Annotated in this window: 225 protein-coding genes, 2 tRNA genes, 1 other RNA gene and 4 pseudogenes (2 of these 232 only partly in view); 137 read left to right on the top strand and 95 right to left on the bottom strand. The window is 61.8% G+C overall.

The genetic code is table 11. The annotated features are described in order from the left end of the window. The 3 genes from FHT79_RS16050 to FHT79_RS16040 form a co-directional block, all read left to right on the top strand. Positions 1-607 carry the 3' end of an MFS transporter gene (locus FHT79_RS16050; protein ID WP_047617244.1) on the top strand. Its footprint begins 686 nt before the window's first position, so 607 of the gene's 1,293 nt are visible here — the last part of the coding sequence; its start codon lies beyond the left edge, outside the window; its stop codon occupies positions 605-607. A gap of 124 nt (positions 608-731) precedes the next feature. Beyond that, the gene (locus FHT79_RS16045) at positions 732-2,264 is read left to right on the top strand and encodes a carboxypeptidase (RefSeq protein WP_127431559.1); all 1,533 of its coding nucleotides are present in this window, start codon (positions 732-734) and stop codon (positions 2,262-2,264) included. Between the two features lie 114 nt (positions 2,265-2,378). Further along, positions 2,379-2,780: a GFA family protein gene (locus FHT79_RS16040; RefSeq protein WP_028757635.1), complete on the top strand. Its 402-nt coding sequence runs from the start codon at positions 2,379-2,381 to the stop codon at positions 2,778-2,780. A gap of 38 nt (positions 2,781-2,818) precedes the next feature. On the opposite strand, the gene FHT79_RS16035 is transcribed toward FHT79_RS16040, so the two are convergent. After that, entirely contained in the window at positions 2,819-3,400 is a 582-nt protein-coding gene (locus tag FHT79_RS16035) for an Lrp/AsnC family transcriptional regulator (RefSeq protein WP_183903686.1), read from the bottom strand. Positions 3,401-3,425: 25 nt separating this feature from the next. Here FHT79_RS16035 and FHT79_RS16030 point away from each other — a divergent pair, with 25 nt between their 5' ends. After that, positions 3,426-3,812: a RidA family protein gene (locus tag FHT79_RS16030; RefSeq protein WP_183903685.1), complete on the top strand. Its 387-nt coding sequence runs from the start codon at positions 3,426-3,428 to the stop codon at positions 3,810-3,812. 88 nt (positions 3,813-3,900) lie between these two features. On the opposite strand, the gene FHT79_RS16025 is transcribed toward FHT79_RS16030, so the two are convergent. Then, positions 3,901-5,484 (bottom strand): peptide chain release factor 3, encoded by a 1,584-nt coding sequence (locus FHT79_RS16025; RefSeq protein WP_132573759.1) that lies wholly within the window; start codon positions 5,482-5,484, stop codon positions 3,901-3,903. 91 nt (positions 5,485-5,575) lie between these two features. On the opposite strand from FHT79_RS16025, the gene dut reads away from it, so the two are divergent. Both dut and FHT79_RS16015 read left to right on the top strand, forming a co-directional pair. Next, on the top strand, positions 5,576-6,046 hold the full coding sequence (dut, locus tag FHT79_RS16020) for a dUTP diphosphatase (RefSeq protein ID WP_183903684.1): 471 nt from the start codon (positions 5,576-5,578) through the stop codon (positions 6,044-6,046). Then, positions 6,046-6,945 (top strand): GNAT family N-acetyltransferase, encoded by a 900-nt coding sequence (locus FHT79_RS16015; RefSeq protein ID WP_183903682.1) that lies wholly within the window; start codon positions 6,046-6,048, stop codon positions 6,943-6,945. Before dut ends, FHT79_RS16015 begins: the two co-directional genes overlap by 1 nt. 35 nt (positions 6,946-6,980) lie before the next feature. On the opposite strand, the gene FHT79_RS16010 is transcribed toward FHT79_RS16015, so the two are convergent. Continuing rightward, a complete protein-coding gene (locus FHT79_RS16010; protein ID WP_183903680.1) occupies positions 6,981-7,445 on the bottom strand; it encodes an Lrp/AsnC family transcriptional regulator in 465 nt (154 codons plus the stop codon). A gap of 112 nt (positions 7,446-7,557) precedes the next feature. On the opposite strand from FHT79_RS16010, the gene FHT79_RS16005 reads away from it, so the two are divergent. Next, positions 7,558-8,460: a DMT family transporter gene (locus FHT79_RS16005; RefSeq protein WP_183903678.1), complete on the top strand. Its 903-nt coding sequence runs from the start codon at positions 7,558-7,560 to the stop codon at positions 8,458-8,460. Positions 8,461-8,507: 47 nt separating this feature from the next. On the opposite strand, the gene FHT79_RS16000 is transcribed toward FHT79_RS16005, so the two are convergent. Next, positions 8,508-9,026, bottom strand: a complete 519-nt coding sequence (locus FHT79_RS16000; protein ID WP_183903676.1) for a DNA starvation/stationary phase protection protein — start codon at positions 9,024-9,026, stop codon at positions 8,508-8,510. A gap of 235 nt (positions 9,027-9,261) precedes the next feature. On the opposite strand from FHT79_RS16000, the gene FHT79_RS15995 reads away from it, so the two are divergent. The 7 genes from FHT79_RS15995 (at position 9,262) to FHT79_RS15965 (ending at position 17,509) form a co-directional block, all read left to right on the top strand. After that, the gene (locus FHT79_RS15995; RefSeq protein ID WP_183903674.1) at positions 9,262-9,879 is read left to right on the top strand and encodes a LysE family translocator; all 618 of its coding nucleotides are present in this window, start codon (positions 9,262-9,264) and stop codon (positions 9,877-9,879) included. Between the two features lie 144 nt (positions 9,880-10,023). Beyond that, positions 10,024-10,986, top strand: a complete 963-nt coding sequence (gene cysK, locus FHT79_RS15990) for a cysteine synthase A (RefSeq protein WP_018070011.1) — start codon at positions 10,024-10,026, stop codon at positions 10,984-10,986. Between the two features lie 779 nt (positions 10,987-11,765). Next, positions 11,766-12,341: a hypothetical protein gene (locus tag FHT79_RS15985; protein ID WP_183903672.1), complete on the top strand. Its 576-nt coding sequence runs from the start codon at positions 11,766-11,768 to the stop codon at positions 12,339-12,341. After that, complete coding sequence (locus FHT79_RS15980) at positions 12,325-15,312, top strand: hypothetical protein (RefSeq protein WP_183903670.1); 2,988 nt, start codon at positions 12,325-12,327, stop codon at positions 15,310-15,312. The genes FHT79_RS15985 and FHT79_RS15980 overlap by 17 nt, the downstream gene beginning before the upstream one ends. Positions 15,313-15,322: 10 nt before the next feature. Beyond that, positions 15,323-16,318, top strand: coding sequence for a hypothetical protein (locus FHT79_RS15975; RefSeq protein ID WP_183903668.1), 996 nt, complete (start codon positions 15,323-15,325; stop codon positions 16,316-16,318). Positions 16,319-16,358: 40 nt separating this feature from the next. Continuing rightward, positions 16,359-17,123, top strand: coding sequence for a hypothetical protein (locus FHT79_RS15970; RefSeq protein ID WP_183903666.1), 765 nt, complete (start codon positions 16,359-16,361; stop codon positions 17,121-17,123). Then, on the top strand, positions 17,099-17,509 hold the full coding sequence (locus FHT79_RS15965) for a hypothetical protein (protein ID WP_183903664.1): 411 nt from the start codon (positions 17,099-17,101) through the stop codon (positions 17,507-17,509). The genes FHT79_RS15970 and FHT79_RS15965 overlap by 25 nt, the downstream gene beginning before the upstream one ends. A gap of 33 nt (positions 17,510-17,542) precedes the next feature. Here the strand turns inward: FHT79_RS15965 and FHT79_RS15960 are convergent, their stop codons facing one another. The 6 genes from FHT79_RS15960 to FHT79_RS15935 form a co-directional block, all read right to left on the bottom strand. Beyond that, a complete protein-coding gene (locus FHT79_RS15960; RefSeq protein WP_183903662.1) occupies positions 17,543-17,767 on the bottom strand; it encodes a hypothetical protein in 225 nt (74 codons plus the stop codon). Positions 17,768-17,837: 70 nt separating this feature from the next. Then, positions 17,838-19,370, bottom strand: a complete 1,533-nt coding sequence (locus FHT79_RS15955) for a YifB family Mg chelatase-like AAA ATPase (RefSeq protein WP_183903656.1) — start codon at positions 19,368-19,370, stop codon at positions 17,838-17,840. Positions 19,371-19,542: 172 nt separating this feature from the next. Beyond that, the gene (gene gshB, locus FHT79_RS15950) at positions 19,543-20,490 is read right to left on the bottom strand and encodes a glutathione synthase (RefSeq protein WP_183903654.1); all 948 of its coding nucleotides are present in this window, start codon (positions 20,488-20,490) and stop codon (positions 19,543-19,545) included. 86 nt (positions 20,491-20,576) lie between these two features. Continuing rightward, the gene (locus FHT79_RS15945; protein WP_047617598.1) at positions 20,577-21,611 is read right to left on the bottom strand and encodes an ABC transporter permease; all 1,035 of its coding nucleotides are present in this window, start codon (positions 21,609-21,611) and stop codon (positions 20,577-20,579) included. Further along, positions 21,595-23,130 (bottom strand): sugar ABC transporter ATP-binding protein, encoded by a 1,536-nt coding sequence (locus FHT79_RS15940; RefSeq protein WP_183903652.1) that lies wholly within the window; start codon positions 23,128-23,130, stop codon positions 21,595-21,597. The genes FHT79_RS15945 and FHT79_RS15940 overlap by 17 nt, the downstream gene beginning before the upstream one ends. A gap of 141 nt (positions 23,131-23,271) precedes the next feature. Continuing rightward, positions 23,272-24,258: a sugar ABC transporter substrate-binding protein gene (locus tag FHT79_RS15935; RefSeq protein WP_183903650.1), complete on the bottom strand. Its 987-nt coding sequence runs from the start codon at positions 24,256-24,258 to the stop codon at positions 23,272-23,274. A gap of 333 nt (positions 24,259-24,591) precedes the next feature. Between FHT79_RS15935 and FHT79_RS15930 the strand changes: the two genes are divergently transcribed. Further along, positions 24,592-25,602, top strand: a complete 1,011-nt coding sequence (locus FHT79_RS15930) for a LacI family DNA-binding transcriptional regulator (RefSeq protein ID WP_183903648.1) — start codon at positions 24,592-24,594, stop codon at positions 25,600-25,602. Positions 25,603-25,630: 28 nt separating this feature from the next. Here FHT79_RS15930 and FHT79_RS15925 read toward each other — a convergent pair whose 3' ends face one another. From FHT79_RS15925 to FHT79_RS15910, 4 genes are all read right to left on the bottom strand, one after another. Continuing rightward, positions 25,631-26,134, bottom strand: a complete 504-nt coding sequence (locus FHT79_RS15925) for a cupin domain-containing protein (RefSeq protein WP_028757730.1) — start codon at positions 26,132-26,134, stop codon at positions 25,631-25,633. 117 nt (positions 26,135-26,251) lie between these two features. After that, on the bottom strand, positions 26,252-26,620 hold the full coding sequence (locus FHT79_RS15920; protein ID WP_028758388.1) for a YraN family protein: 369 nt from the start codon (positions 26,618-26,620) through the stop codon (positions 26,252-26,254). After that, positions 26,610-27,527 carry a 16S rRNA (cytidine(1402)-2'-O)-methyltransferase gene (rsmI, locus tag FHT79_RS15915; protein WP_028757666.1) on the bottom strand — a complete coding sequence of 306 codons (918 nt, stop codon included), beginning with the start codon at positions 27,525-27,527 and terminating at the stop codon, positions 26,610-26,612. Before rsmI ends, FHT79_RS15920 begins: the two co-directional genes overlap by 11 nt. After that, positions 27,524-27,682 carry a hypothetical protein gene (locus tag FHT79_RS15910; RefSeq protein WP_176707359.1) on the bottom strand — a complete coding sequence of 53 codons (159 nt, stop codon included), beginning with the start codon at positions 27,680-27,682 and terminating at the stop codon, positions 27,524-27,526. The genes rsmI and FHT79_RS15910 overlap by 4 nt, the downstream gene beginning before the upstream one ends. 93 nt (positions 27,683-27,775) lie before the next feature. Here FHT79_RS15910 and dnaN point away from each other — a divergent pair, with 93 nt between their 5' ends. The 7 genes from dnaN to FHT79_RS15875 all read left to right on the top strand — a co-directional run bounded on the left by dnaN (position 27,776) and on the right by FHT79_RS15875 (position 33,263). Further along, entirely contained in the window at positions 27,776-28,894 is a 1,119-nt protein-coding gene (gene dnaN, locus FHT79_RS15905) for a DNA polymerase III subunit beta (RefSeq protein WP_028757665.1), read from the top strand. A 54-nt stretch (positions 28,895-28,948) separates the two neighbouring features. Next, positions 28,949-29,860, top strand: coding sequence for a DUF72 domain-containing protein (locus FHT79_RS15900; protein WP_028758386.1), 912 nt, complete (start codon positions 28,949-28,951; stop codon positions 29,858-29,860). A gap of 96 nt (positions 29,861-29,956) precedes the next feature. Then, the gene (pmtA, locus tag FHT79_RS15895) at positions 29,957-30,556 is read left to right on the top strand and encodes a phospholipid N-methyltransferase PmtA (RefSeq protein ID WP_028758385.1); all 600 of its coding nucleotides are present in this window, start codon (positions 29,957-29,959) and stop codon (positions 30,554-30,556) included. Position 30,557: 1 nt separating this feature from the next. Beyond that, the gene (locus FHT79_RS15890) at positions 30,558-31,139 is read left to right on the top strand and encodes a histidine phosphatase family protein (protein ID WP_183903646.1); all 582 of its coding nucleotides are present in this window, start codon (positions 30,558-30,560) and stop codon (positions 31,137-31,139) included. A gap of 6 nt (positions 31,140-31,145) precedes the next feature. Then, positions 31,146-31,853, top strand: coding sequence for an orotidine-5'-phosphate decarboxylase (pyrF, locus tag FHT79_RS15885; protein WP_028758383.1), 708 nt, complete (start codon positions 31,146-31,148; stop codon positions 31,851-31,853). 28 nt (positions 31,854-31,881) lie between these two features. After that, positions 31,882-32,169: a DUF1330 domain-containing protein gene (locus tag FHT79_RS15880; RefSeq protein WP_028758382.1), complete on the top strand. Its 288-nt coding sequence runs from the start codon at positions 31,882-31,884 to the stop codon at positions 32,167-32,169. A gap of 113 nt (positions 32,170-32,282) precedes the next feature. Next, complete coding sequence (locus FHT79_RS15875) at positions 32,283-33,263, top strand: complex I NDUFA9 subunit family protein (protein WP_028758381.1); 981 nt, start codon at positions 32,283-32,285, stop codon at positions 33,261-33,263. A gap of 675 nt (positions 33,264-33,938) precedes the next feature. Here the strand turns inward: FHT79_RS15875 and FHT79_RS15870 are convergent. Beyond that, positions 33,939-34,736 (bottom strand): undecaprenyl-diphosphate phosphatase, encoded by a 798-nt coding sequence (locus FHT79_RS15870; RefSeq protein WP_028758379.1) that lies wholly within the window; start codon positions 34,734-34,736, stop codon positions 33,939-33,941. A gap of 230 nt (positions 34,737-34,966) precedes the next feature. Between FHT79_RS15870 and FHT79_RS15865 the strand changes: the two genes are divergently transcribed. The 9 genes from FHT79_RS15865 to FHT79_RS15825 all read left to right on the top strand — a co-directional run bounded on the left by FHT79_RS15865 (position 34,967) and on the right by FHT79_RS15825 (position 45,436). Further along, on the top strand, positions 34,967-35,659 hold the full coding sequence (locus FHT79_RS15865; RefSeq protein WP_028758378.1) for a glutathione S-transferase family protein: 693 nt from the start codon (positions 34,967-34,969) through the stop codon (positions 35,657-35,659). Positions 35,660-35,671: 12 nt separating this feature from the next. Further along, positions 35,672-36,829 (top strand): tRNA epoxyqueuosine(34) reductase QueG, encoded by a 1,158-nt coding sequence (gene queG, locus FHT79_RS15860; RefSeq protein WP_028758377.1) that lies wholly within the window; start codon positions 35,672-35,674, stop codon positions 36,827-36,829. Continuing rightward, positions 36,829-37,698 carry an SDR family oxidoreductase gene (locus FHT79_RS15855; protein WP_028758376.1) on the top strand — a complete coding sequence of 290 codons (870 nt, stop codon included), beginning with the start codon at positions 36,829-36,831 and terminating at the stop codon, positions 37,696-37,698. Before queG ends, FHT79_RS15855 begins: the two co-directional genes overlap by 1 nt. 678 nt (positions 37,699-38,376) lie before the next feature. Further along, positions 38,377-38,739 carry a septal ring lytic transglycosylase RlpA family protein gene (locus FHT79_RS15850; protein WP_028758939.1) on the top strand — a complete coding sequence of 121 codons (363 nt, stop codon included), beginning with the start codon at positions 38,377-38,379 and terminating at the stop codon, positions 38,737-38,739. Between the two features lie 122 nt (positions 38,740-38,861). After that, entirely contained in the window at positions 38,862-40,151 is a 1,290-nt protein-coding gene (locus tag FHT79_RS15845) for an RsmB/NOP family class I SAM-dependent RNA methyltransferase (protein WP_028758938.1), read from the top strand. Between the two features lie 238 nt (positions 40,152-40,389). After that, complete coding sequence (locus tag FHT79_RS15840) at positions 40,390-41,667, top strand: imelysin family protein (protein WP_028758937.1); 1,278 nt, start codon at positions 40,390-40,392, stop codon at positions 41,665-41,667. A 46-nt stretch (positions 41,668-41,713) separates the two neighbouring features. Continuing rightward, positions 41,714-43,252: a di-heme oxidoredictase family protein gene (locus tag FHT79_RS15835; RefSeq protein WP_028758936.1), complete on the top strand. Its 1,539-nt coding sequence runs from the start codon at positions 41,714-41,716 to the stop codon at positions 43,250-43,252. Beyond that, positions 43,252-44,352, top strand: coding sequence for an imelysin family protein (locus FHT79_RS15830; RefSeq protein ID WP_063474817.1), 1,101 nt, complete (start codon positions 43,252-43,254; stop codon positions 44,350-44,352). Before FHT79_RS15835 ends, FHT79_RS15830 begins: the two co-directional genes overlap by 1 nt. Positions 44,353-44,356: 4 nt before the next feature. Next, positions 44,357-45,436 carry a DUF1513 domain-containing protein gene (locus tag FHT79_RS15825; protein ID WP_183903644.1) on the top strand — a complete coding sequence of 360 codons (1,080 nt, stop codon included), beginning with the start codon at positions 44,357-44,359 and terminating at the stop codon, positions 45,434-45,436. 56 nt (positions 45,437-45,492) lie between these two features. Here FHT79_RS15825 and FHT79_RS15820 read toward each other — a convergent pair whose 3' ends face one another. Then, entirely contained in the window at positions 45,493-46,569 is a 1,077-nt protein-coding gene (locus FHT79_RS15820; protein ID WP_183903642.1) for a DUF2252 family protein, read from the bottom strand. A 267-nt stretch (positions 46,570-46,836) separates the two neighbouring features. Between FHT79_RS15820 and FHT79_RS15815 the strand changes: the two genes are divergently transcribed. The 4 genes from FHT79_RS15815 to rpiB all read left to right on the top strand — a co-directional run bounded on the left by FHT79_RS15815 (position 46,837) and on the right by rpiB (position 50,102). Then, on the top strand, positions 46,837-47,286 hold the full coding sequence (locus FHT79_RS15815) for a PaaI family thioesterase (RefSeq protein ID WP_003544704.1): 450 nt from the start codon (positions 46,837-46,839) through the stop codon (positions 47,284-47,286). Then, positions 47,283-47,921, top strand: a complete 639-nt coding sequence (locus tag FHT79_RS15810; protein WP_047617570.1) for a 5'-methylthioadenosine/S-adenosylhomocysteine nucleosidase — start codon at positions 47,283-47,285, stop codon at positions 47,919-47,921. The genes FHT79_RS15815 and FHT79_RS15810 overlap by 4 nt, the downstream gene beginning before the upstream one ends. Before the next feature lie 113 nt (positions 47,922-48,034). Next, positions 48,035-49,597, top strand: coding sequence for a glutamine-hydrolyzing GMP synthase (gene guaA, locus FHT79_RS15805; RefSeq protein WP_047617568.1), 1,563 nt, complete (start codon positions 48,035-48,037; stop codon positions 49,595-49,597). A gap of 55 nt (positions 49,598-49,652) precedes the next feature. After that, positions 49,653-50,102 (top strand): ribose 5-phosphate isomerase B, encoded by a 450-nt coding sequence (rpiB, locus tag FHT79_RS15800; RefSeq protein ID WP_097543178.1) that lies wholly within the window; start codon positions 49,653-49,655, stop codon positions 50,100-50,102. A gap of 53 nt (positions 50,103-50,155) precedes the next feature. Here the strand turns inward: rpiB and FHT79_RS15795 are convergent, their stop codons facing one another. Next, the gene (locus FHT79_RS15795) at positions 50,156-51,037 is read right to left on the bottom strand and encodes an AraC family transcriptional regulator (RefSeq protein ID WP_097543177.1); all 882 of its coding nucleotides are present in this window, start codon (positions 51,035-51,037) and stop codon (positions 50,156-50,158) included. 438 nt (positions 51,038-51,475) lie between these two features. On the opposite strand from FHT79_RS15795, the gene FHT79_RS15790 reads away from it, so the two are divergent. Continuing rightward, on the top strand, positions 51,476-51,967 hold the full coding sequence (locus FHT79_RS15790; RefSeq protein WP_097543176.1) for a GNAT family protein: 492 nt from the start codon (positions 51,476-51,478) through the stop codon (positions 51,965-51,967). 73 nt (positions 51,968-52,040) lie between these two features. Here the strand turns inward: FHT79_RS15790 and FHT79_RS15785 are convergent, their stop codons facing one another. The 3 genes from FHT79_RS15785 to FHT79_RS15775 all read right to left on the bottom strand — a co-directional run bounded on the left by FHT79_RS15785 (position 52,041) and on the right by FHT79_RS15775 (position 54,671). Beyond that, positions 52,041-52,586, bottom strand: coding sequence for a YbhB/YbcL family Raf kinase inhibitor-like protein (locus FHT79_RS15785; protein ID WP_063474823.1), 546 nt, complete (start codon positions 52,584-52,586; stop codon positions 52,041-52,043). A 38-nt stretch (positions 52,587-52,624) separates the two neighbouring features. Next, on the bottom strand, positions 52,625-53,479 hold the full coding sequence (locus FHT79_RS15780; protein WP_183903789.1) for a helix-turn-helix domain-containing protein: 855 nt from the start codon (positions 53,477-53,479) through the stop codon (positions 52,625-52,627). A 220-nt stretch (positions 53,480-53,699) separates the two neighbouring features. After that, the gene (locus FHT79_RS15775) at positions 53,700-54,671 is read right to left on the bottom strand and encodes a LysR family transcriptional regulator (RefSeq protein WP_047617560.1); all 972 of its coding nucleotides are present in this window, start codon (positions 54,669-54,671) and stop codon (positions 53,700-53,702) included. A 78-nt stretch (positions 54,672-54,749) separates the two neighbouring features. Between FHT79_RS15775 and FHT79_RS15770 the strand changes: the two genes are divergently transcribed. After that, positions 54,750-55,256 (top strand): hypothetical protein, encoded by a 507-nt coding sequence (locus FHT79_RS15770; protein WP_183903640.1) that lies wholly within the window; start codon positions 54,750-54,752, stop codon positions 55,254-55,256. 92 nt (positions 55,257-55,348) lie between these two features. Here the strand turns inward: FHT79_RS15770 and FHT79_RS15765 are convergent, their stop codons facing one another. Then, positions 55,349-56,251, bottom strand: a complete 903-nt coding sequence (locus FHT79_RS15765) for a LysR family transcriptional regulator (RefSeq protein WP_183903638.1) — start codon at positions 56,249-56,251, stop codon at positions 55,349-55,351. 106 nt (positions 56,252-56,357) lie between these two features. On the opposite strand from FHT79_RS15765, the gene FHT79_RS15760 reads away from it, so the two are divergent. From FHT79_RS15760 to FHT79_RS15750, 3 genes are read left to right on the top strand one after another with little or no spacing between them, the layout of a single operon-like run. Beyond that, positions 56,358-56,732 (top strand): Atu4866 domain-containing protein, encoded by a 375-nt coding sequence (locus FHT79_RS15760; protein WP_183903636.1) that lies wholly within the window; start codon positions 56,358-56,360, stop codon positions 56,730-56,732. Between the two features lie 58 nt (positions 56,733-56,790). Then, a complete protein-coding gene (locus FHT79_RS15755; RefSeq protein ID WP_183903634.1) occupies positions 56,791-57,642 on the top strand; it encodes an oxidoreductase in 852 nt (283 codons plus the stop codon). A 36-nt stretch (positions 57,643-57,678) separates the two neighbouring features. Beyond that, positions 57,679-58,413: an SDR family oxidoreductase gene (locus FHT79_RS15750; RefSeq protein ID WP_047617653.1), complete on the top strand. Its 735-nt coding sequence runs from the start codon at positions 57,679-57,681 to the stop codon at positions 58,411-58,413. Positions 58,414-58,501: 88 nt separating this feature from the next. On the opposite strand, the gene FHT79_RS15745 is transcribed toward FHT79_RS15750, so the two are convergent. Continuing rightward, positions 58,502-59,065 carry a methylated-DNA--[protein]-cysteine S-methyltransferase gene (locus tag FHT79_RS15745; protein WP_183903632.1) on the bottom strand — a complete coding sequence of 188 codons (564 nt, stop codon included), beginning with the start codon at positions 59,063-59,065 and terminating at the stop codon, positions 58,502-58,504. Between the two features lie 184 nt (positions 59,066-59,249). On the opposite strand from FHT79_RS15745, the pseudogene FHT79_RS15740 reads away from it, so the two are divergent. From FHT79_RS15740 to ybaK, 4 genes and pseudogenes are all read left to right on the top strand, one after another. Next, positions 59,250-59,402 (top strand): annotated as a pseudogene (locus FHT79_RS15740) (2'-5' RNA ligase); the annotation flags it as partial. Positions 59,403-59,504: 102 nt separating this feature from the next. Next, positions 59,505-60,566, top strand: coding sequence for a succinylglutamate desuccinylase/aspartoacylase family protein (locus FHT79_RS15735; RefSeq protein WP_183903631.1), 1,062 nt, complete (start codon positions 59,505-59,507; stop codon positions 60,564-60,566). A gap of 114 nt (positions 60,567-60,680) precedes the next feature. Continuing rightward, positions 60,681-61,031, top strand: a complete 351-nt coding sequence (locus FHT79_RS15730) for an ArsC family reductase (protein WP_028759217.1) — start codon at positions 60,681-60,683, stop codon at positions 61,029-61,031. Positions 61,032-61,060: 29 nt separating this feature from the next. Continuing rightward, a complete protein-coding gene (gene ybaK / locus FHT79_RS15725; protein ID WP_047617552.1) occupies positions 61,061-61,534 on the top strand; it encodes a Cys-tRNA(Pro) deacylase in 474 nt (157 codons plus the stop codon). 34 nt (positions 61,535-61,568) lie between these two features. On the opposite strand, the gene FHT79_RS15720 is transcribed toward ybaK, so the two are convergent. Beyond that, entirely contained in the window at positions 61,569-62,012 is a 444-nt protein-coding gene (locus FHT79_RS15720; RefSeq protein WP_047617550.1) for a helix-turn-helix domain-containing protein, read from the bottom strand. Between the two features lie 82 nt (positions 62,013-62,094). Here FHT79_RS15720 and FHT79_RS15715 point away from each other — a divergent pair, with 82 nt between their 5' ends. Together FHT79_RS15715 and FHT79_RS15710 are read left to right on the top strand one after the other, a co-directional pair. Further along, a complete protein-coding gene (locus tag FHT79_RS15715; protein WP_048338486.1) occupies positions 62,095-62,778 on the top strand; it encodes a glutathione S-transferase family protein in 684 nt (227 codons plus the stop codon). A gap of 126 nt (positions 62,779-62,904) precedes the next feature. Beyond that, positions 62,905-64,158: an aminopeptidase gene (locus tag FHT79_RS15710; protein WP_047617549.1), complete on the top strand. Its 1,254-nt coding sequence runs from the start codon at positions 62,905-62,907 to the stop codon at positions 64,156-64,158. A gap of 114 nt (positions 64,159-64,272) precedes the next feature. On the opposite strand, the gene FHT79_RS15705 is transcribed toward FHT79_RS15710, so the two are convergent. Together FHT79_RS15705 and xseA are read right to left on the bottom strand one after the other, a co-directional pair. Further along, on the bottom strand, positions 64,273-64,866 hold the full coding sequence (locus FHT79_RS15705) for an NAD(P)H-dependent oxidoreductase (protein ID WP_047617547.1): 594 nt from the start codon (positions 64,864-64,866) through the stop codon (positions 64,273-64,275). Positions 64,867-64,868: 2 nt separating this feature from the next. Beyond that, positions 64,869-66,449, bottom strand: coding sequence for an exodeoxyribonuclease VII large subunit (gene xseA / locus FHT79_RS15700; protein WP_047617546.1), 1,581 nt, complete (start codon positions 66,447-66,449; stop codon positions 64,869-64,871). A 306-nt stretch (positions 66,450-66,755) separates the two neighbouring features. Here xseA and FHT79_RS15695 point away from each other — a divergent pair, with 306 nt between their 5' ends. After that, positions 66,756-67,001, top strand: coding sequence for a hypothetical protein (locus FHT79_RS15695; RefSeq protein WP_028757855.1), 246 nt, complete (start codon positions 66,756-66,758; stop codon positions 66,999-67,001). A 28-nt stretch (positions 67,002-67,029) separates the two neighbouring features. Here FHT79_RS15695 and FHT79_RS15690 read toward each other — a convergent pair whose 3' ends face one another. Beyond that, complete coding sequence (locus FHT79_RS15690; protein ID WP_028757856.1) at positions 67,030-68,877, bottom strand: hypothetical protein; 1,848 nt, start codon at positions 68,875-68,877, stop codon at positions 67,030-67,032. A gap of 161 nt (positions 68,878-69,038) precedes the next feature. On the opposite strand from FHT79_RS15690, the gene FHT79_RS15685 reads away from it, so the two are divergent. Further along, the gene (locus tag FHT79_RS15685; RefSeq protein ID WP_028757857.1) at positions 69,039-70,046 is read left to right on the top strand and encodes a glycosyltransferase; all 1,008 of its coding nucleotides are present in this window, start codon (positions 69,039-69,041) and stop codon (positions 70,044-70,046) included. Next, positions 70,043-70,420, top strand: coding sequence for a GtrA family protein (locus tag FHT79_RS15680; RefSeq protein ID WP_028757858.1), 378 nt, complete (start codon positions 70,043-70,045; stop codon positions 70,418-70,420). The genes FHT79_RS15685 and FHT79_RS15680 overlap by 4 nt, the downstream gene beginning before the upstream one ends. 103 nt (positions 70,421-70,523) lie before the next feature. Here FHT79_RS15680 and FHT79_RS15675 read toward each other — a convergent pair whose 3' ends face one another. Continuing rightward, positions 70,524-71,510, bottom strand: a complete 987-nt coding sequence (locus FHT79_RS15675; RefSeq protein WP_028757859.1) for a Gfo/Idh/MocA family oxidoreductase — start codon at positions 71,508-71,510, stop codon at positions 70,524-70,526. Between the two features lie 181 nt (positions 71,511-71,691). Between FHT79_RS15675 and FHT79_RS15670 the strand changes: the two genes are divergently transcribed. Further along, positions 71,692-72,639 carry an aldo/keto reductase gene (locus FHT79_RS15670; RefSeq protein ID WP_028757860.1) on the top strand — a complete coding sequence of 316 codons (948 nt, stop codon included), beginning with the start codon at positions 71,692-71,694 and terminating at the stop codon, positions 72,637-72,639. A gap of 15 nt (positions 72,640-72,654) precedes the next feature. Next, positions 72,655-73,098 (top strand): GNAT family N-acetyltransferase, encoded by a 444-nt coding sequence (locus FHT79_RS15665; RefSeq protein ID WP_028757861.1) that lies wholly within the window; start codon positions 72,655-72,657, stop codon positions 73,096-73,098. Between the two features lie 8 nt (positions 73,099-73,106). Here the strand turns inward: FHT79_RS15665 and FHT79_RS15660 are convergent, their stop codons facing one another. Further along, entirely contained in the window at positions 73,107-73,724 is a 618-nt protein-coding gene (locus FHT79_RS15660; RefSeq protein WP_028757862.1) for a hypothetical protein, read from the bottom strand. A 150-nt stretch (positions 73,725-73,874) separates the two neighbouring features. Between FHT79_RS15660 and FHT79_RS15655 the strand changes: the two genes are divergently transcribed. Beyond that, positions 73,875-74,372, top strand: coding sequence for a ferritin-like domain-containing protein (locus tag FHT79_RS15655; RefSeq protein WP_028757863.1), 498 nt, complete (start codon positions 73,875-73,877; stop codon positions 74,370-74,372). A 33-nt stretch (positions 74,373-74,405) separates the two neighbouring features. On the opposite strand, the gene FHT79_RS15650 is transcribed toward FHT79_RS15655, so the two are convergent. Then, positions 74,406-75,314, bottom strand: a complete 909-nt coding sequence (locus tag FHT79_RS15650; protein WP_028757864.1) for a LysR family transcriptional regulator — start codon at positions 75,312-75,314, stop codon at positions 74,406-74,408. A gap of 124 nt (positions 75,315-75,438) precedes the next feature. Here FHT79_RS15650 and FHT79_RS15645 point away from each other — a divergent pair, with 124 nt between their 5' ends. Both FHT79_RS15645 and FHT79_RS15640 read left to right on the top strand, forming a co-directional pair. Next, a complete protein-coding gene (locus tag FHT79_RS15645) occupies positions 75,439-76,434 on the top strand; it encodes an aldo/keto reductase (RefSeq protein WP_183903629.1) in 996 nt (331 codons plus the stop codon). 90 nt (positions 76,435-76,524) lie between these two features. Further along, positions 76,525-76,884, top strand: a complete 360-nt coding sequence (locus FHT79_RS15640; RefSeq protein ID WP_028757866.1) for a nuclear transport factor 2 family protein — start codon at positions 76,525-76,527, stop codon at positions 76,882-76,884. A 55-nt stretch (positions 76,885-76,939) separates the two neighbouring features. On the opposite strand, the gene pheT is transcribed toward FHT79_RS15640, so the two are convergent. From pheT to infC, 5 genes are all read right to left on the bottom strand, one after another. Continuing rightward, a complete protein-coding gene (gene pheT, locus FHT79_RS15635; RefSeq protein ID WP_028757867.1) occupies positions 76,940-79,375 on the bottom strand; it encodes a phenylalanine--tRNA ligase subunit beta in 2,436 nt (811 codons plus the stop codon). A gap of 16 nt (positions 79,376-79,391) precedes the next feature. Next, positions 79,392-80,474, bottom strand: coding sequence for a phenylalanine--tRNA ligase subunit alpha (gene pheS / locus FHT79_RS15630; protein WP_028757868.1), 1,083 nt, complete (start codon positions 80,472-80,474; stop codon positions 79,392-79,394). Between the two features lie 149 nt (positions 80,475-80,623). Next, positions 80,624-81,028, bottom strand: a complete 405-nt coding sequence (rplT, locus tag FHT79_RS15625; protein WP_027682113.1) for a 50S ribosomal protein L20 — start codon at positions 81,026-81,028, stop codon at positions 80,624-80,626. 38 nt (positions 81,029-81,066) lie between these two features. Continuing rightward, positions 81,067-81,270, bottom strand: a complete 204-nt coding sequence (gene rpmI, locus FHT79_RS15620; protein WP_003570998.1) for a 50S ribosomal protein L35 — start codon at positions 81,268-81,270, stop codon at positions 81,067-81,069. A gap of 327 nt (positions 81,271-81,597) precedes the next feature. Next, positions 81,598-82,134: a translation initiation factor IF-3 gene (infC, locus tag FHT79_RS15615; protein WP_080759946.1), complete on the bottom strand. Its 537-nt coding sequence runs from the start codon at positions 82,132-82,134 to the stop codon at positions 81,598-81,600. 177 nt (positions 82,135-82,311) lie between these two features. On the opposite strand from infC, the gene FHT79_RS15610 reads away from it, so the two are divergent. Both FHT79_RS15610 and FHT79_RS15605 read left to right on the top strand, forming a co-directional pair. Beyond that, the gene (locus tag FHT79_RS15610) at positions 82,312-83,151 is read left to right on the top strand and encodes an alpha/beta hydrolase (RefSeq protein ID WP_028757870.1); all 840 of its coding nucleotides are present in this window, start codon (positions 82,312-82,314) and stop codon (positions 83,149-83,151) included. Between the two features lie 165 nt (positions 83,152-83,316). Continuing rightward, a complete protein-coding gene (locus tag FHT79_RS15605; RefSeq protein ID WP_028757871.1) occupies positions 83,317-83,916 on the top strand; it encodes a transglutaminase-like cysteine peptidase in 600 nt (199 codons plus the stop codon). A 159-nt stretch (positions 83,917-84,075) separates the two neighbouring features. Here the strand turns inward: FHT79_RS15605 and mbfA are convergent, their stop codons facing one another. Further along, entirely contained in the window at positions 84,076-85,059 is a 984-nt protein-coding gene (gene mbfA, locus FHT79_RS15600) for an iron exporter MbfA (protein ID WP_028757872.1), read from the bottom strand. Positions 85,060-85,230: 171 nt separating this feature from the next. Between mbfA and FHT79_RS15595 the strand changes: the two genes are divergently transcribed. Next, positions 85,231-85,698 (top strand): truncated hemoglobin, encoded by a 468-nt coding sequence (locus FHT79_RS15595; RefSeq protein WP_028757873.1) that lies wholly within the window; start codon positions 85,231-85,233, stop codon positions 85,696-85,698. A gap of 291 nt (positions 85,699-85,989) precedes the next feature. Here the strand turns inward: FHT79_RS15595 and FHT79_RS15590 are convergent, their stop codons facing one another. The 3 genes from FHT79_RS15590 to FHT79_RS15580 form a co-directional block, all read right to left on the bottom strand. Further along, on the bottom strand, positions 85,990-86,901 hold the full coding sequence (locus FHT79_RS15590; protein WP_028757874.1) for an EamA family transporter: 912 nt from the start codon (positions 86,899-86,901) through the stop codon (positions 85,990-85,992). Positions 86,902-87,070: 169 nt separating this feature from the next. After that, on the bottom strand, positions 87,071-87,622 hold the full coding sequence (gene recX / locus FHT79_RS15585; RefSeq protein WP_028757875.1) for a recombination regulator RecX: 552 nt from the start codon (positions 87,620-87,622) through the stop codon (positions 87,071-87,073). 9 nt (positions 87,623-87,631) lie between these two features. Continuing rightward, a complete protein-coding gene (locus FHT79_RS15580; RefSeq protein WP_028757876.1) occupies positions 87,632-88,657 on the bottom strand; it encodes a histone deacetylase family protein in 1,026 nt (341 codons plus the stop codon). A gap of 135 nt (positions 88,658-88,792) precedes the next feature. Here FHT79_RS15580 and FHT79_RS15575 point away from each other — a divergent pair, with 135 nt between their 5' ends. Beyond that, on the top strand, positions 88,793-89,404 hold the full coding sequence (locus tag FHT79_RS15575) for an HAD-IA family hydrolase (protein WP_028757877.1): 612 nt from the start codon (positions 88,793-88,795) through the stop codon (positions 89,402-89,404). Between the two features lie 15 nt (positions 89,405-89,419). On the opposite strand, the gene FHT79_RS15570 is transcribed toward FHT79_RS15575, so the two are convergent. Together FHT79_RS15570 and FHT79_RS15565 are read right to left on the bottom strand one after the other, a co-directional pair. Next, entirely contained in the window at positions 89,420-89,938 is a 519-nt protein-coding gene (locus FHT79_RS15570; protein ID WP_028757878.1) for a GNAT family N-acetyltransferase, read from the bottom strand. 23 nt (positions 89,939-89,961) lie between these two features. Beyond that, positions 89,962-90,531 carry an XRE family transcriptional regulator gene (locus FHT79_RS15565; RefSeq protein ID WP_028757879.1) on the bottom strand — a complete coding sequence of 190 codons (570 nt, stop codon included), beginning with the start codon at positions 90,529-90,531 and terminating at the stop codon, positions 89,962-89,964. A gap of 137 nt (positions 90,532-90,668) precedes the next feature. Between FHT79_RS15565 and tenA the strand changes: the two genes are divergently transcribed. Together tenA and lepA are read left to right on the top strand one after the other, a co-directional pair. Beyond that, positions 90,669-91,367 carry a thiaminase II gene (tenA, locus tag FHT79_RS15560; RefSeq protein WP_028757880.1) on the top strand — a complete coding sequence of 233 codons (699 nt, stop codon included), beginning with the start codon at positions 90,669-90,671 and terminating at the stop codon, positions 91,365-91,367. A gap of 76 nt (positions 91,368-91,443) precedes the next feature. Further along, a complete protein-coding gene (gene lepA / locus FHT79_RS15555) occupies positions 91,444-93,276 on the top strand; it encodes a translation elongation factor 4 (RefSeq protein ID WP_028757881.1) in 1,833 nt (610 codons plus the stop codon). A 165-nt stretch (positions 93,277-93,441) separates the two neighbouring features. On the opposite strand, the gene FHT79_RS15550 is transcribed toward lepA, so the two are convergent. The 3 genes from FHT79_RS15550 to FHT79_RS15540 all read right to left on the bottom strand — a co-directional run bounded on the left by FHT79_RS15550 (position 93,442) and on the right by FHT79_RS15540 (position 95,278). Then, a complete protein-coding gene (locus tag FHT79_RS15550; RefSeq protein ID WP_028757882.1) occupies positions 93,442-93,894 on the bottom strand; it encodes a GFA family protein in 453 nt (150 codons plus the stop codon). 86 nt (positions 93,895-93,980) lie between these two features. Beyond that, complete coding sequence (locus tag FHT79_RS15545) at positions 93,981-94,529, bottom strand: sugar O-acetyltransferase (RefSeq protein ID WP_028757883.1); 549 nt, start codon at positions 94,527-94,529, stop codon at positions 93,981-93,983. An 11-nt stretch (positions 94,530-94,540) separates the two neighbouring features. Continuing rightward, positions 94,541-95,278, bottom strand: coding sequence for a type 1 glutamine amidotransferase (locus tag FHT79_RS15540; protein WP_028757884.1), 738 nt, complete (start codon positions 95,276-95,278; stop codon positions 94,541-94,543). A 130-nt stretch (positions 95,279-95,408) separates the two neighbouring features. Here FHT79_RS15540 and FHT79_RS15535 point away from each other — a divergent pair, with 130 nt between their 5' ends. Beyond that, positions 95,409-95,702, top strand: coding sequence for a SelT/SelW/SelH family protein (locus FHT79_RS15535; protein ID WP_028756410.1), 294 nt, complete (start codon positions 95,409-95,411; stop codon positions 95,700-95,702). A gap of 28 nt (positions 95,703-95,730) precedes the next feature. On the opposite strand, the gene FHT79_RS15530 is transcribed toward FHT79_RS15535, so the two are convergent. Next, positions 95,731-96,144, bottom strand: coding sequence for a BA14K family protein (locus FHT79_RS15530; RefSeq protein WP_028757885.1), 414 nt, complete (start codon positions 96,142-96,144; stop codon positions 95,731-95,733). Positions 96,145-96,312: 168 nt separating this feature from the next. Here FHT79_RS15530 and FHT79_RS15525 point away from each other — a divergent pair. After that, a tRNA-Leu gene (locus tag FHT79_RS15525) sits at positions 96,313-96,399 on the top strand. A gap of 240 nt (positions 96,400-96,639) precedes the next feature. Further along, positions 96,640-96,921: a poly(hydroxyalkanoate) granule-associated protein gene (locus tag FHT79_RS32505; RefSeq protein ID WP_097543147.1), complete on the top strand. Its 282-nt coding sequence runs from the start codon at positions 96,640-96,642 to the stop codon at positions 96,919-96,921. Between the two features lie 564 nt (positions 96,922-97,485). On the opposite strand, the gene FHT79_RS15520 is transcribed toward FHT79_RS32505, so the two are convergent. After that, positions 97,486-97,782, bottom strand: a complete 297-nt coding sequence (locus FHT79_RS15520) for a DUF982 domain-containing protein (protein WP_028756405.1) — start codon at positions 97,780-97,782, stop codon at positions 97,486-97,488. 199 nt (positions 97,783-97,981) lie between these two features. On the opposite strand from FHT79_RS15520, the pseudogene FHT79_RS32405 reads away from it, so the two are divergent. After that, positions 97,982-98,107, top strand: a pseudogene (locus tag FHT79_RS32405) (glutamine--scyllo-inositol aminotransferase); the annotation flags it as partial. 36 nt (positions 98,108-98,143) lie between these two features. On the opposite strand, the gene FHT79_RS15510 reads toward FHT79_RS32405, so the two are convergent. Beyond that, entirely contained in the window at positions 98,144-98,473 is a 330-nt protein-coding gene (locus tag FHT79_RS15510) for a hypothetical protein (RefSeq protein ID WP_028757897.1), read from the bottom strand. Between the two features lie 57 nt (positions 98,474-98,530). Next, the gene (locus FHT79_RS15505) at positions 98,531-100,144 is read right to left on the bottom strand and encodes a GumC family protein (protein ID WP_028757898.1); all 1,614 of its coding nucleotides are present in this window, start codon (positions 100,142-100,144) and stop codon (positions 98,531-98,533) included. A 135-nt stretch (positions 100,145-100,279) separates the two neighbouring features. Here FHT79_RS15505 and FHT79_RS15500 point away from each other — a divergent pair, with 135 nt between their 5' ends. The 12 genes from FHT79_RS15500 (at position 100,280) to FHT79_RS15445 (ending at position 116,116) form a co-directional block, all read left to right on the top strand. Beyond that, positions 100,280-101,329 carry a glycoside hydrolase family 5 protein gene (locus FHT79_RS15500; RefSeq protein WP_028756348.1) on the top strand — a complete coding sequence of 350 codons (1,050 nt, stop codon included), beginning with the start codon at positions 100,280-100,282 and terminating at the stop codon, positions 101,327-101,329. A 2-nt stretch (positions 101,330-101,331) separates the two neighbouring features. Next, entirely contained in the window at positions 101,332-102,612 is a 1,281-nt protein-coding gene (locus FHT79_RS15495) for a hypothetical protein (RefSeq protein WP_028757899.1), read from the top strand. A 168-nt stretch (positions 102,613-102,780) separates the two neighbouring features. Beyond that, positions 102,781-103,797 (top strand): acyltransferase, encoded by a 1,017-nt coding sequence (locus FHT79_RS15490; protein ID WP_028757900.1) that lies wholly within the window; start codon positions 102,781-102,783, stop codon positions 103,795-103,797. Positions 103,798-104,059: 262 nt separating this feature from the next. After that, positions 104,060-104,944 carry a formyltetrahydrofolate deformylase gene (gene purU, locus FHT79_RS15485; protein ID WP_028757901.1) on the top strand — a complete coding sequence of 295 codons (885 nt, stop codon included), beginning with the start codon at positions 104,060-104,062 and terminating at the stop codon, positions 104,942-104,944. Between the two features lie 117 nt (positions 104,945-105,061). Then, on the top strand, positions 105,062-107,989 hold the full coding sequence (locus FHT79_RS15480) for an aminotransferase (RefSeq protein ID WP_183903627.1): 2,928 nt from the start codon (positions 105,062-105,064) through the stop codon (positions 107,987-107,989). A 522-nt stretch (positions 107,990-108,511) separates the two neighbouring features. Next, positions 108,512-108,706, top strand: a complete 195-nt coding sequence (locus FHT79_RS15475; RefSeq protein ID WP_028759207.1) for a hypothetical protein — start codon at positions 108,512-108,514, stop codon at positions 108,704-108,706. Positions 108,707-108,835: 129 nt separating this feature from the next. Next, on the top strand, positions 108,836-109,831 hold the full coding sequence (locus FHT79_RS15470) for a P1 family peptidase (RefSeq protein WP_183903625.1): 996 nt from the start codon (positions 108,836-108,838) through the stop codon (positions 109,829-109,831). Between the two features lie 55 nt (positions 109,832-109,886). After that, a complete protein-coding gene (locus FHT79_RS15465; protein WP_047617496.1) occupies positions 109,887-110,807 on the top strand; it encodes a LysR substrate-binding domain-containing protein in 921 nt (306 codons plus the stop codon). Between the two features lie 147 nt (positions 110,808-110,954). Continuing rightward, positions 110,955-112,481 (top strand): ABC transporter substrate-binding protein, encoded by a 1,527-nt coding sequence (locus FHT79_RS15460; RefSeq protein ID WP_183903623.1) that lies wholly within the window; start codon positions 110,955-110,957, stop codon positions 112,479-112,481. Positions 112,482-112,874: 393 nt separating this feature from the next. Next, positions 112,875-113,822, top strand: coding sequence for an ABC transporter permease (locus FHT79_RS15455; protein ID WP_132573851.1), 948 nt, complete (start codon positions 112,875-112,877; stop codon positions 113,820-113,822). 2 nt (positions 113,823-113,824) lie between these two features. After that, positions 113,825-114,688 carry an ABC transporter permease gene (locus FHT79_RS15450; protein ID WP_132573853.1) on the top strand — a complete coding sequence of 288 codons (864 nt, stop codon included), beginning with the start codon at positions 113,825-113,827 and terminating at the stop codon, positions 114,686-114,688. 36 nt (positions 114,689-114,724) lie between these two features. Beyond that, positions 114,725-116,116 (top strand): amidase, encoded by a 1,392-nt coding sequence (locus FHT79_RS15445; RefSeq protein WP_183903621.1) that lies wholly within the window; start codon positions 114,725-114,727, stop codon positions 116,114-116,116. Here FHT79_RS15445 and FHT79_RS15440 read toward each other — a convergent pair whose 3' ends face one another. The 3 genes from FHT79_RS15440 to FHT79_RS15430 form a co-directional block, all read right to left on the bottom strand. Then, on the bottom strand, positions 116,117-116,974 hold the full coding sequence (locus FHT79_RS15440; RefSeq protein WP_183903619.1) for an NlpC/P60 family protein: 858 nt from the start codon (positions 116,972-116,974) through the stop codon (positions 116,117-116,119). A gap of 11 nt (positions 116,975-116,985) precedes the next feature. Then, positions 116,986-117,336: a MarR family winged helix-turn-helix transcriptional regulator gene (locus FHT79_RS15435; protein WP_047617485.1), complete on the bottom strand. Its 351-nt coding sequence runs from the start codon at positions 117,334-117,336 to the stop codon at positions 116,986-116,988. 167 nt (positions 117,337-117,503) lie between these two features. Further along, positions 117,504-118,895: a M17 family metallopeptidase gene (locus FHT79_RS15430; RefSeq protein ID WP_132573859.1), complete on the bottom strand. Its 1,392-nt coding sequence runs from the start codon at positions 118,893-118,895 to the stop codon at positions 117,504-117,506. A 141-nt stretch (positions 118,896-119,036) separates the two neighbouring features. Here FHT79_RS15430 and FHT79_RS15425 point away from each other — a divergent pair, with 141 nt between their 5' ends. Beyond that, positions 119,037-119,873 (top strand): tetratricopeptide repeat protein, encoded by an 837-nt coding sequence (locus FHT79_RS15425; protein WP_183903617.1) that lies wholly within the window; start codon positions 119,037-119,039, stop codon positions 119,871-119,873. Positions 119,874-119,922: 49 nt separating this feature from the next. On the opposite strand, the gene FHT79_RS15420 is transcribed toward FHT79_RS15425, so the two are convergent. The 10 genes from FHT79_RS15420 to FHT79_RS15375 form a co-directional block, all read right to left on the bottom strand. Further along, positions 119,923-120,555: a LysE family translocator gene (locus tag FHT79_RS15420; RefSeq protein ID WP_183903615.1), complete on the bottom strand. Its 633-nt coding sequence runs from the start codon at positions 120,553-120,555 to the stop codon at positions 119,923-119,925. A 192-nt stretch (positions 120,556-120,747) separates the two neighbouring features. Beyond that, a complete protein-coding gene (locus tag FHT79_RS15415) occupies positions 120,748-121,734 on the bottom strand; it encodes a type II secretion system F family protein (protein ID WP_047617477.1) in 987 nt (328 codons plus the stop codon). A gap of 15 nt (positions 121,735-121,749) precedes the next feature. Then, complete coding sequence (locus tag FHT79_RS15410) at positions 121,750-122,757, bottom strand: type II secretion system F family protein (protein ID WP_047617475.1); 1,008 nt, start codon at positions 122,755-122,757, stop codon at positions 121,750-121,752. A 7-nt stretch (positions 122,758-122,764) separates the two neighbouring features. Continuing rightward, positions 122,765-124,240 (bottom strand): CpaF family protein, encoded by a 1,476-nt coding sequence (locus FHT79_RS15405; RefSeq protein WP_028756124.1) that lies wholly within the window; start codon positions 124,238-124,240, stop codon positions 122,765-122,767. An 82-nt stretch (positions 124,241-124,322) separates the two neighbouring features. Next, positions 124,323-125,600 carry a CpaE family protein gene (locus FHT79_RS15400; RefSeq protein ID WP_028756123.1) on the bottom strand — a complete coding sequence of 426 codons (1,278 nt, stop codon included), beginning with the start codon at positions 125,598-125,600 and terminating at the stop codon, positions 124,323-124,325. Positions 125,601-125,614: 14 nt separating this feature from the next. After that, the gene (locus FHT79_RS15395) at positions 125,615-126,373 is read right to left on the bottom strand and encodes a CpaD family pilus assembly protein (protein WP_132573863.1); all 759 of its coding nucleotides are present in this window, start codon (positions 126,371-126,373) and stop codon (positions 125,615-125,617) included. Beyond that, positions 126,370-127,869 (bottom strand): type II and III secretion system protein family protein, encoded by a 1,500-nt coding sequence (locus FHT79_RS15390; protein ID WP_028757051.1) that lies wholly within the window; start codon positions 127,867-127,869, stop codon positions 126,370-126,372. Before FHT79_RS15390 ends, FHT79_RS15395 begins: the two co-directional genes overlap by 4 nt. Before the next feature lie 12 nt (positions 127,870-127,881). Continuing rightward, on the bottom strand, positions 127,882-128,697 hold the full coding sequence (gene cpaB / locus FHT79_RS15385) for a Flp pilus assembly protein CpaB (RefSeq protein WP_047617469.1): 816 nt from the start codon (positions 128,695-128,697) through the stop codon (positions 127,882-127,884). Between the two features lie 110 nt (positions 128,698-128,807). After that, positions 128,808-129,320 carry a prepilin peptidase gene (locus FHT79_RS15380; RefSeq protein ID WP_047617468.1) on the bottom strand — a complete coding sequence of 171 codons (513 nt, stop codon included), beginning with the start codon at positions 129,318-129,320 and terminating at the stop codon, positions 128,808-128,810. A gap of 124 nt (positions 129,321-129,444) precedes the next feature. Further along, on the bottom strand, positions 129,445-129,630 hold the full coding sequence (locus tag FHT79_RS15375) for a Flp family type IVb pilin (RefSeq protein ID WP_047617466.1): 186 nt from the start codon (positions 129,628-129,630) through the stop codon (positions 129,445-129,447). A 379-nt stretch (positions 129,631-130,009) separates the two neighbouring features. Between FHT79_RS15375 and FHT79_RS15370 the strand changes: the two genes are divergently transcribed. From FHT79_RS15370 to FHT79_RS15340, 7 genes are all read left to right on the top strand, one after another. After that, positions 130,010-130,420 carry a pilus assembly protein N-terminal domain-containing protein gene (locus tag FHT79_RS15370; protein ID WP_028756117.1) on the top strand — a complete coding sequence of 137 codons (411 nt, stop codon included), beginning with the start codon at positions 130,010-130,012 and terminating at the stop codon, positions 130,418-130,420. Positions 130,421-130,534: 114 nt separating this feature from the next. Then, the gene (locus FHT79_RS15365) at positions 130,535-131,170 is read left to right on the top strand and encodes a TadE/TadG family type IV pilus assembly protein (RefSeq protein WP_047617464.1); all 636 of its coding nucleotides are present in this window, start codon (positions 130,535-130,537) and stop codon (positions 131,168-131,170) included. Continuing rightward, positions 131,170-131,751, top strand: coding sequence for a TadE/TadG family type IV pilus assembly protein (locus FHT79_RS15360; RefSeq protein ID WP_028756115.1), 582 nt, complete (start codon positions 131,170-131,172; stop codon positions 131,749-131,751). Before FHT79_RS15365 ends, FHT79_RS15360 begins: the two co-directional genes overlap by 1 nt. A 161-nt stretch (positions 131,752-131,912) precedes the next feature. Continuing rightward, positions 131,913-133,133 carry a phosphopentomutase gene (locus tag FHT79_RS15355; RefSeq protein ID WP_047617463.1) on the top strand — a complete coding sequence of 407 codons (1,221 nt, stop codon included), beginning with the start codon at positions 131,913-131,915 and terminating at the stop codon, positions 133,131-133,133. Then, positions 133,130-134,098: an adenosine deaminase gene (locus tag FHT79_RS15350; RefSeq protein WP_028757044.1), complete on the top strand. Its 969-nt coding sequence runs from the start codon at positions 133,130-133,132 to the stop codon at positions 134,096-134,098. Before FHT79_RS15355 ends, FHT79_RS15350 begins: the two co-directional genes overlap by 4 nt. A 93-nt stretch (positions 134,099-134,191) precedes the next feature. Then, complete coding sequence (upp, locus tag FHT79_RS15345) at positions 134,192-134,821, top strand: uracil phosphoribosyltransferase (RefSeq protein WP_012759721.1); 630 nt, start codon at positions 134,192-134,194, stop codon at positions 134,819-134,821. Between the two features lie 127 nt (positions 134,822-134,948). Next, positions 134,949-135,518 carry a TIGR02281 family clan AA aspartic protease gene (locus FHT79_RS15340; RefSeq protein ID WP_028756112.1) on the top strand — a complete coding sequence of 190 codons (570 nt, stop codon included), beginning with the start codon at positions 134,949-134,951 and terminating at the stop codon, positions 135,516-135,518. Positions 135,519-135,524: 6 nt separating this feature from the next. On the opposite strand, the gene deoA is transcribed toward FHT79_RS15340, so the two are convergent. The 9 genes from deoA to FHT79_RS15295 all read right to left on the bottom strand — a co-directional run bounded on the left by deoA (position 135,525) and on the right by FHT79_RS15295 (position 144,233). Next, entirely contained in the window at positions 135,525-136,832 is a 1,308-nt protein-coding gene (deoA, locus tag FHT79_RS15335) for a thymidine phosphorylase (RefSeq protein ID WP_183903613.1), read from the bottom strand. Position 136,833: 1 nt separating this feature from the next. After that, positions 136,834-137,610 (bottom strand): deoxyribose-phosphate aldolase, encoded by a 777-nt coding sequence (deoC, locus tag FHT79_RS15330; RefSeq protein WP_097544460.1) that lies wholly within the window; start codon positions 137,608-137,610, stop codon positions 136,834-136,836. A gap of 114 nt (positions 137,611-137,724) precedes the next feature. Then, on the bottom strand, positions 137,725-138,525 hold the full coding sequence (locus tag FHT79_RS15325; RefSeq protein WP_183903611.1) for a purine-nucleoside phosphorylase: 801 nt from the start codon (positions 138,523-138,525) through the stop codon (positions 137,725-137,727). Further along, positions 138,522-138,911 carry a cytidine deaminase gene (locus FHT79_RS15320; protein ID WP_028757711.1) on the bottom strand — a complete coding sequence of 130 codons (390 nt, stop codon included), beginning with the start codon at positions 138,909-138,911 and terminating at the stop codon, positions 138,522-138,524. The genes FHT79_RS15325 and FHT79_RS15320 overlap by 4 nt, the downstream gene beginning before the upstream one ends. A gap of 1 nt (position 138,912) precedes the next feature. Beyond that, positions 138,913-139,884: an ABC transporter permease gene (locus FHT79_RS15315; protein ID WP_048338271.1), complete on the bottom strand. Its 972-nt coding sequence runs from the start codon at positions 139,882-139,884 to the stop codon at positions 138,913-138,915. Positions 139,885-139,894: 10 nt separating this feature from the next. Then, on the bottom strand, positions 139,895-140,998 hold the full coding sequence (locus tag FHT79_RS15310) for an ABC transporter permease (protein WP_047617449.1): 1,104 nt from the start codon (positions 140,996-140,998) through the stop codon (positions 139,895-139,897). Positions 140,999-141,005: 7 nt separating this feature from the next. After that, on the bottom strand, positions 141,006-142,517 hold the full coding sequence (locus FHT79_RS15305; protein ID WP_048338302.1) for an ABC transporter ATP-binding protein: 1,512 nt from the start codon (positions 142,515-142,517) through the stop codon (positions 141,006-141,008). An 88-nt stretch (positions 142,518-142,605) separates the two neighbouring features. Further along, entirely contained in the window at positions 142,606-143,598 is a 993-nt protein-coding gene (locus FHT79_RS15300) for a BMP family ABC transporter substrate-binding protein (RefSeq protein ID WP_003544460.1), read from the bottom strand. Positions 143,599-143,915: 317 nt separating this feature from the next. After that, positions 143,916-144,233, bottom strand: a complete 318-nt coding sequence (locus tag FHT79_RS15295) for a hypothetical protein (protein WP_028759164.1) — start codon at positions 144,231-144,233, stop codon at positions 143,916-143,918. A 228-nt stretch (positions 144,234-144,461) separates the two neighbouring features. On the opposite strand from FHT79_RS15295, the gene FHT79_RS15290 reads away from it, so the two are divergent. Continuing rightward, positions 144,462-144,551, top strand: a tRNA-Ser gene (locus FHT79_RS15290). A 93-nt stretch (positions 144,552-144,644) separates the two neighbouring features. Here the strand turns inward: FHT79_RS15290 and FHT79_RS15285 are convergent. Then, positions 144,645-145,121: an Lrp/AsnC family transcriptional regulator gene (locus FHT79_RS15285; protein WP_028758183.1), complete on the bottom strand. Its 477-nt coding sequence runs from the start codon at positions 145,119-145,121 to the stop codon at positions 144,645-144,647. Positions 145,122-145,162: 41 nt separating this feature from the next. Between FHT79_RS15285 and FHT79_RS15280 the strand changes: the two genes are divergently transcribed. The 3 genes from FHT79_RS15280 (at position 145,163) to FHT79_RS15270 (ending at position 146,871) form a co-directional block, all read left to right on the top strand. Beyond that, the gene (locus FHT79_RS15280; RefSeq protein ID WP_028758182.1) at positions 145,163-145,783 is read left to right on the top strand and encodes an alpha/beta hydrolase; all 621 of its coding nucleotides are present in this window, start codon (positions 145,163-145,165) and stop codon (positions 145,781-145,783) included. Between the two features lie 245 nt (positions 145,784-146,028). Then, entirely contained in the window at positions 146,029-146,238 is a 210-nt protein-coding gene (locus tag FHT79_RS15275; RefSeq protein ID WP_028758181.1) for a KTSC domain-containing protein, read from the top strand. Between the two features lie 393 nt (positions 146,239-146,631). Beyond that, on the top strand, positions 146,632-146,871 hold the full coding sequence (locus FHT79_RS15270) for a CrpP-related protein (protein WP_028758180.1): 240 nt from the start codon (positions 146,632-146,634) through the stop codon (positions 146,869-146,871). On the opposite strand, the gene pncB is transcribed toward FHT79_RS15270, so the two are convergent. From pncB to FHT79_RS15235, 7 genes are all read right to left on the bottom strand, one after another. Next, a complete protein-coding gene (pncB, locus tag FHT79_RS15265; RefSeq protein WP_028758179.1) occupies positions 146,853-148,157 on the bottom strand; it encodes a nicotinate phosphoribosyltransferase in 1,305 nt (434 codons plus the stop codon). The genes FHT79_RS15270 and pncB overlap by 19 nt on opposite strands. A 186-nt stretch (positions 148,158-148,343) precedes the next feature. Then, positions 148,344-148,706: a hypothetical protein gene (locus tag FHT79_RS15260; RefSeq protein ID WP_049816515.1), complete on the bottom strand. Its 363-nt coding sequence runs from the start codon at positions 148,704-148,706 to the stop codon at positions 148,344-148,346. A 92-nt stretch (positions 148,707-148,798) separates the two neighbouring features. Beyond that, a complete protein-coding gene (locus FHT79_RS15255; protein ID WP_183903610.1) occupies positions 148,799-149,758 on the bottom strand; it encodes a glyoxylate/hydroxypyruvate reductase A in 960 nt (319 codons plus the stop codon). A gap of 8 nt (positions 149,759-149,766) precedes the next feature. Beyond that, positions 149,767-151,404 (bottom strand): ABC transporter ATP-binding protein, encoded by a 1,638-nt coding sequence (locus FHT79_RS15250; protein ID WP_028758176.1) that lies wholly within the window; start codon positions 151,402-151,404, stop codon positions 149,767-149,769. Next, positions 151,401-152,549: an ABC transporter permease gene (locus FHT79_RS15245; protein ID WP_028758175.1), complete on the bottom strand. Its 1,149-nt coding sequence runs from the start codon at positions 152,547-152,549 to the stop codon at positions 151,401-151,403. The genes FHT79_RS15250 and FHT79_RS15245 overlap by 4 nt, the downstream gene beginning before the upstream one ends. Continuing rightward, entirely contained in the window at positions 152,549-153,637 is a 1,089-nt protein-coding gene (locus FHT79_RS15240) for a microcin C ABC transporter permease YejB (RefSeq protein ID WP_028758174.1), read from the bottom strand. The genes FHT79_RS15245 and FHT79_RS15240 overlap by 1 nt, the downstream gene beginning before the upstream one ends. Positions 153,638-153,787: 150 nt before the next feature. Then, a complete protein-coding gene (locus FHT79_RS15235) occupies positions 153,788-155,620 on the bottom strand; it encodes an extracellular solute-binding protein (RefSeq protein WP_028758173.1) in 1,833 nt (610 codons plus the stop codon). A 261-nt stretch (positions 155,621-155,881) separates the two neighbouring features. Here FHT79_RS15235 and mepA point away from each other — a divergent pair, with 261 nt between their 5' ends. The 6 genes from mepA (at position 155,882) to FHT79_RS15205 (ending at position 161,894) form a co-directional block, all read left to right on the top strand. Beyond that, positions 155,882-156,958 (top strand): penicillin-insensitive murein endopeptidase, encoded by a 1,077-nt coding sequence (mepA, locus tag FHT79_RS15230; RefSeq protein WP_028758172.1) that lies wholly within the window; start codon positions 155,882-155,884, stop codon positions 156,956-156,958. 88 nt (positions 156,959-157,046) lie between these two features. Beyond that, a complete protein-coding gene (locus FHT79_RS15225; protein ID WP_028758171.1) occupies positions 157,047-157,427 on the top strand; it encodes a methylglyoxal synthase in 381 nt (126 codons plus the stop codon). 17 nt (positions 157,428-157,444) lie between these two features. Beyond that, a complete protein-coding gene (locus FHT79_RS15220) occupies positions 157,445-158,470 on the top strand; it encodes a glucokinase (RefSeq protein WP_028758170.1) in 1,026 nt (341 codons plus the stop codon). Positions 158,471-158,609: 139 nt separating this feature from the next. Then, on the top strand, positions 158,610-160,397 hold the full coding sequence (locus FHT79_RS15215) for an ABC transporter ATP-binding protein (protein ID WP_028756921.1): 1,788 nt from the start codon (positions 158,610-158,612) through the stop codon (positions 160,395-160,397). Positions 160,398-160,412: 15 nt separating this feature from the next. Further along, complete coding sequence (gene dapB / locus FHT79_RS15210) at positions 160,413-161,237, top strand: 4-hydroxy-tetrahydrodipicolinate reductase (RefSeq protein WP_028758169.1); 825 nt, start codon at positions 160,413-160,415, stop codon at positions 161,235-161,237. A gap of 21 nt (positions 161,238-161,258) precedes the next feature. Then, a complete protein-coding gene (locus FHT79_RS15205) occupies positions 161,259-161,894 on the top strand; it encodes a 2,3-bisphosphoglycerate-dependent phosphoglycerate mutase (RefSeq protein ID WP_063473516.1) in 636 nt (211 codons plus the stop codon). A 56-nt stretch (positions 161,895-161,950) separates the two neighbouring features. Here FHT79_RS15205 and phnF read toward each other — a convergent pair whose 3' ends face one another. After that, positions 161,951-162,688, bottom strand: a complete 738-nt coding sequence (gene phnF / locus FHT79_RS15200) for a phosphonate metabolism transcriptional regulator PhnF (RefSeq protein WP_028756087.1) — start codon at positions 162,686-162,688, stop codon at positions 161,951-161,953. Between the two features lie 112 nt (positions 162,689-162,800). Between phnF and phnG the strand changes: the two genes are divergently transcribed. The 15 genes from phnG (at position 162,801) to FHT79_RS15125 (ending at position 175,416) form a co-directional block, all read left to right on the top strand. Beyond that, the gene (gene phnG / locus FHT79_RS15195; RefSeq protein ID WP_028756088.1) at positions 162,801-163,277 is read left to right on the top strand and encodes a phosphonate C-P lyase system protein PhnG; all 477 of its coding nucleotides are present in this window, start codon (positions 162,801-162,803) and stop codon (positions 163,275-163,277) included. Beyond that, positions 163,277-163,885 carry a phosphonate C-P lyase system protein PhnH gene (gene phnH / locus FHT79_RS15190; RefSeq protein WP_047617419.1) on the top strand — a complete coding sequence of 203 codons (609 nt, stop codon included), beginning with the start codon at positions 163,277-163,279 and terminating at the stop codon, positions 163,883-163,885. Before phnG ends, phnH begins: the two co-directional genes overlap by 1 nt. Positions 163,886-163,889: 4 nt before the next feature. Continuing rightward, a complete protein-coding gene (locus FHT79_RS15185) occupies positions 163,890-164,996 on the top strand; it encodes a carbon-phosphorus lyase complex subunit PhnI (RefSeq protein ID WP_028758165.1) in 1,107 nt (368 codons plus the stop codon). Next, positions 164,993-165,868 (top strand): alpha-D-ribose 1-methylphosphonate 5-phosphate C-P-lyase PhnJ, encoded by an 876-nt coding sequence (locus tag FHT79_RS15180; protein ID WP_028758164.1) that lies wholly within the window; start codon positions 164,993-164,995, stop codon positions 165,866-165,868. Before FHT79_RS15185 ends, FHT79_RS15180 begins: the two co-directional genes overlap by 4 nt. After that, on the top strand, positions 165,865-166,641 hold the full coding sequence (gene phnK / locus FHT79_RS15175; protein WP_028756929.1) for a phosphonate C-P lyase system protein PhnK: 777 nt from the start codon (positions 165,865-165,867) through the stop codon (positions 166,639-166,641). The genes FHT79_RS15180 and phnK overlap by 4 nt, the downstream gene beginning before the upstream one ends. Positions 166,642-166,666: 25 nt before the next feature. After that, on the top strand, positions 166,667-167,374 hold the full coding sequence (gene phnL, locus FHT79_RS15170; RefSeq protein WP_028756930.1) for a phosphonate C-P lyase system protein PhnL: 708 nt from the start codon (positions 166,667-166,669) through the stop codon (positions 167,372-167,374). Next, positions 167,371-167,988, top strand: a complete 618-nt coding sequence (locus FHT79_RS15165; RefSeq protein ID WP_028758163.1) for a DapH/DapD/GlmU-related protein — start codon at positions 167,371-167,373, stop codon at positions 167,986-167,988. The genes phnL and FHT79_RS15165 overlap by 4 nt, the downstream gene beginning before the upstream one ends. 117 nt (positions 167,989-168,105) lie before the next feature. Then, a complete protein-coding gene (gene phnC / locus FHT79_RS15160) occupies positions 168,106-168,951 on the top strand; it encodes a phosphonate ABC transporter ATP-binding protein (protein ID WP_183903608.1) in 846 nt (281 codons plus the stop codon). Positions 168,952-169,038: 87 nt separating this feature from the next. Beyond that, positions 169,039-169,944 carry a phosphonate ABC transporter substrate-binding protein gene (gene phnD / locus FHT79_RS15155; protein WP_028758161.1) on the top strand — a complete coding sequence of 302 codons (906 nt, stop codon included), beginning with the start codon at positions 169,039-169,041 and terminating at the stop codon, positions 169,942-169,944. A gap of 59 nt (positions 169,945-170,003) precedes the next feature. Then, positions 170,004-170,963, top strand: a complete 960-nt coding sequence (phnE, locus tag FHT79_RS15150) for a phosphonate ABC transporter, permease protein PhnE (protein WP_028758160.1) — start codon at positions 170,004-170,006, stop codon at positions 170,961-170,963. A 7-nt stretch (positions 170,964-170,970) separates the two neighbouring features. Continuing rightward, positions 170,971-172,314, top strand: coding sequence for a phosphonate ABC transporter, permease protein PhnE (phnE, locus tag FHT79_RS15145; RefSeq protein ID WP_028758159.1), 1,344 nt, complete (start codon positions 170,971-170,973; stop codon positions 172,312-172,314). A gap of 141 nt (positions 172,315-172,455) precedes the next feature. Further along, on the top strand, positions 172,456-173,151 hold the full coding sequence (locus FHT79_RS15140; protein ID WP_028758158.1) for a DUF1045 domain-containing protein: 696 nt from the start codon (positions 172,456-172,458) through the stop codon (positions 173,149-173,151). Between the two features lie 13 nt (positions 173,152-173,164). Then, entirely contained in the window at positions 173,165-174,304 is a 1,140-nt protein-coding gene (locus FHT79_RS15135; protein ID WP_028758157.1) for an alpha-D-ribose 1-methylphosphonate 5-triphosphate diphosphatase, read from the top strand. Continuing rightward, on the top strand, positions 174,304-174,897 hold the full coding sequence (gene phnN / locus FHT79_RS15130; protein WP_174824512.1) for a phosphonate metabolism protein/1,5-bisphosphokinase (PRPP-forming) PhnN: 594 nt from the start codon (positions 174,304-174,306) through the stop codon (positions 174,895-174,897). The genes FHT79_RS15135 and phnN overlap by 1 nt, the downstream gene beginning before the upstream one ends. 15 nt (positions 174,898-174,912) lie before the next feature. Further along, positions 174,913-175,416: a GrpB family protein gene (locus FHT79_RS15125; protein ID WP_028758155.1), complete on the top strand. Its 504-nt coding sequence runs from the start codon at positions 174,913-174,915 to the stop codon at positions 175,414-175,416. Between the two features lie 172 nt (positions 175,417-175,588). Here FHT79_RS15125 and FHT79_RS15120 read toward each other — a convergent pair whose 3' ends face one another. Together FHT79_RS15120 and FHT79_RS32500 are read right to left on the bottom strand one after the other, a co-directional pair. Beyond that, the gene (locus FHT79_RS15120) at positions 175,589-176,296 is read right to left on the bottom strand and encodes a LysR substrate-binding domain-containing protein (protein WP_348649674.1); all 708 of its coding nucleotides are present in this window, start codon (positions 176,294-176,296) and stop codon (positions 175,589-175,591) included. A 27-nt stretch (positions 176,297-176,323) separates the two neighbouring features. Then, a pseudogene (locus FHT79_RS32500) lies at positions 176,324-176,485 on the bottom strand (LysR family transcriptional regulator); the annotation flags it as partial. A 519-nt stretch (positions 176,486-177,004) separates the two neighbouring features. On the opposite strand from FHT79_RS32500, the pseudogene FHT79_RS15115 reads away from it, so the two are divergent. The 4 genes and pseudogenes from FHT79_RS15115 (at position 177,005) to FHT79_RS15100 (ending at position 181,193) form a co-directional block, all read left to right on the top strand. Next, a pseudogene (locus tag FHT79_RS15115) lies at positions 177,005-178,053 on the top strand (ABC transporter substrate-binding protein). A 110-nt stretch (positions 178,054-178,163) separates the two neighbouring features. Then, entirely contained in the window at positions 178,164-179,237 is a 1,074-nt protein-coding gene (locus FHT79_RS15110) for an ABC transporter ATP-binding protein (protein ID WP_028758152.1), read from the top strand. Beyond that, positions 179,234-180,403: an ABC transporter permease gene (locus FHT79_RS15105; RefSeq protein WP_028758151.1), complete on the top strand. Its 1,170-nt coding sequence runs from the start codon at positions 179,234-179,236 to the stop codon at positions 180,401-180,403. The genes FHT79_RS15110 and FHT79_RS15105 overlap by 4 nt, the downstream gene beginning before the upstream one ends. A gap of 1 nt (position 180,404) precedes the next feature. Further along, on the top strand, positions 180,405-181,193 hold the full coding sequence (locus FHT79_RS15100; RefSeq protein WP_028758150.1) for an ABC transporter permease: 789 nt from the start codon (positions 180,405-180,407) through the stop codon (positions 181,191-181,193). Positions 181,194-181,253: 60 nt separating this feature from the next. On the opposite strand, the gene FHT79_RS15095 is transcribed toward FHT79_RS15100, so the two are convergent. Beyond that, positions 181,254-183,596 carry a DNA translocase FtsK gene (locus tag FHT79_RS15095; RefSeq protein WP_183903606.1) on the bottom strand — a complete coding sequence of 781 codons (2,343 nt, stop codon included), beginning with the start codon at positions 183,594-183,596 and terminating at the stop codon, positions 181,254-181,256. 273 nt (positions 183,597-183,869) lie between these two features. Further along, positions 183,870-186,869, bottom strand: coding sequence for a DNA polymerase I (gene polA / locus FHT79_RS15090; RefSeq protein WP_183903604.1), 3,000 nt, complete (start codon positions 186,867-186,869; stop codon positions 183,870-183,872). Positions 186,870-187,297: 428 nt separating this feature from the next. Between polA and FHT79_RS15085 the strand changes: the two genes are divergently transcribed. Continuing rightward, the gene (locus FHT79_RS15085; RefSeq protein WP_028755688.1) at positions 187,298-187,714 is read left to right on the top strand and encodes a MarR family transcriptional regulator; all 417 of its coding nucleotides are present in this window, start codon (positions 187,298-187,300) and stop codon (positions 187,712-187,714) included. Between the two features lie 6 nt (positions 187,715-187,720). Here FHT79_RS15085 and FHT79_RS15080 read toward each other — a convergent pair whose 3' ends face one another. Next, positions 187,721-190,105 carry an EAL domain-containing protein gene (locus FHT79_RS15080; protein WP_132573915.1) on the bottom strand — a complete coding sequence of 795 codons (2,385 nt, stop codon included), beginning with the start codon at positions 190,103-190,105 and terminating at the stop codon, positions 187,721-187,723. Between the two features lie 213 nt (positions 190,106-190,318). Between FHT79_RS15080 and FHT79_RS15075 the strand changes: the two genes are divergently transcribed. The 7 genes from FHT79_RS15075 (at position 190,319) to FHT79_RS15045 (ending at position 200,250) form a co-directional block, all read left to right on the top strand. Then, positions 190,319-191,707, top strand: coding sequence for a M20/M25/M40 family metallo-hydrolase (locus FHT79_RS15075; RefSeq protein ID WP_132573917.1), 1,389 nt, complete (start codon positions 190,319-190,321; stop codon positions 191,705-191,707). A gap of 390 nt (positions 191,708-192,097) precedes the next feature. After that, positions 192,098-192,808 (top strand): SH3 domain-containing protein, encoded by a 711-nt coding sequence (locus FHT79_RS15070; protein WP_132573919.1) that lies wholly within the window; start codon positions 192,098-192,100, stop codon positions 192,806-192,808. 575 nt (positions 192,809-193,383) lie between these two features. After that, on the top strand, positions 193,384-193,605 hold the full coding sequence (locus FHT79_RS15065; protein WP_028755684.1) for a hypothetical protein: 222 nt from the start codon (positions 193,384-193,386) through the stop codon (positions 193,603-193,605). A 229-nt stretch (positions 193,606-193,834) separates the two neighbouring features. Further along, on the top strand, positions 193,835-196,189 hold the full coding sequence (locus tag FHT79_RS15060; protein WP_132573921.1) for a transglycosylase domain-containing protein: 2,355 nt from the start codon (positions 193,835-193,837) through the stop codon (positions 196,187-196,189). A gap of 282 nt (positions 196,190-196,471) precedes the next feature. Continuing rightward, a complete protein-coding gene (gene dnaK, locus FHT79_RS15055; RefSeq protein WP_028755682.1) occupies positions 196,472-198,388 on the top strand; it encodes a molecular chaperone DnaK in 1,917 nt (638 codons plus the stop codon). An 85-nt stretch (positions 198,389-198,473) separates the two neighbouring features. Beyond that, complete coding sequence (gene dnaJ, locus FHT79_RS15050) at positions 198,474-199,601, top strand: molecular chaperone DnaJ (protein ID WP_028755681.1); 1,128 nt, start codon at positions 198,474-198,476, stop codon at positions 199,599-199,601. A gap of 448 nt (positions 199,602-200,049) precedes the next feature. Continuing rightward, entirely contained in the window at positions 200,050-200,250 is a 201-nt protein-coding gene (locus FHT79_RS15045; RefSeq protein ID WP_003544370.1) for a hypothetical protein, read from the top strand. Positions 200,251-200,396: 146 nt separating this feature from the next. On the opposite strand, the gene FHT79_RS15040 is transcribed toward FHT79_RS15045, so the two are convergent. Further along, positions 200,397-200,762 (bottom strand): helix-turn-helix transcriptional regulator, encoded by a 366-nt coding sequence (locus tag FHT79_RS15040; protein WP_028755680.1) that lies wholly within the window; start codon positions 200,760-200,762, stop codon positions 200,397-200,399. A 472-nt stretch (positions 200,763-201,234) separates the two neighbouring features. Between FHT79_RS15040 and recF the strand changes: the two genes are divergently transcribed. Genes recF through FHT79_RS15025 form a run of 3 tightly spaced genes read left to right on the top strand, consistent with a single transcriptional unit; the run spans position 201,235 to position 203,665 of the window. Beyond that, entirely contained in the window at positions 201,235-202,359 is a 1,125-nt protein-coding gene (gene recF, locus FHT79_RS15035) for a DNA replication/repair protein RecF (RefSeq protein ID WP_028755679.1), read from the top strand. Continuing rightward, positions 202,356-203,180, top strand: coding sequence for a molybdopterin-synthase adenylyltransferase MoeB (locus FHT79_RS15030; RefSeq protein WP_132573923.1), 825 nt, complete (start codon positions 202,356-202,358; stop codon positions 203,178-203,180). Before recF ends, FHT79_RS15030 begins: the two co-directional genes overlap by 4 nt. Continuing rightward, positions 203,177-203,665: a GNAT family N-acetyltransferase gene (locus FHT79_RS15025; RefSeq protein WP_132573925.1), complete on the top strand. Its 489-nt coding sequence runs from the start codon at positions 203,177-203,179 to the stop codon at positions 203,663-203,665. Before FHT79_RS15030 ends, FHT79_RS15025 begins: the two co-directional genes overlap by 4 nt. 15 nt (positions 203,666-203,680) lie before the next feature. Here the strand turns inward: FHT79_RS15025 and FHT79_RS15020 are convergent, their stop codons facing one another. Further along, complete coding sequence (locus FHT79_RS15020) at positions 203,681-204,682, bottom strand: D-glycerate dehydrogenase (protein ID WP_097544477.1); 1,002 nt, start codon at positions 204,680-204,682, stop codon at positions 203,681-203,683. A gap of 185 nt (positions 204,683-204,867) precedes the next feature. On the opposite strand from FHT79_RS15020, the gene FHT79_RS15015 reads away from it, so the two are divergent. Next, positions 204,868-205,407, top strand: a complete 540-nt coding sequence (locus FHT79_RS15015; RefSeq protein ID WP_028755675.1) for an SH3 domain-containing protein — start codon at positions 204,868-204,870, stop codon at positions 205,405-205,407. Here the strand turns inward: FHT79_RS15015 and FHT79_RS15010 are convergent. Further along, the gene (locus FHT79_RS15010; RefSeq protein WP_028755674.1) at positions 205,400-206,392 is read right to left on the bottom strand and encodes an adenosine kinase; all 993 of its coding nucleotides are present in this window, start codon (positions 206,390-206,392) and stop codon (positions 205,400-205,402) included. The two genes, FHT79_RS15015 and FHT79_RS15010, sit on opposite strands and share 8 nt — an antisense overlap. A gap of 515 nt (positions 206,393-206,907) precedes the next feature. Between FHT79_RS15010 and FHT79_RS15005 the strand changes: the two genes are divergently transcribed. Then, positions 206,908-207,855, top strand: a complete 948-nt coding sequence (locus tag FHT79_RS15005) for an AEC family transporter (protein WP_028755673.1) — start codon at positions 206,908-206,910, stop codon at positions 207,853-207,855. Between the two features lie 133 nt (positions 207,856-207,988). Here FHT79_RS15005 and FHT79_RS15000 read toward each other — a convergent pair whose 3' ends face one another. Further along, entirely contained in the window at positions 207,989-208,552 is a 564-nt protein-coding gene (locus FHT79_RS15000; protein ID WP_028755672.1) for a cytochrome c family protein, read from the bottom strand. A gap of 154 nt (positions 208,553-208,706) precedes the next feature. Here FHT79_RS15000 and FHT79_RS14995 point away from each other — a divergent pair, with 154 nt between their 5' ends. Together FHT79_RS14995 and FHT79_RS14990 are read left to right on the top strand one after the other, a co-directional pair. Continuing rightward, positions 208,707-209,462: a 3-deoxy-manno-octulosonate cytidylyltransferase gene (locus FHT79_RS14995; protein WP_183903602.1), complete on the top strand. Its 756-nt coding sequence runs from the start codon at positions 208,707-208,709 to the stop codon at positions 209,460-209,462. Positions 209,463-209,472: 10 nt separating this feature from the next. After that, complete coding sequence (locus FHT79_RS14990) at positions 209,473-210,327, top strand: prephenate dehydratase (RefSeq protein WP_028755670.1); 855 nt, start codon at positions 209,473-209,475, stop codon at positions 210,325-210,327. A 37-nt stretch (positions 210,328-210,364) separates the two neighbouring features. On the opposite strand, the gene FHT79_RS14985 is transcribed toward FHT79_RS14990, so the two are convergent. From FHT79_RS14985 to FHT79_RS14965, 5 genes are all read right to left on the bottom strand, one after another. Beyond that, a complete protein-coding gene (locus FHT79_RS14985; protein ID WP_017962745.1) occupies positions 210,365-210,733 on the bottom strand; it encodes a VOC family protein in 369 nt (122 codons plus the stop codon). Positions 210,734-210,868: 135 nt separating this feature from the next. Then, on the bottom strand, positions 210,869-211,129 hold the full coding sequence (locus tag FHT79_RS14980) for a hypothetical protein (RefSeq protein WP_132573929.1): 261 nt from the start codon (positions 211,127-211,129) through the stop codon (positions 210,869-210,871). 70 nt (positions 211,130-211,199) lie between these two features. Then, entirely contained in the window at positions 211,200-211,895 is a 696-nt protein-coding gene (locus tag FHT79_RS14975) for a YafY family protein (RefSeq protein WP_028755668.1), read from the bottom strand. Between the two features lie 4 nt (positions 211,896-211,899). Further along, complete coding sequence (gene nudC, locus FHT79_RS14970) at positions 211,900-212,859, bottom strand: NAD(+) diphosphatase (protein ID WP_047617375.1); 960 nt, start codon at positions 212,857-212,859, stop codon at positions 211,900-211,902. Continuing rightward, complete coding sequence (locus tag FHT79_RS14965; RefSeq protein ID WP_183903600.1) at positions 212,856-213,266, bottom strand: HIT family protein; 411 nt, start codon at positions 213,264-213,266, stop codon at positions 212,856-212,858. Before FHT79_RS14965 ends, nudC begins: the two co-directional genes overlap by 4 nt. Positions 213,267-213,355: 89 nt before the next feature. Here FHT79_RS14965 and ffs point away from each other — a divergent pair. From ffs to FHT79_RS14950, 3 genes are all read left to right on the top strand, one after another. Continuing rightward, an RNA gene (gene ffs / locus FHT79_RS14960) (signal recognition particle sRNA small type) lies at positions 213,356-213,452 on the top strand. Between the two features lie 45 nt (positions 213,453-213,497). Beyond that, positions 213,498-215,366 (top strand): DNA polymerase III subunit gamma/tau, encoded by a 1,869-nt coding sequence (locus tag FHT79_RS14955; protein ID WP_183903598.1) that lies wholly within the window; start codon positions 213,498-213,500, stop codon positions 215,364-215,366. Between the two features lie 22 nt (positions 215,367-215,388). Then, complete coding sequence (locus tag FHT79_RS14950; protein ID WP_063473528.1) at positions 215,389-215,712, top strand: YbaB/EbfC family nucleoid-associated protein; 324 nt, start codon at positions 215,389-215,391, stop codon at positions 215,710-215,712. Positions 215,713-215,743: 31 nt separating this feature from the next. Here FHT79_RS14950 and FHT79_RS14945 read toward each other — a convergent pair whose 3' ends face one another. Beyond that, positions 215,744-216,373, bottom strand: a complete 630-nt coding sequence (locus FHT79_RS14945) for an MOSC domain-containing protein (RefSeq protein WP_183903596.1) — start codon at positions 216,371-216,373, stop codon at positions 215,744-215,746. A 57-nt stretch (positions 216,374-216,430) separates the two neighbouring features. On the opposite strand from FHT79_RS14945, the gene recR reads away from it, so the two are divergent. Together recR and FHT79_RS14935 are read left to right on the top strand one after the other, a co-directional pair. Further along, positions 216,431-217,036, top strand: coding sequence for a recombination mediator RecR (gene recR / locus FHT79_RS14940; RefSeq protein WP_047617368.1), 606 nt, complete (start codon positions 216,431-216,433; stop codon positions 217,034-217,036). An 11-nt stretch (positions 217,037-217,047) separates the two neighbouring features. After that, positions 217,048-218,301 (top strand): lytic murein transglycosylase, encoded by a 1,254-nt coding sequence (locus FHT79_RS14935; protein WP_132573931.1) that lies wholly within the window; start codon positions 217,048-217,050, stop codon positions 218,299-218,301. Between the two features lie 6 nt (positions 218,302-218,307). Here the strand turns inward: FHT79_RS14935 and FHT79_RS14930 are convergent, their stop codons facing one another. Both FHT79_RS14930 and FHT79_RS14925 read right to left on the bottom strand, forming a co-directional pair. Next, complete coding sequence (locus FHT79_RS14930) at positions 218,308-218,763, bottom strand: GNAT family N-acetyltransferase (RefSeq protein WP_183903594.1); 456 nt, start codon at positions 218,761-218,763, stop codon at positions 218,308-218,310. Continuing rightward, positions 218,760-220,439, bottom strand: a complete 1,680-nt coding sequence (locus FHT79_RS14925; RefSeq protein ID WP_183903593.1) for an MFS transporter — start codon at positions 220,437-220,439, stop codon at positions 218,760-218,762. The genes FHT79_RS14930 and FHT79_RS14925 overlap by 4 nt, the downstream gene beginning before the upstream one ends. Positions 220,440-220,636: 197 nt before the next feature. Here FHT79_RS14925 and rimP point away from each other — a divergent pair, with 197 nt between their 5' ends. The 4 genes from rimP to infB all read left to right on the top strand — a co-directional run. After that, a complete protein-coding gene (gene rimP, locus FHT79_RS14920; RefSeq protein ID WP_183903591.1) occupies positions 220,637-221,242 on the top strand; it encodes a ribosome maturation factor RimP in 606 nt (201 codons plus the stop codon). 59 nt (positions 221,243-221,301) lie between these two features. Next, positions 221,302-222,903, top strand: a complete 1,602-nt coding sequence (gene nusA, locus FHT79_RS14915) for a transcription termination factor NusA (RefSeq protein ID WP_047617359.1) — start codon at positions 221,302-221,304, stop codon at positions 222,901-222,903. Then, positions 222,900-223,595, top strand: a complete 696-nt coding sequence (locus FHT79_RS14910) for an RNA-binding protein (protein ID WP_183903589.1) — start codon at positions 222,900-222,902, stop codon at positions 223,593-223,595. The genes nusA and FHT79_RS14910 overlap by 4 nt, the downstream gene beginning before the upstream one ends. A gap of 101 nt (positions 223,596-223,696) precedes the next feature. Continuing rightward, positions 223,697-224,606 carry the beginning of a translation initiation factor IF-2 gene (gene infB, locus FHT79_RS14905; RefSeq protein ID WP_097544483.1) on the top strand. It continues 1,841 nt past the right edge of the window, so only the first 910 of its 2,751 coding nucleotides appear in the window; the start codon lies at positions 223,697-223,699; its stop codon lies off the right edge, out of view.

The following is a 224,606-nucleotide window of genomic DNA, read 5'->3' as shown; positions in this document are numbered from 1 at the left end:
CTTCCACGTCAAAGGCCTCTGGCGCGACCGGCTCGCCTGGCAGGTCACGCTGTTCATGGGGCTGCAATCGGCACTTGCCTATTGCGTCTTCGGCTGGCTGGTTCCGATCTTGCGCGAACGCGGGCTCGACGGCGTCACCGCCGGGGCGATCGTTTCCCTGTCGGTGATGGTGCAGGCCGCCTCCTGCCTGATCGTGCCGCATATCGCCGTGCGCGGCCGCGATCAGCGGCTGATCAATGCGAGCCTCTGCGGCGTCGCCGTCACCGCCCTGCTCGGCCTGCTCTTTGCGCCGCTGTCGACAGTCTGGCTGTGGGCGGTGCTGCAGGGCATCGGTCAGGGCGGGCTGATCGCCGCGGCCATGACGACGATCGTGCTGCGCTCGCGCGATCCCGATGTCGCCGCCCATCTTTCGGGCATGGCGCAATGCGTCGGTTACCTGCTTGCCGCCATCGGCCCACTCATCGTCGGTCTCATCCGCGGCTGGACCGGAAGCTTTTCCTGGTGCGCCGCCCTCTTTGTCGCGCTTGGGCTCGGCGCGGCGATCAACGGCTGGAAGGCCGGCCGGGCAATCGAAGTGAACGTCCATGCGGTCGAGAAGACAGGCTGAGCCGCACGCTCAGCTCACTCGTTCACTGGTTCATTCACTGGCCCATCACCATCTCTTGATGCCCGTCGCCGGCCGCGGATGTTACGCTATCTCAGCCCCTCATCCCATCGCCGGAGGAGACATCTTGCGCATCCGAACCCTGTTTCTGCTTGCCGCGCTTGCGGCAATGCTGGCCCCTGCCCTTTCTCATGCGCAGGAAAGCGGTCAGCCGAGGGCCAATATCCAGAGCGGCGCGCGCGAGGGCGTGCTGAAGCTGCTGCCGGCCGATTCCGTCACCGAGCACGAGCTGACGATCGGCGGCCGGAAAATCGCCTATACCGCCACCGCCGGCACGCTTGCACTCTTCGGCCAGGACGGCGCGCAGACCGGCGCGATCTTCTACACTGCCTATGTCGCTGGGGATGGCGGGGCGAACCGGCCTCTGACCTTCGCCTTCAATGGTGGGCCGGGTGCGGCTTCCGCCTTCCTGCATCTCGGGCTGGTCGGGCCTGAAGTGCTCGATTTCGGGCCGGATGGACGCGACGGCGCCAATGCGAAACTCGTCGACAACAAGCAGAGCTGGCTCGATTTCACCGATCTCGTGCTGATCGATCCGATCGGCACGGGCTGGAGCCGGACGGTCAAGGCGGACGACGCCTCCAACTATTACAACGTCAATGCCGATGCTGAGAGCATCGCCAAGGCGATCGCGCTCTATGTCACGCACAACAACCGCTCCAACTCGCCGAAATATCTTCTCGGTGAAAGCTATGGCGGCTTCCGCGCCGCCAAGGTCGCCTCGGCGCTGCAGGAAAGCCAAGGCATCATCGTCGCCGGCGCGGTGATGCTTTCTCCCTTGCTCGAAGGCCAGCTGATGTTCAATGCCGACCAGTTCGCGCTCGGCGCAGCCCTCGAACTACCGTCTTTGGCGGCCGCCGAACTCGACCGGCATAAGGCTTTCGACGAAGAGACGCAGAAGCAGGCCGAGACCTTCGCGCTCGGCGACTATCTGACGACGCTGGCCGGACCGCCGCCGACGGGTGCCGAGGCCGCCGCCTTCTATGGCAGGGTCGCCAAGCTGACGGGCATTCCCGAGGATATCGTCGCCCGCAACCGCGGCTTCCTCGGCAATTCCTTCGTCAAACATTCCGACGTGGGCAGCGGCGAGGTGATGAGCGCCTACGACGCCTCCTTTGCAGCCCCCGATCCCTACCCGGAATCGGACTACGATCGCGGCGACGACGCCATCCTCGATGGCTTCACCCGCGCCTATGGCGGCGCCTTTGCCGATTACGCCCGCAACCAACTCGGCTTCAGGACGGAGATGACCTATACGCTGCTCGAAGGCGATATCAGCCGGCGCTGGGAATGGGGCGGAGGACGCGGCGGCGGATCGCGCCTCCAGGCCAGCGCCACCGACGACATCCGGCAGCTGCTCGCCTCGAACCCGGCATTCCATCTGCTGATCGCGCATGGCTACAGCGATCTGGTGACGCCCTATAGCGTCAGCCGCTATGTCGTCGATCATCTGCCGCCGTCGCTCGCCGGCGGGCGCGTCGGGCTGAAACTTTATCGCGGCGGCCATATGTTCTATACCAAAGCCGATCAGCGGGCCGCCTTCACGGCCGATGCCAAGGCCTTCTATGCCACACGGCCAGGCGCGCAGCCGGCGGACTGAGGCGTGGGGCGATCGTTCAGGTTCGCCTGCCACGCTTTGGTTCTTTGTTTATCGCATCTCATGATCGCAAAACCGCAGTACATTTTTGCGCGACATGCTTTGAGGAAGTAACCGATGCATATCACCGGGGGATGCCATTGCGGCGCAATCCGCTATCAGGCGGAAATCGATCCAGAGCGGATTTCGATCTGCCATTGCACCGATTGCCAGCGGCTGACCGGCTCGGCCTATCGCGTCACCGCACCGGCGCGGCCGGACAGTTTGACGCTCCTGTCGGGCGAACCGAGAGGCTACGCAAAATATGGCGACAGCGGCGGTCTCAGCCGGCAATTCTTCTGCCCGAATTGCGGATCGCCGCTTTACCGCACCGACGGCGAAGGCGGCGCGATCGGCATCCGCGTCGGCAGCATCGACCAGCGGCGGGAACTGACGCCCAAGAAACAGATATGGTGCCGCTCGGCCCTGGCAGGGGTGGAGAATATCGAGCACCTGCCGCGCTTCGAGGGCGAGGATTAAAGCGGCAGGACGCTTAGCCGGGAAACCAGAGCGCCTGTCTATTCCGGCCGCGGCATATCAGGCCAGCTGTCGGTGACGCCGGCCTGGACCGGACGCTCCAGATAGGTGGAAAGGGCGATATAGCAGCGGGTGCCGGTGACACCGGGAACGGCATGGATCTGCGCCAGAAAAGCCTCCAAGTCCTGCGGGCTCGCCGTGCGGACCTTGAAGAGAACGCTGGCATCGCCGGCGACCGAATGCATCTCCTCGACCTCGGGAAACCGCAGGACCTGCATCAGCCGCTCGCTCTTGCCCCAGCCGGCCGCCTCCACATGCACGAAAGCAAGCAACGGTTTGCCAAGCGCTGCGCCATCCAGCGCGGCATGCATGCCTTTGATCGCGCCGGATTGCCGGAGACGGCGCACGCGCTCGTGCACGGCCGGCGCCGACAGGCCGACCGCTTCTCCAAGCCTGGCATAACTCTGGCTGCTGTCGGCGGCGAGTGCGGCTAATATTTTTCGGTCGAAGACATCGATGGCCGGCTGCTGCGCACGTCTTTGCCGAAGATCCTCTGTATTTTTCGTCATTCGGTAAAATCCCCTTCTTGCCGAAAAATAATCGCCGATACTGGCATTCTTCAACAGAATATTCGCGGAGGCAAATCGAATGGAGATGATCGAGCGCAATCCGGCAAGCGGGATCTATCCGGCGAACCCCGACTATATCCATGCGCTGGAGGTCAGGCATCCCACGCGGCTGCTCTTCGTCAGCGGCACGATGGGTCTCGATCAAGAGGGAATGGCGGGCGTCGACCTGGACGGGCAATTGGAGCTCATCTGGTCCAATCTGCGCACCATCCTCGCCTCGGCTGATATGACCGTCGAGAATATCGTGCGGCTGACGAGCTATCTGCGCGACGGTGCCTTTGTGGAGGCGAACCAGGATGCCCGCCTTCGGGCACTTGGCGGCCGCGCCGTACCGACCACAGCCATCATCGTCGAAACGCTCAGCGACGATTGGCTGGTCGAAATCGAGATCGTCGCCGCCGGCTGACGGCAAATGGCCATCGCAGCACGGGGGTGCGACAGCCATGTCGTTCAAGCCGCTTTTGCCCAATCGCTTGGCGGACGATTGCCCGGTCTCACGCCGCCTTGGCGGCGTGATATTCCTTGATGGCGACCATCTTGATCGCCGGATAACGCTCGGACTCATAACGCAGCGAGAAACCGTCCTGGGCGAGGAAGACCGGATCGCCGTCGAGATCGCGGGCGATGTCGCCGCGCTTGACGGTGAGGAACTTGTCGAGATCGGCCGGCTGCTCGGCCGAGATCCAGCGGCAGACGGAGAAACGCGACATTTCGAAGGAGACCGGCAGGCCGTATTCGGCCATCAGCCGCTCCTTCAGCACGTCGAGCTGCAGGGCGCCGACGACGCCGACGATCGCCGGCGAGCCGTCTTCCGGCGAAAACAGCTGGACGACGCCTTCCTCGGCCATCTGCTGCAGGGCTTCCTTGAGCTTCTTTGCCTTCATCGCGTCTTCCAGGCGCACGCGGCGCAGAATCTCAGGCGAGAAGTTCGGCACGCCCTGGAAGACCAGGGATTCGCCTTCAGTCAGCGTATCGCCGATCCGGAGCGTGCCGTGGTTGGGAATGCCGACGACGTCGCCGGCATAGGCGGTGTCGGCGAGCTGGCGCTGCGAGGCGAAGAAGAATTGCGGCGCCGTCAGGCCAAGCTGCTTGCCGGTGCGGGCGAGCCTGGCCTTCATGCCGCGCTCGAGCTTGCCGGAGCAGATGCGGGCAAAGGCGATGCGGTCGCGATGGTTGGGGTCCATGTTGGCCTGGATCTTGAAGACGAAGGCCGTCATCTTGTCGTCGGTCGCATGCACCGTCCTGGTATCGGCGACCTGGTCACGCGGCGGCGGCGCGAAATCGCCGAGCGCATTGATGAGGTCGCGAACGCCGTAATTGCGCAACGCCGAACCGAAGAAGACCGGCGTCATATGGCCTTCCAGGAAGGCCTGTCGGTCGAAGGGACGGCAGGCCTCGATCGCGAGCTCCGTCTCCTCGACGAATGCCTGGCGCTCGTTTTCCGGCAACCGGCCGGCCACACTCTGCGGGCCGTTGACCGGCGTTCCCTCGATTTCGGTATCCGACCCGCGCACCGTGTTGGCGGCAATATTGTAGGAACCGCAGAAGGTCTTCGAGCGGCCGACCGGCCAGGTGATCGGCGCCGTATCCAGCGCCAGCTTCTCTTCCACCTCGTCGAGGATCTCGAAGGGATCGCGGCTTTCGCGGTCCATCTTGTTGATGAAGGTGATGATCGGAATATCGCGCATGCGGCAGACTTCGAAGAGCTTCAGCGTGCGCGGCTCGATGCCCTTGGCGGCGTCGATGACCATGACGGCGGCATCCACGGCCGTCAGCGTGCGATAGGTGTCGTCGGCGAAATCCTCGTGACCCGGCGTGTCGAGGATGTTGAAGACATTATCGTTATATTCGAAGGTCATCACCGAGGTGACGACCGAGATGCCGCGTTCGCGCTCGATCTTCATCCAGTCGGAGCGCGTCTGCATGCGATCTTTCTTCGCCTTGACTTCGCCGGCAAGCTGAATGGCGCCGCCGAACAGCAGCAGCTTTTCGGTGAGCGTCGTCTTACCCGCGTCCGGGTGGGCGATAATAGCGAATGTGCGGCGGCGGGAGACCGCCTCGGCGAGACTTTCGGCCATACTTGTGAATCCTGTGGAATTGCCGCTTAACTAGCGACTAAAGCCCCGCTTTGCAATTGACCTTGCCCGCGCAGGCGCAAAGTAATGGGCCATGACCATTCATCACGATGTAAGACCGACGCTGAACCTCATCCGCTTGGCCAACGGCGAAGGCCTCGACCTGCCCGCCTATGAAAGCAAGGGGGCGGCCGGCATGGACCTGCGCGCCGCCATCGACGAGGCGACACCACTGACGCTTCTGCCGGGCAAACGGACGCTGGTGCCGACCGGCTTCATCTTCGAAATCCCCGAGCATTTCGAGGGACAGGTGCGGCCGCGCTCCGGCCTCGCCTTCAAAAACGGCATCACCTGCCTGAATTCGCCTGGTACCGTCGACAGCGATTATCGCGGCGAGGTGAAAGTGCTGCTCGCCAATCTCGGCGAAGAGCCCTTCGTTATCGAGCGCGGCATGCGCATCGCCCAGATGGTGATCGCGCCGGTGACGCAGGCGCGGGTGGCGGAGATCACCGAGGCCAGCGAAACGCTGCGCGGCGCAGGCGGCTTCGGCTCCACGGGCGTCTGATGACCAGGCGCTTCGACAGCGCCGGCCTGACCTTCCGGCAGGATTATTTCGGCGATCCCGCCGGCTGGGCGGCGCTGGTCAACCTGCTTCAGGATATTTTCGGCATCGATATCGGGCCGCTGCAACAGCTCGGCGGACCCGATCCCTCCAGCATGCCTTTCGGCTGGTTTGACGACGAAGGCGAACTTGCGGCGAATATCTCAGCCTTTGCGCTGCCCTTCGTCATCAACGGCAGGATCGTCCATGCCGCCGGGCTGCAATCGGGCGCCGTGCGGCCACCATGGCGTGGCCGCGGGCTCTATCGCGACGTGACGGTAAAGGCGCTCGACTGGTGCGAGCGGCAGGGCTTTGAAGCCGTCATCCTCTATACCGACAAGCCGTCTCTCTACGAACCTTATGGTTTCCGCGCGATACCGCTGCACCGATACGAGGGAGCGGCGCCCGCCCCTTTGGCATCAGCCGCACCCGCCCGGCTGCTTGCACCGACGCATGCGGATGATCTTGCCCTGCTGCAATCGCTGCTGAAAAGACGAAGCCCGGTTTCGACATCGCTTGGTGTCACCGTCAATGCGGCGATGTTTCTGATCAATACCCAGCTCGATCCCGATATCCGCCTCAGCTTCCTGGAAGACCGGCAGGCCGCCATCGCCTGGAAGATCGACGAGACGGGCCGCTTCCGTCTTCTCGACGTGGTGGCGGCGGAGATGCCGTCGCTTGCAGCAATCCTCGGCGGGCTGGAGATCGCGCCTGCCGCCGTCGAGGTGCTGTTCCGTCCCGACAGGCTCGGCTGGGCGGGTGTTGCGCAGCCGTTGGAAAGCGGCACGAGGCTGATGCTGCGCGGGCTTGGCGATGCCATTCCGAATTTTCCGGCGATGCTGTCGCCGATGGCGGATTTTTAGAGCAGTTCCAGCAAAGGGACCGGCTCTGCCGACGTTTACCTTTTCCGGGAAAGCGGCGGCAGGCGGCGTTTGACCGGTGAGGCCTTGATCATCGAGGTGTTGGTTTCTGCCCTTTCGGCAACCCGGTCAAGCAGGCCGTCGAGCTCCGCCATCGAGCGGATGACCAGCCGGGCGATGAAGCAATCCTCACCGGTCACCTTGTCGCATTCGACGATTTCGGGAATGTCCTGGATGATGCGCTCGACGATGTGCAACTGTCCCGGCAGCGGACGCACGCGCACGATCGCCTGCAGGGGATAACCGACGGCGGCGGGATCGAGATCGATGGTGAAAGCCTTGATGACGCCGCGCTCCTCCAGTCGGCGCAGACGCTCGGCGGCACTCGGCGAGGACAGGCCGACCTGCTGCGCCAGCTCCTTCAGCGAGATTCGGGCATTGCCGGCCAGCGCTTCGAGGATGGCCTGATCGACCTCGTCGAGCGATTGCACATCATTAGCCATGGCGATCCACTTTCCTATGATGATTAGGCGATATCGATCATCTTCCTTTTTATCCTTATATAAAATCGCCTCCGGCCGCAATATTATCATGCCATCAAAGGCGGAGGTTATCATGGGTAGCGACATCAGACGGGGCACGATGGAAATGACGGCAGCGATGCTGATCTCGGGGACGATCGGCTGGTTCGTCGTCATGTCGGGACAGCCCGTCAGCGGCGTGGTCTTCTGGCGCTGCCTGTTCGGCGCGCTCACCCTGCTTGTCATCTGCGGCGCTCTCGGGCTGCTGCGGCCCGGCATCATCACGCTGCGCGCCTTCGGCATCGCCATTTTTGGCGGCGTCGCCATCGTCTTGAACTGGCTGTTGCTGTTTGCCTCCTATTCGCATGCGACGATCTCGATTGCGACGACCGTCTATAATACCCAGCCTTTCATGCTGCTGGTACTCGGTGCGCTCTTCCTCGGCGAGAAGATCACCGCCACCAAGCTGTTCTGGCTGACGCTCGCCTTCGCCGGCATGATTGCCATCGTCGAGGCAAAACCGGAGGCGGGCGGAGCGATATCGGAGGGCTACGGCCTCGGCATCCTGATGGCGCTCGGCGCCGCCTTCTTCTACGCACTGGCAGCGCTGGCCGCGAAATGGCTGAAAGGCACGCCGCCGCATCTGATCGCGCTCATCCAGGTCGCCACCGGCATGCTGATGCTGGCGCCGATGACCGATTTTTCAAATCCGCCGCAAGATGTCGGCGGCTGGGCGATCCTCGTCACCGTCGGCGTCGTCCATACCGGGCTGATGTATGTGCTGCTCTATGGCGCGATCCAGAGGCTGCCGACGCATCTCACCGGCGCGCTGTCCTTCATCTATCCGATCGCCGCGATCCTCGTCGACCGGCTGGCTTTCGGCCACGCGCTGCAGCCAATGCAGATTGCCGGTGCGGCGATTATCCTGCTTGCCGCCGCCGGCATGAATCTCGGCTGGACGCCGCGCTGGCTGCGGCCGCGGGCGCTCGAGGGCTGAGAGCCGGGCGCCCCGACGGGGACGGCTGAGACGTCCCGTTGCCGATGTTACCTCTGCGTGCGTGTCGTTTCGAACAGGAACCAGGTGCGGCGCTCGCCCTCGTCGATCCAGTTCTCGATCAGGCTGGCGGTCGCGACGTCATTATGCTCGTCGCAAAGGCCATGCACTTCGCGCAGCAGCGAAACGAGCTGCGCATTGTCCTCACGCAATTCCGACAACATGTCCTCGGGCGTGACGAAATCGGCGTCATTGTCCGAAAGACGCTGCTGACGGGCGATCTGGCCGATGGAGCGCAGCGTCGTACCGCCGATCTTGCGGGCACGTTCGGCAATGTCGTCGGTCATGGCGAAGATCTGCTCGGCCTGTTCGTCGAGCAGCAGATGATAGTCGCGAAAATGCGGGCCGGACATGTGCCAATGGAAATTCTTGGTCTTCAGATAAAGCGTAAAGACATCGGCAAGCAGGGCGGTCAGCGCCGCCGAGATATCGGTAATGGCGTTGGTCGACAGGCTGGACGGCGTCTTGAGCGGCGAAAGCCTGCGGGTTTCGGCTGAGCTGGGGGACATTCATTTTCTCCTTGGTGATGAAAATCTCCGCGGCGTTGCGCTCCCTTTCGGGAGGCGCGGAGGACGCTGATCGCGCATTTGCAGAGGGAGAGATAGCAAGGCGGGGTCGCTTTCCAAGTAGATCATGGTTCAGCAAACCTATTCTTTATGGTTATGGACAGATCAGCGCCAAAGCATTGATGAGGCAGCAAGGCTTGCCTATAGAAGGGCGGCAGAAGCCCAGTGGGTTAAGAAGATGAGCCTCACCGTCCTGATCACCTATGCCGGAGCGCTGTTCATCGCCGCGGCCATTCCCGGACCCGGGATCACCGCGATCGTCGCGCGTGCGCTCGGCTCGAATTTCCGCGAGACCTTCTTCATGGGCCTCGGCCTGGTGCTCGGCGACATGACCTATCTCACCGCGGTCATTCTCGGCCTCGCCTTCGTGGCGCAGACCTTCACCGAGGTGTTCATCGTCATCAAGATCGCCGGCGCCCTCTACCTCGGCTACATCGCCTGGAAACTCTGGACGGCGGGATTGCTGCCGCAGAATATCGCGGCGCGCAAATCCAGCAATATCGGCCTGTCCTTCCTCTCCGGCCTGCTGGTGACGCTCGGCAATCCGAAGACGATGCTGTTCTATGTCGCCCTGGTGCCGACGCTGATCGATATCGGCAATATCGGTTTGCGCGACTATGCGCTGCTGCTTGCCGTTACCTCCGTGGTGCTGATCGCCGTGCTCGTGCCCTATATGCTGCTTGCCTCGCGGGCTCGGACGATGCTGAGAGAGCCGCGGGCCTTGCAGGCGCTGAACCGGGTTGCGGCCGGTATCCTGGCCGGCACGGCGGCCTTCATCGCCACGCGGGCGGCTTGAAATAAACATTCGGCAAGAAGCGGTTTCCAAAGGTTATTTTCTCCGCGGACCGCGCCTCCAGGTGGAACGCGCTCTGGCCTAGACCGGTCTTTGACCCTATTCTCCCCTCGATTCCAGGGGCAGGATTTCAAAGGGAGAGCACCCATGTCGCACAAACCCGGCCGCGGCCGCATCTATTCCTCGATCACCGAAACCATCGGCGATACGCCGCTCGTGCGCTTCGACAAGCTGGCGCGGGAAAAGGGCGTCGTGGCGAACCTGATCGGCAAGCTCGAATTCTTCAACCCGATCGCCTCGGTCAAGGACCGCATCGGCGTCGCGATGATCGAGAGCCTCGAAGCGCAGGGCAAGATTACTCCCGGCAAGACGGTGCTGATCGAGCCGACCTCCGGCAACACAGGCATCGCGCTTGCCTTTGCCGCCGCCGCCAAGGGCTATCGGCTGATCCTCACCATGCCGGAAACGATGTCGGTCGAACGCCGCAAGATGCTGGCGCTGCTCGGCGCCGAACTGGTGCTGACCGAGGGCCCGAAGGGCATGAAGGGCGCCATCGCCAAGGCCGAGGAACTGGCGTCGTCGCTGCCCGACGCCGTCATTCCGCAGCAGTTCGAAAACCCGGCCAATCCCGAGATCCACCGCAAGACGACGGCCGAGGAAATCTGGAACGACACCGACGGCACGGTCGATATCGTCGTCTCCGGCATCGGCACCGGCGGCACGATCACCGGCGTCGGCCAGGTGCTGAAGAGCCGCAAGCCCGAGATCAAGATCATCGCCGTCGAACCCGCCGACTCACCGATCCTGTCCGGCGGCAACCCAGGCCCGCACAAGATCCAGGGCATCGGCGCCGGCTTTGCGCCGAAGATCCTCGACACCGGCATCTATGACGAGGTCGTCACCGTCACCAATGACGAAGCCTTCGAACAGGCGCGCCTCGTCGCCCGGCTCGAAGGCGTACCGGTCGGCATCTCCTCGGGGGCAGCGCTGACCGCCGCCATCAAGGTCGGCATCCGTCCCGAAAACGCCGGCAAGAACATCGTCATCATCATCCCCTCCTTCGCGGAGCGTTATCTCTCGACGGCGCTGTTTGAAGGGCTGGGGAGCTGAGGTAAGGCTTGAGCGCGGGCTTTCCTGGTCACTCATCTTTTTTAGAATCGGGGCGCTTCGGCGCCTCTTTTCTTACTCAGCAGTCATCGGCAGGATGGCTTTCCGGAGCAGTAAGGGGCGGGCTACCAATATGTTGGCAAACGATTACCGACATCCGAATTGCGCGCCAACAATGGCGTGGAAATTCGCGGGTCAGAAGCAAGGTGCGTAAGTTTTATACCACCCGCGCGATGCTCATGGTTAAGGCTTTAGAAGCAATCGAATTATCGGGCCTACAGTTTGTTCCATTGGCGCACGAGCATTACGATGGACTCGCTAAAGCCGTGCGAGACGGGAATCTCTGGCAGCTAGGTCAGCCCACATTGATCACGGTCTAACTAGCTAGGCCTTCAGGCCGCAGGGTATGCTATCCAAGGAGAAGTTTTCCTAAGGTTCGATGGTAGCGGCATGGTAGTGCCGATGTCCGTGCCTGTTTGCTCTTTGCTGAGATACGAGTTCCGACACTGTTCGCTCGCCCGTCACGACTGCCGGCATCAACGAGGCCTGAAGCTCGCACGATGCTCCGGCGATTTCGGATGCTCTGACTTTTCACTGCCGTGATAAAGTAGAGCGAAAATCGCAACCTTTATCACTTCGATTTTTTTGGAGACGTTTGAATATCTGAATCACCGATTCTTTTAGAACAACAGCACTATCGCGCTAGTTGACGTAATTTCGATTGAGGTTTATAAATACAACTTACAACCTAAAATTCCCTAGATTATTGATTGGAGACGTCAATGACTTTTTCAATTAAAATTATATATAATTCGTGGACTTATAAGTATTATACGATACATATTTTAACATTTTTACGCCAAGATGTAGATATGTATGCGGGATCATTTTTTAAATTTCTAATAATATTCTGCATATCTTTACTTTTTTCCCCTTTTCCAAAGCAATCGTTATCGGCGACATTTCCATTATGCGCAGATTTCTCGATATTTCCACCAAATTACTCCCTACCCAACAATCTTGCTTATAGCGGATACACATTCTCCGAGAATGACCCCCAGGGTCTCTGGAGTACATCATCAGCGGGAACCGGCTTGCAGTTTCGCAACTCAGGATTTACCGCGAAACTTCCAACAATAACTCAAAATGTCCACGTGATTATCGGCGCATTCGCAACGCCTGTGCGGTTATCCGCCAAAGATGCGCAGGGTTCGGTTATTTTTAATCAAACGGTCCCGGCCGACAACACGATGCGCGCGGTTGACATCGACGCCAAAGAAATTGTGTCCGTGATTGGAGAGGATGGGAATAACGAAGGTATCCTCCAAGAGATTTGCTTCGATGTCACAACGAATTGACGACCCAAGATCGCGGCAAAACTACCTCGTCTTTGAAGCTGTGGGGGCAGGCCTTCGGAAACTGATCGCTTTATCCATGTTGGCTATTGCTTTAGTTATCCTAAGCTGCGCGCCCAGCCATGCGACTTGCAATATCGGACAGGACGCGAAAGAAATTTCCAGCCTTGAGCTGGGAGCCCTGCGGCTGGACAACATACCGCGCGGAGGATTTCGCCTCCTCTCCCAACAGGCTGGCACGAGCAGCGACGCGTGGCGTTTCGAACTAACCGGACGAAGCAGCAGCCTTTCCGTTACATTTAGAAGCGCGGGCACCATCGTCCGCGCATCACTTCAACTCAGGCGGCCAATTTTTGGAACTGTAAGAGAGACTTTGGCGGCGGGCGCATGCCGAAGAACGTTCTGGATAGATCGCGGCACCCTGACGGGAGCACGATTGAAAGTGCTGAGCGGCCGACTCAGAGCGGATATTGCCGGGGAGTTAGTCGCAGAAGGAGCAACTTTCGCTATAACGAACAATACAATCATAGTTTATCAGAATAACTCTGTATCCGGCAGCATCGAACTGCGAGGACATGGGTTTAGAATGACACGTTCCATCGTCGCAATACCGGGGGTGGGAGACATGCCGGTCGAATTCAGAGCATCTGGAACTGTCTCGGTATCCATCGCTCTCGAATCTCTCGTCGTACACATCGAAAACGGCGCGCTAATCGCAAACCGCGTGGGATCGTCAAACCCAGTCAGACTGGACTCGCGATATACGATCACAGCCTCAAAACTGAACATCGCGTCGTTAATCTTGAGGGTTGGTGGGGCCAGGCCGAACCTGTTTCTTAAAGGTTTAAGGCTTTCCGACGCCACGATCGAATACTCTGAATTTGGTAAAATCGCAGCGCGCAAAATTCCGATACTAACAATCGATGAAATAAGCGGACCAGCAGATATTGTCAAAAAAATACCTGTTCTAGACTTGGCGAATAGCGAAATACATGGACTCAAAGGAGTAGCACTTTCGCTCGATATACTGAACTCTGCGGGAGAAATGATAGCTTCCGGTAGCGGGAATATAACGATAAAACTTCTCAACCAATCGACCATTTCTGCAAGGCTGACATTGGCAAAGCCAATCTCAAGAGAGTTCGAAACGTCCGCTTACTCGGGGCAATTTAAGAACCTTTCCATAGGCTTGGTCGGAAGTAGGCAAGATCCCGCCATAAGGGTTTCAGCAGTATTGTCGTCTCTGCGCCTTGGGGCATTAAGTGTGACGTCTAGCGCAATAAACGTCGAAGGCATTGGTCAGGGAGAGCGTCCGTTAGCCATCAAAGCAGCGATCGGTAAGGGTGAGGCTACGCTAGGTAAGGGAGAGATAGTAGGCTCGCTCTTCGACGTTTTTATAGGTGCGTATTTATCGGGTATAAACGAAACAACAAGAGCCGTCCTGGCAGTGAAACCGGGAAACCTTAGGGCCAAATTTAGAACCTCTGCCACCAGCTTTCCGCTCTTTGGTGGTAAAATATCTTTTCCGCCTAGCAGCTACCAACTCGATAACGATACGGATTTAACTTTCGGGCCCGAGACCGTGGCAAAACTCGCCCTAGGAACTGTTGACGCCAGCATCGACGGGGTCCGGTTGATCCCGAGTGAAGGAGAGTCCGCAGTCACGTTTCAAACCAATGTAGCGCATTCAGCCCCGAATGCATCCCTTGGAATAACCTTAGATCCAGGCGCTAGCCTGCCGATCCTGCTAACTGCACATTTTGAAATTCCGGGATTCGAGCTCAAATTTCCTTCTATCCCCTTTGAGATCGGCAGTTTCGAATTTAGCGTGTCGAGCTTTGGAGTTCGTAGCTTCGCTATAGACATTTGGGGCGCCGCTGCGAGCGTCGCGATGAATACCATCACGGTTGGAATCGATTCATTCAAGCCCCGCAAGCCTAAGGTGGGCGAACCGTCTCCGTCATTGGACGTTTCGGGTAAAAGTCCGGAGCCATTCTCGATTGGGAAGCTTCAAGGGATGTTTGACTTGTCGCCGTGGCCTCCGTCGTTCTCTGATTTAGCAGTGAACGATTTGGTGATGCAAACTACAGACGTAAGTTACAACGGCCCACAAGAACTTCATGTTCATGCGAGCAATGCGGATATCAAGATCCCGCATGCCTGGTTGCCCAGCGAGCATTTGCCGCCACACCATGATCCATACGTCAGCATGTCATTTGTCGCTAAGAAAACAGAGGTATCTTGGCATGGGGCGCCAAACGGGACAGCCAACATTGATAATCTCGCTGTGACGCTACATGGACAACCAGCACATCTAGACGGCAAACTTGATATTTCGAGCGGTGTCATTGCGCTTTCAGGAAAGGCCAATATCCCCCTCGGAACTAAACCGGATGGAAATCATGGATGCACGCTGACGGTTCCCGCCAACGTCGCCTTTAGTATACTAAAGCTAGACGGCACCATAAATGTCATCGGAGGCAAACCGGCGGGCCACATTGCCGTCAACGATTTTAATATTGGGCACATTGACTATTGGGGTCATCAAGACTGCAGATGGGACCAACTCGTCATTATTGACGTAATAATCCCCTATCCATGCGGCTTTTTCAAATGGTGCAATACAGTCGAATTTGATCTTGGCTGGGTATTTGCTGTCAAAGCAGTCAATTTGCACTTCCAGCCAGCGGTGGTGGAGTTTCAAATCGGAAGTGATGGTGGCTTTGAAGCGTGCAAATTCTCTGTGGCTCAAATTCTGCCTATTGTTCCCCCCGTATTCTCGATTGCGCCCCAACTTCCTTCTTGGATCGGTGGAGACGTTGCGCGCTGGATAAATGATCTCGCCTCAGTTGCGACTGGCACTGTCGAGACGCTACTCACCGCCAACGCGCTCGCCTTAGAATCCGTAATTAGCTTGGTTGACTTTAACACGAATGGAAACGGCCTCAATTTTACGAGCAAATGCAATCAGTGAGGATATCGCCATGGCGCTTAGGCTATTCATTGCGGCAATTATAACCCTAACGGCGACTCTCACTGCCGCAGCCGCCGGTCACAACCTTGACGAGAGCATGGATTTCTGGAGAAGTCAGGCGTTTTATTGCGATGACGGAAATGGCCATCGCTTTCCCTCGAAACAGCGCGAGCCTACGGTCGACAATCCGAGTCCGTGTGACGACGGAGACATGACCTTGTTTAACGGCCTCTTGTGTGCCGCCGGCGAGGAAATTGGTTGCCAAGCAGTCGCCCTATCGCAAGGCAAGGACGGCAGATGGTGGAGGTCGCCGAGGAGGATTGGGTTTGAGGCTCCCAAACATGACGTTTCCTTTTCGCCAGATCAAGCGCTCGGTGTAATGCACTATACGGTTCAGAAACACGACGCCACGGCGTTCCACAACTGGTTGACCTGGATCGACACAAATCGACCGTGCATCCTGAAAATCGGCACAAACTGCATAGTACAAGGGTGGCCGAGGTTGTGCCCAGATGATCAAACCGATAAGCGCTGCACCTTTAGACCGGGTACATGCGCAGAATTTGAACTCGTGGGTGGCCTATACAAAGACGAGAGCGCCAAGATTTGCCGAAATGTGTTAAAGGCGTACGGCATGGATGTAGACGACTTTATATATCCGGTTCAACTATTAGCGACAGGCGCCGCTGTCGTGAATGAAGAAAATTTTCCATTGCACTTGGCTGCAGTCGAACTCTTTTTACTCGGGAGGACGGGTTATAATGCGCGCGAAGGGGGAACGATATTGGCAGCGCGTGATTCCGGAAATCCTTTTTTCCTATTTTTAGCGGGAGAAGCACCTGACAAAGTCCGAGATTTGCTCCTGAACGAGTGCCCGACGCCGGAGAAGCCAAGCGAACATAGATTTCAATGGTCATGGGAGCGGCCGAGCGCAGACGAACCTTGGAAGAACAGCATGTATTGGGACTGCATTTTCATGGGCAAACTTCTTGGATCAACCCATTAAAAAACCTTGATCTGAAGCAGATCATGTTGTGAGGGCATCGATGACGGATGATCACAATAAGTGTCGCAGAGAGGGCTGGGCTTGCCTCGCCGATAAGTTGACGTTTAGCAAACGCTTAACTAGGAGACAATTCAGTTTAATTGCATGCGCACTGGCCTTTGAGGCAGGGCAGATCCGAATTCCTGACGCCTTAGCACAAGCCCCAAAGATCCTAAAATTCGCCGGATGGGGCGGCCGCACACAACGAGTAATTGGTGATAATGTCTTTAAAGAGTATACCGCACAAACTGGCGTGAACATCTCGCAGACCGCGTTCGGCGATGAGTATGCGTTTTTCAAAGAGGTATCTTCTTCGCCGGCGGGAACATTTGATCTCGTGCAAACATCAGGCCTCGAATTCTATAGGCGTTACCGAGACAGCGGCCTGCTCGCCATCTTCAATGACGGTGCGGTGCCTACCCTTTCAGACTTTCTGCCAGGGATAATGGCACCTGTGAAGGCACTTACCGGAAAATTATGCGGCGTACCACTTACGTATGGCGTGACAGGTATCGCATTCAATCGAAAAGCCATCACTGAACTTGAAGCTAACTCATTGGGAGCTTCGTTGTTGCTCGATGATAGATTCGCGGGTCGACGAGCTCTGTTCGACGATATGCAGACGAGAATGTGGTTTGCGGCTTTGCAGTCAGGACAAAATCCTAATTCGTTTCAAATATGGGAACCATTTGGCAAGGTATTGAAAAGGTTTGGTCGACGTCGCAGCACTGGCGCTCTACCGTGGAACTCGCCGAGATGTTTTTGAGCGAGAAAGTTATCCTCGCCGACGCTTGGTCGAACGAAGTGGCGCTTCTTCGCGATCAAGGATTGCCTCTGGGATTTCTCATTCCACCGAATTCGTTGGCTTGGATGGAGCTGTTTTGTGTAATCCGAGGCGCCCAATTGCCCGAGGTGGAGGCGCTTTTGCAAGTCCTGACGAAACCAACAGTACTGGAGGTGGTTTCTGTCGCTCAGAAGCTTCCGCCAAGTATGAACCCTAAAAGTCACACGTTCTCGCGTCGCGTGACGGAACTCCCTGGTTTCGACCCCTCCGGAAGCCTTTCAAACTTGGCGTTCGCGGATGCTAATTATTGGTCTGCAGGTAATGATCGTTGGTGGCCAGATTGGGAGAGGATCAGAGGAAGCGGTTAGATCCTCCACTGCCAGTCATCGAACCAGGCAACCTCATGTGCCTAACTTATCGCGCGACGCCATGCTGTCGAGATCGGCGAACGCGACCCTCGGGATGCAGTGACAATCGCAAGCGGAGAATTTGCCTCCCAACGGGTTGCGCAGCTGTAGCTCGAAATTCTCAATCATCGCGGTGGAGCAGCACGTATTGGTGCGGATGTCATCTTCGCATGCGCTTTCGACGGAAGCTTTTACAACGCCATGGATGTCGTAAAGCATTCGGAACACCTCGGCAAAAAACCGCAGTAGACATCTTCATAGAGTAGCGGGTGCTTCGACGCGCTTTCTTCTACGCCGCCGCCGTCAACCTTTCCCCTGCGATACGGTAGGAAATCGCCTCGGCCAAATGAATGCGGCCGACTGTCGACTTGCCGTCGAGATCGGCCAGGGTGCGGGCGACCTTGAGGACGCGGTGGTAGCCGCGGGCGGAGAATTTCATCTTTTCGGCGGCGTCGCGCAGCAGCTGCAGGCCGCTGGCGTCGGGTTCGGCCATTTTCTCGATCATGGCGGTGGAGCAGCGGGCATTGGTGCCGATGCCTTTTGCGCCGGCACTTTCGAAGCGCTCCTGCTGGATCTCGCGGGCGCGGGCGACGCGGCGGGCGACGTCGGCGCTGCTTTCGGCCGCCATCGGCCGGATGAGATCGGCGGCGGAGACGGCCGGCACGTCGATGCGGATATCGATGCGGTCCATCAGCGGCCCGGAGATGCGGGCCTGGTAGTCGCTCATGCAGCGCGGGCCGCGGGCGCAGCTATGACCGGGCTCGCCGGCCATGCCGCAGCGGCAGGGGTTCATTGCCGCGATCAGCTGGAATTTCGCCGGATAGGAAACGCGGTGATTGGCACGCGCGATGACGCACTCGCCGCCTTCGAGCGGCTGGCGCAGCGCATCGAGCGCCTGCGGCGTGAACTCTGGAAATTCGTCGAGAAACAGCACGCCGTGATGGGCAAGCGAGGCTTCGCCCGGACGGGCGCGCAGGCCGCCGCCGACGAGGGCGGCCATGGTGGCGGAATGATGCGGGGTGCGGAAGGGCCGGCGGTCGGAAAGCTTGCCGCCGGAGAGCTGGCCGGCGATCGAGTGGACCATCGACACCTCCAGCAGTTCGGCGGCCGAAAGCGGCGGGAGGATCGACGGCAGCCTGGCCGCCAGCATCGACTTGCCGGAGCCGGGAGGCCCGACCATCAGGAGATTATGGCCGCCGGCGGCTGCGACCTCCAGCGCCCGCTTGGCGCTTTCCTGGCCCTTGATCTCGGCAAGGTCCGGCAGGTTGGCGGCATTGGCGCGGATCGATGCCTCCGGCCTCGATAGGACCTGCGTGCCGCGGAAATGATTGGCAAGAGCGATCAGGCTGCGGGGTGCGAGAATATCGACATCCGCGCCCGCCCAGGCAGCTTCGGCGCCGCTTTCGGCCGGGCAGATCAGCCCCTTGCCGAGCGCATTGGCGCCGATCGCGGCCGGCAGCGCACCTGCGATGGCGGCGATCGTGCCATCGAGGTTGAGCTCGCCGACGACGACAAAATCCGACAGCGCATCGGCGGGAATGGCGCCGAGGGCGGCCATCAGCGCCAAGGCGATCGGCAGATCGAAATGCGAGCCTTCCTTCGGCAGATCGGCGGGCGCCAGATTGACGGTTACCCGTTTGGCCGGCAGCGCCAGGCCGGAGGCATGGAGGGCGGCCTGCACCCGCTCGCGGCTTTCGGCAACCGCCTTGTCGGGCAAGCCGACGATCTGCATGCCGACCTTGCCGGGCGCGACCATGACCTGAACCTCGACCGGCACACCTTCGATGCCCTGGAATGCCACCGTGCTGACACGCGCGACCATAAACCCATCCCCTTGCCGCAAACTCTTATACCGCCCCCGGCCCTTGAGAGCCAGCGGTTGCAATCTGGCATGGAAGCGGGAATAAAACAAGAACAATCAAGGAACGTATCTGGATATCCGCGGCGACCGGGTTGTACCCGGCCGCGGGATCAAAACGGGCATAATTTGCCGGTCAGCCGCGCTTGCGTTCGATCGCATCCCAGAGGAGGCTTGATATATCGGCGCCGCCGAACTTCTTGACCTCGCGGATGCCCGTGGGCGAGGTGACGTTGATCTCGGTCATGTAATCGCCGATCACATCGATGCCGACGAGCAGGAAGCCGCGTTCTCTCAGCGCCGGGCCGATGCGGGCGCAGATTTCCTGCTCGCGCGGCGTCAGTTCGGTCGCCTCGGCGCGGCCGCCGACATGCATGTTGGAGCGGCTGTCGTGTTCGGCCGGGACGCGGTTGATGGCGCCGGCAAATTCACCGTCGACCAGGATGATGCGCTTGTCACCCTTGCGCACATCGGGCAGATATTGCTGGGCGATGAAGGGTTCGCGGAACAGCTGGCCGAACATTTCCAGCAGCGAGGAGAGATTGCGGTCGTCGCGGGTCGAATGGAAGACGCCGGCGCCGCCATTGCCGTAGAGCGGCTTCAGGATGATGTCGCCCATCTCGTCACGGAAACGGCGGATCTCGGTCGGGTCCTTGGTGATCAGCGTCTTCGGCATCAGGTCGGAAAATTCGGTGACGAAGATCTTCTCCGGCGAGTTGCGCACCCAGGCCGGATCGTTGACGACGAGCGTCTTCGGGTGAATGCGCTCGAGCAGATGCGTCGAGGTGATATAGGCCATGTCGAAGGGCGGGTCCTGGCGCAGCAGCACGACATCCATGGTCGCGAGATCGACGCGCTCCGGCGCGCCAAGCTCGAAGTGATCGCCCTTGACGTCGCGCAGCAGCATCGGCTCGACGCTGGCAAAGAGCTTGCCGTCGCGGAAGCTCAGGCGGTCGGGGGTGTAATGGAAGAGCCGGTAGCCGCGCGCCTGGGCTTCCAGGCTCATGGCGAAGGTGGAATCACCTGCGATATTGATGCCGGCGACATGATCCATCTGGACCGCTACATTGGTGATCTTGGCCATTTCCGTCCCTTCCTGACTGCCGGACAGATGTAGGTCGGCCAGATTTCAAACGCAACGGCCAATCAAGGCCTTCCGGCGCTACCTGATCATCGCGTCTCAAGGATGCGCATCAGCCGGCCGCGATAGCTGTCGAGAATAACGGCGAGCACGATGACGGCGCCGATGACGATCGGCTTGATATTGTCGTCGGCGCCGAGCAGCTGCAATCCCGTCGACAGCACCTGCAGAATGCAGGCGCCGACCAGCGTGCCGATGATCGAGCCTTTGCCGCCGGAGAGGCTGGTGCCGCCGATGATGACGGCGGCGATGGCATTCAACTCATAGCCGATGCCGGCAACCGGGCTGCCGACATTGAGGCGGAGCAGATAGACCATGGCGGCAATGCCGGCGGTCAGCCCGGAGATCGTGAAGACCGCGATCTTGTATCTTTTCGGCTGATGCCCCGACAGCCGCACAGCCTCTTCATTGGTGCCGATCGCAAAGACGAAGCGCCCGAAGACGGTGTAGCGCAGCACGAACCAGCCGATCAGGACGACGACGATCGCAATCAGGAAGATCGACGGAAAGATGCCCCAGAAGATCAGGTTGCCGAAATCGACGAAAGGCTGCGGCAGGCCTGTTATCGTGGAGTTGTCGCTGACCACGCGGGCCAGGCCGCTGGCGACGTTCAGCATGCCGAGGGTGACGATGAAGGACGGAAGCTTCCACTTCTCGCAGATCCAGCCATTGACCGCGCCAAGGATGGCGCCGGTGCCCATCGACGCCAGACAGGCGAGAACGATCGCCTGCCATGGCGAAAACGCCGGATTGATCATGATCGTCGCACCGATGACCGTGCAAAGGGCAAGCAGCGAGCCGACGGAGAGATCGATGCCGCCGACGAGGATGACGAAGGTCATGCCCGCGGCCAGCACGGTGTTGATGGCGATCTGCACGAAGATCTTCAGAAAATTCTCCGGCGTCGCGAAATAGGGCGCCGTCGCCGAGAAAAACGCCAGGATCAGGATGAGGGCGATGGCGACGCCCGCTTCCTTCATCGAGATCCGGATCAGCTTGTCCCAGACGCTCGTCTCTTTCGCCCCAGTTTTCGCCTCGGTCTGTTCTTCAATGTTGGCGGACACGGCTGTACTCCTTGTAGGCGAGCGAAAGGATCCTGCTCTCGTCGAATTGGTCCCGGGCTATTTCCCCTGCGATCTTGCCGTCGGAAAAGACGATGATGCGATGGCAGATGCCCATCAGTTCCGGCAGATCGGAAGACACGACCAGGACACCTTTTTGCTCGGCCGCAAACTTCCACAGGAGCTCATAAATCTCGGCCTTGGCACCGACGTCGATCCCGCGGGTCGGCTCATCGAAAATCAGCACCTTGGGACCGCGGAACAGCCATTTGGCAATGACGACCTTTTGCTGATTGCCGCCGGAAAAGGTCCTGACGGCCTGACGGATGGACGGAGTCTTGATCCGCAGCTCACGCACGAGGCGCTGCGCGTGATCCTCCTCGGCCCTTCGCCTGATCAGGCCGTTGCGGGAGATCTTGGCGAGATCGGTGATAGTGGTATTTTCAGCGCAGCTCATATCGAGCATCAGGCCCTGCATCTTGCGGTCTTCGGTCGCCAGGCAGAGCCCCGCCGCAACGGCATCCTGCGGCGAGTGGATCTCGACCGGCTCGCCATTCAGGCGAATTTCGCCGGCCGCCTTGGCGTCGGCGCCGAATATGGCGCGAACCGCCTCCGTCCGGCCGCTGCCGACGAGACCGGCAATACCGACAATCTCGCCCTTTGCCACGGAAAATGACAGTTCCGGGCTATGGCGCGTCACCTTCAGGCCGGAGACGCCGAGCGCCTCGCCTGAGACCACGCTGTCGCCGCGGAAAATGCCGTGATCCGAAAGCTTGCGCCCGACCATGAGCTCGACGATGTCGGGAATAGCCAGCCCTGCCAGTGGACGGGTGATCACGTGCTGGCCGTCGCGCAGCACCGTCACATCGTCACCGACTTCGAAGATCTCCTCCAGCCGGTGCGAGATATAGAGCGTGGTGACGCCTCGCTGCTTCAGGCGTTTCAGAATTTCAAAGAGGCGATCGACCTCCTTGGAGGTCAGGGTTGCCGTCGGTTCATCGAGAACGAGAAGCTTGCTTTCGTAACAAAGCGCCTTGGCGATCTCGACCAGCTGAAGCTGCGCGACGCTGAGGCGGCTCGCCAGCGTCGTCGGGGCCACGTCGAGGCCGACCTCTTCCAGGAGTTCGGCTGCCCTCTTATTCATTTCCTTGTAGTTCACCAGGCCGTAGCGGCGCGGCAGATGCTCGAAGAGCAGGTTTTCGGCAACCGTCAGGTTGGAAAGCGGATGCAGTTCCTGGTGAATGACCCGGATGCCCGCCTTGAACGCCTCCAGGGGCGAGGACGGATGATAAGGCTTGCCGTCAAACAGGATATGGCCATCATCCGGCCTGAAGACGCCGCCGAGCAGATTGATCAGGGTCGACTTTCCGGCGCCATTCTCGCCCAGGAGAACGTGCCCCTTGCCGCGGCCGATCCGCATGGAGACATCCTTGAGCGCCACGACGCCGGGGAAGCGCTTGCCGATCCCCTCCAGCCTCAGGATGTCGTCATCTGGTGCGTCTGACACGTCGACCTCATGCATGGTCTGTTCAAACCTCGGCGCAACGCGCATCGGAGAGGCTCGAAACGAGCCTCACCCGGAGCGATCAACGCGTCAATCGGTTGGTGGAAATGGCGTCGGCCGCAGCCGGCGCCACATTTGCTTTTGGGGCCGGCAATCCGACTATTTCAGATCGGCTGCAGTGACCAGCTTGACGTCGGTCTTGACCCAGCCGGTGAATTTTTCGCCGGCCAGTTCCCGCATGCCATAGTCGATGCCCATGACCGCCATCTGCGCACCATACTGCTCGACGGTGGCAAGCATCTTACCGTCCTTGATCAGCGGCTGAACCGGCGGGATGTTGTCGAAGCCGACAACCTTGATCTTGCCGGCCTGGCCGGCCGCATCGAGCGCCTTGACGACGCCGAGGGCCATGGAGTCGTTGGCGGCCATCACGCCCTGAATATCCTTATATTTCGTCAGGAAATTCGTCATGACGGTATTGGCTTCCTCGGTCTCCCAATGGGCCGCCTTGCTGTCGAGAAGCTCAAGCTTGCCCGACTTGACGGAATCCATGAAGCCTTCCTTGCGCTCCTTGGCATTGTCGGCCTCGGGATTGCCCTCGAGGATGACGACCTTGGCGCCCGGCCCCAGATCCTTGGCCAGTGCATCGCCGGCAAGCTTTGCCCCTTCCTGATTGTCAGGGCCGAAGAAAGCGAGATCGATCCCCGCCTTCTTCTTGGCATCGGCATCGAGCGGCACGTCGATGTTGATGACCTTGACGCCGGCCTTCACAGCCTTTGCCAGCGGAGTCGCCATCGCCTTGGAATCGGCGGGCGCCACGACGATGATATCGTATTTCTGGGTGACGAAGTTTTCGACGGCATCGACCTGCGAGGCGAAATCGCGCTCGTCCTTCATGCCGACGGCCTTGAAGTCGAACTTGTCCTTGTTCTCGGCCGCATATTTGTCGGCGCCGGCCTTCATCTGCTTGAAGAACTCATTGGACAAGGACTTCATGATCAGGCCGACCTTCGGCTTGCCGGCGGCAAAGGCGGGCGACACGCCGCAGGACAGCGCCAGCGCCAGGGCGCCGGCAAGTCCGACCTTCAATGCCGTACGGCGTGGCGCACTGATCAAGACGGATTCACGCTTCATAGAATGGGACATTTTTCTCCTCCCGAACGGTTCTGGGCTCAGCTCCATCTGAGTTGCCCGCGGCAATGAACCGTTTCCAACGCCATCTGGGTAACACGCTCCAAAAAATTGTCAAGCTGCCGAATTCGGGCCGAATGACCTCAAGGATAACCCCGCCGAAAACATCTAAAAGCGTGAACGATGAACCGTTTCCATTGCGCGTGGCGGTGCTCATGCTATGGATGATGGGCCGTCCCAATGAAATTCGGCCCTTTGACGAGAGCCGCAAAGACCATTAGCTGGAAGCCTCGATCAGACGCCCCGGGCGTGTTGTGAAGGCGAAGATGAAGGGCCACTGTTTCCGTTATGTCAAAGGTCGGAATTAGAGACGTTGCCAAGCTTGCGGGCGTTTCCACCGGGACCGTTTCCAGGGTTTTGAACGATCATCCCTCGGTGACGAAGGAATTGCGGGCGCGCGTTACCGGGATCATCAAAGAGCTCGGTTATATGCCGGACCCGTCGGCGCGAAGCATGCGCAGCAAGGTCAGCCGCCTCATCGGCATCATCATTCCGGATCTGACCAATCCGTTCTTCTCGGAACTTGTCCAGTCCGTGGAACAGGCAGCGGCCAATCACGGCTATAATATCATCGTCATGACATCGCTCGATCATGCGGCCAAGGAGGCTGATCGCATCAAGCAGCTGACAAGCCGAAAGGTCGACGGGATCATTCTGGTTCCGAGCATCGATTTCCATACGATCAAGCTGCCGAAGGGATTGCCGATCGTCGTCATCGACCGTCTGATGCCAGGATATTCCGGCATTGCCGCCGATCACCGCAATGGCGTTCGCCTTGGCGTCGAGCACCTTCTGCAGCTCGGCCATCGCCGCATCGGCTTCATTTCCGGGCCCAGCCACTCCGTCCCCGCCAATGATCGCCTCAGAGGCTACCTCGATGCGATCGAGCAGGCGGACGGCCGCTCGGCAATGGCGGGATCACCGCTGATTGCCGAGGCGGCTTTCGACTATGAGAGCGGCCGTTCGGCCGGAAATTATCTTCTGGCGCGGGCGCGCAACGAGCGGCCGACGGCGATCTTTGCAAGTTCGGACCAGCAGGCGATCGGCTGCATGCGGGCAGCACATGATCTGGGGATCCCGATACCGGCAGCCCTTTCCGTCATGGGCTTCGACGGCATCCCGCTCGCCAGCATGACCACGCCGCGCCTGACGACGGTGAAGCAGCCGATTCAGGACATGGCCGCAGCGGCGGTCGCCGTTCTGTTGAACAAGCAGACTGCGCCTGATCTCGACAATCCGATCCTGTTTGCGTGCGAGATTCTCAAGGGGGAAACGACCGCCCCGCCCCAGCCCGATTAGCGCCAACCTCGAAAATCGAAATCGATCTTCAGGCGGCGATGCCCTGGTTGCCGCCATTGCGCAGCATGTTGCGGAGGCGGTAGGCGATCGCCAAGGGCTTTGGGAAAGGCTTGCGCAGGAAGGCGACTTTGCGGACGTAGTTGTCGACCCGCCAGCTCGCCCAGGTTCCACCGGCGAAAAAGGCGACGTCGCCGGTGCTGAGGGTTCGTTCGGTGCCGTCCTCGGCGGTGATATGGACCTCGCCCTCGAGGATCATTACCGTCTCGTCCCAGCCGAAATACCAACGGAATTCGCCCGCCGTGCAATCCCAGATCGCCGTCAGCGACGCCTCGTCATGACCGCGGGAATGTTCGGCGGTGCGGGCCTGCGGGTTGCCGCTGACGATCCAGTCCGGGTTGATCGGCGTGGACTTCAGCGGCAGCAGGCCGCTCGCATGGGCAACGAAGGATTTCCCGGCCGGCTTCGCCACGGCATAAGGCACCGAGCGCGCGGCCATGGCGACCGCACTTGCAAGCATCAGCTTCCAGGCCATGAAACAATCCCCAATTGTTATCCCTACCGAGATTTGGGGTAGCAGAGAGTCGTAAGAAGCTGGTTCACGCGGGAACTAAAAGTTTAACGATCCGGAAATCCGATGGGTCGAAAGAGGTCAGAAGGCGTCAATGAAGTGCCGCGGCAGCCGGCCCGGCATGATCGCCACGATATCGTAGCGCAGGGAAAGGCGGGCCTGATCCGCCTGGCGGGCGAGCCAGAGATCGCTTGCCGCCCTTATCCGCTTCTGCGCGGCGATGGAGACGGCGTCGACCGCCGCAGCTTCGCCCCGCCGGGCCTTGACCTCGACGAAGACGGCGAGATCGCCCTTGCGGGCAATGATGTCGATCTCGCCGAGCCGGGTGCGGTGGCGCAGCGCCAGGATGCGGTAACCCTTCAGCATCAGGAAGACGGCCGCGACATATTCAGACATGCGGCCCCGGCGCAGCGCCTTCCTCCTGATGGCAGTGAGGTCGCTATCGGCCATCGGCGTTCTTGATCTCCAGCAGGCGCTGATAGAGCACCTTGCGCGGCAGGCCGGTGAGGCGGGCCGCCTCGGTCGCGGCGCCTGCCGTCGGCATTGATTTCGACAGGTCGGCGAGCACGGCGTCGACGTCGGCCTCATCCGTCTCGACCGGCTCCGGCGGACCGATGACGAGAACGATCTCGCCCTTGACGTTTTCCACCTGCTGATAATGGGCGGCAAGGTCGGCAAGCGTGCCGCGGCGGAACTCCTCATAGGTCTTGGTCAGTTCGCGGCAGACGGAGGCGGATCGCGTGGCTCCGAGCACGTCTGCAGCGGCGAGAAGGGTAGCGCCGATGCGATGCGGCGATTCAAAGAAGATCAGCGTCGCGGGGGCTGTTGCAAGCTCACCCAGACGATCGCGGCGGGCCTTGTCCTTTGCCGGCAGGAAGCCGGCGAAAAGAAATGCATCGTTCGGCAGGCCGGAGCCGACAAGGGCTGCGAGCGGCGCGGAGGCGCCGGGAATGGGAATGACGCGGTAACCTGCCGCTATCGCCTGCTGCGCCAGTCGGTAACCGGGATCGGAAACCAGCGGCGTGCCGGCATCGGACACCAGCGCCACCGACCGGCCGGCTTCGAGCGCCTGCAGCAGCCGCGGGCCGGCCTCGTCGGCATTGTGCTCATGATAGGCGAAAGGGCGGTTCTGGATGCCGTAGCGGTCGAGCAGCACGCGGGTGACGCGCGTATCCTCGCAGGCGAGCACGTCGGCGCCGGCCAGCGTTTCCAGCGCACGCAGCGTGATGTCGCCGAGATTGCCGATCGGGGTGGCGACGAGATAGAGCGCCGGCTCCAGCGGCCGCGCTGGCACCGTCGCATTGTGCAGGCGGAAGCTTCGCCGGGTGGCGGCATCCGCTGTGGTTTCCTCATTCATGCCATTTGCTTTCGTCCCGCCGTCATCGAACCCTTATGGGCGAGCGGCACCGCTTCGGCAAGGGTTCGGATTTCTGTGAGCATTGCTCTGGAAAACCGCAAATGCAGGCGCCCGGCCGTGCATGCCTCTTGCAAAGCCATGCTGAAGTCTGCCATTTTGCCCGTCCACTCCCCCGGCCTCAAGTCGGGACAGCATTCTTCGGGTGCTCGATGCGCCCGGACAGTCACGGTCGAAAGCGGTAGCATCCCATGCGTATTACTATTGAGCGGTCAAACCTGTTGAAATCGCTGAACCACGTCCACCGCGTGGTCGAACGTCGCAACACGATCCCGATCCTGTCCAACGTATTGCTCAAGGCCGATGGCCAGAACCTCGACATGAAGGCGACCGACCTCGACCTCGAAATCACCGAGGCGACGCCGGCAAGCGTCGAGCAGCCCGGCGCCACCACCGTTCCGGCCCACCTTCTCTACGACATCGTCCGCAAGCTTCCCGACGGTTCGGAAGTGCTGCTTGCCACCAGCACCGATGGCGGCGCGATGACCGTGCAGTCCGGCCGCTCGAAATTCTCGTTGCAGTGCCTGCCGGAATCGGACTTCCCTGATCTCACCGCCGGCACCTTCACGCATAGCTTCAAGCTGAAGGCGGCCGACCTGAAGATGCTGATCGACCGCACCCAGTTCGCGATCTCGACGGAAGAGACGCGCTACTATCTCAACGGCATCTTCTTCCACACGATCGAGAGCAAGGGCGAGCTGAAACTTCGGGCGGTCGCCACCGACGGCCACCGGCTGGCGCGCGCCGATGTCGACGCGCCCTCCGGCTCCGAAGGCATGCCCGGCATCATCATTCCGCGCAAGACGGTCGGCGAATTGCAGAAGCTGGTCGACAATCCCGAGGCTGTCGTGACGGTCGAGGTCTCCGACGCCAAGATCCGGCTGACGATCGGCTCGATCGTCATGACCTCGAAACTGATCGACGGCACTTTCCCGGATTACCAGCGCGTCATCCCCACAGGCAACGACAAGGAAATGCGCGTCGATTGCACGAGCTTCGCCCAGGCCGTCGACCGCGTCTCCACCATCTCCTCCGAACGCGGCCGCGCCGTGAAGCTGGCGCTTTCCGAGGGCCAGTTGATGCTGACCGTCAACAATCCCGATTCCGGCAGTGCGACCGAGGAAGTCGCCGTCGGCTACGACACCGATGCGATGGAAATCGGTTTCAACGCCAAATACCTGCTCGACATCACCGCGCAGCTTTCCGGCGAAGAAGCGATCTTCCTGCTGGCCGATGCCGGCTCGCCGACGCTGATCCGCGACACGGCAGGCGACGATGCGCTCTACGTACTGATGCCGATGCGCGTCTGACCGGAACGAAGGCCGCTCGCCTCCGTTTTTCCTCCTGTCAAAGCGGAGGATGCCATGACGAAAAAGACGGGAACGGTGCGTATCGGCATATCCGGCTGGACCTATGCGCCCTGGCGCGGCCAATTCTACCCGGAAGACCTGCCGCAGAAGCAGGAGCTTTCCTACGCCGCCCGGCATTTCCGTTCGATCGAGATCAACGGCACGTTCTACAGCTTGCAGCGGCCTGAAAGCTTCGGCCGCTGGCGCGACGAAACGCCGGATGATTTCGTCTTTGCGGTCAAGGGACCGCGCTTCATCACCCATATGCTGCGGCTGCAGAATATCGAGACGGCGCTCGCCAATTTCCTCGCCTCGGGTCTGCTGCGGCTTGGCCCCAAGCTCGGGCCGATCCTCTGGCAATTCCCGCCGAACATGGCTTTCGATCCCGATCTTTTCGAAAATTTCCTGGCGTTGCTGCCGCCTAACGGCGAAGCGGCGGCAAACCTGGCCCGGCGGCACGACGGACACGTCAAGGGGCGAGCCTGGCTTGAAATCGACGGACGACAGCCGATCCGCCATGCCCTGGAGATTCGCCACGACAGCTTCCGATCACCCGCCTTCATCGACATGCTGAGGCGCCAACAGATCGCACTCGTCTGCGCCGATACGGTGCAATGGCCGCTGCTGATGGATATCACCGCCGATTTCATCTATTGCCGCCTGCATGGTTCCGAACAGCTCTACGTCAGCGGCTATGAGGACGAAGCCCTCGACATCTGGGCGCAACGCATCCGCGCCTGGGCAACCGGCGGAGAACCGGAGAATGCGACGCGGGTGCTGGCGCCGCTTGCGGCGCGCAGCAAGGGCCGCGACGTCTATCTCTATTTCGACAATACCGACAAGAAGCTGCGCGCGCCCGTCGACGCCGATCACCTAAGCCAGAGGCTCGCCGATCTCATGCCTCGCTCCCACCCAAAAGCGGCATGAGTTGTTGATGCCGATGTCCTTGTTGCGAAAATCCTTGTCCCTTCAGCGACAAGCGGCATATTAAGGGCATTCGATCAACATGCGGATGGGTGGAGAATGAGCTTACGGGTCAAGGTGAAGGAACGGCTGGGCAAGAAGTTCGATGACGAAATCCGCTTCTTCCGGGGCATGATGCAGGGGCCGAAAACGGTGGGCTCGATCGTGCCGACCTCCTCGATCACCGCCAAGCGCATGGCAAGCGTTGTCGACATCCATTCCGGGCTGCCGGTGCTCGAACTCGGACCGGGCACAGGCGCCATCACCAAGGCCATCCTCGGCCGCGGCGTCCGGCCGGAAAATCTCGTCGCAATCGAATATTCGACGGATTTCCACAAACATCTGCTGCGGACCTATCCCGGCGTGCACTTCATCAATGGCGATGCCTTCGATCTTCAGGCCACGCTCGGCGACTACGGCGACCGGACCTTCGATTGCGTCATCTCCTGCATTCCGCTGCTGAACTTCCCGATGGCGATGCGGGTGTCGCTGCTCGAAAGCCTGCTCGACCGCCTACCGGCCGGACGGCCGGTGGTGCAAATCTCCTACGGCGCGATCTCGCCGATCGCCGCCAATCCCGACCGCTATCACATTCAGCATTTCGACTTCGTCGTCCGCAACATTCCGCCGGCGCAGCTGTGGATCTACAAGCGAGGCTGAGATGTTCGGGATCTATGTCACCCATCCGCGGGTCAAGATCGACGCGAACGTGCCTGTGCCGAAATGGGGGCTTTCCGATGTCGGCGCCGAACGCACTCGTAAGGCTGCGTCGAGCGATTGGGCCAAGCGGCTGACCCGCATCATTTCCAGCGACGAGACGAAGGCGATCGAGACGGCTGAGATCCTGGCAGTCGCCTCCGGTCTAAGCATCGAGGTCGTGCCCGCCATGCACGAGAACGACCGCTCGGCCACCGGCTTCCTGCCGCCGCCGCAATTCGAAGAGGCGGCCGACTGGTTCTTCGCCCATCCGGAACAGAGCTTCAAGGGCTGGGAGCGCGCCGTCGATGCGCAGGCCCGCATCGTCGAGGCATTCGACGCCGTTCTTGCCACGCATGATGCGGCTGCACCCATCGCCTTTGTCGGCCATGGCGGCGTTGGCACGCTGCTCAAATGCCATCTGGCCGGCCGACCGATTTCGCGCGACCGCGACCAGCCGGGCGGCGGCGGCAATCTCTATGCTTTCGGCCTTGCGGATCTCGGCCTAACATGCGACTGGACGCCCATCGAAGACTGGCGGGGGTGACTTCACATGGACGCACGCGAGCGATTGATCGTCGGCCTGGATGTTCCAACGATCGGCGAGGCGGAAAGACTGGTTTCGACGCTCGGCGACGACATTCTCTTCTACAAGATCGGCTATCAGCTGGTCTTTGCCGGCGGCCTGGAATTCGCCCGCGATCTTGCCGCAAGCGGCAAGAAGATCTTCCTCGACATGAAGCTGCTCGACATCGACAACACGGTTGCCTCCGGCGTCGAGAACATCGCCAAGATGGGCATGTCGATGCTGACGCTGCATGCCTATCCGAAAGCGATGAGGGCGGCGGTCGAGGCGGCCGCCGGCTCCGGCCTCTGCCTGCTTGGCGTCACCGTGCTGACCTCGATGGACGCCGACGACCTTGCCGAGGCAGGCTACAGCCAAGATCCGCACAGCCTGGTGCTGCGCCGCGCCGAACAGGCGCGCGCAGCCGGCATGGGCGGTATCGTCTGTTCGGCGGCGGAAGCGGCCGAGGTGCGCGAGATCGTCGGCCCCGACATGGCGATCGTCACCCCCGGCATTCGCCCGGCCGGCAGCGACAAGGGCGACCAGAAGCGGGTGATGACGCCTTTCGACGCACTGAAGGCGGGGGCGACGCATCTCGTCGTCAGCCGGCCGATCGTCAAGGCGCCCGATCCGAAAGAGGCCGCCCGCGCCATCCTCAGCGAGATGGTGAGTGCGCTCTGGCCGGCAAACCGCTAATCGTTTCAACGACAAAAGGGAGAAGACCATGGCCAAGGGATACTGGATCGCCCGCGTCGACGTTCGCGATGCCGAGCGCTACAAGGATTATGTGGCGGCCGCCAAGCCGGCCTTCGAAAAATATGGGGCGAATTTCCTGGCACGGGGCGGCGCCTTCACCGAACTCGAGGGAAAGGCGCGCGTGCGCAACGTGGTGATCGAATTTCCCTCGCTGCAGCATGCGGTCGACTGCTATAATTCGCCGGAATACCAGATCGCCGCGAAAATCCGCCAGGAAGTGGCCGATGCGGAAATGGTCGTCGTCGAAGGCGTCTAGAGCAGCCTCGCATCCCGCAAAACTGACGGTACGATGGGCCTTCCCGTCGCGCCGGGATTGGGCTAAGAGGAGAGCCAATTAAGCATCCCGCCAAGCCTCTCGAGGAGCCTGCCATGACCCTTGCCAACCTGCCGCCGCTCGTCACCGTGTTCGGAGGGTCCGGCTTCGTGGGCAGGCACGTGGTCCGGGCGCTGGCCAAGCGCGGCTACAACATCCGCGTCGCCGTGCGCCGTCCCGATCTCGCCGGCTTCCTGCAGCCGCTCGGCAATGTCGGCCAGATCTCCTTCGTGCAGGCGAACCTGCGCTATCGCAACTCGATTGACCGCGCCGTCGACGGTGCGAGCCATGTCGTCAACTGCGTCGGCATTCTGCACGAGGCCGGCCGCAACACTTTCGACGCCGTGCAGGAATTCGGCGGCCGTGCGGTCGCCGAAGCTGCGCGCGGGGCAGGCGCGACGCTGACCCATATTTCGGCGATCGGCGCCGACGCGAAATCCGATTCGGACTATGGCCGCACCAAGGGCCGCGCCGAAACGGCCATCCTCTCGGTCAAGCCCGATGCAGTGATCTTCCGTCCGTCGATCGTCTTCGGACCGGAGGACAGCTTCTTCAACAAATTCGCCGAGATGGCGCGCATGTCGCCGATCCTGCCGCTGGTCGGCGGCGGCAAGACGAAATTCCAGCCTGTCTATGTCGAGGATGTCGCCGAGGCCGTCGCCCGCGCCGTCGACGGCAAGGTCGCCGGCGGCAAGATCTATGAGCTTGGCGGGCCCGAAGTGCTGAGCTTCCGCGAATGTCTCGAGACGATGCTGAAGGTGACGTGCCGCAAGAACCCACTGGTATCCCTGCCTTTCGGCATCGCTTCAATGATCGGCAGCATCGCCTCGCTGGTCCCCTTCGTGACGCCACCGATCACGCCGGATCAGGTGCGCATGCTGAAGCGCGACAATGTCGTCTCCGGGGAAGCCGAGGCGCAAGGCCGCACTCTGAAGGGCCTCGGTATTACGCCCACCATGGTGGCATCGGTGCTCGGCTCCTACCTCGTCCACTATCGCCCGCACGGCCAGTACACCGGCACCGGCAAGGCCGCCTGACCAATTTTACAGCCTTCTGACAACGCCGTTCGCAGACAATGCGGACGGCGTTTTGCCGTCGTGGCTTCACGCAAAGCTGGCGCAAGTTTGAAATGATTGTTTGCCGGTCATATTACGCGGCGTTGCATAAAAGACGCATCGGAAATTTTGTGGAATTAACGCCAAATTTAGCAGGAACGTTTATTGCTATTTGTCATTCCACTGACTACCAAACCCGCGCGTCTTCGGACGGTTTCAACGCCTGCGATAGCGTGCGGCAATCACTGTGAAAGGCATTTCTCGATGGGCAAGTCAATCGCGCTCCTTTTTGCGTGTGCGGCGCTAATTATCCTGGCAGGCTCCTTCGTTGCGCCCGGTTCGGTCGCGGCGGTAAAGGGTGACTGCTCGCCGGCCTATGGCGTCGATCCTTGCTCGACGGCTTCGATCAGCCATTGACGAAAAGGCCGGCCCTCTGCGCCGGCATCTCATAAAGACAAGCCGTCGGGAACGCCGAACAAGGGCGCTCCACAATGAACGCTCGGTATTGCCTGCTTCAAAAGCAGCGGCAGACGCCTATTCTCAATATAGCTATCTGAAAAATCGACGCTTGGCGGGGCGCGGGTATTCGTTCGCCACCTTCCGACAGGCACTGCATTCGCGCCGGGAGTTGCGCGAATGCAGACTCGTAAGGAAGCCTCAACCGATCAAGCCGGTCGCAGCCATGCCGAGCAGCAAGACACCGAGAATGATGCGGTAGACGGCAAACAGCGTGAACCGGTTGCTTCTGATATAGGCAAGCAGCCATTTGACCGCGACGAAGGCGACAATGGTGGAAACGACGAAGGCGATGCCGAGCGCCGTCCAGTCTTCGCCAGCCGCGCCGCCATCCTTGAACGTCTTCAGCAATTCATAGCCGCTTGCGGCATACATTGTGGGGATGCCGACGAGAAAGGCGAATTCGGTTGCCGCAGCACGATTGCCCGTGCCGGCCAGCATGGCGACGAAGATGGTGGCGCCGGAGCGCGACGTTCCCGGGAAGACGCCCGCAACGATCTGGGCGATGCCGACCAGGATGGCGACAAGCCAGGTGATCTCCTTGTGCGGTGGCCTGCGTGCGGCCGCCCATTCGGCAAAGATCATCCAGATACCGCCGATGATCAGCGCCCAGGCGATCGGCGTTGCAGTCTCGGGAAGTTCGAAGCCGAGCTTCTTGACCACAAGGCCGAGAATTGCGGTGATGAGAAATGCGACGATCAGCTTGGCGGCATAATCGCGATTCTGCGGCTCGCGCCAGCCGAGCACCAGATCCAGCAGACGACGCCAATAGATGATGGTGACGGCGAGGATGGCGCCCGCCTGAATGACGATATTGAACATGTCCGACCGGTGTCCGAGCCATTGCTCGGCGATGATCAGGTGGCCGGTGCTCGAGATCGGCAGAAATTCGGTGATCCCCTCTATGATACCGAGAATTGCAGCATTTATATAATCCATACATCGTCTCCGGTTTAAAGTTCGGCCGGGCCTGAGCGCTTGGGTCGATCAGGCTGCCGCTTCCATTCGTTCGTTAGACCGTGTTTCGCCATCGTCAGATGGGGTAAAATCCGATTCGCTTGTATTGGCGGGGCCAAGCTCCTATAGCTTCAACCAATGAGTCATGACTAGGGCGCTATAATTGAGCTGCCACACAGTCCTGTAACAGCAATCACAAAGCCCGAGTATCGATGCCCACGCTTTATCATCATCCCATGTCATCCGCATCTCGCTTCGTCCGGCTGATCCTGGCGGAATACGGCTATCAGGCGGATCTGATCGAGGAGCAGACATGGGAGAAGCGCCGGGATTTCCTGGCGCTCAATCCGGCCGGCACGCTGCCGGTCTATGTCGACGACAGCATGCGCGCGCTCTGCGGCGCGAGCGTCATTTCCGAATATCTGGACGAGACCCACGGCGTGTTGAAACGCGACCGGCGGCTGCTCGCCGAAGACCCTTTCCAGCGGGCGGAAATCCGCCGGCTGACCGAATGGTTCATGCAGAAGATGGAAAACGACGTGACCAAGCCGCTCGCCCGCGAGCGTGTCTACAAGTTGCAGATGACCGCCGATCAGGGCGGCGGAGCCCCGGATTCGAAGATTCTGCGCACGGCCCGCGCGAATATCCGCCAGCATATGCGTTATCTCACCTGGCTTGCCGGCTCGCGTCAGTGGCTGGCGGGCGAGCGGATGAGTTATGCCGATCTTGCCGCTGCGGCCTCGATCTCGATCCTCGACTATCTCGGCGAAATCGAGTGGGCGGACGCGCCCGTCGTCAAGGACTGGTACCAGCGGCTGAAGTCGCGTCCCTCTTTCCGGCCGATGCTGACCGAGCGCGTGCGCGGCCTGACACCGGTTTCACACTATGCCGATCTGGATTTCTGACGAGGGCTCTTCATGCCCGAACCGAAGAATGACGACAAAGAGCGCCGCCGCCGCGACAATTTGACCGAGTTCGTTCGGGCGGAATCTGCCGCCAAGGGCTTCGATCTTTGCCGCATCACGCGCCCGGGCGCGATCCCCGAAGCCAAGGAACGGCTCGGCCAGTTCATCGATGCCGGGCGCCACGGGACGATGGAGTGGATGGCGGAGACGCGCGACCGGCGCGGCGATCCGCGCACACTCTGGAGCGAGGTGCGCTCCGTCGTCGTCTTCGGCCTGAATTACGCTCCGGAGGAGGATCCGCGCGGCATTCTCGACAAGCCTGATAAGGCCGCGATCTCAGTCTATGCCCGCAACCGCGATTATCACGACGTCATCAAGGGCCGGCTGAAGGAGATCGCCACGCGCTTTGCGGCGCGCGCCGGCGCCGATGTGAAAGTCTTCGTCGATACGGCGCCTGTCATGGAGAAACCGCTGGCGGCGGCCGCCGGGCTCGGCTGGCAGGGCAAACATACCAATCTCGTCAGCCGCACGCACGGTTCCTGGCTGTTCCTCGGCACGATGTTCACAACTGCCGATCTTGCCGTCGACGCGGCGGAGAACGATCATTGCGGCTCCTGCCGCGCCTGCCTCGACATCTGTCCGACGGCTGCCTTCCCGGCGCCTTACCAGATCGACGCGCGGCGCTGCATCTCCTATCTCACCATCGAGCACAAGGGACCGATCGACGCCGATCTGCGCGTGCTGATCGGCAATCGCATCTATGGCTGCGACGACTGTCTTGCCGCCTGTCCCTGGAACAAGTTCGCAAGCTCCGCCTCCGAGATGAAGCTGCAGGCGCGGGAAGAGCTGAAGGAACCGTCGATCGCCTTTCTGCTGACGCTTGACGATGCCGCCTTCCGCACCTTCTTCAGCGGCTCGCCGGTGAAGCGGATCGGCCGCGACCGCTTCATCCGCAACGTGCTGATCGCCGCCGGCAATTCCGGCGAGACGGCGCTGATCGGGCAATGTCGCATGCTCGCGAGCGATCCCTCGCCTGTCGTGCGCGGCATGGCGGTCTGGGCGCTTTCACGGCTGATGGAGGCTGGCGAATTCTCAGCCTTTGCCGCACAAAGGGCTCACGAGAGCGATGACGACGTCTTGAACGAATGGCGATTGGCGGGAGTGGGCTGATGCATGTGATGATTTTTGGCTGCGGTTATTCCGGCACGGCGATCGCCAAGGCCTTATCAGGCGACGGCGTGCGTATTTCCGGCACGACGCGTTCGCCAGACAAGATGGACCTGCTCCGCCAGAACGGCATCGACGCATTCCTTTTCGACGGCGAGACCATGGAAGAAGGGCTGCGCCGGGCTTTGGCCGATGTCACGCACCTCGTGCAGTCGATCTCGCCCGGGCAGGCCGACCCGCTGCTGCGGCTGCTTGGCAAAGATGGCGCAAGCCTGCTGCCTCGTCTCAAATGGATCGGTTATCTCTCCACCGTCGGCGTCTATGGCGATCATAAGGGCGCCTGGGTGAACGAGGAAACGCCCTGCCTGCCCGTTTCCGGGCGCTCGAAGGAGCGGCTCGAGGCGGAAGAGGGCTGGCTGGCGATGGGCCGGGAGCGCGGTTTGCCGGCGGCCGTGCTGCGCCTTTCCGGCATTTATGGGCCGGGCCGCAACGCCTTCTGCAATCTGGAAAAGGGCACGGCGCGCCGGCTGATCAAGAAGGACCAGGTGTTCAACCGCATCCGCGTCGAAGATATCGGCGCGGCGACCCGCTTCCTGTCGGAGCGCGGGCTCGGCGGTATCTATAATGTCACCGACGACCGGCCCGCCCCGCCGCAAGACGTGATCGTCGAGGCAGCCCGCCTGATGGGTGTCGAACCGCCACCGGAGCAGGCTTTTGAGACCGCCGAACTATCACCGATGGCACGCTCCTTCTACGGCGAGAACAAACGCATCTCGAATGCGAAACTCAAGGCCACCCGCTTCCAATTCTCCTTCCCGAATTATCCCATGTCGCTTGCGCAATTGTGGCAGGACGGACGCTGGCGCGGCTAGAGCCTTTCCGGGTTAGATTGCAGCATTCTGTTGGCCCAAACGGAGTCGGATGGTCGACCGGCCGGCGCGCGTCGTAGCCCAGCTCTACGGCCAAGCCGGCCGGTCGATCAGCCGGCCCGTTTCAGCCAACCCGAAGGGCCGGGCATCTTTCCGCCAGGACAAAGGCGATCGGCTCGACCGTACCAAGAGGTATGCCCTTCGCCAATCGCCTCTGCCCTGACGAAAACCTGCTCCGGCAGAATGCTTCAATCTAATCCGGAAAGGCTCTAGATCAGGCTGCTGTTTGCAAACGGGGATTACTCACCCAAAATGAGTAGGAAATTCCTACTTTCGCGCTTTGGTGGGACAATTTTCGTCGCATACTATGGTTAACGGCCTTTGAATTTGCCCAAATGTGGCAACAAATATGGCGAAATCGGAAAAATATTTTTGCGCTTTTCGTGAACGCCAGGGCGTTAACTATTCCTTCGGAAAATTCGTTCGTATTTTAACTGATTTCATTATGTTTTTTCCACATTGACGATTGCCGTCGATTTCTAAAATTTTGCCGACGCGCTCACGAATGTTACAGATTGAAATATTCCGTGAACGAGGACGGCACTTTTTCGCCACTTTTTAACAGATTTAAGCCCCGCCGCCTGCAAGGGCGTGAGTTCAATAGTTGAGGGATACTCTGTTTTGAAGAAAATACGTCGTTCTATTATCGCCGCGGCAACTATTGCAGCCTGTTCTTCCATGCTTCCGGCGGAAGGTTTTGCTGGCAATGGTTGCGGCGGTGCTTCATGGTACGCACTTCGCTCCAAAACTGCTTCCGGGGAACGTATGAACCCTGCCATCTTGACTGCCGCACATCGTTCGCTTGCCTTCGGCACCAAGGTGAAAGTCACCAACCGCAACAATGGCCGTACCGTCGTCGTTCGCATCAACGATCGCGGTCCGTTCATCCGCGGCCGCGTGCTCGATCTGTCGCGGGCCGCCGCCCAGAATATCGGCATGGTGAGCTCCGGCACTGCGAAAGTCTGCTACCAGGTCATCAGCTGAGCCCAACCCTTGCTCTTGCCGTCAATCGCGGCTACCACGCGGTTGAGACTTGTGAACAATCCGCCCGCGACTGTCGCGCCTGTTGCGGATCATCGCACGCCACGGCAACAGGAGACATGTGAATGCGTTTGGGCGGCCGCCTCGAAGGGGCGATTTCTGTGCTCGCGGACATCGATGCCCGCAAGCGCCCTGTCGCCGACGCGCTGAAGGACTGGGGCCTTGCGCACCGCTTCGCCGGCTCCGGCGATCGCGCCGCGATCGGCAACATCGTCTATGACGCCCTGCGCATGCGGCTTTCCCATGCCTGGCTGATGGACGATGACAGTGCTCAGGCCATTGCCCACGCCGTCATGTTCCGCCAATGGGGTTTTACTCCAGACAGTCTTGCCACCGAACTGGCGGATGACAAATTTGCGCCGGCACCGCTTTCGGCCGAAGCCGTCTCGGCCTTTGAAAGCCGCTCGCTTGACGATGCGCCGCCGCATATCCGCGGTGATATTCCCGAATGGGTCCAATCCTCCTTCGAACAGGCCTTCGGCGCCGACTGGCTTGCCGAGGCCCAGGCGCTTGCCGCCCGCCCGACGCTCGATCTGCGCGCCAACAGCCTCAAGGCGTCCCGCGACAAGGTCGTCAAGGCGCTCGACCGGGCCGGCGCTCATGCAGCCAGGATCGCCCGCTACGGCATCCGGATTGCCGCCGGCGAAGGCGCCTCGCGTCTTCCCAACGTCACAGCCGAGCTTTCGTTCCAGAAAGGCTGGTTCGAAGTTCAGGACGAGGGATCGCAGATCGTCGCCGATCTGGTGCTGGCCAGCGACGGTGAACAGGTTCTCGACTATTGCGCCGGCGGTGGCGGCAAGACGCTCGCCATGGCGGCGGCCATGCAGAACAAGGGACAGGTTCACGCCTACGACGCCGACCGCAAACGCCTGGCGCCGATCATCGAACGGCTGAAGCGGGCGGGCACGCGCAATGTCCAGGTGCATGACGACGCCAGGGCGCTTTCCGGCCTTGCCGGGCGCTGCGACAAGGTGCTGGTCGACGCGCCCTGCACCGGGACCGGCACGTGGCGCCGCCGTCCCGATACGAAATGGCGGCTGACGGCAAAGAACCTCGACGAACGCACCGCCCAGCAACAGGATGCGCTGACGCAGGCGAGCGGCTTCGTCAAGTCAGGCGGCGAGCTGATCTACGTCACCTGCTCGGTACTGCCGCAGGAGAACGAGGAACAGGTGCGCCGCTTCACCGCCGACAATCCCGATTTTCAGATCGTCAGCGCCCTGCCCGCCTGGGATCAGCTCTTTGGAAAAGACGCCCCGCGCCCGCATTCTTCCGACGGCCTGACGGTGACGCTGACGCCGGCCTCCACCGATACGGACGGCTTCTTCTTCTGCCGCATGCAACGCAAGGGCTGAGACGGTCAGCCAGGGCCAATTGCGGATCGTGACGCCCGCGGCGGAATGACGCTGCGCAGGACGGCGAGATGGCGCAGATGCTGCCGACTTTTCAAACAGATGCCGTTCAAGCCGGGCGGCTTTGCCAACACCCGTCCATCCTTAAAACCATTCCAAACTAGAGCGTTTGACACCAGTTTACTTTTGCGCGAAGAGACGGAGCCCGATTAGACGGAAGATCCCGTCACAGGAGAGGATCATGAAGCTCAACCGCAAATTCCGCGCAGCCGTGCTGGCGATTGCCCCCGCCGCCCTGCTCGCCCTTCCCGCGCATGCCGAGACCGATGCTGCCGCCGTGGTGAAACACTATGCCGACGTGGCGCATGCGAAATACGAGGATTCGCTGACGACGGCAAAGGCGCTCGACGCCGCCATCGACGCCTTGCTGAAGGCGCCTGATGACGCGACGCTCAAGGCCGCCAGGGACGCCTGGATCAAGGCGCGCGTGCCCTACCAGCAGACGGAAGTCTATCGCTTCGGCAATCCGATCGTCGACGACTGGGAAGGCAAGGTCAACGCCTGGCCCCTCGATGAAGGCCTGATCGACTATGTCGATGCCTCCTACGGCAGCGAGAGCGACGAAAATTCTCTCTATGTGGCCAATGTCATCGCCAACAAGACGATCAAGATCGACGGCAAGGATGTCGACGCTTCCAAGCTGACGCCGGAATTCCTCTCCGGCACGCTGGCCGAGGCCGGCGGCATCGAAGCCAATGTCGCGACCGGCTATCACGCCATCGAATTCCTGCTCTGGGGCCAGGATCTGAACGGCACGGGCCCCGGCGCCGGCGACCGCCCGGCAACGGATTACGACCTGAAGAACTGCACGCACGGCAATTGCGACCGCCGCGCCGAATATCTGAAGTCCGCCTCCACCCTGCTCGTCTCCGATCTGCAGGAAATGACCGACAACTGGACGCCGGATGGCGCTGCGACGAAGAACGTCGAAGCCGATCCGAAGGCCGGCCTGGTGGCGATCCTGACGGGCATGGGTTCGCTGTCCTACGGCGAGCTTGCCGGCGAGCGCATGAAGCTCGGCCTGCTGCTGCACGATCCGGAAGAAGAACATGACTGCTTCTCCGACAATACCTACAACTCGCATCTCAATGACGCGATCGGCATCGCCGCCGCCTATACCGGCAACTATACCCGCGTCGACGGCACCAAGCTCAGCGGCCCGTCGCTGCACGATCTGGTGGCCGCCAAGGACAAGGCGCTCGATGCCGAAGTGGAAGGCAAGCTCAACAAGACGCTCGACGCGATGAACGCCATGGCTAAGCGCGGCGAGACGGTCGAGAAGTACGACCAGATGATCGGTGAAGGCAACAAGGAAGGCAACGCCGTCGTCCAGGCTGCCATCGACGGGCTGATCGACCAGACGAAATCGGTGCAGCGCGTTATTGCCGCACTCGATCTCGGTACGGTTCAGCTTGAAGGTTCCGACAGCTTGGATAATCCTAACGCCGTCTTCAAATAAGCAAAAAGGCGGGCCGCTTCGAAGCCGGAGCGGCCCGGACCCTGAAATGTCGCATGCCCCGGCCCGCCGATTGATCGCCAGCGCAGCCCTCTGCGCCACGCTTGCCGGTTTTTCCGCAGCCATCGCCGCCGGTTTCGATCTGCCGGCGAAACGCACCGATCTTTCCGAAGCCGATCTGAACCGTGTCGCCGACGTGACCCGACCGACGGCGGATTTTTCCAAGGCTGAACAATACGAAGCGATGCAGGCGGGTGCGACCACCTCGATCGACCCTGTCACCGAGGACAGCTTCTCGCATATTTCGGCCAACATCCCCTTCGAGGAAGAGCAGAATTTCAAGCTCGGCAACGCGCTCTTCCGCAAGCTCTGGGTTTCCGCTCCCTCCTCGACGCAAGCCTCCGATGGTCTCGGGCCGCTGTTCAATGCCCGCTCCTGCATGAGCTGCCATGTCAATGATGGCCGCGGCAAACCGCCGGAAGGAGGCCCGAGCGCCACTTCGATGCTGCTGCGGCTTTCCCGCGCGGCCAGGACGCCGGCGGAAGAAAAGGCGATTGTCCGATCTGATGTCGTCAATTTCCCCGATCCGGTCTACGGCCACCAGCTGCAGGACCTCGCTGTTCCCGGCCTTGCCGCCGAAGGAAAGATGGCGATCAGCTACCAGGAAGAACCGGTGACGCTGAGCGATGGCGAGATCGTGTCGCTGCGCCGGCCGAGCTATGCGGTCGTCAATCCCGCCTACGGGCCGCTTGATCCGGCGACGACGATTTCGCCGCGTGTCGCCTCGGCGATGATCGGCCTCGGGCTGATCGAGGCCATTCCCGAGGCTGACATCCTGACCCATGCCGATCCCGACGATGCCGACGGCGACGGCATTTCGGGCAAGGCGGCGATCGTACGCGATCATCGCAGCGGCAAGATTGCGCTCGGCCGGTTCGGCTGGAAGGCGCAGAACGCCACGGTGCGCGACCAGAGTGCCGATGCCTTCGCCAACGATATCGGCATCTCGACACCCGATCAGCCGAATGCGCAGGGCGACTGCACCAAGGCGGAAGAAAAGTGCCTTGATATGCCGACCGGTGTGCAGAAACGTCTGGGCAAAGAAGAGGCGCCGGGTTCCATTCTCGACCTCGTGACCTTCTATTCCGAAAATCTCGCCGTCCCGGCGCGCCGCAAGGCGAGCTTTCCCGAGACGCTGCAGGGCAAGCGGGTCTTCTACGAAAGCGGCTGCATTTCCTGCCATGTGCCGAAGTTCGTCACCCGCCGCGATACGCCCGAAAAGGCCCAATCCTTCCAGCTGATCTGGCCCTATTCCGACTTCCTTCTGCACGATATGGGCGACGGCCTTGCCGACGGACAGCAGGTCGGTCTTGCAAGCGGACGTGAATGGCGCACGCCGCCGCTATGGGGTATAGGACTGACCCGGACTGTCAGCGGACACAGCTTTTTCCTGCATGACGGCCGTGCGCGGAGCCTCACCGAAGCGATCCTCTGGCATGGCGGCGAAGCTGAAAAGGCCCGCAACGCTTTCTCCTCCCTGTCTAAAGACGACAGGGAGGCCCTGATTACATTCCTGGAGTCACTTTGATGCGCCTTTGGCACCCCCTGCTCTGCCTCACTCTGATCGGCCTCGCCACATCGGCGGCCGCCCAGACCGCGGCTCCCCCGGCGGGGCTGAACGAGGATGCCGTTCCCGCCGTCATGCAGCGCGCCGTCGACGAGGTGATCCGCCCGGGCTATCGCAACATGCAGCAATCTGCCGCGCGGCTGACGACGGCGATGAAGGATCTTTGCGCCGACGGTACGCAGCAGACGCTCGACAAGGCGAAATCCGCCTTCGACGATACGATCCGCTACTGGTCGATCGTCGAGATCGTCCAGACCGGACCCGTCATCCAGGACAATCTCTTCGAGCACATCCTGTTTTATCCCGACCGCAAGGGTGTCGGCCTCAAGCAGGTGCAGGCGCTGATCGCCAAGGCCGATCCGAAGGATGCGACAGTCGATGCGATCGCCGGCAAGAGCGTCGCTTTGCAGGGCCTGACGGCGCTGGAATATGTGCTCTACGGCAACGGCTCCAACGATCTCGTCGGCCAGAAAAATGGATTCCGCTGCCTTTACGGCCAGGCGGTTGCCGGCAATATCCAGCGTGAGGCCGGCGAAGTCGTCGCCGCCTGGGAAAAGCCCGACGGCGTGCAGGCGAGCTGGAAACATCCCGGACCGCAGAGCGACGATTTCATGGACAACAAGGAAGCGGTGACGGCGCTGCTCGGCATTCTCGTCCATGGTGCGGAGAATGTCCGCGACCAGCGGCTGGAACAGTTCTACAAGGGCAAGGACAGCGCGCCGCGGCCGCGCATGGCGATCTACTGGCGCTCCAAAAATACCTGGAAATCCATGGCCGCCAATCTGGAGGGCCTGCGCACGCTCTGGCAGAAGGCCGGCATGGCCGAGCTTCTGCCGCCGGACAAGCAGCCGATCGCCGCCGCAATCGACGAGGACTTCAAATCGCTTCTCGACAGCGTGCCGAAGCTCAATCCCGACATCGACGTGGCGACAAGCGATGCGGAGAAGGCCAAGCTCGATACGCTGCTTGCCGAGAGCCGTGACCTGATCACCCGGATCAGCGACGAATATGGCGCAGCGATCGGTCTTTCGGCTGGCTTTTCCTTCTCGGACGGAGATTGAGACAATGATACGAAGTGCCGCGATCAACCGACGCAGTTTCGTCAAGGCAGCCGGCCTCGGCTTCCTTGCGGCCTTGACGCCAAGGGCGCTGATGGCCCTGGAGCGGACTGACGCGGTCTATGCCTCGGGCATTCGTACAGCCGACGGCTCCTTTGCCATTGCGACCGTGACCGAGCGTGGCGAGATCGTCGATCAGGTGGCGCTTCCCGCCCGCGCCCACGGCATGGCCTTCAGTGCGGCCACCGGCAAGACCGTCGCCTTCGCGCGCCGGCCAGGCACCTTTGCGATGGTCTTCGATCCCTGGAATGAAAGCGAGCCTGTTGTCATCAACTCCAGGGAGGACCGGCATTTCTACGGCCACGGCGCCTTCTCTCCCGATGGGCGCCTGCTCTATGCCAGCGAGAACGACTTCGACGGCAATCGCGGCATGATCGGCCTCTACGACGCCACCGACCGCTTCACCCGCATCGGCGAATTCGAGAGCTACGGCATCGGTCCGCACGACATGACCGTGTCCGACGACGGACGCCTTCTGATCGTCGCCAATGGCGGCATCGAGACACATCCGGATTTCGGCCGCACCAAGCTCAATCTCGGCGAGATGCAGCCGTCGCTGACACTGATCGATGCGGCGACCGGGGCCTTGGTCGAAAAACATGTGCTGCCGGCGGAATGGGCCGAACTCTCCACCCGCCACGTCGATCTCGACGGCGACGGCCGCATCTGGTTCGCCTGCCAGTATGAAGGCCACCGCAAGGATTTGCCGCCGCTTGTCGGCCATTTCGCCAAAGGCGAAGATCTCTCCTTCATCGATCTGCCGGAGGAGACGACGCGCCGGCTTGCCAACTACGTCGGGGCGATCGCCGTCAATCGCAGCGAGGGCCTCGTCGGCATCACCTCGCCAAAGGGCGGCGCCTCGGTGACCCTTGACGCAAAGTCGGGCAAGGTGCTGGCCGAGACCGTCGTTCCCGATGCGGCGGGCATCGCCCCGGCAAGAAGCGGCTTTGCCGTTTCTTCCTATGATGGCGATTTCCTGTCGACCCGCAGCGACGTCGCCTGGGATCAGCACATCGTGCGGATCTAAATCAGAGAAGCGCAATTCCGGACGCGAAACCGCTGCACACTTTTGCTGGCATTGCTTTAGCCGGCGCGCGAATAGGCTTTCTGCTCGGCGCTGACGCTCGATGCCGCGGCCCTGGCCGCCTCGTGCAGCCATTCGTTTCCCCGCACCGCCAAGTCCTTCAGGATCGCCGCAACCGCCGCCGCATCGTTGGAATGGCAATTGGCGATCTCGAAGCCCATCAGTTCCAGCATCGTCGGCGAAAGCAGGATCTCGGGATGCCGGTCGATTTCGATTTTGCAGCTGTTCGGCGAGAGCCTGCGCACGAGGATGCGGCCGGAGACCCGGTAGTGAGGATCGGCTGAGCGCGCCCGTCCATTGGCGATCTCGTCCGCATGGATCGCCACGTCCTGCTTCCTCTGGCGAAGCGACCAGACGGACGGCAGCAGCGCCTTTGCCTCGCGCAGCACCGGCCCACCCTGCCACTCGGCATAGGCGACGAAACGCGGCCGGCCGAGACTGCCGGTGCCGCCGCTGCGCGGCTTCGGCACGAAGGGCCCTGTCCCGGACGGCAGCGCGCCGGTGAGCGCCATGACATAGGCTGATGGTGGCAGCTTGCTGCCGGGACGCAACATTTCGTATTTCTCCCAGAATTCCCGGCGTTCGGAATTTGGCAGCATCAGCGCCTTGCGCAGCCATTTGTGGTCGCGCTCGAGGATGACGGGCAATGGATTTTCAAGGCCCCTGCGATAGCCGCTCAAGATCAATTCGCCGATCATGCGAGCCGAGGGACCGTCGTCGCCGCGGGCCAGGATGGCGCTTGCCGCAAGACGAACGAGATCAAATGCATAGGGCATCACCGCCGCGTCGTCGAAATCATTGACGCCCCAGACGAGCCGGCCTTCGACATCTCGCCAGGTGCCGAAATTCTCCAGATGCGTATCGCCGATCGCCAGCACCTCAGGCGCGCCTGACAGTTCCGGGCAGATATCGAGGATGATCTCGCACCAGCGCCAATAGGTGGCGCGCAGGAAGACGAAATCCCCGCTTCGCATCTTCTCGTGCTTCTCGCGCAGATCGTCCTTGACGAGATCGTCGCCGAGTTCGCCGGCCAGCCAGGTCTCGAAATTCCGGACCGATTGCGATATCGTCGTCATGCCGGCGCTCCATCATTTCGCGATCCGATGCGGAGAATACGCGCACCGCGCGAAGCTGCAATCGTCTTCGCATCGGATCGCCACAATCCAGCGGTACTGGCCAGCGGTACTGGCCAGCCGTACCGGCTTGCACGGCAAGGGAAAGGTGAAAGGTTGCCTCGGCGACACGGACGCAGCTTTCCATCGCCGCCCGGACCGATTTCGGCAATGTCCAGCTTGTCGAATCCGGCGCACCATGCCACTTTCGCGGCTGCAAGAGGGGCAGACATGAGCGAGACTGACAGGGGCGATTTCCGCGCACGAATCCGCCGTAATTTTGCGCGGCAGGCGGCGATGGAGACGATCGGCGCGGAGTTGACGCGCGTCGAGCACGGTGTCGTCGAGATCGAGCTTCCCTTCGACGTTAAACTGACACAGCAGCACGGCATCCTGCATGCGGGCATCATTTCCGCGGCGCTCGATTCGGCCTGCGGCTTTGCGGCCTATAGCGTCATCGACCCCGAAGCCTCGATCCTGACGATCGAGTTCAAGGTCAATCTCATGTCGCCGGGGCGTGGCGATCGTTTCCTGTTTCGCGGGGAAATCACCAAACCCGGCTCCACCATCATCGTCGCCGACGGGCGAGGCTACGCGATCAGCGACGGGCCGGCCAAACTCATCGCCTCCATGACCGGAACGATGATGGTGATCCGCGGTAGGGAAGGAATAACGGGATGAAGTTCGAACTGAAATCGGTCGCGGGGAAATCCATCCTGTTCGTCATGGCGGCCGAGGCCGAATACGGTCCCTTCCTGCGTTCGCGCATCGAACCTTTGATGACCGGCGTCGGCCCGGTCGAGGCGGCGGTGGCGCTGACCAAGGCGCTAGGGCGGCTGGATGCCGCCGACGACCTGCCCGATCTCGTCGTTTCGCTCGGCTCAGCCGGCTCGGCGAAACTGGAGCAGACCGAAATCTATCAGGTGACCTCGGTTTCCTACCGCGATATGGACGCCTCGCCGCTCGGCTTCGAAAAGGGCAAGACACCCTTTCTCGACCTGCCCGCGGTGCTCGAGCTGCCGTTGCGCATTCCCGGCATTCCGGAAGCAAGCCTTTCCACCGGCGGCAACGTCATCTCGGGCGCCGCCTATACCAATATCGACGCCGACATGGTCGACATGGAGACGTTTGCGGTGCTGCGCGCCTGCCAGGGCTACAAGCTGCCGCTGATCGGCCTTCGCGGCATTTCCGACGGCGCGGTCGAACTGCAGCATATTTCGGGCTGGACCGAATATCTGCACATCGTCGACCGCAAGCTTTCCTACGGCGTCGACAGCCTGTTCACGGCGCTGGAGGACGGGGTTTTCTGGTTCTAGGCCCCAAAGCGCCGCGCGTCTTTCAGACGCGCGGGGACAATCGGAACAATAAAAACCCGATGCCGCCGATTTCCCGCATTGCAAGGCGAAGCGCTTTTCATTAAAGCCTCGCCATGACCCAGACAGCACATCCCGACTCCGTTCTCATCGTCGATTTCGGCAGCCAGGTGACCCAGCTCATCGCACGACGCGTGCGCGAGGCTGGCGTCTATTGCGAGATCGTTCCCTTTCAATCGGCCGAAGAGGGCTTCAAGCGCCTGCAGCCGAAGGCCGTGATCCTGTCCGGCAGCCCCGCTTCGACGGTGGACGAGGGATCGCCGCGAGCGCCTGACATCATCTTCGACAGCGGCCTGCCGGTCTTCGGCATCTGCTACGGCCAGCAGACGATGTGCATGCAGCTCGGCGGCAAGGTCGAGAGCGGCCATCACCGCGAATTCGGCCGCGCGTTCCTCGATGTCGACAAGGATTGCCAGCTGTTCGAGGGCCTCTGGTCCTCCGGTTCGCGTCATCAGGTCTGGATGAGCCATGGCGACCGCGTCACCGCACTGCCTGAAGGGTTCGAGGTGGTCGCCACCTCCTCCAACGCGCCTTACGCCTTCATCGCCGACGAGAAGCGCAAATATTACGGCGTGCAGTTCCACCCGGAGGTGGTGCATACGCCCGACGGCGCCAAGCTGATCGGCAACTTCATTCACAACATTGCCGGCCTCAAGGGCGACTGGTCGATGTCGGCCTACCGCCAGAAGGCGGTCGAGCAAATCCGCGAGCAGGTGGGCGACAAGCGCGTCATCTGCGCGCTTTCCGGCGGCGTCGACAGTTCCGTCGCAGCTCTGTTGATCCACGAGGCCGTCGGCGACCAGCTGACCTGCATCCTCGTCGACCACGGGCTGATGCGCAAGGACGAGGCGGCCAATGTCGTCGCCATGTTCCGCGAGCACTACAATCTGCATCTGCTGCACGTCGATGCCTCCGACCGCTTCATCGGCGAGCTCGAAGGCGTCAGCGACCCGGAAACCAAGCGCAAGATCATCGGCAGGCTGTTCATCGAGACCTTCGAAGAAGAGGCCAAGAAGCTCGGCGGCGCCGATTTCCTCGGCCAGGGCACACTTTATCCCGACGTGATCGAGAGCGTCTCCTTCACCGGCGGCCCGTCGGTGACGATCAAATCGCACCACAATGTCGGCGGCCTGCCGGAGCGCATGAAGATGCAGCTCGTGGAACCGTTGCGCGAGCTCTTCAAGGACGAGGTGCGCGCGCTCGGCCGCGAGCTCGGCCTGCCCGACAGCTTCATCGGCCGCCACCCCTTCCCGGGCCCCGGCCTGGCGATCCGCTGCCCCGGCGGCATCACCCGCGAAAAGCTGGAGATCCTGCGCGAGGCTGATGCGATCTACCTCGACGAAATCCGCAAGGCCGGCCTCTACGACGCCATCTGGCAAGCTTTCGCCGTGCTGCTTCCGGTGCAGACGGTCGGCGTCATGGGCGACGGGCGCACCTATGAGTTCGTCTGCGCGCTGCGCGCCGTCACCTCGGTCGACGGCATGACGGCGGATTTCTACCACTACGACATGGAATTCCTCGGCCGCGCCGCCACCCGCATCATCAACGAAGTGCGCGGCATCAACCGCGTGGTCTACGACGTCACGTCGAAGCCGCCCGGTACGATCGAGTGGGAGTGATGCCGAGCCGATCCGACCGCCGCCAAATTGCTTCGGGAAACGGGACGACTTCTCCATGACAACTGGCAACCGCATCGTGCTTTCCAGCGATCACGCCGCCATTCAGCTCCGACAGACCATTGCCGCTCATATCGCGGCGCAGGGCTGGGTGGTGGTCGACATCGGGCCGACGACGCCGGAGAGCACACATTATCCTGAGCACGGCGAGGCGGCGGCGCGGCTCGTCGCCTCCGGCGATTGCCGGTTTGGCATCATCCTATGCGGCACCGGCCAGGGCATCATGATGGCGGCGAACAAGGTAAAGGGCATCCGTTGCGGCGTCTGCGCCGACACATTCTCAGCCCGCATGATCCGCCAGCACAACGATGCCAACATGCTGTCGATCGGCGTGCGCGTAGTGGGCGAAGGGCTGGCGCTCGATATCGTCGATGCGTTCCTGACCGCCCAATTCGAGGGCGGCCGGCATGCGACGCGGGTGGAGATGATCGGGGCACTGGAAGGGTAGCGCTTTTTTGCTTCTTCCTTGGAAGAAGATGCTTTCAGGACCCACCCCCGGTGCTATTTCAGCGGCAGAAACAGGTCCGCCACCGCCTCATGCTCCGGCACTTCGGGGAAGAAGCTCAGCCGCTGGCAATAGATCGGGAAGTCGCGTGCTTCTTCGCCGCTGGCCGGAAGCCAGTTGCGATAAAGATAGAGCGCGGCAGGCTCCAGATTGTCGGTGTTGCCGACGACACGCAGCACCGCGCAGCGTCCGCCAGGAATCACGCCGGCTTTGACCTCTCCGCCGTCCGCCTCGATCGGTTGGCCGGTCCCGACACAAAGATCCACGCTGTAATCGGCAGGCGACGCAGGGCGCCGCTCGGAACGCCAGACATTGAAGGTCGGACTTGTTCTGGGATGCAGGCCAGCGGCCGTGCGCCAGGCGATGAACCGCTGGATGGTGGCGCCGAGCGTCGCCGGGTCGCCCCGGTGCTCCATGATCGCCACCGGCGTGGGAGGCACATCGCGAATCGTCACATCGTCCGTGGTAAAAGTCTTTTGCATGAGCTTGCTCCTTGCGTTGTCGAGAGGCCCGAAGGCCGCAAGCCACGGCTCCCAGTCGGGAGACTTCCGGAACGACGAAGGCGATTGCCCGAACCGTTGCCGAAAGGCGCGGGCGAAGGCATCCGGTGCGTTGTAACCGGCATCCATCGCTATCTCGGTGACGCTTTGGGCGTCCCTGTAGGCCAGCCGGTGCGAAGCGCGCTTCAGCCGGGCAAGCTTGACATAGCGATGCACTGACAATCCGAAGGTCGCCGCAAACTGCCGGTGGAAATGAAACTTCGAAAAGGCCGCAACACGGCTCACCGTTTCCAGGTCCAGATCACAGTCGAGATGCCGGTCGATATAGTCCAGCACCCGCCGCATCCGGGCCTGATAGTTTTGAAGCGTCGCCTTCATCGTCCCTCCTCCGTGGCGGCTCCATCTAGCCGCTGACGGCCATGAGGTGCTCGACCGATCTTGCGGTTTGGCATGGACTAGCGAAAACTTCCAACGACCGCTTACACGCAAGTCTTATCTAGGGCAGACGGCAATAACGATCATGAGCTGTCGGACCTTGTCGATCTGGCGCTTCCTAGGGCGAGCGCGGCCACGAAGGCCTTTCCAGGTGGCGCGGTGGCACAGATCCATCGGCCGGCGTGAGAGGTCGCCGAATATCTTGCGGTGCTCGCATCGGACTGCTATTCGCATTTAAGTCTTAGAGGAGAATGCCTTTGTTTGCCGTCGCAACGATCCAGAACTCACCGGCTGTGGCGGCAGGGATGAAGGCGCTCGGCATCGTGACCGAGAGCTGATCCTCACTCTATCGCTCGGCCTTAGCGCGCCCAATGCTGGCGCATGTCTAATGTCGAGAAGACCATGATCATCGAACTAACCACTCATGACTTCGAAGCGCTGCTGAAGGGCATTGCGCCCCGTCATCTGCGCCTTGTCCCGGACAGTGCGATTGCGCCTCCGGAGATACTGGGGATGTTGAACCGCCTCGCGACGGAGATAAACGCTGAATTTTCGCCGTCGGCCTGGATGATCGTCGAGGATGGCGAGATCGTCGGCCTCTGCTCCATCGTTCGGGTTCCGCAAGATGGAAACATCCATATCGGCTATGGGGTTGCGCCGTCCCGCCAGGGTCTTGGATCCACCACGCGGGCCATTGCGCAATTGCTGGAGTGGGCGTGGAACGACCCTCGCGTGGCGCTGATCTCTGCAGAGACCGGGTTGGAGAATATCGCCTCACAGCGTGTCCTCCAACGCAATGGATTCATCCGCACCGGCGAGCGTATCGATGCCGAAGACGGTCCGTTGATTTGTTGGGAAGCAGTGACGGGCTAGGTTTGCAGAATAAGCCCGCATAGGAACGACCGGCCGAGGTTCAGTTACCTCGGCCGGCGATCCTGAGCCGGCCTCAGCGGCCGTAGGTGACCTCGACGGAAGCCTTGTCGAGCGTGTTTGCCCGGACATAGAAGCCAACCATGGCGGCCGGCGCCGTATCGGGAAGCGGGAGCTTGTCGACCGAGAGCGCGTAGACGGTGAACTGGTAGTGGTGCGGCTTGTCGCCGGCCGGCGGGCATGCGCCGCCATAGCCTGATGTCCCAAAGTCGGTGTGACCTTCGATAGTGCCGACGGGAAGCTTTTTGTCACCGCTGGCGCCGGTGGCGATCTCCGAGGCATTTGCGGGAATGTTGAACACCGACCAATGCCACCAGCCCGAGCCGGTCGGCGCATCCGGATCGTAAGCCATGATGGCGAAGCTCTTGGTTCCCTGAGGAGCGCCCGACCAGGTCAGTTCCGGCGAGACGTTCTTGCCCGAGCAGCCGAAGCTGTTGAAGACCTGTGCATCGGCCATCGCCTTGCCGGGGGTCAAGTCCTTCGAGGTGAGCTTCATTTCGGCCTGTGCGGCCGTCGCGCCGAAGATGGACGCGGCGAGAAGTGCTGCTGTGATGAAACGCATGCTGTTTTCCTGCGGTTGATGATGCAGGAGAATTACCGTCAGCGTGCGACCATATCTGCCCCGGTATGCTCAACTTCTGCCCCGATCCGCTCAAAACGCTCGGAGCCGCCGCGCACATGGCGTGGATTGACGCCAAACCTCTCCTTGAACCGCGCCGCGAATTGAGACGGCGAATCGTAACCGACCTCAAAGGCAATCTGCGCCATCGGCAGGGTTGTGGTTTGAATGAGGCCCAAGGCGCGGTTCATCCTTGTATCGCTCAGGATCTCACTGAAGCCGGTGTTCTCGGCGGCCAGTTTGCGCCTCAGCGTCGCTTCGCTCATGTTGAACGAGCGCGCCGCCTGCCCCAGCGTCCAAGCAAAGGCGGTATCGCTTTCGATCATCTGCCGCAGCCGATCCTCGATCCGAGGACTTTGGTTCTGGCCGAGCACCGCTCCGCAGAGCGCAAACCAGGTGATCAGCTCCATCAAACGAGCCTTGGCAATCGCGCCGGGAAGCCTCGTCAGATTTCCGGGCTGACAGCAATAGTCAAACAATGCCACGGCTTCCTCCGGCAGCTTCGAGGTGCCTGCCGGTACAGGCCTCGATGGAACGGCGATCGGTCCCATCCTGCTGTAGGCTTCCTCGAAGAGCTGGCGTGGAACGGGCAGTGCCAGGGTCTGATACTTCTGCGGCGCCTTGGGAATGTTCTCCATCGTCAGGGGACGATAGTCGGGCAGCAAGCCATAGGCGCCCGCCTCGAGGCGCAGAGCCTTATCATCGGCCATGACGATCTTCGTTCCCGATTGCACCTGTATCAACAAGGGGCTGGTATTGACGAGGCGAAAAAAGCAGGCCCGCCCACCCTGGCGGATCAGGGCCCTGGTCGGAATGGGAAAGACCGCGTCCAACATATGTTCTCCGACAACAGGATGGATGATCGTGAAGTCTGGGCTGCCATGTCGGGAGACTGGTGCCATGACCGGTAGAACCGATATGAAGGCGCCCGCCTCGCCACCACCGATCCCTTGGGGTCGGGAATAGCAAAACCGCGTGTCCTGGGCAATCTTGAGCGTCATTTAGATGTTCGACATCACAAAGTGGCTTGGATCCATCCAGTCCGCGCTTGCCGCCTCAGCGTATTTTCGTGGCCGGTGTTTGCTCACCACCGATGTGAATTCGGCTTTTGTCGGCAGTGTCCGCCCGGCTTGTCACGTGATCGATGAAGGCCCGCAGCTTCGGCATCACTTGATGACGGCTCGGATAGTAGAGGAACACACCCGGCGCCATCGGCGCGAACGCCTCCAGGACGCGGATGAGTTTTCCCGCCTTCACCGGTCCGGCGGCGATTGGCTCCGGCACCTGAGCAAGCCCCATGTCTTCGACGGCGGCCCCCAGCATGGTGGGAAAGTCGCGGGCGATCAGCGGCCCGGAGACAACAGCCTCGATCGGTTTTTTGCCGCTGACAAACGACCACGGCGCGATTGAGCCGTTCGAGCGACGCATGCGGATGCAGGCATGTTGACGCAGATCGTCGATACGCTCGGGCCGCCCTCTCCGATGCAGATAGTCGGGGCTGCCGACGACCACCAGCGGGAAGGACGGCGTCAGCCGGATGGCGACCATGTCGGCTGCGATGAACTGGCCGAGGCGGATACCGGCATCAAATCCCTCGGCCGCGATGTCGACCAGTTCCTCATTCACGGCTACCTCCACCTCGATCTCGGGAAAGGCCCGGCAGAAGGATGCGATCAGTGGCTCCAGCAGGATCGGCACCACGGCAGGCGGCACCGTGAGACGCAACAGTCCAGCCGGTCTTTGCCCGAGCTCACGCGCAAGTTCGCTTGCGGCGATCAGTTCCTCGAAAGCAGGCTTTGCGCGCGTAACGAACCGCTCGCCGGCTTCTGTCAGGCCGACACTGCGCGTCGTGCGGATGAAGAGTACCGCGCCGACACGCTCCTCAAGAGCGCGTACGGCCTGGCTGATCGCCGATGGGGTCACCCCGAGTTCCGCGGCTGCCCTGCGAAAACTGCGGTGCCGGGCAACGCTCAGAAACGCCTCAACGCCGTCGAGCGCGCCTTGCCTGACTGTGAAGTTCTGCTTCATACCGCATCGATATTATCGCCAATAGTCGATCACGGGAAGCGGCGGTACATCTGGACCCCACAAAGCAGGAGTGCCCCGATGTCGACCGAATCCATCTTTCAAACTCATCTCGTGCTAGGCTATGTCGCCTGGCTGCTTTGCTTCGGCGCATATATTCTGCCCTGGCTCAAATCGATGGACAGGATCAAGGCGCACCGCGCCATCGCCACTCTACACAGCTTCCGCTTCTTCGGGCTCGTCTTCATTCTGAGCGACGTCGTCGGTCCCAACCTGCCCGCCAGCTTCGCTACCTTCGCTGCCTATGGCGACCTCGCGGCCGGGCTGCTCGCCATGCTGGCGCTCGTCACGATCAGGATACGCCAGGTCTTCTGGCTGTTCGTCGTCGCCTTCAATCTCGTGGGAATGGGCGACCTCGTCCTCGACTACTATCACGCGATCCAGGCCGGCCTGCCGGCGCGGGCGGGGGAATTGGGCGCCGCATACGCGATCCCGATCATCTATGTGCCCTTGTTGATGATCACCCACGTCTTCGCATTCTATTTGCTGATGCGTCCTCAGCCTAAGGCGGCTCAGGCCCTCGCCTGAGATGGCGGCGGTGTCTTAAATTCCCCTATATCAGGTGTCTCGCACCCGGCAAAAAGCTTGAACCAGTTCTCCGACGCTTCCCGGGGCACGGATCAAATCTGGCGCCCGTCAAATCTGCGCACATAATCGACCAATGCGCGCAGCTTTAGCGGCTGCCTCTGACGCCTGGGATAGTAGAGATAGAAGCCCGGGAAGGGCGGACAGAAATCTTCCAGCAGCGGCAGGAGTTCGCCGCGTTCCACATAGGGCTGGAAGGTTTCCACCATGCCGAAGGTGATGCCGGTTCCGGCGCAGGCCATGCGGATCATCATTCCCATGTCGTTGGTGGTGACTGTGGGATCGACGGAGACGTCGAAGTCGCGATCATTCTCGGTGAACTCCCAGCGATAGGGTGCGGTATCCGGGCGTGGCCGCCAGCCGATGCAGGCGTGGTCCTGCAGTTCGCGGGGATGGCGGGGATGGCCGCGGCGCTCAAGATAGCTGGGGGATGCGGCCGCACATTGTCGCTGCTCTTCGGAGACGGAGATTGCGATCATATCCTGTTCGATCACTTCGCCGAGCCGGACGCCGGCGTCGAAGCCGGCCTCGACGATATCGAATTCGTCATCGGTGATGGTGATATCGAGTTTGATGTCGGGGCAGGCTTCCATGAAGCCGGCCAGCAACGTGCCGGACAGGAAGTTCTCGGCGATTGAGGAAACGGTGATCCTCAGCAAGCCGCTCGGGCGCGCCTGCATTTCCCTGACCGTTTGCATCGCATCCCTGACCTGGCGGACCGATGGACGAACCGCGTCGAAAAACACCTCGCCGGCCTCCGTCAGGCTGACGCTGCGCGTCGTGCGCTGGACCAGGGCAACGCCGACCCGATCCTCCAGGCGCTGCAGGGCCTGGCTGACGGCGGAGCGGGTGACGCCAAGCCGCTCGCCGGCGAGCCGGAAGTTCCGCGCCTCCGCCACGGCAAGAAAGACTGAAATGCCTTCGAGATCATCGACCATTGGTTAGCATAACTAACCAAGGCATCCTGGATTGGCAACTTAATCGCCGCGGATGGCCACGCTATCTTTCAAGTCGAGGTCAACGGAGGTTTCGAGAGGAAAATCGATGCGCAACATTTCCAACAGTCCTGTTCTGCATTTTTTCGCCGCAACCACCTTAGCCGGCACGGCGATCGGTTCGTCTGCCGCCGATGCCGTGAATGACCGAGCCCCTCAGCAGCAACAAACAAGCGAGAACAGAATGCAGCAACATCCCTATGTCGGCATGTGGGTGACGGATGACGGCCGTATCCGTCACGAACTTCTGCCCAATGGCCGTTACGACGAAGCCCGCGGAAACCGCGAAAGCGCCTACCAAGGACGTTACGAAGTCACCGGAAGGCACATCGAATACTGGGATGACACGGGCTTTACGGCCGACGGCGATTTCGTCGACGGCAATACCCTCCATCACGCCGGCATGGTGCTTCGCCGCAAATGACGCGCTGCCCGACAGGAAACATCACAAGGAGTAAGGCCGCATCTACAGGCCGGAAAGGATGACGATCATGTCTTCCCCAACACCCATCTGGTTCATAACAGGCGCATCGTCCGGCCTCGGCCGGGCACTCGCCGAAGCCGTCCTCGCCCGAGGCTGGCGCGCCGCCATGACGGCGCGCAGACCCGAGACCCTGGCAGATCTCACGACAGAATACAGGGACCGTGCGCTTGCCCTTGCCCTCGATGTGACGGACAGCAACTCCGTCGCCGGCGCGGTTCGTAACGCCGAAACGCATTTCGGGGCGATCGACGTCCTCGTCAACAATGCCGGCTACGGCTACCTCTCGGCGATCGAAGAGGGCGAGGATGCCGAAATACGCGCCCAGTTCGAAACCAATGTCTTCGGATTGATCGATGTCACCAAGCAGGTTCTGCCGGGCATGCGCGCACGCCGGCAAGGGCATATCTTTAATGTCTCCTCGCTTGGCGGGCTCGTCGCTTTTGCGGCGACCGGCTACTACCACGCCACCAAGTTTGCGGTCGAAGCTTTGTCGGAATCGCTTTCGCATGAGGTCAAACCGCTTGGCATCGATGTGACGATCCTCGAACCCGGCGCCTTCCGAACGGATTGGGCCGGCCGGTCGATGGTCGAATCCGCCACGATCATCGACGATTACGCCGAGACCGCAGGCAAGCGGCGCCAGGCCACCCGTTCGGTCTCCGGCAAGCAGCCGGGTGATCCCACCCGAGCCGCAACGGCAATCCTATCGGCATTCGAGGCGGACGAGCCGCCGCTTCGCCTCCTGCTCGGTGCGCCCGCCCTGAAAATCGCCCGCGAACGGCTCGATGCGCTGCGCGCAAATTTCGACACCTGGGCGGAGACGACGCTCAGCGCCGATTTCCCAAGCTGACCGCCACGAAAACCTCAACCTGCAATGGAGCTTGAAATGTCTGATATCAAAGGAAAAGTCATTGCCATCACCGGGGCCAGCAGCGGCATCGGAGAGGCTACGGCCAGGGTGCTGGCTGCGGCCGGCGCGCATATCGTGATCGGCGCACGTCGCACCGATCGGCTGAAGGAACTTGCCGACGACATCGCCGCAAAGGGCGGGACGGTGCGCCTGCGACAGCTTGACGTCACCGACCGCTCGCAGGTGGAAGCCTTCGCAGGCTTTGCCAGATCCGAATTCGGACGGCTGGACGTGATCGTCAACAATGCCGGCGTCATGCCGCTCTCGCCGCTCGATGCCCTCAAGGTCGACGAATGGGACCGGATGGTCGACGTCAACATCAAGGGCGTTCTCTACGGCATTGCCGCAGCGCTTCCGATCATGAAAGCGCAGGGGTCGGGGCAGATCATCAACCTGTCTTCGATCGGCGGCCACAGCGTCTCTCCGACGGCTGCCGTCTATTGCGCGACGAAATTCGCGGTGCGGGCGATCTCGGACGGATTGCGACAGGAGACCGACCGCATCCGGGTGACCGTCATCTCCCCCGGCACAACGACATCGGAACTGGCCGAGACGATCACCGATCCGACCGCGCGGGATGCGATGAAGGCTTTCAGGGCGATCACGATCAGCCCCGAGGCGATCGCCAATTCGATCCTCTACGCCGTCAGCCAGCCTGATGACGTCGATGTCAGCGAGATCATCATCCGGCCGACAGCCAGCCCGCATTGAGCGGCTGAGATTGCTGCCAAAGCAATTCCAGCGAAAGTGTAGCGCGGTTTCGCGTCCGGAATTGCGGAAACGAAAAAGCCTCCGCCGCCTAAAAACCCAGCGACTGCTGGGCGGGCGGCGGCGGTGCGAGATTGACGCCTTCGAGTTCCAGCATGCGGGCCTTCGATGTCGAACCGCCGGGCGCGGAGAAGCCGCCGATCTTGCCGCCGGCCGCAAGCACCCGGTGACAGGGGATGATCAGAGCGACCGGGTTTTTCGCCATCGCCTGGCCGACGTCGCGGGCGGCCTCGGGCCCGGCGCCAAGCTCCTTCGCCAGCGCGCCGTAAGTGGTCGTGCGGCCCCAGCCGACACGCCGTGCCGCCGCATAAATATCCCTGAAGAAGGCATCCTGGCCGGCAAGATCGAGTTCCACTCCGGAAAAATCCGTCTCCTCGCCCTGGAAATAGCGCTTCACGGCGGCAACCGTCTCTAGCACAGCTGGCGTCGGCGCGCCGGGTTCGGCATCCGGCAGGCGGCGCAGCAGCAGCCGTTCGGTCGCTTCTGCTGATTTGGTCGGCAGTTGGAAACGGGTGATGCCGGCATCGCTCCAGGCGATGCCGCAGAAACCGCCCGCGGTTTCGAAGATGAGATAGTCGTGCGTTGTCTCAGCCATGACAGCCTCCGCATGTTCGATTGCCTTCAAAATCGTATGAGACGGCCGCTGTTTCAACCCGTTTCTTGCGCGTACCGGGCTTTTCGAAAGTCCACTTCATCCGGCGCCGGGCAAGGGTTCGGATGAATTTAACGCCAAGCATATCGGGACATTATGTTCTCTTTCTGTTCTTGAGATGCGGGCCCCGCATATGACGCAGCTCTATGACCGCAAGGCCGTGCCGGCGGCGACCCTCGACACTCCGGCTTCATGGACGGCATCCGAATTTCTCCTCGTCCACAGTGTTCTCGGAAAAACCGAACATCGGATCATCGATCGCTGGCCATTGCTCGGCTGAGGCAACGATGTCTTCCCTGCTCCGGCTTGCGCTTGCCTGATTTCCGCGCATAAAGCTCTGAAGGCCTGTTCCGGCATGGACGCAAACGGGAGCGAAAGCGGCATGGACATTTCAGAGATCATCATCCCGGGCGATACGCCGGGGACCGAATGGCGGCTGCCGGTGCTGCGCTTTGCGGGCCACGATCCGGAGGCGCCCAAGATCTATATCCAGGCGGCCCTGCATGCCGGGGAGCTGCCTGGAACGGTGCTGCTGCATTTCCTCTGCGAGCGGCTGCGGCAGGCGGAAAGCCAGGGCGGGATCGCCGGCGATATCACCATCGTGCCGCAGGCCAATCCGATCGGTGCGGCGCAGTCGCATTTCGGCGAATTGCAGGGCCGTTTCGACCTGGGCTCGCGCACCAATTTCAACCGGGATTTCCCGCTGATCTCCCTTGTCGATCGGGCCTCACTGATCGAGGACCTCGATGACACCCCGGCTACCGACAGATTGAAGCGGCAGTTGCTGCATATGGCGCTCGGGGCCGATCTCGTGCTCGACCTGCATTGCGACGACGAATCCCTGCAATATGCCTATATCGACGAGGCCTTCTGGCCTGAGGCGGCCGATCTCGCCAGCGCGCTCGACATGGAGGCCGTGCTGCTTTCGGATGGCGAAAGCTCGGCCTTCGAGGAGGCCGTCGGCTTTGCATGGAAATATGAAGTCCCCGGCGAGCGCCGCTCCCGATTGCCCGGCAAACTCTCCGTCACCGTCGAACTGCGCGGCAAACGCGACGTCGATCCGGTGCTGGCGAAAAAGGATGCGGACGGGCTCTGGCGCTTCCTGGAGGCACGGGGGATCGTCGGCGACGGGAAGCAAGCGTCAACGACGTTTTACGGGCCGGCCGTGCCGCTCGACAATGTCGAGATCATTCGCGCTGGAGAAGGTGGCGCCGTGCTCTTCCATCGCAATATCGGCGAGAGGGTTGCGGAAGGCGATCGTCTTGCGACGATCGTCACCCGGCCGGGGCAGCCGGGCGGCAGCATCGAGCTCACCGCGCCGCAGGACGGGCTGATCCTGACCCGAACATCCGACCGGCTGGTGCGGCGGCGCGGCGACCTGATGAAGATCGCCTGCGAGAGCCCCAGCCAGGCGTCGCGCAAGGCCGGGGCGCTGGAAAATTGAGCGGGGGTTTTGCCAGCGGTAACCATCGGCGCGCAGGGGATAAAACGTCGCACGGCGTTTGCGCCGGCCGGCCTGCATGTTATCTCGCTGTCATCACAGGGAGATAGATCGGGCATGGCCGTCACCATCTATGGCATCAAGAATTGCGACACGATGAAAAAGGCCCGCAGCTGGCTGGAAGAACATAGCGTCGCCTACGAATTTCACGATTATAAGGCGCTCGGTATCGACCGTGCCCATCTCGAAGCCTGGATCGACCAGGCCGGCCTCGACACCGTGCTCAACCGCGCCGGCACCACCTTCCGCAAACTGCCCGATGCCGAGCGTGAGAACCTGACCCGGGAAAAGGCGATCGCCCTGATGCTCGACCAGTCGTCGATGATCAAGCGACCGGTGCTGGAGGCTAGAGGCAAGCTGCTGATCGGCTTCAAGCCGGAGATTTACGCCGGTACGTTCGGCGGCTGACAGGCGGCTCGCTGAGCTCAGGGGGAGAGATGTCCAAGACCACGCGCGCGACACAGCTTCTTTCGCAGGCAGGTATCGCCTTCACGGTCCATGCCTATGATTACGATCCCAATGCCGAGCGCGTCGGGCTGCAGGCGGCCGAAGCGCTCGGCGAGGCGCCGCACCGGGTGCTGAAGACGCTGATGGCAGAGGTGGACGGCAAACCGGTCTGCGTCGTCGTGCCGTCGGACCGCGAGGTCAGCATGAAGAAGCTCGCCAGCGCCTTTCACGGCAAATCGGCCAACATGATGAAGCCCGCCGATGCCGAACGGCTGACGGGTTATCATGTCGGCGGCATCAGCCCGTTCGGCCAGAAGAAGGCGGTGCCGACGGCGATCGAGGAAGCCGCCCTTGCCGAGCCGCTGGTCTTCATCAATGGCGGGCAGCGCGGGCTGCAGGTGCGGCTCGATCCGAAGAATGCGTTGACGGTGCTGAAGGCCGTCGCCGCGCCGCTGATTGCCTGATCAGAACAGGATGCCGATGCTCTTGCGATTGAAACTATAAGAAGCGGTCGAGCAGGCCGGCGATCGTCTTCGCCTCGCTTTCGGCAAGCCTGCAGCCGATATGGGTCTCGATCGATCTGGCGTAGACGATCCACATGCGCTCGCGAAGCGTTCGGCCGGCATCCGTCATCACCACCCAGCGGCCGCGGCCATCACTGGCGAAGGTTTCGCGCCGGACCAGGCCCTCTTTTTCCAGCCGGTCGATCAGCCGGGAAAGATTATACTGCGCCAGCAAGGTCCGCTCCTCGATCTCGTAGGGGCGCAGCCTGCCGTCTTCCGAGCGCGCCAATTCCCACAGCACGTCGTACCAGGCAAGCGGCGGGAGGCCTGCCGCTTTCAGGTCGGCTTCAATCGCGCCAAGCAAGCGCTCGCGGGCGCGCATGATGCTCGTCCAGGCAGAGGTGACAGCTTCGCTCGGATTCGGCGTTTTTTCGGACATAAATGCAATTACATCTACCTTGAATTCAGCCGCAAGTGATATTACATGCAATTACATCTATTATCATCCCGTGGAGACCGCCATGAGCAAGCTTACTCTCGTCAGCCATCACCTCTGCCCCTATGTGCAGCGTGCCGCGATCGCGCTTCTCGAAAAGGGCGTGCCCTTCGAACGCATCAACATCGATCTTGCCGACAAGCCGGACTGGTTCCTGAAGATCTCTCCGCTCGGAAAGGTACCGCTGCTCAGGATCGAAGAGGAGGACGGCAGCGAGGCCGTGCTGTTCGAAAGCAGCGTCATCTGCGAATATCTCGAGGAAACGCAGATTGGCGTCGCCTTGCATCCCAAAGACGCGCTGACGCGTGCCCGCCATCGCGGCTGGATGGAATTCGGCTCGTCCGTGCTTTCCGATCTCTGGGGCTATGAAACGGCCGAGGATGCCTCGCAGCTGGAGATCAAACGGAAGGCGCTCATCGCCAAATTCGCGACGATCGAGACGGTGCTGACGGACGGGCCTTATTTCGCCGGCAACGGCTTCAGCCTGGTCGACGCCGTGTTCGCGCCGGTCTTTCGTTATTTCGATCTCTTCGACACGCTCGGCGACAGCGGCATCTTCGAAGGGCTGGAGCGGGTGAAGCGCTGGCGCAGGGCGCTGTCCGAACGGGCAAGCGTCAAGGCCGCCGTCAGTGCGGACTACCCGCAGCGGCTGGTCGAATTCCTCGAAAAGCATAACTCGATCCTGCTCAGGCTGGAGGCGGCCGCCTGAAGCGCGCCCTGCGGCCGGACCTATATCCGGTCGCATGCAATTCAGCGGCGATACGCTTCATTTTCGCCGCAAACGGGTCTAAGTCTTCCAGCCTCTCACCGTTAATGACAGAAGGCAGGTTGAACCATGACTTTCATGCCCCAGAGCCAGAACACCGTTGATCCCGACAAGCTGGAAAAGCTTGCGGAAGTCGCCGTCAAGGTCGGGCTGCAGCTGCAGAAGGGTCAGGATCTGGTGGTCACCGCGCCTGTCGTGGCGCTGCCGCTGGTGCGCCTGATCACCAAACACGCCTATCAGGCCGGCGCCGGGCTGGTCACCGCCTTCTATTCCGACGAGGAAACGACGCTGGCGCGCTATCAATATGGCGGCGACGAGAGCTTCGACCGCGCTTCCGGCTGGCTCTACGAGGGCATGGCCAAGGCCTATGCCAACGGGGCGGCCCGTCTTGCCGTCGCCGGCGACAATCCGATGCTGCTTTCCGAACAGGATGCCGGCAAGGTCGGCCGCGCCAATCGCGCCAACTCCACCGCCTACAAGCCAGCGCTGGAAAAAATCTCGAATTTCGACATCAACTGGAACATCGTCTCCTATCCCAACCCGTCCTGGGCCAAGGTGGTCTTCCCCAGCGATCCGGAACCGATCGCGATCGCCAAGCTTGCCAAGGCGATCTTTGCCGCCTCGCGCGTCGATGTCAGCGATCCGGTCGCCGCCTGGGCCGAACACAATGCCAATCTCGCCAAGCGCTCCGCCTGGCTGAACGGCGAACGTTTCGCCTCGCTGCATTTCCAAGGACCCGGCACGGACCTGACGGTCGGCCTTGCCGACGGGCATGAATGGCATGGCGGCGCTTCCACCGCCAAGAACGGCATTACCTGCAATCCGAACATCCCCACCGAGGAAGTCTTCACCACGCCCCATGCGTTGCGCGTCGAAGGCCATGTTTCCAGCACCAAGCCGCTTTCGCATCAGGGCACGCTGATCGACAATATTCAGGTGCGTTTCGAGGGCGGACGGATCGTCGAGGCCAAGGCATCGCGTGGCGAGGAGGTGTTGAACAAGGTGCTCGATACCGACGAGGGCGCGCGCCGGCTCGGCGAAGTGGCGCTGGTGCCGCATTCCTCGCCGATCTCGGCCAGCGGCATCCTGTTCTACAACACCCTGTTCGACGAAAACGCCTCGTGCCACATCGCGCTCGGCCAGTGCTATTCCAAATGCTTCCTGGACGGTGCGACGCTCAGCCAGGAGCAGATCAAGGCGCAGGGCGGCAATTCCAGCCTGATCCATATCGACTGGATGATCGGCTCCGGCAAGGTCGATATCGACGGGATCAAGCCGGATGGTTCGCGGGTTCCGGTGATGCGGCAGGGCGAATGGGCCTGAGCGGCGTCATCCTACGCTGACTGTATGAAGCGCTGGCCGCAGGACCGTGCTCATCACGCTGACGGAAAGGGCTCGCGACGGTGCCTGCCGCGCAAGTTCCTTTCGGACGCCGAGTCATCGGATCGCCGATAGCAGCTTGCGCACGCGATCGAGATGCGCCGTCCGCTTTGCATCGGTGGCGCGGTCCATGTCGTGCAGGCTGAGCATCCGGAAATTCAACCGCTTCGAGCAGAAGGCGGCGATGCCGCGCTTCAACAGCCGGCGCACCGGATCGCCCATATAGAGACGCACCAGCCACCAGGGCGAACCTGTCGTCGTCAGCGCGTAGAGCAGCCTGATATTGGTCAGCTGCGGCACGATACGGCCACCGCCGGCATCATGGGTGAAGGCGACCCCCGGCGCAAAGATGCGATCGAAGAAGCCCTTCAGGACAGCAGGGAAATTGAACCACCATTGCGGAAAAACGAGAACGAGGCCGTCGGCGGCCTTCAGTCGGTCCACGATGCCGGCCACGGCTGAACTATCGTAGGGCACGTCGAAATAGCCGCGGCGCTCGGTCTCGGACAAACGCGGATCGAAATTCTCGGCGTAGAGATCGAGCAAATCGACGGCATGCCCGGCGGCTTCCAATGCTTGGCGGGCGGTGCGCGCCACGGAGGCGGCAAAACTGTCCGGCAATGGGTGGGCAAGCACCAGCAGGATCCGCATCGTCAGAACAGGCTTCCCTGTTTCTGCGGTTCTGCGGGTTTTGCGCTGCGCTTCTTGGCACCGGCCGGCGGTGTGCCGCCTTCCGTGGTCATGGCGCCGACGCGACCGTCGGCGAATTCGATGGCGATGCCCATGCCGGCGGAAATTTGAGCAGCCTGCGAGACCGGCCTGTTATCCTCATCGCGAATGACGGCGTAACCGCGCTTCAGCACATTCTTGTAGGAGAGCGACTGCAGCACGCGGTCCTGCGAAGAAAGCTCGGCGCGCGCACGGGTCAGCTGATGACGGATCGCCGTATCGGCATGGCGCGAAAGATTGCCGAGCCGTTCGCGGCCGCGGTCGGTCTGGGTCTTCAGCCGGGCAGGCAGCGAGGCGAGGATTGCTTCGGCGCGCTCAACGCGCGATTTCGAACGGTCGAGCAGCCGTTCGACCATACGCTCGGCCCGCACGATCCGCTCGTTCAGCGTCTGGCGGCGTTCGGCGATGCGATTGGAGAGCACATCGGGGCGCAGATGCGCGGCGACGCGCTCGAAGCCGCGGCGCTTGTTGATGGTGTTGAGTTCCAGCCCGCGGCCAAGGCCGGCAGCCGCTTCGTCGAAACGCCGGCGCGGCAAGGCGAGAAGCTGATCGAGCGACGGCAATGCCCGCATCAGGGCACGGACGGACTGACGGCGTTGATCCATCTGCCGGTTCATGCAGCCTTGCAGGCGTGCGGCGAGAGCGGCGGCCTGCGCCTCGAGCTCCGCCTTGACCGGCACCGCCATTTCCGCGGCACCGGTCGGCGTCGGGGCGCGGACATCGGCGGCATAGTCGATCAGCGTCCAGTCGGTCTCATGGCCGACGGCCGAGATCAGCGGTATCCGGCTTTCGGCCGCAGCACGCACGACGATTTCGTCGTTGAAACTCCAAAGATCTTCCAGGCTGCCGCCGCCGCGCGCGACGATCAGCACATCGGGGCGCTCAATGGTACCTGCCGGCTCCAGCGCATTGAACCCGCGGATGGCGTTCGCCACCTCCTCGCCGGACCCCTCGCCCTGTACCTTCACCGGCCAGACGAGGACATGTACGGGAAAACGATCGGAGATGCGGTGAAGGATATCGCGGATGACCGCCCCGGTCGGCGACGTGACGACGCCGATAACCCTCGGCATGAAGGGCAGCCGCTTCTTGCGGGCGGCATCGAACAGGCCCTCGGCGCCCAGCTTGCGCTTGCGCTCCTCGATCAGCGCCATCAGCGCGCCGGCACCGGCCGGCTCCAGCGTCTCAATAACGATCTGATATTTCGAAGAACCCGGAAAGGTGGTGACCTTGCCCGTGGCGATGACCTCCATGCCCTCTTCCGGACGGAACTTCAGCCGCGAGAAGGTGCCCTTCCAGATGACGGCGTCGATGCGGGCGCGGTCGTCCTTCAACGCGAAATAGGCATGACCCGAAGAATGCGGCCCGCGATAGCCGGAGATTTCGCCGCGCACACGAACCTGGTCGAAGGCGGTTTCGACGGTGCGCTTGATCGAGCCGGAAAGCTCCGAAACCGAATACTCGGCAAGGTTGGTCGGCGAATCGCCGTCGAAGACGTTGCTCATCTCACCTTTTTATGTCGATCAGCAGCAAACGGGAAGCTCGGCATCGATGCAGAGGCCGTTTTCCCGGCTTTGAACTCGGCAACGGGCCGACGTCATCGCCGTTCCGCTGAGTTCGGCCGCGATGGCGGCCGACACCGAATGCGATAAATCCGTTTTGTTGCGGAACGGATAGGTACAATTCGCGTTTTACCCGAAAGGGATTGCTAACCACCGCAATACAAAGGCTTTTCGGGCAAGATCGCCGGTAAATCTTTGTTAGTTGGCGCTTCCTATTCTTCCCCTCGTTATCTCTGGGAAGGTGCTGAAATGATTATTCTCACAGCAGCAGCATTGGGCATCAGCGCCGGGCAAACGCGCTCGGCCAGCGCAATCGCGTTGATCGCGGCGCTGATCGGAATGACATTCGCGCTGGCGGCGATAACCTCGCCCGGTCCGGTGTCCATTCTGGCATTCGTCTATGCCGTGCTCGGCTTTAATGGCGGCCTCATGCTCTTCGTGCTTGGCCTCTATGCCAATCAGCGCCTTCGTCGCGCCATGCGCGTCTCGAACTAACTATCGTCCATGCTGAAAACAGCCGGCGTCAATTCGTCGTCGGCCGATAGCGAAAGAACTGCACGCCTGCGTCGGCCGGTTTCGGCAGCGGTTCCAGATAGGGCGGGATATTGCCTTTGCCGAGCGCAGCATAGAGCCCATCCGGCTTCAGCTTGGCGATCTCGCGCGTCTGCGGGTCCTTGAGGCAGAAGGCTAGCACGGTCACCCCAGCCCCCGTCAAGAAAGCTTCCGCCTCCTGCGGCTCCGCCAGGCCGATATGCAGCTCCGTCAGCATGCCGCCCTGATTGCGATGATAGGGCGCCGAGAGAACCCGGTTCTGGGTGAAGCGGAGGATGGGGACGCCCATTTCCGATGGTGCGGAGACCAGCCCGGCCGGAAGCCCGGCCAGCGGGGCCAGCGCCTCCTGCGATGTGCAGGAACTCTTTTTTGCCGGCTCGGCCGTCTTCTTCTGCGCGGCATTCTCCGTCTGCATCGAGATAAGCCCGCCGCCGACGGCCCAGGCGGCCGGAACACTTGCGAGCACGGTCACGATGTAGACGAAGGCGGCGGCGACATTCTCGCTGTCGCCGTTCGAAATGCGCCTGATATCGATGATCAGCAGCGCAAGCGGCAGGATGGAGATGAGGTTCGAGAAGGTCGCGCCGCGCACCTGGACCAACGCGATTGCCCAGCTCGTCGTCAGCAGCAGGAGCAGGACCAGATGGATTTGCACGCGGTCACGCTGAACGATGCGGAAGATGCAGACGGCGATGCCGAAGAGGCCGGCCGCATAGAAGGCGCCGAGAGAGAAAGGATCGGTGCGCCCGAGGACGAAAACCGACTGCGCTTCCGAAACATTCTTCAGCCAGAGCTCGACCAGCATCGGATCGAGACTGGCCAGCGGATCGCTCAGGCATTGCGGTGCGATCACGATCGCCGAACCGAAAACACCGGCGCCGACGACGGCGAGCGCTGCAAAACGCAAGGGACGGGTGAGGCGGCTGGCAAAAACCGCCGAAAACAACAGCAAACCGCCGCCGATCGCCGCCAGGCTGTAATAGCCGAGCGAGAGATTGTCGCAGGTGACCATCGAATAAAGCCGGGGCGGTACCGTTGCGAAGAACAGGACGCTGATCGCCAGCGCCAAAGCCAGCCCGAAGGCCTTCGCAGCAGCGGCAAAATCTTCGCCCTCCCAGGCCCAGAGCAGAGCGACGGTCAGGCAGACGGCGGCGACAAAGGGGGTCGTCTCGGCGCCGATGGCAATGGCGATGGCTGCCGCGACGCCGGCGACCGCGTAGCTCCAGGCGCGACGCTCGGGATCCAGCAGCATCGCTATCATCGTCGCGACCAGCGCCAGCTGCGCATTGTGATGATCGATGGCGCCCGGCGCGAAACGGTTGCCGGCGTAGATGACAAGGCCGGTCAAACCGAGGCTGATGTGCATGCCGGCGACACCGCCGATGCGCCGACCGGCCACGGCCATGGCGAGCATGGCGGGCAGGATGAGCGATACCGGCCAAACAGCGAGCGCCAGCGCCTCGGCCGTCTCGCGGGGTGCAAACAGACCGAAGAACCAGATCAGCGAGGCGATCGGCAGATCGATCAGCCGTGACCAGTGCATCAGCGTGCCGCCGGCGAGACCGAGCCGGTATTGCATCAGATCGAACCAGCCCTGCCCGGCGAGAAAATCGCGAACCTCGACGAGACGCATTCCGTCGTCATTGTCCGGGCCGACATAATCGGTGGCGCCGGAAAGCCTGGTGACGAGAATGACGGCGGCGAAAATGACGCTGTAGGCGATGACAGTTGGCCAGAGACGCGTCAGCACGTCGCGTATCCTGCCCCGAGGGGTGTCGATCGCGGATGATGCATGGGTGATCGGCTGCACAGCGTTCATTGTGGTTAGCGGTTCGTTTCCGGATGGGGCAAGCTTAGCCGCCGCCGATCAAGAAAGTGTAAAGCCGTTGCGACGGCCGCCGATTTTGCCTGCGTCATAGGGTCTTATTAACGCCGGATGATTTAGGCTGAGCGCGGCTTTTAAGTGTAACGAGTAGAGTCATGGCCCGATCGCGTACCGACAATCTGAATATTGCCGTCCTGCTTCCCTGCTATAATGAAGCCGCGACGATCGGCCCTGTCGTCCGGGGCTTCCGGACAACGCTGCCGGATGCCGCGATCCACGTCTACGACAACAATTCCACCGACGGCACCGCGCTGCAGGCAATGCTTGCCGGGGCGCATGTCGTGCGCGAGCGGCGCCAGGGCAAGGGCCATGTCGTGCGCCGCATGTTCGCCGATATCGAGGCCGACATCTACATCATCGCCGACGGCGACGGGACCTATACGCCTGATGATGCCGAAGAACTGGTGCGCACGCTGCTGACCGAGCGCGCCGACATGGTGGTCGGCACCCGGCGCGGCGTGCACGACGATGCCGGCCGTCAGGGCCATGCTCTCGGCAACCGGCTTTTCAACCTGCTCTACAGGACGATCTTCGGACCCGACTTCACCGATATCTTTTCCGGCTACCGCGCCTTTTCGCGCCGCTTCGTCAAGAGCTTCCCGGCGGTATCCGGCGGCTTCGAGATCGAAACCGAAATGTCCGTGCATGCCTCCCGGCTGAAGCTGCCCGTCAGCGAACTGGAACTCGACTATGGCCGCCGGCCGGAAGGTTCGCATTCCAAACTGTCGACCTTCCGCGACGGCGCCAAGATCCTCTGGATGTTCGCGATGCTGATGAAGGAAACCCGGCCCTTCGCCTTCTTCAGCGCGATCAGCGCCACCTTCATGCTGGCGAGCCTCGGCTTCATGGCGCCGGTGCTGGCGGAATATTTCCAGACGGGTCTCGTCAGCCGCATGCCGACCTGGGTGCTGTCGACGGCGCTGATGATGATCTCCTTCATGCTGTTCACCGCCGGCGTCATCCTGGATTCCGTGGCCCGCGCCCGCGCCGAACAGCTTCGTATCCATTATATGGGCCTGGAGACGCCGAACGCGATGAAGACGCCGCTGAGCGACGCCGCGCCGGTATCGCGCGCCGGCCTCGGTAAGGCGGATGCGGCATGAGAAAGCTCATCCGCTTCGCGATTGCCGGCGGCATTGGCTTCGTCGTCGATGCCGGCACCCTGTCGGCGCTGCTCCATCTGACGCCGCTCGGGCCTTTTCTGGCGCGGCTCATTGCGATCGCCTTCGCCATGGCAGCGACCTGGGCTTTCAACCGGACCTTCACCTTCGATCGCTCCGGCCATTCGCTTGCCGCCGAAGGCTTCCGCTACGGTTCGGTCGGAGTGACGGCAGCGCTCGTCAATTACGGGCTCTATTCCGCGCTTCTGCTGTCGCTGCCATCCCTGCAGCCGCTTGCGGCGATGGTGATCGCCACCGCCGCCTCGATGGTTTTCAGCTTCTTCGGCTATTCGCGCTTCGTCTTCCGCGCTGAGTGACTAGAGCGCCGCGCGTCCAAGAGGACGCGCAAAGGACGCTCTGACACTTTAAATTGGCGCATAATCCTTTCCGAAAATCGATCTCGATTTTCGGGGTTATGCGCTAAACTGCTTCCCAGCCATCCTTCTCGCTGGCCCGGTAGATCGCGTCGATCACCTTCTGGTTCAGCTTCGAATTTTCGAGCGTGACGATCTCTTCCTTGCCGTTCGTCACCGCCCGGGCGAAGGCCTCGACCTCCCGCCTGTACTGGCGGCTGTCCTGGAAGCGGAAGATGCGCGATTCGGTGTGGCTGCGGTTGGCAAGCTCGATCTCCTCAGGCCCCCAGCGATTGGCGTTGAACGGCGACTTGACCTCGATGTAGCCGTCGGTGCCGTGGAAGACCATGACCTGGCGGTTGGCCATCTGCGTCGAGATATAGAAGCTCAGATCGAAATCGCCGAAATCGGCCTTGACGCTCGAATAGATGTCCGTGCCGAAATCCGCATCGCGCTCGGTGACCGCCTGGATCCTGAGCGGCTCCTTGCCGGTGGAAAAACGCGTGCCCATGACGGGATAGACGCCGATATCGGGCAGGCCGCCGCCGCCGAGCTCGGGAACGTTGCGCATATTGGCGGGGTCGCGGTTGAAATAGGTGAAGGCGCCCTGCACATGGCGGAGCGAACCGATCGCGCCCTCGGCGATCAGCGAGCGCACCTTCTGCCAGACCGGGGAATAGGTGATCATATAGGCTTCGGTGATCACCACCCGGTTACGGTCTCGGGCGGCGATCACCTCGTCGATATCGCCGGCTTTCAGCGCTATGGGCTTTTCGCAGAGCACGTGCTTGCCGGCATCGGCGGCTTTGATCGACCATTCGATGTGCTGCGAGGTCGGCAGCGGGATGTAGACGGCGTCGATGACGTCGGAGGCCAGCATCTCCTCGTAGGAGCCGAAGGCATGCGGCACGGAGAAGCGGTCGGCCACCTCCCTTGCGCGCGTGAGATCACGGCTCGCAATCGCCGTAACGACGCAATTCTCCGCATCCTGGATCGCGGGAATGACATTGTCGCGGCCGATCCTCGCCGTTGAAATGATACCGAAACGCAGCATGATCCAAGCCTCCCAGAACTGATTTCGGCGAACCATATGCAGGCCTTCGCTGCGGCGCAATGGCGAGACCTCAAATCACGGAAGTTTGCCTTTCCTCACGCGCCGATCGCGCTAAGTTTGGGCGAGGGCGGCGTTCTGCCGTATCCGCGATTTCAATCACATCACCTTACTGGAGAGCGTCATGGAAATGCGCCGGCTTGGAAAAACAGGTCTTTCGGTCGCACCGATCGTCATCGGCGGCAATGTCTTCGGCTGGACGGCCGACGAGAAAACATCCTTTGCCATTCTCGACGCCTTCTTCGATGCGGGCCTGAACACGATCGATACGGCCGATGTCTATTCCGCATGGGTTCCGGGCAACAAGGGCGGCGATTCCGAGGAAATCATCGGGCGCTGGCTGAGGCAGGCAAGGGTTTCCCGCGACAAGGCCGTCATCGTCACCAAGGTCGGCTCCGACATGGGACAGGGAAAGACGCTGAAGGAGACCTATATCCTGAAGGCGGTCGAGGATTCGCTGCGCCGGCTGCAGACGGACTATATCGACCTCTATCTCTCGCATGGGCCGGATGCCGATACGCCGCATGAGGAAACGCTCGGCGCCTATGCCAAGCTGAAGCAGCAGGGCAAGATCCGCGCCATCGGCTGCTCGAATTATGATGCAAAGTTGATCCAGGCGACCTTCGACGCGGCCGAAAAGGCCGGCCTGCCGCGTTACGACGTCCTGCAGCCGGAATATAATCTCTATGAGCGCGCAAGCTTCGAAGGGCCACTCGCCGCGCTCTGCATCGCCCAGGATATCGGCGTCATCACCTATTTCAGCCTCGCCGCCGGCTTTCTCACCGGTAAATACCGCAGCAAGGCCGATACGGAAGGCCGCGCACGCGAGGGCCGGGTTTCGAATTATCTCGACGCCAAGGGCCTGCGCATCCTGGCCGCGCTCGACAAGGTTTCGACCGAGACCGGCGCCAGCCCGGCGGAAATTTCGCTCGCCTGGCTGCTGCGCAAGAAGGGCGTGACGGCACCGATCGCCAGCGCCACCAGCCTTTCGCAGCTTGAAAGCCTGGTGAAATCGGCGACACTGGCGCTTTCCGATGCTGCGATGGCGCTGCTCGACGAAGCCGGCGGCTGAAGAAAGGGAGCGCCTATGACCGCGACCATACGCGATGCCCGCCCCGAGGACGAAGCCCGTTGGCGCGAGCTCTGGGCGGCCTATCTCGCCTTTTACGACGTCACGATCGATGCCGATATCACCGATCAGACATGGCGGCGGGTCTTCGATCCGGCGTCGGCAATTTCGATGCGCGTCGCCGAGGTCGATGGCAGGATGATGGGCTTTGCACTCTATCTCACGCATGAGGGCACGTGGATCCGCGGCAGAGACTGCTATCTCGAAGACCTGTTCGTCGATGCCGATGCGCGCGGCAGGGGCGTCGGGCGGGCGCTGATCGACGATCTCATCGCCACCTCCAAAGACAAGGGCTGGTCGCGGCTCTACTGGCATACGAGCGAGCAGAACAAGACGGCGCGGGCACTCTACGACAGCTATGTCGAAAGCGACGGCCACATCCGCTACCGCATCAGTTTCTGAGCGGGGCATCAGTTTCTGAGCGGGGGAAAACCTTCGTAGACAGCGGCGTGATCGCCTTCCCAATTGGCCATGCCCGGTTTGGTGAGGATGCCGCGTGGCCTGACATAACTCTGGATCACCCGCTTCGGGCGTTCGTGCCACTGGATATTGAAGGCCCAGAGCTTCGGGAAGAAGCAGAGTGAGGCATAAGGCAGGTGGTCGTGAATCCACCAGGCGAGCCGCTGCCAGTCGCTTTCATCGCTGTAGCGGTCGAGCATCCATGGCACGACAATGCAGACCGCAGCACCCATGCAGCCGTCAAAATCCCTCATATCCCAGATGTGATGCGCTGATGTGGCGGCATTGGTCGAGCAGTTCAGATTGTTCTCGTTGCCAAACCTGTTCACCCCCGGCGAGCGATAGCCGGAGCGGATATGCAGGCGCCCGAACGTCGCCTGCAGCGGCTCCAGCAATTCCTCGCAGAGCCTCTTGCCTACCTCGATCGCCAGATCGGGATCCTCGGGGATGTTGGGGATGCGGTAGAAATCGGCGATTTCGGAGTGCAGGAAATCGCGGAGGAAGAAGTTTTGCGACAGCCTGACGCGGCCAAGATCTTCCAGCCCCTTCATCGAACCCGGCTTTCGCATGACGTTATCTTCCTCCCATACCGATGGCCGGAATCATCGCCTGGAGCCCTTTTCCAGTCCACCCGAAATCGATCGGGAACAATTAGCGCGATCCTCGCTTCTTAATGTGTCGCCGCATTCGCGGTTTTTCCCAAAACAAGGATCGAGAAAATGGCCAAGGAAAAGACGTTGGAAGATCTATTCCACGACACACTCAAGGACATCTACTTTGCCGAACGGCAGATTTTGCGCGCCCTGCCGAAGATGGCGCGCGCCGCACAATCCACCGAACTGAAGGCGGGCTTCGAAAAACACCGGGAGGAAACCGAAGCTCAGGTCGAGCGGCTGCAGCAGGTTTTCGAACTGATCGGCAAACGCGCACAGGGCAAGACCTGCGAGGCGATCCAGGGCATTCTGGCCGAGGGCGAAGAAATCATGGAGGAATTCAAGGGCACATCGGCCCTCGATGCCGGTCTGATCTCGGCTGCCCAGGCCGTCGAACACTATGAAATCGCCCGCTACGGCACGCTGAAGACCTGGGCCGCGACGCTCGGCCTCAAGGATGCCGTCCGCCTGCTCGACCAGACTCTGCAGGAAGAAACGGCCACCGACAAGACCCTCTCCCAGCTCGCCACGACAGCAGCAAACCAGAAGGCGAAAGCGGCCTGATGACATGATGGCAACGGGCGGCTGTCCCAATATTTATCGGCCGCCCGAATCCTTCTCGGCATATCTGAAGAAATCGATGAAAGCGCGCAGTGCCGGGCGCATCTGCCGCCGGGTGGGATAGTAGATAAACGGGCCGGGATAGGGCGCGCACCAATCCTCCAGCACCCGCACCAGCCTGCCGGTCGCCAGTTCGGCGTGCACCCGCATGTCGAAGAGATAGGCAAGGCCGGCGCCGTTCAGCGCTGCCAGCAAGGCGAGGCGATCCTCACTGACGATCAGCGGCCCGTCGACCGAAACGACCAGTTCCTGCCCGTCCTTTTCGAATTCCCAGCGATAGATCGAGCCGTTGGTGAAGCGCCGCTTGATGCAGCGGTGACGGACGAGATCGCGCGGGTGCTCCGGTTTCGGATAGCACTCGAAATAATCGGGCGAAGCGGCAATCACCGTCGTCAGATGGGGCGAGATCCTGACCGCGATCATATCGGCCTCCAGGCTCTCCTCCAGCCGGATGCCGGCATCGAAACCCTCCTTGACGATATCGGTGAAGCCGTCCTCGTTGGCGATCTCCAAAGTGATATCGGGATAAAGGTTGAGGAAGTCGCCGAGGCGAGGGGCAAGCAGGATATCGGAGGCGAAACGCGGTGCAGTGATGCGCAGATTTCCGGCGGGCTTGCCGCGCGTGTCGCGGACGGCCTCCAAGGCAATGCCGATCTCTTCGAGCGCCGGCCGCAGTCTTTCGAGCAGCAGGCGACCCTCCTCGGTCGGCGCGACGCTGCGGGTGGTGCGCGCCAGAAGCCTGACACCCAGACTTTCCTCGAGGCTGGAGATCGCATGGCTGACGGCCGAGGGCGCGACGAGGAGTTCCTTCGCCGCGGCCCGGAAGCTGCGATGTTCGGAGACGGCGGCGAGAACGGCGAGTTGCGAGAGCTGTGTTCGGTTCATTGATCGAAATGATAGAACAGCCTGTTAGAAACTGCATGTATTTTCTGATTGATGCGCCGGGAATATGGTCTGCCCGTACCGCAAGCGATCAAGCGGTTCACAATCAGCTCAAAAGGAGCGCATCATGAAAACCCGGAAACTCGGAAACGAACTGACGGTCTCTGCCGTCGGCCTTGGCTGCATGGGCATGAGCTTTGCCTATGGCGCCAGCGACGATGCGGAATCGATCCGGACGCTGCATCGCGCCATCGATCTCGGCGTCACCTTCTTCGACACCGCCGAGGTCTACGGCCCCTTTACCAACGAGGTTCTTCTCGGCAAAGCGCTGAAGCCGTTCCGCGACCGCGTGGTGATCGCCACCAAATTCGGCTTCGAGATCGATGCCAGCAAGCCGGGCACCGCCGCCATCACCGGCGTCGACAGCCGCCCCGAGCATGTGCGGGCGGTGGCGGAAGCCTCGCTGAAACGCCTCGGCATCGAGACCATCGACCTCCTCTACCAGCACCGGGTCGACCCCAACGTGCCGATCGAGGAGACCGTCGGCGCCATGGCGGAACTGGTCAGGGAAGGCAAGGTCCGCGCCCTCGGGCTTTCGGACGCCGGCAGTGCCACCATCCGCCGCGCCCATGCGGTCCATCCGATCGCCGCCCTGCAGAGCGAATATTCGCTCTGGACGCGCGATCCCGAAGAGGAGGTGCTTGCGACATGCCGCGAACTCGGCATCGGCTTCGTGCCCTACAGCCCGCTTGGCCGCGGCTTCCTGACCGGGGCGATCCGCAAGGCGGAGGATCTCGACGCCGACGATTTCCGCCGCCAGGTGCCGCGCTTCCAGGCGGAAAATTTCGACGCCAATGCCGCCCTCGTCGCAACACTCGAGCGGCTTGCCGGCGAAAAGGGCGTGACGGCGGCGCAACTGGCGCTGGCCTGGGTGTTGAGCCGGGGCGACGACATCGTGCCGATCCCCGGCGCCCGCAAGCTTCACCATCTCGAACAGAACGCCGCGGCCGCCGATATCGTGCTCAGCCCGGCGGAACTTGCGCGGCTTGAAGAGATCATCCCGGCCGGGCAGGTTGCCGGCAAACGTTATTCGGACGCCTCGCTTGCGATGACGAACCTGTGAGCGGGCAAGCCCGGCCTGATGCAACCGGCCGGGCTTGTCTTCGGGACTGGCGAAACTATCTAACGCCATCTCGGAGAACGGGATGAAAACATGTCGGACAGGCAGGCAGTCGAACAGACGGTTCATCTCTATGTCGAAGGCATGGCCTTCGCCAATGAGGCAGCCTTGAAAAAGGCCTTTCATCCGCAAAGCGCGATCATCGGTCATTATGAGAATGCCGTCGAATGGCTGACGCGGGACGAGTTCATCGCTGCGATCCTGGCGGAGGAGCCGGCGCCGCCCGGCACGCAGCCCTACATGGATATCCAGAGCGTCGATGTCGAAGGCGATGCGGCAAGCGTCAAGGTGACCGACGATTTCGCCGGAATGCGCTTTACCGACTATCTCTCGCTGCTGAAGATCGACGGCCGCTGGATGATCGTCAGCAAACTCTTCCATCTGCATCTGTGAAAAGACCGGCCGCTATCGCGACCGGTCCATTGTCTTTTGTCGAAGGCTGTAAAGCTCAGCTTCTGAGCACGCCGCCGGTGAATTTCGTGACGCTGGCGACGATCTTCTGCGTCAGCGCCTCGAAATCCTCATCCGTCAGCGTGCGCTCGACCGGCTGGATCTGAACCTCGATCGCCACCGACTTCTTGCCGTCGCCGACCGATGCGCCCTCGAAAATGTCGAAGACATTGACGCCGGTCACCAGCTTGCGGTCGGCGCCGGTGGCCGCCTTGACGATGGCGCCGGCTTCAACAGTCTTGTCGACGACGAAGGCGAAGTCGCGCCGCACCACCTGGAAGGGCGACAGTTCGAGCGCCGGCTTGGTGCGCGTCGCCTTGCGCTTGGCGTCCGGCATGGCGTCGACATAGACTTCGAAGCCGCAGAGCGCGCCGGAGACATCGAGCGCTTCCAGCGTCAGCGGATGGAATTCGCCGAAATAGCCGAGCACGACCTTCGGCCCCATCTTGATCGTGCCGGAGCGGCCCGGATGATACCATTCCGGCCCGCCCTGCTCGATCTGGATATTGCCCATCGGCAGGCCGCAGGCTTCGATGACGGCGAGCGCGTCGGCCTTGGCGTCGAAGACGTCGACCGGCTTGCCGCCGCCCTTGGCGGCGTTCGACCAGGCGCGGCCTGCGCCGGCAAGCGAGGCCGTGCCGCGGCGGATGCCGCCGGCCACCCGGCGCTGGCCGTCCGGCCTGTCGTTCTCATACGTGCCGGAGACCTCGAACAGGGCGACGTCGGCATAACCCTTGTCGGCATTGCGCTGGGCAGCGGTCAAGAGGCCCGGCAGCAGCGAGGGACGCATATCCGACATTTCGGCAGCGATCGGGTTGGCAAGCTTGAGGGCAGGCGAACCGCCGCCGAACAGCTTGGCCTGGTCTTCCGGAATGAAGGACCAGGTGACGGCTTCGAGCATGCCGCGCGCCGCCAGCGCCCGCTTGGCGAGGCGAGTGCGGATCTGCAGCGTCGTCAGGATCTTGCCGTTGACGGCCGCATGGCTTTCGAGCGGCGCCGGCTTGATATTGTCGACGCCGTGAATGCGCATGACCTCCTCGACGAGATCGGCCTTGCCGTCGACATCGGGACGCCAGGACGGAACGGCGACTCGGACAGACGAAGAGCCGATATCGCTATTCCCAAGAACCTTGAAACCAAGGCGGGTGAGGATCGTGTCGCTTTCCTCATTCGAAACGTCGAGGCCCGTCAGGCGCTTGACCTCGGAATAGGGGAAATCGACGATCTTCGGCTGGTAACCCTCGTAACCGACGACCTCGGCCTTGGCAGCCGTGCCGCCGCACAGCTCCAGCACCAATTCCGTCGTGCGTTCGAGACCGGGGACCATATATTCCGGATCGACGCCGCGTTCGAAGCGGTAGCGGGCATCGGTGATGATGCCGAGGCTGCGGCCTGATTTGGCGATGTTCATCGGGTCCCAGAGGGCGGATTCGATCAGCACGTCGACGGTGTTTTCGTCGCAGCCGGAATGTTCACCACCCATGATGCCGCCGATCGATTCGATGCCATCGTCATCGGAGATGACGACGTTGTTCGGCGAGAGCTTGTATTCGCGCTGGTCGAGCGCCAGCACCGTCTCGCCGTCGGCAGCGCGGCGGACGGTCAGGTTGCCGTTGATCTTGGCGGCATCGAAGACGTGGATCGGCCGGCCCTGATCGAAGGTCATGTAATTGGTGACATCAACAAGCGCGTTGATCGGCCGCAGCCCGATGGCAATCAGCCGCTGCTGCATCCAGCGCGGGCTGGGGCCATTCCTGACGCCGCGCACCAGGCGCAGCGCAAAGCCCGGGCAAAGCTTGGGATCGTCGAGATCGAGCGTCAGCTTCACCGGCGTCTCGCCTTCGACGGCGAAGGACGGTGCGGGCCGCGTCTTCAACGTGCCGAGGCCGGAAGCGGCAAGATCGCGGGCGATGCCGTGGATCGAGGTGCAATCCGGCCGGTTGGGCGTCAGGTTGATCTCGATGACCGGATCGTCGAGATGGGCATAAGCCGCATAGCTCTGACCGACCGGCGCATCCTCGGGCAGATCGATGATGCCATCGTGACTGTCGGAAATCTGCAGTTCCTTTTCGGAGCACATCATGCCACGGCTTTCGACGCCGCGGATATTGCCGACGGCGAGCGTCACATCGATGCCGGGAACATAGGTTCCGGGTGCTGCGAAGGCGCCGAGGAGACCGGCGCGCGCATTCGGCGCGCCGCAGACGACCTGCACCGGCGCGCCGGAACCGGTGTCGACCATTAGCACCTTCAGGCGATCGGCCTGCGGATGTTTTTCCGCCGAGACAACTCTGGCGATGACGAAGGGCTTGAACGCCGCCTTGTCGTCGACATCCTCGACCTCCAGCCCGATTTCGGTGAGGCGCGTGCAGATTTCATCGAGGCCGGCATCCGTTTCCAGATGCTCTTTCAGCCAGGAGAGCGTGAATTTCATCGTCCCAATTCTCCGTTCAAGCGCTGAGGCCGCCGAACAGCGTCGGCATGTCGAGCGGGCGGAAGCCGTAATGCGTCATCCAGCGGACGTCGGCGTTGAAGAAGTCGCGCAGGTCGGGCATGCCGTATTTCAGCATGGCGATGCGGTCGAGGCCCATGCCCCAGGCAAAACCCTGATATTCGTCCGGATCGAGGCCGCCGTAACGCAGCACGTTCGGGTGGACCATGCCGCAGCCGAGGATCTCCATCCAGTCGGTGCCTTCGCCGAATTTGACGATCGGGCCGGAACGGTCGCACTGGATATCCACCTCGAAGGATGGCTCGGTGAACGGGAAGAAGGACGGGCGGAAACGCATCGTCACGCTGTCGACCTCGAAGAAGGTCTTGCAGAATTCCTCGAGCACCCAGCGGATATTGGCGACATTGGCCTTCTTGTCGATGACCAGGCCCTCGACCTGATGGAACATCGGCGAATGCGTGGCATCGCTGTCCTGGCGATAGGTCTTGCCAGGAATGATGATGCGGATCGGCGGCTTCTGCGTCTCCATGGTGCGCACCTGCACCGGCGAGGTATGGGTGCGCAGCACCTTGCGCTCGCCATTCTCATCCGGGTTGAAGAAGAAGGTGTCGTGCATCTCGCGGGCCGGATGGCCTTCGGGAAAATTCAGCGCGGTAAAATTGTAATAATCGGTCTCGATGTCGGGACCTTCGGCGATCGAGAAGCCCATGTCGGCGAAAATCGCGGTGATCTCGTCGACGATCTGGCTGATCGGATGGATGCGGCCGCGTTCGGCCGGCGAAGAGCGCACCGGCAGGCTGACGTCGACCGTCTCGGCCTTCAGCCGGGCATTGATCGCCGCTTGCTTGAGCGTTGTCTTGCGGGCGGCGAGCGCCTCGGTCACCGCATTCTTCAGAACGTTGATCGCCGCGCCCTTGGTCTGGCGCTCTTCCGGCGTCATGGCGCCGAGCGTCTTCAGGAGTTCGGAGATCGAGCCCTTCTTGCCGAGGGCGGAAACGCGCACGGCTTCGAGCGCCGTCTCGTCATTGGCGGCGGCGATTTCGGCGAGCAGCGATGCGTTGAGCTGGTCGATATCTGACATTGTCACTTCTTTCCGTCCAGTATCAGGCGGGCGATCGGGAGGCAGGCGGCGCCGGCCGGCGCCAGGAATATAAAGAAAGAAAAACCCGCGCTAGCCCAAACCAGCGCGGGTTTCCCAAAATCAAAAATTCAAAGCTTGGGAAGCGCTGGTTACTTGACCGCGCCTTCAAACTCGTTCGCCGTGCCGGCTTCCTTGAGATACTCAAGAGCCTTCTTGGCAGCGTTGACCAACGCGCCGAATGCTTCCGGCTCGTGGATCGCCATGTCGGAGAGAACCTTGCGGTCGACTTCGATGCCAGCCTTGTTCAGGCCGTCGATGAAGCGGCCGTAGGTCAGGCCGAATTCGCGCACAGCGGCGTTGATGCGCTGGATCCAAAGCGCACGGAAGTTGCGCTTGTTGACCTTGCGGTCGCGGTAGGCGTACTGCTTCGAACGGTCGACAGCGGCCTTGGCGGTACGGATGGTGTTCTTGCGGCGGCCGTAAAAGCCCTTTGCGGCCTTCAGAACCTTCTTGTGCTTGGCGTGAGAGGTGACGCCTCTTTTTACACGTGCCATATCATGATCTCCTTAAATCTAGCGTTCGCGGACGAGTCTCAGAGACCGTTCGGCAGGTAATTCTTGATAACCTTGCGGCCATCCGGTTCTGCGAGAACCATGGTGCCACGTGCATCGCGAATGAACTTGTTGGTACGCTTGATCATGCCATGGCGCTTGCCGGCAGCGGCAGCCTTGACCTTGCCGGTCGCGGTGATCTTGAACCGCTTTTTGGCAGAGGACTTCGTCTTCATCTTGGGCATTTTGCTACTCCTTCTGTCCTCCCTGCGCGCTTTATCAAAAAAGCCCTTCTCGCGAAGTCCGGTTCTCCGGCCGTCGCAACAAGGTGCGGGAGCGTTTGTTGTTGATCCGCGGCATCGGCGACGAACCGTTCCGCAAGCATTCGAAACTGCCACGGCATGCCCTGCCGGTCAGTTCGGACGCGCGCTTATAACCGCAGCGTCCTGAAAGTGCAACGGGGCCGCGGAGGAATCTTCGCAACCTCCGAAAACACCCTTCTTGAAGCAATAAGGGCAGAAAGCACAAAAGCCGCCCTTGCGGACGGCCTTGGGCGAAAAAGTGCCTGGCGCTTACTTCGGCGCCAGCACCATCATCATCTGACGGCCTTCGAGCTTGGGCTCGGCTTCGACCTTGGCGAACTCGATCGTATCGGCCTTGACCTGCTGCAGAAGCTTCATGCCGAGTTCCTGGTGGGCCATTTCACGGCCGCGGAACTTCAGCGTCACCTTGACCTTGTCGCCTTCATCGAAGAAGCGACCCATCGCCTTCATCTTCACCTCATAATCATGGGTGTCGATGTTCGGGCGCATCTTGATTTCTTTGACTTCGACGATCTTCTGCTTCTTGCGCGCCTCGGCAGCCTTCTTCTGGTTGGCATATTTCAGCTTGCCCAGATCGAGGATCTTGCACACCGGCGGTTCGGCATTGGGGGAAATTTCGACGAGATCGAGGCCGGCTTCTTCCGCCATCTTCAAGGCCTGGTCGGTAGGCACGACGCCCATATTCTGTCCGTCAGCCGCGATCAGCTGAACTTTGGGAATGCGGATTTCACGGTTCGAGCGCGGTCCGTCCTTCACGGGCGCGTCGGTTTTAAAAGGTCTGCGAATGGTCGTATTCTCCTCGCGTTGTTTCGGAACGTTGCAGCATCGCGCTCCCAATCAGGGTGCACAAACGTGTCGCGTCATCGCTGCAACGGAGTCAATATCATCCTTTAGCGGAAAAATCACCCGCTGTCAGCCTGCCAAGAATCTGTTTTATAGGCCAAAACAATAGGAGTTTCGCCGATGTCCGATCAGATGCCCGATGCCCAGCCGCAGTTCTTGACGGTCGGCGAGGGCGAAGCAGCGCGTGAGATCGCCATGATCGCCCGCCCGGCGCAGGCCGGCAATGGCGCGCCGACGCTCGTCTGGCTGTCCGGCTACCGCTCCGACATGAGCGGCACCAAGGCGGTGGAACTCGACGGGCTGGCGGCGGAACTGGGCGTCGCCTGCATCCGCCTCGACTATTCCGGCCACGGACTTTCCGGCGGCAGCTTCGGCGACGGCACGATCTCGCGCTGGCTGGAGGAGGCGCTTGCCGTCATCCACCATATCGCCCCCGATCGGGTGATCCTCGTCGGCTCCTCGATGGGCGGCTGGATCGCGCTCAGGCTGGCGCAGGAGCTTGCGCGGCAAGGCGGCCCGAAGCTCGAGGGCCCAAAGCTTGCAGGCATGGTGCTGATCGCACCCGCACCCGATTTCACCTCCGAGCTGATCGAGCCGAACCTCAAGGCCAAGGAGCGCAAGTCGCTGGCCGAGCGCGGCTATTTCGAAGAGCGTTCGCCATACAGCCCGGAACCGAACATCTATACCAGGGCGCTGATCGAGGACGGCCGCGCAAACCGGGTGCTCGACGGCATCATCGAGACAGGCTGCCCGGTGCACATCCTCCAGGGCATGAAGGACCCCGACGTGCCGCATGCACATGCGATGAAACTGGTCGAACACCTTCCCGCCGACGACGTGGTGCTGACCTTCATCCGCGACGGCGACCACCGCCTGTCGCGCCCCGGCGATATCGCGCTTCTCTTGAGCGCCGTCAAAGGCATCATCCGTTCATCAACAAATAGGCAGATGCCCGCCTGAATGGCATCGGCGTATAAATTCGCCTGATACAGGTTCCCAACCCGTTGCATTTTAACCATGTCGGCGGGTCGCAAGGTCCTCCCAATAAGTAACGATTGACTCTTTCCGGCCCTCTCCATTAACACTTTGTTAATAAATAAGGGGCGATGCAAGGAAAGAGCGGGCGTGCGGATCAAGGGTGTCTTTGTGGCCATGATGGCCGTATTTGCGATGGCAACGGCCGCCATACCGGCCCCAAGCAGAAATGCTTCAATGGTAACGGGCAATGCCACTTCACAGCCCATCGGGCACTATGATTTCTGTCAGATCCACCGCAATGAATGCGGCGCAAACCGCAACGCCGGCCCGGTTGAAATGACCCCGGCAAAGTGGTCGCTGGTGCGTTCGGTCAACGCCACGGTAAACCGCACGATCACGCCGATGACCGACAAGGAAATCTACGGCAAGGACGAAGTTTGGGCCTATCCGACCACCGCCGGCGACTGCGAGGATTTCGCGCTGCTGAAGCGTCGCATGCTGATCCAGCGCGGCTTTTCAGCCGCCGACCTGCTGATGACCGTCGTGCGCAAGCCGGATGGTGAGGGCCATGCCGTGCTGACGCTGCGCACCGCCGAGGGCGATTTCGTGCTCGACAACCTCGCCTCCGAAGTCAAGCCGTGGTTCGGCACGCCCTATTCCTTCGTCAAGCGCCAGTCGAGCTACAATTCCGGCCGCTGGGTCACCATCGAGAACGGCCGCGACGTTCTGGTCGGCGCGCTGCGCTAAGGGTCAACAGAGAATATGGAAAGGCCGGCGGTTTGCCGGCCTTTTTCGTTTTGTTGGTTTGGGATGCCACACCGTCTCCCGGCCCTTCGCTTTGGGCTCAGGGCGTTCGTCGCTGCGATCGATTCGCTGAATCGATTGCTCGGCTTCGCCGATCGCAACTCACCCGTTGCCAATCAATATCCCCGCGCCGAGCACTAAACCGCCGCCGAGCACCACCTGGAAGGCGGCGCGCAGGAAGGGGGTTTCCATGTAGCGGTTCTGGATGAAGGCGATGGCCCAGAGTTCGAAGAAGACGATGATGGCGGCGGTGATCGTCGCCGTCCAGAAATGCGGGATCAGATAGGGCAGCGCGTGGCCGAGGCCGCCGAGCGCGGTCATGATGCCACAGGCAAGGCCGCGTTTGACCGGCGAGCCTCTGCCGGAAATCTTGCCGTCGTCATGGGCGGCTTCGGTGAAGCCCATCGAGATACCGGCGCCGACGGAGGCCGACAGGCCGACGAGAAAGGTCTGCCAGGTATCCTGCGTGGCAAAGGCGGCGGCGAAGATCGGCGCCAGCGTCGAGACCGAACCATCCATCAACCCGGCAAGACCCGGCTGCACATAGGTCAGCACGAATTGCCGATGCACGGTCTCGTCCTCGCCGCGCTTGACGTCTTCAGGCGTATGTTTGTCGCCCAGCATGCGGGCGATATCTTCATGCCCCTGTTCGGCAAGGGCGAGATCGCCGAGAAGCTCACGCGTCGAGGCGTCCGAGGTCCGCTTTGCCGCCTCGACATAGAAACGATAGGCCTGCTCCTCCATCGCCTCGGATTCCTGCCGCATCGCGTCCAGCGAAAGATTTGCCCGGAGCCAGTCGGGCTTGCGCTCGTAGAAGCCCTGCACATGTTCGCGCCGGATCAGCGGAATGCGCTCGCCGAAACGCTGGCGATGGATTTCGATGAGCGACTTGCGATGCGTATCCTCGACCTCGGCCATATCCTCGAAGACTTTGGCCGAAGCCGGAAATTCGCGACGCAACCTGTCGGCATAGGCGAGATAGATGCGGGCATCGTCTTCCTCGGAGGCAATCCCGAGGGCAAGGATCTCCTGCTCGGACAGTGATTCGAAAGATCGTTTCGAGGATCTGAAAAACCGCGCCAGCATGACTTTCTCCAAAATTTAGAATTATTCTAAATCTAAAGAAGCAGGCGATGACGGTCAAGGGCGCGGGGAAGAATGCTGACAGATTGCCGCAAGCGGGCACGGACGACTTTGGCTCGTTGCGATAAACACCTATATGAGGGCTGCCGCATCACGCGGCGCCGGGGTTTTCGAATGGACAATGACATTCAGGGCCGCCCCGCCCATATCGCGGCGATCCGCGAAAGGGCGGAGGCCGAAATGCGGGAAATGGGCGTCGACGAGGCCTTCATCGACAGGCTGGTCGAGACTTTCTACGCCCGCGTGCTGGCGCATCCCGATCTCGGCCCGGTGTTCGACGCCAGGCTATCCGGCCGGTGGCCGCAGCATATGGCGAAGATGAAGAGCTTCTGGTCGGCCGTCGCCTTCCGCAGCGGCGCCTATGGCGGCAAGCCGGTGCAGGCGCATACAGGTGTTGCAAACCTGACGCCGGAGCTCTTTCCGAAATGGCTGTCGCTGTTTGCCGCAACGCTGGACGACATCGCTCCATCGCCGGAGGCCAAGGCCTGGTTCATGGCGACGGCGGAGCGGATCGCCAAGAGCCTGACGCTTTCGCTGTTCTACAATCCCGCGCTCGACGATCCCAAGCGCACACCCGCCTGATCTATATTCTAGAGCCTTTCCGGGTTAGATTGCAGCATTCTGTTGGCTCAAACGGAGTCGGATGGTCGACCGGCCGGCGCGCGTCGTAGCCCAGCTCTACGGCCAAGCCGGCCGGTCGATCAGCCGGCCCGTTTCAGCCAACCCGAAGGGCCGGGCATCTTTGCGCCAGGGCAGAGGCGATCGGCTCGACCGTACAAAGAGGTATGCCCTTCGCCAATCGCCTCTGCCCTGACGAAAACCTGCTCCGGCAGAATGCTTCAATCTAATCCGGAAAGGCTCTAAGTCTTCATTCTAAGTTTTCGCCGCCGAGGCAGTGGCGCCGGCGCTGGCCGCCACCACGAGCGCGGTACCCAGCATCTGCAGCGCGGTCATCGGCTGGGCCAGGATCAGAAAGCCGGCAAGCGCGCCGAGCGCCGGTTCGAGGCTCATCAGGATGCCGAAGGAGGCCGACGGCATGCGCCGCAGCGCCACCATCTCCAGCGCATAGGGCAGGAGCGGTACGAGGATGGCGAGGCCGAGAACCTCCGCCAGCCCCTTCAACGTGAAGGCGCCGCCTGTCTCGGCAAGGCCGAAGGGGGTTGCGACGAGGCCGGCAACGATCAGCGACATCGACAGGCCTTCCAGCCCCTTGAAGGCAGCCCCGACCTTCTTCGTCAGCAGGATATAGACCGCCCATCCCACAGCCGAGCCGAGAGCGAAGAGGACGCCAGGGAGATTGCCGACCCAGCCTTGACCGTCATGGGCGAGGAAGAGGATGCCGGCCGCAGCAATCAACGGCCAGAGCAGGCGCCAGGTCAGGCCGTAGCCGAAGACGGCGACCGAGAGCGGCCCGAGGAAATCGATGGCGATCGCCAGGCCGAGCGGCAGCCGCTGGATCGCCGCAAAGAAACACAGCGTCATGGCGGCGGTCGTCGTGCCGAGCAGCAGGGTCGCCCGCCACTGGGCGCCGCTATAACGCAGGAGTGAAGGCCTGACGACGACGGCCAGGATGATCGCCGCGAAAGCAAGCCGCAGCCAGGTGGCGCCGGCGACGCCATAGGTCGCAATGGCCGGGGACGACAGCGCCGCACCGAACTGGATCGAAGACATCGACATCAGGCACATCGCGACACCGGCCGCCAGGCCGCCCGAAGACGACGCCATACCCGGCTGCGGCATCAAAGCTGCGCCATCCGTCCCGGTCTCGATAGTCTTGATGTCCATGTGGCCCCCGATCCTGGCGCGGTTCTAAGCCGAAGACGGGGGAGAACCAAATTCAAACTTTTCATGCCGGGATCAAGAGCGCTGATGCTGGGGAATGCCAGGAATCGACAGGTGATGCGGGAGATCGAGTTCACCATTTAACCAGGCGATCGCCGATGGTGATGCAATATCACCGGCGGCCAGCAAGGATGACTTCTTCGGCGTCTTCGAAGCTCATGTCGAAGACCTTCTTGCCGATGTCGAAGCTGAAGCCGTTGCGGGCGAAGGCCGAAAGCTCTTTGGCCTTTCGCTTGTCGTCGAGCTCGACCCGGCGGAAAGGGCCGAAGGCGCGTTTGCGGGCAAATATCGCGGCCGCATAGAGATCGTCGGCCTGCTCAAGTGCTGCCTCGACCTTGTCGCTGGAGACGCCCTTGACGGCAAGTTTCTGGGCGATCGCGCGTTTCGATTTGCCGCCGCGCACGGCAGAGCGGGTGCTGATCTCCGCATAGGCGCTATCGTCGAGCACCTTGTTGTCATAGGCAAATTTGACGGCGAAATCGGCAACGGCCTTGAGTTGCGCCGCGCTGATATCTTCGAATTTCTCCTTCGCCTTGCGGGTGATGGCGTCAAACAGCTGCTTTTCCGTCATCATCCGCCGCTCCAGGCGATAGATGGCGGAATTGCGCGCCCAGCTCAGCATGCGGGGTGTCGGGATGTCGGAGGGAACAGTCGCGTCAGTCATCGGCAGTAATCAGGCTTCCAGACCCTTGAGGACGTTGGCGACGTTGAGGCCGATTTCCGGCACGCCGTAACCGCCCTCCATGCAGGCCAGCACCGGCAGGCCGGCGGCTGATATCATCGCGCCCATGCGGGTGAAATCATCGGAGGTCAGGCTGAAAAAGGAGATCGGATCGCGCTCGAAGGTATCGACCCCGAGCGCCACGACGATCGCCTCGGCGCCGAAGTCTTTGACCCGCGCCAGCGCATCGTTTAGCGCCGAAGACCAGACATCAAAGGGCGTGCCCGGTGGCATTGGATAGTTGCGGTTGGCACCAACGCCCTCCCCCTCGCCTTCCTCGTCGGCATGGCCGAGGAAATAGGGAAAGGCATGCATGGGATCGCCATGCAGCGAGGCGGTGAAGACATCGCCTCTGTGATAGAAGAGATCCTGGGTGCCGTTGCCATGATGGAAATCGACATCCAGCACCGCGACCTTCGACGCACCATGGTCGCGCAGCCGCTGTGCGGCGACGCCGGCATTGTTGATGAAGCAGTAGCCGCCGAAGAGATCGATGCCGGCATGGTGGCCGGGTGGGCGGCAGAGCGAAAAGGCGAAACGATTGCCCTCAGCCAGCCAGTCGGCGCCGGTGACGGCACAGCGCATGGAGGCGATCGCCGCCTCGTAGGAACCCTTGGTGATCGAGGTGTCGGCGGCATTGGCATAGTGGCCGATCGCGCCAACGATATTGTCGGGCACGCGCTGGCTGGTGCGGCGAACGGGAAAGGAATTGGCGATCGCCTCGCCGGTGAAGCCGGCGGCCACCCAGCGATCCCAGACGCTGGCGAGAAAATCCAGATAGGCGGGATTATGCACCTTCAGCGCCGTTTCCAACCCGTGCGCATCGGGCGCCACCACGTCGGTAAAGCCCGCCTCCTTGACCGCCGCCAGGATCCATTCGGCACGGAACGGCGCCTCGAAGGGCGTCACCAGTTGGCCGGCATGCAGTTCCGTTTTGGCATCGCGCAGCTTGTGGTCTTCGGAATAGATGACGCGCATTTCAGATCCTGCCCCTTGATTGACAATCGAGACTTACACGGCTCGGCCGCGACAAAAAAGCGGAACGGCGCTCTTGATCGTCAAGCTATATGACGCCACCTTCGCCGGTGTTTTGAGAACGAGGAAATTTTCCGCATGAAAGTGCTGATGGTCGATGTCGACGGCGTGCTCATTCATGGTCGACCGACCGACGGGCTGCCGCACTTCACCTATCTGGAGCGCGATCTCGGCCTGCGTGTCGACCTGCTGCAGCAGGAATTCTTTCAGACCCACTGGCGTGAGATCATTGTCGGCCGCGCGGCGCTGGAACCCAGGCTCGCCGGCGTTCTCGCAAAGATCGCGCCGCATCTCAGCGCCGAAACGCTGATCGACTATTGGTTCGAAAACGATTCCCGCCTCGACCGCAATCTGCTGGAAGAGCTCGCTATCCTCCGGCAAAGCGGCATCACCCTTTTCCTGGCGACCAACCAGGAGCATAGGCGGGCGCGCTACCTGATGGAGCAGGCCGGCCTTAACGCGCATTTCGACGACATCATCTATTCCGCAGCACTCGGGCACAGCAAGCCTTCGCCCGACTTCTTCCGGCTGGCGACCGAACGCGCCGGCGTGGCGCCCGGCCAAATCGCCTTCATCGACGATATGGCCGAAAATATCGAAGCGGCGCGGCTGTTCGGCTGGAATGCTGCGCAATGGACGGCGGGCGCGACGCTTGGCGGCGCGCTTCCCGTCTTCGCCAGGCCGGCCTGAGCGAGGCCGGCGCAATCAGGCAAGCCGCTTGTAGAACAGGGTGGTGGCGCAGAAGCCGCCTTCCGGCCACAGCGCATAATCGGGAATGACGCCGACACGCTGCCAGCCCAGGCGCGGATAGATCGCCTCGGCATCGCTGCCGGTTGCCGTATCGAGGACGAGCAGGGTCTTGCCACGCTTGGCCGCCTCGCGCTCGGCGGCATCCATCAGCAGCCGGGCGAGGCCCTTGCCGCGGGCGGAGCGATGCACCAGCAGCTTCTTCAGATCACCGCGATGCGGCTGGTTCGGCATCTGCGCGGCGCCCACCTGCACGGTCCCGACGATCCTGCCGTCGAGTTCGGCGACCAGCAACAGGTTGCCTCCGGAGGCGACGGCATCGGCGACATCGCGCCAATAGGGCTCGGCATCTTCAGGCCCATAGGGCTGCATGAAGCCGACGGAGGCGCCGCCTGCGACGCAATCGGCCAGCACCTGCGACAGCGCCGGCACGGCGGCCCGGGCCTCGTCGGCGGAAAGGGTACGAATATCGGGCATGCTGCTCTCCTGAATAAATGCTGTTATCGGCCGCCGCGATCGAGCACGACGCAATAACGCGCCGGCGCGTTGCCGGGATTGTGGAAGATGTGACCCTCGCCGACCGGCATGAAGAGGCAATCGCCCGGCCGCAGCCGGTAGACCGTTTCACCCGCCGTCATTTCCAGCTCGCCATCGAACAACCAGATATGCTGCGTCATGCCGTGGGAGGCGGCATGCGGGGGAAAGCTGACACGCGCGCCAGCGGGGAATTCGACCTCGACGATATCGACATCGGAGGCGGTGCCCGGGGGTGAAACAGACCGTCTGATATAACCGGTCTCCGGGTCGCGCCAGACCTGCTGCTCCTGCCGGCGGGCGAGCGGCGAGGCCTGCTGTCCCTCCTCCGCGAAGAAGGCCGACAGCGACAGGCCGAGCGCCGCACAGATCCTTGCCAGCAGCGAAGCGGTCGGGCTCGCCTCCGCCCGCTCGATGCGCGAGATCATTGCGCGGCTGACCCCGGAGGCCGCGGCAAGATCATCCAGCGTCAGACCTTTTTTGACCCGCAGCGTGCGGATGCGGATGCCGATCGCCTGTTCGAGTTCCGGTTCCATCTCTCAATCCATGATTCTACTATAAGAGAAATACATTATCCGATGATGGAATCAAGTCTCCTCGCGCGGCGAAACCCGCCTTGCTTTCACCACGGCAGCGTCGATATATGACGGCGTAATCGAGGTAGGAGGCAATGATGGACGCCAGCACGCAGAGCACGGACCTGACGGGAAGCTTCACAGCTGCCGCCTGGGACAGGATCGCCCCTGTTATGGCTGAAATCGAGGCCTTGCCGCTGCTGCTGCGCCTTTCGGACGGCACGCTGCCGCCGGAGGTCTTCCGGCACTATATCCTTCAAGATGCGCTCTACCTGAAGCATTATGCGCGATGCCTCGCCATCGTTGCGGCCAAGGCGCCCGACAATGTGCAGGTGCTGCGCTTCCTCGGTTCGGCGCAGAAGGCCATCACCGTCGAGCAGGGCCTGCATGCCGGCTTCCTCACCCAGTTCGGCATCACGTCGGCGGATGTTTCAGCCGCAGAACCCTCGCCTGCCGGCTTTGCCTATACCAACTTCCTGCTTGCCACCGCCTATCACAGTTCCTACGCGGTTGCGCTTTCCTCCATACTCCCCTGCTTCTGGATCTACTGGCACGTTGGCGAAGCAATCAAGAACCGGCCTGCTATCGAGGGCAATGCCTTCCAGGCCTGGATCAACACCTATGGCGATCCGCAATTTGCCGCCGGCGCCCGTGAAGTGATCGCGCTGACCGACATCGCCGCCCGCGCCGCATCGCCGGTGGAGCGTGCCCAGATGACCGATGTCTTCGTGCGCGCCTCGCAATATGAATGGATGTTCTGGGATTCGGCCTGGCGGCTGGAGACGTGGCCGGTCTGACGCGCGTCCGATAAGCTGCAAAATAGCGTAAACAGCGGGCTAATTACCGCTTTGCGGCAAGGGGCGGCGCTGCTATATGGCGCGCATGAGCACCAATTCGACCACTCCGCTTTCCCATATCCGCAACTTTTCGATCGTGGCCCATATCGACCACGGCAAATCGACGCTGGCCGACCGCCTGATCCAGACGACGGGCGGGCTTGCCGAGCGCGAAATGTCCGAGCAGGTGCTCGACAATATGGATATCGAGCGCGAGCGCGGCATCACCATCAAGGCCCAGACCGTGCGCCTGCACTACCAGGCAAACAATGGCGAGAAATACATTCTCAACCTGATCGACACGCCCGGCCACGTCGACTTCGCCTATGAAGTCTCGCGGTCGCTGTCGGCCTGCGAGGGTTCGCTGCTCGTCGTCGACGCCAGCCAGGGCGTCGAAGCGCAGACGCTCGCCAATGTCTATCAGGCGATCGACAACAACCACGAGATCGTCACCGTCCTCAACAAGATCGACCTGCCGGCCGCCGAACCCGACCGCATCAAGGAACAGATCGAGGAAGTGATCGGCATCGACGCCTCGGAGGCGGTATTGATTTCGGCCAAGACCGGCCTCGGCATTCCCGATGTGCTGGAAGCGATCGTCCACAAACTGCCGGCGCCGAAGAGCCCAGGCGGCGACAAGGCGCCGCTGAAGGCGCTGCTCGTCGACAGCTGGTACGATACCTATCTCGGCGTCATGGTTCTCGTGCGCATCATCGACGGCGTGCTGACCAAGGGCCAGACGGTGCGGATGATGGGCACCGATGCAAAATACCAGGTGGAGCGCGTCGGCGTGCTGACACCGAAGATGGTCACTGTCGACAGCCTCGGCCCCGGCGAGATCGGCTTCATCACCGCCTCGATCAAGGAAGTGGCCGATACCCGCGTCGGCGATACGATCACCGAGGACAAGCGGCCGACGGCCGCAGCGCTGCCGGGCTTCAAGCCGGCGCAGCCGGTGGTGTTCTGCGGCCTGTTCCCGGTCGATGCCGCCGATTTCGAGGATCTGCGCGCCGCCATGGGCAAGCTTCGCCTCAACGACGCCTCCTTCTCCTTCGAAATGGAATCGTCGGCCGCCCTCGGCTTCGGTTTCCGCTGCGGCTTCCTCGGCCTGCTGCATCTCGAAATCATCCAGGAACGGCTCGAGCGCGAGTTCGACCTCGACCTCATCGCCACCGCACCCTCCGTCGTCTACAAGATGTACATGACCGACGGCACGGAGCGCGAACTGCACAATCCGGCCGACATGCCCGATGTCGTCAAGATCTCCGAAATCCATGAGCCGTGGATCCGCGCGACGATCCTGACGCCGGACGATTATCTCGGCGGCATCCTGAAGCTTTGCCAGGACCGGCGCGGCATCCAGATCGAGCTCACCTATGTCGGCACGCGCGCGATGCTGACCTACGACCTGCCGCTCAACGAAGTCGTCTTCGATTTCTACGACCGGCTGAAGTCGATCTCCAAGGGCTATGCCTCTTTCGACTATGCGCTGACCGACCACCGCGAGGGCAACCTCGTGAAAATGTCGATCCTCGTCAACGGCGAGCCGGTCGACGCGCTGTCGATGATGGTGCACCGGACGGCCGCCGAAAAGCGCGGCCGCGACATGTGCGAGAAGCTCAAGGAGCTGATCCCGAAGCACATGTTCAAGATCCCGATCCAGGCGGCGATCGGCGGCAACGTCATTGCCCGCGAGACGATCTCGGCGCTGCGCAAGGACGTGACCGCGAAATGCTACGGCGGCGACGCCACCCGTAAGCGTAAACTGCTCGACAAGCAGAAGGCCGGCAAGAAACGCATGCGCCAGTTCGGCAAGGTGGAAATCCCGCAGGAAGCCTTTATTGCGGCGCTGAAGATGGGCGACGAATAACGCTTCTCAACGACATTTTATGCGCATATGATCTGCGCATAAAATTGAGGAGATCGCTGTGGCTCAGCGACCAAGAAAAGCAGCAAACCTGTCCCTCGATGTCTATCGGGCAAAAGCGATGCCATCAGCGGCGCCGTGGATTTTCTCTTCCAGGGCTTCTGAGCTTCACCCCCTGCCCATATATTCCTTCACCAGCCCCTCATAGGCGTTCATCTCCGGCAGCGCCGCGTAGCTGTGCACTGCGCCGGTCTCGGCGAAGGACAGCTTCTCGCTCGTCCATGTCTCGATGAAGGGCGTGAACCAGCTGGGGTCGTCGAGCATGGTCGCGCGCAGATTGACGAACCAGTCCATGCCTTCCGGCCGGGTGAACATCCAGCTCATGCAATGCGGGCAGAAATAATGCTTGGTGACGCCGTGCAGGCCGCCGATCACCGGCTCGCCTTTGGTGACCTCGAAGCCTTCGCTGGGAATGGCGGCGCTCAGCGAATAGGCGCTTGCGGTCATCCGCTGGCAGCCCGTGCAATGGCAGGCCATGGTCAGCAGCGGCGGGGCGCTGATCTTCAGCCGCACCTGGCCGCAACGGCAGCCGCCTTGCATGGGTAGATTCAGTTCGCTCATGATTTTCCTCCCGTTTTGCCCTCTGATTTAGCGGAGCTTTCGCCGCTGTCGAGATGGCAGGACCATTGCGGAATTTGGGGCTGGCGCTACCGGATGCGGGCTGGATTGCCGACCACGGTGGCGCCGGCCGGCACATCCCTGGTCACCACCGCGCCAGCGCCGACGATCGCGCCCTCGCCGATCGTGATGCCGCCGAGGATGACGGCGCTTCCCCCGATCCAGACGTCGTTGCCGATCGTGACCGGCCGGGCGATCTCGATGCCGGTGCTACGAAGTGCAGCATCCTTGTGGTGCTCGGCGCAGTAGATCTGCACGCCGGGGCCGAACATGCTGCGATCGCCGATCCTCACCCGGCCGGAATCGAGGATGGTGCAGCCGGCATTGAAATAGACGCGCTCGCCGAGGGTGATGTTGATGCCGTAGGAGCAGTGAAACGGCGCTTCGATGAAGACATCCGGTGCTGTCTGCGCAAACAGCGCCCTCAGGGCCGGCGCCATCGCGCCGCGCTCATCCGGCGGCATTGTATTGTGTGCGTGGACGGCCAAGCGCGCCTGCCGGCGCAAGTGATCGAGTTCGTCATCGAGGCAACAATACCATTCACCTGCCGCCATCTTCTCGCGTTCGCTCGCCGGCATGACATCACCCCTCACGCCGAGGCCTGCGACAGCATCTCGATCTCTGCCGGTTCGATCAGGCTGACCCAGGCGCGCGCAATGGCAAGGCCGGCGGCATCGGCTGCACGCCCATGTCTTGCCGCCAGTTCGGCGTGGCTCTCCAGCCAGCCGGGGGCGATGCGCGCGATCGTCTCGGGGAATTCAGCCTTCCATTGTTCGACGACCGCTGAATTGGCCTCGAAATGGAACTGCGTGCCATAGACGGCGCGGCCGATGCGGAACGCCTGGTTTTCGGCGACGGGGCTCGAGGCAAGACGGACCGCCGCCTCGGGCAGGGAAAACGTGTCGGCATGCCATTCGAAGATGGTGAACTCGCCGCCCAGCGAAGACAGCACCGGATCGGCCCGGCCCTCGGCGGTAACGCCGATCTTATGCCAGCCGAATTCGCGGGCGGTTCCCAGATGATTGTCCGCGCCATAGGCGCGGGCGAGGATCTGGCTGCCCAGACAGATGCCGAGCACCGCCTTGCCGGTATCGCCGAAGCGCCGCGTAAGCCGAACGAGCTCCGGCAGATAGGCGTGTGTCTCATCATCCAGCGCGCTCTGCTCGCCGCCGAGAACGACCAGCGCATCATGGCCCACTACATCCTGCGGCAGGATGCCATCCTGCCACACCCGGAACCACTCGATGTCAGCGCCCGCCTCGTCGAGGGCCTGGGCAAGCGCGCCGAGGCCGGTATTCCTCATGTTTTCGATGACTGCGACGCGCATGGACTTTCCCTGATATGGCCGACGGCGGGAAGAGATCATGCCGGCGGGCAGCACGCAAGACGCTTGTGTAAGGGGCGATTGCGCATGCGCGCCACAGAGCTTAAATCTCGTCAAACGAAAGGAAATCGCCATGACCGAAAAAGCCCGTGTCTCGATCCTCTACTGTACCCAGTGCAACTGGCTGCTGCGCGCCAGCTGGATGGCGCAAGAGCTGCTGTATACTTTTTCCGACAGCCTCGGCGAAGTAGCGCTGATCCCCGGCACCGGCGGCAATTTCGAGATCCGCGTCAACGGCGATCTCATCTGGGAGCGCAAGCGCGACGGCGGCTTTCCCGGGCCGAAGGAGCTGAAGCAGCGGGTCCGCGACATCGTCGAGCCCGGCCGCGATCTCGGCCACGTCGACCGAGCCTCGCTCGAAAGCTGAGCAGAGCTCGGCGCCAGCGCGAGCGGCCTCAGCGAAAAGGCGAGCGGCAGACCCTGTAGACACCCTCATAGGTGAGGAAGTGATCCGTCCTCGGATTGTAGGAGCGGTATTCGTTGGTGCACCAGGCGATATGCTTGTTCGGATCCTTCGGCTGCACGCGGCGCACCGGCGGCGGATCATAGGTCAGTTGCGGCCGTCCGGCAGCGCCCGGCAGGTAATAGGTCGGGCCTGCGCCCCTCGGCCGGTAATTCGGCTGGACATAGGCCGGACGATGCCATTGCTGCGGCCCGAAACCGAAGCAGCCGCGAAAATCGCAAAGCGTGGAGCCGGTGTTGAGCGGACCGACCCCTGGCTTGCCCAGCTTCAGCGAATCGGCCCCGGCGATGGCGGGTGCGAGAACAGCCAAAAGACCGGCGAGCAGAAACGTGCGAGAAACGGCCATGATGCAATCCTTTCGGTATTTCCTTTATATAGGGCGCACCAAACGGAGCGCTATGCCCATTGTCCGGCCCTCTCCCGCATGTGATCGGCTGCTTTTTCGCCAACTGTCAGGAAAACTTCAAAAACCCAGTTGACAGTCAGGAGCCGCCCCCTTACATCGCTCTCCGTCGCCCAGATGGCGGAATTGGTAGACGCGCCAGCTTCAGGTGCTGGTACCCGAAAGGGTGTGGAGGTTCGAGTCCTCTTCTGGGCACCATTCCATTCTTGATCGCTACCAAGATCAAGGAGTTAAGCCTTTTCAGATAGGTTGCGCATGTGATGCCTTGTCACAAAGGCCAATCACGATACGCTTAGGGCTTGGCCGCTAGATAGCTCCCAAGAACGCGCCGAAATCCTCAATTCCAGAATGCATATCCTGCCACTCTGGAGAGCTGCCCTCCATTGACTCCCTCATCCCCAAATGCGAACATAAAGCGAACAGAATGGAGTCTTGCCAATGATCCGATACGCCGCATCCGCTGACAGCCGCCCTGAGCCTCCACAGGCCCGCGTGGTGTCAGCCGCCAAGCCGGCCCTTGAAATGCGATCCCTCACGCCGATCATTGATACAGCCGTTACCGCACCTGCGGCGGGTCTGCTACCGCCCAGCCCCGAGTCAGGCGAGATCGGCTCCGACACTCGACCGAAAACCCCCAAGCCGCCGCGCCGTGCAGCAACAAAACGCAAGCCTAAGGTCGAAGCGGACGACACTTCGCTCCAGCTTAGTTTAGATGCCTAGTCCCATGTTGCCGATGCCCGAAGCGCCGGCGCTGGAAACCTCCGCGACCCGAGGGCGAACCGCCCTCTTTTGATCTGTCGGAAATCATCAAGCCCGACAGGACATTCGCACCGCGATCATGGGAACTCCCACCATTATCTATAGAGCACTTCGGGATCCCGAAATTGGTTGCCGGATTGAAATTATTGAATATTTGCTCACGGCGAGACCGCTGAAAATGCGACGAATTTCGGAATCCCGAAGCGGGGGAATTTCGGGAATCCGAAGTGGGATTTTTTCTTGGTGCGAGGCGCCAGCCTCTGTCGGCAACCATCGGCCATCGGTATCCAGCACCGTCCTATCGGGATCAGCCGCTTCTGTTCGGATCAACTGCGCCTGCTTGGCGCCCTTCGTAAAGCGGAAGGACGCACCTTCGGCACTCGGGAGACGCTCGAACGGCGGGGAGCGCAGTCTACGAACCAGGGATGCGAGGGCCGTTTCCCTTATCGGGCGATTCGCTGTATCGGCATCCGGATAGGCATCAGCGCGGCTTCGACCAACGCATGGCGGCGTGGTTCCGGCTTTTCAGGCGGCCATGTGGGGCGTCGTCTTCCCGCTGTCGGGAATAACGGTCAAAACCCCCAGGCCGGCTTCTCTGGCGGCGCTGAGGAGCAATTCCCTCAGCTCGCCCGTCTCGATCTGCCCGGTGATGGCATCGGCGCAGGCCTTTACGGCCACGACGTATTCCTCTCCATCTTCAAACGGCCAGTCCATCATCAGAACTTCGGCTGCGTCCCGGATCGTCCTGACGATCTTGTACTTTTGCCGGCCGCCGAGAAAGAGAACAAGAGGCGCAAAATCCGCCGATGTGTTCCATTGCATGGCATTTTCTCCCTGAGAGTTAGAATATTAGTAACAATGCAAGAAGAATGCCAGTGGAGGCGGAGGCGGTTTTTAGAGGTTTTGCGCGCCAGTCGCCGGGATCGTCGGCAGAGGCCGCGCAATCGCGGCCTTTGGCTTCACAACCAGGACATCTAATAAGGAGCTTTCGGCCCTGCCCGGCAGCACCCGCGAGTTGGCCGAGAACGTCAACGCCTGGAGTATTCCGAAGCGGGCGATCAACCTGTCGAGCTATCACGACATGAGCGAGGCCGATATCGAGCGGGTGGCGGCGATGCTGATCGATCTCGCGTCGACGCGGATCTGACACAACGGCACGACATTGCCGCCCGAGGAGATCTCCTCAGCGCACCGGCTGATAATGGCCGCGCAGCGGCACCTTGTCGTCCATCGAGATGAAGCCGTCGCGTTCGCAGACATACATCAGCGTCGGCATGCCGCCCGAACGGAAGATCTCGTCATAACGGCGGCGGACCTGAACGGTTTCGGTGCGGCAATTATACGATTCTTCCTCCTTCTTCTCCGGCTGCGCCTTGACGCCGGGAAGACCCTTGTAGGGATAGAGGGGCTGAACGCCGGAATCGACGGATTTCGTCCAGTCGACGGCAGAGGCGGATGCCGGGGCGAGGCTCGACACGGCAACCAGCGATATCAGAATCATCAAAAGCCGCACGGAGCTCTCCTGCCGACTATGGGCGCTCTCCAGATGTAGGAAAACCGAAGACCGTCATCAAGCGGCCGAAGCCGGCGACTTCCTGAAATAACTTCTGATGACGGGATGGCCGAAGAGGCCGGCAAGGATGGCAAAACCGGCACCGACGACGAAACCGGCGAGAAAACCGCCGATGATGCCGGCAACCAGCAGGATCATCTTCCCCGGACCATCGGCCTTGACCGGCGGCTCGGCCGGCGAGATGACGCGAATGTTACTCTGGCTGAGGTTCTGCTCCTCGCTCGTCTGGCTGGAGCGTTTCAGAACCGTCTCGTAGATATCGCGCGCCGCAGTCGCCTTGCGCTGCAATTCGTTCAATTCCACCTGCTTGTCCGAGGTACTCGCCTGCAGCGCCTTCTGCACCGCAAGTTCCTTGGCTATGCTGTCTTCGGCGGCCTTTGCCTGCTCGTATTCACCCCGTGCCGAGGTGGCGAGCCGCTGCAATTCGCCCTTGATTTCGCCTGATATGCTCTGGAGCGAGGAGCGGGCCGCCTGCAGGCGCGGATGACGCGTGCCCATCTGGCTTTCGAGGCTGCCGACGGCGGCCGCCTGGGTGGCATATTGCTGACGCAGGCTGACGAGCGGCGAGGTGACGCCGCCTTCCGTCTGGTTGCCGGCGACGATGTCCTCGACGCGGAGATTGGCGACGGCATCGGCGCGCGCTTTCGCCTGGATGGTCTTTTCCTGTGCCGTCACCAGCATCGTGTTCAACGAGACGAGCCGCTGATCGGAAATCAGATTGCCCTCGGTCGCAGCCATGTCGTTGTCGGCGCGGAAGGTTTCGACAGCCTGCTCGGCTTCCAGCACCTTCTGGCGCAGATCGTCGAGGCGTCCGTCGAGCGTCGAGGAGGTGTTTTCGTAAATGCCGTTCGAGGCGTTGTTCTCCTCCTCGGTGAAGGCGGTGACGACCTGGTTGGCAAGCCTTGCGGATTTTTCCGGATCATTCGTCGTGGCGGCAAGCGTGACGACATAGGTGCTGGCCTGGCGGGTGATCACAAGCGCTTTCTGCAGGGCGCCGATCACGGCGGCGCCATCGGTGCGGCCGCCGGTGAATTCCGGATCCTGGTCGAGCTTCATCGTCTCGACGACGCGGCGCAGCACATTGCCCGAGGTCAGGATCTGCACCTGGCTGTCGATCAGCGTCGAGATCATTTCCGGCGAGGGGCCTGAGGATTGCGCGCCGGCATCGGCAAGGCCGATCTGGCGCGGATCGAAATAGAGGCTGCTGACGGCGGTGAATTTCTGAGCGATCCGCGGCGCCACCACAGCGCCGGCAGCCGCGCCGAGCAGCGCCAGACCCAGCACGACCAGCCGCCGGCTCCAGATCGCGGCGATGCTGGAGCGGAGGTCGAGAAGCGGTGCGGCAGGTGCGGAGGCTGCGTTCGACGGCGCGTCGACGACGGGCTCTCTTGCCGGCGGAGGCGGAGGCGCCGGACGCTCATATTGACGGCTTTCCGCCATGCTTGCCGGTGGCACGAAAGGGGGTGGGGTCGGTTCAGGCGCCGGACGGGCGTAATCATCCGGGCGGACGACAGGACTGCGCATGCGTACGCCTTCCGGCGCAGTCTGAGGCGGCTCATAACTGCGCCAGCCAGGGAGCCGGCTTACCCTGTTCCTGTCATACTGGTTCATACGCGCACTCGTGTCCCGCCCAGCGTGAAAGACTGAAGCCGAGGTGCCGAGACTTTAGAAATTCTTAGCTAACGGACCGTTAAAATAATCTGGAGCGACGCCGATGTTGCGATTTTCCGCGATTGCGAGGATGCCATGAGGACGACACGACATCTGACAGCGCTGCTGCTTGCGGCGGCTCTCGTCCCGTCGCCGGCCCTTGCGGCCGGGGCGCCCTGCTACCGCGGCGTCAATCTTTCCGGCGGTGAATATGGCGAGCGCGGCGGTACCTACGGCACCAACTACACCTATCCCAGTGAAGAGACGATCGGCTATTTCGCCGAAAAGGGCATGACGATCATCCGGCTGCCCTTCCGCTGGGAACGGCTGCAGCCCGCACTCGGCGGGCGGCTCGACGAGGACGAGCTCCAGCGGATCAAAGACACGATCGGCCTGATCCGCAAGCGCGGCATGGCCGTTCTGCTCGACCCGCATAATTTCGGTTATTACGACAAGACCCAGGTCGGCACGGCGCCGGCGACGGATGCCGCCTTCGGTGACTTCTGGGCAAGGCTCGCCGTTGAATTCGCCAATCAGGAGGGCATTGTCTTCGGCCTGATGAACGAACCGCACGACATCAAGGCGACGGACTGGCTGGATGCGGCCAATGCCGCGATCCGCAGTATCCGCGCGGTCGGCGCGCGCAACCTCATCCTGGTGCCCGGCACTGCATGGAGCGGCGCGGCAAGCTGGGAGAAGGACGTGATCGGCGGCGCCAACGGCACTGTGATGCTCGGCGTGCGCGATCCGCTGGATTTCTACGCCTATGAGGTCCACCAGTATCTCGACGCCGATTCCTCCGGAACCCATCCGACCTGCGAAGGTGCCGATGCCGCAGTCGAGGCGATCGCCGGGGTCACCGCCTGGCTGAAGCGGAACCACAAACGCGGCTTTCTCGGCGAATTCGGCGCCTCCGCCGACAAGGACTGCATGAGCGGGCTGACCGAAATCTATGCCACCATGACAGGTAATGGCGACGTCTGGCTCGGCTGGTCCTATTGGGCGGCGGGCGATTGGTGGCCCGCGAACGAGCCGTTCAACGTCCAGCCGCGAAAGGGCCCCGCGCGGCCGCAGATGCGGCTTCTCGCCCAATCGGCAAAAGCCGATGCCGGCACTTGTTCCGCCGTCAAGCCTGTGGGGAATTGACCATGGCGGTCGTCGACCAGAAGGCAGCGCCTTTTACTGCCGCCGGCAACCGGCTCGATGCTGCCGGGGCGGCGTCGCGCACCGATTACCTGGTGCTCTGGCTCGGCCTGCTCTCGGTGCTCTACAACGGCATTCTCGCCTTCATCAACCACAACATCATGCCGCTGTCGTTGACGCATGTCGCCGCCAGCGAAGGCCTGATCATGGCGAGCGCCATCATCTACATCCTGCACAAGGGGATCTACGAAACCGACCTGCCGGCCTTCGTGTTCCTGCTGTTCACGCTCGTGGTGACCATCTATGTCAGCGTCCTCAACCGCATGCTGTTCATCGATCATTTCCGCAACGTGCTGATCATCTTCTGCTTCACCGGGCTCGGCGGCTGGAGCAACGAAAAAACGATGAAGCTCGTCTTTCGCTGGGCAAGCCTCGTCGTCATGATTTTCCTGATCTTCGAGATCGTCAGCGTGCCGTTCTATGTCAGCATCGTCCATCCGTCCGACTATTTCGCCAATACGCGCGGGCTGCTGCCGCTGAGCTACAACACGACAGGCCTTTTCCAGAATGCGCTCGGCTTTCCCGAACGCTTCTCCTTCGGCATCATCGACCATCGTTCCTCCTCGATCTTCCTCGAACAGGTGTCGCTCGCCAATTTCTGCGGGGTGATCGCGGTCTACCTGATTTCGATGTGGGAGAGGCTTGGCCGCTGGGACCGGTTGCTGATGATCAGCACGGCAGTCCTGATCCTGGTGACGAACGACACGCGCACGATGCTGATCTTCTGCTTTGCCTGCATCGTCGGCTATTTCGTCTTTCCGAAGATCCCGAAGAATTTCAATCTGGCGCTGATGCCGCTGATCGTCGCCGCGGGCTTCCTCGTCTACGTGCTGAAACCCAACGCGACCGGCGACAATTTCACCGGCCGCATCAACCTGACGATGAAGAAGATCATGGAACTCGATCCGCTCGCCATCCTCGGACTTTCGGTCGACCGGGTCGCCGAGTTCGCCGATAGCGGTTATGTCTACCTGATCTATGCCGCGACGATCTTCGGCGTCATCGCCCTGTGGCTGTTCGTCTGCCTCTTTCCCGCCGGACGCACGGCGGCGCAGCGGCGCTGCGCCCATTCACTTTCTCTTTTCATTTTTCTGAATATGATGATCGGGGGAACCGCAGTCTTTTCGATGAAGATCGCCGGTCTCCTGTGGTTCGTCGTCGGATATATGCGTTTCCACGACAACCCGCGCATCCGGCAGGGTCGTCCGACAAATGTATTGAGTTGACCGCAGCGGCGCGGCTGAGACCGGCGCCCGCGCGAGCCCTAGAACAGGATGATTTTAGGCCGGATTGGCCTAAAATCTGAATCCTGTTCTAAATCAAGGAAATAGAGCATGATGTCGTCCGAAAACCGCCCACACTTTTCGGCACCATGCTAGGGAGCAAGGCGCTCGATGCTTGTCCAGCTTCAATATCTGCGCGCCATCGCGGCGCTGATGGTGGTCTATTTCCATGCGATATTGCAGCTCGCCAAGGTCAATCCGGCCGTCGACGCCACCGCCTTCATCTATGGCGAAACCGGCGTCGATATCTTCTTCGTCTTGAGTGGTTTCGTGATGTGGCTGACGACGAGCGGTCGCGCAATGAGCCCGATCGATTTCGCCCGCCGGCGCATCAGAAGGATCGTGCCGCTCTACTGGCTGGCGACATTGTTTTCGGCCGCGGTGGCGCTGGTGGCCCCGTCATTGCTGAAATCGACGGTGTTCGACCTGCCGCACCTCGTCGCCTCACTGTTCTTCCTGCCATGGAGCAATCCCGCCGATCCCAGCACGATCACTCCAGTCGTCGTTCCGGGCTGGACGCTGAATTACGAGATGTTCTTCTATTTCGTGTTCGCGCTGCTGCTGCCGCTTTCGGAAGTCCGCCGCATCCCGGCGATGTTTGCCGTCTTTACCGTCATTCTGGTAGCCTGCCGGCTGCTGCCGGAATCGACGGTGACCCGGTTCTACGGCGAGCCGATCATCCTGGAATTTCTCGCCGGTGTCGTGCTCGCCTGGCTCTATGGGCAGAAGATGCTTCTGCCGAACCGCTGGGCTTGGGCGGCACTCGCCATGGGCTTTGCGTTTCTCTTCATCAACGAGGCGCTGATGCAGCCGGAAAGCCGGTTCTATGCCTGGGGAATCCCGGCGATCTTCATCATTTACGGCGCCGTCTCCATCGATTTTTCCAGGCTGCCGGTCCTGGGATGGCTGAACTATCTCGGCGACTGCTCCTACAGCATCTATATCACCCACGCCTTCACGCTCGCCTTCTTGAGGGTGGCAGCAGATCGCCTGCCGATCGGCATCCTGCAGCAGCCGGTGCTCTTCGTGATCCTCTCATTGGTGCTCTCGTCGATCGGCGGCGCGATCATCCATGAAATCACCACGCCGCGCCGGAAAGCGGCCGTGGCGAGCCGCCCGCCGGCCTAACGCGCATCGATTCTGTCAGATTCGTTTGCCGCGCTTTAGCGCTGTTTCCGTACCGAAGGCGAGAATACGCATCCAAGCGGCGCTGACGGTACAGTTTTTTGCGCAACTTCTCCTAAGCTTCAGACTTGGCAATGAGAGAACTTGCAGAAGCGTGATGGTTTCTCTTGCAATTTGTCGCAGGAATGAAAGCGCGCCGGCCTATTCGCGGCACAGGCTTTGATCTAAGCACGGCTGCGGCCTTGAAGAAGGAAGAGGGAGAGACATGAGAAACTATGTATTGACGGTATCCTGCAAATCGACGCGCGGCATCGTTGCGGCGATTTCGAGCTATCTGGCGGAGAAGGGCTGCAACATCATCGACAGCTCGCAGTTCGACGATCTCGATACCGGCAAGTTCTTCATGCGCGTCAGCTTCATTTCGGAAGAAGGGCTTTCGGGTGCCGATATCGACGCCGGTTTTACAGCCGTCGCCGCGCCCTTCGAGATGGATTACGAGTTTCACGACAGCGAGAAGCGCATGAAGGTGCTGCTGATGGTGTCGCGCTTCGGCCATTGTCTCAACGACCTGCTCTATCGCTGGAAGATCGGCGCGCTGCCGATCGACATCGTCGGCGTCGTCTCCAACCATTTCGACTACCAGAAGGTCGTGGTCAATCACGACATCCCCTTCCACCATATTCCGGTCACCAAGGCCAACAAGGTGCAGGCCGAGGCGCGGATCATGGAGGTGGCCGAGCAGACCGGCACCGAACTGATCGTGCTCGCCCGCTACATGCAGATCCTGTCGGACGAGATGTGCCAGAAAATGTCCGGCCGGATCATCAACATCCACCATTCCTTCCTGCCGAGCTTCAAGGGCGCCAATCCCTACAAGCAGGCCTATGGCCGCGGCGTCAAGCTGATCGGGGCGACGGCGCATTACGTCACCGCCGATCTCGACGAAGGCCCGATCATCGAGCAGGACACGGCGCGCATCACCCATGCGCAGTCGCCCGACGATTATGTCTCGATCGGCCGCGACGTCGAAAGCCAGGTGCTGGCGCGCGCCATCCACGCCCATATCCATCACCGCACCTTCATCAACGGCAACCGCACCGTGGTCTTCCCGGCAAGCCCCGGAAGCTACGCCTCCGAACGCATGGGTTGAGCGCGGGCAAAGAGCTACATCTCTTCTGCTGGCAAACGACAATCTCCCGTTGCCTGCCAGCAGCAAGTATTTGATTATCGCGTGAGGTAATCGAATCATGCTGCGGGAGGGGGTGTCATGACCGACGAGGTGCTGGTTGACCGCATGGCGCTGCCGCGTCCCGACGTTACCGTTGCGGATGCGGAAGAGATCCTTCTTGCCCATTACAGCCTGTCCGGCACGCTGACCGAACTCGGCAGCCAGCAGGATCGGAATTACCGCGTCGATAGCGATCGCGGTCGCTACGTCCTGAAGATCTGCCATGCTGCCTACGAGACCCGCGAGCTCGAAGCGCAGAACGCGGCGATCCATCATCTCAAAAGCAGGCAAGATGCGCCGCGCGTTCCGAACGTGATCTCCACGAATGACGGGCGGGAGATCGTCGTCCTGACCGTGCGCGGGCAGGGCTACCAGGTGCGGCTGCTCGAATACCTGGAAGGCCAGGGGCTGACGGAGCTGACCTATCTGGCGCCGGCTTCGGTCGCAGCACTTGGTGCGCTCTGCGCGAGGCTGGCCCAGGCGCTTGCCGATTTCAACCATCCCGGTCTCGACCGCAGCCTGCAATGGGATCTCCGGCGCGCCGGACCGGTCGCGGTGCAGCTGCTGTCTGCGATCACCGACAGTGCGGCGCGCGACCGGATCGCCAAGACCATGGTGATGGCCATTCGTCGCATCCAGCCGTTGGCGCCATCGCTCCGGCTGCAGGCCGTGCATCACGACGTCACCGGCGACAATGTCGTCGGTCACCGCAATACCCGTGGTCACATAGTCCCTGACGGGGTGATCGATTTCGGCGACATCATCCGCGGCTGGCTGGTCGGCGACCTCGCCGTCACCTGCGCTTCGCTGCTGCATCAGACGGATGGCGACCCTTTTCATGTCCTGCCCGCCGTCACCGCCTATCAGGCGATCTATCCGCTGACCGAGGAGGAGCTGAAGGCGCTCTGGCCATTAGTCGTCGCACGCGCCGTCATTCTCGTCGCCAGCGGCGAGCAGCAGATTTCGGTCGATCCCGATAATGACTATGCCCGCGGCAATCTCGCGCACGAGTGGGCGATCTTCGATGCGGCGATGTCCGTTCCCTTCGAACTCATGGAAGCGGCAATCCTCAAAGCGGCCGGCCTCGACGTCGCCGCCCCGGAAGCATCGGGATGGCTGCCGTTGCTGCCCGACATCGATCCCGCCGAGATCGCCTATGTCGATCTTGGGGTGCGCAGCCCGCATTTTTCCGCCGGCAACTGGTTGAATGCCGACATGGACTGGCGGCTGCTTGCCCGCGCCGCGACCGAAAACGGCACGGCGGCAACGCGCTACGGCGAATATCGGCTTTCCCGCGCGAGCCTGGGAAATGCGAAGGAACAAGCGACCTGCGCGCTGCATATCGATATCTGCCTTGCTGCAGGCAGCGCGGTTGCGGCCCCCTTTGCCGGCCGGATCGGCTGGAAGGACCAGCATCTGACGCTCGCCGGCGACAGCATCACCTTGCATCTCGATGGGCTTGACCTCTCGGTCGAGGATGGCGCCGAGGTTGCCGGCGGTGATCCGCTCGGCACGGTTTTCGGAGAGGCTTCGTCGCTCGGCGGGCTGCGTGTCCAGTTTTGCAGTGTCACCGGCCTCGAACCGCCGCTCTTTGCCACACCGCGCGAGGCGGCGGCTTGGTCGGTGCTCTGCCCTTCGCCGTCACTCCTTCTCAGCCCCGGAGCGGATGCGCCGAAACCTGATACTGCAGGACTGCGCGCCAGGCGGCAGGCGCATCTCGCAAGGCCGCAGAAGAATTATTACGCGGCACCGCCGCAGATCGAGCGCGGCTGGCGGGAACACTTGTTCGATGTCGAGGGCCGCGCCTATCTCGACATGGTCAACAACGTCACCATTCTCGGCCATGGCCATCCCAAGTTCGCGGCGGCGATCAGCGCGCAATGGCTGCGGCTCAACACCAATTCCCGCTTTCACTATGCCGCGATCACGGAATTTTCCGAACGTCTCGCCGCCCTTTCGCCGGATGGACTCGACGCGGTCTTCCTGGTCAACAGCGGTTCGGAGGCGAACGATCTGGCGCTTCGGCTGGCGCAAGCCCATAGCGGCGCGCGCAATATGCTGTGCCTGCTCGAAGCCTATCATGGCTGGTCGGCAGCGAGCGATGCCGTCTCCACCTCGATCGCCGACAACCCGCAGGCTCTCACCACTCGGCCGGACTGGGTGCATGCCGTGGTGTCGCCGAATATCTATCGCGGCGCATTCCGCGGTGCCGATACGGCAGCGCACTATCTCAGCGCCGTAACCCCGGTGCTGGAGGCGATCGACGCCAGCGGCGACGGGCTTGCGGGCTTCATCTGCGAATCGGTCTACGGCAATGCCGGCGGTATTCCGCTGCCGGACGGTTATCTCAGGGACATCTATGCGCAGGTACGCGCCCGCGGCGGCGTCTGCATCGCCGACGAGGTGCAGGTCGGTTATTCCAGGCTGGGGCATTATTTCTGGGGCTTCGAGCAGCAAGGGGTCGTGCCCGACATCATCACCATCGCCAAGGGCATGGGCAACGGCCATCCGCTCGGCGCCGTCATTACCACGCGGGAGATCGCCCAATCGCTGGAGAAAGAAGGCGCGTTCTTTTCCTCCACCGGCGGCAGCCCCGTCAGCTGCGTCGCCGGCATGACGGTGCTCGACATCATGGCCGAGGAAAAACTGCAGGAAAACGCCAGGACGGTCGGCGATCATCTGAAGGCGCGGCTCGCCGCGCTGATCGACCGCCATCCGATCGCGGGCGCCGTGCACGGCATGGGGCTCTATCTCGGCCTCGAATTCATCCGCGACAGAACGACGCTGGAGCCGGCGATGGAAGAGACCGCTGCCATCTGCGACCGGCTTCTCGAACTCGGCGTCATCATGCAGCCGACCGGCGATCACCAGAATGTGCTGAAGATCAAACCGCCGCTCTGCCTCGCCATCGAAAGCGCGGATTTCTTCGCCGACATGCTGGAGAAGGTGCTCGCCGAAGGCTGGTGACACAGCGCTTCCGGCGTTAACCAAATCGGTCATTTCGAGGCGTTTCGATTTTTAATGAAATGGGCCATTGCCTGATACGGCAAGGCTTCCTATGTCTGCCGCGGTGATCGATCAAACTCTGATTCTGTCATGCGAATTTTACGAAGAGCTGATATGTTTCTTTCTGTAAGTTCGGGTTACGACGGAATGAATTTTTTCGGATCGTCGATATTTTGACACGTTTCGGAATATGTTTCTGACAGGCTATCGGGTAATCTCTACCAAGTTAGTGGATTATTGAAGACAGCCATCACCGGCCCCGGGCTCTTCCGGGACCACTCAAGTGCAACGCCAACGCAAGGAACGAGACATGATAGACATCGATATTCTCGCCGATCTGCCTGGGCGATCTGTGCTTGGCAATGACCGTCCGGGCGCCCTCTCCCGCCCGAGCTGTCGAATGTGACGTTCGTCCTCCTTTCAACGGTACCAGACAAGTCAATTCGCCATGGCTGCGCATGTCGCGCGGCAGGAGTTCTATCTATGAAGAAGCAAGTTATCGAATATGCAGGCGTTCCCGTCGGGATCGTCATTCCCGATGATGACCGGCTGAAGTTCATCGCCGTGAAGTTTCATGTCCACGACCTCGACGAGCAGCGTTTCGGCTCGCCCGACGAGGTGCGGCTGGCCATTCATGACCTGATGACCCGCCGTCATCCGAAGCCGCTTCATGCCTGAGGGCATGAGGCCACGATTGACATTCACGGCTTTTCCCGATGTCCGACCGGTCCCGCCAAATGGGGCCGGTCTTGTTTTTTGAGGGCAATTGCAGTCCTATCGGCGGCCTTTCTGCATAAGGATCCGCCCTTGCCCGATCTTCTCAACCTCATCACCGACATCGAAGGCGTTTCCGTCGGCCACGCGACCGACCTTGCGCTCGGTTCCGGCGTCACCGTCATCGTCTTCGACGAACCGGCCGTCGCCTCCGGTACCGTGCTCGGCGGGGCGCCTGGCGGGCGCGACACCGGCCTGCTCGATCCGTCGATGACCGTCAATGCCGTGGATGCCTTCGTGCTCTCCGGCGGTTCCGCCTTCGGGCTGGATGCGGCCGGCGGCGTGCAGGCGGGCCTGCGCGAACTCGGCCGCGGATTTGCCGTCGGGTCGGTGCGCATACCGATCGTGCCGCAGGCAATCCTGATGGATCTGCTGAACGGCGGCGACAAGGATTGGGGGCTCCACTCTCCCTATCGCGACATGGGCTATGCGGCATTGAAGGCAGCGGCGAAAGGTGCCTTCGCGCTCGGCACGACAGGTGCCGGCACGGGGGCGACGACGGCCACCTTCAAGGGCGGGCTCGGCTCGGCCAGCGCCGTCAGCAGCGCCGGGCACCGCGTTGCGGCTGTTGTCGCGGTCAACGCGCTCGGCTCGGCAACGATCGGCGACGGGCCACATTTCTGGGCCGCACCTTTCGAAAGAGATGGCGAATTCGGCGGGCTCGGCATGCCTGATGTGGCCGACCACCGGATGCGGCTCAAGGGCATGAATACGACCGCGACGACGATCGGCGTTGTCGTGACCGACGCGCAGCTGACCAAGGCCGAGGCGCATCGGCTTTCGCTTGCCGGCCATGACGGTTTTGCCCGGGCACTGCTGCCGGTGCACCTGCCGCTCGACGGCGACACCGTCTTTGCCGCATCGACGGCCAGGCATCGAAGAGACGACATGGCGAGCCTGATGGAGCTTTGCCATCTCGCCACCATCGTCATGGCGCGGGCGATCGCCCGTGGCGTCCACGCGGCGACCGCGCTGCCGGTCGAGGACGCGCAAAAGGCTTGGCGCGACCGCTATCCGAATGGCCATTGATTGAATAGGGTCTGAACCGGGCAGACCGAATATGCCGAATGGCGGAGAGACGTGAATGCAGATCCGGGCGCTGATGTATTTCGACGAGCTGGTCAGGACCAATTCCATGCGCCAGGCGGCCGAGAACCTCAATGTTGCGCCGACGGCGATCAGTCGGCAGATCGAGAACCTCGAATATCATTTCGGCGCGCCGCTCGTCGAGCGCAGCGCCCGCGGCGTCAAGCTGACGGCGGCCGGCGAGCTGCTTGCCGCCCGCGCGGGCCGGACGCTGCGCGAACTCGATCACGTGCAGCAGCTGATCGAAGACCTGAAGGGCCTGCAGCGCGGCCGTGTCAGCATCTATGCCAATGGCGCCACCGTCGCCAATCTGCTGGCGCCGGCGCTTGCCGAATTCAGCCTGAAATATCCGAAGCTGCGTTTTACCGTGACGATCACCAGCGCACGGCAGGCCGTCGATGCCGTCAATAGCGCCGAGGCGGATATTGCGGTGACGCTGTTTGCACCCCCCATGTCCGGCACCAAGGTGCGGCTGCGCTCCGAGATCGCCTATGATCTCATCGTCACGCCGCAGCATCCAGCCGCCGCGCATACCGAGATCGCGGTGCGGGAGCTCGCCGATCATGCGCTGGCGCTGCCCGACCAATCCTTTGGTTTCCGCCAGGCATTCGATACTTTGTTCGAGAAGGAGGGGTTGAGCCTCGATCCCGTCTTCGTCACCAGCTCGCTCGAAATGCTGAAGGAACTCGTGCTCAGCGGGGCTGCGGCGACGCTGCTGCCGGCGCTCACCGTCCGTCGCGAGATCGAGGCGGGTCAGCTTCTCGCCATTCCGCTTGCCGGCAAAACCGGCATCCGCACCCATGTCGATCTCTGTGTCGCGCCGGACCGGCAGCTGTCCTTTGCCGCGACGAAACTGCTCGACTTCATCGAAAGGTTCATGCGGGAGCGCACGAACCGCCGGGGCGAGACGAAAGACTGACGCTCCAAGCTTGCATTGCCCGCGAATTTCAGGTGTAGCTTTTTCGGCTACACTGAGCACACAAAATCGTCATTGTGTGTGCACTGGCATAGTGCCACTTTATCGCAAAAGGCCTTCGCCACCGAGCATGGCCAGACAGGGGACATGATGATCAAGCTTTCGTTTGCGCCTTCGCGTTTCATCAGGCGGCTTTCCCTCGGTGCTGCGCTTTCGGCCGGCCTCGTGATGACGGCGATGACGCCGGCGGAAGCGGCGAAGACCACCCTCAATCTCGGCATGAGCGTCGAGCCGACCGGCCTCGATCCGACGATCGCGGCACCCGTCGCGATCGGTCAGGTAACCTGGCAGAACGTGTTCGAGGGGCTGGTGACGATCGACCAAGCCGGCAAGGTCCAGCCGCAGCTGGCGAAAAGCTGGGAGATTTCTGCCGATGGCCTGACCTATACGTTCAAGCTGCAGACCGGCGTCAAATTCCATGACGGCGAGGCCTTCGATGCCGCGAGCGCCAAGTTTTCGCTCGACCGCGCCCGCGGCGCGGATTCGGTCAATCCGCAAAAGCGCTTCTTCGCCTCGATCGCCTCGATCGATACGCCCGATGCCGAAACGCTGGTGCTGCATCTCTCGGCGCCGACCGGCAGCCTGATCTACTGGCTCGGCTGGCCGGCCTCGGTAATGGTCGCCCCGAAGACGGCGGCCGACGACAAGACGACGCCGATCGGCACCGGTCCCTTCAAATTCGCAAGCTGGGCGAAGGGCGACAAGGTCGAACTCGCCAGGAATGCCGATTATTGGAACAAGGATGCGGCCGCCAAGCTCGACAAGGTGACCTTCCGCTTCATCGCCGATCCGCAGGCGCAGGCGGCTGCGCTGAAATCCGGCGATCTCGACGCCTTTCCGGAATTTGCCGCGCCCGAGCTGATGAGCTCCTTCGACGGCGATGCGAGGCTCGTTACCAGGATCGGCAATACTGAGCTGAAGGTCGTTGCCGGCATGAACAATGCCAAGAAGCCGTTCGACGACAAACACGTGCGCCAGGCGCTGATGATGGCGATCGACCGCAAGACGGTGATCGACGGCGCATGGTCCGGCCTCGGCACGCCGATCGGCAGCCACTACACGCCGAACGATCCGGGCTATCAGGACATGACCAATGTGCTGCCCTATGACGTCGAGAAAGCGAAGGCGCTGCTCGCCGAAGCCGGCTATCCCAACGGTTTCACCTTCACGATCAAATCCCCGCAGATGGCCTATGCGCCGCGCAGCGCCCAGGTGATGCAGGCGATGTTTGCCGAGATCGGCGTGACGATGAATATCGAACCGACGGAATTTCCGGCGAAATGGGTCCAGGACATCATGAAGGACCGCAACTTCGACATGACGATCGTCGCCCATGCCGAACCGCTCGACATCGACATCTATGCCCGCGATCCCTATTATTTCAATTATAAGAACCCTGCCTTCAACGCGCTGATGAAGAAGGTGCAGGAGACGACCGATCCCGCCGCGCAGAATGCGATCTACGGCGAGGCGCAGAAGATCCTCGCCGAGGACGTGCCGGCGCTCTATCTCTTCGTCATGCCGAAACTCGGCGTCTGGGACAAAAAGCTGAAAGGGCTGTGGGAGAACGAGCCGATCCCCTCCAACGTACTCTCGGGCGTGTCCTGGGACGAGTGAGAGCGGTAGGTTAGGCGCGGGATGTGATGAGGTGAAGGCCTTGGAGAGATCCGACATACATTTGGTCGATATGGCGCGCAGCTCTCTCCCTCCCTCGCCAAGTGAGGTCAATCTGGGCCGGGATTGTCTGGTTTCGCTGGTGGATGGCATTTCTGACACGGGGATCTGCGCCCTGATTGGCTCCTCCCGCCAACTCCAAACTCCGTCTTGCTTGGGCTTGAGCCGAGCATCCACACCACATCCATCAACAGCAGTGGCATGGATCCCAGGCTCAAGGCCTGGGATGACGAGTGGAGTTGGCGTTCTCGCCAAACTCGCCGCCGGCGCGTCGGGGGCTCCGCGTGAGGGCGGAGGGGGCGTGCCGCGTTCGATTGCCGCGGTGCTCGATCCGATATGATCACCCTCCTCGCCCGCCGCTTCGCCGGTCTCCTCGTCACGCTCGTCGTCGTCTCGCTGCTGATCTTCGCCGTCATGGACCTTCTGCCCGGCGATCCCGCCTCGATTATGCTTGGCACCTCGGCAACGCCTGAAACGCTTGCGGCACTGCGCCACGATCTCGGGCTCGACCAACCGCTGCTGCTGCGTTACGGGCAGTGGCTGACCGGCGTGATCTCCGGCAATCTCGGCAATTCCCTAACCTATGGCGTGCCGGTCGCGGGTTTGATTCTCGAGCGGCTAACGGTGACGCTGCCGCTGGCGCTGATGGCGATTGCGCTTTCGGTGGCGATTGCCTTGCCGCTCGGCGTGCTGGCCGCTTCGCGCCGCGGCGGTCTCTTCGATATCATCGCAACATTGTTTTCGCAGATCAGCATTGCCGTGCCCGCCTTCTGGGTGGCGCTGCTTCTGATCATCCTGTTTTCGACGATGCTCGGGCTGATGCCGGCCGGCGGCTTCCCCGGCTGGAGCGCCGGTATCCTACAGGCATTGCAGGCGCTCGTTATGCCCGCCGTCGCGCTGGCGATGCCACAGGCGGGCGTGCTGACGCGGGTGGCGCGCTCAGCTGTGCTCGACACCATGCATGAGGATTTTGCCCGCACCGCCGTGGCGAAAGGGCTCTCTCGTCATGCGGTGCTGTGGCGTCATATCGTGCCGAACGCGCTGATCCCGATCCTCACCATGATCGGGCTGCAATTCACCTTTCTCGTTGCCGGCGCGGTGCTGGTGGAAAACGTCTTCAACCTGCCCGGCCTCGGTCGGCTCGCCCTGCAGGCGCTTTCCCAGCGCGACATCATCGTCATGCAGGATGTCGTGCTGTTCTTCGCAGGCCTCGTCATCGTGATGAATTTCATCGTCGATCTCTCCTATCTGGCGATTGATCCCAGGATGAGAAAGGCGGCCTGACGATGGCACCGATCGTATCCACCGCCATCACCAGCCGCCGCCGGACCTTTAGACTTAGCCGGCGAATGAACCTGATTTCAGGGGCTGTCATCATCGGCCTGCTGGTTGCGGTGGCACTGTTGTCACTTGTGTGGACGCCGCTGCCGCCGGCGAAAATGCAGATCATCCACAAACTGCAGCCGCCGCTTGCCTTCGGCCTGCTCGGCACCGACCAGTTCGGCCGCGACGTGCTGTCGATGCTGATGGCAGGCTGCTGGAATTCACTGTCGATCGCCATTACCGCGGTTATGATCGGCGGGACGCTGGGTTCGATCGCCGGCGTTTCGGCGGCGGCGATCCGCGGTCCGTTCGAAGCGCTGCTGATGCGCATCTGCGACGTCATCTTTGCCCTGCCGCCGATCCTGTCGGCCATGGTGCTCGGCGCCTTTCTCGGGCCGGGACGGTTCACCGCAATCACCGCGATCGCCGTCTTCATGATCCCGGTCTTTGCCCGGGTGACGCTTGCGACCTCACTGCAGGCCTGGAGCCGCGATTATGTGACGGCGGCGCGCGCGATCGGCAATACGCGCCTGACCATTTCGCTGCGCCATGTGCTGCCGAATATCATGAGCCAGATCATCGTGCATGGCGCCATCCAGCTGGGGCTGGCGATCCTGACCGAAGCGGGTCTCAGCTTCCTCGGGCTCGGCATGGCGCCGCCGGCGCCGACCTGGGGCCGTATGCTTGCCGATGCACAAACCTATCTGGCGCTCGCCCCCTGGCTGGCGATCCTGCCTGGTCTCGCCATCGCGCTCACCGTCTTCGGCTTCAACATGCTCGGCGACGGTTTGCGTGATTTGCTCGACCCGCGCGAGGCGAGCCGCTGATGTCCTCCCAAGACGAAAAGCCCGAAAGACCATGCCATGACCGAAACCGACTTTACCATCCGCGAACTCAGGCAGCGTTTCGCCGATAAGAGCCTCTCTCCCCTCGAATATTGGCTCGCCCTGGAAGACCATATCGCCGCCTGGGAGCCTTCGATTTCGGCACTCTACCTCTACGATCCGGAATCGGCGCGCGCGCAGGCGAAAGCTTCGACCGAGCGCTGGTCGAAGGGCGAAACGCTGGGCGCCCTCGACGGCATCCCGGTGACGCTGAAAGAGCTGATCGCCACCAAGGGCCAACCGGTGCCGCTCGGCACGAAGGCGATGGAACTGATCCCGGCTGACGCCGATGCGCCGGCCGCCGCCCGGCTGCGGGAAGATGGCGCAGTGATCTTCGCCAAGACCACCTGCCCGGATTACGGCATGCTGTCCTCCGGGCTTTCGAGCTTTCATCCTCTCAGCCGCAATCCCTGGGCCACCACACAGAATCCCGGCGGATCGAGCGCCGGGGCCGCAGCGGCCGCAGCGGCCGGCTACGGGCCGCTGCATATCGGCACCGATATCGGCGGCTCAGTGCGCCTTCCCGCCGGCTGGACCGGCATCTTCGGCTTCAAGCCGAGCCATGGGCGCATTCCGGCCGATCCCTATTATGTCGGGCGCTGCGTCGGGCCGATGGCGCGCACGGTCGAGGATGCGGCCTTTTCGATGGCAACGCTGTCGCGGCCGGACTGGCGCGACGGCACCAGCCTGCCGCCGAACGATTTCAACTGGATGGATCTCGACATCGACATGTCGGGCATGACGATCGGGTTGATGCTCGATGCCGGCTGCGGGCTTGCGGTGGAGGACGAGATCAGGGTCGCGGTCGAAGCGGCGGCGAGATGCTTCGAGAAGGCCGGCGCGACCATTGTATCAGTCCAGCCGGTGCTGACACGCACGATGCTGGATGGGCTCGACAATTTCTGGCGGTCCCGGCTTTGGGGCGATATCGCCGATCTCGACGAAGAACGCCGCGACAGCATCCTACCCTATATCAGGGATTGGGCGAAGGGCGGCGCCGACATCCGTGGCGTCGATGCGGTCAAGGGTTTCAACCAGACGATCGAAATGCGCAAGAGCTGCGGACGGCTGTTCACCGAGATCGACGCCCTGCTTTCGCCGACCAATCCGATCATCTCCTATCCGGCCGAATGGGCATCGCCGACCAATGATCCGGCCCTGCCCTTCGAGCATATTGCTTTCACAGTGCCGTGGAACATGTCGGAGCAGCCGGCCGCCTCGATCAATTGCGGCTTCTCTCGCTCGGGCATGCCGATCGGCCTGCAGATCGTCGGGCCGCGCTTCGAAGACATGCAGGTTCTGAGACTATCGAAAGCCTTCGAGGATTGGACGGGCGGCGTGAGATCCTGGCCGCAGCCGCCGGATATCTGATCAGCTGATCGGCCGGCGATAGCCGGTCGGCTGTTCGTAGAGCCAGCCGATGCGTTCGACGGCAGCCTCGAAATTCTCGCGCGCCACCGTCATGCTATGGCCGTTGGCGTGGAGGATGGTTTCCGGATCCTCGAAGACGGCGACATGGCCCTTCCAGAATACCAGGTCGCCGCGGCGGATGTCGGAGCGGTCGATCGGCTCGCCGAGGCCCGCCGCCTGCATGTCGGTATCGCGCGGTGCGGCTCTGCCTGTCATCAGCATCGCCAGCTGGACGAGACCGGAGCAATCGATGCCGAGGCCGGACCGTCCACCCCAGAGATAGGGCGTTTCCAGGAAACGGGCTGCGATGCCGACATAATCGGCACCGTCGAGCGCGCCGATCGGCTGGACATGCTTGGCGAAGATCGCCGTCCCGTTCTCGAGCACGACATAGCGATTGCCGCGCGCTTCCGCCTCGCCGGCGACGTGGACGCGGCTTCCCATCGACAGGATGGCCTGGTGGGGCTTGCGCAGTTCCGGTTCCGGATAGAGGAAGCTGCGCTGCACGGTGACGATATGGGTCGGCGCCGGCCTGCCTTCCACGAGCGCGTCTGCCTCGATATAACCGACATAGCCGTCCGAGGCGGCTTTCACCCAGCACCAGCCGTCGGCGCGATCGAAAACCGTCACCTCTTCGCCGAGGAGCAGCTCGGTATCGATGCCGCGCGCAAGATCCGGTGCGGGCCGCAACGCTGCCACCGGAACGGCGACGCGCGCCGCCGCACCTTCCACGAAGCGCAAAGCCTCCACCTTGCCTTCAAGCCCCGCTTCCGCGAGATCCGGCCTGTAGGCATGCAGGCGGCGGTCGAGCATCGTCATTGGCATTCCTTTCAGAGCGGCAGCCGGCGGCCCTGATCCCGTACGAGATCGCCGAGCTTTTCCAAATAAAGCGCGCCGCCGACGGTGCGCTTGATGATCACGTTGCGCCGGTCGGCATCGTCGCGCACGCGATCGACCAGACCCATCTCGCCCATCGTATCCAAGGCGCGGGTGATGACCGGCTTGGTGACCTCAAGCGTGGCGGCAAGCCCGCGCACCGTGTGCGGCGGCGGCACCAGATAAATATGCAGCAGGATCGCCATTTGGCGCAACGTCAAATCGCGGTCGTCGTGGCGGACCTGATCGAGCGCCACGCCATGCCAGAGCCCCAGCGCCTGCGAGGCGGTCAGTTCGATCGGCACGGCCCCTCCGGAAGATCGTTACGCTAACGTTCCATTTTCCGGCAGTTGCCATACACATGCAAGGGCGGCCGGGAACTGCTGTCCGGCAAGGTGAATAAAATTTTAACGATCGGCGGCGAGGCGCAGCGCGTGAACACGCGACGCCTCGCCGCTTTTTGCGCATGGTCTCAGCGCAGGCTCTGACGAATATGGTGAAAGAGTGCGCGGATCGCCTGTGCCTCGCCACCGCCCGGCGAATGCGGCCGTTCGGACTGGGCCCAGCCGTAAATGTCGAAATGCGCCCAGCTCTTCGTCTTGCTGACGAAACGCTTGAGGAAAAGGGCCGCGGTAATTGCCCCCGCCATGCCACCGGCCGGGGCATTGGTGAGGTCGGCGAACTTGGCACGGATATCCTTTTCGTAGCCGGAATAGAGCGGCAGTCGCCAGATCGGATCATCGGTTTCCAGGCTCGCTTCGGTCAGGTCATGCGCCAGATTGGCGTCATCGGTGAAGAAGGGCGGGAGATCCGGGCCCAACGCAACGCGGGCTGCACCTGTCAGCGTCGCCATGTCGATCAGCAGCTCGGGCTCTTCCTCATCGGCATAGGCCAGCGCATCGGCAAGGATCAGACGGCCTTCGGCGTCGGTATTGTCGATCTGGACGGTCAGACCCTTGCGGCTCCGGTAGATGTCGCCGGGACGGAAGGCATTGGACGAGATGGCATTTTCGACGACGGGCACGATGACGCGCAGGTCGACCTTCAGCTTGGCGTCCATGATCATCAGGGCAAGCCCCATGACATTCGCCGCGCCGCCCATATCCTTCTTCATCAAGAGCATGGAGGCCGCAGGCTTGATGTCGAGACCGCCGGTATCGAAGCAGACGCCTTTGCCGACCAGCGTCACCTTGCGATGACCCTTCTTGCCCCAGCGCAGCTCGAGAAGGCGCGGCGCGTCGGCACTGGCGCGGCCGACGGTATGGACCAGCGGAAAGTTCTGCGTGAGCAGGTCGTCGCCCGATATGACCGATACCTCCGCCTTGTAATGTGCGGCCAGGCCACGGAAAACGGCCTCGAGCTGGTTCGGCCCCATGTCGTTCGTCGGCGTATTGATGAGGTCGCGGGCGAGAAAGACGCCGGCAAGCTGGCGCTTGATGTCGGCGCCATCGGCATCGCGGGGGATCATCAGCGTCGCCGCTGGTGATTTTTCGGATTTGTAACGATCGAAACGGTAGCTGCCGAGCCCGAAGCCGAGAGCGAGGCGATTGGCCGTCAGCGGCGCGGTTTCGATGTGCCAGTCGCCGGCCGGCAGCGCGCGGGCGAGCCTGCCGGTGATGTAAGGCTGCTCGGAAGGATTGGTGCCGAGACCGTAAAGCGCGCCGCCGAGATGGCCTTCGGCCGTCGGGATCAACAGCAGCGACCCGCTTTCGGCCTTATAGCCCGCCCTGCGCGCCCAATCGAGCGCGATCGGATCGATCGTGCCGGTTTCGATATGGGCAGGCGTGACGGCAAAGATCGGCAGCGTCGAACCGCCCTTCGTGTTGAATGGGGTCGGTCTTTCGATGAACTGATAGGGGGCCATGATTGTCCTTCGGCGGTCGTAAGGAATCGTTCCTTAACGGTCTGTTAGGGTTAACAGACTATTGCTGGAGCGAAGATTGCGTCAAACCTTTCCCTGTTCCGCTTCGAGGTCAGGCGCCGATTTCGGAATCAGGAACGCGTCATGCCTGCCTCGCTCGCCACTACATTCACGAATCGTATCCTGCAGGGTGCGGCGGCATCGCTGCTCGTCCTGGCCCTTGCCGGCTGTTCGACGACCAAGGACAGGATGACCACAGGCTCGGTGCCGAAGCTCACCAAGCCGGTTGAAGAGATGGACGCGACCGAACTGCGCTCGGCGACGGACCGGCTCGGCCAGGCCTATGAAAAAAATCCGCGCGATCCCATCACCGGCGTCAGCTATGCCAATCTGCTGCGGATGAACGGCCGCGACACGCAGGCGCTCGCCGTCATGCAGCAGGTGGCGATCGCCAACCCGGGCGACCGTACCGTGCTGGCCGCCTATGGCAAGGCACAGGCAGCGGCCGGTCAGTTCCAGCAGGCGCTCGACACGATCGGCCGCGCCCAGACGCCGGACCGTCCGGACTGGAGACTGATCTCGGCCGAAGGCGCGATCCTCGATCAGATGGGCCGGGCAAGCGATGCCCGGCAGCGCTACCGCGACGCGCTCGACATCCAGCCGAACGAGCCTTCCATTCTGTCCAACCTCGGCATGTCCTACGTGCTGACCGGCGACCTGCGCACGGCCGAAACCTACCTGCGCTCCGCCGCCAGCCAACCCACAGCCGACAGCCGCGTCCGGCAGAACCTTGCCCTCGTCGTCGGCCTGCAGGGGCGCTTCCCGGAAGCCGAGCAGATCGCGCGGCGGGAGCTTTCACCGCAGCAGGCCGATGCCAATGTCGCCTATCTCAGAGGCATGCTGTCGCAGCAAAATTCCTGGCAGAAACTCGCCGCCAAGGATAAGACGCCGGGTGCAGCGGAGAGCAGCAACACCAACTGACCGGATCTCCTCCAAGCTTGAGAGTGTCCGAAGTCAATCGCGCGACATCCTACCGATCACTCACGCCCGCAAGAATGAGCCGTAGGCCGAGGCCGGCCATGACGGCACCTGCCGTGCGGTCGATCCAGTGCTTGGCGGCAAGATAGAGCCGCCGCGGGTGGCGTGCCGAAAAGGCGAGAGCCACGATCGAATACCAGCCCGCCTCCACGGCGAAGACACCGAGTGGCAGCGCCACAATGAGACTGAACGGAACCGTCCTCGGCAGAAGTGCGGCAAAGATGCTGGCATAGACGATAATGGTCTTCGGGTTGCTGATCTGGGTCAGCAGCGCGGTCACGAAGCTGCGCTTGGGCGCGCGATTGCCGTTGGCGGCATCGGAGATCTCGAGCGGCTGACCGGCACTCCTCCAGATATTGACGGCGATATAGACGAGATAGGCGCCGCCAGCGACCTTCAGCAGGACATAGAGCCATTCGAATTGCGACAGCAGCGCCGTCAGGCCGGCAAGCGCCAGGACGGCAAAAGCGACGCCGCCGGCGCCCATGCCGAGTGCCGCCGCGAGACCATCCAGCCGTGAGCGCGAGATGGCAATCCTGGAAACGACGACGAAGCTCGGGCCGGGGCTCATCGCACCGACCACCAAGGCTGCCATGATGCTGATGAAAATGCCTGCAGAAGACATCAGAGAACCTCCCTTTGGATTGAATGAGCGCCAGGGGGCCTGCGGTTGCATCCGCGCCTGCGATAGTCTCTCATCCCGTTTACCAGCTATGCCGGCGCCGGTCACGCGCGTTGGCTGACTGCGGATCAGACCAATAGTCCTTGATGCACATCGCCTTCTGCCGAAAGCGGTAGCCTGTTTCCAGCTCAACCGTCAGAACTTGTCTGCCACCTGGATGCCAGCCGGACCGAGAATGACGGCGATCAGCACCGGCAGGAAGAACAGAATCATCGGCACCGTCAGTTTCGGCGGCAGGGCGGCCGCCTTCTTTTCCGCTTCGTTCATGCGCTCATCGCGTCCTTCCTGAGCGAGAACGCGCAGCGCCTGCGCGACCGGCGTGCCGTAGCGATCGGCCTGGATCAGCGCCTGAGTTACCGAGCGTACCAGCTCGATCTGGGTGCGGGTGGCAAGATTTTCGAGCGCCACGCGGCGATCCGGCAGGAAGGAGAGTTCGGCCGTGGTCAGCACCATCTCCTCGGCGAGCGCCGGCGACTGCTCGCCGAGTTCTTCCGACACGCGCCGCATCGCGGCCTCGATCGAGATGCCGGATTCGACGCAGATCAGCATCAGGTCCAGCGCATCCGGCCAAGCGCGCTTGATCGAGTGCTGGCGCTTGCCCATGCGGTTCGAGATATAGATGTTGGGCGCGTAGAAACCGAGATAACCGATGCCGATGACGGCAAAGAGGCGGATGGGCATGCCCCGTCCGGCGAGATTGCCGAGGCCGAAGACCCAGACGGCGGCAAGCGTCGAGAAGAGGAAGGGCAGCAGGAAACGCGCCACGAGGAAGGTATTCAGCGCATTCTCCGAACGGAGACCGGCGGCGCGCAGCTTGTTGACGGTATTCTCGTCGACGAGCGCCTTACGCAGATTGAAACGCTCGACGATCTGGCGGACCGAGCGGTTGTTCTGGCTCCTGAGTGAGGCTTTGCCAGCGCCGGTTTCCATGTTCATGCGGGCGCGTTCGCGGGCGCGGATCTGCTCGCGCTCGGTCGAAACGGCCTTCATGCGCTTGTTGAGATCGCCGCGCTCGAAAAATGGAATGGCGATCGTGTAAAAGGTGGCGAAGACGGCGATCGCGACGAAGAGCGCAATCAGCATGCTCGGATTGGTCAGCGTTGCGGCAAGATCCTGCGACATGGTGCTTCCTTCCGGCTAGATGTCAAAATTGACCATGTTACGCATGACGAAGATACCGATCGACATCCAGATCGCAGAGACGCCCATGATGAAATGGCCACGCGGATCGGTGAAAAGGATCATCATGTAGTTCGGCGAGGTGAGGTAGACGAGAGTCGCGACGATGAAGGGCAGAGCGCCGATGATGACGGCAGACGCCTTGGCTTCCATCGAGAGCGCCGAGACCTTGGCTTTCATCTTCCTGCGCTCACGCAGCACCTTGGAGAGGTTGCCGATCGCTTCCGACAGATTGCCGCCAGCCTGCGACTGGATGGCGATGACGATGGCGAAGAAGTTGACTTCCTGGAGCGGCATGTGGGTCGTCATACGGGCGCAGGCGTCGGGGATGCTGAGTCCCACCTGCTGCGCCTCGATCACCCGCAGGAACTCGCTCTTGACCGGTTCTGTGCCTTCGGTTGCGATGAGACGGATCGCATCGTTGAGCGGCAGCCCCGATTTGATCGAGCGGGTGATGACGTCAAGCGCATTGGGGAGCTCGTTGAGAAACTTGTTCTGGCGGCGCTTGATCAGGAAACCGAGGATCCAGCGCGGCAGGCCGAGACCGGCGACAACGGCGATACCGACCATGACCATCAAGGAAGCACCGACGACCAGGGCCACGAGCAGCAACACGCAGGCGAAGATGGCGCTGAAGAGATAGAATTTCGCCACCGAGATCGACAGGCCGGCCTGCACCAGCCGGGATTTCAGCGACAGGGTTTTCTTGGTCTTTTCGTGCTGGCGCTTTTCCAGATCCTTCAGATTGTCCTGCACCGATTTGCGGCGCTTCGACAGCTCCTGTACCCGATCGCGGGCAGCCTTGACCTTGACCCGGTCGCTTTCGGCCGATTTGACGCGGTTGATACGGCTTGCCGATTTCTTGTCGGCCTCGATCCGGGAAAACATCAGGGTATAGGCGACCGCCGCCGCGGAGACGGCGGCGAGGACGACGATTGCCAGCACTATCGGATCGAACCCGAACATATCTCGCCTATTCCTTCGTTTTCGCTTCCATCGCGTCGAGGGCGGCGGCAAGGCGCTTTTCCTCGTTGAAGTAGCGGGCGCGATCCCAGAAATGCGGCTTACCGACGCCGGTCGACATGTGCCGGCCGATCAGGCGGCCGCCCGCATCCTCGCCTTCGATCTCGTAGCGCATAAGGTCCTGAGTGATGATGACGTCGCCTTCCATGCCGATCACCTCGGTGATCTGGGTGATGCGGCGCGAACCGTCGCGGAGGCGCGCCGCCTGGATGACGACGTCGACCGAGGTGGAGATGATCTCGCGCACCGTCTTTGCCGGCAGGGTGAAGCCGCCCATGGCGATCATCGATTCGATACGGCTCAGGCATTCGCGTGGCGTATTGGCGTGGATGGTGCCCATCGAGCCGTCGTGACCGGTGTTCATCGCCTGCAAGAGGTCGAAAACTTCTGGTCCACGCACTTCGCCGACGATGATACGCTCGGGACGCATGCGCAGGCAGTTCTTGACGAGATCGCGCATGGTGATCTCGCCCTCGCCTTCGATATTTGGCGGGCGCGTTTCGAGACGGACGACATGCGGCTGCTGCAGCTGCAGTTCAGCCGTATCCTCGCATGTGATGACGCGCTCGTCCCTGTCGATATAATTGGTGAGGCAGTTCAGAAGCGTCGTCTTGCCCGAGCCGGTGCCGCCCGAAATGACGACGTTGCAGCGCACGCGCCCGATGATCTGCAGCACGGTCGCGCCTTCCGGCGTGATCGCGCCGAAACGGACGAGCTGATCGAGCGTCAGCTTGTCCTTCTTGAACTTGCGGATGGTGAGCGCCGGTCCATCGATCGACAGCGGCGGCGCGATGACGTTGACGCGCGAACCGTCAGGCAGGCGTGCGTCGCAGATCGGGCTCGATTCGTCGACGCGGCGGCCGACCTGGCTGACGATGCGCTGGCAGATGGAGAGAAGCTGCGCATTGTCGCGGAAGCGGATTTCCGATTCGATCGTCTTGCCGCCGACTTCGATGAAGGTCTGGCCGGCGCCGTTGACCATGATATCGGCGATATCGTCGCGCGCCAGCAACGGCTCCAGCGGGCCGTAGCCGAGCACGTCGTTGCAGATATCCTCGAGCAGCTCTTCCTGCTCGGAGATCGACATCGCGAAATTCTTGATGGTGATGATGTCGTTGACGATGTCGCGGATTTCCTCGCGCGCGCTTTCGCCGTCGAGCTTGGAAAGCTGCGAGAGATCGATCGTATCGATCAGCGCGGAAAAGACCTGCGCCTTGGTGTCGTAATATTCATCGGTGCGGACGGGGCGCTTGCGCTGCGGCGTCTGCATCGGCGGCGGCGTCACCTGCTGGCGAGCGGGCTCGCGCGACGGTTCGACCAGAACGGAGGGTGAAGAGGCCGCGGGGACGGCGGCCGGAGCCGGCGGCGGGGGAGCAATCGCCCCTCCGGCCTTTCCGAAACCTTCGTTTCCGCGTTTTCCAAACATACCGCTCGATCCAATCTGCTCTATCTTTTTGTCTTCACGCAATTCCGGACGCAAAACCGCTGTTGCTGGAATTGCTCTTTGTCTACTTGCGCTTCAGGAGGCCCAGCAGGCCGCCCTTCTTCGCCTTCTTGATCGCGACACGGCCGGTGACGATGTGCGATATCTGCGAAAAGGTTTCCGCCGTCGGCGATTTCGGGTCGACTTCCGAGATCATCCGGCCGCTATTGGCGGCATTGCCGAAAAGATTGATGTCGAAGGGGATGATCGCGATCGGATCGATCTCCAGCGGTTCACAGAAATCCGACGGCGAAATCTCCGGACGTTTCGGCATGCCGACCTGATTGAGGATGAGATGCGGCGGCTTGTCGTTTGGCCGCATCTTGCGTAGCGCATCCAGCATGTTCTTGGCGTTGCGCAGGTTGGCGAGATCGGGAACCGCTGTGATGACCACCTCGTCGACGCTCGACAGCACCGACCGCGTCCATTCCGACCATGCATGCGGCACATCGAGCACGGTAACGGGCGCACTGCGCTGCAGGACATCGAGCACCGGCTGGAAGGCCTGGCCGTCAAAATCGTAGGCGCGGTCGAGCAGCGAGGGTGCAGCAAGCAGGGAAAGATGCTGGGAACATTTCGTCAGCAGGCGATCGAGGAAGACCTCGTCGAGACGATCAGGCGCGAAGACCGCTTCCGCGATGCCCTGCGCCGGATCCTGGTCGAAGTCGATGTTGGCCGTGCCATAGGGCAGATCCAGATCAGCGAGGATCGTCTCGGTGGAGAAGAGATTGGAAATGCCGAAAGCGCAATTATGCGCGATGGTCGAAGCGCCGGTGCCACCCTTCGAACCAATGAAGGCGATGCTGCGGCCCAGCGGCTCGGCTTCCGGATCGACGAAGATCGAGGCCATCGCCGCCAGGATATCAGGCATGGCGACGGGCTGGACCATGTATTCGGAAATGCCGTTGCGGATCAGCTCGCGATAAAGCCCGATATCGTTGTAATAACCTATAATGACGACTTTGGTCGTCGGATCGCAGACGGCAGCGAGCGGCGCGAGTTCGCCGAGCAGGTTTGCGGCATTGGTCTTGCTCTCGAGGATGATGAGGTTCGGGGTCGGGGCGCCGGAAAACATATTGGCGGCAGCGGCAATGCCGCCGCTGGTGATGCGCATGCTGACCTTCGCCACGCGCCGATCATTGGCGCAGCGTTCCATGACCTGCTGCAGGGCCTCGCTCTCACAGAAGGCGTGGACGGAGATACGCGGCAGCGGCCGCATATTTTCCAGATCCGCCATGCGCACCGCCTCATCGGCGATGCGAAGCTCGCTGGGATTCCTGATTTCGTATTCGATCGCGCTCATCGTCCCGTTCCGCCTCAGAAGCCGCTGTTGCTGTCGGCGATATCTTCGATCGTCGACGTCGTCGTCCGGTATTCCTGGATGGCATTGTTGCGCCGCTGCGCATCGATCGGGGTCATGCCGCGGGGCGCCACCAGATCCTCCGGATTGGCGATCTGGGCGGCAAGGTTGTTCTGCGAGGCGCAGCCGAAATTATAGTAATTCTGGTTGGTCAGATCGCTCGAGATGTCCTTCGGCCACTGGCCGCATTGCGTGGTGACCGCCGTGGTGCCGGTAAAACTCAGCCGGATCGGCGCCGCATCGCCTGAACCGGCAGCGGCATAGGAGGTGTTGACGATTTTCGAGCTTGCGATCCCCCTCGAGGCCAGTTCGGCGCGGACCTGGTTGCGCAGCTGGTAGGCCGCCGCCGAATTGGGCGAACCTTGCGGCGACAGCACGTAAACCGGGCCTGAGGCGCGCATGCGGTAGTTTGCTGCAAAACCGCGGATGAGGTCGCGCTGCGCGATGGTCAGGCGGCGATCGGTCGAGGCGACGGGTATATCCACCGTCTGCTCCGCTTCCGTCACGATGATCGGGTGACGGGCGCGGTAATCGTCGGGGATGCCGCCTGTTGTCAGCTGGTCATGGGGGCCGGCGCATCCGGAAAGGATCGCCACCGAAACGCCGGCTGCCGCCAGAAGCGCCTTCGAGAGTCCGAGGCGGGGTGTCATCGAATTCATATGGGCCATCGCCTGATCTCTGTTTTTTGCCATTGCTGCCGGTCGTGCCCCGCTCATTTGTAGATGAACCCGATCGAGCCGTGGAACTGCGCGTCGGCGACGGGCGCCTCGCGGCGGCCATAGACCTTGTTGACACGGTTGAGGAAGAAGGTCGCACCGTCATTCTCAGGGCTGAAATTGTCGTCCGGCCGGTTGAGCTGATTGCGTGCCACCGGACGCACCAGATAGGGCGTTGCGATGATGACGAGCTCGGTTTCCTGACGCTCGAAACCCTTCTGGCGGAAGAGCGTCCCGAGCAGCGGGATCTTCGAGACGCCGGGCGTGCCGCCCATCGTCTGAGAAACATTGTCGCGGATCAGGCCGGCCAGCGCGATCGAACCGCCCGACGGCAGTTCCACCGAAGTCTCCGCCGAACGGCGCTGGTAAGTGGCGTTGCCGCTGCCGGCCACCGGCTCGGAGACATTGGTCTTGATCTGCAGGCTGATTCGTCCCGAGGACAGCACGACCGGCTTGAAGGCCAGGTTGATACCGTAGTTGAACGGCGTGACGGTGACGTTGCCGTCGCTGTCGGTCGTCGAATAAAGCTGCTGGCCGCCGGAATTGAAGGTTGCGGCCTGGCCCGATATCGCCGTCAGCGTCGGCTCGGCGAGCGTCTTGACGACTTTGGCCTGCTCCAGCGCGTTGAGGTAGGTCGAAATGTCGTATTTGCCGATCGAGCTCTTGAAGAGCGCCGCCAGGCCGCCTCCAACCGTCGATGTCGCGACGTCGGCGCTCGGACTGCCGAGTTGGGCGACGGTCATTCCGGAAGAACTGGAAACCAGATTGTCGAAGCCGAGTTGCTTCAGCACCTCGCGGCGAACCTCGGCGATCGTCACCTTGAGGGTGACCTGATCCTCACCCTCGATCTGCAAGAGATTGACGACCTGCGAGGTCTGACGGCCTTCGGCAAAGAGCGCCACCGAGCTGTCGCCGCCGGTGCCGGATGCCGTCTCGGTTCTGGTCGTCGCCTCGCCGCCTTTCAGGAAGACCTGCGCCAGATCGGCTGCCTGCGTGGCATCCTGCGGCGTGCGCACGGTGCCGGTCAGCACGATATTGTCGGAGACGATTTCGACGTTGATGCGGGAGTCGGGAATGAAGCGGCGGAGATTGACTTCGAGACCGGAGACGTCGCGCTCGATCTCGATGTCGAGATTGACGATCTCCTGGCCGCCGGCGCCGAAGACGAAGATATTGGTTTGGCCGACCTTCTTGCCGAACAAGTAGATTCGCCGCGAGGTGCGGGTCACGGCATCGGCCATGGTCGGATCGGATACGAGGATATCGTGCGCATCCTCCGGCAGATCGACGACGACGGCCTTGTTCAGCCCGAGCTTCAGCCGACGATGGGCATCAGGGCCGGTCTGCGAGATGCGGATCAGACTTTCGGAATCGGCACGCGCCTCGCCTGCCCCGAGAACCGGAACGAACGAGGCCGGCACTATACCGGAGACGCCGATTACCAGCGAGAGGCAACCTGTCAGGAGAAGTCCGCCGCGCCGCGTTGAATTGCCCATTTCCACGTCCTTTTACTCCGCCTTCGGTGCTGCGCTGGCATCCGTGACGATGGCGCCTGATTTGATGACCTGAATGATCGCACTGCCGTTGTCGCCGCTCAGGAGATAGTCGGCTGCACTGGTATCCTGCTCCTGCGCATCAGCGACCGAGCGCAGCGCCAGCGACAGCCGGTCCGCCATCTGCTGGGCGACGGCGAGAACCTTCGTCTGGTCGGGCGTGAGCTCGAGCGTCGCGGTGGTGCCGACCACCGATTTCGAGCCGTCGTCCTTTTCCTGGATCTGCTGGTCGATGGCGAGAACGCGGACATTGCTCAGCACGGTTTCGGTGATGAGCTTGTCGGCCTCAGCGCCCTTGCGGACCATGATGACGTCGACGCGGTCGTTCGGCAGGATGAAACCGCCGGCCCCTGTTGCCACCGATATCTCGGTCGCGACGGCGCGCTTGCCGGCCGGCAACAGTGAGGAGAGGATGCGGCTGTTGGAATCGGCAACCTTTTCCGGCCGGATCGGTTCGCCTTCGAAGATCGGAAGACGCACGACGGCGCCCTGCAGATCCTTGATCGCATCCGGCTTGTCGGCTTCGGTGATGAGGCCCGGGACGACACCGCCTTGCGGCCAGGCCATCCAGTGTATCGACTTTTCATCCAGCCTTGCGCCGACCGGCAGATTGGCGCTCGAGACGAGGATGTTGACGGTCGGTTCCTTCTCGATGACCGACTGGACCTGGGTGACGACACCACCACGGCCTGCCATCTGCATCGCCAAGAGGCCGGCAAGGCCGGCCGCCACCACGGCGACAGCTAGGATTATAAGGCGGGCCGGTTTCATCGATCATTCCTCAGGGCACGATATGTTCGCCCCGCAGAATGCTCAGCAATTGGTATAATTATGGTTAATGGAACGCTTACATTTTAAGTTAACGAGCATTTAAAATGCCGTTATTTCAGGCTTTCCAACGCGGCGAGGAACAGCGGCGACGAAGGAAAAGCCATGAAGCCGCCGATCGCGATCGCGATGCCGTAGGGGATCTTCTTGGCGAGAAGGACCGAATTCGGAACCGGCAGGCCGATGGCCAGGATGGTGTTCGATTGCGCTCTCACCAGCAAGATCAGCAAGGTGATCAGGCCGCCGATGGCGGCGACATCAAGCATCAGGAAGGCGAGGGATTGGTTCAGACCGAACCAGAGAGCGGTGGCGCTCAACAGTTTGGCGTCGCCGCCGCCCATCACATTGAATGCAAAAAGAGCGAAGCAGGCGCAAAACACGATGGCCGCGGCCGCAAGATGCATGCCGATCGCATCCAAGGCCAGGCCAGAGAGCGGTGCAAGGAGGAAGAAGGAAACAATGAGGATCAGAGATACGCGGTTCGGGATCGTCATGGTGAACAGATCCGAGAAGGCGGCCATAGCGAGGCAGAGTGGCAGTATCACGAAGACTGCAGCTGCGATCATGCGTAGACCCCCGATCGTGACTTGATGCGAAAAGGCTCACGGCCGTTCAGCCTGTGAGCCCACTCGATAAATCGGCCAGAGCGAATCCGGCCGTATTATTGGTCGCCGCCCGACGGCCTTTATCTTAGTTCGACGCCGTAACGCCGGTATTCATCTTGGTGCTGAGATTGTTGAACGTGGTGCTGATGCTGTTGCCCAGGCTCGTTGCGCCGGTGATGAGCGCTACGGAAATGAGAGCGGCGATCAGGCCGTATTCGATTGCGGTCGCGCCGGATTCGTCCTTCAGAAAACGGCTAAAAAGCTTGGTCATGGTAACTCCTAACTCCAGTTGATGTTCAGCACGTCCGCCAACTGTTGCCGTTGATCGGATGACTGCAACCTAGCGAATGGCCGTTTCCATCGGCTTAAGGAAAAGAGTTAACGAGATGCGAATGAGGCAACGGGCCTTTGTAGAGTCAGTATTTTCTTGCACACTTACCTCAATATTTAATGATATTCCTGGAATAACAGGTGCGTTCATCCGGAAATAGCGCAGATTCCACCTCCAACCCAGACGTGCATCACTCTAAACCCGTGCCAAATCGGATCAATACGCTTCATCTCGGAACAGGGCGCCAGGCTTAAGGCTTCGTTCACCATTTTTTTCCATTCTATGCGGATATTGCGCTGTGATCGTGAAAGAGGACCAAATGTCATCGAGCGGCAAAACCATTTTCTTTGCCGGCATGATCGCCGTTTTCGGTGTTTCCGGAGTTTCCGCGGCCGCAGACGATGACATGCTGCGTGTTTATATGGATCACGCGCGCGTATTGAAACTCGACCGCCCCGTCAGCAAGGTCATCGTCGGCAACGCCAAGGTCGCCGATGCGACCGTCGCCGACGCCAAGACCATCGTGCTGACGGGACGCAGCTTCGGCACCACCAACCTGGTCCTTCTCGATGCCGACGGCAATGCGATCCTCGACGAACGCATCCTGGTGTCGATTGACGAAGGCAATACGGTGCGCGTCTATCGGCAGACCGAGCGCTCCGTGCTGTCGTGCACGCCGAATTGCGAGCAGCACGCACAGCAAGCGACCACCGCCGCCGCCTCGCCCTGATCGGTTTACTTCAGTTCTTCGACCATTCGTTAAAATCGTCGTGTCAGGTTGAAACGGAAAATCAACGAACGGCTCCTAGTGTGGCGGACGGAGAATGTCGCTCGGATCCAGGTAATGACGGTAATTGATCAGAAAACGGATAAAGCGCGCGTCTCCGCGCCAATCCGTTTCTCATGGTTTCGCGGTCTCGCCCGTTCGCGCGATGGCGCAGCGGCGATCGAATTCGCCCTGCTCGCCATTCCCTATTTTCTGGTGATTTTCGCAATCCTCGAAACCTTCGTCGCCTTCGCCGCCGAGGAACTCGTGTCCAACGCCGTCGATACGATGAGCCGCCGGATGCGGACCGGGCAGATCACCTACAATCTCGGCCGCACGACCGATATGAACCAGGCGCAATTCCGCCAGGCTTTCTGCGATGAAATCTCGATCCTGATCAGCTGCTCGGCGAGCGAGGTCGCCACGCCGAGCAAGCTGTATCTGGATGTACAGACGTTCAGCACTTTCTCGGCCATTCCGACGACGATCCCCAAGCTTTCCACCGACAGATATGCCGACATCAACCCGGCTGCCTTGAAATACGCGCCAGGTGGCGCCGGCACCATCAACATGGTGCGCGCCTACTACCGCTGGGAAATCATCACGGATCTGGTCAGGCCCTATATCACCACGATACGTCCCTCCGACGGTTCGATGCCCAGCCAATATCTGATCGTCGCGACCGCGGCCTTCCAGAACGAGCAGTATCCATAATGGCGCTGCGCAACCCATTCACCAGACTCGTACTGACGGCGCGGCGACTCATCCGAGACCGTAAAGGTGCGGGAGCGATCGAATTTGCGATCCTCTTTCCCGTACTCGTCATGCTCTATATCGGTGCTTTCGAAATCACGATCGGCCTCAGCGTCAGCAAGCGTGTGACGCGCGCCGCGGGGTCAGTGGCCGACCTCATCACCCAGCAGCAGTCCGTCACCAAGAGCGCGCTCGCGCAGATGCCATCGGTCGCAACCGCGATCTTCGTGCCCTACAGCGCGACGACGCTGACGATGAAGATCACCGGGATTACCATCGACGCCGGCGCCAATGCGAAAGTGCTCTGGTCCTGGGCCCAGGACGGGACTGTGCCCTATGCCAAGAACGCCACAGTGAGCAACGTGCCGTCTGACATGAAGACGGCAAACAGCTTCCTGGTCCGCACCGAGGTTAGCATTCCCTATACGATGTTCCTGTTCGCGCCGAACTTCATGCCGGACGGCATGCGCACGATCACCATCAGCCGCAGCTATTACTATCGCCAGCGGCAAGGCGACTCGATCCCCTGCGGCGACTGCTGACCGCCCTTCCCTTCTTCTCTGCGAAGTGTTGAAGCGTCCTTTGCGCGTCTGAAACAGATGCGCGGCGCTGCAATTTGCCAAGCCGGCCCCAGCATTATATGGCTGGATCTCAACCGCCTTCGATATTGCGGAGGGCGGCGATCGGCTCTTTCGGGTGTAAAATGGCGCGTGCCTTTCTTTTCGTTCTGGATTCCTTCGGCGTCGGCGGGGCGCCGGATGCGGCGGCCTATGGTGACGAGGGCGCCGATACGCTCGGCCATATCGCCGAGTTCTGCGCTGCCGGAGCCGGAGACCGCGCTGGTTTGCGCGAAGGACCGCTTTCCCTGCCCAATATGTCGGAACTCGGGCTCATGCAGATCGCGCGATCCGCCTCAGGCCGTTTTCCGGCCGGCATGCCTATCCCGGAGAAGGTCTACGGCATTTATGGCGCCGCCACCGAAATCTCCCGCGGCAAGGATACGCCGTCAGGCCATTGGGAGATCGCGGGAACACCTGTCAGTTTCGATTGGGGTTATTTCCCGATGGAGGGCGACGCCTTTCCTGCCGAATTCATCGAGGCGCTGTGCATGGCGGCCGATGTGCCCGGCATTCTCGGTAATTGCCATTCCTCTGGAACGGAGATCATCGCCCGGCTCGGCGAGGACCATATCCGCACCGGCAAGCCGATCTGCTACACGTCCTCGGATTCGGTCTTCCAGGTCGCGGCGCACGAGGAGCATTTCGGCCTCGATCGCCTGCTGGCGTTTTGCCGTTTGGCCCGGGGGCTGCTCGATTCCCACAATATCGGCCGCGTCATCGCCCGACCCTTTATCGGTCAGTCCGCCTCTACCTTCCAGCGTACCGGAAACCGGCGTGACTTCTCCGTGCTGCCGCCCGAGCCGACACTGCTCGACCGGCTGATCGAACACGGCCGGCATGTGCATGCTGTGGGAAAGATCGGTGACATCTTCGCACATCAGGGCATTTCCAGGGTCATCAAGGCAAACGGCAATGAGGCGCTGATGGATGCGTCGCTCGCGGCCATCGACGAGACTGAGGACGGCGATCTCGTCTTCACCAATTTCGTCGATTTCGACATGATCTACGGCCATCGCCGCGATGTGCCGGGCTATGCCGCGGCACTCGAAGCTTTCGATGCGCGCTTGCCCGAAGTCCATAAGAAACTGAAGCCCGGCGATCTCGTCGTGCTCACCGCCGATCATGGCTGCGATCCGACCTGGCGTGGCACGGACCATACGCGCGAGCGCGTGCCTGTCATCGCCTACGGCCCCGGCATCCGGTCGCGCTCGATCGGCGTGCGCCGCAGCTATGCCGATATTGGCGAGAGTATCGCACGGCATCTGGGCATTCCAACCGGACCGCACGGAAGGAGTTTTCTGTGACATCGCATTTGAAGAAGGTCGAACTGCACTGCCATCTGGAGGGTGCGGCGCCGCCAGCTCTGACCGCGGCGCAGGCACGGAAATACGGCGTCGACATCAGCGCGGAGCTTCGCGACGGGGCCTATGTCTGGCATGATTTCGCAAGCTTCCTCGTATGTTATGACAAGATTTCCGAGGTCTACAGAACCGAAGAGGACTACGCGCTTCTAACCGAGACCTATCTCGACGAACTCGCCGGCATCAATACGATCTACAGCGAACTCATCGTTTCGCCCGACCACGGCAAGCGCATCGGACTGGGGGCCGACGCCTATATGTCAGGTATCTGCGAAGGCATCCGGCGGGCTAGGGAAAAGAGCGGCATCGAGGCCCGGCTGATCGTCACCGGCGAGCGGCATTTCGGCCCGGAGAGCGTGATAGGTGCTGCCGAATATGCTGTTAAGGCCGGCAATCCTCTGATAACAGGCTTCAACCTTGCCGGCGAGGAGCGCATGGGGCGCGTCGCCGACTACGCCCGTGCCTTCGATATCGCCCGCGATGCCGGCCTGGGGCTGACCATCCATGCCGGTGAGGTCTGCGGCGCGTTCAGCGTTACCGACGCGCTCGATGCGGTGCGTCCTTCGCGCATCGGCCATGGCGTGCGCGCCGTTGAGGATATCGATCTGGTGAAGCGGCTTGCCGATCTCGGCACCGTGCTCGAGGTCTGCCCGGGCTCGAATATCGCGCTCGGAGTCTTTCCCGATTTCGCCTCCCATCCGCTGCGCCGGCTGAAGGAAGCAGGCGTCAGGGTGACGATCAGCTCGGACGATCCGCCCTTCTTCCATACCTCGCTGGAGCGGGAATACGAACTTGCCGCCGGAGCCTTCGGCTTCAGCGACGCCGAGATCAACGGCATGACGCAAACGGCGATCGAAGCGGCCTTCGTCGACGAGGAGACACGCAAGGCCCTGCTTGCCCGGATTTAAGGACGAGAGGCTGGGGAAGATTGGCCTCCACTCTTGCAGTCGGGCCGATTTCCGTGAAAGAAACAGTCGATAGAAAGAATGAAAGGCTTCCCCATGGACGGCGTCACGGTCATCGATCACCCGCTGGTGCAGCACAAGCTCACCATCATGCGACGCAAGGAGACATCGACGGGGAGTTTCCGGCGGTTGTTGCGCGAAATCTCGACGCTGCTCTGTTACGAGGTGACCCGCGATCTCGAACTGACGATGGAAACGATCGAAACGCCGCTGCAGACGATGGAGTCGCCGATCCTCGAGGGCAAGAAGCTGGTCTTCGCCTCGATCCTGCGCGCCGGCAACGGACTGCTCGAAGGCATGCTCGATCTCGTGCCTTCCGCCCGCGTTTCGCATATCGGCGTTTACCGCGACCATGAGACGCTGCAGCCGGTCGAATATTACTTCAAGGCGCCGGAGGACGTGGCCGAACGCCTGATCATCGTCGTCGACCCGATGCTTGCAACCGGCAATTCCTCGATTGCGGCAATCGACAAGCTCAAGGAGCGCGGCGCTCACAATATCCGCTTTCTCTGCCTGCTTGCCGCCCCGGAAGGCATCCGCAACTTCCGCGCCGCCCATCCCGATGTTCCGGTCTTCACCGCATCGATCGACAGTCATCTCAACGAGAAGGGCTACATCGTGCCCGGCCTCGGCGATGCCGGCGACCGCATGTACGGCACCAAATAGTTTCAGCCTTTCTTTACCAAATCGAAAGACTTTACGGCCCGGCTGGTTCATTCCGGGCCTTTTCATTATCGATATTAGCAACTTGTCAGCACTTGAGGCTTAGCAAGCTTGGAGCATGAGGCCCTGCATGAAGCCGGGTTTATACAGGAAGGATTTCTGTTTCATGCTCGTGCGTACCGTCCTTTTCGCCAGCATCGCCGCGGTGCTCGCCACACAAGTGCCTTCCTTCCTCGAAGGCTCCAGCCAGCAGCCTGCTGATGCATTGTCTGCCAATTACCTATCGACCGAGAGCGACAAGCCCGCAACATCCGCGCCGGTCTCCGGCAGCAATGCGATCCGCCTGCAGGCCGATGCGCAGGGCCACTATACCGGCAGCTTCAAGATGAACGGCAAACCGGTGCAGGGCCTGATCGATACCGGTGCGACCTATGTGGCGCTCAACGAGACGCTCGCCCGCCGATTGGGCTTCACCGCCAGCCAGCTCGATTTCCGCTATGGGGTGAACACTGCGAACGGCCAGACGAAAGCCGCGCATGTGACGCTCGACCGGATCGAAATCGGCGGTATTCGTGTGCGCGATGTCGAAGCCTTCGTCCTCAAGGACGATGCGCTGACGACGACGCTGGTCGGCATGAGCTTCCTGCAGAAGCTCGCCTCCTATTCCGTCGCCGACGGTTCGCTCAGCCTCAAGCAGTAAATCGCATCAGATCAGGCCGGCAATCACCGGCGTCAACTCCGGTCTGTCCTCGGTGATGCGGTAGTGCGCGGCAAGTGCTGCAGCTGCCCTCTCCGCCGCGGCTTCGTCGGCGGCATGAACGAGAGCGATCGGTTCGCCGGCGGTCACGCGGGTTCCGAGCGGCAGGAGGTCGGAGAAGCCGACGCGATGATCGATCCGGTCAGCCGGATGGCGTCTACCACCGCCGAGATCGATGACACTGACGCCGATACCACGCGCATCGCAGGCAGCAAGCCAGCCGGACCGGGCGGCCGGGACAGGTTTTTCCACAGGCGCTTTGGCCAGGTACCGATCGGGGTTTTCGATGAGATCGGCCGGGCCGCCAAGCATGGACACCATGCGCGCGAAGACCTCGGCCGCCTTGCCCGATGACAGGGACTGACGCGCCATCCTCTCGGCTTCATCAGACGAAGCGGCAATGCCGGATTTCACCAGCATTTCGCCGGCGAAGGCAAGAACGACGGTCGAAAGTCGTGTGTCGCTTTTTCGGCCCGCCAGGAAATCCAGGCAGTTGCGCATTTCGACCGCATTGCCGGCACTATCGGCAAGCGGCTGGTTCATATCGGTGATCAGGGCCGAGGTTTTCACGCCTGCGCCATTGGCCACCTCCACCAGCGAATGCGCGAGGATCTCCGCCTGGTCGCGCTCGACCATGAAGGCGCCGTTGCCGACCTTGACGTCGAGCACCAGCGTCTCGAGCCCGGCCGCAAGTTTCTTCGAGAGGATCGAGGCGGTGATGAGGGGAATGGAATCGACGGTGGCAGTCACGTCGCGCACGGCATAGAGCCTGCCGTCGGCCGGCGCCAAGGCGCCGGTCTGGCCTATGATGGCGCATCCCGCCTCCTTCACGACCTTGTGGAACAGGTCCGCATCCGGGGTGATCATATAGCCGGGAATGGATTCGAGCTTATCCAGCGTGCCGCCGGTATGGCCGAGGCCACGCCCGGAGATCATCGGAACAGCCAGGCCGCAGGCGGCGGCGATCGGCGCCAGCATCAGCGAAACATTGTCGCCGACGCCGCCGGTCGAATGTTTGTCGGCGATCGGGCGATCGATATCGGCCCATTGCAGCCTGTCGCCGGAATCGGCCATCGCCAGCGTCAAAGCCACGGTTTCGGCCCGCGACATGCCCTTGAACCAGACGGCCATGGCGAATGCGCCGACCTGGCCTTCCGACAGTCGGCCGGCGGCGAGCGCCGCGATGAAGGCGCTGATATCGGCGGCGTCGAGTTCGTCGCCATTGCGCTTACGCCGGATGATTTCCTGCGGAATCATTTCAATAGCTCGACGCCGCAACAGAGGCCGACGGGATTCCGCTCAGAACCGCCAGGATATCGTCGAGCAGATCGGAAGCGCCGAAGCGGAATGTCGACGGCATCGCCCAATCCGGTGTCATGATGGTTTCGGCAAGGCTCAGATAGAGTGCGGCATCGGCCACCGAGCCGATGCCGCCGGCCGGCTTGAAGCCGACCTTGCGGCCGCTTTCGCGAATAGTGCGGATCATGATGTCGGCGGCTTCGAGCGTCGCGTTGACGGCAACCTTGCCGGTGGATGTCTTGATGAAATCGGCGCCGGCTTCGATGGCGAGTTCGGAGGCGCGGCGGATCAATGCCGCATCCTTCAGCTCGCCGGTCTCGATGATGACCTTCAGCAGAACGGGGTTGGCGCATTCGGCGCGCACGGCCTTGACCATGTCGGTCACCGCCTTCTCGTTGCCGGCGAGCAGCTTGCGGTAGGGAATGACCAGATCGATCTCATCGGCGCCATCGGCAATCGCCTCGCGTGCTTCGGCGGCGACATCGGCCACTTCCATATCGCCGAAGGGGAGGTTGACGGCGGTCGCGATACGCACGGCATGCCCGGTGCCGAGGATATTGCGGGCCTGGGCGACAAACCGCGGCCAGATACAGATTGCAGCGCTGTTGCCGTAGGGCGTCTGCGCGCGGGCGCAGAGCGCGTCGATCTGCGCCTCGGTGCAATCATCCTTCAAATTGGTGAGATCGAGGAGAGAAAGGGCGACCGCCGCCGTTTCCCGGTTGGAATGGCTATTCATCTTCGCTTCCTCTCGAGCATGATGCCGAAAAGTGTGAGCGGTTTTCTCATGACATCATGCTCTAACTCTATAATGTAGAACAGGATTCAGATTTTAGGCCGACCCGGCCTAAAATCATCCTGTTCCAGCCGCAATCATGTCTTTCAGTATGGCGGCGAGACGGGCGCCGCCAACGGGCGCCATGTCCTTGGTTTCCTCATGGCTGAGCTCATTGCCGGTCATGCCTGCCCCATAGTTGGTGATGACGGAGGCGGCGGCAACCCTCAGGCCCAGCATTCTTGCGATGATCACCTCGGGCACCGTCGACATGCCAACGGCATCGGCGCCAAGGATGCGCGCCATGCGGATTTCGGCCGGCGTTTCGAAGCTGGGACCGGAGAACCACATGTAGACACCCTGCGCCAGGTCGATTTTAAGCTTTGCCGCCGCCCTTTGCATCGCCGCGGCAAGGCCGGCATCATAGGCATTGGTCATGCCGACGAAACGATGATCGCTTTCCTCACCGATCAGCGGGTTCATGCCGGAATAGTTGATATGGTCGGTGATCTGCATGACCGAACCGGGCGGCATGTCGTCGCGCAGCGATCCCGCCGAATTGGTCAGGATCAGCGCTTCGACGCCGAGCGCCTTCAGCACCTCGATCGGCAGGCGCATGGCGTTGGCATCGCCCTTCTCGTAATAATGTACGCGGCCTGAGAGCATGACGACGGGCACGCCGCCGAGGCGGCCGGCGACGACTTCGCCAGCATGGCCGGAGACGGCGCTGACGGGAAAGCCCGGCAGGTCACGATAGGGAACACGCACGGCGCCGTCGAGCTCACCGACGAGAGAGCCGAGACCGGAGCCGAGCACGATGCCGTGGCGCGGCTTGATCCCACCAAGCAATGCGGCGAGCAGGCTGACCGTCGCCTTCATCCGAGTTCGGTCTCGAAGCTGAAGGGAAGAAGCTCTTCCATCGTCATCGTCTTCTTCACGCCCGCCTCATCGCAGAGGTAGATCCTCGTCTCCTTCGAGGCAAATTCCGAGATCTTCTGGCGGCAGCCGCCACAGGGCGGGCAGAGCGGCAGTTTTTCGGCTATGACCGCCATTTCGACGATCTTCTTCGCGCCGCCCATGATCATGGCGCCGATCGCCGTCGGCTCGGCGCACCATCCTTGCGGAAAGGAGAGGTTTTCGATGTTGGCGCCGGTATAGACCTTGCCGTCCTCGGCGCGGATCGCCGCACCAACCGGGAATTTCGAATAGGGCGCATGGGCAAAGGCCATGGCGCCGCGGGCGGCTTCGAACAGATCGTGAGACATATCAACGCTCCTTCGTATAGGGCACGCCACCTGCCTTCGGCGGGGTCGCGACGCCGATAAAGCCGGCAAGCAGGACGCAGGTCAGGACATAGGGCAGCGCCTGGAAGACCTGAACCGGCACCTCCCCGATCAGCGGCACCTGCTTTCCCTGCATGAAATTTGCCAGCGCATCGAGGAAGCCGAAAAGCAGGCAGGCAAACATGACCGGCACCGGCTTCCACTTGGCGAAGACCAGAGCAGCGAGCGCAATGTAGCCCTTGCCGGCCGACATGTCCTTGATGAAGGCGGCGGACTGGGCGATTGCCAGATAGGTGCCGGCAAAGCCGCAGAGAATGCCGGCACACATGACGGCGCGGTACCGCAGCCAGGCGACCGAGATACCAGCCGTATCGACCGCACCCGGGTTTTCGCCGACGGCGCGGAGCCTGAGGCCGAAACGCGTGCGGTAAAGCACCCACCAGGAGAAGGGCACGGCAAGAAAGGCGAGGTAGGTGAGGATATTGTTGCCCGAAATGACATTGGCATAGATCGGACCGATGATCGGTATGTCGCGCGCGGCATCGGCGCCCGGCAGGATGATCGGCGCGAAGCGTGAATCCGGCGACAGCTGCGGCGTGCGGCCGCCCTGGCCGAACCAGGCCTGGCCGAGCACGATGGTGATGCCGGCGATGAAGAAGTTGATCGCGACACCGGAGACGATCTGGTTGCCGCGGTTGGTGATCGAGGCAAAGCCATGCACCAGGCTCAGCGCCACCGAGCAGATAACGCCGGCGCCAAGCCCAAGCCAGGCCGAATCGGTGAGATAGGCAACGCAGGCGGCGGCAAAGGCCGAGCCCAACATCTTGCCCTCGAGGCCGATATCGAAGATACCGGCGCGCTCCGAAAACAGGCCGGCAAGAGCGGTGAAGATCAGCGGGATCGACAGGCGGATGGTCGAGCTCAGGACGCTAATGAATATGTCGTAATAATCCATCGCCCGCTCCTTAACCGCGCTTGAACTGTTGGTAGAGACGCACCATCGCCGGCCGGAACATATATTCCAGCGCGCCGGCGAAAAGGATCACCAGACCCTGGATGACGAGGATCATCTCGCGGGTGATATTCGGCATTTCGAAGGAGATCCAGTCACCGCCCTGGTAGAGGATGCCGAAGAGAATCGCTGCCATGATGATGCCGAGCGGATGGTTGCGGCCCATCAGCGAGACCGCAATGCCGACGAAGCCGGCACCGCCGACGAATTCCACCTGCAGGCGGGCCGACGAGCCCATGACGGGGTTCAACGCCATCATGCCGGCGAGCGCGCCGGACAGCAGCATGGCGATGATGACCGTGCGGGCATAGGGGATACCCGCATAGGCCGCAGCCGTCGGGCTGACGCCCAGCGTGCGCATCTCGAAACCGAGCTTGGTGCGCCAGACGAGCAGCCAGACGAGATAGCTGACGACGAGCGCAATGATGAAGGAGACATTGAACGGGGCAGCCCCCAGCTTGGCGCCGAACAGCTGCATGACCCAGCCGAGCTTCGGCAACTGGCCGCCGTCGAGGAAGGTCCGGGTTTCCGGCGCCATTTTGCCCGGCACGATCAGCACATGCACCAGGAGGTACACCATCAGTGCGGCGCCGATATAGTTGAACATGATCGTCGTGATGACGATGTGGCTGCCGCGTTTTGCCTGCAGGAAGGCCGGAATGAAGGCCCAGGCTGCGCCGAACAGGCCGGCGCCGACGACCGCGATCGGCATCGTCACATACCACGGCACGTAACGATCGAGCGAAAGCGCCACCAGCGCGCAGCCGAGGCCACCGATATAGGCCTGGCCTTCGGAACCGATGTTGAAAAGGCCGGCGTGGATCGCCACCGCGACGGAGAGGCCGGTGAAGATGAAGCTCGTCGCATAATACAGCGTGAAGCCGATGCCTTCGCCATTGCCGAGCGCGCCCTGGATCAGCAGCGACAGCGCATCGAGCGGGCTCTCGCCGATCAGCCAGACGACGAAGCCGGAGATCAGGAAGGCGACGATAAGGTTCAAAAGCGGGATGAGGCCGTAGTTGATCCAGTTTGGTAGCGGAACGGAAGCTGTGCTCATAAAGGCCTCACGCGGCAATGCCGGCCATCATCAGGCCGAGGGTCTGTTCACCGGCATCGGGCGTCTTCTCGCCGACGACATGGCCGGCAAACATGACAAGGATACGGTCCGAAAGGGCGCGGATTTCATCAAGTTCGACGGAGACGAGCAGGATCGCCTTGCCCGCGTCGCGCATTTCGATGATCCGGCGGTGGATGAATTCGATGGCGCCGATATCGACGCCGCGGGTCGGCTGGCCGATGATCAGCATCTTCGGATCGCGTTCGATCTCACGGGCAACAACGATCTTCTGCTGGTTGCCGCCGGAGAAATTCGCCGTCTTCAGACGCGGGTTCGGCGGGCGGATGTCGTATTTCTCGATCTTCTCCATCGCATCCTTGCGGATCGCTTCGAGATCGAGCAGCGGACCTTTGCTGTAGCCCGGGCGGCGATGGTAGCCGAGTACGGAATTTTCGTACTCCTCGAATTTCAGCACCAGGCCCATATGGTGGCGGTCCTCGGGGATATGAGCGAGGCCGAGATCGCGCAGGCGGGCGGGATCGGCCTTGTCGATCGTCTTGCCGTCGAGAAGAATTTCGCCGGAGGTCGGCTTGCGGATGCCGGCAATCGCCTCCAGCAGTTCGGACTGGCCATTGCCGGCGACACCGGCGATGCCGACGATTTCGCCGGCGCGCACATCGAAGGAGACGTTGTCGACCATGGTGACGCCGCGATTGTCCTTGACCGTCAGGTTGCGGACGGACAGGACGGCGGCTCCCGGGTTCGCCTCGCCCTTCTGCACGCGCAGCAGCACGCGGCGGCCGACCATCAGCTCGGCGAGTTCTTCCACCGTCGTCTCCGCCGTCTTGCGGGTGGCGACCATTTCGCCGCGGCGCATGACCGAGACCGTGTCGGTGATCGCCATGATCTCGCGCAGCTTGTGGGTGATGAGGATGATCGTCTTGCCCTGGTCGCGCAGCACTTTGAGGATGCGGAAAAGATGATCGGCTTCCGCCGGCGTCAGCACGCCGGTGGGCTCGTCGAGGATCAGGATCTCGGCGCCGCGATACATGGCTTTCAGGATTTCGACACGCTGCTGCAGGCCGACCGGAAGCTCTTCGATCAGCGCATCGGGATCGACCTCCAGGCCATATTCCGTTTCCAGCCGCTTGAGCTCGGCCCGGGCCGACGCGACGCCTCTGGCCAGCAGCATGCCGCCTTCGGCGCCGAGCATGATGTTTTCGAGCACCGTAAAATTATCGACCAGCATGAAATGCTGGTGCACCATGCCGATGCCGGTGGCGATCGCCGCCTGGCTGTCGCGGATGGTGACGGGATTGCCGTTGACGCGGATCTCGCCGCTGTCGGCATGGTAGAAACCGTAGATGATCGACATCAGGGTCGATTTGCCGGCGCCGTTTTCGCCGATAATGCCGTGGATCGTCCCCTTGGCAACGGTGAGGTTGATGTCCTTGTTGGCGTGGACGGCACCGAACTTCTTGTCGATGCCGACAAGCTCGATAGCGGGCTTATCTGTCACTGCAGGCTCCAAATAAGAAAAGGGCGTATGGCGAAAATCCCCTCCGCCATACGCCCGATCTCAATCGTCGATCACATTCGGGCGCGGATCACTTCGGGCAAGCGTTGTCCGAGGTGTAATCGTGAACCTTGACGGTTCCCGCGATGATGTCGGCCTTGGCCTTGTCGACGGCAGCCTGCATTTCCGGCGTGATCAGCGACTTGTTATGCTCGTCGATCGCAGCGCCGACACCGTCTTCCTTGACGCCGAGCGCCTGAACGCCGCCGGTGAACTTGTCGTTCTTGGTGTCGTTGTAGGCATTGTAGACGGCGAGGTCGACACGCTTGACCATCGAGGTCAGGACCGAGCCCGGATGCAGGTAGTTCTGGTTGGAGTCGACGCCGATCGACAGCTTCTTGTTGTCGGCCGCAGTCTGCAGAACGCCGAGACCGGTGGCACCGGCTGCCGCATAGACGACGTCAGCGCCCTGGTCGATCTGGTTCTTGGTGAGTTCGCCGCCGCGGACCGGGTCGTTCCAGGCAGCGCCCGTCGTGCCGGTCATGTTCTGGAAGACTTCGATATCGGCCTTGACGGAGCGTGCGCCCTGCTCGTAGCCGCATTCGAACTTGCGGATCAGCGGAATATCCATGCCGCCGACGAAGCCGACCTTGCCTGACTTCGACGCCATGCCGGCGAGAACGCCGACGAGGTAGGAGCCTTCTTCTTCCTTGTAGACAACCGAGCGGACGTTCGGCTTGTCGACGACGGAGTCAACGATGATGAACTTGGTGTCCGGGAATTCGGCTGCAACCTTCTCGATGGCCGACGTCCAGGCGAAGGAAACGGCAACCACCGGATTGAAGCCGCGGCTTGCGAAGTTGCGGATGGCCTGCTCGCCCTGGGTGTCGCCCGTCGGCTCGAAATCGCGATAGGCAATGCCGGTCTCGGCCTTGAACTTCTCGGCACCGTTGTAGGCCGCCTCGTTGAAGGACTTATCGAACTTCCCGCCGGTGCCGTAAACCAGCGCCGGCTTGACATCGGCGGCAAGCGCCGTCGTCGACATGGCAGCCACGGCAAAGAGAGTGAGAAGGGATTTTTTCATTGTGCAGCCCTGTTGTTGCTATTCGTTAGGGGTCCTCCCGCAAGCCCTTTCCGGGCATGTCTGCGGAACCACCGACCTCCCCCCGGAGGCCTGGCTGCGCGCATCCTTGCATGGCTCACGGAAAAATTCACCAGAAATTTTTCAGCTGGTAAAGATTTGCAACAATTGCCGAAAATCCGCTCTTCGGGGCTGATTTTTGGACATTCTTTCCGTCAGGATGCAGATTTTCTAGCCAATCCGGTGACAAATATCGAGGCTGTAGAGGGCCGATGCCCATGCGGATTTCTCGCCGGATGGTGCGGGCGAAACCGCCTTTTCTATGCGGTGAAGCGACCGGCGATGGGCGGCTTCTTGTAGCCGATCATCCACAGAAGCAGTGCGATTACCAGGAAAACGGCAAAGGCCGGCTGGAGCATCAGCCACTGGAAGATGAAGGTATAGAAACGCGGGTGGACGTAATAGGAAAGGGCCGCTTGCAGCGAGGTCAGTGTGGTCGGGCTCACATCCTCCCAGGCATCGGAGATCGGCGTCATCACCACGGAGGAGGCCGCAACCGATTGGATCGAATCGATGGTCCCGGCAATAACGGCCGCCGCAAGCGCGACAAGACTCGCCAGACGCAACAGGAAACGCATCAATTCCTCCGACGCTCGATATGCCGGACAATTCCGGCCGGCCGCGCCATTCTCCACCTCGGAGAATTACATAGTCATCGATGAGGTGAAGCACAATGGACGGGCCGCGGCGAGTTTTATCGAAAGAAGTCAAAAAACTGTTAGATTTCGGTTGATCGGCGAAAATTCATCGGTATATATCGCGCCGTTCCGACGATTTGCTCCTATCCGGGCGCGAACGCCAAAAAAGGACAGGTGGCCGAGTGGTTTAAGGCGCACGCCTGGAACGCGTGTGTACGTGAAAGCGTACCGTGGGTTCGAATCCCACCCTGTCCGCCATATCCTCGTTTCTCAATATAGATTTCAAACCGTATCGCGAGCGGGACGCGGAAGCGTTTTTGGCGGCGCGCTTCACTGGTCGTCCGCATATTCTCAAACGCGCTGCAGCAGGGCGCGTCCAATCGGCTTCGGATTCTCGCCGCGCAACACCAGGGATGTCGTCACGGCCCCAAAACGCGCGATCGTGTCAACGATCGTTTCCAGCTCTCCAGGCGACGGAACCAGCACCTTCAAGAGAAAGCAGTCCTCTCCGGTCAGGCGCAATACTTCCATGACTTGCGGCATCTCGGCGAACTGTTTCAGACAGGGTTTGATATGCTCATGCGTCGTGCGCAGGCGAAGCACAGCCGTCATTCCAATTCCCAGAGCGGCAGGGTCGATACGAGCGGAGTAACCGGTAATGATGCCGCGGTCTTCCAGTCGTTTGACCCGTTCCGATGCCGCCGGCTGAGAGAGCCCGACCCGTCGGCCGAGTTCGGAAATCGCAATGCGGCCGTTTTCCTGCATCGCTTCAATAATGGCGATATCGGTTGGATCGAGCAAAACCCGATTGTTTTCCTGAAAAGCCATGGGATCACCTTGAAATCATCGGAGAGCGGCGCGGTTTTCCGATGATCATTCATTCCGAAGCAAATGAAAATGCATCATTTTCACCTGCACGGATGATCAGAGGAAAAGACATGAGGGACATCATTATATTGCCGGGGATTGGCGGTTCGGGCGAGGCTCATTGGCAAACGCGCTGGGAAAGGTCGAACCCCAAAATGCGGCGTTTTCAACCGGCCGATTGGGAAAAGCCCGACTTGGCGGACTGGATTTCAGCCCTGGAGCGCGCCGTCGGCGCATCGGCAACCCCTCCCCTGCTCGTCGCTCATAGCCTTGCCTGTCTGCTGGTCGCTCATTGGCAGCAGATTTCCTCACTTGCCGTTGCCGGAGCGTTTCTTGTAGCGGTCCCCGATCCGCAGTCCGTGTCATTCCCTGAGGAGGCCGCCGGATTCGCAGATCCGCCATTGCAACGAATGCGCTTTCCCACGCTGATTATCGCAAGCGCCGATGATCCCTTCGGCACGCCAGGCTATGCCCGTGCACGAGCCGATCTGTGGGGCAGCGGCCTTGTCGAGATCGGCCCTTTCGGCCATATCAACGGGCAAAGCGGCCTTGAGGATTGGGGCCCGGGAAGGGCTCTGCTGACTGCGTTCTCCGCCGGATTGGCAAAATCTGATCGGGCTTGATCTTGTTTCCGGCTTCACGGATCAAATGACTGACACAGGCCTTTGCGTGTGCGGGACGCGTGCGAGAGGGGCAACGAAATACACCGCTCACAAGCGTGCGTTCGAGGCTTTCGAACCCGGCGCTGCGATGGTGCTGCGGGTTTCAAACGTCGAAAGATTCCTGATTTTTTACCATGCGAGTTCACCGCGTCTTTGCACGTTTGGGTTTACCGTCTGCCAAATTTAAAAAAACAGAGGTAAAACAGGTGGAAGAACTTTCGGTAAAGTCGAAGATCATCAAATCCGTCTATTTCAGCCAGGATGACGGGCGGCTCAGGATTTGTTTCAAGAATGGCGAGGAACGTCTGTTCGAAGGCGTGCCCTCCTCCGAAGCCCATGCGATGACGGCAGCGCCGTCTCCCGGCCACTACTATCTCGACCGGATCAGAACCCGGTTTCGCAGATTGGCGGCCTGAAACCCCGAGGAATGCCGCGAGCCTACGTTGCAGGATTGCGTAGGATCGGGACGAGGCCGGTGGATATTAACCTGTCGTTAGCCATTGATGTCATCTGGGTTGGATCACGCCTGCCGGAAAGCGGCAGTTTGTCGGCGCTGCCGGCTGGTTCAAGGTCGGCAAGCCGGGAGGCTCGGCGGCGGACCCCAGCCAGGAAGCCGAGCCTCCCCGTCACTAGGCGTTCATGGAGCGCAAGCCGAGCGTTGTCACGCTCGGCCAGCTCGGGCTCCGCCATCCCTGGATTAGCGCATTGGGGCTAATCCTGTGAAAAACCCAAATCATCGCATCAGGACTCGACAATGCTTTATTAGCATGATTGCATAAATGCATCGGATGAAGACCCGGGGGGTAATGATGTTCGAGAATCTGCTTGAGATGCAGGAGCGTGGCGCACGGGACCGTGCACGTGGCCGCAGCCTGGCCGACAATCCGATGTCGAAGCCGGATATCCTGCCGATCACCGATTTTCAGGAATGGTACTCGATGTTCGACGCCTGGCGCTTCGGTTGGTCGATCGAGGATGCTATGTCGGGGCATACCAATGCGCCTCGGGATGGCGGCACCTCGTCCCGGAGCTATACGAGAACGGTCTGATCGACCCTGTCTTCGGCGCCGAAGAATTTCAGGTAGCGTTCGACCTCTGCCGGTTCGCCCGTCGCCTTCTGCGGGTTGTCGGAGAGCTTCACCGCCGGACGGCCATTGGCGTCACTGACCTTGCAGACGACGGAGATCGGGTTGAGGCCGGAGATTTCGATCGGCGCGCAGCCGGAAAAATCGTTCGTCAGATTCGTGCCCCAGCCGAAGCTCATGCGCACACGGCCTTCGAAATGCCGGTAGGTATCGATGATGGCATCGACATCGAGGCCATCGGAGAAGATCAGCAGCTTCTGGCGTGGATCACGGCCCATCTTCTTCCACCAGTCGATGATCTTCTCGCCGCCTTCGATCGGCGGAGCACTGTCCGGGCGGAAGCCGGTCCAATCGGCGACCCATTCCGGCGCGTCGCGCAGGAAGGCGGCAGTGCCGAAGGCATCCGGCAGGACGATCAGAAGATTGCCGCCATAGAGCTTGTTCCAGTCGCGCAGGATCTTGTAGGGCGCGTTGCGCAGTTGCTCATCGGTTTGGGCAAGGGCGGCGGCCACCATCGGCAGCTCGTGGGCATTGGTGCCGACGGCCTCGAGATCGGAATCCATAGCCAGCAATACGTTGCTGGTGCCGGCAAAGGCCGGGCCGATGCCTTCCTTCAGCGCTTCGACGCACCAGCGCTGCCAGAGGAAACTGTGACGGCGGCGGGTGCCGAAATCGGAGATGCGTAGGCCCGGCAGTTCCTTCAACCGCTCGACCTTCGACCACATCTTCGCTTTGGCCCGGGCATAGAGCACATCGAGGGTGAAGGGGCCGAGCGCCTTCATCGCGGAGCGTGAGCGCAGCTCGTTGACGATGGCGAGCGCCGGGATCTCCCACATGGTGGTTTCCTTCCACGGCCCGTGGAAATCCAGAACATATTGCCCGTCCTTCTTCGACAGCTCGTATTCGGGAAGCTGGAAATTGGAAAGCCAGGCAAGGAATTCCGGCTCGAAGATCTGGGCGCGGCCGTAGAAGCTGTTACCCGCAAGCCAGATCATCTCCTTTTTCGAGAGTCGCAACGTGCGGGCGTGATCGAGCTGTTCGCGCAATTCACCCTCGTCGATCTCCTCGGCAAGATGCACGCGCTTGGTGCGGTTGATGAGGGTGAAGGAGGCATTCACGTCCGGATAGAGCTTCCAGATCATCTGCAGCATCAGCAGCTTATAGAAATCGGTATCGATCAGGCTGCGGATGATCGGATCAAGTTTCCAAGCGTGATTGTAAACGCGTCTTGCGATATCCGTCTTGGCCATGAAATTCCCGCCCCTGTCCACTCCGGTCAGGCGCTGCCAAATTCCCGGGTCGTGCCACGTTCCCGGCCGGCGCACGAAACCGGCTCGTGCGCCTTCTTATCGAAAAATCAGCAGACAAAGTCCAGATAAAACAATAGGCACCCCGCAGCCTGCACGGCGGCGGGATGCGAGCGCGCATCCTCACGCTTATTGGGCAGGTGCGGCGGGTTGGGCCGGTGCCGCAGGCGCGACACCAGGGGCGGCCGGCGTCGTGTTCTGAGTCTCGGTCGGAACCGCAGTGCCGTTCTGAAGGCTCGGCGCTGGCGCGGTGCCTGACTGTTGCGACTGCAACTGCTGGCCGGGCTGCTGCGGCGCCACGTCGTTTGCCTCGCGCTGGCCCCAGATCTCGACCGGTATCCAGACCACGAAAGCGAGCACCAGAGCCGCGAGCAGCACCAGCAGGATGCGATAGCCCGTGCGGCCCTGCCTGGCCTTTACAGGCGGGATCTGCTCTTCCTTGTGAAGCTTGCCATCGGACTTTTCCCAGCGTCTATCCGTCTGATGCGCCATGATCGTCTCCTTCGGCTGTCTTGACGGACCGATCCGGCCGTCAAGAACTCGAAGGAGAAAACGGGTTGCCGTCTGGAAGGTTCCGTGCGGCTCTAATAGCCGACGGCGCGGTCGACCACGAATTGCAGCGGCTCGCCGCGCTCGAAACGGGCGATCTGGGTCTCGACATGGCGAAACAGCGCATTTTCTTCGGAGACGGCCGCGTCATGCGGCGTGATGAAGACGTTCTGCAATTCCCATAAGGGGTTGTCGGCGGCGAGCGGCTCCACCTCGAAGACATCCAGCGAAGCGCCGCCGAGGGTACCGTCACGAATGGCGGAAACGATATCGGCCTCGACATGACTCTTGCCGCGGCCGGCATTGATGAAAACCGGCTGCCCGAGCGCGCCGTTGCGGCGCAGCTTGGCAAACAGCCCTGCGTTATAGAAGCCGGAGGTTTCGGGCGTCAGCGGCAGCAGACCGACGAGGATGTCCGTCCTTGCGAGAAAACTATCCAATCCGCCGGCATCGAAGGTTTCGACGCCATCGATCTGTTTGTGGCTGCGCGACCAGCCGATGACGTTGAAGCCCATCACTCTCAGCTTGGAGACCGCATCCTGCCCGAGAATGCCGAGGCCCATGACGCCGACCGTCACCTCCGCTGCCTCAGGCGCGATCAGCTTGGCCCATTCGCGCCGCCGCTGATGGCTGTCATGGGCGTATTGCCCGCGCAGATGCATCAGGCACTGCATGACCACCCATTCGCTCATGCGGGTCGTCAGGCTGCGGTCGACGAAGCGGACGATCGGGATCTCGGGCAGGCCGGCCATGCCGATAATGTGGTCAACGCCGGCGCCGCCCGAGAAGATGATCTTGAGATTCGGCGCCCGCGCAAAAAGGTCGGCATCCGGCTTCCAGAGAAGCGCGTATTCGACCGCGCGGAGATCGCGTGCCCGATTGGCCGGATCGGCGAGATTGATGCTGCCGCGATCGGCAAAGGCCGTCTTCAGCACGCGGGCGACGCCTTCGGCATTGAACTTGATATCGACGAGAACAGGAGGACGTGCGGACATGATCTTCTTTATTGCTGCACGGCGGGCGTCGGCACCGCCTCGATGTTGAAAGCGGCGGCCATCAGCGCCCGGGTATAATCGTCCTTCGGCGCGCGGAAGATTTCCGCTGACGGCCCCTGTTCCACCACCTTGCCGAAACGCATGACGATGACATCGTTGGCGAGCGCCTTCACCACCTTGAGGTCGTGGCTGATGAAGAGATAGGCGAGATCGTGTTTCTTCTGCAGGTCGCGCAGGAGATCGACCACCTGGGCCTGGACACTCATATCGAGCGCTGAGGTCGGCTCGTCGAGCATGACGAAACGGGGCTTCAGCACCATGGCCCGGGCGATGGCGATGCGCTGACGCTGGCCGCCGGAGAATTCGTGCGGATAACGCCAGCGGGTCAGGGGATCGAGACCCACCTCCTCCAGCGCCCAGCAGACACGCTGGTCGCGCTCCTCCGCGGTCAAGGAGCGCTCGTGCACCTTCAGCCCCTCGGCGACGATATCGCCAACCGACATGCGGGGGCTGAGCGAGCCATAGGGATCCTGAAAGACCACCTGCAACTGGTTGCGCAGCGGCCGCATCTCGCTGAATGAATAGCCGGCTATATCCGTGCCGACGAAGGCGATCCGTCCTTGCGAGGAAATCAGCCGGGTGAGCGCCAGGCCGAGCGTGGTCTTGCCGGAACCGGACTCGCCGACGACGCCGAGCGTCTGGCCGGCGCGCAGCGACAGATCGATGCCGTCGACCGCCTTCACATGATCGACGACGCGACGCATAAGCCCTGCTTTGATCGGGAACCAGACACGGATATCGGACCCTTCCATCACCACCGGCTTCGACGGATCGGCCAGCGGCGGCTCGCCGCGCGGTTCGGAAGCGAGAAGATGGCGGGTATATTCGTGCTTCGGGTTGGCGAAAACCTCCTCGACGGTTCCGGTTTCGACGATCCTGCCCTTGGTCATGACACAGACGCGATCGGCGAATTTGCGGACAATGCCGAGATCATGGGTGATGAACAGCATCGACATGCCGTGTACGGCCTTCAACTGCCGGAGCAATTCGAGGATCTGCGCCTGTACGGTAACGTCGAGCGCCGTGGTCGGCTCGTCGGCGATCAGCAGTTCCGGCCGGTTGGCGAGCGCCATGGCAATCATGACGCGCTGGCGCTGGCCGCCGGAGAGCTCGTGCGGATAGGCTTTCAACCGCTTCTCCGGTTCGCGGATTCCGACCTGGTTCAGCAATTCCAGCACACGCTGGCGCGCCGGCTCACCGGTGAGTCCCTGGTGCAGGGCAAGGATCTCGGCGATCTGCTTCTCGATCGTATGAAGCGGATTGAGCGAGGTCATCGGCTCCTGGAAGATCATGGTGATGTCGTTGCCGCGCACTTCCCGCAGCGCCCGCTCCGACGCCTTCAGAAGGTCCTTGCCCTTGAACAGGATTTCGCCGGAGGGATGGCTTGCCGAGGGATAGGGCAAAAGCCGCAGGATCGAGTTGGCCGAGACCGACTTGCCGGAGCCGGATTCGCCGACCAGCGCCACGACCTCGCCTTTGGCGATATCGAAGGAGATGTGATCGACTGCCAGCGAGGTTTCGCCGCCTTGATGAAAGGCAACCGAGAGATCGCGGACGGAAAGCAGCGGTTCTTTCATGTCACTCATTGGAACGTCTTCCTCGGGTCGAAGGCATCGCGCACGGCTTCGCCGATGAAGATCAGCAGGGACAGCATGATCGACATGGCGAAGAAAGCCGTCAGCCCGAGCCACGGGGCCTGAAGGTTGGTCTTGCCCTGGGCGATCATCTCGCCGAGCGAGGGGGAGCCCGGCGGCATGCCGAAGCCGAGGAAATCGAGCGAGGTCAGCGTGGTGATCGAGCCGGAGAGGATGAAAGGCAGGAAGGTCAGCGTCGCCACCATGGCGTTGGGCAGCAGGTGACGCCACATGATGGTGCGATTGTTGACGCCGAGGGCGCGGGCGGCGCGGACATATTCGAAATTGCGAGCCCGCAGGAATTCGGCGCGCACGATGCCGACGAAGCCGACCCAGGAGAAGAGCAGCATGATGCCGAGCAGCACGAAGAAGCCGGGCGGCAGGAGTGCCGCGATGATCAGCAGGATGTAAAGCACCGGCATCGACGACCAGATCTCGATGAAGCGCTGCAGCAGCAGATCGGTCCAGCCGCCGAAATAGCCCTGCACCGCACCCGCCGTCACGCCGATGATCGCCGAGCAGATGGTCAGCATCAGGCCAAAGAGCACCGATATGCGGAAACCGTAGATGACCCGCGCCAGCACGTCGCGCGCCTGATCGTCGGTGCCGAGCCAGTTGAGATTGCCGAAGGTGCAATCGGGATCGTTCACGCCTTGCGGATAACCGGCGCAGCGCTCCTCCTTGGTCATCAGCCAGAACGGGGCGGTGGGTGCCGAATGGGGAATGTTGGAATTGACCGAGCGGTAGGAATAGCGGATCGGCGGCCAGATCATCCAGCCATTGGCATCGATCTCATCCGCAATCACCGAGGACCGATAGTCGGTTTCGGCGAGGAAGCCGCCGAACTTCTCCTCGGGATAGTCGACCAGCACGGGAAACAGGATCTCGCCCTTGTAGGAGGCGATGATCGGCCGGTCGTTGGCAATGAACTCGGCAAACAGGCTGAGGACGAACAGCACCAGGAACAGCCACAGCGACCAGTAGCCGCGGCCGTTTGCCCGGAAATTCTGCCAGCGGCGGATGTTGGTCGGCGACAGCAGGCCCTTGCGCGGCGGCTTGACGGGCGTGGCGACGGCAGGATTTGCGGCGGCGTCCATCAGACATCCCTCCGCTCGAAATCGATGCGCGGATCGATCCAGGTGTAGATCAGGTCGGAAACCAGGCTGACGAAGAGGCCGAGCAGCGAGAAGATGTAGAGGGTGGCGAAGACGATCGGGTAATCCCGGTTGATGACCGAGAGATAGCCGAGACGGCCGAGGCCATCCAGCGAGAAGATGTTTTCGATCAGCAGCGAGCCGGTGAAGAAAGCGGAAATGAAGGCGCCGGGAAAACCGGCAATGATGATCAGCATGGCGTTGCGGAAGACGTGGCCGTAGAGCACCTGGCGCTGGTTCAGGCCCTTGGCGCGGGCGGTGACGACATATTGCTTCTTGATCTCCTCGATGAAGGAATTCTTGGTCAGCAGCGTCGTCGTGGCAAAGGCGGACAGGGAAAGCGAGATCAGCGGCAGAGTGAGGTGCCAGAAATAGTCGAGCGGCTTCTGCCACCAGGCCAGCTGGTCGAAATTATCGGAGACCAGGCCGCGCAGCGGAAACCAGTCGTAGAAGGAGCCGCCGGCGAAAAGCACGATCAGGAGAATGCCGAAGAGGAAGCTCGGCACGGCGTAGCCGACGACGATGACGCCCGATGTCCAGACATCGAAAGTCGATCCATCCTTGACCGCCTTGCGGATGCCGAGCGGAATGGAGATGGCATAGGAGAAGATCAGGATCCAGATGCCGAGCGAGATCGACACCGGCAGCTTCTCCTTGACGAGCTCGAGCACCGAGGTGTTGCGGAAGAAGCTCTCGCCGAAATCGAAGCGGATGTAGTTCCACATCATCTCGCCAAAACGGGTCAGCGGCGGCTTGTCGAAGCCGAACTGTTTTTCGAGCTTGGCGATCAGTTCCGGATCAAGCCCCTGGGCGCCGCGATATTTCGAGCCTTCATCGCTGCCGGTGCCGCCGAGAAGATCGCCGCCGCCGGACAGTCGCTGGTCGGCACTATCGGCCTGACCGGTCAGTTGGGCGATCACCTGCTCGACGGGACCGCCGGGGGCGAACTGAATGACGATGAAGGATATCGCCATGATGCCGACAATGGTTGGAACCATCAAAAGCAGGCGGCGAAGGATATAGGCGCCCATCAGCCTTCAGCCTCCGGGAATGTTTTTCCTGTCTGCCCGCCGTCCACTCTAATGCCGCTCAATCCGCCAGCCTTCCCTTGCCGGCCCTGCCGGCTTGTCGTGATTCGCTCGTGCCATTTGGAGCCGAGGGCCCGTTCATTGCAAGCCCGCTCATTTTGCCGAGGTCGACCACCAGGCTTCCGGGAAGCCCAGGCCATAGGCCGGAAACTCGGCCGGCCGGGTGATGGTGTTCCAATAGGCGAGACGAGATGTTCTGGAGTAAAACAACGGCACGACATAGTGATTGGCAAGCAAGACGCGGTCCATGGCCTTGATCGACGCGACCTGCTCCTCCCGGTTCGGCGCGAAAATGACCATCCGGATCAGGGCGTCGACGGCCGGATCGGCGATGCCGGCATAATTACGCGAGCCGGGCTGTTTCGCCGCTTCGGAGCCCCAATAGTCGGCCTGTTCGTTGCCGGGATTCATCGTCTCGCCCCAGATGCCCCAGATCATGTCGTAATCGAAACTTCTGACCCGGTTCGTATATTGCGAGGCATCGACGGTGCGCAGACGGGCATCGACGCCGATCTTCTTGAGGTTGTTCGCATAGGGAAGGACCGAACGCTCGAAGGAGGGGTTGGACAACAGGATTTCGAAGCTCATCGGCTGGCCGGTCTGCGCGTTGACCATGCGATTGCCCTTGAGCTCCCAGCCCGCCTCTTTGAACAGAGCAATGGCCTTGCGCAGATTGTCACGGATTTTCTGCGGATCACCAGCGACGGGATTGGTGTAGGGCGTCGTGAAGACCTCCGGCGGAACCTTGTCCTTCAAACCTTGCAGTATTTCCAGCTCCCGTCCCTGCGGGAGGCCGGACGAGGCGAGTTCGGTGTTCCAGAAATAGCTGTCGATCCGCTCGAAGGCATTGTAGGCGAGGTTGCGGTTGAGGTCCTCGAAGTCGAAGGCATAGTTCAATGCCTCGCGCACCCCGATATCCTTGAAGAGGTCGCGCCGCATATTGGGTACGAAAGCCTGCATGATGCCCGTTGCCCGCAGCGCATTCGGCGGCTCCTCGCGCTTGACACGGCCGTCCTTCACGGCAGGAAAGTCGTAAGCTATCGCCCATCGGCTTGCCTGGTTTTCCTGGCGATAGTCCACATTGGCGGCACGGAAGGCCTCGAACTCGACATCCCGATCGCCGAAATAGGTGTAGATGATGTTGCGGAAATTGTACTGGCCGACATTCACATTGAGGTCCTTGCCCCAATAATCGTCGCGCAATTCGAAACGCGTCGACGCGCCGGGGGAGAAGTCGGCAATCTTGTAGGGACCGGAGCCCATTACGGGTTCCAGCGTCGTCTTGGAGATGTCGCGCGGCTTGCCATCCGGTCCCGGCGACTCCCACCAATGTTTCGGCACGATCGTCAACTGGCCGAGAATATTCGGAAGCTCACGATTGTTCTTCTCGTCGAACGTGAAGGTGACGTCGCGATCACCGGTCTTTTCGGCTTTCACCACATGGCGGTAGTAATTGAAGTTGAGCGGGTTGAGCTCCTTGGATTTGTCGAAGCTGAAGATCACATCGTCAGGCGTCACCGGTTGCCCGTCCGCCCATTTCGCCTCCTTGCGCAGACGGAAGGTCGCGCTGGAGACATCGGCGGGATAGGAGAGCCCTTCGGCAAGCAGGCCGTAGGAAGCGAGAACCTCGTCTTCGGCGGGTTTCATCAGCGTGTCGTAGACCAGTGCCACGCCGGTCGCTACCTCGCCCTTTTCCAGCAGCGGATTGAACGTATCGAAGGTGCCTGTCGTCGAGAGGCGCAAGTCGCCGCCCTTCGGGGCGTTGGTATTGACATAGTCGAAATGGGTGAAGCCGGGCTGATATTTGAGTTCATTGATGACCGAACTTCCGATGCGGAAATCCTGATCCTCCGCCATGGACGAGAGCGGAACGAGAACGCCCGCAAGCGACAGAAACAAACCGATCTTCGACCACAAAGCCGCCATTCATGCTTTCCCCTGATTATTGGTGGGTTCGACAATACGAAAAATACGGGCGAAAAACAGGAGAGAGTTTGGTTTTTGCCGGGCTCGCGAAATTTTGAGCCATCGTCTCGCCTCGATGCGTCGCCTTCGCAATATGCGGCGCAACTCTGCGGCGATCCGTCACCGCCGCTTCCCACCACCAGCCAAAACATCGATTCACCAAAATCGCTTTTCACGATAGATTTGACGCAAATCACTTCGGCAGCGGTTCAAGGAAATAGCATGGCTTTCGGCTTCGCTCAGGCTTTCAGGACATTCGGCAAACTGACGCTTGCCGGCGCAATCGGCGCAAGCCTTGCCGCCGGCGATGTCGGAGCTCAGCAGAAGACACCGAGCCCGGGCAGCGCCAAGGGGCAGTTCGGCGCCGTCAGCCTGCCGACGCAGGGACCGGCGCAACCGATCGGCTTTTACGCAAAGGGCTGCATGACAGGTGCGGTGGCGCTGCCGGCCGACGGGCCGACCTGGGAAGCGATGCGGCTTTCGCGCAATCGCCGCTGGGGCAATCCGGCGATGATCGCGCTGCTCGAACGTCTTTCTGAGGATGGGGTCAAATATGCCGGCTGGCCGGGCCTTCTCGTCGGCGACATTGCGCAGCCGCGCGGCGGGCCGATGTTCAACGGCCATGCCTCCCATCAGATCGGCCTCGATGCCGATGTCTGGTTTACGCCGATGCCGGCGCGCCGGATGACGGCCGAGGAGCGCGAGGATCTGCCCTTCACCACCATGCTGCAGAAGGACAAGTTCCTGACCGTCGACCCGAAGGTCTGGACGCAATCGCGGGCGCGTCTTTTGATGCTGGCGGCAAGCTACCCCGAGGTGGAGCGTATCTTCGTCAACCCGGCGATCAAGAAGAAGATGTGCGACACATGGACGGGCGACCGCACCAATCTCGGCAAGCTCCGGCCGGAATATGGCCATGACTCGCATTTCCACATCCGCATCAAATGCCCGCCCGGTGCTGCCGGATGCACGCCTCAGGCTTCTGTTCCTGCCGGCGACGGCTGCGACAAATCGCTCGCCTGGTGGTTCACGCCGGCGCCTTGGGCGCCGCCGAAACCCCCGAAGCCCGGCGCCAAGCCGCCGAAGCCGCCGCGCGAGATGATGGTTTCCGACCTGCCGAAGGCCTGCGCCGCCGTACTCGATGCTGCTTCCGTCGCCTCGATGCAGGCCGCCACCTATGGCGGACCGTCCGCTGCAAGCGCGCTCACTGCCGCGCCGGCCGCGGAACCCGCCGCCGGCACGGACGGCGCTTTGCCCGATGTCGGTCCGGTTCCGAACGACAAGCCGGCGATCCAATGAAACAGGCCTGGGGTGCGTTGTCTTTCAAATCGCAAACTCTTGGTATAGAAGCCATCAAATCGATTGAATTGTTCGGGCGGAGGGGTTGATGGCCGGCGGCAAATGCCTTGCATTGATTGCGCATGACCAGAAGAAGGACGACATGGCGGATTTCGCCCGCACCAACCGGGACATTCTCTCCCGCTGGAAGATCGTCGCCACCGGTACGACCGGCGGACGTGTGCTCGATGCCGCCCCCGACCTCGACGTTGTCAGGCTGAAAAGCGGGCCGCTCGGCGGAGACCAGCAGATCGGCGCACTGATTTCGACCGGCGAGGTGGATGCCCTGATCTTCTTCGTCGACCCGTTGACGCCGATGCCGCACGATGTCGACGTAAAGGCGCTGATGCGGCTGGCGATCGTCTATGATATTCCGATGGCGCTCAACCACGCGACCGCTATAAAACTTCTTCCCACACTCGAAGCCTGATCAGCACGGGACCGGCCATGCCAAAACCGAATAACAGCACCGCTCCGCTGCCTTTCCCGATCCTGATCGGCGATATCGGTGGCACCAATGCCCGCTTCTCCATCCTGACCGATGCCTATGCCGAGCCGAAGCAGTTTCCGAACGTACGCACGGCTGACTTCACCACGATCGACGAAGCGATCCAGAAAGGCGTGCTCGACAAGACGGCCGTACAGCCGCGCTCGGCGATCCTCGCCGTCGCCGGCCCGATCAACGACGACGAGATCCCGCTGACCAATTGCGACTGGGTGGTGCGGCCAAAGACGATGATCGAAGGCCTCGGCATGGAGGACGTGCTGGTCGTCAACGATTTCGAGGCGCAGGCGCTGGCGATCGCCGCCCTGTCGGATGAAAACCGCGAACGCATCGGCGACGCCACCGGCGACATGATCGCCTCGCGCGTCGTACTCGGACCTGGCACCGGCCTCGGCGTCGGCGGGCTCGTGCATGCCCAGCACAGCTGGATCCCGGTTCCCGGCGAAGGCGGCCATGTCGATCTCGGACCGCGCAGCAAGCGCGACTATGAGATCTTCCCGCATATCGAGACGATCGAGGGCCGCGTCTCGGCCGAGCAAATCCTCTGCGGCCGCGGCCTCGTCAATCTCTACAATGCCATCTGCATCGTCGATGGCATCCAGCCGACGATGAAGGATCCCGCCGATATCACCTCGCACGCGCTTGCCGGCACCGACAAGGCGGCTATCGAGACCGTCTCGCTGTTTGCCACCTATCTCGGCCGCGTGGCGGGCGACATGGCGATGGTGTTCATGGCGCGCGGTGGCGTCTATCTCTCCGGCGGCATCTCGCAGAAGATCATCCCGGCGCTGAAGAAGCCGGAATTCCGCATTGCCTTCGAGGACAAGGCGCCGCATACCGCGCTGCTTCGCACCATCCCGACTTATGTGGTGACGCATCCGCTGGCAGCACTTGCCGGGCTTTCCTCCTACGCACGGATGCCGGCGAACTTCGGCGTCTCGACGGAAGGCCGCCGCTGGCGGCGCTAGAGCAAATAGAGCGTCCTTGGCGCGTCCTCTGCGGGGACGCGCGGCGCTCTAGCCAAACCGGTCCCAACTCTTTATAGACCCCGGCAAAAGTGCGCGTCGCCTTCGCGGGGCGCTTGGTCCGAGACAGGAAACCTCATTTTTGGAAGCGGCGGAAAGCAGAGCGCAGAGCGTCAGCAGCGATACCGTAACCGGCATCCTGAAACGCATCATTGCTGAAAACGGCCGCGACCATCTCTGGGGTTATGTCTTTGCGATCGTCTGTCTCATCGTGGTGGCGCTTTCGACCGCGTTTACCGCCTGGATCATGCGGGCGATCATCGACGAGGCCTTCGCCAACCGCCGCGCCGACGTCGTCTGGATCATCTGTCTTTCTATCTTCATCGCCTTCGTGCTGCGCGGTTTTGCGAGCTACGGCCAGGCGGTGGCGCTTTCCAAGGTCGGCAACAATATCGTCGCGCGTTACCAGCGCCGGCTCTATTCGCATCTGATGACGCTTTCGGTCGGCTTCTTTAGCGAGGCGCGCTCTGCCCATATCGCCGCGCAGGTGAGCCAGAACGTCAGCGGTATCCGCGACGTGCTCAACCTGACGATCACCTCGACAGTGCGCGACCTGCTGACCTTCATCTCGCTGCTCGGCGTGATGATCCTGCAGGATCCGCTGCTCAGCCTTGCCGTATTCATCATGGCGCCGCCGCTGCTGTATGCCCTACGCTATGTGTCCAAGCGGCTGCGCTCGGCCACCCGCGAGGCCGTGCATTTGAACAGCCACGTTCTCGGCGCCATGCAGGAGACGATCCAGGGCATCGCCATCGTGAAGGCCTTCACAATGGAGGACGAACTGGAGCGCAAGGTCAACAAACTCATCGAGGGCGCCGAAAGCCGGGCGAACCGGATTGCCCGGCTTTCCGAACGCACGTCTCCGCTGACGGAAAGCTTCGCGGGCTTTGCCGTCGCCAGCGTGCTTGCCTACGCCGCCTACCGTTCGATCTACTTCAATGTGCCGCCCGGCGCCTTCTTCTCCTTCGTCACCGCGCTGCTGCTTGCCTATGACCCGGCCCGCCGGCTTGCGCGCCTGCAGGTGCAGATGGAGCGTGCCGTCGTCAATGCGCGGATGATCTACGAATTGCTCGACATGGAACCGCGCCAGCGCGACCTGCCGGATGCCCAGCCGCTGACGGTGACGCAGGCGAGGATCGAATTCCGCAATGTGTCCTTCGCCTACGGCAATGAGAGCGTGCTCAACGGGGTGAGCTTCATTGCCGAGGGTGGCGCGACCACAGCACTGGTCGGCCCATCGGGCGCCGGCAAATCCACCGTCATCAGCCTCATTCCGCGCTTCTACGATCCGCGCGAGGGAGAAATCCTGATCGACGGCCAGGACATCGCCCACATCACCAAGAAGTCGCTGCGTCAGCAGCTCGCCTATGTCTCGCAGCAGCCCTACCTGTTTGAAGGCACGATCCGCGACAATATCCGCTACGGTCGGCCGGAAGCGACCGATGCCGAGGTGGAAGAGGCGGCGCGGCTTGCCTATGCGCATGATTTCATTTCGGCGCAACCGCAGGGTTACGAGACGCCGGTCGGCGAAAACGGCGTGACGCTATCGGGCGGCCAGCGCCAGCGGCTGTCGATTGCGCGCGCCCTGGTGCGCAATGCGCCGATCCTGCTTCTCGACGAGGCGACCTCCGCCCTCGACACCGAATCCGAGGCGGCCGTGCAGAAGGCGCTCGACGAAGCGATGACCGGACGCACCGTCGTCGTCATCGCCCATCGGCTTTCGACCGTGGTGCGCGCCAACAAGATCGTCGTCATGCAGCAGGGCCGCGTCGTCGAGGAAGGCAATCACGAGACGCTTGCGAAGGTCAGCGACGGTCTTTACGCTCGCCTCAACAATCTGCAGAGGCCTTCGGCCTCCGATTCAAACTGACCTGGTGAGACTGAGATGAACGATGCTGCGATGAAACTGGTGGTGGTTGGCGCAGCAGGGCGCATGGGCCAGACGCTGATCCGGCTCATCCATTCGATCGAGGGCGTGAGGCTGCACGCCGCAGTCGAGCGCGTCGGCTCGCCCTTCGTCGGCAAGGATGCCGGCGAGATCGCCGGTCTCGGCCCGACAGGCGTCATCATCGGCGACGATCCGCTCAATGCCTTTCTCGATGCCGAAGGCGTGCTCGACTTCACCTCGCCTGCCGCAACAGTGGAATTCTCGGGCCTCGCCGCACAGGCGCGCATCGTTCATGTCATCGGCACGACGGGCTGTTCAGCCGACGACAATACCAGGATCGCCGCAGCCGCTCGCCATGCCCGCATCGTCAAATCGGGGAATATGAGCCTCGGGGTCAATCTGCTCAGCGTGCTCGCAGAGCAGGCAGCGCGGGCGCTCGACCCGGCCGACTGGGATATTGAGATCCTGGAAATGCACCACAAGCACAAGGTGGATGCGCCCTCAGGCACCGCCCTTCTCTTCGGTGAGGCGGCGGCCAAGGGGCGCGGCATCGATCTCGCCTCGAAATCGGTCCGGGTGCGCGACGGCCATACCGGTGCCCGCGAGGCAGGCACGATCGGCTTTGCGACGCTGCGCGGCGGCTCCGTCATCGGCGAGCATTCCGTGCTTTTTGCCGGCGAAGGCGAAATCGTCACCTTGTCGCACAGTGCGGCCGACCGGTCGATTTTCGCGCGCGGCGCCATCAAGGCAGCGCTTTGGGCGCGCGACAAGAAGCCGGGTCTCTATTCCATGCTCGACGTGCTCGGGCTTTCTTCCTCATAACGATACTACGGAGGCATATTCATGAGCGGTACCCTCGTCCTCGTTCGCCATGGCCAGAGTGACTGGAACCTGAAGAATCTCTTCACCGGCTGGAAGGATCCCGATCTGACCGAGCTCGGCATCCAGGAAGCCAAAACAGGCGGTGAAGCGCTCGCCGAATACGGGATCAAATTCGACATCGCCTACACCTCGGCGCTGGTGCGCGCGCAGCACACGCTGAAGCTCATCCTCGACAAGGTCGGCCAGCCCGATCTCCAGACGATCCGCGACCAAGCGCTGAACGAGCGCGACTATGGCGATCTCTCCGGCCTCAACAAGGACGATGCCCGCGCCAAATGGGGCGAGGAACAGGTGCATATCTGGCGCCGTTCCTATGACGTGCCGCCGCCCGGCGGCGAAAGCCTGCGCGACACCGGCGCCCGGGTCTGGCCCTATTACCTCACAGAAATCCTGCCGCGGGTGCTCAGGGGCGAAAAGGTGCTGGTCGCCGCACACGGCAATTCGCTGCGTTCGCTTGTCATGGTGCTCGACAAGCTGAGCAAGGAAGGCGTGCTCGCGCTCAACCTCGCGACCGGCGTTCCGATAGTCTACACGCTGAAGGCGGATTCCACCGTCGCCTCCAAGGAAGTGCTCGGCGACATGTCCGGCGCACACTGAATTCGGTACGGCGTGCCGCCGAAACAGGTCGGCACGCCTTTCCTCAATTTCCGGCCTCAGTTCTCAATCGTGAACTGCACCCGGTCGGCCGCAAAGCGGCTGATCGAATATTGCACCGGGACACCCTCAAGATCGGTATTCATCGCCTTGGTGATCAGCAGGATCGCGCCGGGGGTGAGTTCGAGGTCGGCCATGTCGGCGGCACCTGCATGCGCGGCCGTCACTTCGGTGGTCGCGCGGACATAATCCGACAGGCCGAGTTCGGCGAAAGCCTTGGTGATCGATTCCCCCTTCCGATAGGCCGCACCGATACCGGCGAAACGCTCGGCGGGAAACCAGCTCGTTGCCCTTGAAACCGGCCGCTTGTCCGCCTGACGCAAGGTTTCCAGGCGGATCACCTGGTCTCCCGGTTTCAGGTGCAGCCAACGGGCGATCTCGGCACTCGCTTCTTCCCTCGCCTCATCAAGCAGAAGGCCGCGCATCTCACGCGCCTGATCGCCGATACCGGCGCTGAAGCGCGTGCGCTTGGTGATCGGGAAATTCAGACGCTCCTTGCGCTCGATCAGCGTGCCGCGGCCTTGCACCGCACGCACGATTCCTTCCTGCGCCAGTGCGGCAAGCGCGCTGCGCACCGTATGCCGGTTGACGCCGAATTGCAGCGCCAGGACAGTTTCCGGCGGCACCATATCCGTTTCGTCATAAGCTCCGCTGCTGATCGCCTCGCGAATCCGATCGGCGATCTGACGCCAGAGCGCCACGCCGGTCTGTCTTTGCACCTGCTTCAATCCCGCCATTCCGCCCCGCCATTTACACCCACGATGTCACACGCTTGTCACGACATCGATTTAAGGCTAAGTGTATCTTGTATGGTTGTCTATATCAATAGACATTTGAAGGGAAGCGGCGATGATCTCAGCGGACAGAAACGACGCTGCGTCACAGACGGCATCCGGGCGCAAACGCGCCGCCGATCTGCTGGCGCGGGCGGAACGCAGCGAACTTCAGGCGGTCTGGGACGCATTGCCGGAAAAGCCCGTAGCACATCAGGTGCGCGGACCTGAGACCGGGCTGGTGATGGTGCGCGGACGCATCGGCGGCGGCGGCGCTCCCTTCAATCTTGGCGAGGTGACGGTGACGCGGGCCACGGTCCGGCTCGAATCCGGCGCGGTCGGCCATGCCCAGGCGCTCGGCACCGACCGTGAAAAGGCCCGGTTGGCGGCGATCTTCGACGCGCTCTGGCAGGAAGACGCGACCAAGGATTTCGTCGAACAGGCGCTGCTTTTGCCGATCACTGAGCGGATCGCCGATGCCGAACGCCGCAAGGCGGACGAGACGGCGGCCACCCGCGTCGATTTCTTCACCATGGTGCGGGGAGACAACTGATGGGTTTGAAGACAGAAGCTCTCACCGGCGGCTTTGCCGAGCCGGTCTTCCACGCCCAGAGCGTCTTCAAGATGCTGATGGACGGCATGGCCCGCCCCGGCGCGATCCAGACCGTTCAGCCCGATGCCGCGCCGCCGACGCCACTCGGCATCGCCGCCGGCGCGATCGCGCTGACGCTTTGCGACCACGACACGCCGGTCTGGCTTTCGCAGGGACTGGCGAAATCCGCCGTGCCGGAATGGCTTGGCTTCCACGCCGGCGCGCCGTTGACCACCGAAAAGGCCGAGGCGCGCTTTGCCTTCACCGAGGCCGGCATCGCCCTATCCTCCTTCGGCCTGTTTGCCTCCGGCACGCAGGAATATCCCGACCGCTCGACGACCGTCGTCATCGAGCTCGCCGAACTCGAAGGCGGCCGCAGGCTGGCGCTGATGGGTCCGGGCATTCAGAGCATGACGGAGATCGCCCCCGTTGGTCTGCCGGAGACCTTCCTGAGGCTCTGGACCGAGAACCGCGCGCTCTTTCCGCGCGGCATCGACATCGTGCTGACGGCGGGCAAACGTTTCCTCTGCCTGCCGCGCACCACCAAGATCACAGCAACGGAGATCTGAGCTCATGTATGTTGCCGTCAAGGGTGGCGAGGCCGCCATCGCCAATGCCCACCGGCTGCTCGCCGACCGCCGCCGAGGCGACCGTTCGCTGCCGGCGATCGGCATCGACCAGATCGTGGCGCAACTGGCGCTCGCCGTCGACCGCGTCATGGCCGAGGCCTCGCTTTTCGACCGCACGCTCGCAGCGCTCGCCGTGCGCCAATCGCGCGGCGATATGATCGAAGCGATCTTCCTGCTGCGCGCCTACCGTACGACGCTGCCGCGTTTCGGCTATTCCAAGCCGCTCGACACGGCTGATATGACGATCGAGCGCCGCATCTCGGCGACCTACAAGGATCTGCCGGGCGGCCAGCTTCTCGGACCTACCTTCGACTATACCCACCGCCTGCTCGATCCCTCGCTGCTTTCGGACGAGGCGATCGAAGTGCCCGCGCTGCGCCCAGCCGAGACCGGCCGCGTCATGCGCGTCTCCGAAATCCTCGGCGAGGAGGGCCTGATCGAGGCCGACGGCGACATGCCCGAAGATCACGAGATCGGCGACCTGACTCGCGAGCCGATGGAATTCCCGATGAGCCGCGATCTGCGCCTGCAGGCGCTTGCCCGCGGCGACGAGGGCTTCCTGCTGGCGCTCGGTTATTCCACCCAGCGCGGCTATGGCCGCAACCACCCCTTCACCGGCGAAATCCGCATCGGCGATGTCGAGGTGGAATTCGACGTGCCGGAACTCGGTTTCGCCGTCTCGCTTGGCGTAATCCAGGTCACCGAATGCCAGATGGTCAACCAGTTCAAGGGTTCGGCCAAGGCGCCGCCGCAATTCACCCGCGGCTACGGCCTGGTCTTCGGCCAGAGCGAACGCAAGGCGATGGCGATGTCGCTGGTCGACCGGGCGCTGCGCGCCGAAGAGCTCGGCGAGGATATCACCGCGCCGGCCCAGGACGAGGAATTCGTCATTTCGCATTCCGACAACGTCCAGGCGACGGGCTTCGTCGAGCATCTGAAGCTTCCGCATTATGTGGACTTCCAGGCCGAACTCGATCTCGTCCGCCGCATGCGCCGCGAATTCGAAGCCGCCCGCAACTGCGGCGAAGACATGAAGGAAGCCGCCGAATGAGCGATCTGGCCAGCTACAACTTCGCCTATCTCGACGAACAGACCAAACGGATGATCCGCCGCGCCATCCTGAAGGCGATCGCCATTCCCGGCTATCAGGTGCCCTTCGCCTCGCGCGAAATGCCGATGCCCTATGGCTGGGGCACCGGCGGCGTGCAGGTGACGGCCTCGATCATCGGACCGGATGACGTGCTGAAGGTCATCGACCAGGGTGCCGACGACACGACCAACGCCGTGTCCATCCGCGCCTTCTTCCAGAAGGTCGCCAATGTCGCGGTGACGACCCATACCAAGGATGCGACGATCATCCAGACGCGCCACCGCATTCCGGAAGAAAAGCTCGCTGCCGGGCAGGTGCTGGTCTACCAGGTGCCGATCCCCGAGCCGCTGCGTTTCCTCGAACCGCGCGAGACCGAAACCCGCAAGATGCACGCGCTCGAAGAATACGGGCTCATGCATGTGAAACTCTATGAGGACATCGCCCATAACGGCCGGATCTCACGGACCTACGCCTATCCGGTGAAGGTCCACGGCCGCTATGTCATGGATCCCTCGCCGACGCCGAAATTCGACAATCCGAAGATGCACATGTCGGATGCGCTGCAGCTCTTCGGCGCCGGGCGCGAGAAGCGCATCTATGCGGTTCCGCCCTATACCGACGTCGTCAGCCTGGATTTCGAGGATTATCCCTTCGATATCCAGCGCTTCGACAAGCCCTGCGCCCTTTGCGGCGCCGAGGATGTCTATCTCGACGAAGTGGTTCTCGACGACAAGGGCGGGCGCATGTTCGTCTGCTCCGACACCGATCATTGCGAAGACCGCCGGGCGCAGGGACATGCCGGCGAGATGTTGGCCCGGGAGGCTGCAGAATGAGCGATATTCCGCTTCTCAAAGTCCATGACGTTTCGAAATTTTACGGCAACCGCATCGGCTGCCGCGACGTCTCCTTCGAGCTCTGGCCAGGCGAAGTGCTCGCCATCGTCGGCGAGTCCGGCTCCGGCAAGACGACGCTGCTCAACTGCCTCTCCACCCGGCTGCTGCCGAGCACCGGCAGCGTCGAGTATCACATGCGCGACGGCAGCTACCGTGATCTCTACCGGATGAACGAGGCCGAGCGGCGCTTCCTGATGCGGACCGACTGGGGCTTCGTGCACCAGAATCCGGCCGACGGCCTGCGCATGACGGTCTCGGCCGGCGCCAATGTCGGCGAGCGGCTGATGGCGATCGGCGACCGCCACTATGGCAAGATCCGCGCCTCGGCGATCGACTGGCTCGAGCGCGTCGAGATCGACGCCGATCGCATCGACGACCAGCCACGCGCTTTTTCCGGCGGCATGCGCCAGCGACTGCAGATCGCCCGCAACCTCGTCACCGGCCCGCGCCTCGTCTTCATGGATGAACCCACAGGCGGCCTCGACGTCTCGGTGCAGGCGCGCCTGCTCGATCTCGTGCGCGGCCTCGTCAACGATCTCGGTCTCTCGGCCATCATCGTTACCCATGATCTCGCCGTCGCCCGCCTGTTGTCGCACCGGATGATGGTGATGAAGGACGGCTACGTCATCGAGCACGGGCTCACCGACCGCGTGCTCGATGATCCGCGCGAACCCTATACGCAGTTGCTCGTCTCCTCGATCCTGCAGGTCTGAGCTCCGAATCCAAGGAAGAAGAAAAATGGCAACGCCCCTCGTCGTTTCCGAAGTCTCGAAGAGCTTCACCATGCATCTGCGCGACGGCATCAGGCTGCCCGTCGTCTCCGATGTCGCCTTCTCGGTAGCGTCTGGCGAATGCGTCGTGCTCGGCGGCCCGTCGGGTATCGGCAAGAGCTCGCTGCTCAAGATGATCTACGGCAATTATGCCGTCGACACCGGCCAGATTCTCATCCGCCACGACGGCCGCATCGTCGATCTCGCCGCCACCGATCCGCGCACCGTGCTCAAGGTGCGGCGCCATACGCTCGGCTATGTCAGCCAGTTCCTGCGCACCGTGCCGCGCGTCGCGGCGATCGACGTGGTTGCCGAGCCGCTGGTGGCGCGCGGCGAGGACGCCGGCACGGCACGGGAAAAGGCCGGCGCTCTGCTGGCCAGGCTCAACCTGCCGGAAGCCCTCTGGCAGCTTCCGCCCGCCACCTTCTCCGGCGGCGAGCAGCAGCGCGTCAACATCGCCCGCGGCTTCATCACCGAACACACGATCCTGCTTCTCGACGAACCGACAGCCTCGCTCGATGCCAGGAACCGTGCCGTCGTCGTTGGCATGATCGCGGAAAAGAAGAAAGCGGGTGTCGCCCTTCTCGGCATCTTCCACGACGAGGAAGTGCGCGAGGCGGTCGCCGACCGGATCCTCGACGTCCAGCAGTTCTCACCGAGAAAGATCGCCGCATGAGCCGCAAGCTTGGTATCGAACCCTACTTTCATGAGACGGCATCCGTCAGCGATTCCACCTTCGGGCGGTATACGGAGGTCTCCGAACGGTGCCGCATCAGCGAGGCTACGTTCGGCGATTATTCCTACATCATGCAGGACGGCTCCGTCTGGTGCGCGACGATCGGCAAGTTCGTCAATATTGCCGCCGCCGTGCGCATCAACGCCACCAACCATCCGACCTGGCGGGCGACGCTGCATCATTTCACCTATCGCGCCGTCGACTATTGGCCGGACGGCGACATGGAGACCGACTTCTTCGCCTGGCGCCGCGCAAACCGGGTGACGATCGGCCACGACGTCTGGATCGGCCACGGTGCGACCATCCTGCCGGGTGTGACCGTCGGCAACGGTGCGGTGATCGGGGCCGGCGCCGTCGTGTCGAAGGATGTTGCGCCCTACACGATCGTCGGCGGCGTGCCGGCCAAGCTCATCCGCGAACGCTTTCCGAAAGAGGTCGGCGAACGGATGGACAGCCTTGCCTGGTGGGACTGGGAGCACGATCGGCTGCGTCTGGCGCTAGCCGATTTTCGCAACCTGAGCGCGGAAGATTTCCTGTCCCGCTACGGCGGCTAAACCCCCGATATAGGGGCGGAGAATTGTGACAGGACTTACACAAATGTGACACGCGAGGTTCATCAAGCGGGACTAATGCGATGCTGACCAAGGCCTGGATCGCAAGGGAAGAGCATGATGTTCGAGCTGAAGAATGTCACACGTCGTTTCGGAAAAAAGCTCGCCGTCGATTCCGTCACGCTCGCCATTCCCCAGGGCCAGATGGTCGGCATCATCGGCCGCTCCGGCGCCGGCAAGTCGACGCTGCTGCGCATGATCAACCGCCTTCAGGAGCCGAGCTCCGGCACCATTCATTTCGCCGGCGTCGCGGTCTCCGGGCTTCGCGGCCGGGCGCTGCGCAACTGGCAGCGCGACTGCGCGATGATCTTCCAGCAGTTCAACCTGGTGCCGCGCCTCGACGTTCTGACCAATGTCATGCTCGGCCGTCTCAACCACCGCTCGACGCTGATGAGCCTTCTCAATATCTTCACCCGTGAGGAACGTGTGTATGCCATCGCAGCACTCGAACGCCTCGGCATCGAGCAGACCGCGCTGCAGGCAGCCGGCACGCTTTCCGGCGGCCAGCAGCAGCGCGTGGCAATCGCCCGGGCGCTGATGCAGAACCCGAAGATGGTTCTCGCCGACGAGCCGATCGCCTCGCTCGATCCGCTGAACGCCAAGATCGTCATGGATGCGCTGCGCGATATCAACGAGCGCGAAGGCATCACCGTCATCACCAATCTCCACACGCTCGATACCGCCCGCAGCTATTGTGAGCGCATCGTCGGCATGGCCGGCGGCCGCGTCGTCTTCGACGGCAAGCCCTCGGAGCTCACCGCCGAGGCGGTGAAGGAAATCTACGGGACGGACAAGGACGGCGCCGGCATCGACGAAACGGTGACCTCGACATCCATCAATATCGCCCCCGAGCGGGCAGACAATCAATCCGCCGGCACCCAACCGCTGGCGCTGGCCGGTCTCTGAGAGAGGCGGCCGCGATCGAGCGCCCGCGTCAAGGGCACACTTCTTCGTAACGGGAAGACCGGGGACACCGGTCAATAGGAGAGACATATGTTGAAGAAAGCACTCTTTGCAGCAACGGCGCTCTTCGCGCTCGCCGGCGCTGCCCATGCTGCCGACCTCAAGGAATTCCGCATCGGCATCCTCGGCGGCGAAAACGAAACCGACCGCCTGCGCAATTATGCCTGCCTTGCCGACCACCTGAAGCAGGAATTCGGCTTCGAGAAGGTTTCGCTCTTCCCGGCCGCCGATTATGACGGCGTGATCCAGGGCCTGCTCGGCGGCACGCTCGACTTCGCCGAACTCGGCGCCTCCGGCTATGCCGCCGTCTACATCAAGGATCCGAAGGCTGTCACGCCGATCCTGACGACGCAGCAGAAGGACGGCTCGACGGGCTATTATTCGATCGGCCTCGCGCTGAAGTCCTCCGGCATCAAGTCCATCAAGGACGCCAAGGGCAAGAAGCTCGGCTATGCCGACCCGGATTCCACCTCGGGCTACCTCGTTCCGCTGACGCAGATCCCGAAGGACACCGGCATGCCGAACGACAAGTTCTTCGCGTCGACCCAGTTCAACGGCGGCCATGAGAACAACCTGCTCGCCGCCTATGACGGCAAGGTCGACATCGCCGTCGACGACTCGTCGGGCATTGGCGATTTCAAGGACGGCTACACCTCCGGCACCTTCCGCAAGGAAGTCGACAAGGGCGCCGTCGATCCGAACAAGCTGGTCGAAGTCTGGCGTTCCCCGCTGATCCCGAACGGCCCGCTCGTCGTTCGCAACGCTCTCGGTCAGGAGTGGCAGACGAAGCTTGCAGCCTTCTTCACGGCTCTGCCGGCCAAGGATCACAAGTGCTTTACCGCCGTCGAAGGCGGCGACTACCAGGGCTACTCCCCCGTCAAGCACGACTTCTACAACGCTGTCGTTGAAGTCCGCAAAGCTGCCATCGGCGGCTGATCGGATCCTTGAATGCGGGCGGCCGGGAACGGCCGCCCTTGTAACCGGACGAGGCCTTGATGACCATTGCCGATACACAGCCGCAGATGCAGAGCACCAAGGACATCGGCACCGCCTGGGACCGCATGGTCGCCAAACGGCGCTTCTACACGATCCTCGGCCTGGTCATTCTGATTGCGGCTTTCGTCAGCTCCGTCCGTTTCGCTGACGAGAGCAACGCCGGGCATTTCTTCGACCGCCTGCCGCATCTCTTCGACTTCCTGAGCTGGCTCATCCCCAAGGATTGGCATGATGTCTGGCGGGCACTGTTCGACATTGCGAGCGTCAACGACAAGGGCGGCGAGGAATTCAATTTCGACAAGGGCCGCGTCTACGTCTGGGGCGCCTTCTATATTCCCGAATATTTCGAACTGATGATCGTCACCATCAACGTGGCGCTGATCTCGACGATCATCGGTTTCGTCTTCGCCGTTCCCTTGAGCTTCTTTGCCGCCCGCAACCTGACGAATTCATGGGTGCTGCGCATCTTCTCCAAGCGGCTGATGGAGTTCCTGCGCGCCTTCCCCGAGATCGTCATTGCCGGGTTGTTTTCGGCGATCCTGTCGATCGGACCGGTCGCCGCCATCATTGCCATCAGCCTGCACACGGTCGGGGCGCTCGGCAAACTTTTCTACGAAGTGGCCGAGAATATCGACATGAAGCCCGATGAGGGCATGAAAGCCGTCGGCGCCAACTGGTGGGAGCGCGTGCGCTTCGCCGCCCTGCCGCAGGTGCTGCCGAATTTCACCTCCTATGCGCTCTTACGCCTGGAGATCAACGTGCGCGCCTCGACCATCATCGGCGCCGTCGGTGGCGGCGGCATAGGCGAGGAGCTGAAGCTTTCGATCTCGCGGGGATTCGGCGCCAAGACGATGGCGCTCGTCCTCCTGCTGTTCGTGACGATCGTTGCCGTCGACCAGTTCTCCGCCTGGCTGCGCCGCCGCCTTGTCGGCGAGCACGCCTTCCTCCTGCAACATTGAGGCCGCCATGACGGTGATCGACGCAAACCGCATGCACGAGATAGAGACCCGCTATCCGGAATATTTCCATCGCTCGTTCCGCCAGCGTTTCGGTGGGCTGATGATCCTTATGGCGACGCTGCTCTACGGCCTCTACGCCGTCTGGTTCTTCGACCTGCCCAAGCTCTTTGCCGAAGCGCATTGGGAGCGCGTCGGCATCTATCTCAGCCAATGGGTGAGCTACGACGTCCAGCCGGAACTCCGCATCCAGGACGACGGCTCGATCGAGGTGCGTTATCCACGTTTCTCGCCGCTCGGCGACAATCCGCATCCGGATTGGCTGGTCAACAATCCCGACGGCAGCATCAGCGTTTCGATCAACGGCACCAGCCGCAGCGTCTCCGTCTCGAAGAGCGAGACGATCGTCACCGCCCACGGCGTCAGCGTCCCGGTCGAGCTTTCCAGCGGTGCGCCGAAAGTCGTCGGGCCGGTGCCCGGCTGGATGACGGTTTATGACGACAACGTGCTGGCCGATCTCGGCTTTGCCGGCAATGTCAGCATATCCGTCGACCGGGTGAAGATCCGCAAGCGTTTCATCGGCTGGGCGAATTTCATCTTCGACACGCAATCCTCCTTCTTCGACAAGCCGGTCGGCGAGGTCGTCAGCCTCATCGTCTCCGGCCCGCGCATCAAGCCCGACCAGTCCAACCTGTCGCTCGCCTTCGACGACATTTGGAACAACAGCGAATGGCAGCATGGCGACGTCTGGACCAAGCTTTTCCAGACGATCGTCATGGCATTCCTCGGAACCCTGCTCGGCGCGCTCACCGCCTTTCCGCTCGCCTTCATGGCAGCACGCAACATCACGCCGAACCGGCTGCTGAACCAGATCCTGAAGCGCTTCTTCGATTTCCTGCGCTCGGTCGACATGCTGATCTGGGCGTTGTTCCTGACACGCGCCTTCGGCCCCGGCCCGCTTGCCGGCAGCGGTGCGATCTTCCTCACCGAGACCGGCACGCTCGGCAAGCTCTATTCCGAAGGATTGGAGAATATCGACAACAAGCCGCGGGAAGGCATCAAATCGACCGGCGCTGAGACCGTGCTCGTCCATCGTTACGGCATTATGCCGCAGATCGTTCCCGTCATCGTCAGCCAGACGCTCTACCAGTGGGAATCGAACGTGCGCGGCGCCACCATCATCGGCGCCGTCGGCGCCGGCGGCATCGGCCTCAAACTCTGGGAGGCCATGCGCACCAACGCCAACTGGGAAAACGTCGCCTACATGGTCATCCTGATCCTGATCGTCGTCTTCCTTTTCGACAGCGCCTCGAACGCGCTGCGCCACCGGCTGATGGGCACGAAAACCCACTGATCCACCCATCAAAGGCGGCGGCGGCGCTGTCGCCATCATCATTCTGTCACGGAAATCTTTTAGCCGGAGCCTGCTTGCGGTTCGCCGCCAAATCACTGCACATTGCGCTCCCCCGTTTCGACGATCCCCAGGATAAAAGCCTTGCGCTACGCTCTCTATTTCTCGCCGCCGAAGGATCATCCCCTGACCGGCGCGGCCTCGCTCTGGCTCGGCCGCGATGCTTTCACCGGCGAGACCTATCCGGCACCGGACCATGAGCAACTGGGTGCGGCAGAGCAGTTCGAGCTGACCGCCGACCCGCGCCGCTACGGCTTCCACGCCACGATCAAGGCGCCGTTTTCGCTCGCGGCCTCCGTCACCGAGAAGGATCTCATGGGGGTTGCCGAGGATTTTGTCCAGCGCACGCCAGCCTTCGAGATTCCGGAACTCGTGCTCGGCCAGCTCGGCCGTTTTTTTGCCCTCGTTCCCGGTTCTCTTCATCAACCTCTTCAGGATTTCGCCGCGAAGGTGGTAAGGTCCTTCGAACCGTTCCGTGCCGCGCTTTCCGAGGCCGATATGGCGCGGCGCAACCCGGAGAAACTCAGCGACAGCCAGCGCGCCCATCTGCAGCGCTGGGGTTATCCCTACGTCATGGAGGATTTCGGCTTTCACATGACGCTGACCGGCCAGGTGCCCGAAGCGCGCGCCGCGGTGATGAAAGCGATTCTGACCGAGCGTTTTGCCGATTTCACCGGCCGTCCGCTTCCAATTTCCGGCCTTGCCGTCTTCACCGAGGAGACGCGCGGTGCCCCGTTCAAAGTTCATTCCTGGCTGCCGCTTGCCGGCGCCAAACGCTGAAAGACCTGACGAGATGAGCAAAGAGACCGTGTTTTCCAATGCCCGCATCGTTCTCGAGGATGACATCCTCTCAGGATCGATCCTCATTCGCGACGGTAAGATCGCCGATATCTCCGAGGGCAGCTCGGTAGCCGGCGAAGATTTCGAAGGCGACTACGTCATTCCCGGCCTCGTCGAGCTGCACACCGATCATCTCGAAGGCCATTATCAGCCGCGTCCCGGCATACGCTGGAACAAGACCGCCGCAGTCCAGGCGCACGACGCCCAGATCGTCACCTCGGGCATCACCACGGTGTTCGACTGCCTGCGCATGGGTGCGGATGAGGACGGCGGCTTCGAACATGGCGAGATGCGTGAGATGGCCGATGCCATCCAGTCGGCGGAGAAGGAGGGCAGGCTGCGCGCCGAGCACCTGCTCCACCTGCGCTGCGAGGTCTCGGCCGACAATGTGCTCGAACATTTCGCCGATTTCGAAAACGACCGGCATGTGCGGCTCGTTTCGCTGATGGATCATGCGCCCGGCCAGCGTCAGTTCCAGACGATGGACCAATATATCTTCTACTACCAGAAGAAGCGCGGCCTGAGCGACGAGGCCTTCGCCCGTTTTGTCGCCAAGCGCCAGGCGGAATCGGCGCGCAATTCGACGCCGCACCGCAACGCCATCGCCAAGGTCTGCGCGGAGCGCGGCATCACCGTGGCAAGCCATGACGACGCCACACTCTCCCATGTCGACGAGGCGATCGACAACGGCGTGCGCCTGGCCGAATTTCCGACCAGCTTCGATGCCGCCCGGGCATCGCACGGACATGGCATGAGCGTGCTGATGGGGGCGCCGAACATCGTGCGCGGCAAATCCCACTCCGGCAACATTGCCGCCCGCGATCTTGCCGAAATGGGTGTGCTCGACGTGCTTTCCTCCGACTACGTGCCGCTCAGCCTGCTGCACGCGCCTTTCATCCTCGCCGACGAGGTGGAGAGCATCAGCCTGCCGAAGGCGATCGCCATGGTGACGTCGACGCCCGCCCGCACCGTCAGCCTCGACGATCGCGGCCGGATCGCGACGGGGCTGCGCGCCGATCTCGTTCGCGTCCACCGCGCGCATGGCGTGCCGGTGACACGCTCCGTCTGGCGCCAAGGACGCCGTGTCGCATGATGCCGCACGAACCCCATCCCGGAGCCGGAGCCGAGCGCGGCATCATGGTCGTCGTCGTCGGGCCGAGCGGCGCCGGCAAGGATACCCTGATGAACCTTGCCGCCCGGCATTTCACCGGCCGCACCGACGTTCATTTCACCCGCCGCGTCATCACCCGTCACCGTGACGCCGGCGGCGAGGATCATCTGTCCATCTCCCTCGAAGGCTTCGCCGCCATGGAGCAATCAGGCTCCTTTGCCGTCTGGTGGGAGGCGCACGGCCTGAAATATGGGATTCCCGCCGAGGTTTCGGTGGCGCTGTCCAGAGGCCATGTCGTCGTCGCCAACGGCTCGCGCTCGGCGCTTCACCGTTTCCAGGCCGCCTTCCCGCGGCTGAAGGTCATCAACGTCACCGCCCGCCCGGAAGTGCTCGTCGGCCGGCTGGAGGCGCGCGGACGCGAGACGCATGAGGATATCATGGCCCGGCTCGCCCGCGGACCGCTGACGGTGCGCGGCGAATATGACGTGACGGAACTCGACAATAGCGGCTCGCTCGAAGAGGCCAAGCAGAAGATGATCGCGATCCTCGAGGGATTGCTGGCGGAGACGCACTGACGGGAGAGGCAGGGCATGCGCGCCATCAGAGTGGTCGACTACGATCCTTCCTGGCCGCGGCTCTTTGCCGAAATCAGCGCCGAGGTCTCCATCCTGCTCGGCGACCTCGTGCTTTCCATCGATCATATCGGCAGTACGTCCGTGCCCGGCCTGGCGGCCAAGCCGAAGATCGACCTCGATGCCGTCGCGATATCCGACGACGTCCTGCCGGTGGCGATCGAGGCCGTGCGCGCTGCGGATTTCGTCTTCCACGGCGGTACCGGTGAACAACGATGGGCCTTCACGCGCGATTGTGAAGGTTATGGCTTCAAGCTCTATCTTTGCGGGCCCGATAATCGCGCGCATCGCGAGCGCATTCTGTATCGCGATTATCTCAGGGATCACCCGGAGCGAGCCAAAGCCTATGCCGATCTGAAACGTAGGCTGGCCGCGGAGGCAGACGGCGATTGGGGCCTTTACACCGGCGGAAAGACCAAATTTGTTCGCGAGACGCTGCGATTGGCAAGCTTGAGGCTGTGAAATTGGGCTGCGCCCCTATCTTCAAAGCGTGTCCGGCCCTCTCCTGGAGCGATTCCGTTTTTTCTTCGAATCACGGAATTGCTCTATCTCTTTTGTTTTCACGCAATTCCCGGCAAAAGCGTTTCACGCTTTGCCTGGCAAAATCGCTGCACACTTTTGCTGGATTGCTCTTTCACCCCGGCCGGCTGGTTTCATCAGAGGCGTGACCGCCCATGGTTTCACCGATTGACTGTTGCATCCATGCGCGGAAACGCGCCAATGTCACCTCATTCCAGCGCTCTCGCGATCCGACGAAGTAATAGCCTCCAAGCCGGACATCCGTTCCGAGCAATTCGACGAGCCGCCCGGCACGCAGGTCGTCTGCAGCGATCAAACGCGTGGCAAGGGCTATTCCTTGGCCTGCGACAGCCGCGTCGACCGTCAGATTGGCCGACCATAGCCGTGGACCATTCAAAATTACTTCATGCTCGAAGCCAGCCTTGCGAAACCATTGCCGCCATTGATCGCGGCTTTCCTCGTGGATCAACGGTTGGCGCACCAGATCGTCGAGGGTGCGTATTGGCGCATTCCTGCTGATCCATTCGGGGCTTGTGACCGGAAACATGCGAGGCCTTTCCAGCAGGATCCAACGGACATTCCCTCTTGGCTCCTCCGAGTAGCGGATGTCGACATCGGCCTCATAGCGCGTGAAATCCGGTTCGAGATCGGTCGCGCGCATCACGAAATCGATCCCGGGCAACGCAAGCTGGAGCTGATTGAAGCGCGGTGTCAGCCAACGCGTTGCGAGGCCGGGCACGCACCAGATGCGCAAGACAGTGCGGTTGACTGCTGGGCGCAATTCCGCCGTCGATTTGGCAATGAGGTCGAAAGCCGTTCCCACGGTCTCGGCAAAAACCCTGCCTTCCGCCGTCAGCCTGATGCCGCGCGGTCCGGCATCGACAAGCCGCGTGCCAAGCCAGGCTTCGAGGTTACGGACGTGGCGGGATATGACGGTATGGCTGAGATTGAGATCGTCCGCGGCCCTGCGCATTGAGCCCAGCCGGCTGACCGCCTCGAAGGCGCGCACCATGGATAACGGCGGCAAACGTCCGCGTTTCTGAGCACCTTCCGGTTCATCTGCTAACGATTTCCCTCTGCGCAATCCCGTCCCCCAAAGGAAAACCAAAATCGGAATGCCGTGTACACATCCATATGCCATAGGCTTCGGAACTTGGGTGTAACGAAGAGTGGTGCACGGTGGTGCATATGGTGCACCACTAACCTATCGATTGGCAATTGCCAAATCCGACCTTTTCATAGGCGAGTCGTGTCGAATTTGCCGGCTGGTGCGACGCCTGGCCGGAAACACCGGTTGGGAGTGGTGCATCGACGTGTCCACCGGGGGCAACAAAAAGCGCCTTTCCGCCCCTTGGGACATACGCCAGCATTGTTCGCAGCAAAACCGTCCGCCTGTTGGAGATGACACACGGCAAGCCCGCTGAAGCCGGCCTTGCCTACCCCACGGACGCGGCCGGCGATCGCACCGATCCCGAAGATCGTGGTTGTCAACCAAGCATCGGGCAGATGCTCAACAAACAGGGGAAAGCGAATGAAACTCAAGAACACGTCGACGATTGCAGCTCTGGGATTGCTGTCACTGGCGGTTGCTACGGGGCCGAGCGTGGCCAGGGACCTCACCATAGCTTCCTGGGGCGGCAACTTTCAGGATGCTCAACGAAAGATTTTTTCCAACCCTTCGCCGAGGATACCGGCAAGCCTCTGCTCGATGAGGCCTGGGATGGCGGCATCGGTGTCCTTCAGGCGAAGGTCAAGGCTGGCAATCCTTCCTGGGATGCGGTGGAGGTCGAGGCGGATGAGCTTGCGCTCGGCTGTGCCGACGGTCTTTTTGAAAAGGTGGACTGGAGCAAGCTCGGCGGCAAGGATGCATTCCTCCCTTCCGCCGTAAGCGATTGCGGCGTCGGCTCCATCGTCTGGTCGACTGCGATCGCCTATGACGGCGCAAAGATTGCCAACGGCCCGGAATCCTGGGCAGACTTCTGGGACGTGAAGAAATTCCCCGGCAAGCGCGCCCTGCGCAAGGGGCCGAAATACACGCTCGAATCCGCGCTGATGGCTGATGGCGTGCCGGCCAATAAGGTTTACGAGGTCCTGGCGACGCCGGAAGGCATCGACCGTGCTTTTGCCAAGCTCGACGCATTGAAGCCGAGCCTGGTCTGGTGGACCTCGGGCGCCCAGCCACTGCAACTGCTTGCCTCCGGCGAGGTTGCCATGACCAGCGCCTATAACGGCCGCATCACCGGCATCAACCGCTCGGAAGGCAGGAAGTTCAAGGTTGTCTGGCCGGGCAGCATCTACGCCGTGGACAGTTGGGTCGTCCTGAAGGGCGCTGAAAACAAGGATGCGGCCTTTGACTTTGTTGCCTTCGCTAGCAAGTCGGAAAATCAGGCAAAGCTGCCGCAATATATCGCCTACGGCCTCACGAACACCGAAGCCGGCAAGACCCTGCCGCCCGACCAACTGGCCGACCTGCCGACGACCCCGGCCAACATGCAGGGAGCCGTCAGCCTTGATACGGACTTCTGGATCGACAATTCGGAAGCGCTGACCAAAAGATTTGACGCCTGGCTGGCACAGTAGCGGCGCAATATCGCCCCCACGGATCGCTCCTGCCGAGGATCCATGGGGGCTTCCGCCTATCCTCGTCACTTCGTCTCCTTGAGAACAGACAATCCGAACGGAGGGCCGCCGTGGCTACGCCGCGCATACGCTTTGAAAGAGTCTCCAAATCCTTTGGCACGCTTCAGGTCGTCAAAGACCTGTCGCTCGACATCGAGAGGGGCGAATTCGTCAGCCTTCTCGGACCGTCGGGTTCCGGCAAGACAACCTTGCTGATGATGGCGGCGGGTTTCGAAAACCCCACCGGTGGCAGCATCTTTCTCGACGGCCGCCGTATCGACCATCTGCCACCGTATCGGCGCGAAATGGGCGTCGTCTTCCAGAACTATGCGCTCTTTCCGCATATGTCGGTCGCCGACAACATCGCCTTTCCGCTGAAGATGCGCGGTATCGGACGCAGCGAGATCGAAGGTCGAGTAAAACGGGCGCTCGACATGGTGCAACTGTCTGCAATGAGCAGCCGAAAGCCTGCCCAGCTTTCCGGTGGTCAGCAGCAGCGTGTGGCGCTTGCCCGCGCTCTGGTGTTCGAGCCGGCCGTTGTGCTGATGGACGAGCCGCTGGGGGCGCTTGACAAACAGTTGCGGGAACAGATGCAACTCGACATCCGCGCACTGCACAAGCGGCTGGAGCTGACCGTGGTGTTCGTGACCCACGATCAGGCCGAGGCGCTTACCATGTCCGATCGGATTGCAGTCTTCAATCATGGGAACATCGAGCAGATCGGCTCGCCGCGCGATATTTACGATCGCCCGCAAACGCGCGTCGTCGCCGAATTCATCGGCGAAACCAATCTGATAGAAGGAACGGTGACGGCGACGGGAAAAACCGGGGCCTCGGTCGAGCTCGCCGATGGGCGGCATCTGATCGTATCGGGCAGCGGCTCCCTCTCCGTCGGAAGCCGCGTCCATATTTCGGTCCGTCCTGAGCGGATTTCTCTTGCGGCCCGCGGGACTGGGTCTGCGACGAATGCCTTGCCGACGAAAATACTCGACAGCGTGTATCAGGGCGATCACCTGCGGGTGCAGCTTGACCACGATGCCTTCCGCTTCATAGTCCGGACCGACAGGCGATCGGCGGAGTGGGCAGCGGGCGCCGATGTGGTGGCTCATTTCGCACCGGACGATTGTTGGGTGATTGCGGCATGAGCGCGTTCCGTCAGAGCATCGGCACCTTCGCGCTTGTCCTTCCTCTTACTCTGTTCCTGGGTGTCTTCTTCATCTGGCCACTTCTGACGGTGCTTGAGCAGGCGGTGTCCGATCCGGTCGTCAGCCAAAACCTGCCCCGGACGACGGCCGCGATCTCCACCTGGAACCGTAATTCCGAGCCCTCCGACGAGATGCAGATTGCGCTTGTCGAAGACCTGAAATCGATCGACGACGATCAGAAACTGGGCGAGGTGGTTCGAAGACTCAACAGCGCCCAACCGGGCTTCCGCACGCTGATGCGAAAGACCGTCGCCGCCGTGGAAGGCAGCGCCGAACCGACAAAACTTGGAGAGGTGGACTCGCGATGGAACGATCCCTCGTTCTGGCGGGCCATTGCCGAGGCGACCTATCCTTATACCGATCGCAATCTCCTTGCCGCAGTCGATCTTCAGCATGACGCATCGGGAGCGATCGTGGCGATGCCGGCCGGGGAGTCGGCCAATCAGGCGATTCTTCTCAGAACATTCACTGTGGCCGCTGTCGTGACCGTGGCGACATGCTTCATCGGCCTGCCATATGCGATGCTGATCGCAGCCTCCAGCGGCTGGCGGCGACAGCTCCTCCTTGTCGCGGTGCTCCTGCCGCTATGGACGTCGTTGCTGGTGCGCACCGCGGCTTGGTACATCCTCCTGCAGGACAAGGGACTTATCAATTCCTTCCTCATGTCGCTCGGCCTCTTCAGCGACCCGTTGCCGCTTCTCTTCAACCGAACGGGTGTCATTATCGCCATGACGCATGTTCTGCTGCCCTTCATGGTCCTGCCGATCTACAGTGTCCTCATCGCAATGCCCCGAAATCTCATGCCGGCGGCAGCCTCTCTCGGCGCGCGGCCGATCCGGGCCTTCCTGCAAATCCTGTTGCCTCTGACATTGCGCGGTATCGCTTCCGGCGGACTGCTCGTCTTCATGGCAGCCCTCGGTTACTACATCACACCGGCGCTCATCGGCGGGCCCAAAGACCAGATGATCAGTTCGGTGATTGCCTTCTATGCCACCGGCTCCGCCAATTGGGGGATGGCCGGCGCGCTCGGCATCGTGCTGCTCGCCGCGACCATCGTGTTCTACGGCGTCTACGGCCGGCTCTCAACGAAGACGGCAGGTGCCTGACATGACAGTTCGTTTGCTTAAATTTCTGTATGGTGCGGCAACGGTGATTTTTCTGCTGGCCCCGCTTTTGGCGATCCTTCCGATCGCATTTACCTCCAGCAGTTTCCTGTCCTATCCCATCCCTTCTTTTTCGACCCGCTGGTTTGCGGAACTCGCAAACGCGGACGCCTGGCGGCGGTCCATCGTCAACAGCTTGCTGATCGGCACGGGGACCACACTGCTTTCAACCGTGCTCGGCATGCTGGCCTCACTTGCATTGCGCAGGCGCATTGTCTTCGGCTCTACACTGCGGACAATGTTCCTTCTGCCGATGGTCGTTCCGGCGGTCGTGCTCGGAGTCGGGCTTCAAATTCTGTTTGCCAAGCTCGGATTTCCGAACACCTTTGCGGCCGTCATCATAGCGCATACCGTTGTCGCCGTACCTTTCGTGTTGATCAGCATCACCGCGTCGCTTGACGGCATCGACTATCGAGTCGAACGGGCGGCGACGAGCCTGGGCGCTTCTCCCGCAAAGGTCTTCTGGAAAATAACGCTGCCGCTCGCCATGCCGGGTGTACTGTCGGGCGCGGTGCTTGCTTTTGCCACCTCGCTTGATGAAGTCGTGCTGACCCTGTTTGTCGCCGGCCCAAACCAGTTGACGCTCGCGCGCCAGATGTTCTCGTCCATTCGCGAAAACATCAGCCCGGCCATCGTTGCCGCGGCATTTCTCTTCATCCTCGGAACGATCTTTCTCGGAGGCCTGCTTGCCATCGTGCACAAACGCGCCGCCCGTTCCGCAGTCGCGGGGTGATGTTCGGCCACTGGAATACCGCGCCCTCACGCTGAGCCGCGATGGCGCGGCTCCTGCCGATCAATCCCCGTCGCCCCGCCCAGAAACGATCTCGCGCTTGCCGACGTGGTTGGCCGGGCCGACGAGGCCTTCCTTTTCCATGCGTTCCACCAATGAGGCGGCGCGGTTATAACCGATGCCGAGGCGGCGCTGGATGTAGGAGGTGGAGCATTTCTTGTCGCGCATGACGACCTTGACCGCCTGCTCGTAGAGTTCGTTGCCATCCTCGGAGGCCATGGCGCTCTTGTCGAAAACGGCGCCGGCTTCCTCCTCTTCCGTCTCGTCCTCCTCGTCGGCGGTGACGGTGTCGAGATATTCGGGGCGCCCCTGTGTTTTCAGATGGGCGACGACCTTTTCGACCTCCAAATCCGAAACGAAGGGACCGTGGACGCGGGAAATGCGCCCGCCGCCCTGCATGTGCAGCATATCGCCCTGACCGAGCAGCTGCTCGGCGCCCTGTTCGCCGAGGATGGTGCGGCTGTCGATCTTCGAGGTCACCTGGAAGGAAATGCGGGTCGGGAAGTTTGCCTTGATCGTGCCGGTGATGACATCGACCGACGGGCGCTGTGTGGCCATGATCAGATGGATGCCGGCGGCGCGGGCCATCTGGGCGAGGCGCTGGATCGCGCCTTCGATGTCCTTGCCGGCGACCATCATCAGGTCAGCCATTTCGTCGACGATGACCACGATATAGGGCATCGGCGTCAGGTCCAGCGCCTGGCTTTCCTCGATCGGAGCACCGGTGCCCTTGTCGAAGCCGATCTGGACCATGACGTGGATGGTCTCGCCCTTTTCGCGGGCCTGCGCCACGCGGTCGTTGTAACCGTCGATATTGCGCACGCCGAGGCGCGACATCTTGCGGTAGCGCTCCTCCATTTCGCGCACGGCCCATTTCAGCGCCATCACCGCCTTCTTCGGATCGGTGACGACGGGCGTCAGCAGATGCGGGATGCCGTCATAGACGGAGAGTTCGAGCATCTTCGGGTCGACCATGATCAGGCGGCACTGTTCCGGCGTCATGCGATAGAGCAGCGACAGGATCATCGTGTTGATGGCGACCGACTTGCCCGAGCCGGTGGTGCCGGCAACAAGCAGATGCGGCATCTTGGCGAGCTCGGCAATCACCGGCTCGCCGCCGATCGTCTTGCCGAGGCCGAGCGCCAGCTTGTAACCGCTCTTCTCGAAATCCTGGCTTTCGATCATCTCGCGGAAATAAACGGTTTCACGTGTCACATTCGGCAATTCGATGCCGATGACGTTGCGTCCGGGGACGACGGCGACACGGGCCGAGAGCGCCGACATCGAGCGGGCGATATCGTCGGCCAGTCCGATGACGCGCGACGACTTCACGCCTGGCGCCGGCTCGAATTCATAGAGGGTGACGACGGGGCCGGGACGGACATGGATGATCTCGCCCTTGATGCCGAAATCTTCCAGCACGCTTTCCAAGAGCCCGGCATTCTGCTCCAGCGTCTCCTGCGACATGATCTCGCCGAGGCGTTCCGGCGGTTCCTGCAGCAGGGCGCGCGGCGGGAATTCGTAGCCGGATGCGTCGACCCTTTCGGGCCTCACGGCCAGACGCGGCGACGGTAGAACCGCAGCCACAGGCGGCGTACGCTGCGGCGCGGGCGCTGCCGGAGGGGCTGATGCAATTTGAGGGGCTGGCGTGACCTGGGGTGCGGGTGCACTCTGAGCCTGCACGACCGGCGCCTCGACAATAATGCGCCTCGGCTTTTCCAGGGATGGGGCGGCCGGAGGACGCACGGCGACCTTTGCGGACATCGCAGCGGGCGGCGAGACCGGGCGGGAGGGCACGGGAGCGACAGCCGGCCGGCCGGGGCGCCATTCCATGATCTTGAACAGCGAAGTGATCGATTCGGGCGTGGCCTCAGCCTTCGGGAACGAGATCACGGGGGGCGCGCGAACCGGCTCGGCCTCTTCGAAGGCCATGACTTCCCAGAAGGCGAAATCCGAAATGGAGGAAAGCTCAGCGGTGGCGCGGAAGGCAGGCGCGCGGACCTCATCAGGCAACGGTGCCTGCTGCAGTTCGACCATGTCGGGTGCCGTGGAAATTTCCTCCGGCTCCGGCAGATAGATATCGAACGGCACGTCGACGGCAACCGGCTCTATCCGTATCGCCTGCTGAGCAAGCTGCGAATCATCGCGAACGGGCTCATTCGGCGCGCGCCGTTTGCTGATCAGCGTTTCCGGCGTGCGGGTGAAACGAACATTCGGCGCGAGGGAAAAATTGCTCTGCCAAATGGGCGCTGCCGGCTTTTCTCCTGGATTTTCCTCCGGAAGCTCAGTTTCAATCCCGCTGGAAAAGTCCCCGGCGTCCGTCAAATTGGTTCTGGGAAAACGCATTTGTCCGCTACTCACTCATGCTTGGCAAATTACGACCCTACCGGGATAGAAAAGGAAGGTTAATAAGTTCCTTCCTTCCGTACCGTTCCGACACGGCTCCTGGTGGCAAATTGCTGCACTTTCAATGGCTTGCGCTAAGCGGAAAAATCTTTGCCAATTTTGAAGAGGTGGCTAAGCGCGTCGCGTCGAATCTGATTGATGCGACGTGCTTCGGGTCTTTGTTTGATGCATGTCGTTGTCCCAAAACCGCCGCGCACTTTTGGGCGACATGCATTAGTGCGCCTCGTCCCAATTGGTGGCGGCGCGCGCATCGACCCTCAGCGGCACGCGCATTTCGAGCGCCGGCATGGTGGCGTTTTCCATGACCGAGACGATGACCGGCATCGCCTTTTCGACATCGTCATCCTCGACCTCGAAGATGAGTTCGTCATGCACCTGCAGCAGCATGCGGACGCGATCGCCAAGGCCGACTTCGGCAAGCGCCGGCTCCATCCTGATCATCGCCCGGCGGATGACGTCGGCAGCCGAGCCCTGGATCGGCGCGTTGATCGCCGCACGCTCGTTAAAGGCGCGCACGGACGGATTGGACGAGCGGATTTCCGGATAGTTGATGCGGCGGCCGAAGATCGTCTCGACATAACCCTTGTCGCGCGCCATGGCCTTTCGGCTTTCCATATAGTCGCGGATGCCGGGGAAACGCTCGAAATATTTCTTGATGTAGTCGCCGGCTTCCGAACGCTCGATCGAAAGCTGATTGGCAAGGCCGAAGGCCGAGATGCCGTAGATGATGCCGAAATTGATCGCCTTGGCGCGACGACGGACCTCGCCCGGCATGCCTTCGACCGGCACGCCGAACATTTCCGACGCCGTCATGGCGTGGATGTCGACGCCGTCCTCGAACGCTTTGGTCAGCTGCGGGATTTCAGCCACATGGGCAAGCACGCGCAGCTCGATCTGGCTGTAGTCGGCAGAGATTAGCTTGTGGCCGGGCGTCGAGATGAAGGCGGTGCGGATCTTCCGGCCTTCGGCGGTGCGCACGGGAATGTTCTGCAGGTTCGGCTCAGAGGACGACAAGCGCCCCGTCGTCGTCGATGCCAGCGAATAAGAAGTATGCACCCGCTTGGTCTCAGGGTGGACATAGCCGGGGAGCGCGTCGGTATAGGTCGACTTCAGCTTGGTGAGCTGACGCCAGTCGACGATCTTGCGCGGCAGCTCGAAACCGGCGGCAGCCAGATCCTCGAGCACCTGGGCGGAGGTGGACCATTGGCCGGTTTTCGTCTTGCTGCCGCCGGCAAGGCCCATCTTACCGAACAGGATGTCGCCCAGCTGCTTCGGCGAGCCGATATTGAAACGCTCGCCGGCCAGCACGTAGATATCGTCCTCGAGGCGCGCGGCCCCCTGGGCCAGCTCGCCGGACAGGCGCGACAGGATCTGCCGGTCGACGGTGATGCCGCGCGCTTCCATGCGCGCCAGCACCGGCAATAGCGGCCGCTCCAGCCGTTCATAGACGCTGGTCAGTCCTGCCGCCGCCAACCGGGGCTTCAGCACCAGCCAGAGGCGCAGCGTCACGTCGGCATCTTCGGCGGCATAATGGGTGGCGCGGTCGATGGCGACCAGATCGAAGGTGACGTTCGCCTTGCCGCTGCCGGCCACGTCCTTGTAGGGGATCGGAGTATGGCCGAGGAATTTTTCCGAGAGCGGATCCATGCCATGCGCGCCGGTGCCGGCGTCGAGCACGTAGGAGATCAGCATCGTATCATCGAAACTCCGGGTCTCGATGCCGTAGCGCTTCATCAGCAGGTAATCGTATTTCAGGTTCTGGGCGACCTTGAGAACCGATTCGTCCTCCAGCAATGCCTTCAGCCGCGGCAGGGCATCGCGCATGGGGATCTGGTTTTCGGCAAGGCCGCCGCCGAGCAGATCGCCGACGCCGTTCTTGTGGACGAGCGGCACATAGGCGGCGCGGATCTTCGTGCCGGTGGGATCGGCCGTATTGTCGGCGATCGCCATCGAGAAGCCGACGAGCTCGGCCTGCATCGCATCGAGCGAGGTCGTCTCGGTATCGAAAGCAACGAGGCCGGTCGCGCGCGCATCGGCGATCCACCGGTCGAGCGTCGCCAGGTCGCGGATCGTTACATAGGCCGTATGATCGAAGGGCAGCGTCGCAAAGGCCTCAGCCCGCGCCTTGGCAAGATCGGCGGGCGAAAAGGCGCCTTCGACGGCAGCCTTCGCCTTGGCGCGCGGCGGCACCGGCACGGATTCGCCCGAGACTTCGGGGATGCCGCCGGCAACGGGTTCGGGTTCCGCCGCACTGAGATCGGGGCCGTGGGCCGCCTCGCCCCATTCGATGTGGACGATCGCCGGTTCGATGGCGCTGGCATCGCAATCGCAGGCCTCGGCGACCCGGCGCGTCAGGGTGGTGAATTCCATCGTCTTGAGGAAGCCGATCAGCTTCGGGCCATTCTGCGGCTCGAGCACCAGCGCGTCGAGATCGAGATCGAGCGGCACGTCGGTGCGCAACCGCACGAGGTCGCGCGAGAGCTTGGCCATGTCGATATTGGCGAGGATCGCCTCGCGGCGCTTGACCTGCTTGATCTCGGTGGCGCGCTCGAGCAGCGTGTCGAGATCGCCGTATTCCTCGAGGAGCTGGGCGGCGGTTTTCGGGCCGATGCCGGGAATGCCGGGGACATTGTCGACCGAATCACCGGTCATCGCCTGCAGGTCGATCATCTTTTCGGGCGGCACGCCCCATTTTTCGATGACATCGGGAATGCCGATCTGCTTGTCCTTCATGCTGTCATACATATGGACATTGGGGCTGACGAGCTGCATCAGATCCTTGTCGGAGGAGACGATGGTGACATCGGCGCCTGCTGCCTCGGCCTGGCGGGCGTAGGTGGCGATGATGTCGTCGGCCTCAAAACCTTCGGTCTCGATGCAGGGCAGATTGAAGGCGCGGGTCGCCTCTCTTATGAGGCCGAATTGCGGGATGAGCTCTTCCGGCGGGGCGGAGCGGTTCGCCTTGTAGGCGTCGTAGAGATCCTTGCGAAACGTCTTGGCAGAATAATCGAAGATGACGGCAAGATGTGTCGGCGTCACGCCGACATCGGTATTGCGTGCATCCCTCAAGAGCTTCCACAGCATGTTGCAGAAACCGGACACGGCGCCGATCGGCAAGCCGTCCGTCTTGCGGGTCAGCGGTGGCAATGCATGAAACGCCCGGAAGATGAATCCGGAACCATCGATTAGGAAGAGGTGATCGCCTTTTTTCATGCGTGCATGGATAGCGCGGGCATTGGACGAGGTCCATATAAAGTTCGGCGCGCAAAAAGGATTCAGCGTGCGCAGCGCTGTCTATTCCTGCTCACCAAACTGTTACCGATTTGTAACGATCGCTCTCCCTTGAAAAACCACATTCGCAGCCACAAATCCATGTCACCGGCGCTTGATCGCGCCGCGGGTCTGATTACCGGCTTGTCCCCCGCCGCGTCAGGCTTGGACAAAGGCCTTATCCCCCTCTCCGGGCCTTTGTCCCCACTTTAAAGTCGCCATGGCCAACCTCCAGGCCATGGCGACTTTTGTTTTTTCCAGCCACTCGAAATTATCGTCGCGGCTTGCATCTTATGAAGCATCGCCTGCGATTTGCTGCATTGTCTCCAGCATGGTTTTGAGCCTAACTTGCAATCATGGGATTTAACCGCATGGATTCGGGAGCCTACCTTGCCAGCCAACTGGCGAAGGGTTTTGCCCGCTCGCTGCACCAGCGCGCGGTCGGTCTGGGTTTTTCTCCGGGCCAATTCCCCATTCTGCTGGAACTCTGGGCCGAAGACGGGCTGACCCAGAAACAGCTTCTCGAGCGGGTCGATATCGAGCAGGCGACCATGGCCAATACGCTTTCGCGCATGGTCCGCGACGGGTTGATCGAACGCCGTCCACATCCCTCCGACAGGCGGGCGCAACTGCTCTTCCTGACGCCGAAGGCCCGCGCCATGGAGGCCGAGGCGATCGAGATCGCGCGGGAGGCCGACCTTGCGCTGTTTAAAGGTTTTCGGGTCTTCGAGCGCGAGCTGACGCTCGAATATATCCGGCGGCTTCTGGAAAACGCCAAGGCGCTGTGAAGAAGCTCATTCGCCGGCACTGTGTGCGTGTCGCAACGAGAACACGCCGGTTTCAATCTGCGCGGTCAGGACGTTTTCGTGGGCGGCAAGCTTGACGCTCGGTTCGATATCCGGCTTGCCAAGCAAAAGGCCCTGTACTTGCGCGCAGCCTTCCTCGACGACGATCCGGCGCTGCACTTCGGTTTCCACGCCCTCCGTCACCACCGGCATGCCGAGGCTGTGGCCAAGACCAATGATGGCGCGCACGATCGAGCGCGCCGCCGCATCATGTTCCAGCAGGCCGGTGAAACTGCGGTCGACCTTGATCTTGTCGAAAGGGAATGAACGCAGGTTGGAAAGCGAGGAAAAACCGGTGCCGAAATCATCCATGACGATGTGCACGCCGAGCTTGTGCAGCCGCAGCAACATCGTCATCACCCGGTCGCGATCGCGCATGAGGGCCGCCTCGGTGATCTCGAGCTCCAGCCGGCTGGGTGCAAGCCCGGTTTCGGCGAGGATCGCCTCGATCCGCTCACAGAGGTTCGGCAGCATGAATTGCACCGGCGAGAGATTGACGGCGATCATCAACGGCAGCGGCCAGCGCACGGCCTCCCTGCAGGCCTGCTGCAACACCCATTCACCGAGTTGGACGATCGAGCCGCTTTCCTCGGCGATCGGGATGAAGATATCGGGCTCGGTCAAGCCGTGACCTGGCCGGTTCCAGCGCATCAGGGCCTCATAGCCGCCGATCTCGCCGCTCAGCGCATCGAGGATCGGCTGATAACTGACATGGATCTGGTTGCGGATGATCGCATGGCGCAGTTCGCTTTCGATCTGGCGGCGGTTCCGTGCCGCCTTATCCATTTCCGCGTCGAAGAAACAGACCTTGCCGCGACCGTCATGCTTGGCGCGGTAAAGTGCAATATCGGCATTGTTGCAGAGTTCTTCAGCAGCAGCGCCGTCCGCCGGATAGAGTGCGATGCCGACGCTGACACCAACGGCTGTGGGGTCACGCGCCGTGTCCATCTCGGCGGCGAATTCGTCGAGTATCGCCGCCGCAAGCTTTTGCGCCGCTGCCGGCTGCTGTCCGGCGGGCTGAAGGATGGCGAATTCATCGCCGCCGAGGCGGGCGATCGTATCGCTCTCATCGGCCACGCGGCGCAGGATCGAGGCGACCTTGCCGAGAATGCGGTCGCCTTCGGCATGACCGAAGATATCGTTGACGGCTTTGAAGCGATCGAGGTCGAGATAGAAGAGGGCAACCTCGCTGTTCTTTCGTTCGGCCATCTGCAACGCCTGCCGGATGCGGGTATCGAACAATGACCTGTTCGGCAGATCGGTGAGCACGTCGTGGTGGGCGAGATGCTCGATCATCTCCTCGGCCTGCCTGCGCTCGGTGAGATCGCGCACCGCCAGCACCTCGCAATTGTGTCCGCGATAAACAATCCTGCTCGCGGTCACTTCGACGGCAATCTCCCTGCCGTTCCTGGTGTTGAGCAGCGTTTCGCCTGGCTTGTTCTGCCCAGTCCCCTGAATAGCGGTCAAAACAGCCGAGGGCGCCTTGCCGGCAAGATCGGCAAGCTTCCAGCCGGAAAGCCCCTGAAAGCGTTCATTGGCATCGATGATCCGGCCTTCCCGCAGGATCAGCAGTCCTTCCTGCGAGGCATTCGCGAGCCCCCTCAGATCCGTCAGGTGGCTTTCGATAAAGACCACCGCGAGCGCAATCAGAATGAGCGTCGTCGCCGCCGCCACGACGATCGCGGCGAGCAGGCTGGCGTCGAGCACCGTTGCCGGAACCTCTTTGCCGGGATCCGGTACGAGGGTGATGCTGGCCATCGAGATGAAATGGAGAGCGCAGATCGCGAGGACGAAAGTGATGGACGAGGCGAGGAGCCGCCTCGGCCCCTTCAATTCGAAAAAAGCGTGGAAGGCGGCGCTCGACAACAGCGCTCCTGCGAGAACCGCAGTCAGCGTCATGAAGGGATCATAAACGATTACCGCCGGCGTTTCGATCGCCTGCATGCCGGTCAGGTGCATGGAGGCGATGCCGAGCGCCATCAGAACGCCGCCGCGCACGCGAGAAAGCCTGCCGCGGCTTTCCGAAGCGACGAGGATCGCCGCCCACGAACCGGCAACCGACAAGAGGAAGGAAAGCGCCGTCAGGCCCAGCTGGTAGCCGATCGGCATGCCGCCGTCATAAGCCAGCATCGCAATGAAGTGCGTTGCCCATACGCCGGTGCCGAAAGCAAATGCCGAGGCGCCAATCCAGAGTTTGCGCCGCCCGGCATCGCATTCCTGGGCGCGGGAAAGCGGCAGCATCGCCGCCATCGCGCCGACCAGACAGACCGCTGCCGCCGCAATCACCAGCCGCCAATCGTGATTGTCCCGAATACATGCGATGACCGAAAACATCTGCCCCTCCCACAGCTGAATTCGATCAGGTTATTTAGGTTATGCTAAATAACCGTAAATTGAATTAGTATTCTCTTCTATATTATTCAGTAAATCTTCCTGATATTGATCCATGCCCCGCCGGTCTTTCGCGCCGCCGATTTTTTGTTTTTCCGCCTCGCCTGCCTTTCTGGTTTGGTCTATCGTCCGGCCGAATTTCAAAAGGAGTCGAAAATGACCGATATCAATCAGGTGCTTGCGCGCGCGGACCAGAACCTTCCATCGAGCCTCGACAAGCTATTCGAACTTCTGCGCATCCAGTCGATTTCCACTGATCCCGCCTATAAGGCCGAATGCCGAAAGGCGGCGGAATGGCTCGTCGCTTATCTTGAAGGGCTCGGCTTTACGGCCTCGGTGCGCGACACGCCTGGCCATCCGATGGTGGTCGCCCACCATGCCGGCGCTGCTTCCGATGCACCGCATGTTCTCTTTTACGGCCATTACGACGTCCAGCCGGTCGATCCGATCGAGCTCTGGGAAAACGATCCGTTCCAGCCGTCGATCAAGGATCTCGGCGAGGGTCGCAAGATTTTGACCGGCCGCGGCACCTCGGACGACAAAGGCCAGTTGATGACCTTCGTCGAGGCCTGCCGCGCCTATAAGGAGATCAACGGCGCGCTTCCCTGCCGCATCACCATTCTCTTCGAGGGCGAGGAAGAATCCGGCTCGCCATCCCTGAAGCCCTTCCTCGAAGCCAATGCCGCCGAGCTCAAGGCCGATTATGCGCTCGTCTGCGATACCGGCATGTGGGACCGCGACACGCCGGCAATCGCCGCCGCATTGCGTGGCCTCGTCGGCGAGGAAGTGGTCGTGACGGCCGCCGACCGCGACCTGCATTCCGGTCTGTTCGGAGGCGCTGCGGCCAATCCGATCCATATTCTCGTCGAGGCTCTTGCCGGCCTGCATGACGAGACGGGCCGCATCACGCTCGACGGCTTCTATGACGGCGTCGAGGAAACGCCCGACAATATCAAGGCGTCCTGGGAGACGCTCGGCAGGACCGCGGAGAGCTTCCTCGGCGAAGTCGGCCTTTCCATTCCGTCCGGCGAAAAGGGCCGTTCGGTGCTGGAACTCACCTGGGCGCGGCCGACCGCCGAAATCAACGGCATCTGGGGCGGATATACCGGCGAAGGCTTCAAGACGGTGATCGCCGCCAAGGCTTCGGCCAAGGTTTCGTTCCGGCTCGTCGGCACGCAGGATCCAGACGCCATCCGCAGGGCTTTCCGCAGCTATATCAGCACGAAGATTCCCGCCGACTGCTCGGTCGAGTTCCATCCGCATGGGGGCTCGCCGGCGATCCACCTTTCCTATGATTCGCCGGTTCTGACCAAGGCGAAGAACGCGCTGTCCGACGAATGGCCGAAACCCGCCATCGTCATCGGCATGGGCGGGTCGATCCCGATCGTGGGGGACTTCCAGAAGATGCTCGGCATGGAATCGCTGCTGGTCGGCTTCGGCCTCAGTGACGACCGCATCCATTCGCCGAACGAGAAATACGAGCTTGTCTCCTACCACAAGGGCATCCGCTCCTGGGTACGGATCCTGCAGGCGCTCGCCGCCTGAGAGGGAAAGGCGCGCCTTCAGGATGCGCCATGCGAAAATCGCGACAACAAAAAGGCCGGTTCGAACCGGCCTTTCGTCGTCCGCTCATCTCAGTGCCAGTTCATCCGTGGTCAAGGAGAAAGCGGTATTGCAATGAGACTGCCCGCGAAAGGTTAACGGGGCGTTAACGGCACCAACTCCAGTCGGAAACGTTGGTTGCAGCTTCAGGCGCCGCGGATTTGCCGTTCAAGCTACGTTCATCGCGGGCGACATATAAGTCATTGAAAGATAAGATAAATGATAGCGCCCTAACAGCTGCGGGCGATCGCTCTATCTTTTGTTTCAAGGGCACATACCGCGGAAACACGGCCAATTGCTGCCTGAAAAACGTGCCAACGAGGACTGAGAAGCGTGAAAAATCTCTTTGTTAAAATCGCAGCGGCCGGCCTGTTCATGCTGGCGCCCGCCATAGCGCAGGCTGCCGAGGGCTACTCGACGGCGAACGTCAACATGCGTGCGGGTCCGAGCACCCGATATCCTGCCGTCGCAGTCATACCGGCCGGTTCCTCGGTCGAGATCCGCGGATGCCTTTCCGACGTCAACTGGTGCGACGTCGAGTTCTACGGCGGCCGCGGCTGGGTCTCCGGCCAGTACGTGCAGGCCCTCTACCAGCAACGCCGCATCTATGTCGGTCCGCAATATTACCGTCCGCTCGGCATTCCGGTTATCCGCTTCAGCGTCGATAATTATTGGGACCGCTATTACCGCAACCGCGATTTCTATCGCGAGCGTGACCGCTGGAGCCGCGGCCCGGACTATTATTACCGCGACCGCGACAACCGGGTTCGGGATCGGGATCGCGATAACGTAGATCGCGACCGGGATAACCTAAATCGCGAGCGGGATAACCGGGATCGCGACCGGAACTGGCGCGAGCGGGATCGCGACCGGAACTGGCGTGATGGTGACCGGGATCGGCGCGGCGTCAATCAAAGGGACGATCGGCAACGAGACGATCGGCAAAGGTACGACCGGCAAGGAGCCGACCGGAGAGGCGATGATCGCAGACCGGGCCGCAGGGATTTTGATTGCCGCCCCGGCGATCCCTCCTGCGACCAATGAAACAGAAGGGGCGGCAGCGCCGTCCTCTCTCGAGATTTGCCAGCCAAGGCAACCATCCAAGAAAAAGCCCGGCGCTCCCATGAGGGATGCACCGGGCCTGATGTCGATCGGCGCGTGTTGAGGGGAGACGGCCGATCATGCGCGGGACGTGAGGGGTTGTCCCGCTTCTCCTTAAACAATCGCCGAGCCTATTGGTTCCACCGACCAGACGGAAGATGTTCAACGCAACGCCGAAAGCAGCGTGTGCATTTCCGCGTCACGGCCACGAGCCATCCTCAGCCGGCTTTCCTCCATCCCCGGATTTCTCCAAGGCCGGCTTCATTCAATTTTGTCGAATCGACCGTTACCGCCTGCGCAGATATGACGCCTGTGTGCGTCTGCCCGCCTCGCCGGCGAGCGCAAATCGGCGCGCGCTATGTCAGATTTGCGACAGTCATGAAAATTGGCATGGATGCGCGCAAGAGGCCGACGACAATTTGATGTGAGGGTATCGTGATGCTCTTGTGTTGCGGGGTTGTTTATTGCAATTTCGTGGCGTTGCGGATTGATCGTAATCCGTTCGAGGCTGGACCCTGATGACACAAGACTACCTGGCTTTCCTGGGGCTTTTCGCCCCCCGGGCAGCCGCCACAGATGTTACCGTTTGGCATAAACACAACCCACTCCTGCCTGTCCGCCTTACCGATGGGGCAAAGCTCAATCCTTCCGGCCAGATCTGGCGCCGCTTTCATCTGGGCGAGTGGGAATATAAGCAGGACCCGGAAACGCTCGACGATTACGAGGCCCGGCAATTTTGAAGGCCAATGCATGTCGCAGAGAAATCTGTGGCGGTTTGGGACTTACGGCGCACCGTATCAATGCGGTTTGACGCGACGCGCTTTACCTGCGCGATCTGCTTTGATTTCCATTATTAACACCCCGTTAAATCGCCGCATTTACAGTTCAGTCGGATGATCACGGCGCCCGCAAGTGCACCGTTGTGCGAAGCTGGCTTCGCGATCGAACATGGGGTACGACCGGTCGGCGATGGCAGGCAGAGGCAGATCAGGCGACAGAATAGAACCGTCCTTCAGCGGCCGCCCGGCACGCGACGATGACGAATTTACGCTCGATGCCGACGATCGCATCGCCGGCAGCCGATCCCAGCGCCGCGGCGGTTCAAAACCGCCGCCGCAGCGTGCCGCCCCCCGGCGGCGGCGCGAGCCGCGGGAGCGTGACGGCGGCGGCCTTTTCGGTTTCATGCGCCGCGTGATCTACTGGTGCGTCGTGCTTTTCATCTGGGCCGGCATCGGCGTTGCCGGGCTGGTGGTTTATTATGGCTCGCGCATGCCGAGCGCCAGCACATGGGCGATCCCGGAACGGCCGCCGAACGTCAAGATCACCGCCGTCGACGGCAGCGTCATCGCCAATCGCGGCGCCACCGGCGGCGAGGCGCTGTCGCTCGAAAACATGTCGCCCTATATTCCGGAAGCCGTCATCGCCATCGAGGATCGGCGTTTCTATTCGCATTTCGGCGTCGATCCGCTCGGCCTCGGCCGGGCTGTAGTGACCAACTTCACGGCCGGCCACATGGTGCAGGGTGGCTCGACACTGACACAACAGCTTGCCAAGAACCTCTTCCTCTCCCCTGAGAGGACGCTGGAACGCAAGGTGCAGGAGGTGCTGCTCTCGCTCTGGCTGGAGCAGAAATACACCAAGGACCAGATCCTTGCGATGTATCTCAACCGGGTGTTCTTCGGATCGAACGCCTATGGCGTGGAGGCGGCCTCGCGCCGCTATTTCAACAAATCGGCGCGTGACGTGAACCTCGGCGAGGCCGCGGTGCTGGCCGGCCTGCTCAAGGCGCCGTCGCGGCTTTCGCCGGCCCGCGATGCGGAAGCGGCGAATGCACGCGCACAGCTTGTGCTCGCGGCAATGCGCGAACAGGGCTTCATCACCGATTCCGAAGTCAAGACCGCGATGTCGCAGACCCCGGCTTCGGCCAAGAGTTACTGGTCGGGCGCCGGGCACTATGTCGCCGACATGGTGATGGACGAGCTGCCGGGCCTGATAGGCGACGTCAAGGAAGACGTCATCGTCGATACGACGATCGACAAATCGCTGGAAAAGAAGGCCGAGCAATCGCTGGTCGACGTGCTCGACAAGGAGGGCGGCAAGCTCGACGCCTCGCAGGCGGCCCTCGTCTCGATCGACGGCACCGGCGCGATCCGGGCGCTGGTCGGCGGCAGGGACTATGCGACGAGCCAGTTCAACCGCGCCGTCAAAGCGAAGCGCCAGCCGGGTTCCTCGTTCAAGCCCTTCGTCTATGCCGCCGCACTCGAGAAAGGGCTGACGCCCTACTCGGTGTTCAACGACGCGCCGATCCGGATCGGCGACTGGACACCGGAAAATTACGAGAAGAAATACAATGGCGAAGTGACGCTGGCGACCGCGCTTGCCAAGTCGCTGAACACGGTGGCCGCCCAGCTGGTGATGTATGACGGGCCGGATCAGGTGATCAAGCTTGCCCACCGGCTCGGCATCGAAAGCGAACTGCAGCCGAACGCCTCGATCGCGCTCGGCACGTCCGAAGTGTCGCTGATGGAACTCACTGCCTCCTATGCCGCCTTCATGAACGGCGGCTACAAGGCGACGCCGCACGTCATCCGCCGGGTGACGACCGCCGAGGGCAAGGTTCTGTACGAAAATACCTATGACAGCCCGCCGCGCGTGCTCTCCGAGCAGATCGTCGCCGAGATGGATGCAATGATGATGGGCGTCATAGACAACGGCACCGGCAAGAGCGCCAAGATCCCCGGCTGGCAGGCCGCCGGAAAGACCGGCACGACGCAGAATTCGCGCGACGCGCTCTTCGTCGGCTTCACCAGCAACCTCACCACCGGCGTCTGGTTCGGCAATGACGACGGCAAGCCGATGAAGAAGGTGACCGGCGGCGGCTTGCCCGCAAAGGCCTGGAAGGAATTCATGATCGCCGCCCACAAAGGTCTTTCGCCGGCGCCGCTCTTCGGCAACGGCCAGTTGACTGCCGATCCGAACAGTGGTCAGCCGATGGCACAGACGGCCCCCGGTGATGGACAAGGGGGTAGTGCACAGTCGGGCGGCGGGCAACCGATGACAGCGGAGGCGCCGCCGTCGACGATCGGCGGCATCATTTCCGGCGTCTTCGGCGGCAACGACAATGCAAACCGCTATCCGCAAGCGCCTGCCCGGCAGCCGGCGGCGCCCTCCGGCAACGGCCCGGTTCCGCCTGCGGACATCGCCGAAGGCGGCGGTTCCGGCTATGAGGGCATGGTGCCGCCGGGCGATGTCGGCGGGCCGCAGACGACCTCTTCCGTGCAACCGCGGCGCACGACGCTGCTCGATCTGATCATGGGCCAGTGAGATCCTTTGCTGCATGCCCGGCGCAAGGCCGATGCTCTAGATATCGACCGCTTTGCGGACATGAGGCAAGCTCTTTCCCGGCGACTGTCAAAATTGAATGCAACACATTCGTTTTGCCGGATTCCGGGCCATTTCTCGCCTTGCAGTCCAGAAAACCGCTCCTTATATACGCCGCATCACCGCAATCACGATTGCGTAATCTTAAGTAGACCCATCCCGTAAGGGGCTGTCAGGGAAATGCCTTCTCGGGGTTCCGACAGCTTGCTTCAAGGAGAGAATGACATGGCAAAAGTAATTGGTATCGACCTTGGAACGACAAATTCCTGCGTCGCAGTCATGGACGGCAAGGACGCCAAGGTTATCGAGAATGCGGAAGGTGCACGCACGACCCCTTCCATGGTGGCATTTTCCGATGATGGCGAACGCCTCGTCGGCCAGCCGGCCAAGCGCCAGGCAGTCACCAACCCGACGAACACGCTCTTTGCAGTCAAGCGCCTGATCGGCCGCCGCTACGAAGATCCGACCGTCGAGAAGGACAAGCACCTCGTTCCCTTCACCATCGTCAAGGGCGACAATGGCGATGCCTGGGTCGAAGCCAATGGCAAGGGCTACTCGCCCGCACAGATTTCCGCGATGATCCTTCAGAAGATGAAGGAAACCGCCGAATCCTATCTCGGCGAAAAGGTCGAAAAGGCCGTCATCACCGTTCCCGCCTACTTCAACGACGCGCAGCGCCAGGCAACCAAGGATGCCGGCCGCATCGCCGGTCTTGAAGTCCTGCGCATCATCAACGAGCCGACCGCTGCAGCCCTCGCCTACGGCCTCGACAAGAAGGACGGCAAGACCATCGCTGTCTACGACCTTGGCGGCGGCACCTTCGATATTTCGATCCTTGAGATCGGCGACGGCGTCTTCGAAGTGAAATCCACCAACGGCGATACCTTCCTCGGCGGTGAAGACTTCGACATGCGTCTCGTCGAATATCTCGTCGCCGAGTTCAAGAAGGACAACGGCATCGACCTGAAGAACGACAAGCTTGCCCTGCAGCGCCTCAAGGAAGCTGCCGAAAAGGCTAAGATCGAGCTGTCGTCCTCGCAGCAGACCGAAATCAACCTGCCGTTCATCACCGCCGACGCCTCCGGTCCGAAGCATCTGACGCTGAAGCTGACCCGCGCCAAGCTCGAAAGCCTGGTCGACGATCTCGTCCAGCGCACCATCGCGCCGTGCAAGGCAGCCCTCAAAGATGCCGGCGTCACTGCTGCCGAAATCGACGAAGTGGTTCTCGTCGGCGGCATGAGCCGCATGCCGAAGGTCCAGGAAGTCGTCAAGCAGCTGTTCGGCAAGGAGCCGCACAAGGGCGTCAACCCGGATGAAGTCGTGGCGCTTGGCGCCGCCATCCAGGCCGGCGTTCTGCAGGGCGACGTCAAGGACGTCCTGCTCCTCGACGTGACGCCGCTGTCGCTCGGCATCGAAACGCTCGGCGGTGTCTTCACCCGCCTGATCGAACGCAACACGACGATCCCGACGAAGAAGAGCCAGACCTTCTCGACCGCCGAAGACAACCAGCAGGCCGTCACCATCCGCGTTTCGCAGGGCGAACGCGAAATGGCTGCCGACAACAAGCTGCTCGGCCAATTCGACCTCGTCGGCCTGCCGCCGTCGCCGCGCGGCATGCCGCAGATCGAAGTCACCTTCGACATCGACGCCAACGGCATCGTGCAGGTTTCGGCCAAGGACAAGGGCACCGGCAAGGAGCAGCAGATCCGCATCCAGGCTTCCGGCGGCCTTTCCGACGCCGACATCGAGAAGATGGTCAAGGATGCTGAAGCCCATGCCACCGAGGACAAGAAGCGCCGCGAGGCCGTCGAAGCCCGGAACCAGGCCGAAAGCCTGATCCATTCGACAGAAAAGTCGCTGAAGGATTACGGCGACAAGGTTTCCGAGGCCGACCGCACCGCGATCTCGGATGCGATCGCCGCGCTGAAGACGGCTTCGGAAGCCTCCGAGCCGGATGCCGACGACATCAAGGCCAAGACCCAGACGCTGATGGAAGTGTCGATGAAGCTCGGCCAGGCGATCTATGAAGCACAGCAGGCCGAAGGCGGCGCTGCCGGCGATGCCTCCGCGGAAGGCGGCGACAATGTCGTCGATGCCGACTACGAGGAAATCAAGGACGACGACCGCAAGAAGTCCGCGTAATCCGCGACGGCGTGGTTATGCTTCAACACTTGATCCGGCTGCTCACCATGGCAGCCGGAAATCCATTTCCGGGGTTTAATCCTTAATGGCAAAAGCGGACTATTACGAAACTCTGGGTGTAGCCAAGACGGCGGACGAGAAAGAGCTGAAGAGCGCCTTCCGCAAACTGGCGATGAAATTCCATCCGGACAAGAACCCGGATGACAAGGACGCCGAACGCAAGTTCAAGGAAATCAACGAAGCCTACGAGATGCTCAAGGACCCGCAGAAGCGGGCGGCCTATGACCGTTATGGCCATGCGGCCTTCGAGCAGGGCGGCATGGGCGGCGGTGGCGGCGGATTTGCAGGCGGCGGCTTCTCCGACATTTTCGAGGATATCTTCGGCGAGATGATGGGTGGAGGGCGCGCGCGCCAGCGCTCGTCGGGCGGCCGCGAGCGCGGCGCCGATCTTCGCTACAACATGGAAATAACGCTGGAAGAATCTTTCTCCGGCAAGACGGCGCAGATCCGCGTTCCGACGTCGATCACCTGCGACGTCTGTTCGGGCTCTGGCGCCAAGCCCGGCACACAGCCGAAGAACTGCGGCACCTGCCAGGGATCGGGACGCGTGCGCGCGGCCCAGGGCTTCTTCTCGATCGAGCGGACCTGCCCGACCTGCCACGGCCGCGGCCAGATCATTCCCGACCCCTGCCCGAAGTGCCATGGCCAGGGCCGGGTGACGGAAGAGCGTTCGCTCTCGGTCAACATTCCCGCCGGCATCGAGGACGGTACGCGCATCCGCCTGCAGGGCGAAGGCGAAGCCGGCGCCCGCGGCGGACCGGCCGGTGACCTCTATATCTTCCTGTCCGTCAAACCGCATGAATTCTACCAGCGCGACGGAGCCGATCTCTATTGCGCCGTTCCGATCTCGATGACGACGGCCGCGCTCGGCGGCACCTTCGACGTGGCGACGCTCGACGGCACCAAGTCGCGCGTGAGCGTGCCCGAGGGCACGCAGGCCGGCAAACAGTTCCGCCTCAAGGGCAAGGGCATGCCGGTGCTGCGTTCGGCACAGACGGGCGACCTCTACATCCAGATCCAGATCGAGACACCGCAGAAGCTCACCAAGCGCCAGCGCGAACTGCTTCAGGAATTCGAGCAGCTTTCCTCCAAGGAGAACAATCCTGAATCGACGGGCTTCTTTGCCCGGATGAAGGAATTCTTCGAGGGCTGAGCGGCGATCGACACGCCTATCTCTAAAGCCGGGGACGGAAACGTCTCCGGCTTTTTGTTGCGCGAGTCCCAATTTGCGACATTCGCCGCTCGTGCCGGGAAATCTGTTCCAGAACGACACGGCGGCGCGAGGGAAGACGACTTGCATTAACGCAGCCAGATGATGCCGCTTGCAAGTTTTCCAAATGAATTCAGTCTCTGCCGTCAGCGCACAACACCGAAAACCGGAAGCGATATTCGGAAGAGACGATGCCCAGGTTCGAAGCGATAGAGCATCCTTTGCTCGACGCGACGTGCTTTAGAGCAATTGCAGCAAAAGTGCGCAGCGGTTTTGCCAGGCAAAGCGTGAAACGCTTTTGCCGGGAATAAACAAAAAGATAGAGCATTTCCGTGAATCGGAGAAAAACGGAAATGCTCTAGTGGGAACAACCAAACCAAGGGTATCGACCATGGCGCCAGCCTTTTCCTCTCAGTCCGAAGACGTCGACGTTCTCGCCGGCGCCATCTACACATGGTGCGCCGAGCGCAATATCAAGCTTCGCAGCCAGCAGGGCCTTTCGATCGCCAGCATCGCGATCGACCTCTATCATGCCGGCCACCAGACGCAGGACGACCTGCTGATGGCGCTGCACGAATGCGAGATTCACTAAAACGCGATATCGAACCTCATTCAGGTGACCTGCTTCCAGTCTCTGTCCTGATGCACGCCGTTCCCCAACCGCTGCACAGCCATATCTATCCGGACATAATTCAGGCCCGGAACAGATCGTGCTTTTCGGTGAGCCGGCGGCAGGGATCAGACGGCGGTTTCTGCCGCTTCGCCTGTCATGAGGGTGACAATGGTCTTGACCGCTTCCTTGCCTGCCGGTGAGCTCAGCTTGTCGTAGCTCAGCGCAAGCGCATAGGCGTCGGGGCTGAGTTCGATACGGCTGCCGAATTGCGATATGCCGGCTCCCTCGAAAAGAGCAGAGATATCGACATCGAGAAAAACCGCGATCTGATGCAGCTTGCTGGCGGAAACGCGGTTCGTCCCCTTTTCGTATTTCTGGATCTGCTGGAAAGTCAGTCCGAGTGCTTCGCCAAGCTCGAGCTGGGAAACACGGCGAAGAGCGCGAAACTGTCTTACGTTGCGACCAACGATAATATCAACCGGATCTGGCACTTCATCACTCTCTGATACGTAAACGGTTCGTTTACCATATCGTTTTCACGGGATAACTCAACCCTACAGTTGCAAATTTCAACCGACTTTTTTTGGACCTTACGTTACGTCAGTGGCCTCAAGGGAATGCGGCAAAAGCCCGAATATCTGGCGCTTGACGACATTGAGCGTGACCGTCGACGGTATCGGTCCAGCGATATCGGATCATCCTCTCTCAGGTTGTATTTTTAGCTGATTAGAGGGCGGCATGCTGACCGTTACATCGGAAGGATGCCGGACGCCAGGACCTCGGTCACGGGATCTGCCGGAAAATATGCCCCCGCGGTATTTCGCGCCCTGAACTTATCCCCATGTGGCCCCCAAGCCTCGCTGCGACACCACCAGGGCACGCGATCCACGGCCGTCAAGCTGTCAGCCTTGCCATCAACGCCGCTTAGGCTTAGCTGTCACGCTTCACGATTCCGGACATTCGATGCCGCACAAGGTTTCTCTTTCCCGTCTGAAGCTGACCGACTTCCGCAATTATGCGGCGGCGGCCCTTACCCTTGACGGTCGACACGCCGTGCTCACGGGAGACAACGGCGCCGGCAAGACCAATCTCATGGAGGCCGTCTCGCTGCTTTCGCCCGGCCGCGGTCTGCGCCGCGCCGCCTATGGCGATATAACCCGGGTCGGCGCGGCCGGCGGCTTTTCGATCTTCGCCGCACTCGACGGCATGGAGGGCGACGTCGAGATCGGCACCGGCATCGAAACAGGCGAGGAGACCACCACCCGCAGGCTGCGCATCAACGGCACCCCGGCAAAGACTGCCGACGAGTTGACCGACCACCTGCGCCTTCTCTGGTTGACGCCGGCGATGGACGGCCTCTTTACCGGCGCCTCTTCCGACCGGCGCCGTTTTCTCGACCGGCTGGTGCTGTCGCTCGATCCCGCCCATGGCCGCCGCGCCAGCGATTTCGAGCGCGCCATGCGCAGCCGCAACAAATTGCTGGACGAGGGCCGCTTCGATCCCTCCTGGCTCGCCGGCATCGAGGAGCAAATGGCAAGCCTCGGCATCGCCATGGCGCTCGCCCGCCAGGAGATGCTCGGCCTGCTGACCCGGCTGATCGAAGAAACGCGGGAGACTTCGCCCTTCCCTTCGGCATCGCTGCAGCTCTCGGGCTTCATGGACGGACAATTTTCGCGCCCCTCGGTCGACCTCGAGGACGATTACGCGGCGATGCTGGCAGAGAGCCGCTATCGCGATGCCGGCGCAGGGCGCACGCTCGAGGGGCCGCACCGGGCCGATCTCATCGTGCATCACCGCGAAAAGGCGATGGAGGCGGAGCGTTGTTCCACCGGCGAGCAGAAAGCATTGCTTGTCGGCCTGGTGCTTGCGCATGCGCGCCTCGTCGGCAATCTCACCGGCCATGCACCGATCCTGCTGCTGGACGAAATCGCAGCGCATCTCGACGAGAATAGACGCGCCGCGCTGTTCGATCTCATCGACGGGCTCGGCGGCCAGGCCTTCATGACCGGAACGGATCGCTCGATGTTTTCGGCGCTGGGCGACAGGGCGCAGTTTTTCACGGTGGCGGAGGGACGGGTGTTCGAATGACCGAGGCAGCTTTTCCCGACGTCGGCCGTCATGATAACATCGGTGCCATGGAACCGCTCAGCCCGGACGAAATCGCCCGTTATCACCGCCACATCCTGCTCCCCGAGATCGGGGGCGCCGGCCAGCAGAAGCTGAAAGCCGCCCGCGTGCTGGTGATCGGCGCCGGCGGCCTCGGCGCGCCGATCCTGCAATATCTGGCCGCAGCCGGCGTCGGCACGCTCGGTATCGTCGACGACGACCGGGTGTCGCTCTCCAACCTGCAGCGCCAGGTGATCCATGATTCCGGAACGATCGGCGAGTTGAAGACGGAGAGTGCTGCCTTCGCCATCGCCCGGCTCAATCCGCATGTCCGGCTGATCCGCTTCGAGGAACGCTTTTCCCCGGAGGCCGCCCGCCGTCAGCTCTCCGGCTTCGATCTGCTGATCGACGGCTCCGACAATTTCGACACGCGTTATGCCGCCGCCGATGCGGCCGAGGAAGCGCGCATTCCGCTCGTCACCGGCGCCGTCGGCCGTTTCGACGGTTCGCTGACGGTTCTCAAGCCCTATGAGAGTACCGAGGACGGAACACTCTACCCTTGTTATCGTGACCTCTTTCCGGAAGCGCCGCCGGCGGGGCTCATTCCTGCCTGCGCCGAGGCCGGCATCATCGGCGCGCTGACCGGCGTCATCGGCACGATGATGGCGATGGAAGCGATCAAGCTCATCACCGGCACCGGCGAACCACTGGTCGGACGGCTGCTGCTCTACGACGCGCTCTCGGCCCGCTTCGACACGGTCCGCTACAGAAGACGCCGCACGCGGGAGAGGCAGACCGGATGACAATCGTCCCTCTCGACCAGAGCTTCACGCGCTGGGACGAACTGCTCGCGCTCATCCTCGCCGCCTTCGCTTCCATGAACGGCAGGATCGACCCGCCATCCTCGGCGCTCAAGCTCACGACCGAGTCACTGGCCGAAAAGGCCAGGGCCGAGATCGGCCATGTCGCCATCGACGGCGAAAAGCTGATCGGCTGCCTCTTCCTGCGGCCGGAGGCCGATTGTCTCTATGTCGGCAAACTCGCCGTTCTGCCCGAAGCGCAGGGAAAGGGCATTGGCAAGCGGCTGCTGACGATTGCCGAGGAAACGGCCGCATCGCTCGACCTTCCCGCCTTGCGGCTGGAAACGCGGATCGAGCTCACGGAAAATCATACCGTCTTTGCCGCCTGGGGATTTTCCAGAACCGCCGAGAAAGCGCATCCCGGCTTTGCCCGGACGACGTTCATCGAGATGCGCAAGGCCATTGCGCCGACGAATCGCCCCGTCTAAATCAAATGCACGGCTTCAACGCCCCGGCAGCACCCGATTGGGCGGCCTGTGACCGTCGATGAAGGTGCGGATATTGATGATGACCTTGTCGCCCATATCGATGCGGCCTTCGATCGTCGCCGAACTCATATGCGGCAGCAGCACGACCTTGCCCTCATTGGCGAGTTTGACGAGCTTCGGGTTGACGGCAGGCTCGTTTTCGAAGACGTCGAGGCCGGCGCCGGCAATCCGGCCCTCCCTGAGGCATTTGATCAGCGCAGCCTCATCGACCACGTCGCCGCGCGCGGTGTTGACGAGATAGGCCGTCGGCTGCAGCAGCGCCAGACGGCGCGCCGAAATCAGGTGGAAGGTCGCCGGCGTCGACGGACAATTGATCGAAACGATGTCGACGCGGGCGAGCATCTGGTCGAGGCTTTCCCAATAGGTCGCCTCCAACTCGTCCTCGACGGCTGGATTGACGCGTTTGCGGTTGTGATAGTGGATCGACAGGCCGAACGACTTGGCGCGGCGGGCCACCGCCGTACCGATGCGGCCCATGCCGACGATGCCGATGCGCTTGCCGTGAATGCGCCGGCCGAGCATCCAGGTGGGAGACCAGCCGGCCCATTCGCCCGGCTTGTCGGTCAGCACACGCGCGCCCTCACCAAGCCTTCTCGGAACAGCGAGAATCAGCGCCATGGTCATGTCGGCGGTGTCCTCGGTCAGGACGTTCGGCGTGTTGGTGACGGTGATGCCCTTGCGCGCCGCCGCCTCGACGTCGATGTGATCGGTGCCGTTGGAGAAGCTCGCAATCAGCTTCATCTGTGGCCCCGCCTGTTCGATCAGCGCCGCGTCGATGCGGTCGGTGACGGTCGGCACCAGCACGTCGGCGGTCTTGACCGCGGCGACAAGCTCGGGAACGGAACGCGGCGCATCGTCGATGTTCAGCTCGGCGTCGAAGAGCTCGCGCATGCGGGTTTCGACGGCATCGGGCAGCTTGCGGGTGATGTAGACCTTCGGTTTTTTCTTCGCTGTCATGGCTGGCTGTGGTGCCTTGTTCAGAGGTCTTTAACCAAGAGGGGTGATAATTTTCCCATTCCGGGCATTTTCTACCAGACCCGCACGCGAAGACAAACAAAACTCGCGGTGCAGCCGGGGAATGTCAGAGCCCGGACCGCGAGCAGGCCGGGCCTGCCCGCGAATTCGAGCAAACGGAAACCTCCATGCGCAGCAAAGTTCTGAAGTCCTGCCTCGCCCTTGCCATCGCTCTGGCTACATCCATGGGAACCGTCGAATTCGCCCATGCGCAGGCGGCCAAAGGTCCAAGCGGATTGCCATTGCCGCGTTTCGTCACCCTGAAATCCAAGCGCGTCAATCTGCGCATCGGCCCGGGAACGGATTACGCCGTCTCGTGGATGTACCTGAAATCCGGCCTGCCGGTGGAAATCATCCAGGAATACGACAACTGGCGCCGCATCCGCGATGCCGACGGGACCGAAGGCTGGGTCAACCAGTCGCTGCTATCGGGTCAGCGCGCGGCGATCGCCGCCCCCTGGATGAAGACGAAAGGCAAGGGCGTCTATGTCAATCTGCGCCGCGAGGCGCTGCCCTCCGCCTCGATCGTCGCCAAGCTGGAACCCGGCGTGATGATCACGATCGGCGAATGCAACGGCGACTGGTGCCGGGCCGAAACCGAAGGTGCCTCCGGCTGGGTGGCGCAGTCGGAGATCTGGGGCGCCTATCCCGGCGAAGCCTTTAAATAAGCCCTGCCTGTTTGGCGGCCTCGGCAAGCGAGGTCATCGGGCGCGGGCCGATCTGCTGAATGACAATGCCGGCGGCCAGGCAGCCGAGCTTGCCGCAATCCTCCAGAGAGCGCCCCTGGGTGTAGCCATAGAGGAAACCGGAGGCGAAGAGGTCGCCGGCGCCCGTCGTATCGACAACTTCCCTGATCCGGATCGCATCGACGTAAAAACGCTCGTTGCCCTTCAGGATGACGGCGCCATGCTCGCTCATCGTCACGGCAGCGATCTTGCAATCGGCGGCGATCCTGTTCAGCGCCTCCTCGAAATCATCGGTCTCGTAGAGCGACAGCGCTTCCTGGCGATTGGCGAAGACGATATCGACCTTGCCGGAGCGCATCAGATCGAGGAATTCGCCGCGGTAGCGGCCGACGCAGAAACTGTCGGACAGCGTCATCGACATTTCGCGGCCGTTTTCGTGGGCGATGCGGGCACAGTCGAGAATCGCTTCCTTGGCGCGTGGCGGATCCCAGAGATAACCTTCGAAATAGGTGACCTTGGCGTCGGCGACGACGTCGGGCTCGACGTCTTCGGGGCCGAGCTCGACGCAGGCGCCGAGATAGGTGTTCATCGAACGCTCGCCGTCCTCGGTGACGAAGATCATCGAGCGCGCCGTCGGCGGGAAAGTGCCCTTGGGCCGGGTCTGATAGTGGACGCCCTGGGCGCGGATGTCGTGGGTGAAGATGTCACCGAGCTGATCGGCGGCGACATTGCCGAAATAGGCAGCCTTGCCGCCGAGGTTAGCCACGCCCGCCGCGGTATTGCCGGCGCTGCCGCCGGAGGCTTCGAGCGCCGGTCCCATGCGCGAATATAGAAGTTCGGCGCGTTCGGCATCGATGAGGTTCATCGCCGCTTTGGTGATCTGATTGTCAATGAGGAACTGGTCGTCGCAACGGGCAATGATATCCACGATTGCGTTGCCGACTGTCAGAACATCGAATCTTGTCATGAAAAGGGAAGTCCCCGGATTTGTGATAGCCGGGGTTTGGTCTTAGCGAAATTTCCGCGGTTTGGAAGGATAAATGGGACGACGCTTCTATTTCTTCGCAAAAGTGCCGCCTATTCGTCATGTCGCTGTCATTTTCAAAATCTAGAAATACTCGCAGGAAGACCGGCATGAGCAGCTTTCAGTTGCAGCCGGGCGCACGAGGGATGACCCTTCGATCTTACCGGCGCGATGCTGACCACGGATGAACTGGCAGCTTTGTGATCCGGATATCCGGCAGGGCCGGAGCGGAAAAGCGGGCTGAGCCCGCTTTTTTTGCCTTTGGGTGCCCCGGCTGCCGGATCGGGCGGTGATGGCCTTTTCAATCCAAACAGTTTGCTGGTACTCAATAATTCCGTAAATCGATTCCGCTTTACGGAATTATGCAGGAATTCAAAGTGCTGCAGTGTCCTTTGCGCATCTGAAAAGCGCGCGACGCTGTAGATGTCGGATACTCCCCGCGCAGAGCAACCTCCCTCATGTCAGCCATCATTCTCGACGTCCTTCCCATCTTCCTCCTGATTCTCATCGGCTGGGTGATCGTCCGCAGCGGCCTGATGGCATCGAATGTCGGCGATGCGCTCGGCGAATTCGTCTTCAAGATCGCCGTGCCGCTGCTGCTCTTTCGCACCATCGCCGAGGCGGATTTTCATGGCGCCTCGCCCTTCCGGCTCTGGATCGTCTATTTTTCCGGCGTCGCCATCACCTGGACGGCCGGCCATCTCGCCGCCACGCGGCTCTTCGGCCGCGACGAACGCATCGGTGTCTTGGCCGGCGTTTCCTCGGCCTTCGCCAACAATGTCTTTATCGGACTGCCGCTGGTCGAGCGTACCGTCGGCGACGAGGGGCTGGTGGCGCTGTCGATCCTGCTTGCCGTGCATCTGCCTGTCATGATGGTCGCGGGCACGGTGCTGATGGAGCATGCCGAGCGCAAGATCGACGGCAAAAGCGACCGCAGCATGATGTTCGTGCTACGCCAGATCGCCATCAATCTCGTGCGCAACCCGCTGGTGATCGGGCTTGCGGCCGGCATGGCCGTGCATCTTTCCGGTCTCACCATGCCGACGGCGGTGGCATCGGTCGTCGGGCAGATCGCCGGCATCGCCGGTCCGGCGGCGCTGATATCGCTCGGCATGGCGCTGGAGAAATACGGCGTCTCCGGCAATGTCGGCATCGCCAGCGTCACCTCGACATGCAAGCTGCTACTGCTGCCCGGTTGCGTGTGGGCGGCGAGCCATCTCCTCGGCCTCAGCCCCGAATGGACGGCAGCGATCGTGCTGACTTCCTCCGTACCGACGGGCGTCAACGCCTGGCTGATCGCCAACCGCTTCGGCGTCGGTCACAGCCTTGCCGCCTCGACTATCACGGTGACGACGGCGCTCGGCGCCATCACGGTCTCGCTCTGGGCCTATTTCCTCGGCGCCTAGAGCGGTTCAGCTTTTTTACGCGATTCCCGGCAAAACCACTTCGCGCTTTGCCTGGAATTGCTTGGCGGATCTCCGCAAAACGAAAGCCCGGCTTGCGGGCCGGGCTTCCATACCATGCGATTGTCCTGCTGCGTCACTGCGTCGCGGTTTTCGGATCCGGCAGCGGCACCGGCGAATCGGCCAGCGTGTGCAGGTAGAGGATGACGTTGGCACGATCCTGATCCTTCGCCAGACCGGCGAAGCCCATCGCAGTGCCGGGAACGTCCTTCTTCGGCGCCAGCAGGAACTTGTTGAGATATTCGAAAGTCCACTTCTCGCTGCCGCCCTTGGAGAAATCCTTCATGGGAGCGGAATAGGCGAAGCCTTCATGCGAGGCGATCGGGCGATCTACGACACCAAAGAGGTTGGGACCGACCTTGTTCGGTCCCCCTTTGGTGCCGTCATGACAGGCCTGACACTTCTTGAAGACCGTTTCACCGGCCTTGGCATCTGCAGAAGCGAGCAATTGCGCGATCGGAACGGCAACGGCAGGCGCAGCCTCACCACCAGCGGCGGGCGCCTCTTCGGCAACGATCGCGAAACCTTCCTTTTCCGGCGCTTCGGAATGGAAGATCCCTTCGGACGCGATGGAGACAGACATCAGAACGAAAATCGTCCCGAGCAGCGCCCCCACGGCCGTATTGACGTATGAATTCATCTGCAATGCTCCCCTTGCAGCCGGCAGACCATAAACCGGACCATCTTGAAATCGCGCGGAACCTATGTCTTTTGGTGGATCGTTGCAACTGTCTAAATGGTCTTGTGCGTGAGACTTTTTGACACTTTTCAGCCCGGAATAGAAGGCCCGAACAATGAGTGATTCAAATTTAGACGGCGTGCTCGTATTGATCCCGGCGCGCATGGCCTCCACTCGGCTTCCGGGCAAGCCGCTTGCCGATATTTGCGGCCTGCCGATGATCGTTCAGGTGGCGCTGCGCGCCAGGGAAGCGGCCATCGGCCGGGTCGTCGTCGCCGTCGACGATGATCAAGTGTTCGATGCCGTGGCCGCGGCCGGCTTCGAGGTCGTCATGACCAGCACGGATCATCAGTCGGGTTCCGATCGGATCTTCGAGGCGCTGACGAAAGTCGATCCGGACGGAAAGGCGAAAATCATCGTCAACGTCCAGGGCGATCTGCCGACGATCGATCCGGAAACGGTGCGCGCAGCTTTGCGCCCTCTGGAAAACGCGGCTGTCGATATCGGGACGCTGACGACCATAATCGACAATGAGGAGGACAAGACAGCGCCGCACATCGTCAAGATCGTCGGCTCGCCGCTTTCCGCCGCCCGTCTGCATGCGCTCTATTTCACCCGGGCAACCGCGCCTTACGGTCAGGGGCCCCTCTACCACCATATCGGCCTTTATGCCTATCGGCGGGCAGCGCTCGAACGATTCGTCTCGCTCGGTCCGTCGACGCTCGAAAAGCGCGAATCGCTGGAGCAATTGCGGGCACTGGAGGCCGGCATGCGCATCGATGCCGAGATCGTTGACACGGTTCCGCTTGGTGTCGATACTCCCGCCGACCTCGAAAAAGCGCGGCGCATCCTCTCCGCAAAGTCGAATTGACGGAACCATCATGAATATCAAGACCAACAGGATCGCCTTCCAGGGCGAGTTCGGCGCCAATTCCGACATGGCCAGCCGCGACATGTTTCCGACCATGGAGCCGCTGCCCTGCCAGACCTTCGAGGATGCGTTCACGGCGGTCGACAACGGCGACGCCGACATCGGGATGATCCCGATCGAGAACACGATTGCCGGGCGCGTCGCCGATATCCACCATCTGCTGCCGGAATCGCGGCTGCACATCATCGGCGAATATTTCATGCCGATCCGTTTCCAGCTGATGGTGCTGCCCGGGGTGACCAAGGACGAGATCCGCACGGTGCACAGCCATATCCACGCGCTCGGCCAGTGCCGCAAGATCGTTCGCGCCAATGGCTGGAAGCCGGTGATCGCCGGCGATACGGCAGGGGCGGCAAAGCTCGTGAAGGAAACCGGCGACCGCTCGATGGCCGCCTTGGCACCGCGCCTTGCCGCCGATCTCTACGGTCTGGAGATCATCGCCGAGAATGTCGAGGATACTGAAAACAACGTCACCCGTTTCGTTATCCTGTCCCGTGACGAAGAATGGGCACAACGGAATTCGGCGGAAGAAAAGGTCGTCACCACCTTCGTCTTCAACGTCCGCAACATTCCGGCCGCGCTCTATAAGGCGCTTGGCGGTTTTGCCACCAACAATATCAATATGACCAAGTTGGAAAGCTACCAGCTCGGCGGAAAATTCGTGGCGACGCAGTTCTACGCCGATATCGAAGGCCATCCGAACGATCCGAACGTGCGCCGGGCATTGGAGGAACTGCGGTTCTTCTCCGAGAAAGTGAGGATTCTCGGCGTCTACAAGGGGCACGCGATGCGAGGCCTGCTTTAAACAGGCCCGTTCTTAAACAGACCTCGTCATTCGGCGATTATTTATCCGGCTCACAGACGCGCAGGCGATGACCGTCAGGATCGAGCACGACGAAGGTCGGGCCAAAATCCAGCTCGGTCAGTTCCTGGGCGATCGGCAGGCCGCGTTGACGCCAGTCCTCATAGTGCCTGGCGACGGCATTTTCTCCCTCGACCATGAAAGCCACTTCGCCGCGGTTGCCGATGGCGGAGGGCTGCGGCTCGACCTTGCTGCGCCGCCAGAGGCCGAGCGTGAAGCCGCCCTCGAGCGGAAAAGCGACGAAATTCGGCGCTTCCACGGCCGGTTCGCGGTTCAAGAGGTTCCGGTAGAAACTGGCGCTTTCGGCCGGGTCCTTGACGTAAAGGATTATGAGATTGGGGCTGGTCATTTCGGTTCTCCCGTTGTTGTGAAATAAATCCGCGAGGGATCGCCTGCTGCCAATTCATGGCAGCAGGGTGTGACGGGGCGTAGCGATCGCAACGCCCCGTTCTCGTCAGGCAGATTGTTGGAAGGGATAGGCGAGCTAAAGCGGGAAACGGTCCTCGCAGTGCGGGCCGCGTCCGTCGACGAAGCCGAGGTCGCGCTTTAGGTAATCCGGCGTTGCTTCAAGGTCGAGGCTGGCGCGGTTCCCCTTGGGACACCTGAAAATATTGATGACCAGATGCAGCAGGCCGGAGCGCGCCGACTGGCGGACATCGGCAAAAGTTTCGGCCGAAATGACATCGGCAAAGGTGTCGCCCGTAAAGCGGTCGTTGGTCAAATGAATGGCTGGAGGCGTTACCATGATCAGTACTCCTTCCTGGTGGAATGGTACTCATAATAACCCTGCCTACTGACAGTTTCTGGCAGCAGCGTTAGTTCTCGACCGGAACGTCCTGCGTCTCACGCCACTCCTTGAGCAGTACCGTGCGGCGGCGCGGATAACGCACCTCATGCAACGCCATGTCGATAATGCGGTCCGTGCGGAAATGGCGGAAATCCTGGCGCAGTTCGCACCAGGCCATGAGGACACGCACATGCTCGAAATAACCGAGCGCAAAAGGCCAGACGCGACGGCGCGAGATTCGGCCCTGCTCGTCGCCATAATGCAGTTCGAGGATGCGCTCCAGACGGATCGCCTTGCGGATGGCCGAAACATCGGCCTTGTCCTCGTCACGGCGTTTGGGGCCGACGAAAAGGGCTGCCGAATCGATCATCTCCCGCATATCGGCCGGCAGCACGGCGGCAATCTTGGCCAGCGCGTCGGCGCCGGCGCCGGCAAGGCGCGGCTCGGCGGCGCGAGCCACCCAGCGCGAGCCAAGCACCAATGCCTCCAGCTCTTCTTCTGAAAACATCATCGGCGGCAGCATGAACCCCGGCTTCAGCACATAACCGATGCCGGCTTCGCCTTCGATCATCGCGCCCTGCGCCTGCAGGCTGGCAATATCGCGATACAGCGTGCGCAGGCTGACGCCGGTCTCCTCAGCGAGCACCGTGCCGGTCACCGGCCGGCGGTAACGCCGGAGCGTCTGGAGCAGCGTCAGCAGCCGTTCCGAGCGGGCGACCGGCATGACGCTAGCGCTTCCACTCCACCCAGTCGCGCATCAGGCGGTGGGCGATCGCCCCTTTCGGCGGCGAGGCCTTGCCTGTCGCGCTCGGGCGTTCCAGCATCTCGATCGTTTCCTCGCGGGTGAACCAGCGGCAATCCTCGAGTTCCGTCTCGTCGCGGTTGATTTCGGTGGATTTCGCCTCGGCGTAACAGCCGATCATCAGGGAATGCGGCATCGGCCAGGGCTGCGAGGCGTGGTAGCGGATGCGGCCGGTGCGGATGCCGGATTCTTCCAGCGTTTCGCGACGCACGGCATTCTCGATGGTCTCGCCGGGTTCGACGAAGCCGGCAAGGCAGGAATACATGCCGGGCGCGAAATGCGGGCTGCGGCCGAGCAGGCAGAGGTCGCGTTTCTCGTCGATCGTCAGCATGATGACGACGGGATCGGTGCGGGGAAAAATCATGTGTTCGCAGGCGGCGCAGACACGCTTGTAGCCGCCGATGTGGATCTCCATCGCCGAGCCGCAGCGGCCGCAGAAGCGGTTGTCGCCGTTCCAGCGGATGAGGCTGGCGGCCTGGGCGAATTCGCCGAGCAACACCTCGTCGATCAGCATTTCGCGAAACAGCGTGCGACCATCGGCGGGCTTGTATTGGCTGGTGAGGTCGTCGACGCCGATGCCGACGGGAACGGCAAGGCGCGGCTCGCCTGATTTACGATAACCGAGAAGCACCGTCTCATCCCAATCCGGCTGCAATTCCTGGAGCTCATAGCGGGCAAAGAGCGGATCAAGCACCTGGCCGTCATGCTTCAGCACCAGCTTATCCCCGGCGAAGGCGAAGATATGGGTGCCGTCCTTGGCCAGCGCCTTTTCGACGGACTGTTCGTCGCGATGCTCGGAATCGCGATTGAGGTCATTGGCGGCAAAGGCCGTGAGATTGCTGGGTTCCGGATGCGGCACATCCGAATCGAAAAGCGAATGACTCATGATGAAAGGGCTTCCCGCAGCTTCACTGTGAATTCATCTCTCTTTCCGTCTTCGTAGGGTTCCGCGCGCCCGAAGCCCCAGACGGGACCCGGCCAGTTGGCATCGCCTACGAAGCGGGCAATGACATGAACATGAAGCTGGCGGACGACATTGCCAAGAGCCCCGACATTGATTTTTGTCGCGCCGGTGATCTCCTTCAGGGCTTTGGAGACCAGTTCCGTCTCGAAGGCGAGCAGCACCTGGTCGAGCGGCGTCAGTTCGAAGATTTCGGTGATATCGGCCCGGCGCGGCACAAGAATGAGCCAGGGCCAGCGGGCATCCCTCGACAATCTCAGATCGCAGAGACCGGTAACCATGATGCTGACGCTATCGTTTTCCAGCCGGGGGTCGAGCACGAAACCGTTCAAAGGGCATTCTCCTCATGTTTTCCAACGACTAGCAGTTTTTTTGCATGTTGGCTTGCTTTTGATGACGATATTGCCGATATGTGCATCCGGGAGGTTGGTGGTGGACGAGCCACTCGCCAACCGGGTCAGGTCCGGAAGGAAGCAGCCCTAACGAGCCCGGCACGGGTCATCGTGCCAGCCTCCCACCTTCTCTCCACGAAGTGCCCGACGATCCGGGCGACAAGCAGGGCGATGAGCGACACCGAGCGACAATCAAAAGATGCCGCCTCGACGGGCACCGGGTACCGGGTGCTGGCTCGCAAATACCGCCCCAAGGATTTCACGGACCTGATGGTCGGCCAGGAGCCGATGGTCCGCACCCTTACCAATGCCTTCGAAACCGGCCGGATCGCCCAGGCTTACATGCTGACCGGCGTGCGCGGCGTCGGCAAGACGACGACGGCGCGCATCCTGGCGCGGGCGCTGAACTACAAGACAGCCGACATCGACAAGCCGACGATCGATCTGCGCGTACCCGGCGAACACTGCCAGGCAATCATGGAAGGCCGGCATGTCGACGTGATCGAGATGGATGCCGCCTCCCATACCGGTATCGACGATATCCGCGAGATCATCGAGCAGGTGCGCTACCGGCCGGTTTCGGCGCGCTACAAGGTCTATATCATCGACGAAGTGCACATGCTGTCGACACAGGCCTTCAACGGTCTGTTGAAGACGCTCGAAGAGCCGCCGGAACATGTGAAATTCATCTTCGCCACCACCGAGATCCGCAAGGTGCCGATCACCGTGCTGTCGCGCTGCCAGCGCTTCGACCTGCGCCGCATCAGCGCCTCCGACCTTGTCGGGCTGTTTTCGACGATCGCCGCCAAGGAAGGCATCGAGGCGGAAGCGGACGCGCTGGCGATGATTGCGCGTGCTGCCGAAGGCTCGGCGCGCGACGGCCTGTCGCTGCTTGACCAGGCGATCGCCCATGGCGCCGGCGCCGTGCAGGCGGAAGCCGTGCGCGGCATGCTCGGACTTGCCGACCGCGCCCGGATCGTCGATCTCTTCCAGCATGTTATCAAAGGCGACGTGGCGGCCGCACTCGGCGAGTTCCAGAGCCAGTACGAGGCCGGCGCCAATCCGGTGGTGGTGCTGACCGACCTTGCCGATTTCACCCATCTGGTGACGCGGCTGAAATATGTGCCGGATGCGGCAAACGACCCGTCGCTCAGCGAGATCGAACGCACCAAGGCGGCGGAATTCGCCAAGGGCATTGCGGTGACGACGCTGTCGCGCATCTGGCAGATGCTGCTGAAGGGCATTCCGGAAACGGAAGGCTCGTCGCGGACGGCAGGAGCAGCCGAGATGGTGCTGATCCGACTTGCACATGCCGCACACCTGCCAGCGCCCGAGGATGCGGCGCGGCGGCTTGCCGAATTTTCCGGCGACAATGCCGGTCCGCGGCCCTCCCCTTCGCCTTCCGGCAATGGCGGCGGCAGCGGAACGCGGGTCCCCTATCAGAGCAGTGTCGCGGCGCGCGCACCCGAGCCGACACCACGGCCACTACCCTCAGGGCCGACGGCGATGCTGCGCGCCGTGCCCAATCCCGAACCGCAGAATATCGGCCGTACCGAGGCAAAGCCTGCAGAGGCTCCGAAGCCGCTCGTGCGTGTCAATTCGATCGGCGACATCGTCGACCTCGCGGGCGAGAAGCGCGATGTCAAATTGAAGGCACTGGTGCGCAACTTCGTGCGGCCGGTGCGGCTCGAGCCGGGCCGGCTGGACGTGAACCTCACCGAGGGTGCCCCCAACACGCTGCTTAACGAACTCGCCGTCAAGCTCAAGGAATGGACCGGAATCCACTGGATCGTCAGCACCAGCCGCGAAGAGGGCGGGCCGACGATGGTGGAGGCGGAAGCCAAGGCGCAGGAACAGCGCGTCAGCGATGCGCGTCAAGATCCCGATGTCGCGGCGATCCTTGCGCATTTTCCGGGCGCCAAGATCATCGACGTGCGCGTGCGGGCGCCCGAACCGGACGAGGAAGGCGAGGCGATGCCGCCGGCTGCTGCCGAATCCGAGGAAGGTGACATCCTGCCCGGCGACGACATAGAATTCTAAAAGTTCAACAAGGAGCGAGACGATGCGCGACATCATGGGCATGATGGGCAAAGTCAAGGAAATGCAGGCCAAGATGGAGCAGATGCAGGCGGAGATCGCCGAGCTCACGGCCGAAGGCAAGGCGGGCGGCGGCCTCGTCGCCGTCGTCATGTCAGGCAAGGGCGAGCTGAAGAGCCTGAAGATCGACCCGTCGCTGTTCAAGGAAGACGATGTCGAGATCCTCGAGGACCTGATCGTCGCCGCTCACAAGGACGCCAAGGACAAGGCCGAGGCGCTCGCCGCCGAAAAGACCAAGGCGCTGACCGCCGGCCTTCCGATCCCGCCGGGCTTCAAGCTGCCGTTCTGAGACGGGCGCCTATCAAGGCCCAAAGTCCGATCTAGCGCGCTTCGTCGCTCTCGGATTCCAACATAGCCCGCAGTTTGTAGTGAATTGGGGCGGCGAGATATCGCGCCCGATCTGCCGCCCGAAGCCGTCGACCGAAAGTCTCCATCAGCTCCGGCGTGGTGATCTTGGCTCCGTGAAAGGGCGTGCATTCCACCGACATTCCGGCCTTGGCCACGCCGCTCCGGACGACACGGCAATAGATGCCGGGGCGGGCGGCGGCGGTATAACGTTTGACGAATTTCGGATCGGCCATCCTGGCGGCAAACGTGGCGCAGGGGATGCGGCACGCGGTGACCTCGAGGACGAGATCGCCGATCAGGAAGCGGTCGCCGACGGCGACATCGCGATTGTCGAGATCCGAGATCACCATGTTTTCGCCGAAAGTGCCGGGCTCGTATGGCCGGCCGAACTCGCTGCTCCACCAGTCGAGCGTCAGCGATCCCTCGACATAAACAGCCTGATCGACACCGCCATGGTGTTTGCGGTTGCAGATGGCATCGCCGACCAGACCTTCGGCATCGATCATCACCGCACCGTTGACGGCATGTTTGAAGATGCCGGTCTTGTAGCTCTTGCCCGGCAGTCTTTCCGGATTGCCGGTGCACAGCGCCAGGATTTTCATGGGATGGCCAATCCTTCCGCGATTCCGTTTCCGTTCCATATCAGTTAAGAACGGCGCATGGCAAAACGAGTCACCGGCCCCGAAATCGAAAAACTCATCCAGCTTCTGGCGAAGGTGCCGGGCCTCGGGCCGCGCTCGGCGCGCCGGGCGGCACTGCATCTGATCAAGAAGAAGGACCAGTTGCTCGGCCCACTGTCGAATGCGATGGGCGAGGCCTATGACAAGGTGAAGATTTGCTCGCGCTGCGGCAACGTCGATACGGTCGATCCCTGCACCGTCTGCACCGACACGCAGCGCGATCAATCCGTCATCATCGTCGTCGAGGACGTATCGGATCTCTGGGCGCTGGAGCGCGCGGGCGCGATGAACGCCGCCTATCACGTCCTCGGCGGCACGCTGTCACCGCTCGACGGGGTCGGGCCCGACGATCTCAACATTCGCGGGCTGATCGACCGGGTCGGCGAAGGCGGTATCCGCGAGCTGATCATCGCCGTCAACGCCACCGTCGAGGGGCAGACGACGGCGCATTATATCACCGACCAGTTGCAGGGGCTGGACGTGAAGATCACCCGGCTGGCGCATGGTGTGCCTGTTGGCGGCGAGCTCGACTACCTCGACGAGGGAACGCTCGCGGCGGCCCTTCGGGCGCGGACAGTGATATGAGGGTTTTGCCTATGCCGAAAGATGTTCCACGGCGGCTATTCGCACTCGCCCTAGCGACCGCCCTCCTCCCCCTCTCCGCCCTCGCAGCCCCTTCGAAAGCCGATGTCGAAGCGCAGTTCGAGACATGGGTACGGAAAGACCTCTGGCCGGAAGCGAAGGCGGGCGGGATTTCCGAGAAGACCTTCCAGGCTGCCTTTTCCGGCATCACGCTGAACTGGAACCTGCCCGATCTTGCCCCGCCCGGCTTCCCGCCGCCGAAGGAGCAGAAGCAGACGCAGGCCGAATTTTCCTCGCCCGGTCCCTATTTCAACGAGGACCGGCTGAAGAAGCTTGCCGCAACGGGGCGCGGCTTTGCGGCGCAATATGATTCGACGCTGAAACGCATCGAGAAGACCTATGGCGTGCCCGGCTCGATCGTGCTGGCCATCTGGGGCCGGGAGACAGGCTTCGGTGCGGCGAAGATCCCGAACTCGGCAATCGAGGTGTTGGCGACCAAGGCCTTCATGTCGACGCGCAAGGAGATGTTCCGTACCGAGCTGGTGGCCGCACTCCATATTCTCGATGGCGGTGACGTCGCACCGGCCGATTTCAAGGGGTCGTGGGCGGGCGCACTCGGCCAACCGCAATTCATGCCGACCAGCTATCTGAAATATGCCGTGGATTTCGATGGCGACGGCCATCGCAACATCTGGACCTCGGTGCCCGATACGCTCGCCTCGATCGCCAATTTCCTGGTCAAGAAGGGCTGGCAGCGCGACCGCGACTGGGGCTTCGAGGTGTCGATCCCGGAGGCGGTTTCCTGCGCGCAGGAGGGGCCCGATCTGGCAAAGCCGCTGTCGCACTGGGCCTCGCTCGGCATCGACCGCATCTCCGGCAAGGGGTTTCCCTCCAGCGAGATGAAGGCTGAAGGCATGATGCTGGTGCCGGCCGGCCGCGACGGGCCGGAATTCATCGTCACGCCGAATTTCTACATCATCAAGGAATATAATAATTCCGATCTCTACGCGCTTTATATCGGCAATCTCGCCGATCGGATCGCCTATAATGGCGGCGCCTTTGAGGGCAGATGGGGCGATGTCGGCAAGATGTTGCGCTCGGATGTCGCCGCCATGCAGAAGGCGCTGGAACGGCAGGGCTATGATGTCGGCGGTTCCGATGGTCTGCCAGGCTACAAGACGCGGCGTTCGATCGGCCAGTGGCAGGCCAAGAACGGCATGAAGCCGACATGTTTTCCCGAAGCGACGATGAAGGGCAAGCTGAAGTAACCGGCTTCAGAGACTGCGCTTCAGCCCTTCATGGCTGGCCACAAAACCGAGCTTCTCGTAGAAGCGGATCGAATCCGCCCGCGTCTTGTCCGATGTCAGCTGCACGAGGCCGCAGCCACGCTCGACGCATTGGGCGATCGCCCATGCGATGAATTCAGAGCCGAAGCCCGAGCCGCGAAGGTCGCTGGCAACACGCACGCTTTCGATCTGACCGCGCCACATGCCTGTTCTCGAAAGGCCGGGAAGAAAGCTCAGCTGCAGGCAGCCGACGACACGATCGGCCGCGTCGCTGGCGACGGCCAGTAGCTGATTGGCGTCCGCCTCGATCGCCGCGAAGGCCGAGAGATACCGTGCGTCCACGGGATCGGTAACGATCTCCCTGGCGCCGCCGAGATCGTCATCGGCCAGAAGCCGGACGATGGCGGCAAGATCGGATTGGCGGGCGAGCCTGAACCTTCTCAATGATGCAGATCGATCGGCGCCTTGTGGAAGACGTCGTTATCAGGCGGAATAGCCTGGCGTTCGATCATGCGGTGAACATGCGGCAAACCTTCGCCGCGGTGAAGCGCGCGAAGCCTGTCGATGTTTTCGGCATCGGCCTGCGTGCGCCGCTGGTTGTGTCTTATATATTCGACCCAGGTCGACGTATGGTAGGTCTCCGTCCAGAGCCCGGGATTTTCGAGATCGCGCATCAGCGCCCAATTGCGGGCGCCGTCGCGGATGCGGATGCGGCGGCGCTCACCCATCAGCGTCATGAATTCGGCAAGGTCGGCATCGGCGATCTCGTAGTCGACAAGGATGACGATCGGGCCACTGCGCGGCGTGATGTCGAGGCTCAGGGCCGGCTCGATGAAGCGGTTCAGCGGATCGAGGTTGAGCGAAGCGAAGGCCGGCATGGAAAAACGCAGGCCGATCGCGATGCCGAGCAGCATGACGACCGATGACATCAGCAGCGCATCGGCGACGCCATAACGATCGGCGGCAACGCCCCACAGCCAGCTGCCGCCGGCAATGCCGCCGAAGGTGACGGTCTGGTAGAGCGACAGCGCCCGGCCGACCACCCAGCGCGGCGTCGAAAGCTGGACGATGGTGTTGAACAGCGAAAGTGCGGAGACCCAGCAGGCGCCGGAGACGAGCAGCCCGGCGGAGGTGAGGACGGCACTCGGGCTCACGGCGGCGATGACGGCGCTCATCGCGAAGCCGGCAAAGGCCAAGCGGATGATCGTCTCGCTGGAAAGCATCTGGCGAAGCCTCGCATTCATCACCGCGCCGCCGATCGCGCCGATGCCGAAAGCGCCGAGCATGAAACCATAGGTCAGCGGCCCGCCGGCAACGAGATCGAGGGCGACGACCGGCAGCAGCGCCAGGATCGAGCTGGCGCCGATGCCGAAGAGCAGGCCCCTGACGAGGACCTTTTCGAGATTGGGCGACATCGAGATATAGCGCAGGCCGGCAAAGATGGCGCTGCCAAGCGCCTCCCGCGGCAGGGTCGAGACCGGCGTGGCTGGCCGCCAGCGCAGCAGGGCATAGATCAAGGCGAAGTAACTCACCGTGTTCACCGCAAAGGCCGCAGCCGCGCCGGCAGCGGCGACGATCACGCCGCCGATCGCCGGGCCGACGCTGCGGGTGATGTTGAAGCCCATGCTGTTCAGGGTGACGGCGCCCGGCAGATCGGCGCGCGGCACCATGTCGCCGACCGAGGCCTGCCAGGAGGGATTGTTGAGCGCCGTGCCGCAGCCGATCAGGAAGGTGAAGAAGAGCAGCAGCCAGGGTGTGATCCAGCCGAGAAGGGCCGAGGCCGTCAGCAGCGCCGAAACCGTGAGCATCATGCATTGCGCCGTCAGCATGACCCGGCGACGGTCATAATTATCGGCCAGCGCGCCCGATATCAGCGAAAACAGCATGATCGGTAGCGCCGTCGAGGTCTGCACCAGCGCGACCATGTCCTCCGAGGCGGTGATCGTCGTCATCATCCAGGCAGCGCCCACCGCCTGGATCAGGCCGCCGAAATTCGAGGAAAGGCTCGCGAACCAGATGGTGCGGTAGGTATCGTGCCGCAAAGGCGCCAATGTCGAGGAAGTGTAGGCCACGATTTCTCCCGCTTTTGTTATTGCGCCCCAGCGGCAATATATGCGCAAGACCGGCGCTGGCCATAGGCCTGTTCACGCGCGGCAAGCGAATTGGCGGAATCGGTCGCGGACCTTGCAATTTCGGAAAAACCCGACTATATGCCTCTCAAATTCTTGATCGCTTGATGAAGAGTGGGCCGCAAGGACCCGCTCTTTTTTATTAGCGCGATCGCCCGAACAGCTTGAAATTGCGAGGAGCGCACCGCTTGTCGGACATGACAAACGCAGACAACGAACTTGAGCCGCGGCTGATTACCGAAACCGGGCTCGACCAGCGTCTTGCCGATATCATCGAACCCGTCCTCGTCGGCCTGGGCTTCCGGCTTATCCGCGTCCGCATGCTGAACCAGAACGGCGCGACGATGCAGGTCATGGCCGAACGCAACGACGGCACGATGACGGTTCAGGACTGCGAAGAAATGTCGATGGCGATTTCTCCCGTCCTCGATGTGGAAGATCCGATCGATAAAGAGTATCATCTCGAGGTGTCTTCGCCCGGCATCGATCGTCCGATGGTGCGGAAATCCGATTTCGTCCGCTGGCAGGGCCACCTTGTGAAATGCGAGACGTCGATCTTGATCGACAATCGCAAGCGCTTCCGCGGCAAGATCGTCGAAGCAGGCGCAGATGGTTTCACGCTCGAGCGTGACCAGGTCGCCTATGGGGAAGAGCAGAAGGTCACCATTCCCTTTACGGCGCTCAGCGATGCGAAGCTCATTCTGACCGACGACCTGATCCGCGATGCGTTGCGCGCCGACAAGCAGGCAAAAGCACAGGCCGCCAACCAGAACGAAGCGGACGACCAGGAATAACCGATCAACAGACCGCTCCAGGGACGGGAACCCTGGAGTAAAGACGGAGAAACAAGACAATGGCAGTCAGTGCGAACCGGCTCGAACTTCTGCAGATCGCAGATGCAGTGGCGCGCGAAAAGGTCATCGACCGCGAGATCGTGCTGGCCGCAATGGCCGACGCTATCCAGAAGGCGGCACGCTCCCGTTACGGCACCGAGTCCAACATCCGGGCCGACATCAATCCGAAGACCGGCGAAATCCGCCTGCAGCGCCTGCTCGAAGTCGTCGACAAGGCCGAGGATTATTCGACGCAGATCCCGCTGGAACTGGCCCGCGACCGCAATCCGGACGCCGCACTCGGCGACTTCATCGCCGATCCGCTGCCGCCGATGGATTTCGGCCGCATCGCCGCCCAGTCCGCCAAGCAGGTGATCGTGCAGAAGGTGCGTGAAGCCGAGCGCGACCGCCAGTTCGACGAATTCAAGGATCGCGTCGGCGAGATCGTCAACGGTACCGTCAAGCGCGTCGAATATGGCAACGTCATCGTCGATCTCGGCCGCGGCGAAGGCATCATCCGCCGCGACGAAATGATCCCGCGCGAAAACGTCCGCTATGGCGATCGCGTCCGTGCCTATGTCTATGATGTCCGTCGCGAGCAGCGCGGCCCGCAGATCTTCCTGTCGCGCACGCATCCGCAGTTCATGGTGAAGCTGTTCACCATGGAAGTGCCTGAAATCTACGACGGTATCATCCAGGTGAAGTCGGTCGCCCGCGATCCGGGTTCGCGCGCCAAGATCGCGGTGATCTCGAACGACAGCTCGATCGATCCGGTCGGCGCCTGCGTCGGTATGCGCGGTTCGCGCGTCCAGGCCGTCGTCGGCGAACTCCAGGGCGAGAAGATCGATATCATTCCGTGGAGCCAGGACCCGGCGACCTTCGTCGTCAACGCCCTGCAGCCGGCCGAAGTCGCCAAGGTCGTTCTCGACGAGGATGCCGAGCGTATCGAAGTCGTCGTTCCCGACGAGCAGCTGTCGCTTGCGATCGGCCGCCGCGGCCAGAACGTCCGGCTCGCCTCGCAGCTGACCGGCTGGGACATCGACATCATGACGGAGGCCGAGGAATCGGAGCGCCGCCAGAAGGAATTCAACGAGCGCACCAACCTGTTCATGGATTCGCTCGACGTCGACGAGATGGTCGGCCAGGTTCTGGCCTCCGAAGGTTTTGCCGCGGTTGAAGAACTGGCCTATGTCGATCTCGACGAAATCTCCTCGATCGATGGTTTCGACGAGGAGACGGCGCAGGAAATCCAGCAGCGCGCCCGCGAATTCCTCGAGCGTCTCGAAGCCGAGATGGACGAGAAGCGCAAGGCGCTCGGCGTCCAGGACGAGCTGCGTGAAATCGACGGCATGACCGCCCAGATGATGGTGGCGCTCGGCGAAGACGGCATCAAGACGATCGAGGACTTTGCCGGTTGTGCGGCCGACGATCTCGTCGGCTGGACGGAGCGCAAGAACGGCGAAACGAAGAAGTTCGAGGGTCTGTTCTCGAAATTCGACGTCTCGCGCGTCGAGGCGGAACAGATGATCGTCCAGGCCCGCCTCTCGGCCGGCTGGATTACCGAAGAGGACCTGGCGAAGGGGACCGAAGAAGAGGTCACCGAAGCCGAACAAGAAGCATGATGACCGTGCATGAGCCGGACGCTCTCCCTGATGAGGACGACGATCTTGCAGGTTATGACGTGAACGGACGCATGTGCATCGTGACGCGCGAAAGCGGATCGCCGGAAGAGTTGATCCGCTTCGTTGCCGCTCCCGATGGAACTGTTGTCGCCGACCTGAAGCGCGAGCTTCCGGGACGCGGATGCTGGGTGAAGATCGACCGGTCGCTGGTCGACCGGGCGGTGGCGAAGAAGCTCTTCGCCCGCGCACTGAAAATGGATGTGAAGGCGGCGGACGATCTCGGCGCGAGCGTCGATCGGCTGCTTGCGGCGCAATTGATGCAGATGATGAACATGGCGCGGAAAGCCGGCCAGTTCGTCAGCGGGTCCGCGAAAGTGGATGCCGCGGTCAGAAGCGGAGCAGCCCTTGCGGTGTTCCACTCGACTGAAGCAGCGGACGACGGCGTCCGGAAAATCGACCAGGCCCGCAAGGCCTGGCACCTCGGAATGGAGACCGAGGAGGAGATACCTTCCTTCCGTCTCTTCTCGGAGAGCGAAATGGAAGGCCTGATGGGCCAGAATGCTTTTATCCATGCCGCAGTGCTTGCAGGGCAGGCGGGTGAGGGTGTAGTGAAGCGCGCAAAGATGCTCGAACAGTACCGTATTGGCGGTCAGTCCCGGGCAGCGGGCGGCGCTGGCCGGCAAAAACAATGAGGTGGTCACCGGCATCGGCCGGTCCCATTCTCATTGATCGACAGTATTGAACGACAGGGTCTGATCTAGTCATCGCTCCCTGTCCGAAGGAACGGGAACGAATGACCGATAGTAACGACGACAAGACAATCAGCGTGACGGGCAAAAAGACGCTTACCCTGAAACCATCGGGGATGAGTCAGGGCACCGTTCGCCAGGATATGGGTCGAGGTCGCACCAAAGCGGTCGTCGTCGAGACCCGTAAGCGGCGCCCGATGCGCCCGGAAGACGAAAAGCCGATCACACCTGTCGCTCCCGCGCCCGTCCGCGCAGCCGAGCCGGCACCTGCACCCGTGCAGGCACGCCCGCAGCAGCCGACGCCGGCACCGCGAGTTCAGCAGGGCAACAACAGCCAGACCAATCAGCGTCCGCAGCAGCCCTACCAGCAGCCGCGCTCGAACGATCGTCCGCGTCCGGTGGTGCTGAACCATCTGTCTCCGGAAGAGATGGACGCCCGCCGCCGCGCATTGGCCGAATCCCAGGCGCGCGACGCCCAGGACGCCATTCGCCGCGCCGAGGAAGAAAAGCGCCGTGCGGCCGAAGAGGTTGTCCGCAAGGCGGCCGAAGCGGAAGAAGCAGCCCGCAGGGCCGCCGAAGAGGCTGTCCGACAGGCGGAAGCGCCCGCTGCTGCCGAACCGGCAGCCGCCGCGGCCGCACCGGCTCCTGCTGTGGCCGAAGCTCGCTCCAACGCTCCGCGGCCGGCATCATCGGCGCCTGCTGCGCGCCGGCCCGATGCCGCAACACCCGCTGACGCCCGTCCGGCGCCGGGCGCCGCCGCACCGGCCGGTGTCCGTGGCCGTCGCAACGACACCGAGGATGACGATCGCGGCGCTGCGCGCGGCGGTCCGGCCCGTGGCCGTGTCGTTCGCCCGGAACCGGCAAAGCCGGTCACGACGCGTCCGAAGACGGAAGAAGAGCGCCGCCGCGGCAAGCTGACGATCACCACCGCTGACGCAGATGGCGACGACAATG

This window comes from Rhizobium sp. BK212 (genome assembly GCF_014197475.1).
Lineage (GTDB): Bacteria > Pseudomonadota > Alphaproteobacteria > Rhizobiales > Rhizobiaceae > Rhizobium > Rhizobium anhuiense.
The sequence above is the reverse complement of the archived record's forward strand: the minus strand, read 5'-3'. Positions and strand labels throughout refer to the sequence as shown.

Coding starts and splice junctions, on each gene's coding strand:
- gshB (WP_183903654.1), bottom strand. CDS start 20,490: ATGGCCAAGATCACCAATGTAGCGGTCCAGATGGATCATGTCGCCGGC.
- FHT79_RS15610 (WP_028757870.1), top strand. CDS start 82,312: ATGTCCGATCAGATGCCCGATGCCCAGCCGCAGTTCTTGACGGTCGGC.
- FHT79_RS15075 (WP_132573917.1), top strand. CDS start 190,319: ATGACCGATATCAATCAGGTGCTTGCGCGCGCGGACCAGAACCTTCCA.
- FHT79_RS15795 (WP_097543177.1), bottom strand. CDS start 51,037: ATGAAGGCGACGCTTCAAAACTATCAGGCCCGGATGCGGCGGGTGCTG.
- FHT79_RS14980 (WP_132573929.1), bottom strand. CDS start 211,129: ATGGTAACGCCTCCAGCCATTCATTTGACCAACGACCGCTTTACGGGC.
- FHT79_RS16040 (WP_028757635.1), top strand. CDS start 2,379: ATGCATATCACCGGGGGATGCCATTGCGGCGCAATCCGCTATCAGGCG.
- FHT79_RS15960 (WP_183903662.1), bottom strand. CDS start 17,767: ATGCTTTACGACATCCATGGCGTTGTAAAAGCTTCCGTCGAAAGCGCA.
- FHT79_RS15675 (WP_028757859.1), bottom strand. CDS start 71,510: ATGCTGCGTTTCGGTATCATTTCAACGGCGAGGATCGGCCGCGACAAT.
- FHT79_RS15010 (WP_028755674.1), bottom strand. CDS start 206,392: ATGACAAGATTCGATGTTCTGACAGTCGGCAACGCAATCGTGGATATC.
- FHT79_RS15970 (WP_183903666.1), top strand. CDS start 16,359: ATGACGGATGATCACAATAAGTGTCGCAGAGAGGGCTGGGCTTGCCTC.
- FHT79_RS15790 (WP_097543176.1), top strand. CDS start 51,476: ATGTCTAATGTCGAGAAGACCATGATCATCGAACTAACCACTCATGAC.
- pncB (WP_028758179.1), bottom strand. CDS start 148,157: ATGGCCAAGACGGATATCGCAAGACGCGTTTACAATCACGCTTGGAAA.
- guaA (WP_047617568.1), top strand. CDS start 48,035: ATGACCCAGACAGCACATCCCGACTCCGTTCTCATCGTCGATTTCGGC.
- phnN (WP_174824512.1), top strand. CDS start 174,304: ATGCCGCACGAACCCCATCCCGGAGCCGGAGCCGAGCGCGGCATCATG.
- FHT79_RS15465 (WP_047617496.1), top strand. CDS start 109,887: ATGCAGATCCGGGCGCTGATGTATTTCGACGAGCTGGTCAGGACCAAT.
- phnC (WP_183903608.1), top strand. CDS start 168,106: ATGTTCGAGCTGAAGAATGTCACACGTCGTTTCGGAAAAAAGCTCGCC.
- pyrF (WP_028758383.1), top strand. CDS start 31,146: ATGGACGCACGCGAGCGATTGATCGTCGGCCTGGATGTTCCAACGATC.
- FHT79_RS14955 (WP_183903598.1), top strand. CDS start 213,498: ATGAGCGACACCGAGCGACAATCAAAAGATGCCGCCTCGACGGGCACC.
- FHT79_RS15755 (WP_183903634.1), top strand. CDS start 56,791: ATGACGATCATGTCTTCCCCAACACCCATCTGGTTCATAACAGGCGCA.
- FHT79_RS15785 (WP_063474823.1), bottom strand. CDS start 52,586: ATGCGTTTCATCACAGCAGCACTTCTCGCCGCGTCCATCTTCGGCGCG.
- phnL (WP_028756930.1), top strand. CDS start 166,667: ATGGCAACGCCCCTCGTCGTTTCCGAAGTCTCGAAGAGCTTCACCATG.
- FHT79_RS15390 (WP_028757051.1), bottom strand. CDS start 127,869: ATGGGCAATTCAACGCGGCGCGGCGGACTTCTCCTGACAGGTTGCCTC.
- FHT79_RS15045 (WP_003544370.1), top strand. CDS start 200,050: ATGGCGCCAGCCTTTTCCTCTCAGTCCGAAGACGTCGACGTTCTCGCC.
- FHT79_RS15430 (WP_132573859.1), bottom strand. CDS start 118,895: ATGGCCCCCTATCAGTTCATCGAAAGACCGACCCCATTCAACACGAAG.
- FHT79_RS15000 (WP_028755672.1), bottom strand. CDS start 208,552: ATGAATTCATACGTCAATACGGCCGTGGGGGCGCTGCTCGGGACGATT.
- FHT79_RS15975 (WP_183903668.1), top strand. CDS start 15,323: ATGGCGCTTAGGCTATTCATTGCGGCAATTATAACCCTAACGGCGACT.
- FHT79_RS15370 (WP_028756117.1), top strand. CDS start 130,010: ATGTCATCGAGCGGCAAAACCATTTTCTTTGCCGGCATGATCGCCGTT.
- FHT79_RS15705 (WP_047617547.1), bottom strand. CDS start 64,866: ATGCGGATCCTGCTGGTGCTTGCCCACCCATTGCCGGACAGTTTTGCC.
- FHT79_RS15030 (WP_132573923.1), top strand. CDS start 202,356: ATGACCGAGGCAGCTTTTCCCGACGTCGGCCGTCATGATAACATCGGT.
- FHT79_RS14995 (WP_183903602.1), top strand. CDS start 208,707: ATGAGTGATTCAAATTTAGACGGCGTGCTCGTATTGATCCCGGCGCGC.
- FHT79_RS15690 (WP_028757856.1), bottom strand. CDS start 68,877: ATGAACGCTGTGCAGCCGATCACCCATGCATCATCCGCGATCGACACC.
- phnH (WP_047617419.1), top strand. CDS start 163,277: ATGGGTTTGAAGACAGAAGCTCTCACCGGCGGCTTTGCCGAGCCGGTC.
- FHT79_RS15085 (WP_028755688.1), top strand. CDS start 187,298: ATGGATTCGGGAGCCTACCTTGCCAGCCAACTGGCGAAGGGTTTTGCC.
- FHT79_RS15820 (WP_183903642.1), bottom strand. CDS start 46,569: ATGACGACGATATCGCAATCGGTCCGGAATTTCGAGACCTGGCTGGCC.
- FHT79_RS15590 (WP_028757874.1), bottom strand. CDS start 86,901: ATGGACATCAAGACTATCGAGACCGGGACGGATGGCGCAGCTTTGATG.
- FHT79_RS16025 (WP_132573759.1), bottom strand. CDS start 5,484: ATGGCCGAAAGTCTCGCCGAGGCGGTCTCCCGCCGCCGCACATTCGCT.
- FHT79_RS15660 (WP_028757862.1), bottom strand. CDS start 73,724: ATGCGAAAGCCGGGTTCGATGAAGGGGCTGGAAGATCTTGGCCGCGTC.
- nusA (WP_047617359.1), top strand. CDS start 221,302: ATGGCAGTCAGTGCGAACCGGCTCGAACTTCTGCAGATCGCAGATGCA.
- FHT79_RS15445 (WP_183903621.1), top strand. CDS start 114,725: ATGACCGAAACCGACTTTACCATCCGCGAACTCAGGCAGCGTTTCGCC.
- FHT79_RS15780 (WP_183903789.1), bottom strand. CDS start 53,479: ATGTTGGACGCGGTCTTTCCCATTCCGACCAGGGCCCTGATCCGCCAG.
- FHT79_RS15065 (WP_028755684.1), top strand. CDS start 193,384: ATGACACAAGACTACCTGGCTTTCCTGGGGCTTTTCGCCCCCCGGGCA.
- queG (WP_028758377.1), top strand. CDS start 35,672: ATGCCCGAACCGAAGAATGACGACAAAGAGCGCCGCCGCCGCGACAAT.
- FHT79_RS14935 (WP_132573931.1), top strand. CDS start 217,048: ATGCCGAAAGATGTTCCACGGCGGCTATTCGCACTCGCCCTAGCGACC.
- FHT79_RS15280 (WP_028758182.1), top strand. CDS start 145,163: ATGATCATTCATTCCGAAGCAAATGAAAATGCATCATTTTCACCTGCA.
- FHT79_RS14910 (WP_183903589.1), top strand. CDS start 222,900: ATGATGACCGTGCATGAGCCGGACGCTCTCCCTGATGAGGACGACGAT.
- FHT79_RS15685 (WP_028757857.1), top strand. CDS start 69,039: ATGGCCCGATCGCGTACCGACAATCTGAATATTGCCGTCCTGCTTCCC.
- FHT79_RS15300 (WP_003544460.1), bottom strand. CDS start 143,598: ATGAAAAAATCCCTTCTCACTCTCTTTGCCGTGGCTGCCATGTCGACG.
- FHT79_RS15270 (WP_028758180.1), top strand. CDS start 146,632: ATGTTCGAGAATCTGCTTGAGATGCAGGAGCGTGGCGCACGGGACCGT.
- FHT79_RS15730 (WP_028759217.1), top strand. CDS start 60,681: ATGGCCGTCACCATCTATGGCATCAAGAATTGCGACACGATGAAAAAG.
- FHT79_RS15670 (WP_028757860.1), top strand. CDS start 71,692: ATGGAAATGCGCCGGCTTGGAAAAACAGGTCTTTCGGTCGCACCGATC.
- FHT79_RS14945 (WP_183903596.1), bottom strand. CDS start 216,373: ATGAAAATCCTGGCGCTGTGCACCGGCAATCCGGAAAGACTGCCGGGC.
- FHT79_RS15815 (WP_003544704.1), top strand. CDS start 46,837: ATGAGCGAGACTGACAGGGGCGATTTCCGCGCACGAATCCGCCGTAAT.
- xseA (WP_047617546.1), bottom strand. CDS start 66,449: ATGAGCAACGTCTTCGACGGCGATTCGCCGACCAACCTTGCCGAGTAT.
- FHT79_RS15535 (WP_028756410.1), top strand. CDS start 95,409: ATGACCGAAAAAGCCCGTGTCTCGATCCTCTACTGTACCCAGTGCAAC.
- FHT79_RS15775 (WP_047617560.1), bottom strand. CDS start 54,671: ATGAAGCAGAACTTCACAGTCAGGCAAGGCGCGCTCGACGGCGTTGAG.
- FHT79_RS15935 (WP_183903650.1), bottom strand. CDS start 24,258: ATGTCCCATTCTATGAAGCGTGAATCCGTCTTGATCAGTGCGCCACGC.
- FHT79_RS15395 (WP_132573863.1), bottom strand. CDS start 126,373: ATGAGCGGGGCACGACCGGCAGCAATGGCAAAAAACAGAGATCAGGCG.
- FHT79_RS15840 (WP_028758937.1), top strand. CDS start 40,390: ATGAAGCTCAACCGCAAATTCCGCGCAGCCGTGCTGGCGATTGCCCCC.
- FHT79_RS15710 (WP_047617549.1), top strand. CDS start 62,905: ATGACTTTCATGCCCCAGAGCCAGAACACCGTTGATCCCGACAAGCTG.
- FHT79_RS15545 (WP_028757883.1), bottom strand. CDS start 94,529: ATGCCGGCGAGCGAACGCGAGAAGATGGCGGCAGGTGAATGGTATTGT.
- lepA (WP_028757881.1), top strand. CDS start 91,444: ATGGCGCGCATGAGCACCAATTCGACCACTCCGCTTTCCCATATCCGC.
- FHT79_RS15220 (WP_028758170.1), top strand. CDS start 157,445: ATGCCAAAACCGAATAACAGCACCGCTCCGCTGCCTTTCCCGATCCTG.
- FHT79_RS15410 (WP_047617475.1), bottom strand. CDS start 122,757: ATGTTCGGGTTCGATCCGATAGTGCTGGCAATCGTCGTCCTCGCCGCC.
- FHT79_RS15450 (WP_132573853.1), top strand. CDS start 113,825: ATGGCACCGATCGTATCCACCGCCATCACCAGCCGCCGCCGGACCTTT.
- FHT79_RS15715 (WP_048338486.1), top strand. CDS start 62,095: ATGAGCAAGCTTACTCTCGTCAGCCATCACCTCTGCCCCTATGTGCAG.
- FHT79_RS15325 (WP_183903611.1), bottom strand. CDS start 138,525: ATGAAGGCGACGGTCAGCCTGCTCGCCGCATTGCTTGGTGGGATCAAG.
- FHT79_RS15870 (WP_028758379.1), bottom strand. CDS start 34,736: ATGGATTATATAAATGCTGCAATTCTCGGTATCATAGAGGGGATCACC.
- FHT79_RS15405 (WP_028756124.1), bottom strand. CDS start 124,240: ATGTTTGGAAAACGCGGAAACGAAGGTTTCGGAAAGGCCGGAGGGGCG.
- FHT79_RS15980 (WP_183903670.1), top strand. CDS start 12,325: ATGTCACAACGAATTGACGACCCAAGATCGCGGCAAAACTACCTCGTC.
- FHT79_RS15105 (WP_028758151.1), top strand. CDS start 179,234: ATGAGCGCGTTCCGTCAGAGCATCGGCACCTTCGCGCTTGTCCTTCCT.
- FHT79_RS15645 (WP_183903629.1), top strand. CDS start 75,439: ATGAAAACCCGGAAACTCGGAAACGAACTGACGGTCTCTGCCGTCGGC.
- FHT79_RS15135 (WP_028758157.1), top strand. CDS start 173,165: ATGAGCAAAGAGACCGTGTTTTCCAATGCCCGCATCGTTCTCGAGGAT.
- mbfA (WP_028757872.1), bottom strand. CDS start 85,059: ATGCTGGCGCGGTTTTTCAGATCCTCGAAACGATCTTTCGAATCACTG.
- FHT79_RS16010 (WP_183903680.1), bottom strand. CDS start 7,445: ATGGCTAATGATGTGCAATCGCTCGACGAGGTCGATCAGGCCATCCTC.
- phnE (WP_028758159.1), top strand. CDS start 170,971: ATGACGGTGATCGACGCAAACCGCATGCACGAGATAGAGACCCGCTAT.
- FHT79_RS15570 (WP_028757878.1), bottom strand. CDS start 89,938: ATGCCCGATATTCGTACCCTTTCCGCCGACGAGGCCCGGGCCGCCGTG.
- dut (WP_183903684.1), top strand. CDS start 5,576: ATGACCATTCATCACGATGTAAGACCGACGCTGAACCTCATCCGCTTG.
- upp (WP_012759721.1), top strand. CDS start 134,192: ATGGACGGCGTCACGGTCATCGATCACCCGCTGGTGCAGCACAAGCTC.
- FHT79_RS15340 (WP_028756112.1), top strand. CDS start 134,949: ATGAAGCCGGGTTTATACAGGAAGGATTTCTGTTTCATGCTCGTGCGT.
- FHT79_RS15180 (WP_028758164.1), top strand. CDS start 164,993: ATGAGCGATCTGGCCAGCTACAACTTCGCCTATCTCGACGAACAGACC.
- phnF (WP_028756087.1), bottom strand. CDS start 162,688: ATGGCGGGATTGAAGCAGGTGCAAAGACAGACCGGCGTGGCGCTCTGG.
- FHT79_RS15765 (WP_183903638.1), bottom strand. CDS start 56,251: ATGGTCGATGATCTCGAAGGCATTTCAGTCTTTCTTGCCGTGGCGGAG.
- cpaB (WP_047617469.1), bottom strand. CDS start 128,697: ATGAAACCGGCCCGCCTTATAATCCTAGCTGTCGCCGTGGTGGCGGCC.
- ybaK (WP_047617552.1), top strand. CDS start 61,061: ATGTCCAAGACCACGCGCGCGACACAGCTTCTTTCGCAGGCAGGTATC.
- FHT79_RS15580 (WP_028757876.1), bottom strand. CDS start 88,657: ATGCGCGTCATCTATTCCGAAGACCACAAGCTGCGCGATGCCAAAACG.
- FHT79_RS15095 (WP_183903606.1), bottom strand. CDS start 183,596: ATGCGTTTTCCCAGAACCAATTTGACGGACGCCGGGGACTTTTCCAGC.
- FHT79_RS15205 (WP_063473516.1), top strand. CDS start 161,259: ATGAGCGGTACCCTCGTCCTCGTTCGCCATGGCCAGAGTGACTGGAAC.
- FHT79_RS15500 (WP_028756348.1), top strand. CDS start 100,280: ATGAGGACGACACGACATCTGACAGCGCTGCTGCTTGCGGCGGCTCTC.
- cysK (WP_018070011.1), top strand. CDS start 10,024: ATGTCGCACAAACCCGGCCGCGGCCGCATCTATTCCTCGATCACCGAA.
- FHT79_RS15760 (WP_183903636.1), top strand. CDS start 56,358: ATGCGCAACATTTCCAACAGTCCTGTTCTGCATTTTTTCGCCGCAACC.
- FHT79_RS15830 (WP_063474817.1), top strand. CDS start 43,252: ATGCGCCTTTGGCACCCCCTGCTCTGCCTCACTCTGATCGGCCTCGCC.
- FHT79_RS15835 (WP_028758936.1), top strand. CDS start 41,714: ATGTCGCATGCCCCGGCCCGCCGATTGATCGCCAGCGCAGCCCTCTGC.
- FHT79_RS15080 (WP_132573915.1), bottom strand. CDS start 190,105: ATGTTTTCGGTCATCGCATGTATTCGGGACAATCACGATTGGCGGCTG.
- FHT79_RS15845 (WP_028758938.1), top strand. CDS start 38,862: ATGCGTTTGGGCGGCCGCCTCGAAGGGGCGATTTCTGTGCTCGCGGAC.
- dnaJ (WP_028755681.1), top strand. CDS start 198,474: ATGGCAAAAGCGGACTATTACGAAACTCTGGGTGTAGCCAAGACGGCG.
- FHT79_RS15285 (WP_028758183.1), bottom strand. CDS start 145,121: ATGGCTTTTCAGGAAAACAATCGGGTTTTGCTCGATCCAACCGATATC.
- FHT79_RS15415 (WP_047617477.1), bottom strand. CDS start 121,734: ATGTCGCAGGATCTTGCCGCAACGCTGACCAATCCGAGCATGCTGATT.
- phnK (WP_028756929.1), top strand. CDS start 165,865: ATGAGCGATATTCCGCTTCTCAAAGTCCATGACGTTTCGAAATTTTAC.
- FHT79_RS15530 (WP_028757885.1), bottom strand. CDS start 96,144: ATGGCCGTTTCTCGCACGTTTCTGCTCGCCGGTCTTTTGGCTGTTCTC.
- FHT79_RS15125 (WP_028758155.1), top strand. CDS start 174,913: ATGCGCGCCATCAGAGTGGTCGACTACGATCCTTCCTGGCCGCGGCTC.
- FHT79_RS15940 (WP_183903652.1), bottom strand. CDS start 23,130: ATGCATGAGGTCGACGTGTCAGACGCACCAGATGACGACATCCTGAGG.
- FHT79_RS15650 (WP_028757864.1), bottom strand. CDS start 75,314: ATGAACCGAACACAGCTCTCGCAACTCGCCGTTCTCGCCGCCGTCTCC.
- FHT79_RS14975 (WP_028755668.1), bottom strand. CDS start 211,895: ATGCCGGTCGCCCGCTCGGAACGGCTGCTGACGCTGCTCCAGACGCTC.
- FHT79_RS15400 (WP_028756123.1), bottom strand. CDS start 125,600: ATGAGCGCGATCGAATACGAAATCAGGAATCCCAGCGAGCTTCGCATC.
- FHT79_RS15250 (WP_028758176.1), bottom strand. CDS start 151,404: ATGAGTGACATGAAAGAACCGCTGCTTTCCGTCCGCGATCTCTCGGTT.
- FHT79_RS15295 (WP_028759164.1), bottom strand. CDS start 144,233: ATGCGTTTCCTGTTGCGTCTGGCGAGTCTTGTCGCGCTTGCGGCGGCC.
- FHT79_RS32505 (WP_097543147.1), top strand. CDS start 96,640: ATGATCCGATACGCCGCATCCGCTGACAGCCGCCCTGAGCCTCCACAG.
- FHT79_RS15810 (WP_047617570.1), top strand. CDS start 47,283: ATGAAGTTCGAACTGAAATCGGTCGCGGGGAAATCCATCCTGTTCGTC.
- FHT79_RS14985 (WP_017962745.1), bottom strand. CDS start 210,733: ATGACCAGCCCCAATCTCATAATCCTTTACGTCAAGGACCCGGCCGAA.
- FHT79_RS15495 (WP_028757899.1), top strand. CDS start 101,332: ATGGCGGTCGTCGACCAGAAGGCAGCGCCTTTTACTGCCGCCGGCAAC.
- FHT79_RS15505 (WP_028757898.1), bottom strand. CDS start 100,144: ATGAACCAGTATGACAGGAACAGGGTAAGCCGGCTCCCTGGCTGGCGC.
- FHT79_RS15750 (WP_047617653.1), top strand. CDS start 57,679: ATGTCTGATATCAAAGGAAAAGTCATTGCCATCACCGGGGCCAGCAGC.
- FHT79_RS15225 (WP_028758171.1), top strand. CDS start 157,047: ATGGCCGGCGGCAAATGCCTTGCATTGATTGCGCATGACCAGAAGAAG.
- mepA (WP_028758172.1), top strand. CDS start 155,882: ATGGCTTTCGGCTTCGCTCAGGCTTTCAGGACATTCGGCAAACTGACG.
- FHT79_RS15475 (WP_028759207.1), top strand. CDS start 108,512: ATGAAGAAGCAAGTTATCGAATATGCAGGCGTTCCCGTCGGGATCGTC.
- rsmI (WP_028757666.1), bottom strand. CDS start 27,527: ATGAATGAGGAAACCACAGCGGATGCCGCCACCCGGCGAAGCTTCCGC.
- FHT79_RS15425 (WP_183903617.1), top strand. CDS start 119,037: ATGCCTGCCTCGCTCGCCACTACATTCACGAATCGTATCCTGCAGGGT.
- FHT79_RS15360 (WP_028756115.1), top strand. CDS start 131,170: ATGGCGCTGCGCAACCCATTCACCAGACTCGTACTGACGGCGCGGCGA.
- FHT79_RS15880 (WP_028758382.1), top strand. CDS start 31,882: ATGGCCAAGGGATACTGGATCGCCCGCGTCGACGTTCGCGATGCCGAG.
- FHT79_RS15185 (WP_028758165.1), top strand. CDS start 163,890: ATGTATGTTGCCGTCAAGGGTGGCGAGGCCGCCATCGCCAATGCCCAC.
- FHT79_RS15245 (WP_028758175.1), bottom strand. CDS start 152,549: ATGGACGCCGCCGCAAATCCTGCCGTCGCCACGCCCGTCAAGCCGCCG.
- FHT79_RS15060 (WP_132573921.1), top strand. CDS start 193,835: ATGGCAGGCAGAGGCAGATCAGGCGACAGAATAGAACCGTCCTTCAGC.
- FHT79_RS15575 (WP_028757877.1), top strand. CDS start 88,793: ATGAAAGTGCTGATGGTCGATGTCGACGGCGTGCTCATTCATGGTCGA.
- FHT79_RS16015 (WP_183903682.1), top strand. CDS start 6,046: ATGACCAGGCGCTTCGACAGCGCCGGCCTGACCTTCCGGCAGGATTAT.
- recR (WP_047617368.1), top strand. CDS start 216,431: ATGGCAAAACGAGTCACCGGCCCCGAAATCGAAAAACTCATCCAGCTT.
- purU (WP_028757901.1), top strand. CDS start 104,060: ATGAGAAACTATGTATTGACGGTATCCTGCAAATCGACGCGCGGCATC.
- FHT79_RS15460 (WP_183903623.1), top strand. CDS start 110,955: ATGATCAAGCTTTCGTTTGCGCCTTCGCGTTTCATCAGGCGGCTTTCC.
- rplT (WP_027682113.1), bottom strand. CDS start 81,028: ATGGCACGTGTAAAAAGAGGCGTCACCTCTCACGCCAAGCACAAGAAG.
- FHT79_RS15440 (WP_183903619.1), bottom strand. CDS start 116,974: ATGACGATGCTCGACCGCCGCCTGCATGCCTACAGGCCGGATCTCGCG.
- phnD (WP_028758161.1), top strand. CDS start 169,039: ATGTTGAAGAAAGCACTCTTTGCAGCAACGGCGCTCTTCGCGCTCGCC.
- FHT79_RS14990 (WP_028755670.1), top strand. CDS start 209,473: ATGAATATCAAGACCAACAGGATCGCCTTCCAGGGCGAGTTCGGCGCC.
- pheT (WP_028757867.1), bottom strand. CDS start 79,375: ATGAAATTCACGCTCTCCTGGCTGAAAGAGCATCTGGAAACGGATGCC.
- rpmI (WP_003570998.1), bottom strand. CDS start 81,270: ATGCCCAAGATGAAGACGAAGTCCTCTGCCAAAAAGCGGTTCAAGATC.
- FHT79_RS16030 (WP_183903685.1), top strand. CDS start 3,426: ATGGAGATGATCGAGCGCAATCCGGCAAGCGGGATCTATCCGGCGAAC.
- recF (WP_028755679.1), top strand. CDS start 201,235: ATGCCGCACAAGGTTTCTCTTTCCCGTCTGAAGCTGACCGACTTCCGC.
- FHT79_RS15540 (WP_028757884.1), bottom strand. CDS start 95,278: ATGCGCGTCGCAGTCATCGAAAACATGAGGAATACCGGCCTCGGCGCG.
- FHT79_RS15875 (WP_028758381.1), top strand. CDS start 32,283: ATGACCCTTGCCAACCTGCCGCCGCTCGTCACCGTGTTCGGAGGGTCC.
- dnaK (WP_028755682.1), top strand. CDS start 196,472: ATGGCAAAAGTAATTGGTATCGACCTTGGAACGACAAATTCCTGCGTC.
- FHT79_RS15015 (WP_028755675.1), top strand. CDS start 204,868: ATGCGCAGCAAAGTTCTGAAGTCCTGCCTCGCCCTTGCCATCGCTCTG.
- FHT79_RS16005 (WP_183903678.1), top strand. CDS start 7,558: ATGGGTAGCGACATCAGACGGGGCACGATGGAAATGACGGCAGCGATG.
- FHT79_RS15020 (WP_097544477.1), bottom strand. CDS start 204,682: ATGACAGCGAAGAAAAAACCGAAGGTCTACATCACCCGCAAGCTGCCC.
- phnG (WP_028756088.1), top strand. CDS start 162,801: ATGATCTCAGCGGACAGAAACGACGCTGCGTCACAGACGGCATCCGGG.
- nudC (WP_047617375.1), bottom strand. CDS start 212,859: ATGAGTCATTCGCTTTTCGATTCGGATGTGCCGCATCCGGAACCCAGC.
- FHT79_RS15490 (WP_028757900.1), top strand. CDS start 102,781: ATGCTTGTCCAGCTTCAATATCTGCGCGCCATCGCGGCGCTGATGGTG.
- FHT79_RS15165 (WP_028758163.1), top strand. CDS start 167,371: ATGAGCCGCAAGCTTGGTATCGAACCCTACTTTCATGAGACGGCATCC.
- FHT79_RS15480 (WP_183903627.1), top strand. CDS start 105,062: ATGACCGACGAGGTGCTGGTTGACCGCATGGCGCTGCCGCGTCCCGAC.
- FHT79_RS16000 (WP_183903676.1), bottom strand. CDS start 9,026: ATGTCCCCCAGCTCAGCCGAAACCCGCAGGCTTTCGCCGCTCAAGACG.
- FHT79_RS15320 (WP_028757711.1), bottom strand. CDS start 138,911: ATGTCTCACGATCTGTTCGAAGCCGCCCGCGGCGCCATGGCCTTTGCC.
- deoA (WP_183903613.1), bottom strand. CDS start 136,832: ATGATTCCGCAGGAAATCATCCGGCGTAAGCGCAATGGCGACGAACTC.
- polA (WP_183903604.1), bottom strand. CDS start 186,869: ATGAAAAAAGGCGATCACCTCTTCCTAATCGATGGTTCCGGATTCATC.
- FHT79_RS15995 (WP_183903674.1), top strand. CDS start 9,262: ATGAGCCTCACCGTCCTGATCACCTATGCCGGAGCGCTGTTCATCGCC.
- FHT79_RS15005 (WP_028755673.1), top strand. CDS start 206,908: ATGTCAGCCATCATTCTCGACGTCCTTCCCATCTTCCTCCTGATTCTC.
- FHT79_RS15240 (WP_028758174.1), bottom strand. CDS start 153,637: ATGGGCGCCTATATCCTTCGCCGCCTGCTTTTGATGGTTCCAACCATT.
- FHT79_RS15910 (WP_176707359.1), bottom strand. CDS start 27,682: ATGGCAGACTTCAGCATGGCTTTGCAAGAGGCATGCACGGCCGGGCGC.
- FHT79_RS15680 (WP_028757858.1), top strand. CDS start 70,043: ATGAGAAAGCTCATCCGCTTCGCGATTGCCGGCGGCATTGGCTTCGTC.
- recX (WP_028757875.1), bottom strand. CDS start 87,622: ATGACTGACGCGACTGTTCCCTCCGACATCCCGACACCCCGCATGCTG.
- FHT79_RS15025 (WP_132573925.1), top strand. CDS start 203,177: ATGACAATCGTCCCTCTCGACCAGAGCTTCACGCGCTGGGACGAACTG.
- FHT79_RS15595 (WP_028757873.1), top strand. CDS start 85,231: ATGGACAATGACATTCAGGGCCGCCCCGCCCATATCGCGGCGATCCGC.
- FHT79_RS15665 (WP_028757861.1), top strand. CDS start 72,655: ATGACCGCGACCATACGCGATGCCCGCCCCGAGGACGAAGCCCGTTGG.
- FHT79_RS15310 (WP_047617449.1), bottom strand. CDS start 140,998: ATGAGCACAGCTTCCGTTCCGCTACCAAACTGGATCAACTACGGCCTC.
- FHT79_RS15380 (WP_047617468.1), bottom strand. CDS start 129,320: ATGATCGCAGCTGCAGTCTTCGTGATACTGCCACTCTGCCTCGCTATG.
- FHT79_RS15355 (WP_047617463.1), top strand. CDS start 131,913: ATGGCGCGTGCCTTTCTTTTCGTTCTGGATTCCTTCGGCGTCGGCGGG.
- FHT79_RS15565 (WP_028757879.1), bottom strand. CDS start 90,531: ATGGAACCGGAACTCGAACAGGCGATCGGCATCCGCATCCGCACGCTG.
- FHT79_RS15985 (WP_183903672.1), top strand. CDS start 11,766: ATGACTTTTTCAATTAAAATTATATATAATTCGTGGACTTATAAGTAT.
- FHT79_RS15900 (WP_028758386.1), top strand. CDS start 28,949: ATGACGAAAAAGACGGGAACGGTGCGTATCGGCATATCCGGCTGGACC.
- FHT79_RS15420 (WP_183903615.1), bottom strand. CDS start 120,555: ATGTCTTCTGCAGGCATTTTCATCAGCATCATGGCAGCCTTGGTGGTC.
- FHT79_RS15655 (WP_028757863.1), top strand. CDS start 73,875: ATGGCCAAGGAAAAGACGTTGGAAGATCTATTCCACGACACACTCAAG.
- pmtA (WP_028758385.1), top strand. CDS start 29,957: ATGAGCTTACGGGTCAAGGTGAAGGAACGGCTGGGCAAGAAGTTCGAT.
- FHT79_RS15770 (WP_183903640.1), top strand. CDS start 54,750: ATGTCGACCGAATCCATCTTTCAAACTCATCTCGTGCTAGGCTATGTC.
- FHT79_RS15255 (WP_183903610.1), bottom strand. CDS start 149,758: ATGTCCGCACGTCCTCCTGTTCTCGTCGATATCAAGTTCAATGCCGAA.
- FHT79_RS15455 (WP_132573851.1), top strand. CDS start 112,875: ATGATCACCCTCCTCGCCCGCCGCTTCGCCGGTCTCCTCGTCACGCTC.
- FHT79_RS15890 (WP_183903646.1), top strand. CDS start 30,558: ATGTTCGGGATCTATGTCACCCATCCGCGGGTCAAGATCGACGCGAAC.
- FHT79_RS15235 (WP_028758173.1), bottom strand. CDS start 155,620: ATGGCGGCTTTGTGGTCGAAGATCGGTTTGTTTCTGTCGCTTGCGGGC.
- FHT79_RS15925 (WP_028757730.1), bottom strand. CDS start 26,134: ATGGCCTGGAAGCTGATGCTTGCAAGTGCGGTCGCCATGGCCGCGCGC.
- deoC (WP_097544460.1), bottom strand. CDS start 137,610: ATGAATAGCCATTCCAACCGGGAAACGGCGGCGGTCGCCCTTTCTCTC.
- FHT79_RS15315 (WP_048338271.1), bottom strand. CDS start 139,884: ATGGATTATTACGACATATTCATTAGCGTCCTGAGCTCGACCATCCGC.
- phnE (WP_028758160.1), top strand. CDS start 170,004: ATGACCATTGCCGATACACAGCCGCAGATGCAGAGCACCAAGGACATC.
- FHT79_RS15920 (WP_028758388.1), bottom strand. CDS start 26,620: ATGGCCGATAGCGACCTCACTGCCATCAGGAGGAAGGCGCTGCGCCGG.
- pheS (WP_028757868.1), bottom strand. CDS start 80,474: ATGTCAGATATCGACCAGCTCAACGCATCGCTGCTCGCCGAAATCGCC.
- FHT79_RS15520 (WP_028756405.1), bottom strand. CDS start 97,782: ATGCAATGGAACACATCGGCGGATTTTGCGCCTCTTGTTCTCTTTCTC.
- FHT79_RS15550 (WP_028757882.1), bottom strand. CDS start 93,894: ATGAGCGAACTGAATCTACCCATGCAAGGCGGCTGCCGTTGCGGCCAG.
- FHT79_RS15865 (WP_028758378.1), top strand. CDS start 34,967: ATGCCCACGCTTTATCATCATCCCATGTCATCCGCATCTCGCTTCGTC.
- dnaN (WP_028757665.1), top strand. CDS start 27,776: ATGCGTATTACTATTGAGCGGTCAAACCTGTTGAAATCGCTGAACCAC.
- FHT79_RS15365 (WP_047617464.1), top strand. CDS start 130,535: ATGACGGTAATTGATCAGAAAACGGATAAAGCGCGCGTCTCCGCGCCA.
- FHT79_RS15260 (WP_049816515.1), bottom strand. CDS start 148,706: ATGGCGCATCAGACGGATAGACGCTGGGAAAAGTCCGATGGCAAGCTT.
- FHT79_RS15100 (WP_028758150.1), top strand. CDS start 180,405: ATGACAGTTCGTTTGCTTAAATTTCTGTATGGTGCGGCAACGGTGATT.
- FHT79_RS15735 (WP_183903631.1), top strand. CDS start 59,505: ATGGACATTTCAGAGATCATCATCCCGGGCGATACGCCGGGGACCGAA.
- FHT79_RS15955 (WP_183903656.1), bottom strand. CDS start 19,370: ATGGTCGCGCGTGTCAGCACGGTGGCATTCCAGGGCATCGAAGGTGTG.
- rpiB (WP_097543178.1), top strand. CDS start 49,653: ATGACAACTGGCAACCGCATCGTGCTTTCCAGCGATCACGCCGCCATT.
- FHT79_RS15825 (WP_183903644.1), top strand. CDS start 44,357: ATGATACGAAGTGCCGCGATCAACCGACGCAGTTTCGTCAAGGCAGCC.
- FHT79_RS15695 (WP_028757855.1), top strand. CDS start 66,756: ATGATTATTCTCACAGCAGCAGCATTGGGCATCAGCGCCGGGCAAACG.
- dapB (WP_028758169.1), top strand. CDS start 160,413: ATGAACGATGCTGCGATGAAACTGGTGGTGGTTGGCGCAGCAGGGCGC.
- tenA (WP_028757880.1), top strand. CDS start 90,669: ATGGACGCCAGCACGCAGAGCACGGACCTGACGGGAAGCTTCACAGCT.
- FHT79_RS15720 (WP_047617550.1), bottom strand. CDS start 62,012: ATGTCCGAAAAAACGCCGAATCCGAGCGAAGCTGTCACCTCTGCCTGG.
- FHT79_RS15745 (WP_183903632.1), bottom strand. CDS start 59,065: ATGGCTGAGACAACGCACGACTATCTCATCTTCGAAACCGCGGGCGGT.
- FHT79_RS15640 (WP_028757866.1), top strand. CDS start 76,525: ATGTCGGACAGGCAGGCAGTCGAACAGACGGTTCATCTCTATGTCGAA.
- FHT79_RS14950 (WP_063473528.1), top strand. CDS start 215,389: ATGCGCGACATCATGGGCATGATGGGCAAAGTCAAGGAAATGCAGGCC.
- FHT79_RS15930 (WP_183903648.1), top strand. CDS start 24,592: ATGTCAAAGGTCGGAATTAGAGACGTTGCCAAGCTTGCGGGCGTTTCC.
- FHT79_RS15375 (WP_047617466.1), bottom strand. CDS start 129,630: ATGACCAAGCTTTTTAGCCGTTTTCTGAAGGACGAATCCGGCGCGACC.
- FHT79_RS15855 (WP_028758376.1), top strand. CDS start 36,829: ATGCATGTGATGATTTTTGGCTGCGGTTATTCCGGCACGGCGATCGCC.